Below are 166022 nucleotides of genomic sequence, written 5' to 3'. Positions count from 1 at the left end.
CCGCCGATCTGCAGCGTGCTGCCCACCCAGGTGAACTTCTGGGCGTTGGTGCCGTTGCAGTCCCACATCTGGAGCTGGACGCCGTCGGAGAAGTTGGAGTTGGGCACGTCGATGCACTTGCCGTTGAGGCGCGAGACGAACCCCTTGCCGCCGCCACCGCCACCGCCGTTCGTCGTGAGCGACAGGCCGTAGACGCTCAGGATGGGGTTGAGCGGCTGGAAGAACGTGGTGCCGCCCGAGGTGCAGTTGCCCGAGCCGCCCGACGTCACGCCCTGGGCCTGGTTGCCGGAGAGCCACGAGCCGCCCGAGTCACCGCCCTCGGCGCAGACGTTGGTCTGGGTGAGGCCGTAGACGGGGCCGTTGGAGTAGTTGACGGTGACGTTCTTGGCCTGGATGGCGCCGCAGCGCTTGCCGGTGGTGGAGCCGGAGCGGCAGATGGAGGCGCCGATGCCCGCCTCGTTGGAGCCGGAGACCACGTCATTGCCGCCCGCGTAGTTGTTGACCCAGGGCTGCGAGGCCCAGGAGCCGTTGGTCTGCACCCAGCCGTAGTCGTTGCCGGGGAAGCTGGAGCCGCGCACGGTGCCCTGCGCCACGCGGTTGTGGCCGGAGGTGGTGGTGCCCACGCCGCCGCAGTGGCCCGCGGTGACGAAGCCGCCGTTGACGGCGAAGCCAATCGAACAGCGCGCGTTGCCAGGGTAGTAGGCATCTCCGCCGCGCGTGTCATACAGCGGCCGGGGAGCTTCGGCGGAGCGGACCACGCGGATGGTGCCGTCCTTCGCGCCGCTCGTGCGGGCGATGAAGTTCTCGGCCTGGAACTTGGACATGACCGAGTCCGCGGCGGTCACGACGACGCTGTTGGTGGGCAGGTCGACATACCAGGTGTGGATGGAGGAGGTGGCGTTCGCGGCGTTGCGGTCCAGCTCATCCATCACGCGGTCGAGCTGCGCCTTGCTGTGGGCCACGCGGCGGGGCTCGGCTCCCGCGAGGCGCACCAGGGCGGCGCTGGCCTCGTCGGTGACGCCGACGATGAGCTGCGAGCCGTCCTCATTCAACCAGGCGCCCCCGAAGGTGCTGCCCAGCTCCTGGCTCAGCCGGAGCTCGACGCGGGCGGCGGTCGCCTCGAACGCCAGCCGGCGGTGAATCTGCTCCTCGGAGAGGCCCAGGTCCCGCTGCATCGCGGAGAGCATCGACGGGGACACGTCCTGCGCGGCCACGGTCTGGCCGGTAGGGGCCGCCTCGGCGGTGGCAGGCAGGCCATGGGCGGTGGCCAGGCCCGCGAACAGGGCCGTCACGGTGGAGAGCGTGTGAAGCTTTCGGGTCATGAATGTCTCGGGGATAGGGGTGAACCGCCCCGGGCTTCTGCATGGCGCTTGCCAAGGCACCACCCGTCCGGGGCTTTCAGGTCAAACAAGCAATTCCAGGACCTTGCGTCCAGCCTGAACTGAACGTGAAAGCGGCTTGGCCTCCGGGGCTGGTGACTGCGGTCACCACCTGGTGACGGGAGTCACCACCGGGAGCGCGTCACAGGGCGGAGGCGAACCGCGCGGCGATGGGCACGGCGACGCGGCCGCCCACCCCACCGCCCTCCACGAGGACGGAGAAGCCGATGCCGTGGTGAAAGCCGATGAACCACGCGTGCGTCGCGGGTGGGGTGCCGGTGCCGAACTCGGCGGTGCCCGTCTTGCCGGCCATGCCCTCGATGCTGGCGGCGGCCTTGCCCGAGCCCTCGGTGACCACGGCGCGCATCAACGTGCGCAAGGGGGCGCGGGTGCCCGCGGCCAGCGTGGCGCTGGGGCCCTTCTCGCCGTCCGCCACGAGGAAAGGGGCGGACCAGCGGCCCGACTCGGCGGCGGCGGCGACGGAGGCCATGTGCAGCGGCGTGGCCAGCACGCGTCCCTGGCCAATGGCGGCGGCGGCCTGCTCCACCGCATCCCGGGGCGGGGGAAACGAGGCGCCCGGAGAGGGCAGCCCGGGCTGGTAGGGCACGTCGAACCCGAAGCGGCGGGCCGCGGCCTCCAGCGCCCCGGGCTTGAGCGCGGCGGCGAGCATCACGAAGGTGGTGTTGCACGAGTGGGCGAACGCCACGCGCAGGCGGGTCTCTCCAAAGGACTCGCCCTCGAAGTTGCGGAACGGCCTGCCCCCGGCCACCACGGAGGGCGGGCACACCACGCGGCTCTCCACGCCCACGCCCGTGGCGAGCACCGCTTCGGCCGTGACGGTCTTGAACGTGGAGCCGGGCGGGTAACGGCCGGCGAAGGCCCGGTTCAAGGGCTGTTCGAGCGGCCGGCTGGCCACGGCCAGGATGGCGCCCGTGCGGCTGTCCACGGCGACGAGGGCCGCGGGCTGGAGCACCCCTTCGAGCGCGGCCTCCGCGGCGGCCTGCACTTCGGGCAGGAGGGTGGTCTGAAGCGGGAGGCCCGGAGTCCCCTCGAAGCGGTGCAGGACGCGCGCCTGGCCGGAAGGAAGCTGCAGCCGCACCTCGCCCGAGGGGATTCCCGCGAGCTGCGGCTCATGCGCCAGCTCCAGCCCGGACAGGCCCACGAGGTCTCCCGGTTGATAGGTGGGGCCCAGCCGCGGGAGCAGCTCGGCCGTCACCTCGCCCATCCGGCCCAGGGTGTGGGCGGCGAAGCCCTCCGCGGGGGTGAGCCGGGCCGTCTTGCGGCGGAAGAAGATGCCCGGCACGGGGGCCAGCACGGGCCGCACGTGCTGATAGCGCTCGGGGCGCACGTCGAGGAGGGGCAGAAAGCGCTCGGGGGCCACGCCGGGGGCCGTCAGCGCCTTCTGGAACCGGGCGGGCTCGAGCCCCACCTGCTCCTGGAGCGCGAGGGCCACGGCGGTGCTGTTCTGGATGCGCCGGGGCTCGACGCCGATGGTGATGACGTCGCCCACATGGGTGAGGGGCTGGCCCCGGGCATCGAGGATGTCCGCGCGCTCCGGGCGTGTCCGGAGGCGGGAGAAGCGGCTGCCCTCACGCGCCTCGGGGTGCAGCACGGCGGGGGACCAGCGCACCCACCAGCGCCCCTGGTGCCGCACGAAGCGCAGCGTGCTGGCCACCTCCCACTCCCCCAGCCCCTGCAAGAGGTGGACGGCGCGGAAGGCGGCCACGGCGCCCTCGTCCTGGAGCTCGACGCGGCCCAACTGGAAGCGGGAGGAGAGGATGCGCAGCTCGCTCTGGAACCGCCGGTGCTGCTCCTCCAGGGTGGCGGGAGGCCGGGCCACCTGGTGCTTCAAGGCGGCGAAGTCCCCCGCGGCCCACGCTTGCAGATAGGCCTGGGCCTCTTCGCGCGGACCCTCGCCGGGTGTGCTCCGTACGGAGACACACCCGGCCAGGAACACGGCCGCCACAGCACAAGCCTCGACCCTCCACCCTCTCCGTGACACGCGCCCCACTGTGCAGGCTGGCTCCCGCGAGTCAATAAATGGGGTGGCCCTCCCGCGCCGCTGCTTGCTCGCGCGCGAGCGAGCGGTCCAGCACGAAGTTCCCGAAGGGGATCAGGGACGCACCGAAGGCGGCGAGCGACCGGCGAAGCGGCCAGCGGTGCTCGGTGGCCACGCGGAACAGCGCGGAGACGAAGGCGAGAAAGAGAATCCCATGGACACTGCCAGCGATACGGACCGCCACGGGCAGTGCCAGGAAGTACTTGAGCGGCATCGCGAGGAAGAGCAGGGCGAGGAACGACAGCCCTTCCAACAGCCCGATGAGGCGCAAGGCGCGAAGCGCGTTCATCGTCCCACCATGGACCACGTGGGCCGGAAGACCATCAGGCCCAGCACCAGCAGGAGCGGGCCAAAGGCCGCGGCGAACGCCCCCAGGGTCCTCCGTCCGCGTGAGACGCTGTGGACGAGGGCGAGCTGCGACACCAGGGACAGGAGGAGCCCCCCGAGAATCCACAGCTCGGTCAGGGGGAGGATCAACTGCGTGGTCAGCAGGTAGCCCGCGAGCCACGTGAGGACGAGCCCGGGGGAGGCGATGGCGTGGACGGCGCGCTTGCGGTCAGCGGGCACCGTGGCCGCGAAGCCACCGATGAGGCCGCCTCCATAAAGGATGACGCCCACGAACTTGAGCACGAGCAGGAGCCGGTAGGTGACCATGGCGAGAGGGCGGGCTCAGATGGGAAGGGGCGCGGGGCCCTGGGCGCGCCACACCGTGCCGCGGCGCTCGTGCTCGAACAGGGCCTCGAGGGCGTGGGCGATGCGCGGGCCCAACTCGCGCTCGACGAGGTGCAGGCCGAGGTCGAGCCCCGACGTCACGCCGCCCGCCGTCACGAGGTTGCCGTCATCGACGACCCGCGCCGGGATGGCGATGGCACCTGCCGCCGCGAGCGCCGGCATGGCCGCGGAGTGGGTGACGGCGTGCCTGCCGGTCAGCAGGCCGGCCATGGCGAGCAGCAGCGAGCCGCCGCAGACCGTCGCCACCGTCACGCCGGGCGTGTCGAGCGCGGCCCGGAACACGGCGGGCAGCCGGGTCTCCAGCGCGCGCTTCATGAGAGAGGTGGTCGTTCCGGGACCATCGCCCTGCATGGGGCCGGCGACGCCGGGCACCACGAGCAGGCGGGCCCGCCGCGGATCCACCGTGGCGGTGGCGGAGACCTTCACGCCCCCCGGACCACTGGGAACCTCCCGGGGGCCTTCCAGGGTAGCGAACTCGACCTGGATGGCGCCGCCGGACGCGGCCCCTCCCGCCCAGAGCACCTCATAGGGGGCAATGGCATCCAGCATGTCGAAGCCGTCGAACAGAACGATCTGAGCCAGCACGGGAGTTCCTTTCAAAGGAGGGGAGCGCTGCGGAACGAACCGGCGTATCGCACGAGGCCAAGTCCTCTCGTGAGTGGCCAAAATGACAATGTTCGACGGGTTTTGGCCAATCCGGGAAAGTATAATGAATCCAGTGATTTAAGCGCCTGTGGTGGCCAGAAGGGGAGGAAATCCCCTTGGCGGGAAATGGGCGGGGTGGCAGATTCTCGCCATGCACGTGATGGCCGTCGTGGCCCTGGATGGGGTCGTCCCGTTTGATCTGTCGACCCCGTGCGATGTGTTCGGCCGGGTCCGGCTGCCGGGAGGCTGTCCCGGATATCAAGTCCGGGTGTGCGGGCTCACGCCCGAGGTGGATGCCGGGGTGTTCCACCTGCGGACGCGCCATGGCCTGGACGAGCTGGCGCGGGCGGACACGATCCTCCTTCCTGGCATCTCGGACATCGATGCGCCGGTGCCCGGGGCGCTCGTGGAGGCCGTCCGTGCGGCCGCGGCGGGGGGCACCCGCGTGGCATCCATCTGCACGGGGGCGTTCCTGCTGGCCGCGACGGGCCTGCTCGACGGGCTCCGTGCCACGACGCACTGGCTCGCGGCGGAGGAGCTGGCGCGCCGCCATCCGGCGATCCAGGTGGACCCCAACGTCCTGTATGTCGACAACGGCCAGTTCTTGACCTCGGCCGGCGCCGCGGCGGGGCTGGACCTGTGCCTCCACATGGTGCGGAGCGACTACGGCTCCGCGGTGGCGGCGGACGCGGCCCGGTGCTCGGTGATGCCCCTGGAGCGGGCCGGAGGCCAGTCCCAGTTCATCCAGCACGTGCCGCCCACCCCGGACGGCGCCTCGCTGGAGCCGGTGCTGCGGTGGATGGAGGAGCGCCTCCACGAGCCGCTCACGCTCGAAGACATCGCCCAGCACGCGGCGCTGAGCGTGCGCACCCTCAACCGCCGCTTTCGCGAGCAGACGGGAACAACGCCCCTCCAGTGGATGCTCCGGACCCGGGTCCGCCGCGCCCAGCACCTGCTCGAAACCTCGGCGCACCCGGTGGAGACGATCGCCGGAAAGGTAGGCTTTGGCTCCGTGACTGCGTTTCGCGAGCACTTCCACCGGTTGGTGGCCACCAGCCCCCAGTCCTACCGCCGCGCCTTCCGCGCGCCGCGCTGAGGCAGGAAATAATATTCCAGGGAGAACGGCCGGAATTAAGTAGTAAACTCATCTTTCTCGTTTTTGTATTTACGGCGCAAGAATGCCGAAGTATGGGGTTGGCAAACAGCCAAAAGGGCATTCATGCGTTCTGAAAACATCAAGAAATGGATGACGCGGTCACTCCTGGCGTTGGGTTTGACCATGGGGTGCTCGAACGCGGGAGAGCAGCTGCCTCGCTATGAGGGAGAGATTCAGCTCTTCGCGGTCGACCATGCCGACGGCACGCACCGCATGGGATATGGTTTGCGGACCGCGGATGGACAGAGCTTCGAGCTGTCTTTCGACGGCGAGCCCCAGGTCCAGGCGGGAGACCGCGTGGTGATTCACGGCTACCTGGCCCCCGAGCGCGCCGCCTCCGAGCAGCCCGGCCAGGTGGGCGAGGTGCTCCGCGCCGAGTCCATCGAGGTGCTGCCGGCCTCCGCCGCCTCCAAGGATGGGCTCGCCACGTCGAGCGATGAGCTGGTGGGCGGAACGCCCCGGACGATCCGGGTCGCCGTCCTCCCCCTGGTGTTTCCGGGCTCGACCGCGGGAATCGACAACGCCACGGCCAAGCAACGCCTGGCGACGGTGCGCTCGTACTACCAGGAGATCTCCTATGGCACCTGGATTGTCGAAGGCGATGCCCTCGCGCCGCTGACCCTGGCGCGGCCCGCCAACTGCAACCTGGACACCATCAACAACGCGGCCCGCGCGGCGGCCAAGAGCCAGGGCATCAACCTGGATGTCTATGCCCACGTGGGATTTGTGATTCCCAACAACTCGGGCCTCAGCAACTGCGCCTGTGGTCTGGCGTGGGTGGGCCGTCCCCCCGCGTCGAACTCGCCCTCCATCGGCAATGGCAGTCTGTATACGTGCACGGATGCGAATGCCTTCGCGCACGAGTTTGGCCATGGCTTTGGCCTGAATCATGCCTCCACGGCCCGCTGCGGCGCCGGCGTGGCGTACAAGGCGAACCCCTACAGCAGCTGCACGCCGGATGAGTACGGCAACCGCTTCAACACCATGGGCGGCGGCCTGGGGCACATGAATGCCTTCCAGAAGTCCGCCATGAAGTGGCTGGACAAGTGCAACACGCTCCGGGTGACGAAGAGCGGCACGTTCGAGGTGACCGCCATCCACACGGCGTCCAACGCCACCCAGGCGCTGCAGATCCCCAACGGGGACAACGTGGGCGGCCGGCCGCTCTACTACTGGGTGGAGTACCGCAACCCGGCGCTCGCCACGTTCAACTCGGGCGCCACCGGCGCCGGCGTGCACGTCGGCGTCGCGCAGGACTTCCGCTCCTCGGACGGGGACACCCGCCCGCTGCTGCTGGATCTCGCCCCCGGCTATCCGAACAACCACCAGGACCCCCGGCTCACGGCGGGCCGGACGTTCCAGGACCCCAACGGCATCGCCATCTCGGTGCTGGAGCAGAACAACGAGCGGGCCGTCGTGCAGGTGACCCTGCCCGGTGGCGGCTCCGGAACGAACGTGTGCGCGGACAGCTCGGTGCCAGGCACCACCGCGCCCCAGGCGGGCGGAACCTACCAGCTGACCGCCGCGCACAGCGGCAAGTGCCTGGATGTGTCCAACTCGGGCACGGCGGACGGGAGCAACATCCAGCAGTGGGACTGCAACGGCACCAACGCCCAGGCCTTCCGCCTGGAGACCTCGGGCGCCGGCTACCGGCTCGTCAACATCAACAGTGGCAAGTGCGTGGACGTCGCCTCGTCGAGCGCCACGGATGGCGCCAACATCCAGCTCTACGCGTGCAACGGGACGAACGCCCAGGCCTTCCGCCTGCAGCAGCGGACGGACGGGAAGGGCTACAACCTCGCCAACGTCAACAGCAGCAAGTGCGCTGAAGTGGCGGGCTCGAGCACCGCGAGCGGCGCGAACGTCCAGCAGTGGGGCTGCAACAACGGCCTCAACCAGGCCTGGACGTTCTCCGCCCGCTGAGTCCGGGACGCGGGGCGGGGGACGCTGGCAGTCCCCCGCTTCCGCACCCTCGGACGGCGCTCCAGGAGGTCCCTGGCTTGCACGGTGGGTGGAGGAGCATGGGTGCACGGCTTGCCCGGGGCTCACAGGGGCCGGACATTGTCCCTGCAACCTCCACACAAGGAGCCAGGACCATGGCCGACAACAAGGGCAATCCGGTGAAGGGAGACGAGCGCACGGACACGGTGTCCTCGAAGGACCTCGAGCGGGAGTCGCGGCACCAGCGGCCGGACGAGCCCCGCCGGGATGCCTCCGATGAGGACGTGGGCGAGGACCGCATCCATCAAAAAGGCATCGGGGGCCATGGGGCCCAGGAGGGGACGGTCCCGCGCAGCGCGCCGCCCGTGAGCGACCGGCGCGAGTAGCCGCTTCCCCGGCGTGACGCCGCCCCCGGGCGGCGTTCTAGGCCTCCAGCCGGAGGCCGTACTTCTCCATCACCGAGCGCACTTTTGCGAAGTCGGGCGGCCCGCCCGCGTTGATGATCTCGCCGATCTCGCGAAAGTACTGTGGCCCGATGTTGGCCGGTGAGAACACGGTGAGGATCCGGGCCGGTGTGTCGTGCCGGTTGGCGAACGCGTGCACGTGGCCCCGGGGAGAGAAGCAGCGCTCCCCCGCGCGAAGCTCGTGCACGGTGTCCCCGACGCGGAAGGTGAACGTCCCTTCGAGCACGTGCACGGTCTCATCGACATCCGGGTGCGAGTGCGGTGGGGGCACGCGCGCGCCCGGCGGGACGAGCATCTCCGCCATCGAGAAATGGCCCTGGGTGTGCGTGCCGTCGACGAAGAAGCGCAGCTCCAGCTGGCCCACCTGGATCAACTGCTCACTCGGCTGATGCATGAATCCTCCCGCGTGAAATCACTCTATGGCACCGGGGCGGGGGTGTCAGGCCACGCGGCATTCCAAGAGGGATTGACTTATTCAGGAAATACTTGTTTTTGTGCTATTTTAACGTTGTCATTATATTCGGGTCTTGGTACAGGCGCGCCCACCTCACGATCCACCTCACGAAAGAGGAGGGCGCCATGCATTACGTAGCCTCACATCCCGTTGCCGCTTCACCGCGCAGGACCCGAATGCTGGGACTTGCCGCGGCCCTTCTGACGGCCAGCGCCGGTTGCACCAGCGCGCCCGAGGCTGGGCAGCAGCCCACGCCCCCTCCGGAGACCCAGCAGTCCGCGCTCGCGGCGAGCCTGCTGACGGTCACCTTGCAGACCTGGTCGAGCCACTACCTCGTGGCGGACAAGGGGGGCGGGGCCGACCTGATGGCCTACAGCACCCAGGCGAAGGAGTGGGAGACCTTCACGCTCACGGACGTCAACGGCGGCTCGCTCGCCAGCGGGGACGTGGTGACGCTGCAGAGCATCAGCGGCCAGTGGGGCTCGGCCATCAACGGCGGTGGCGGGGCCATCCGGTTCACGGCGACGGCGCCGCAGTCCTGGGAGCAGTTCACCATCGTGAAGCTCTCGGGCAGCGGCAACATCGTCAGCGGGGACAAGATTGCCCTGAAGACGGTGGTCACCGGCCAGTTCCTCTCGGCGGCCAACGCGGGCGGCAGCACGGTGGCGGCCTCGGGGGCCTCGGCCCGGGAGTGGGAGACGCTCACGCTGGGCATCCAGGCGGGCGGCGGCGGCGACGGGTCCGGTCTGGACTTCGGCCCCAACGTCTTCATCTTCGATCCGTCGATGTCCGCGCCGGCCATCCAGAGCCGGCTCAACAGCATCTTCGCGCAGCAGGAGAAGAACCACTTCGGCAACGAGCGGTACGCCTACTTCTTCAAGCCGGGCCAGTACAACCTCGACGTCCAGATCGGCTTCTACATGAGCGCGATCGGGCTCGGGCAGTCGCCCGATGACGTGACGATTACCGGCTCGGTGCGCACCAAGGCGGACTGGTTCCAGGGCAACGCCACGCAGAACTTCTGGCGCGGCATGGAGAACCTCTCCGTGGTGCCCACGCTGGACGGCAACACGATGGTGTGGGCCGTCTCCCAGGCCACCACCATGCGCCGCGTGCACGTGAAGGGCTCCATCAACCTGTGGGACAACGCGTGGAACAACGCCTGGTCGAGCGGTGGGTTCATCGCGGACTCGCGCATTGACGCCACCATCAACTCCGGCACCCAGCAGCAGTTCCTCACCCGCAACACCCGCCTGAACAACTGGCAGGGCCAGAACTGGAACATGGTGTTCGTGGGCGATGAGCAGGCGCCGTCGGGCACCTGGCCGAACCAAGTCTACACCGTGGTCGACACCACGCCGGTCATCCGCGAGAAGCCCTATCTGTTCATCGACGGCACGGGCAAGTACGCCGTGAAGGTTCCCTCGCTGCGCACGAACAGCAAGGGGACGACGTGGGCCACCGGCACGACGGCCGGCGCGGTCCTGTCCATCGACACGTTCCACATCGCCGTCGCGGGCCGGGACACGGCCGCCACGCTCAACGCGGCGCTCAGCGCGGGCAAGAACCTGATCATCACCCCCGGCATCTACCACCTCTCGGCCCCCTTGCAGGTGTCGAGGGCGGGGACGGTCATCCTGGGGCTCGGCCTGGCCACGCTCATCCCGGACAATGGCACCAGCGCGATGAACATCGCGGACGTGGACGGCGTGTCCGTGGCCGGCGTGCTCTTCGATGCCGGCGTCACCAACTCTCCCGTGCTGCTCACGCTGGGCAGCGCGCCCAGCGCGGTGGGCCATGCGGCCAACCCCACGGCGCTCTTCGATGTCTCGTGCCGGGTGGGCGGAGCGGCGGTGGGCAACGCGACGGCCTGCCTCACGGTCAACAGCAACGACGTGCTGCTCGACAACATCTGGATGTGGCGCGCGGACCACGGCAGCGGTGTGGGCTGGGACGTCAACAAGAGCATCAACGGCATCACCGTCAACGGCAACAACGTGTCTGCCTATGGCCTCTTCGTGGAGCACTTCGAGGGGTACCAGACCCTCTGGAATGGCAACGGGGGCCGCGTCTACTTCTACCAGTCCGAGATTCCCTACGACGTGCCGAACCAGAGCCGCTGGACGCATGACGGCGTGAAGGGCTACGCCTCGTACAAGGTCGCCAACTCGGTGACGAGCCACGACGCCCGCGGCCTCGGCATCTACTCGGTCTTCTGGAACCCGGTCATCCTGGAGAACGCCATCGAGTCGCCCAACCACCCCAATGTGAAGTTCCAGCACATGATTACCGTGTTCCTGGGAAGCACGCCGGGCGCGGCCATCAACCACATCATCAACGGCACCGGCGCCGCGGTCACCAACCAGAACATGGTGTCCAAGTCGTCCTACTAGCCGTGGGCGCGTGAGGCCGTCCCCCCGCAGGCCTGGAGGGCCCGGGGGGATTTTTTTGAGGGGGCGAGGAAACCCTGTCGCACACCCGCCGATAATAGGGGTGTTCGTATGACGGTGGTTGCCTCGCCACCGAAAGGGCCTCGACCATGACTGGCGTTTCTCGTTCTTCTGATAGCGCGTCGCGTTCGGCGAGCAGCTCGCGCTCGGTTGGCAGCTCTCAGTCCTCGCAGTCGAGCCGTTCGGTTTCCAGTGCCACCAGCGTCGGCGCCACGGCGAAGACGACGGGCCACAGCAGCCAGAGCAGCTTCACGGCGTCGAGCACCCAGCCGGGCAGGACGGCCGCGGGCTCGATGCACAACGGCGCGCGCGGTACGGATGTGGCCTCGCTCCAGGACAAGCTCCGCTCCGCGGGCTTCGACCCGGGCCGCAGCGACGGCGTGTTCGGCCCGCGCACGGAGCGCGCGGTGCGCGACTTCCAGCGCTCCCAGGGGCTGCAGTCCGATGGCATCGTGGGCCGCCGGACGTCCGGGGCGCTCAACGGCGCCGACCGCATGGAGGGGGGCCGCCCCGCCGCCGGTGGCGTCAACGGCACGGCGCGCCTCAACAACCAGCCCGACGGCCGTGGCATGACCACCGGCTCCATCACGGTGAACGGCAACACGTACCAGTTCAACTCCGGCTCGGGCCGGCTCTTCTCGACGCCGGAGGGCACCTACCGGGTGACGGCGCACCGCAACAGCCGCTCCGAGAACGCCTTCGTGCGCGACGGCGTCGGCTTCAGCTTCCGCATGGAGGACGCGCGCCGTCCCAACTCTGACGCCATGTACGACTCGCGCGCGGGCCGTGACCGCACGGCGCTGCGCATCCACCCGGACGGTGGCGCGCGGGGCACTGCGGGCTGCATCGGCGTGGTGGGCGATGCGGCGACGATGCGTCAGTTCCGCGACGACATGAACGCGGAGCTGCGCCGCAACGGTGGCTCGTACACGCTCCGCGTGCAGTAGCTTCGTCTCAGGGCTTCGGCGTGGGGGGCTGCTTGCGGAAGACCACGGTGAGGTTGTTGCTGGGCATCTCGACACTGCGCTCGTGAACGAGGCCCTGCTGGAGCGCCTCCTGGGTGACGGCCCCCAGCTCGCGCACGCCCCACGCAGGGTCCCGCTCGCGCAGCGAGGCATCGAAGGCGAGGTTGCTGGGCGCGGTGGCACGGCCCTCGACGAAGAAGGGGCCGTAGAAGACGAGCCGTCCGCCGGGAGGCAGGATGCGGGCTGCGCCCCGGAGGAGTCCCTGGCAGGAACGCCACGGGGCGATGTGGATCATGTTGACGCAGAGGATGGCGTCCGCGAAGTCCACGGGCCAGGTGTCCGCGGTGGCATCGAGCCGCAGGGGCTCCCGGAGGTTGGGCAAGGCCGCCTCGCTGCGCCAGGCCGCGATGCTCTCCAGCGCTTCCGGCTCTGCATCCGTGGGTTGCCAGGAGAGCCCCGGGAAGGCCTGAGCGAAGAAGACGGCATGCTGCCCGGTGCCGCTGGCCACCTCCAGCAAGATGCCCTGCGGGGGCAGCACCTCGCGCAGCACGGCGAGGAGGGGCTCACGGTTGCGCTCGGTGGCGGGGGCGTGGCGTTTCATGGCCCCCTTATCGCACGCCGCCTGCAACAGGGCTTGCCTGGACTGCCGCCGAAGACCGGGCCCACAACGTCAGCACCGCCGCGAGGATGGCCGGAAGCGTGACCGCGGGGAAATCACGCGCGAGCGCCGAGGGCCCGCAGATGCCCACCGCCACTTCCCAGACGTGAAAGAGGGCATGGCCCCAGAGCCAGAGCGTGGCCGCGCCCCAGAGGAAGATCCGCGCTTGCGACCGCGCGGCGCCCACGAGGAACGCGGTGCCAATGAGCAGAAAAACCAGCCCGATGTCGCGCACGAAGTGCTGGTTGAACGGGCCTGTCGAGATGACGCCCGGCACCGCCAGGTACCAGGTGCCGGGGGCCACGAGCATGAAGAGGCCGTTGGCCGCCATGGAGAGGCCAAGCAGCACCGCGGTGGCGATACAGATTTTCGTGAGGTTCATCGTGGCGCCTCAGGCCTGGAGGGTGGAACGGGTGAGCCACTCCTCGAAGCGGCTCGGCATGATGCGGGCGCCCGGGCCGGGCGTGAGCGAGTGGTCGTCGAGTGGGATGCCGAAGTAGGACGCCTGCGAATCGACGGAGATTGGGCGCGGGTCCTTGTGCGCGGTCAACCAGCGGGTGACGAACTCCGAGAGGGGACGCTTCTCCGGGCCTGCGATTTCGACCATCCCGTTCACAGGCTTCGCGAGCGCCACGCTGGCCAGCGCCGCCGCCACATCCTCGGCCGCGAGCGGCTGTAGCAAGGCGGGAGACAGGCGGACCGTGCCGCCGTGGCTTCCGGCCTCCGCGATGCTGCCCAGGAACTCGAAGAACTGCGTGGCGCGCACGAGCGTGTGGGGGACCGGGGAGGCCTGGATGAGCTTTTCCTGCGCCAGCTTCGCGCGGAAGTAGCCCGCGCCCTGCATGCGCTCGGTGCCGACGACCGACAGCGCGACGTGATGCCGGACGCCGGCGGCTTTCCCGGCTGCCAGCAGATTGCGGCTGGAGGTCTCGAAGAAGGCCATGACCGCCGTGTCCTCGAACGAGGGCGAGTTGGCCACGTCCACGACCACCTGCGCGCCGGCCAGTGCCTCCTGGAGCCCCTCTCCGGAGAGGGCGTTGACCCCCGTGGAAGGGGAGGCGGCGATCACCTCATGGTTCAGCGAGCGGAGCTGGGTGACGAGCTTCGTGCCAATCAATCCCGAGCCTCCGATGACGACGATCTTCATGGATGTGCTCCCGTGTCCGCATGGGCGAGGGTCCACCGGCGGTACCGGCCCCTCGGTTTTGACCCGAAGACGAGGGGGCCCCTCCGCGTGTGACATGCCGTGCCGGAATCTTTTCGGGGAGGTCGGCTTCAGTCCCGCAGCCGTGCGGCGAGGCGCGTGAAGCGCTTCTGGGTCTCCCCGTTGCGCACCGCGATTCCCAGCGCCTTCCGGCTTCCCACCAGTACCACCAGCTTCCTGCCGCGCGTCACACCGGTGTAGAGCAGGTTGCGCTGCAAGAGCGTGTAGTGCTGCGTGTGCAGGGGCAGCACCACACACGGGTACTCGCTGCCCTGCGATTTGTGCACGCTCGTGGCGTAGGCGAGCACCAGCTCGTCGAGGTCCCCCCAGGCGTAGTCCACCGGCCGCCCGTCGTAGCGCACCACCAGCGCCTGCTCCTCCCGGTCGATGGACTCCACCCGCCCGATGTCTCCGTTGAAGACGCCGAGCTCGTAGTTGTTGCGCACCTGCATCACCTTGTCGCCCACCCGGAACGTCCGGCTGCCCCGGGCGAGCTCCTCCCCAGAGGGATTCAGGTGCTCCTGGAGCGCGGTGTTGAGGCTCGCGGTGCCGATGAGGCCCCGGTTCATCGGGACGAGCACCTGCACCTCGTCCACCGGGTGCAGCCCGAAGCGGCGCGGAATGCGCTCCTTCACCAGCGTCTTGAGGGCCGCGAGGATGGCCTCGGGCTCCTCCTTCTCGATGAAGTAGAAGTCGGCCAGCGCGTCCGCGGGGGGCTCCTGGGGCATCTCCCCCTGATTGATGCGGTGGGCATTGGTGATGATGAGGCTGGCCTGGGCCTGGCGGAAGATGTGCTTCAGCCGCACCACCGGTACATGCCCGGAGGCGATGATGTCCTGGAGGACGCTCCCCGGCCCCACGCTCGGCAGCTGATCCACATCCCCCACGAGCAGCAGCTGGCAGTGGGGCGGCAGCGCCTTGAGCACGTTGAGCATGAGCACGGTGTCCACCATGGACACCTCGTCGAGCACCAGCACGTCGGCCTGGAGGGGGTTGTTCCGGTCTCGCAGGAAGCCGTGGGTGCGGGGGTTGTATTCGAGCAGCCGGTGGATGGTCTCCGCTTCCCGCCCCGTCGTCTCCCCCAGCCGCTTGGCCGCGCGTCCGGTGGGCGCCGAGAGCAGGATGCGGCGCTCCTTCTTCTCCAGGATGGAGAGGAGGACGTTGACCAGCGTCGTCTTCCCGGTGCCCGGGCCGCCGGTGATGACCAGCACCTTGGACACCATGGCCTGCCGCACCGCCTCCTTCTGCTCGGGCGCCAGCGAGAGGCCCTGGCGGCCCTCGGCCCAGGCAATGGCCCGCTCCACGTCCACTTCCAGGGGCCGCGCGGGCCAGGCGTGGAGCGCCTTGAGGAGGTTGGCGACCCCGAGCTCCGAGACGTGGAGGGCTCTCAGGTACACCGCCTCGCAGGCATCCTCGGGGCGGGGGTGGGCCAGGGCGCTGGCCCCCTCCACGGCGATGTACTCGGCGGCGTCGAGCCGGGTGATGGCCGCCTCCACGAGCGGGGGCGTGACTTCCAGCAGCTCCACCGTTCGCGCGGTGAGCTTCTCGCGCGGCGCGTAGAGGTGGCCGTCCTCGGAGAACTCGCGGAGCACGTGCAACACCCCCGCCTCGGCGCGCTTCGGCGAGTCGGAGGGCACGCCGAGCGACTGGGCGATGCGGTCGGCCGTGCGAAAGCCGATGCCGTACACGTCGATGGCCAGCCGGTAGGGGTTGTCCCGCACGACGTCAATCGCCCGGGCGCCGTACTGCTTGTAGACCTTCACCGCGAAGCTGGCCGGCACCTCGTGGGATTGCAGGAAGACCATCACCTGGCGGATGTCACGCTGCTCGGCCCAGGTCTCGCGCAAAAGCTTGCGGCGCTTCTCCCCGAAGCCCTTCACCTCCGCCAACCGCTCGGGCTTCGAGTCGATGATGTCCAGCGTCTCCATGCCGAAGTGCGCCACCAGGCGCTTGGCCATCGCCGGGCCCACGCCCTTCACCAACCCGCTGCCGAGGTATTTCTCGATGCCCACCAGCGTCGCAGGCTTCACTGTCGCGAAGGAGAGGACCCGGAACTGCTCCCCGTACTTGCGGTCCTGCACCCACTGGCCGGTGAGGCGCAGGGACTCCCCGGGCTGGACGCCCAGGAGGTTGCCCACCGCGGTGATGGGCTCCTTGCGTCCGGAGACCACCACCCGCACCACGCTCCAGGCGGCCTCCTCGTTGGTGTAGGTGACGCGCTCGAGGCTTCCCTCCAGGGTGAGCGAGGGGCGCGCGGGGGCATCGCGGCTTCCAGGGCTCCCTTCCCGCGTGGCGGGCAGGAGGCCCGCCCCATCGGCGGCGTAGACCGAGGAGGGACGGGAGGCGGACATAGCGCTGGAAATTATCAGGGAGCGAGCCCCCAAGGCAGTGAAAGACCCGGGGCCGTTGAGGGGCAGGATGCCGAGGGGACGGCCGGCCAGGCGGCTGCGGAATGCCCTCAAGCATCCTGCATTTCGGGGTAGTGGCAGCCTGTCTCTGCGGCTAAATGATGCTCCGTCCACAGCGGAGAGCGTTGCCTTGACATCGAAGGATCAGCAGCAGGAACCCTACGGCGACATCTTTGTTGGCGACGGCGAGATGGCCAAGCTGATGCGGGCCCACGACTGGGCCTCCACTTCCTTGGGCGCGCCGGAGCACTGGCCGAACGCGCTGAAGGTGGCCCTTCGGCTGCTGCTCACCTCGCGGTTCGAGATGTGGCTGGGCTGGGGCCCCGACATCCACTTCTTCTACAACGACGCCTACCGGCCGACGCTGGGCGTCAAGCACCCGAAGTCGCTCGGGATGCCGACCCAGCTCCTGTGGCCCGAGATCTGGGACGACATCAAGGGCCGCCTGAAGACCGTCTACGAGCGGGGAGAGGCGACCTGGGACCGGGCCCTGCTGCTGGTCCTGCACCGCAACGGCTATCCCGAGGAGACCTATCACACCTTCTCCTATAGCCCGCTGCTCGGCGACAGCGGCAAGGTGGAAGGGGTGTTCTGCGCCGTCTCGGAAGAGACGGACCGGGTGATCAGCGAGCGCCGCCTGGGTTCGCTGCGCACGCTGGCCTCCCGGCTTGCTCCGGCCTCGAGCCGGGCCGAGGTGCTCGACGCTGTCCGGGAGGGGCTCGGCGGCAATCTGCATGATCTCCCCTTCAGCCTGACCTATCTGTTCGACGAGGAGGGCCAGGGGCATCTGGCCTGCGCGACCGGGATTGCGCCCGGCCATGGCTGCGCGCCCGCGACCCTGGCCCCCCGCGGCGGCATCTGGGACCTGAGCTCCATCTGGGCCGGCGAGGCCCACGTGACGGCGGACCTCTGCGACTGCGAGGCCCTGCCGGCGGGCGCCTGGAACCGTCCTCCGGCCACCGCCGCGGTGCTTCCGCTGATCGGCCAGGGGGGGGAGCGCCCGCGAGGAGCGATGATCGTCGGGCTGAACCCCTACCGCCCGGTGGACGAGAGCTATGTGCCGTTCCTGAAGCTCCTGGTGGGGCAGGTGGCGTCCAGCCTGGCCAGCGCCGAGGCGCACGAAGCCGCGCGCCAGCGGGCCGCGGCGCTGACAGAGGCCGTGGAGCTGCGCCAGAAGGCGGCCGAGGTCCTGCGCCAGGCCAACGCGCAGCTGACCTCCGAGGTCGAGCTGCGCACCCAGGAGCGCGACCGCTTCCGCGCGCTGTTCCAGCAGGCGCCCAGCTTCATGTGCATCCTGTCCGGCCCGGACCACGTGTTCGAGCTGGTCAACGACGCTTACCTGCAGCTGGCCGGCCACCGCGACCTGAACGGCCTTCCGGTGCGCAAGGCCCTGCCGGAGGTCGCGGGCCAGGGCTTCTTCGAGCTGCTGGACGGGGTCTATACGAAGGGCGAGGCCTTCGTGGGCCGCAACATGCCGGTGATGCTCCAGCGCACGCGCGGCGCTGCGCTGGAGGAGCGCTTCGTCCACCTCGTCTACCAGCCGATCCTGGCGCCGGACGGCAAAGTGTCCGGCATCTTCGTCGACGGCTACGACGTCACGCACCAGAAGCGCGCCGAAGAGCAACTGCAGCACCTGAACCAGACGCTCGAGCAGCGGGTCGCGGCGCGCACGGACGAACTGGCGGACGCGCTCGAGCGCCTGCGGCGGGAGACGGCCGAACGGCGGGAGATGGAGGCGGCGCTCCGCCAGGCCCAGAAGATCGAGGCCCTCGGCAAGCTCACGGGGGGCGTCGCCCATGACTTCAACAACCTCCTGCAGGTGATCAGCGGAAACCTGCAGCTGCTGGCGAAGGACATCACCGGCAACGCCCGGGCCGAGACCCGCGTACAGAACGCCCTGGCCGGGGTGGCGCGAGGCTCGAAGCTGGCCTCGCAGCTCCTGGCCTTCGGCCGCCGTCAGCCGCTGGAGCCCAAGGTGGTGCACCTGGGCCGCCTGCTGAAGAACATGGATGATCTGCTGCGGCGGGCGCTGGGCGAGGACATCGAGATCGAAACCGTGGTCTCGGGGGGGCTGTGGAACACCCTGGTCGACCCGAATCAGATCGAGAACGCCATCCTCAACCTGGCGATCAACGCCCGGGACGCCATGCAGAACGGTGGCCGGCTGACGATCGAGGCGGGCAACGCCCAGCTGGACGGCGAGTACGCGCGCCAGCACGAGGAGGTGAAGCCCGGTCAATATGTGATGATCGCCGTCACCGACACCGGCTCTGGAATCCCTGCGGACATCCTGGAGCGCGTGTTCGAGCCCTTCTTCAGCACCAAGCCGGAAGGGAAAGGGACCGGTCTGGGGCTCTCGATGGTCCACGGACTGGTCAAGCAGTCCGGCGGCCATATCAAGATCTACAGCGAGGTCGGCGAGGGCACGACCATCAAGCTGTACCTGCCGCGCGTCGCCCAGAGCGAGGACGTTCTCACCGACATCAGCAAGGCGCCGGTGCGCGGCGGGACCGAGACCATCCTGGTGGCCGAGGACGACGACGACGTGCGGGAGACCGCGGTTGGCCTGCTCTCCGAGCTTGGCTACCGGGTGCTCAAGGCCCGGGATGCGGCCAGCGCGCTGAGCGTCATCGACAGCGGAATCCCGGTCGACCTCCTGTTCACGGACGTGGTGATGCCCGGCCCGCTGCGGAGCCCGGACCTCGCCCGCAAGGCCAAGGAGCGCCTCCCTCATATCGGGGTGCTGTTCACCTCGGGCTACACCGAGAACGCCATCGTCCACCACGGGCGGCTGGACGCGGGGGTGGAGCTGCTCTCCAAGCCCTACACGCGCGAGGCTCTGGCCCGGAAGGTGCGGCACGTGCTGGGCAACGAAGCGCAGCACCGGCTGGTCAAGCAGCAGCAGGCCGAGGCGCCCGCGCCGAGCCCGGCAGCGCAGGACGTGCCACGCCGCCTGACGATCGTGCTGGTCGAAGACGACGAACTCATCCGGTTGAACACGGCCGAGCACCTGATGGAGCAGGGGCACGTGGTGGTGGAGGCCCAGGACGCCGGAAGCGCGCTCACCGCGCTTTCCGCCCACCCGGCGGACGTGCTCCTGACCGACGTGGGGCTACCGGGGCGTTCGGGCGCGGAGCTGGCGCGCGAGGCCGTCGCCCGCTGGCCGCACTTGAGGGTGATCTTCGCCAGCGGCGATGACGCGGGATTGACGGAATCGGGCCTGCCGGACGCCATGGTGCTGCTGAAGCCCTATACGCCCAAGGACCTGGCGGCAGCCCTGGCCAAGCAAATACAGAGGACGGGCCCGCGCAAGTCCTCCTGAGCCGGGGCGCATGGCTAGAGCGAGTAGCCGCCATCGCTGACCAGGCAGGTGCCGGTCACGTATCCCGTGTGCTCGGACAGCAGGAAGGCGATCTGCTCGGCGATCTCCTCGGGCTTGGCGAACCGGCCGAGCGGGGTGGCGGCCGAGGCCAGGGCTTTGTACGCCGCTTCTTCACCCATCTTCCCGGCCATCTCCTTGAACATCGGCACTTCGGTCCAGATCCGCGTCTCGACTCCGCCGGGCGCGATCGCGTTCACGCGGATGCGGCTGGGGGCGCCTTCCTTGGCGGCGACCCGGGCAAGCTGAATGACCGCCGCCTTGGACGCCGCATACGCTGCGATCCCCGGCTCTGCCTTCACCCCAGCCACGGAGGCCGTCAGCACCACGGCGCCACCGCGCCCGCCTTGAAGGAGCGCGCGCATGGCGGCTTGAAGCGTCAAGAACGCGCCATCGAGGTTGACCGACATGACGCGCCGCCACTCGGCCAGAGAGGTCTCGGCGATGGGACCGCTCGCTGCGATACCGGCATTCACCAGCGCATGGGTGAGCCCGGTCAGGTTGGCGCCGGCCCAGAGCTGCTCGTCCGCCACGTCGCCGATGAGCACCTGCCGCTCGCATGGCAGCGAAGCGGCGAAGCCGCGCAGCCGGTCCTCGTCGCGGTCGACGAGGATCAGCTTCTGGGCGCCGCCCGCGGCGAGCCGGGTCGCGGCTGCGGCGCCGATGCCGGAAGCCGCGCCGGTGATGAGGACAGTCGCGTTGAGAAAGTCGTTCATGGCTCGACTTTAGCTACTCGTCGGCGTCCTCGGTGAGCACGTCGATGTTCTCGATCCCCACGGGGCAGTACTCGTAGTACTGCACCTGGTACCGGATGTGCAGGCTCCCGTCCTTCACGCAGCGCTTCATCAACTCTGGAAGGCCGTCGTTCCTGTGCAGCTCCTCGAGGACGGTCTTCCGCTTGGCAATCTGCTCCTCGCCCGCGGAGCGCCCGGTGGGGCTGTTCGGTTTGATCTCAATTACCTCGCAGGAACCGTCCGAGATGTTCACACAGTCGATCCGGCCTCCTGGGATTTCGTACTCCATCGCCGTGCAGCCGGTCTGGAGCGCGAGGTGCTTCTTGTTCCCGTTCTCGAGGTACATGTTGACCATGGGGTTGTTCCTGCCGCGGAGGATCCCCAGGTTCCCCGCCTCCTCGAGGCGCTTGTAGGCCGCGGTCATGTTCCGCTTCTGGCGGCTCACCTCGGCCTTGAGGGCAGGGGTCTTCGTCGATTCGAAGGCCTTCAGGTCGTCCAGCAGCCGCTGGAGCCGTTCGAGGTACAGGCGCTGCAAGTTCCCCATGGTTGATGCCACCTCATCGGCCACCCGCTGCACGCGGTCGGCGAGCTGGTATTCGTCCTGATCGCAGAACGCCTGGAGGAGCTTGTCGGCGTTCTCCTGGCGGAACTTTCCGCCGGGCTTCATGTCGCGGCGTTCCTTCTTCCACGCCTCATAATCCCCAGCGATGCGCTCGAGGGTCGTCTTCACGAGCAGGTCCCGATCCTTGAGCATCCTGAGCGCGTTCACGACCTCCGGGTTGTTCAGGCCCTGGGCAAGATTGCCGCACGCGGTCCTCGACTCCTCGAGCCGGGTCTTCATGTGCCCCTGCATGGCACCCGCTGTCTCCTGGACGCGATCGCGGACCGCCCGCCAGTTGCCTTCGTCGAACGAGAAGCGCTTCGACTCCTCGAGGAGCCGCTCCTGTTCGCCCAACGTCCGCTCCGCGGCTTCGAGCTGCTGGCGCGTCTCGGCGGCGAACTTCTCGGCCCGCTCGGTGACGGTCTGGACGCCCTCCTCGGCGTCATCAGGGGCGTTGAGGTACGCCCGCACCGTACCCATGAGCTGGTCTTCGGTGGTCTTGCACGCCGCGGGGAGTGGGTCGAACGAGAACTGCTGCTGTTTCACCTGCTTGAGGAGCTCGAGCGAGCGGCGGAGCTCCTGGGTTTTGCCCGGCCAGACCTCGGTCATCTGCTTCGCGGCGTCGTCTTCGCCGCGCGCGTTCCGGAGCTGCTCCAACTGCGACGCGATCTCGGTGTTGTAGCCGAGCGCGGAGTCGAGCTCCGAGGTGCCAGTGCTCGCGCCGGCCCCCGAAAGGGCGGAGCTTGTCTGGTCCAGAAGCTGGATGAGCTTCCCGGTGGCCTCCCGGCGTACCTGCTCGCCGTCGTCCTCGTCCGCCCCCGCGGGCGCGGCGGCGAGGATCGCGAGCGTAAGGAATGCGGCCAGTCTCGTCTTCATGGTGAGTTCCCCGATCTCCAGAAAGAGAGGGAGAGCTCAGGGCGGATGTGACGAGCAGGGGGCGGATGAACAGGCCCTGCGAGAAGCCCGTAGACTGAAGGAACAGGCGCTTCTAATCATCGGGGATGTCGAGCTTGCCCACGAACGCCAGCAACTGCTGAAACGCCTTCTCGAAGGGAATGAACGACGCGCGGGTCGAACCCTTGAGGGCGTCGTAGTCCACGAGTGCCCGGTTCTTGACCTCGGCATGGTTGAAGGCAGCCCGCGAGACCCGCACCTCCCGCGCCTCGGCTTTCCTTTTCAGATACTCGGAGACACGTGCGGTATCGAGATCTACGTCCGACCGTAAAAGCACTGCGATATCCAGCAGATCCTGCCTGCGGTTCCGATTGCGAATCGGCTGCTGGAGGAGTGCTCGAAGCTTCTCCGCGACAATGTCATTGACCGTACTCACTCGGAGCAGGTTCACCCCCTGAACATCAATGTCCTGGGTATCGCAAATGGGCTCATTGAGACTGATGTCCAGGGGGATGATGTTCGGGCAGGGTTGCCCTTTGGCGATGCGCTCCTGGTTCCGAGGCTCATCGGGAAGCGCATACCCGATGGTGACGGCATAGGTGACGAAGGTCTTCTCCGCGCCTGGCGGCTGGCGCTCGACTTTTTGAACGCGGAAAGCGACCCCCAACACGCGCTGAACCTGCTCCAAACCTTGGGTCAGATGCTTCCGCAGTTGCGCCTCATCCAGGGACGGGTCCGTAGAGGAGAAGTCCAAGTCCTTGGTGCTCCGATTCGGATGCCAGACGAAATCGAGGGCATTGCCGCCCTTGAATACCAGGATGCGGCTCAAGATCCTCGATCCCGCGATCGCCCGGAGCACGGCGTACTGAGTGAACCGTCCCCGGGCTTCTGTCACGGAAAGGCTGTGACGCTCGGCCCACGCAGGGATTTCCTGGAACACCGAAGGATAGGTCGTCTTCACCCGGTCCCTCCAAGGACATCAATGGGCGCGTTGATCGACAGCTTCCAACGCTCACTGAAATCCGGTTTGAAGGGAGCCCCCCCGAAGAGCTTGCTGGAACCGCCCCGCTTGGCTTGGGCGGGCCACTGATCCACCAGGGGGTGGGTCAGCCCGAGCTGTTCCAAGACGAACCCTACGCGCTGCTTGAGGATTGCGACGTTGAACTGCTCCACGAGTTCGACCAGCTGGTTGACGTCCAGCGTGTCCCGGGTCCGTGCCCACGCGTCCAAGACCGGACCAATGCCGCCACACCACTCTGGATGCAACAGACCATCCACCAGCGTCCGTTCGGGGGTGGTCACGCGGACCGGATACCCGTTGGGCCGGTATTCCGCTGTCCCGATCAAGGCGGTGCCCCTCGAAAGGGAGTGCCAGCGAATCGGGGTCTCCTTGATTTTATCCGCCGTGCGTCCACGGACCAGCGACACGCCCAGCCACAAGCCCTCCCAGTCTCCTTCCCGGGTCCCTGGTGGAAGGATGCCCCCTGTATGACCCGAAGGCAGAAGCGCATGGAGTTCCTTGGGAAACTCCTCCGTCATTCCGTGGAAGACGAGCGCCGTGACGTGGCTCAAGGCCGCGTAGGGGTGGAGTTCCATGAGGATCTCCTCCTCTCGGACGCCCCCAGCCTGCACAAAGGGAGACTTGGCTTCGTAAATGCGTGAGAGCCCCTGGAGAGGCCCCAGATCACCGTTCTGGACCAAGCGTTTGAGGATCGCGTGGATCTCCTCCAACCTGCCGGGAGCACTCTCCCATCGCCGCGCGTCAGCCGGTATTCGCTGCGTCGCACGTCTCACCAGGAGCAGCGCACGCCAGTCGGAGATGACCTTCCGCTGCTCTGCAGCCATCTCCTCCAGCAGAGCTTGACTGTAGGTAACTTTTCTCAAGACTTTGTCAGTAGGATGTTACCCATCGTCCTAAGGACGATGGGTAACATCCTTAGAGCAAATTGTCAACAGGATAGGCTCGCCTGCCTGCCCGGTTGCCGAGCGCTGAGGTCCCTCATATCGAAGAAAACGAGGACAAAGAAAAACCCAGCAACCCTTTAAGATTGCTGGGCTTCTCGGGAGCGAGGCGGCGGGATTCGAACCCGCTGCCGCTACTGCTGCGTTCCCGTCATCGACTCGAGCAGGTGGATGAGGGACTGCCGCTCCTCGGTGGTGAGCTTGAGCTCCACGATGGTGGAGGTCTTCACCCCCGTGAACGCGCTCGCGGGCTCGCCGCCCTTGTCGTAGAAGTCGACGACATCCCCCAGCGTGACCAGCTCCCCCGTGTGCATGTACGGCCCGGTGAGCGCGATGTTGCGCAGGGTGGGCGTCTTGTAGGCCCCCTCCATCTCCGTGCGCTTGTTCTGCAGATCCAGCTGCATCGCGGGGAGCCGCGTCGCATCCAGCCCCGTCCTGTTGTCGCTGTAGCGTCCCGCGGCGTTGAACGGCCAGTCCAGCATGGGCTGCATGGCGACGTACTGCCCGGCGGCGCTCGGCGTCGTGTCCTTCACGCCAATGTTGTGGAACAGGTTGTCGCTCATCGTCGCGCCCTTGTGGCAGACGATGCACTGGCCCTTGCGGAAGTAAGTCTTCAGCCCGAGGAACGCCGGATCCGCCTCGACCTGGGCCTGGCTGACATCCACGGCGGCGATGAAGCGCCGCACGTCCTCGTCGAACGGCGCGTTCGTGCGGTTGATCTTCCGCTCGTACGCCTGCATCAGCTTGCCCACGTTCGCGAGCACCTCGTTGCCATCCACCGTCTCCTCCGGCGTCTTGCCGAAGATGTCCTGGTAGGAGGTGGCGTACGCCTCGGTGAGGCGCGCCCGGACGATGTCCGCGTTCGAGTTCATCTCGTAGGGGTTCGTCAGCGGCAGGATGGCCTGGTTCCACAGCCGGTCCGCGCGCCCGTCCCACATGAACCAGCGGTTGTAGTCCGCGTTGAGCGTGGTGGGCGGGTTGCGTGCCGTCAGGTGCCCATCGCAGCCTTCCGCGAAGGCCGTGTCGACCGTCTTGCCCTCGCCGCCGTGGCAGCTCGCGCAGGCGACCGTGCCGCACCCCGACAGCTTCTTGTCGTTGAACAGCGCCAGGCCCAGCTCCGCCGCCCGGCTGTCATCCGCGAACCGGTTCGTCGAGTCCACCGGTGGGCGCCTCGTCAGCGTGTGCAACTCCTGCAGCAGCGCCAGCTCATCGAAGGAGGGAAAAATCTCTTCGGATCCACACGCGCCCGTCAGCAGACTCACCAGGGCCAATGCCAGCAGGTGGGGGCTCGGACGATTCGCCTTCTTCACAGGTGCTCCTTCGGCATGGCAGGACGGCGTGCGAGCCAGGCTCCGCCCAGTCCGCGTGTTAACCTTGCCGTGCTCACGGGGAATAAATCAATCCAGGGTGGATGTGACAGCCCCTGTTTCGCTGCTTGCTTGCCCGCTGAGAAGAAGGGAAATGGGTCGAGGTTTCCCTAGCGGCCGCAGGTGAGCCGGAAGTCCCGGGTCGCGGTCTCGTAGTCGCGGAGCCGGAGCTCCACGTGGTCCGGCGTGAGGACAGGCGCCGCCCCCGCGTCGCACCGCCAGTCGGGGCTTGCCGTCACGGTCAGCACCAGGTCCGCCTGGCTGGGCAGGCTCGAGGTGACGTACAGGCAGCGGCCGCGGCTGGGCTTCACCAGGAGGTTGCCCAGGGCGTTGTCCGGCTCCCTCGCATGGGCCACCTGGACCTTCAGCCCGGCGCAGGGGGTCTTGCCCACCTCCAGGCCGGGCGTGGACAGCGCCACGATGCCGGTGAGGGTGGCAGTGCCCTCGCGCTCCAGGCGGTGCGCGCCCGGGTGGGACGCGCATCCCAGCAGCGCGAGGAAGAGGGCAGCAGCGGAGGTTCGGAGCATGGTCTTCCTTTCCGGGGCCCCGTCTACGGCCAGCTTCCCAGCATGTCCAGCGAGGCCTTGGCCTGCACCTGCCCGTGGACGGGCTCCGGGTTCTTTCCCGGGGGCGTGCGCTGGACCGACAGCGGCACCGCGCTGCGCTGGATGTAGGCGATGACGCCCGCGTGGGCTGGCGGCCGCCTTGAGGGGGCCCTGCGGTACAAGGGGCGCACCCGCGTGGGAGATGCAGGAGGGGTGATGACGCAGGAGATGTCCGAGGCGAGGCTCCAGGCGGTGTGGGCCTTGCCGCCCGAGCGGCGCCATGCCTGGTTCGTGCAGCGGGTCCGCGAGTCGGGCGAGGTGTGGGGCCTGTACGCGAACGGCTGGGCGCTGGCCCAGGATGCGCAGGGCAACGATGTGCTGCCGTTGTGGCCGGGGGCCGCGTTCGCCCAGCGGTGCGCCACGCGGATGTGGGCCGCCTATGCGCCCCGGCGGGTGGCGCTGGCCGAGCTGCTGGAGGAGATGCTGCCCGAGCTGGCCGCGGAGGGCATTCCGGTGGGGGTCTTCTTCAACCCGGACGGAGAGGGCTGGCCGGTGGCGGCCGAGGAGCTTGGCGCCCAGCTCGTGGGTCACGCCCGCGCCTGAAGCGGCCGGCCCTTCTCGGGAGGAGGGCTTGCTCTCCCGGTGAGCCCTGTGGTGCGCTCACCGGGCACGATGACCAACGAACTCTCAGAGTCGCCCCGCAGCCTCGGACGCTATGAACTCGTCCACCTGCTGGGCCAGGGCGGAATGGGCGAGGTGTACCTGGCCCGGATTTCCGGCGCGGCGGGCTTCGAGAAGCCGTGCATCGTGAAGACCATCCTGCCCACCTTGCTCAAGGACGGGCAGTTCCTGGAGCGTTTCCACCACGAGGCCAAGGTGCTGGTGCACCTGGTCCACTCGTCCATTGCCCAGGTGTATGACATGGGCGAGACGGACGGCACCTATTACATGGCGCTCGAGTACGTGGCCGGGGTGGATGTGGCGCACCTGGCCGAGCAGTCGCGCGAGAAGCGGCTGCCCTTCCCGGTGCCGGTGGCGCTTTCGCTCGCCCAGCGCATCGCCGAGGGGCTGGGCTATGCCCACCGCAAGACGGGCCTGGATGGCATGCCGCTGGGCATCGTCCACCGGGATGTGTCCCCGCACAACGTGATGGTGTCCTACGAGGGCGAAGTCAAAGTCATCGACTTCGGCCTCGCCAAGTCCGCGGCGCGCAGCAAGTACACGCTGCCCGCCACGGTGATGGGCAAGCTGGGGTACATGTCCCCGGAGCAGGCCCGGGCCGAGCCGTTGGATCACCGCAGCGACATCTACTCCTGCGGGGTGGTGCTCTGGGAGCTGCTGGCGGGTCGGCCCCTGGTTCCGCATGGGACGGTGGGCGAGATGATGGCCGCCATGGCCCACCCCACCGTGCCCTCGCTGCGAGAGGTGCGGCCGGAGGTCAGCCCCGCGCTCGAGGCGGTGGTGCGCCGCGCCCTGGAGCCGCTTCCCCACAACCGGTATGCCCGCACCGATGACTTCGCGCGCGCGCTCAACGCGCAGCTCGTGGAGTCCGGGGTGCCGCTGAGCACCGAGGACGTGGGCACCTTCGTGCGGGCGGTGTGCCCCGAGGCCTTCTCCGCGCAGCGCAAGCTCATCTCCAGCCTCTCCCGTGAGCGCCCGGAACCCATGCCCCCGTCCCCGACGGCGCACGGGTTGCCGGCCGTGGGGGTGGCCCCGCCCCATGCCCCGGGCGTGGGCCCGGTGGGGCTGGAGGCCACCTCGGTGCGTCCCCTGCATCCGCAGGCGGACGACAGCGCCCCGATTCATCCGGTGGCCACCTTGATGCAGGGCAGCCTGGGACATGCCCGGCCTCCGGTGGATGCCCTGGCGCCCGCGGCCCATGCGTCTCAGGTGTCTCCCGCCTCGCGGCGGGTGATGGTGCTCGCGCTGGGGTTCGCCGCGTTCGGGCTGGTGAGCGCCTCCGTGGGGGCCACCCTGTACGTCATGAGTGGCCCCGGGAGGGGGCCTCCCCCCGGGATGGAGGGGCATCCGCCCGGGCCCCCGCCCTTTCCCCATGCGGAGCGCGGGCCCCCCGGAGCCAGGCCCCCGCCGGGGCCGCCGCCTTTCCCGCCGGGGAACGCACCCCCCGGTGCGCCGGGAGCGGACCCGCTCCGCGCCACGCCCGTCCGGGCCTCGGCCGAGCCAGCCCCCGTGGCCCATGCCGTGGAGACGCAGCCCGCGGGGGCTCCTGAGCCGAAAGTGCCCGCGCCCGCCCGGATCTGGGTGAGCAACGCCGTGCAGGTGCACGCGCGTGGCAACAACGGCTACGGGATTCCCGTGGGGAGCGCCACGGGCCTCAAGCCGGAGATGGTCTTGCAGGTGGTGGGGCCTTCGGGGCCCAAGGGCCTGCGGAAGGTGCTGGGCCAGGCCACCGTGGAGCAGGTGGTGGGGCGGGTCACCACGGTGCGTCTGGATGCCGCGGCGCTCAAGGCGCAGGGGCCTCGCTACGTGGCGTTGCCCGATGCCCGGCCCGCGCCTGCGTCCGCCGAGGCCAAGGTCCGGGTGCTGGAGGGGGGCGCGAAGATTTCGGGCCTCAAGCACCTGAACAAGAGAATCACCCTCTACAACGGGGAAGACGAAGCGCTGACGAGCTGCGTGGCGACCCTGTCCGGCAAGCGCCGTCTGGCCGTGGGCACGTTGCCCAAGGGCTTCAAGGACTACGCCTGGCGGTACGTGCGCCTCCAGGCTGATGCGCCCGAGGTGCCGGCCGGCACCCTGCGCCTCCAGTGCACCGAGGGGAGTGCGGACTTCGCCTTTCCGGAATGAGCGGCCTCACGGCGCCAGGCGCGAGGCCACCTCGGGGCACTGCGCCACCAGGGGCTTGGCCTCCGGGGTGTTCGCCTTCGCCTCGCGCACGAGGCGGGAGAGCGAGCGCTGGCACATCCAGGTGTCCTGGTGCCGCCGGTAGCCGTGGCAGCACTTCCAGCCGATGAGCGTGGTGTCCAGGTAGGAGAAGGCTTCGTGCCGGGTGGGCAGGGCGATGAAGCCCAGGGCCACGGCGAGCGCGGCCACCCAGGGAAGCTGCCAGGAGAGTCCCCGGAGCCAGGGACCCAGGCCCGGGGCGGGGCGCTCCCCATGCACCTGGAGCAGCCGGTCCAGGGGGCGGGCGGGCAACAGGGGAACGAGGAACAGGTCCGGCAGGGTGGTGAACGCCCGGAGCAGGGCCCGGAGCGGCCCGGGTGGGGTGCCCTGGGCGGATACCAGTTGAACGTCGAACAGCCGGCGTCCCAGCGTCCACCCCCGCAGTCCTCCCACCATCCCCACGAGCAGCCACAGGGCCGCCATGGCGGCCAGCACGGAGGCGCGGCTCTGTTCCAGGTCCAGGGCCCGGGCGGCGCCCCAGCCCAGGAGCCCCGCGGTGCCCAGGTCCAGCAGGTCCGCGCCCCACAGCCGGAACCGGGACCGGGTGTGGACCTGCCCCAGGTGTGATGTGAACAACGCCCCTTCGCTCATCCGCCGACCCCCTTCACCGGGTAACATCCTCGTCCGTCCAGGGTCTGTCCCCGCGTCCGTCCGGGCGGGGACCGTATTGCCCCCGCTCCGTCCTGTCTTCATGCTTGCTTCAGGAGAGGGGCCGCAAGGGGGTGTTTCGTCCATGGTGGACACCTGGGCGAGGAGGGGTAGGCAGGGCGCCCGGGTTGGCGCTATGCCATCCTTCCAGCACGGCGATGGGTGGGCACATCGCCGGGCAGGGCCCAGCAGCGGGGAGGGACGGGGTGGCGGAACGTCCCGTGGGCTCGTGGCGAGGTGGAGCGCGTGCAGCGCACGGTGGTACCCAAGGAGGAAGTGCCGATGCGAGGTCGGGTGTTGGTGGTGGATGATGATCCGTTGGTGAGTTCGGCGCTGCGGCGGACGCTGGCCCGGGAGCATGACGTGGAGGTAGTGGTCAGCTCCCGGAAGGCGCTGGACATGCTCATCGCCCCGGAGGGCATCTATGACGTCATCCTCTGTGACTTGATGATGCCGGAGATGACGGGCATGGAGCTGCACGCGCAGCTCGCGGCGGCCGCCCCCGAGCAGGCGCGCCGGATGGTGTTCGTCACGGGCGGTGCCTATACCCCGGCGGCCCAGTCCTTCCTGGAGCGGGTGAGCAACCCCCGCCTGGAGAAGCCCTTCGAGCCGGACAAGCTCCGCGAGCGCGTCCGGGAGTGGGTGGCCCTGGTGCGCACCGCGTAAGGGCGCGCGTCAGGGCTTGGGCGGCGGGGGCGCGCCGGGCTTGTTCAGCAGCAAGTCCCGGGCCCGGACGAGCTCCTCGCGTCGCCGGAGGGCCTGGTCCTGGAGCGCTTGCGCCAGTCCGGTCAGCCGGGCCGGGTCGCGTTGCTGGAGCTGGGCCTGGAGCGCCGCCTCGATGACGGCTGGGGGCGCCTCGGGCGAGACGCCCAGCAGCGAGGCCGCCTTCTGCCGGGCCCCTTCCTGGAGCACCGCCGGGTTGCCCACCGCCGCCAGCAGCCGGGCCTCCTCACCGGAGGAGGTCCGCACGCGGAAGCGGGAGGGGCCTGACCGGACGAAGAAGGCGGCGAGCGTGGCCAGCCCCATGCCCCCGAGCGCCAGCGCGAAATACCGCCGCCGCTGGCGTTCAGCCTGGATGCGCTGCTGGCCATCTTGAAGCCGCTCGGCCGCATCGAGGCCTGGGGCCGGTGCCTTCCGGCGGGAGGGAGGCTGGGAAGACGCCAGCGCCCCCGTCAGCTCCCGCTCCAGCAGGTCGAGCTGCTCCCCGGAGTAGCCCGAGAAGGAACTCTTCTGGAACAGCCCCAGGTACCCGGCCGTCGCGCCGCAGCCCAGTGCCAGCATGAGGAACAACCACCGCATCGCAGGTCCTCTTTCCGTCGTGCCGAGGCGTCTACCCTCCCTGCCGGTTTCACGGTGAGGGCTTGGAGGCCCTCACCTCGGCGGGGAGATCTCCGGGGCCGATGTGCGCTCCGGGCGGCATGAGGAGCAACGCCTGCTCGATGGCATTGGCGAGCTGGCGCGCGTTGCCCGGCCAGGGGTGGGCGCGCAGGGTGGCCTGGGCTTCGTCCGTGAAGCCCTGGATGTGGCAACCCATCTGGGGCCTCAAGCGCGACAGGAACCGCTCGGCCAGGGGCAGCACGTCCTCGGGCCGGTCCCGGAGCGGGGGCAGGTGGATGCGCATCCCGTTGAGGCGCCAGTAGAGGTCCTCGCGGAAGGTGCCCGCGCGCACCGCCTCGATGAGGGGGCGGTGGGTGGCCGCCACCACGCGCACGTCCACGGGGACGCCCACGCGTCCGCCCACGCGGTGCACCATCCGGTCCTGGAGCGTGCGCAGCAGCTTCACCTGGAGCGGGGCGGGCAAGTGCCCCACCTGGTCCAGGAACAGGGTGCCTCCGTCCGCCTGCTCGAAGGCCCCGGGCCGGGTGCCCTCCCCGGGAAGGGCGCCCTTCTCGTGGCCGAAGAGTTCGGCCTCGGCATGCTCGGGCCGCAGGGCCCCGCAGTGAAGGGCGATGAAGGGCCCGGGGGCCCGGACGCCCAGACAGTGGATGGCGCGGGCGATCTCCTCCTTGCCGGTGCCCCGCTCGCCGGTGATGAGCACGGCGGTCTGGGCCTGCGCCGCGGCGCTGGCCAGGCGCAAGGCTTCGCGCATGGAAGGGCTCTCGGCCACGGGCGGGGTGTAGCGGCGCCGGTCCGGGGAGGACGGCTCGACGGCGGGACACAGGGAGGGGCCCGCGGCCCCCGCGAGGGCGCCGGCCAGGGCCATCTCCTCGTCATGGAAGGGGCTCTCGCGCAGGACGCAGATCGCACCGGCGGGGGCCCCACCCGCATATAAAGGAGCGCACAGGACGTGGGCCTGGCCCTTGCGCACGCGGGTCATCTGTTTGTCGGGCTCGGGCAGGGCCTGGACTTCGGGCATGGTGAGGACCCGGCCCAGGCGCAGCGCCGCGGTCACCAGCTCGCGGCTCAGCGTCAGGTGCGCGCCCAGGGGCCGTGCCACCAGGGCCCGCAGGGAGCCCTGAAGGCCCAGGCGCAGCACCGTGAGCGCGGAGGGCTGGAGGGCGGAGTGGAGGGACTCCAGGACGAGGTGGGCGGCGGCCTCGGGCGACGGGGCGAGGGCGGCGCGCACGGCCAGCTCCCCCGCGCGGGCGAGCACGTCCGGAGAGGGCGAGAGGTTGTTCCAGGAGGGCGCAGGCGGGCTCCGGGTGAGCACGAGCGTGGACTCGCCGTCCCGGGCCCGCAGGGCATCGAAGGGCGGCTCATAGACGAGCACGCTCTCGCCCAGCGAGAGGTGATCTCCCGGCCGCAGCCGCGTGGTCTCAACGAGGAGCTGGCCATTGAGCCAGGTGCCATTGCGCGAGCCCAGGTCCCTCAGCACGTGGCCCGTGGGGCCCGCGGGCTCGATGATGCAATGCTCGCGGCTGACCTTCTCGTCGAGGAGCTGGAGCCCTCCTTCGGCCGCACGGCCCACGATGAGGGGCGTATCCAAGTCTCGCGCTACGCCCCGGCACGGGCCGAACATTGCCACCAGTCTCGCCACGGCCCCACTCTAACGGTTGTCCAGACAAACAGAGAGGTGAGAATAAACCCACTGAACGGGGTTCCTGGCAGTGAACGATGGCCTGAAAGCGATTGCACCCTGGCTGCATTCGCCACGACAGTCCCAGCAGAACTCCGGTAAGGGGCATGCGTTCAAGAACCTGGAGGAGCGCGGGGCCCCCGCCCATTGAATGGAGGGGGGCCCGGTCCGTCGCCCCTTCGTGCAGGGTATCCATTCCGGGGCAGGCCGGTGTGCCCCCTTCCGAGGTGTACCGTGAAGACCTCTCGAATCGTTCCGATGTTCGCGCTGCTCACCAGCCTGGCGGCCATGGCGCAGCCCCAGACCGCGTCCCAGGCCCGTGCCGACCTCTCGGTGCGCACCGTGCGGGTGGAGGGCACCGGCGAGACCAAGGCCCAGCCCGACGAGGCCTGGATCGACCTGGCCGTGGAGACGCAGGGCGCCACGGCGAAGGCGGCTGGTGAGGAGAACGCCAAGAAGATCGAGCGCGTGCTGGCCGCGCTGACCGCCGCGGGCATTCCCCGCAAGGAGATGGAGACGCGCAATTACTCGGTCTATCCCGACTACGCGCAGCCGGATCCCCGCTCGGAGCCGAAGCTGCGCGGCTACCGGGCCAACAACACCCTCTCGGTGCACACGCGGGAGCTGGGACGGCTGGGCGAGTGGATTGACCGCGCGCTGGCCTCGGGCGCCAACCGGGTGGACGGGGTGCGCTTCGGGCTGAGCAAGGCGGACGCGGTGCGCGCCGAGGCCCTGCGCCAGGCGGTGGAGCGGGCGCGCAAGTCGGCGGAGGTGCTGGCCGCGGCGCTGGGCGTGCGGCTGGGCGCCGTGCTGGAGGCAAGCACCGTGGCGGAGCCCCCGCGCCTCTACCCGGCCCGGGCCATGATGGCGATGGCGTCGGACAAGAGCGCCGAGGCCTCCACGCAGATTCTTCCGGAGGAGCAGACCGTCCAGGCGCAGGTGACGCTCGTCTACGCCATCGAGCCTGCCCGCTAGGCGACGGCCTTGGGGGCGTGGGCGGGCGAAGGCGCCACCGCGGGGGAGGGTACCCCGGGCGAGGGGGCCGCGAGGCTGGGCTCCTTCCTGGGAAGGAGCTCGCGCAGCTCGTCGGCGAGGTGCCCGAGCTGGTCGGCGGTGACGGCCACGCCGGCGCTCATCTGCGCGTGGGCCTCGACGAGGCCCTGAAGCTGGGCGGCGCCCGAGAAGATGGCCCCGGTGGCGCCCGCCTGCGCGGTGGCGTCCTCCATGGTGGAGCGCATCATCTGCTCGATGCGGGTGACGATGTCCCGGATGGACTCCAGCGTCTTGCGGGCATCGGCGAAGTTGTTCTCGAACTGGCTGGTGTTCTGCCGGATGGCGCCCATGCCCTGCAGGGTCGAGTCCAGCTGCTCGTGGATGCCGCGCACCACCTCGTTGATCTTCACCGAGCTGCCCTTGGAGGCCTCGGACAGCTTGCGGACCTCGCGGGCGACGACCGCGAAGCTCCGCCCGGCCTCGCCCGCGCGGGCGGCTTCCAGCGAGGCATTGAGCGCGAGCACGTCCGTCTGATTGGCGAACTCCTGCAGCGTGTTCGTGAAGGAGACGATCTGCCGGGCGTGGTGGACGAGCTCCCGCAGGCTGCTCTCGGTGTGCCCGATGGCGTGCCCGATGCTGTTCATTCCACCCTTCACGCGCTCCATCTGGGCGTCGATGCGCTCGGTGTGCCCAGTGGCCTGGGACACGATGCTGCTGGCGCCAAAGGCGCGCTCGGAGGCGGCCTGGGCCATGCGCGCCACGGCCTCGCTGGCCTGGGTGATGCGCTCGGTCTCCATGCGCGCGCGCGCCGAATCACTGGACAGCTCCAGCGTGGAGTTCTGCAGCGTCTCCACCAGCCGGGCCAGCGTCTCGGTGGCCTCGTTCACCTGGGCCCGGGACGTTTTCAGGGTCCGTGACGTCGAGCCGATCTTCATCTTGAGGAAGAACAGCCGCTGCAGGGCGCGCAGCGTGGAGCGCAGGGGCAGGGCAATGGCCACGGTGCTGGCGCTCAGCGTGACGATGCCCATCAACCGGGGCGTCAGCGCATCCCCCGTGGCGAGGGTGAACTCCATCACCCCGTGGCTGACGCTCACGGCGCTGTAGAAGAGGATCCGCCCGGCGGTGTGCAGGGGGAGCACCAACGGCACGAGCAGCAGGCACAAGAGCAGCAGGGCCGTGTGCGGCATGCTGCGCTGGGCGCCCGCCACATAGAACGAGGCCTGGCTGGAGAGGATCCACAGCGCCAGGCACCCCACGCTCACCCAGGGGCCGGACTTGAGGTTCCGCAGCCGCAGAGCCACCACCGCCAGCCCCAGCCCCAGGAGCCGCAAGCCCACCACGCCCAGGAACGAAGGGCTCTCGAACGTGCCGGGTATCCAGGGCGCGGCGAGCAGCAACAGCAGGCCGCTTCCCGCCACGGCCATCCTGCTCAGCTGCTGGAGCCGACGAGGCCAGCGCTGCCAGAGGAATGCCGAGTACACGTTCCCGATGGGCAGGGAGGCTGGAGGGGAAGGATCCTTCATCAGCAGCAATTAATGATATTCAAGACATCAGGATTTTTCCAGAAAACTCGACGCGCGAGGGTCTGGTGCCTCAGCAGGAAGGCACACAACCCCCTGAGTAGATGAATACCCCAGGAAGCGCCAGGCAGACAGAAACGAGGAGCCTCCGCCGGCGAAGAAGTCCCCATCTTTGGAGGTGACGAGGTGCGCTGGCCGCACGTCGCGGACCGGCCGGAAAGGGGACCAAGGTGATGCACCGTCTGCACATGTGGGCAGTCCTCACCGTGCTGGGGGGCTGGAGCCTGGGGGGGGGCGCCTGCTCCAGCCCGGACAAGGCGCCCAGCGCGAATGAACGGGAGGCCCGCTCCGACGTGTTGAAGAACCTGATGGCCTCCCGGGAGCGGTTGCCGGATCCAGGGGCGTTGGACGCCCAGCGGCGCAACCTGAAGGTTGAGGTGCAAGGAGGCGGGCCGGCGGAGCAGGAAGAGGCGGGACATCCGCTGCCCTCGGCGAGTACCTCGGGCACGGTGGAGTGGGTGGGAGACGACGAGCTGCTCTTCCGGGATGAGGCGGGCCAGGAGCAGGAGGTCCGGACCGAGGAGGACACCCTCTACGTGGAGAAGGGCCAGGAGGTGAGCCGGTGGTCGGTGGCCCAAGGGGCCGAGGTGCGCGTGCGCTACGAGGAGGCGCAGGGCGAGTGGGTCGCGCGCGAGGTGGAGCTGCTTCGCCGGGCCTCGGAGGCGCAGGCGCCCGCGGAAAATGAGAGGGGCCGCGTCCCAGATGAGTCGCGGCCCCTCGGGTTTCAACGGTGAGCCTTCCGGCTCACGCGGGCACTACGGGTTCGGCAGGCCGAAGCTCTGCGCGCCGACGGCCCAGTCCTCCCGGGTGTTGGTGTCGGTGGCGGAGACGCGGCGCACGGTGGGGCTGTTCTTGGTGACACTGGCCGTCGGCAGGCTGGTCCAGTTCGCGGACACATCCTGGGCGGTGGGGGTGGACGAGGGGCTGCAAAGCGCGCCGCCACAGTCCGCCGGCAGCCACTGCCCCGCGGCCTGGATGGCTTGCAGGTTGCCCGGGAAGGCGCTGGGGGCAGTGCCCTCCGTCCGCGCGAAGGAGACGGCATCCTGCATGTTCCCGACGGAATCCAGCACGGCGAGAATGCGGCTGGAGAAGGTGATGCCCACGCTCTCACCCTTGAAGTCCCAGGCCGTGTCGTAGTTCGCCGGGGTGCCGCTGGCGGGGAACTGGTTCTTGGCGGTCGTCTCGCTGGTCATGCCCGGCGTGCTCAGGTGCACGACGATGATGTCGCCCGTGGCCACGGCCGTATCGGGCAGCGTGGCCAGGCGCGTGGCCGCATTCACATCCTGCTGCAGCACCATGCCCTCGACATTGCCGCCGCTGACCACCTGGAGTTCGATCAGGTCCGCATTGTTGGGCATGCTCGGCTGCACTTCCGTGATGCGCAGCACGGCCGGCGTCCGGTAGCCCTTGAAGGCCGCCGAGTTGTGGGTCGAGAGCACAGGGGTTCCCGCGGTGTCCTTCACGGTCGGTGCGACGGTGACCGTGTAGCCCGCCCCCGCGGTCTGGGACGTGGTGGTCACGGTGAGCTTCTTGCCCTCCACTTCAGCACCCGTGGCGGTAAGCCCATTGGTGAAAGTGAATTGCTGCGCGGCATTCGTCACGCTCGAGGGAGCGATGGACCGGTCGAAGGTCAGGACCACCTCCGTCGGCGAGGAGGCCGCCACGCTCACCAGCTTCGGGCCTGGGCAGGCGAAGGTGAGATCCGACGCGTAGTAGGCGGAGGGCTGGGCCGCATTGCTGTTGGCATTGGGGGTGAAGCGCCACATGGGGCCCGCGGTCAGCGTGAACTGGCAGCCCGTGTTGAGCTCGAACGCGTCGGCCACCGTGGACGCCAGGCGCAGCACGAAGGTCGAAGCCGCCGTCTGCATGCCCTGGGTGGTGATCTGAATCGCTACGTGTCCAGCGCCAGAGGAGGACGGGGCCACCGCGAGGGTGCCCGTCAGGTGGATGAGCTCACTCTCGTACTGGTCGAGGCTGCTCTGGAGGTCGGACTTCGAGGAGACGTCCACGGCGAGACCCGCGGGGGTGGCCGTGTTCAGGTTCTGAACCGGGTAGCCCCGGGCCTCGATGGTGGGGGCCGCCTGGAGGGTCTTGGCCGCATCGATGCCCTGGATGAGGCTCTTCTCGGCCACGGTGATGGAGACGCGATCGCCCACCTGCAGGCCCGTCGGATCGTACGTCACGAACATCGCGGGACCATTGGCTTGGGCCTGGAGGAAGAAGCCCGTCGCATCCGTACCGACGGCAGGCTTGATGTACGTGATGAACGCGTTGTTGATGGCCAGTGCCGGGGCCAGGACGCCGCTGGGGGCGTTCAGGAACGCCTGGATCTGCGCGCTGGTGGCGGCGGGGTCGACGCCGGGCGCGGCCTCACAGGCCTTGCTGGCGTTGCACACCTGGGTCAGCGAGCAGCCCGCGTTGGTGAGGCACTGGACGCAGGCGGTCGCATTGTCACAGAAGGGCTTGGAGGAATCCTGCGCGGCACAGTGCGCGTTCGTCACGCAGACCCGGCACTCGCCCCGGCCATTGCTGGCGGAGGTGTCGCAGTAGTCGGCCGTGCCCGCGGCGGCGGCACACTGCGCATCCGCCGTGCAGCCGCACAGGTTGGTGCCCGTGTTGCAGGCAGGACGCGCATCGGAGCAGCTCGAGTTGTCGATGCACTCCACGCAGCTCGACACGGGAGGAGGCGGCTTGCAGATGGGGGTGGAGGGGTTGGTGCAGGAGTCATTGTTCTCGCAGCCCTCGCACGCGGTTCCCTGGGCGTTGCACGTCTGCGAGCCCGGGCAACCCTCGTTGCTACCCGTCACACAGATCGTGCACGCGCCCGCGCCGTTGGCCGCGGCGGCATCGCAGATGGCCGTGGGCGCGGAGCACCCCTCATCGGCTGAGGTGCTGCCCGCGGCGGCCGTATCCAGACAGACCTTGCAGGTGCCCACGCCATTGCCCGCCGTGCTGTCGCAGAGGGGCGCGGCGGCCGAGCAGCCCTGATCCTGCGCGCCACCGGCCGCGGAGTTGAGGCAGGTCCGGCAGGCCCCATTGCCACCGTTCGCGGAAGGATCACAGAAGGGCGCCTCCGTGGAGCAGCCCTGATCGCGGCCGTCACCTTTGTCGGAGTCGTCGCAAACCTTGCACTGGCCCAGGCCACCGTTGGCGGCCGCGTCACAGGAGGGCGCCTCGGCGGTGCAGCCTTGGTCAATGCCGACGAGGGCCGTGTCCCGGCACACCGTGGTGGGGCCGGCATCGCCGGTGCCGGGGTCGCCGCCATCGGGCGTGCCCCCATCTCCCGGGGAATTCACATCGCGAAGCTCACACTTGTTCGCGACACATACATAGACCTGGCCCGCGGGAGGCTCGCCTTTATCGTTGCGACAGTCGTACTGATCGACACATTCGTCGCCGCCACATCCAACGAACACCAGAACGCACACGGCGGCGCAGAGCGCTTGAGTCCAAACGCGCATCAACATGAACTTCCCTCCAGGAGGTTGCGGGTCTCTGCACCCTTACACCGTCTCTGGAAGGGCCGTCCAATCGCGGACAGTGGATCACCGGATTGTCACACGGTGAAACCTGCCAGGACTGTTTTCATCGGGCTGGGACTTCGGACCTGGCAGGTTTTTCTGAATACAAGTCGATGACTTCCGTGAGGGCGTGCTGGCACACGGCACAGAAGGGAACGCGGTCCCGGGTGAACATGACGCAGTCCACCTGGGGCCGGTAGTAACCGCGCGCCTCATACATGGCGCCCTCGAAGGCGCCCACCTTGCGCGCCTGCTTCTGGGCGCCGAGGAACTTCTCCTCCCAGTCCCGCTGCGCGGTGAAGAGCGCATCCATCTCGGACTCGGGGCGCTTGTCGGAGCGGATCTTCTTGCGGCGCTCCTGGATCTGCTGGGCGTGGGCCTCGTAAGCGGGCTTGTCCCAGGGGGTGGGCACGGGCGTGCTGGGGGACAGGAGCGCCTTCCACTTGAGCTGCGCGGGGTCCTTCAGCGCGGTGACATTCTTCTCCCAGGGCTCGGGGCGGTCCTCTGCGGGCAAGTAGGCGGAGTCGGAGGTGTAGTACTCGTCGGCGAGCCCCGCGAAGTGGTGGCCGAACTCGTGGACGAAGATGTAGGGGGACCAGAGGCTGTCGGCGGCCACGGTGCCGTAGAGCCCGAAGATGCCACCGCCGCCGTAGGTGTTGCCGTTGACGAGGATCTCCACGAAGTCATAGGGCGCGAAGGCCGCGGCCTCGCGGAAGGCCTTGTTGTCGAAGGTGAGGATGTAGCGCTCGCTGCCAAAGGCGTCATAGGTGGCGCCCACGGGGGAGCGGCGGTGGAGGCCGGTGGAGGGACGGGAGATGCCGGACTGGGCGGCAAGGGGCACGAGCCCCCAGACGTTGAAGTCGGCCTTGCGCTCCTTGAAGGGCGAGAAGGTGAAGAGGATGTCCACCATGCGCCGCGCGTCCTTCTCGAACTTGGGGCGCTCCTGCGCGGTGTACCCATCGCCGAGGATGAGCAGGTCCACCTTCTCCGAGGGGGGTCCATTCTCGAGCAGCGGCAGAAGCGCTCCAGGGGAGGCAGGGGAAGAAGGGTCGACGAACATGTCCTGGGGGTCGACGGGAAGCGACCAGACCTCCCGGAAGGCATTCCGGGCATCGCGCTTCTTCAGGAGCACCTGGACGGGCTGGCTGGGGGCGGGGAAGCGGAGCGATTCGTGAAAGGTGCGGTGGACGTCCTTGGCCTCGGCGGTCGTCTCCCACTCGCCGTAGATGGAGGCGAAGCCGCGGGAGTAGAGGAGCCGGTTGGTGGCCGAATCCCTCACCTCGAAGAGGTACTTGCCGAGGTTCGTCTCATCGACGGGGCGGGCGGGGTTGCCTGGCCAGTCCAGCGGCTCGACGACGAGCCGGTCGAGGCTGAAGCGTTCCTCGGACGCGTTGCCGGTGTGGAAGTAATCGACACGGAAGGTGCGGGGGGCCGCGGAAGCACTGGTGGCCAGCAGCAGGGCAATCAGGACGCGCATGGGGGCCCACTCTATGCATGGAGGCGCCGGTGCGCGATGAACCGGCTTCTTCTGGGCATTTCGCGCTCAGAACCTGCCCAGAAGGCTCGCTGAGGCGCCCTCCGGAGCCACCGAGACGTCCAGGGTGACAGGAGGGGGAGCGGGGCGGGAGGGGGAGACGAGAAAGAGGACGGCGCCCGTGGAGAGGGCTGCCCCTGAGCCGATGAGAAGTCCTGTCAGGAGGGTGTTCTTGGAGGAGAGCGAATCCCGCAGCGCGAGGGATTCGGTGTCGCTGGCATCGAGCCGGCCACGGGCGTTGAGACGCTTCTCGAGGGTATCGAGATCCTTCTGGGCCATGAGCCGAAGGATGCCTGCTCCCACGAGGGCGGCCGCGCCCCCGCCGAGCACGGCATAGGAGGCCTTGCGCAGGGCCGGTGTGCTGGACCGGTGCGCGGACTCCGTGAGGGGGTTGTCCTCCGAGAACCGGTTGGGGGCCGAGACATCGAAATCCCCCCGGGAGGCAGTCGAGAGCGGCGCATCCGTGGCGGGCAGGCGGGCCCAGGGGGCCGTGCCTTGAGGGCTCGGCACGACCAGAGGCGGGGGGGCCTTGCCCGTGGTCACGAAGTCGACGAGGGCGGAGATCGAATCTGGAGAGTCTTCCGGGCCTTGGATCTTGAGACCGCCTTCCCGACGCTTTTGACCCCCTTCGACATTGAGCACGGTGGCCGCCAGCCACTTGGGGCCCCGGTTGCTGGACCGCTCGAGCCGCACGACGATGACTTCCTCAACGCCGAGCGTACCGCCGAGCCGGACGGCGTGACTGAGCGTGTGCTCATCGGACTTGCCGGTGGAGGCAAGGCAGGGGAAGGGGCTGTCGGAGACAGAACCCTCATAGGCGAGGTCCACGAAGAGGGGCGTCTCTGGAGACTGAAGGTGGAGTCGGCGGGGGAAGCTCACGGCGGAATCCTTCACGATGGTGAGTTCATAGACGCCGGACAGGAGTTCCAGGGTGAGAGGGGTCTGTCCGGCCTTGCGCCCATCGAGGTAGACATCGGAGGAGGGCACGGTGGACTTCACGGACAGCTTCACCTTCTTGGCGCGAGCGAGTTCTGCCCGCACTTTCTCGAAGGCCTGCCGGATGGAGGGGGCATAGAGGCTCGCATCGAGCGAATACTGCGGCTCCAAACGCAGGACACTTCGAAAGGCGGCATCGCTCTCCTTGAGCTTGCCCGTGGCCCGGTAGTTGAGGGCATGGAGGAGCTGGGCCTGGGTGTAGAGCTGCCAGCGCGGGGCTCCCACGGGGAGGCGGGAAATTTCCTGGAGCGCGCTGTCGATGAGCTGCTCTGCCCGGGAGTGACGCGCCTCGTAGAACTGATTCTGCGCGGTATCGAGCTGGCGCTGGATGTCATCAGCGTTTTGGGAGGGGGGCGGAAAGAGGCGCTCACTGAACTCGGCAAGGCCGAGGACTTGAGGGCTTTGCTGGTTGAATAGGGCTTCATGAACCGCTTTGGCGTGGTTGCTTAACTCCGCATCCTGGCACTCCCCTGCTGCCACCACCATCCGGCGGGGGGCTGCCTGCGCCGCGCAGGAGAAAATACACGCGAAAATGAATAGGAACTGTCGAGTCTTCATGTCAAGCCACTGGTCGGCAGGTTCACGTCATCCGAGATTGGGTGAGAGGGTGGCTAGTTAGTAATTGTACCGGTGGATTTGGACACCGGGTTCTCCAGATGCGCTAAGAAGCCTGCCCGGCCAAGCTAAATAGGGCCGCCCTAAGCGGTCGATAGCAAAAGATACTGTGCGCAATTCGTAAGGATTGCATATGGCGATTGCAGCTGGAATGGATGCTCCTAGAACTGCCCAGTCGCTACCGGTCCAGCGCCGGAGATTGATCTGGTGGTTTGGGCGGGCGGGGCCCATCCAAGCGATCAATATATTGCCTGTGTCGTCTTTTTGTAGGGCGATCGATGAAGTGTACTTGTCGTTGCCGATGCTTATGTCTAGTGGCGGTCCGAGGGTTTTCCATGTTGTCCCTTCAAGGCGCGAGACAATGAGGCGCGTCAGCGGGACGGTGAGATCTGTTTCTGTCCATGCAACAATGGGTCTGTCTAGTTCATCCAACAACATGCTTTCCGGTTGAGCTATCGTATCTCCAGGAAGGTCTCCTATCGGCCCTCCTTGATTCTCCCAGGCGCTGCCGTTCCAGCGGCTAACGTATATGTCGCCTTCTGTCCATGCAACGACTGGCTTGCCCGCGCTGTCTAGCTGAAGTTGAATGTGATCGGGCTGGAGTAGTGGGTTGATATTGAGCGAGGAGGTGAGTTCGAGCCATGCGTTGGTTGTTTTTCGCCAAACGCGGAGGTTGGAGTTTGACGAGGTCCATGCGAGTGTGGGAATGTCTTTGTTGTCAAGGCGGATGGTGAAGCCGGAGCTGTCTTCGATGTTGAACATGTCTGGGTTTGAGCTTGATGGGTTGGCGATGTTTTTCCAGTCGTTGTTTTTCCAGTGTGTGATGTTTAGGGTTGAAGAGGTTTCGTTTGTTTGAGGCCAGCTGATGAGGGGGTTGTTGTGAGAGTCGAGTTGGGCGGCGTGTGGGTGCCAAGCTAGGACTTCAAGGATGGTTTGGGATGAAATAGGGTTGCCGACGGGAGTCCATTCGTTGTTTGTGAATTGATATGTGTGGATGGTGAATGGCGCAAAGCGGTCTCGAATTCGCTCGCTCCATGAGATGAATGGATTGTTGTTGCTGTTGATGAGTAATTGAGGGGCGCAGGGGAACGTGTCTCCCGGTATGCTGAGAGTCCCGACCGAAAACGAGAGCGGTAAGCTCCAGGTCCAGGTACCCATGGGCGGAGTCAGTGGGTTGCCCGCTAGATCAGCGATTCCTTCTGTGAGGGACAGTTGAATGCTGTTTGGAACAGTCGGACGTGTGATGGGGGTGATGGTCAGTTTTTTGCCATCCGGCGATAACGAGAGCGCTGTGGCTGCTTCTGCTCCGCCTACGTCCAGTTTCACGGTGTCCTGCGTCAAGGTGCTGGTCTTGACCGGCTCGGAGAATGTGGCTTCGATCGGTTCTCGGACCCAGACGTCCTGAGCGCCGGAAGTGGGTCTTTGCTCAGTGAGCCGGGGCGGAGTGCGATCCACGACGACTTCACGTGCTTCGCTGCTGAATTCTTGGCCTTCTAGACGCGCGCGTGCGCGGAGCCGGTGTGCGCCCTCGGGGGTGCTCCGCGTGTCCCATTCAAAGCGATAGGGGGCCTCAAGCCTGGTGAGTGGCTGCTCGTCGAGCACCAGTTCCACGTGTTCTGGGAGCACGCCTTGAACTTGAAGCTGAATGCTGACGGCTCCGTTGGTGTAGGTGGTGTCTGTGGGGGCCGTCAGGGTTAACGTCAGGAGTGGTGGGCGCTCGACCTCTGGGAGCTGGATGCAGGAGACGAGGAAAACCGCGGACAGAATGAGCAGGCGCTTCGTAGGATTCATCGAGATTCTCTGGACTGCATGGATCGTTCCGCTGGGCTCGGCGGGCCCTTCCCCCGGAGATATACCCAGCTTCCCCTGGGGAACTCCCTCCGTGCGTTGCCGGGGCCAAGCTCCCCCCGCCGTCCTTCCAGGACGCTTTCGGTTATCGCCTCGAACGGTTCTTTTGGCGAGAGGTCCAAATTTTGGATGATGCTGTCGCAAAGATGGACTCCGTCCAGCCGCTCGGTCCGGTGCCCGGCCCCCCGCGCAGCCGCTTTCCGCTGACAGAGCCATGACACGGCACGGGGAGACTCCGCTCCCTCATGAATGTCGCCGTTCTCGTCAACCTGCGCTCCCGCCGGGGCTCCGAAGTGGTCGAAGGCCTCGTCCGGCGGTTCCTTCCCCGGGCTCGCGTGGTTCTCACCCACTCGGTCGAAGAGGCCCGGGCCTGGATTGATCAGCAATTGCGGCCCAACCCGCCCTCGCTCTTGCTCGCCGGGGGCGGAGACGGCACCATCACCGGCCTCGTCAACGAGTTCCATGCTCAGGGGCTGGCGTTGCCCGCACTGGGCGTGCTTCCCCTGGGCACAGGCAATGCGTGGGCCCATGTCACCGGTGCCCCCCGCCCCGCCAAGGCCCTCCAGCAGCTCGCGGCCTACGGCGAGCGCCTCCCGCCCTTGCGGCCCTTTGCCCTCGTGCGCGTGGAAGGCTCCCTGGCGCCCTTCGCCGGGACCGGGTGGGATGCCGAGCTGGTTCAGGACTTCAAGAGCCAGCTTGCCTCCTCAGGGCCCCTGCGCAGCACCCAGGCCGGCTTGAGGGGCTACCTGGGCGCCCTGTTCTCCCGCACCATTCCACGTCACGTCTTTGGAGACGGCAATCCCCAGGTCTCCCTCTACAACCTCGGGGAGCCCGCGCTCACCGTGGATGCTCAGGGCGCCATCCGTCCTCTGCCCGGGGGCGAGACCGGGGCCCTGCTGTATCGGGGGCCCGCAGGGGTGGCGGGCGCGGCCACCACCCCTGAATGGGGGTTCGGCTTCAAGGCCTTCCCCTTTGCCCAGGCCTTGCCGCACCGGCTCTCCGTCCGCGTCTATTCGGGCTCCGTCCTCGAGGCCACGCGCAACATGTTCAAGCTGTGGCGGGGCGCTCACCCCATGCCCCGCATGCACGACTTCTTCGTTCAGCGGGTGCGCATGGAGTTCGACCGCGACGTCCCCTTCCAGGTCGCCGGGGACGTCATTGGCCTCCGCCGCTCGGTGGAGTTCGAGCTGGCCGAGCAGAGCGTTCAGCTCATCGACTGGCACCAGCTCTCGAACCTCATGCGCCGCTGAGGCCGGAGGCGGCCTGGACCGCCTGCATTGACTTCGTGTTGATTGAACACTATCTTGGTGTTGGATCGATACGAAGGAGCGTGGACGTGAGCTACACCTACGAGTACCCCCGGCCCGCCGTGACGGTGGACTGTGTGGTGTTCGGCCTGGACGAGGAGGACCTGAAGGTGCTCCTCATTCAGCGAGGCGCGGAGCCGTTTGCCGGCAAGTGGGCGTTGCCGGGAGGCTTCGTGCAGATGGACGAGTCCCTGGAGGAGGCCGCGCGCCGGGAGCTGGAAGAGGAAGCCGGTATCCGTCCCAGCCACCTGGAGCAGCTCTACACCTTCGGCGCGCCGGGCCGGGACCCTCGGGGTCGGGTCATCACCGTGGCCTATTTCGTCCTGGTGAAGCTGAGCGATTACCGCCCCCGGGCATCCTCGGATGCGCGCGAGGCCGCCTGGTTCTCGGTCTGGGACACCCCCAAGCTGGCGTTTGATCACGCCGACGTTCTCACCACCGCGCTGCAGCGGCTCAAGGGCAAGGTCCGCTACCAGCCCATCGGCTTCGAGCTGCTGCCGCCCAAGTTCACCCTCACCCAGCTCCAGCGGCTGTACGAGACCGTCCTGGAGCGGCAGCTCGACAAGCGCAACTTCCGCAAGAAGATCCTCGCGATGGACCTCCTGGAGGAGCTGGACGAGGTGGAGCAGGACGTCTCCCACCGCGCCGCGCGCCTCTACCGGTTCGACCACCGCAAGTACAAGCAGCTGGAGAAGGCGGGCTTCAACTTCGAGCTGTAGCCCGAAGCCCGCCTCCGTTCCTCCCAACCCGTTCACCGTGGCCCTTCGCCGGGCACGGGAGAGGTGTGTCCATGGTTTCCCCCTTCGAGGTGGCCTCCGCCTCCGTCGTGGGCCGCGAGCATGCGCGCTCGGGCCGCAACAATCAGGATGCCCTGTGTCTCCAAGCCTCCGGCGAAGCGCTGGCCGCCGTGGTGGCCGATGGCTGTGGCAGCGGCGCTCACAGCGAGGTGGGCGCGCAGCTCGGCGCACGCTGTGTGGCCCAGTCCGTGCTCTCGGTGCTGGGACGCGGGCTTCCCCTGGACGCTCCGGAGTTTCTCCCCACCGTGAGGGCCGAGGTCCTGGGCTTTCTCGCCTCGCTCACGGGACGGCTGGGCGAGACGCTCCTGGGCGAGCACCTGCTCTTCACCGTCGTGGGCGCGGTGGTCACCCCGGCCCAGACCCTCGTCTTCTCCGCGGGCGATGGGGTGTGGGCCCTCAATGGCGAGGTGCATGTGCTCGGCCCCTTTCCCAACAATGCTCCGCCCTACCTGGCCTATGGGCTGGTGTCGCCGGAGGCGGTGCCCCTCGAACGGCAGGCGCTCGTTCCCACCGAGGAGGTTTGGAGCCTGCTGCTCGGCACGGATGGCGCGGCGGACCTTCGGGGGCTCGGCGAGGCGCGGGTTCCGGAGCGGGAGGAGGCCGTGGGGCCGTTCTCGCAATACTGGACGGAGGACCGGTACTTCCAGAACCCGGATGCGCTGCGGCGCCGGTTGGCCTTGCTGGGCCGCGAGTCTGTCCGGGCCGACTTCACCGCCCGGCGGTTGGTGCGGACCCCGGGGTTGCTCTCGGATGACACCACGCTCGTCGTCCTGCGCCGCCGCATGGGGAGGGCCTGAGCCATGGACGTCTATCTGGAGGGAAAGCGCGTCCGTGTGGATCCTTCCCGCTCGCTCGGCAAGGGCGGTGAGGCCGATGTGTTCGACCTGGGCGATGGCCGGGCCCTCAAGCTCTTCAAGCCTCCCGCGCACCCCGACTATCAGGGGCTTCCCGAGGAGCAGGCTGCGGCCCAGGCCCGCCTGGACGAGCACCAGCGCAAGCTGCCCGCCTTTCCACGGCTGTTGCCCCCGCGGGTGGTGGTCCCCCAGACGCTGGCCATGGACCGCAAAGGCCGCCGGGTGCTGGGCTATGCCATGCGCAAGCTGGAGGGGGCCGAGCCGCTGCGCCGGTTCAGTGAGCCCGCCTTCCGCCGCACGGGCGCCCTCGCCCAGCAGGTGGCCGAGGTGCTGTGTGGCCTGCACCGCACCTTGAGTGCCGTCCATGGCGCCGGGGTGGTGGTGGGGGACTTCAATGATCTCAATGTGCTGACGGTGGGCGCGGACGCGTTTCTCATCGATGCGGACAGCTTCCAGTTCCAGGGCTTCCTCTCGTCCGTCTTCACCGAGCGCTTCCTGGATCCGCTGCGTCTCTCAGGCGCCTCGGCCTCCAGCTTGAACCCGGGCCGTGCGGCGTCTCCGGACAGTGATTGGTATGCCTTCGCCGTGGCCTTGATGCAGAGCCTGCTGTGTGTGGGGCCCTACGGGGGGATTCACCGTCCCAAGGCCCCCGCGCCGCGGGCCACCGCCGTGGCCCGTCTCCGCCAGCGCCTCACCGTCTTCCACCCCGAGATTCAGTATCCCAAGCCCGCGCTTCCCCTGAGCACCCTGCCGGATGAGCTGCTGCACCAGCTCCACCGGGTCTTCGTCGAGGACGCACGCGGGCCCTTCCCCCTGCCGCTGCTCGAAGGGCTCCGCTTCATGGCGTGTGCTTCGTGTGGCCTGGAGCATGCCCGCGCCGCGTGCGCCACGTGCCGGCCGAATGCCTCGGCCCCCGTGACGCCCCTCACCGCGTCCCGTGGCCAGGTGACCGCCAGCCGCCTCTTCTCCACCCGGGGCGTGTTCGTGCATGCCTGCGTGGAGGACGGCGTGCTCCGCTGGCTCTCGCATGAGGACGGCGTGTACCAGCGCGAGGATGGCCGGCCCGTGCTTCAGGCGCCGCTGGATCCTTCGCTGCATTGGGCCCTCCAGGGCGAGCGGACCCTGGTGGGCCGGGGCGGAGAGCTGGTGGTCCTCACTCCGGGCCAGTCCCCCGAGCGGCTCGGGGTGGACACGCCCGAGGGCCGCCCCGCGTTCGCCGCGAACCTGCGTCACCGGTACTGGGCCCATGCCGGGGGCCTGTGGCGGGATGGGAGCCTGGGGGCCGAGCGCATCGGGGATGTGCTGCAAGGGCAGACGCGGCTCTTCGTGGGGCCCCGCTTCGGCCTGGGCTTCCATCGCGCCGGCAACCTGCGGGGCGCCTTCGTGTTCGACGCGGAGCACCCGGGGCTTCGGGATGGGCTGGTGCTCCCGTGGCCCGCGGGCAAGCTCGTGGACGTGGAATGCCTCTTCGAGGGGTCCAACGCCTGGCTGTTCCTGGCCGAGGAGAGTGGGGGGCGCACCCTCCACCATTGTGCCGTCGTGGGCTCCGACGGGACCCTCCGGTTCCAGGCCCAGGGCGTCGCGGGCGATGGCTCGTGGCTCGGCGCCCTGCGCGGCCCCTGTGTCCTGGGAGACGTCCTCTTCGCCGCCACCGACACGGGCCTCGTCCGCGTGGAGCCGCGCCAGGGCCGGCTCGAGGCCGTGAGGGAGTTTCCCGACGCCGAGCCCTTCGTCGATGCCGGGTGCCGCCTCTTCATGACCCGCCATGGGCTCACCGTCGTGGGCCGCCAGCACGTCACCGGCCTGCGAATGACCTGAAAAGCACCCTGGCTTGACATGGTGTCGTTGGGACACTATGTTGGTGTTGTTGAGACACGAAGGGTGCTCGCGACGGGCACCTCCAGGAGGAGAGCCATGAAGAGCCAGGTGAAGGAGCTTCCGCTGCCGGCGTTCTACCGGCCCAGCCATGCGGGCACTTACGGCTACAGCCCGAACGCGGGCGTGCTTCAGACGGAGGCCATGACGTGGAGCGCCGCGAACGGCCTCTCGCCGGCCGCCACGGACCGGTTCAACCTGCACCTGCTGCTCATCGACGTGCAGAAGGACTTCTGCTTCCCCGAGGGCTCGCTCTACGTCGCGGGCCGCAGCGGCCGGGGCGCCATCGACGACAGCCGCCGCATCGCCGAGTTCGTCTACCGCAACCTCGGCGTCCTCTCGAACGTCACCACCACGCTCGACACGCACTTCGCCTACCAGATCTTCTTCCCCTCGTTCTGGGTGGACGAGAACGGCCAGATGCTCACCCCCTACCGGGAGGTGACGCGCGAGCAGATTGAACGCGGCCAGGCCCGCCCCAACCCCGCGGTGGCCAAGTGGCTGTGCGGCGGCAACTACCCCTGGCTGCTCAAGCAGGTGAAGTACTACTGCGACGAGCTGGAGCGGGCTGGCAAGTACACGCTCTACCTGTGGCCCCCCCACTGCCTGCTGGGCAGCGATGGCCACGCGCTGGCCGGCGTGGTGCAGGAGGCCCGCCTCTTCCATGCCTTCGCCCGGGGCGCCCAATCCTGGTGCGAGGTGAAGGGCGGCAACCCGCTCACGGAGAACTACTCCGTGCTGCGCCCCGAGGTGCTCAGCCGCCACGACGGCCAGCCGCTCGCCCAGCGCAACACCCAGTTCCTCAAGACGCTGCTCACCGCGGATGCCGTCGTCATCGCCGGCCAGGCCGCCAGCCACTGCGTGAAGAGCTCCATCGATGACCTGCTAAGTGAAATCGTCGCCCAGGATGCCGCGCTCGCGCGCAAGGTCTACCTGCTCACCGACTGCATGTCCTCGGTCACCGTGCCGGATGGCAAGGGCGGTTTCGCCGCCGACTTCACGCCCCAGGCCGAGGCGGCCCTCCAGCGCTTCGCCGATGCCGGCATGCACCTGGTGAAGTCCACCGACCCGCTCGCCCACTGGGCGGACCTGCGCATCGGCTGAGCCCCGCTTTCCCACACCCCGACGATGGATTGGAGACACGTGCCATGAGTACCCCTCAAGCCACTCCCCAGGTTTCCCAGCTCTTCGAGGCCGCCCACGCCGAGGGCGTCCTCAGCCCCGCGGGGCTTCAGGCCCTCACCGTCATGGACCTGGGCGCCCAGATTCAAGCCGGCCTCGGCGTCAGCGTGGACGATGTGCAGGCCAGCGAGGTGGTCCTCGTGACGGTGATGCCGGATGACTCCGGCAGCATCCAGCACGCGAACAACGCGCAGCTCGTGTGCGATGGCCACAACCTCGTGCTCGACTCGCTGCTGGCCAGCAAGCAGCGCGACACCGTCCTGTTCCACACCCGCTACCTCAACGGCTTCGTCCTCAATCCCTACCGCCCCATCGAGGACGTGGTGCGCATGCACGGGAAGAACTACTCCCCGGATCAGGGCACGCCCCTGTATGACCAGACCGTGGTGCTGCTGGGCACCGTGCTGGCCAAGGCCCAGGAGTTCACGCGCAACGGCGTGGCCGTACGCACCGTTACCCTGCTCATCACCGATGGTGGGGATTGCCACTCGCAGCGGGCCCGCGCCCGGGAGGTGGCCGCGCTGGTGAAGGACCTGCGGCGCGCCGAGAACCACATCGTCGCCGCCATGGGAATCCAGGATGGCACCACGGACTTCTACAAGGTGTTCCGGGAGATGGGCATCGAGGACAAGTGGATCCTCACCCCCGGCCAGAGCGCCCAGGAGATCCGTCAGGCTTTCCAGGTGTTCAGCCAGTCCGCGGTCCGGGTGAGCCAGGGGGCTGCCCGCTTCAGCCGCACCGCCCTGGGCGGCTTCGGGCGCTGATCCCTCGTTTGTCCTTCGGGCGCCGTGCGGAGCCCTCCGTGCGCCTGGCCGCCCTGCGCGGGACATCGCCGCCCCGGGCCTGTGTTCCATGGAGCACCTGTCTGTATTTGCCGAGACAGGGTTTCCCATGGAGACCCCTTGAGCCTTGGTCGTGTGCTGACATCCCTCATGGTGGCGTTGGGATTTCTCGTCCTGGCGTCTGTTGGCTCGCTTGCCCTTTTCACTCAACACTTCCACCGCACGCGGGATGGGGTGGGTCTGGCCACGGAGGGGATCCGTCTCCCCGGGCAACTGGAGGTGACGCTGCTCGGCCACTACAGGCGGAGCGTCGAGCCCCCCGCTGAGTCCCCGGCGGCTCAGGCCGCCCTGATTGCCGCCACCGAGGACCGGCTCATGGCCGTGCTGGACGCCATCCACCACACCTCCCTCTCCCTGGAGGAGCGGGACCTCATCAATGAGGTGCGCCGGCAGGTGTACGCCTACCTCGTTGCGCAGCGGGATGCCCGCAGCGCGCCGTCCTGGGAGACGCTCACGCGGGCCCGGCAGGCGCTGGATGTGGCGCAGTCCAGCGTCTCGTTTCTCACCTACTTCAACGTGAAGGAAGCGCGGGACACCGAGGCCCAGGCCGTCCGCTGGAGCCATTCGGCCATCGTGGGGTGCATCACCCTGAGCAGCCTGCTCCTGCTGGGATTGGGGGGCATGCTGCTGTGGATGCGGGGGGCCGTGCTGCGCCCCCTCATCGGGATCAGCCAGGCCATGCGCAGCTTCGGGGCCGGCAACAAGGGGACGCGGGCCCCGGAGCAGGGGCCCGCCGAGCTGCGCGAGATGGCCCGCACCTTCAATGAGATGGCCTCCACCCTGGTCCAGCGCCAGGACGAGCAGCTCACGTTCCTGGCGGGCGTGGCGCATGATCTCCGCAACCCCCTGTCCGCCCTGAGGTTGTCCACCGCCTTCGCCAACCCGGGGCGCAGCGAGGTGCCACCCGAGCGCCTCCAGCGGACGCTCACCCTGGTGCAGCGGCAGGTGGCGGCCCTGGACCGGATGGTGGGAGACCTGCTCGATGCCACCCGCATCGAGGCCGGCCGGCTGGAGCTGCACCTCGAGGAGTGCGATGCCCGGGAGCTGGCCCGCTCGGTGGTGGAGCTGTTCGAGGCGAGCCTCCAGGGCCACGAGCTGCGCCTGTCCCTGCCCGACACCGCCGTGAACCTGCGCTGTGATGGGACCCGGCTGGAGCAGGTGCTCAACAACCTGGTCAGCAACGCCCTGAAGTACTCGCCCACGGGCACGTGCGTGGACGTGACGGTGTCCTGTCAGCAGGGCGAGGCGCTCCTGACCGTGACGGACCGGGGCATTGGCCTGTCGGCCGATGTGCAGCGCCGGCTCTTCTCTCCCTTCATGCGGGCCGCCAATGCCCGGAATTGTGCCCCCGGCGCGGGGCTGGGCCTGTCCGTGGCCCGGCGCATCGTGGAGGCCCATGGGGGCCGCATCGAGGTGGAGAGCCAGCCCGGGCAGGGGGCCACCTTCCGGGTCCGGCTCCCGCTCAGCCGCCCAGGGGCACCCCACGTGTCCTGGCCGTCCGGAAGCGTGGTGCACTGAGGGGCGTCATGGGCTCGCGGCCCAGGCGTCGATGAGCTGCTCGCGCGTCCAGGCCAGCACCGGGCTGACCTCCACCCGGTACGCGGGCTGGGAGCGCTTCAGGTCCCTCAGCTCCGGGGGCAGGTGTTCCAGCTCCCGCTGGGCGTACTCGCGGATCTCCGGCAGGGGCGGGCAGGCGCCTTCCAGCCGGAGGCCGCCCCGCATCACCGGCCGCAGCAGGGGCCGGCCTGGCAGGGCCTCGTCATGGCGCGCGAGCACGTCCCGCCGCGCTGTGCCGCCCTCGTCCATCCGGAACACCTGCTTGCGTCCCGGGTAGAGCGCCCGCTGGGACGACAGCTTGATGCGGTCCTTGCCCGCGTACGACACGAGCTTGTAGGCGATCTCCAGCGCGGAGACGTCTGGCGACACGCTCAGGGCCGGGCCCACGTAGAAGCCATCCAGGGGGGCGCCCTGTTCGAGCAGCCAGGCGATGCTCGCCTCGTCGAGCTGGCCGTTGGCGAAGAGCTTCATCCGCTGGAGCCCCGCCTCGTCCAGCAGGGACCGCGCCGCGCGGGACAGGGCCAGCAGGTCTCCAGAGCTCAGTTGCAGCGCGCGCACCCGGAAGCCCTCGCCCTGCTCCCGGGCCAGGCGGATGACGTACTGCACGCCTCGCAGCGTGTCGTAGGTGTCCACCCGGAGCGCCATCTCGGGGAAGCCGCTGGAGAAGGCGCGGAAGGACTCCAGCTCGTCCTCGTGGGCCTGGACGAAGCTGTGTTCCAGCCCCCCCGCCAGCGGCAGCCCGTAGCGGTGCCCCGCCAGCACGTTGGAGGTGCCCTGCACGCCGGCGATGAAGGCCGCGCGCGCCATCTTCGTGCCCACCTCCAGGCCGTACATGCGCCGCAGCCCGGCGTCCATCACCGGCCGGCCTCCCGCCGCCAGCACCACCCGCGTGGCCTTGGAGGCCGTCAGCGTCGGGAGGTGAAGCTGGTTGAGCAGCAGCGTCTCCACGAGCTGCGCCTCGGGCAGCGGGGCCACCACCTCCATCAGGGGCTCCTGCGGGAACACCGGCGTGCCCTCGGGCACCGCGGACACCTCGCCGCTGAAGCGGAAGCGCTCCAGGTAGCCGAGCAGCCGGTCCGAGAAGCACTGGAGCGAGGCCAGGTAGTCGAGCGCCTCGCGGGGAAAGCAGAGCGTCTCCAGCGAGCGCAGGGCCTCCTCCAACCCACTGGCTGCGAGGAAGTTGAGGCCCGGCGGAAGCTGCTGGACGAAGAGGCTGAACACCGCCTCGTCGAGCATGCCCTCGTCGAGGTAGGCATCCACCATCGCGAATGCCTGCAGGTCCGTGTACAGCGCGGCGCACTCCTCCATAGCCGTGTCTCCTGGGGGCACCTACAGCCGCATCCCCACGCCGCCCCCGAGGGAGTCCGACACCCAGCGGCTCATCTCCGCGCCGGACATGAGCCCGCTGTGGCGCGCCACCTCACGTCCATTCGCGTAGAGCACGAAGCAGGGGATGCCGCGCACGCCCAGGGACGAGGCCACCTCCGGGTGCTCCTCCGTGTTCAGCTTGAGCACGAGGAGCCGGCCCGCGGAGGCCTGGCCCAGCGACTCCAGGACGGGGACCGCGGCACGGCAGGGCCCGCACCAGGGGGCCCATAAGTCCAGCAGCACCGGAATGGGGGAGGAGACCACCACGCGCGACAGTCCCTCGCCATCCACGGACTGCGGCTTTCCCGAAAGGTCGAGCGCGCCATGGCACCGCCCACACGAAGGGGTGCCCGCCGGCGCGGGCTGGGAGACGCGGTTCAACGCGCCACAGGCAGAACATCGGAACATGCGGGCACCTCCTTGCTTCGCGCGGCTTCGTCGAAGGACAAGATAAGGATGCGGTCAGCCCCCACCGGTCTGGCGGGGAGGTGCCTGCTCCGCCGGGTGCCCAGGAGGCGGGCGGCCCGGTGCGCTACGCGTAGAACTCGATGATTTTCACCAGGTCCAGCGCCACCGGCGGGTCCACGTCCTCGGGGCGGGAGAGCACGCGGAACCCCTTGCCGCCTTCGAGGTGCGCCACGTGCGGGGGCAGGCCCCGGTGCGCCGTCTTCTGGCGAAGCTCCACGAAGAGCGGGTGCTGGCGGAACCGCTCCCGGAGCTCCACCACCGTGCCGGGCTTGAACTCCATGCCGGGCAGGTTCGCCTTCTTGCCATCCACCGTGAAGTAGCCGTGGCGCACGAACTGCCGCGCCTGGCGGATGCTGGTGGCGTAGCCGGCGCGCAGCACCAGGGCGTCGAAGCGCGACTCGATGAGGCGGATGAGCACCCGGGTGGCGTTCGAGCCGCTGCGCTTGGCCCGGTCCACGTACCGGCGGCACTGCTTCTCCAGCAGCTCGTACGACAGCTTGAGCTTCTGCTTCTCCATCATCCGCAGCCCGTAGTCCGTCATCTTCGTCTTCTGGGTGGGCCCGTGCTGGCCTGGCGGGTACGGGCGCCGCAGCGACGGGTCCTTGTCCGGGTCCTTCGTGGACAGATGCGTGAGGGCCACGGACAACCGGCGGGCGCGGCGGCCACGAGGGCCTGTGTAGCGAGCCATCCCCTGCGACTCCTTGAAGTGATTGTGAATGTGATAATCATTATCAACTTGGGCGGAGGGAGCAAGGAAAATTCGCGGGCCGGGCATTGCCGGTGACAGTTCCGCGGGGGGCCGGTGTTTCCCTGCTCCGAGAGAGGGAGGCGTGAGTCTGGTGCCAATCGACGTGGAGGCCTACTACCGGCGTTACGGGCCCCAAGTGCTCCGGCGCTGCCGCTTTCTCCTGAGAGATGAGGAGAAGGCCGTGGATGCCATGCACGATGTATTCGTTCAGTTGCTGCGCCATCAGGACCGGTTGAAGCACACGGCCCCGTCGAGCCTGCTGCACCAGATTGCGACGCGGGCGTGCCTCAACCGGCTGCGCGGGACGCGCCGCCGCCCCGAGGACCGCGAGGACGAGCTGATGCTGCGCATCGCCTCGGCGGAGGACACCGAGGCGCGCACGGTGGCGCGGGGGCTGCTGGACCGGCTGTTCGGGCAGGTGCCCGCCTCCAGCCGGGACATCGCCGTGCTGCACCTGGTGGATGGCATGACGCTGGAAGAGACCGCCCGCGAGGTGGGGATGTCCGTCTCCGGAGTGCGCAAGCGCCTCCGGGCCCTGTCGTCCGTGTTGCAGGAACTGGAGGCCGCATGAAGTCCCCCCACCGCACCCCAGACTGGTTGCTGGAGCGCATTGCCCTGGGCGAGTTGCCCCCGGAGGAGCTGGCCGCCGCGCGCGCCCGGCTGGCCGAGGAGCCCGATGGGGCGGCCCGGCTGGCCGCGCTCGAGGAGGACTCCCGGCGCATCCTGGCGCAGCACCCGCCCGGGCGCGTGGCGCGCGAGGTGGAGGCACGGGCCGCCCGGGCCTCGCGCCCGGAGCCCCTGCCGGAGAAGGCGCCCCGGTGGCGCCCTTGGATGCCGGCGCTGGCGCTCGTGCCGGTGCTGGCCGCGGTCTTCCTGATGGTGCGTCCCAGCCCGTCGCTGCCCGTCACCGTCCCCGGCGAGCCCCTGCCCGAGGTGACCCGCATCAAGGGGATGAAGCCCCAGCTCGGCCTGCACCGCCTGGGCGCGGCCGGTCCGGAGCCGCTCGCCGAGGGCGCCCGCGCCGCGGCCCGTGACGTGGTGCAGGTCTCCTATGTGGCGGCGGGCCACCGCTTCGGCGCCATCCTCTCCCTGGATGGACGGGGTGCCGTCACCCTCCATGCGCCCGAGCACGGTCTGGATTCCGTGCCGCTCGCGCCCTCCGGGACGCATGTGCTGCCCCAGGCCTACGAGCTCGATGATGCGCCGGCCTTCGAGCGGTTCATCTTCGTCGTCTCGGACAGCCCCTTCTCCCTGGAGGCGATTGCCGCCAGCGCCCGGGCGCTCGCTGCGTCGGACGGGGCGCGCACCGCGCCGCTGCCGCTTCCCGTAGGCTTTCAGCAGGTGTCCTTCCTTCTCGAAAAGAGTGCCCCATGAGCCGTGTTCTCTTGATGGTGGCGGCGCTGACCGCGTCCGTGGCCCACGCGCAGCCGCCCGTTCAGGTGCGCCGGCTGGCGCTGCTGGTGGGCGTCAATGATGGGGGGCCCGGGCGCGAGCGCCTGCGCTATGCCGCCTCGGATGCCCAGGCCTTCGCCCGGGTGCTGGGAGAGCTGGGCGGGGTGGCCCCCGCCGACCGGGTGATGCTGCTGGAGACGGGGCGCGCCGGGTTGTTGGAGGGGCTCTCGCGCATGCGGACCCTGGCCGAGTCCGCCCGGGCCTCGGGCGCCCACCGGGTGGAGGTGCTCCTCTATTACTCGGGGCACTCGGATGACGAGGGGCTGCTGCTCCAGGGGGAGCGCATGGACTATGGCGAGCTGCGCCGCGCGCTGGGGGGCCTGCCTGCGGACGTGCGCATCGCGGTGCTGGACTCGTGCGCCTCGGGGGCCTTCGCGCGCCGCAAGGGCGGCTCCCCCCGGCCCGCCTTCCTGGTGGACTCCGGGGTCCAGGTGAAGGGCCAGGCCATCCTCACCTCGTCCAGCGAGGACGAGGCCTCCCAGGAGTCGGACCGGCTGGGGGGCTCCTTCTTCACCCACCACCTCATCTCCGGCCTGCGCGGCGCGGCGGACGTGACGCGCGATGGCCGGGTGACGCTCAACGAGGCCTACCAGTTCGCCTTCCACGAGACGCTGGCGCGCACCGAGCGGACGCAGCGCGGCGCCCAGCACCCGGCCTACGACATCGAGATGGCGGGCACGGGAGACCTGGTGATGACCGACCTGCGCGCCACCTCCGCCGGGCTGATCCTGACGGAAGCGCTGGAGGGCCGCCTCTACGTGCGCGACGAGGCGGGGGCGCTGGTGGTGGAGCTGATGAAGACGGCGGGGAGGCCCGCGGAGCTGGGGCTCGCCCCCGGGCGGTACCGGGTGCGGCGGGAGCTGGGCGGGGCGGTCTCCGAGGCGGACCTGGTGCTCACCGAGGGCAAGGGCACGCCGCTGGCGGCCTCCGTCTTCCGCCCCGTGCAGAGCGAGGCCACGGTGTCCCGGGGCGGCCCGTCCCAGGTGGAGGCCGAGGCTCCCGAGGCGTCACAGGGCCGCGTGCGGGTGCCCTTCAACGCGAGCCTCGTGCCCGGGCTGAGCCTCAACGCGCTGGTGGCGGGGGATGCGCCGGTGGAGAACACCGTGGCCATCGGCGTGGTCAATGATGGCACCGCCCTGCGGGGCGCGGGCCTGGCGCTGGGGGCCAACGTGTACGCCGAGGAAACGCGGGGCCTGGCGGCCGCGGTGGCGCTGAACATGACGGGCCGCCGGATGGAGGGGACGCAGCTGTCCGTGGGCTTCAATTACGCGGGCGGGGCGGTGGACGGGGTGCAGGCGTCGGTGGGCGGCAACTGGGCGGGCGGGAGCGTGAAGGTGGCGCAGCTCGGCGTGGGGCTGAACGTGGCCACCGCGAGCGTCTCCGGCGCGCAGGTGTCCGCGGGCCTGAACCTGGCGGGCGGGAGCGTCCACGGCGCGCAGCTCACCTCCGGGGTGAACGTGACGAAGGAGTCCTTCGAGGGAGTCCAGCTGTCCTCTGGCTTCAACGTGACGCGCAGGGACTTCCACGGCGTTCAGCTGGCGGCGGGCGTGAACTGGGCGGGCGGCGCCCTGTCCGGGGTGCAGCTCAGCTCGGGGTTCAACCGCGCCCAGAACGTCGAGGGCCTGCAGCTGGGGCTCCTCAACGTGGGCGGAGACGTGACGGGCGCGCAGATCGGCCTGCTCAACATCGGCGGGGTGGTGAAGGGCACCCAGGTGGGGTTGGTCAACCTGGCGAAGGAGGTGCACGGGGTGCCGGTGGGGTTGGTGTCCCTCGTGAAGGAGGGGCAGTACCACCTGGAGTTCTGGTCGAGCGACATCCAGCTCGCCAACGTGGGGGTGAAGCTCGGCGGCAAGCACTTCTACTCCACGCTGGTGGCGGGCATCGGGCCGGACGACCGGTTGCAGCGCTTCAGCCTGGGCTTTGGCCTCGGGGGACACATCCCCGTGGCGCGGCGCTTCTGGGTGGATGTGGATGCGGTGGCCAGCACCGTCCACGACCGCAAGGAGCCCTTCGACAGCGAGAACCTGCTGGCGCAGGCGCGGGTGATGGTGGGCTTCCAGCTCTTCTCGCGCCTGGCCGTCTTCGCCGGGCCCACCTACAACACCTACTTCGCGTTCTCGCCCGAGGAGCGGCGCAAGGTCACCACGGTGAAGGTGTCCGAACGCCCGCTGGGCTCGGACGGCACGTGGCAGCGGTGGCCGGGCTTTCAGGCCGGCCTGCGCCTCTGAGGCGGGCTACTCGAACACCCGCCGCACGCGCAGCACCGAGGCGTCTCCGGCGGGCCCCGCCTTCTGGCGCACGGCGATGGTGGCCTCCACCTTCAGGCCGCCCAGGCTGCCCGCCTCGGCCATGTAGCTGTCCTTCTGGTCCTGCGTGGCGTTCACCTCCGAGAAGTCCACCTCGTGAATCTGAATCCCGTCCGCGTCGGACTTGCCCGGGGGCACCGCCAGGAAGGACGGGCACGGGGGCGCGAAGCAGCGGATGCCGCTGTCCTTCACGAGGTAGGTGGTGGGCTTCGTCTGATCCGCCTCCGCCGGCTGGCCGGGGATGTCCGAGGGCGAGGCGGAGGACTTGGGGGGCTGGGTCATGGGGGCGGACTCGGGAGCGGCGGAGCGCGCGCACCCGGCCATCAGGCCAAGGCACAGCGCGGACAGCCGCAGGGAACGGGAATTCAAGGGTGGGTCCCTCGGAAAGGCGGGGGCCCCCAGTGTCGGTCCTCTGGCCTCCCGAGGCCAGGGGGGATGCGCCCGGGCCTTTGCACACGGTGGGCCACCTGCTGGGAGGGGGGCGGGGGGCCTCACCCGTGGGGTTGGAATTCCAGCCTGGGCGGACAGGCGGCGGAGGAGGGGGCCCATGTCCCACATGGTTCCCGGGGGGGAGCTGTTGGGAACCGTGCCGGGCGGGAAGAGGGCGCGTCCGGGAGTGTTTCGGTTCGTTGACGCTCCCCCTGGGCCGGGCTACACCCGGCCGGGATCAGCCGCTTGAAAGAGGACGAGGACGCACCCCGATGGAATTCCGCATCGCCGCCGATGAGCTGAAGAAGGCCCTCTACCGTGCCCAGGGCATCGTGGAGCGCAAGACGACGATGCCCATCCTCGCCAACGTGCTCGTCAATGCCACCAAGAATGGCATCACCGTCACCGCGTTCGACCTGGACATCGGCGTCGTCTCCGAGCACCCCGCCGAGGTCGCCAAGCCGGGCGCCGTCACCCTGAACGCGAAGTACATCTTCGACATCGTCCAGAACCTCCCGGACGCGCAGGTGACGCTCAAGAAGCTGGCCAACAACTACGTGGACATCTCCAGCGGCTCGGCGCACTTCAAGATCGTCGGCATGGCCGCCGAGGAGTACCCCAAGCTGCCCAAGGAGGAGAACGCTCCCCTGGTGCAGGTCTCCGGCAACACGCTGCTGGAGATGATCAAGAAGACCCAGTTCGCCATCTCCTCGGACGAGACGCGCTACATCCTCAACGGCGTCTATTTCGAGCCCCAGGCGGGCGGCAAGGTGCGCATGGTGGCCACCGATGGGCACCGGCTGGCGCTCATCGAGCGCGAGCTCTCCGGGGACTTCAAGCTCAAGGGCGGCGTCATCATCCCTCGCAAGGGCCTGATGGAGCTCAAGCGCCTGCTGGACGAGGCGCCGGATGCTGAGTGCCACCTGGGCTTCGCGGAGAACTCGGCGCTGTTCAAGAAGCCGGGCCTCACCATGGTGATGCGGCTCATCGACGGCCAGTTCCCCGAGTACCAGCGCGTCATCCCCAAGGAAGGCGAGAAGGTGGTGATGGTCTCCAAGGTGCGCTTCCTGGAGGGCCTCAAGCGCATCGCCCTGCTGTCCGCGGACAAGAGCTACGCGGTGCGCATCGGGCTGGAGCCCAACAAGCTGCTCATCACCTCCAACAACCCGGACCTGGGCGAGGCGCGCGACGCGCTGGACATCGCCTACAAGGGCGGGGACATCACCATCGGCTTCAACGCGCGCTACCTCATCGACGTGCTCACCGTGACCGAGACGGAAGAGGTGTCCTTCGAGCTGGGCGACGAGCACAGCCCGGGCGTGCTCCACGCGCCGGGCGACCGCAGCTTCACCGCCGTCGTCATGCCCATGCGCGTGTGAGGCGGCCGCCTCAGGGAGCCCGGGGCTTTGGCTTCGCCGCGGGCTTCTTCCGGCCCTTCTCCCACGTCTCCTCCGACGTCAGCACGCCCCGGGAGTAGGTGCGCGAGGGCCCATGCCGCTTGCCGGCCTGGAAGAAGGCCTCGGAGAGGAGCTGGCCCCGGGCGTCGTACTCCACCGAGCGGCCCTCCAGCTTGTTGTCCACGAAGTCCTCCTCCGACCAGGAGCCATCCGAGTTCAGGGTGACGTGGCGGCCCTGCTTCTTGCCGTCCTGGTAGTCCCCCCAGCTCTGGCCCTCGCCGTCCGCGCACGTCACCGAGGGGCCGTGCCGCATGGGCCGGCCCTTCCTCACCGCGCGGCATTCCAGCGTGCCCGCCGGGTCCTTGGGGCCACCCGAGGCGGTGGCGCCCGGAGGGCACTCCAGCTTCCAGGAGGCACAGACGGCGTCCGCCTGACGCTTGTCCATGGCCAGCGCGGGCGAGGCCGTCAGCAAGGTGACGGTCAGTGTCATGAATGTGCGCGGGTACAACTTCATGGGGGCCTCGCGTGCGGACGGGCAACAGCGCCGGACCCGGGGGCCCGTGCCAAGGGGACTTCTTCCGGTCATCCCCCCTGCCCTTTGGGGGCAAAGGGCCTGCGACCGGCTCCGCCTGTCCTTATAGTGGAGAGACCGTGGCCTCCCATCCTGACATTCTGCGGGAACGGCTGGAGGACCGTGCGGACCTCCTGGAGGCCTCACGGCTGCGCTACCGCGCCCTCCGGGGAATTCTCAGCGGCTTCTTCTGGAAGGAGCGCCTCCGGGGCAACCTGGAGCTGCTGCGCGAGGTGGCCCTGGCGCAGCCCGAGGTGGACACCACGCTGGCCGCCACGGGCCGTCGCGCCGCCGCCGAGCGCTGGCCCCCGGATTCGGCCCCCGTGCGCCTGCTGGACGAGGTGCGCCAGCTGCGCGAGGGAGTCTCACAGGCGGTGAAGCGGCGCCTGTCCATGGAGGAGCCCCCCGCCTTGCTGGGCGAGGCGATGCTGGCGCTGGAGGAAGAGGTGCTCGCCACGGGGCCCTTCCTGGGCGGCCGGAGCTGGGCGCGGGCCGTGGAGGTGCTCCCGCGCAACCTGCCGGAGCTGCGCGCCGCGTGCGCCGCGGCCGAGGTGTTCGAGGGCATCTTCAAGCGGCCCGTGGCCAAGGGGGCGCTGCCCTTCAACGGTGCCGAGGCGCACGAGCTGTGCCGTGCGCTGTCCCTGGGCGAGGTGGCGCTGCGCTCGCTGTGGGAGCGGCTGGACCGGTTCGATGAGACGGGGCGGGTGCGGCCCTTCCTGGAGCGCCAGGTGCGCCGGGTGCCGGGCCCCGCGCCCCGCAGCGGGCCCGAGCTGCTGCTGCACGCGGCCTTCTGGTACGACGTGGCCCGGGTCCGGGTGAGTGAGCTGCTGAAGGCCCGGTTGGATCCCGTCATGGCCCGGGAGGACGAGGTGCCCGTGCTGCTGGCCTGGCTGGTGGCCCGGGAGGAGTCTCCGGAAGCCCGGCTGGAGGCGGGCGAGGTGCTCTCCGAGGGGCGTGCGGGGCTCTTCGAGCTGGCGAGCGAGCTGGCCCTGCTGTCCCGCGCCCGGCCCGAGGGGCCCTGGAATGAAGAGGCCGCCTGGGTGCGGCTGTGGACGGCGGCCCACCGGGCCCGGGGCGAGACGGGGGAGGACGTGGAGCGGGTGCGCGAGGTGCTGCACCTGTTCATCCGCCTGCGCGGCCGGACGAACGTGCCAGCCCGGCTGTTCTCCCCGGACCTGGCGACGCCGGTGCAGGATGTCGCCCCGGACACGAAGGACTTGCCGGGGCTCGTGCAGGCAGCCCGGGCCGCCGCCCGTTAAGCCGGGGGCGGTTCATCCAGGCCCGCGAGGTTCTCCTCGGCGGCCTGGCGGTAGACCGGAACGACTTCCACGGCCAGCAAGTCGCGCAGCTGCTGACGTGCTCCTTCGAGGTCGCCTGCATCCCGAAGGTTCATCATTCGCCAGAGGGCGCGTTCCAGCCGCCTCCTTCCCTTTCGCCTGCGCTCCGCGATCTTCTGGAGCAAGGCTTCTGCACTCTTGGGATTCTTGAGGGCTTCTTTCATCTCGTCTTCGCTGATCACCACTTCCGCGGCGGCATGCCGCAAGAAAGCGCGCATCCTCCTGGTGAGTTTCAGGGGCTTTCCCTGATGGACGCGGTGCAGAAGGATGAAGAGCTGAGAGTGCTCCGAGAGTTTCGGATCTACCTGCCCACTCGCTGCGACCTTCTTGAGCCGGTCTATTCTGGCAAGCGCGTTTGTTGCGTGCTTCCGGTAGAGCGGAACGGTCTCGACCGCGAGCACCTTCTCGATTTGTTCACGTGCTCCTTTCAAGTCCCCGGCATCTTGCAGGCGGTTGGCGCGGTTCTCGGCATCCATCAACCGCCAAGAGCCACCCCAGATGCGCCTTTTGATTTTCCGGAGGAGGGGCATGGCCGAGCGAATGCTGCGAAGGGCCTTCTCTGTATCCTTGGCAGGGAGTGCCACTTCGCGAGCAGAACGCCGCAGCAGGGTTCGCACATCGTCTGTGAGTTCCAAGGGAGCGCCCTGATCCAGCACGCGCTGAATCAGGGCCTGGATTGGCTCCCAGTCGATCTTGCCGCTCATGAGGTTGCTTTTTAATTCTGTTTCCGTGGCTCAGGGCACATTTGTTGCGGCCACTCGTGTTGCCCCTCACAGCGCCGGAGGCAGTCGTAACAGGGGCCGAGCAATCGTTTTTCCTGGCAATCAACATACTTTTGGATGCAGTTCTTCTTCCACTTCGGCGTGCGCTTCGCTGCTGCTTCGGCCTGCGTTCCGGTCTGCGTGGGCGCAGTGTCTTCCGCGGCTGGGTTGGCCTCGGTTCCCGTGGAGCTCTCCAGGGTTGCGTAGGCTTCGGCCAGCGTCTTGAGAATGCTGGCCACCCGCGTGCGGTCAACGCCGCAGCTCTCTATCGCCGTGATGGGGTTTCTCTCGACGCAGCAACTCACGGTGTCCCAGCAGGTGAGCGGCGCAAGGTATGCCGGCGGGGTTGAAACCGGTTGGAGCGGACGGCTCGCGGTGGAGTGCGTCCCTGAGGAACAGCCCCCCAGCAGCCCGATGAGGACTGCCGTCAACCCTTGAGCCAAGACGCGGAGCTGTAGGTTCATAATGAAATGATGGAGAGGCGTTTCCTGGACAGCGATGGCTTCCGGGGTTGTGCGCCTATTCCCCATCCTGATAGGTCGGGTGGTCATGCGTGACTTCCTGCCCTGCCGGTCTGGCCTGCTTGCCATGCTCCTCTCTTCGGCGGTGGCCGTGGCCGGGGGGCCCTACGACAAGACCGTCATCCGGACCGAGAAGATCTCGGAGCATCCGGGCAGTAAGACGAGCAGCGCCTTCGTGTCCGGCCAGGTGGCGACGGTGCTCCGCTTCGAGCAGGACGTCGATCCGGAGAAGACGAAGCTGCTGGCGTGGGAGGGACGCTTCGAGCCGCTCCTCGTGGGAAGCAAGAAGGTGGTCATCGAACCGCTCCGGGATCTCCAGCACGATGAGCGGGTGCCCCTACTCGTCACGCTCGTGGATGGGACGGAGATTCCGTTCATCGTGAGGCCTCCCTTGAACCGGGAGGACGGGGGATGGGAGGGATGGACCGACCATCAGGTCAACGTGTTCAAGAATCACGAGAGCTACAACGCGGTCCTCTCGTCCCTCTATGACTCCCTGAAGAAGGAGCGTGAACTCAGCGAGGAGAACGAGCGGTTCAAGAAGGAGGAGAATTCAGTGGATCACGCCTACGCGACACTGCTCGCGAATGGCGAGGTGAAGAAGACGCCCTTTCGCCGCAAGGTGGTCTACCGTCCGAAGAACGAGGACATGGACATGGTTGTCGAAGTCTTCTCAGGGCAGGGCAAAGCGGCGGCCGTCGTCACGTTGACGAACACCTATTACGGTGACACCTGGAAGTTCGATGGTGCTTACCTGACGCAGGACTTTACCAGCGTCACGGCCCGGCCCTTCGCGCTTCGCATGACCCGAGCCGCCATCGTTCCTGGGCAGACCGGAACCATTGCGGTCGTGGTGGACAGGGAGGCCTTCGCGGCGAAGGACGGAGCGCTTGAGGATCTGGCCCTCCAGATCTTCCGTGGGGATGGGCTTCTCCAGGTGGTGGTGACGCTCGATCACACCCTGATTCGCGAGTAGAAGCGCCTCTCATGTCCACCCCCAAGGCCTTCCTGATTGGCTCTGCCTTGCTGTTCGCCGCGTCTCCAGGTTGCACCACGGCTGGCGGTGTCTCGCTCCGTCCCGATGGCACTCCAGGCCCAGAGGAATGCTCTGCGAAGGCCATCGAAGTCATGCGGTATCTGAGGCTGCGCGTCGGGGACAGCGCGTTGGTGGATCTCGACGCGAATCAGATCGGGAGCCGGCGGGTCACGCTCTACGATGGACCCATCGAGAGCGTACTGCGAGAAGGCTTTGGCACGCTGGAGGAGCCTGCCCGCTTGTATGGGCGGGTTTGGACGGCGGGCCCGCAGGTGGTCATCCGGTACTATGCCGCCCACCCAGTGGATGGAGACAGGGTCCCCCTCTGCGCGGTGGCCCGGCTTGGCAATGACCAGATGCGGAAGTCTCCCGAGTCCAAGCCCGGAACGGCCATCCTCGATGGCTCCATCGCGGCCGCCTTCATCGTTGACGCCTTCCGGTGAGCCCTCCTCGCTTGCCCTCCAGCCAACATCTCGAAATCACTGGAGATATTCCTTCCATGGCGCTGGGAGACGGGTAGGGTAACGGCCACCGTGCGCCTGCTCGCGCTCCAAGCCCAGAACTTCCGCAACCTGCACCAGGTGTCCCTGGCCCCCAGCCCCCATGCCACCATCGCCGTGGGGCAGAACGGCCAGGGCAAGACGAACCTGCTCGAGGCCCTCTACTTCCTGGCCACGCTCAAGCCGCTGCGCGCCGGCCGGCTCGCGGAGCTCGTGCGCTGGGGCACCAAGGCCGCCCGCGTCTCCGGCCGCTTCCTCCTCAAGGGCGCCGAGCGGGAGATCTCCGTGGAGGTGGGAGGCGGCGTGCGCCAGGCCTTCGTGGATGGCAAGAAGGCCTCCAGCCTGGAGGAGTACTTCGGCGGCGTGTCCGTGGTGGCCTTCACCCCGGATGATTTGGAAGTCGTGAAGGGCGGGCCGGACGCGCGGCGCACCTTCCTGGACCGGGCGGTGTTCAACCGCTTCCCCGCCTTTCTCAAGGAGAGCCGCGACTACGCCCGGGCGCTGAAGAACCGCAACCGCCTGCTGCGCGATGGGCCCGCCGCCGACCCTGCGTACCTGGATGCCTACGATGCGACGCTCGCGCGCAGCGGGGCCCGCGTGTACGTGCGGCGCCGGGCGCTGATGGCCGAGCTGGCCCCCCGCGCCCAGGCCACGTTCGCCGCCATTGGCCGCACGGTGGACCCTGCTGTCTATGGCTACCACCCCGCGCACCTGGCCCAGGAGTTCGCCGATGTGGACGAGGCCCGCCTAGCCGAGGCCCTGCTGGAAGCGCTCGCGGGCCGCAGGCGCAGGGACCTGGAGCGGGGCTTCACCTCGGTCGGGCCGCACGTGGACGATGTGGCGCTGACGCTGGGCGGCCGCAGCGCGCGCGCCTACGCCAGCCAGGGCCAGCAGCGCGCGCTGGTGCTCGGCTGGAAGATCGCCGAGATCGAGAACCTGCAGGCTTCGCTGGGCTTCCTGCCGCTGCTGCTGCTCGACGATGTGTCGAGCGAGCTCGACCCGGAGCGCAACGCGTACCTCATGGGCTATCTGGCGGCGAGCGGGGCCCAGGTGTTCCTCACCACCACGGATGCTTCGCTGGTGCGGGCCGCCGCGGCGGCCGACACCCTGTGGATGGACGTCCACGGGGGGCAGGTGGCCCCCCGGCCGCCCGAGCCCTCAGCGGGGGGGCATCCGCCGCTCCCGGGGCAGCAGCCGCCAGCGCCGGTGGGCGTGGGGCACCTGCTGCGCGGGGACGTTGCCGAAGAAGGAGAAGCGGAACTCCGCCCAGAGAATCCCGTAGGCCACGGCGAAGAGGAACGTGCCAATCACGGACCACGCCGGGACACTCAGGATGAGCCCGCCCACGGCCCCCGCGAGCAGCACCACCCCCATGCCCAGGGAGACTTCGCGCCGGCGCCGGAACTCGCTGAAGGCCAGCCCCATGGAGACGAGGGAGACGGCGAAGAGGAGTCCGGCCAGCCCGAGCGCTGAACGGGCATACAGGTTGGCGATCGACAACAGGAACAGGCCAAGGCCCAAGAGCGCCAGTCCGCCATCCATGGGGTGTCTCCTTCAGAGGGTGTCCAAGGGACAACATCTCCACGGTGGGCCGGGGCAGCACGGTGCCCCACCTTGGGCAGCCCCTTCTCGCCTGGAGGGCAGGAGACGCCCCGGGATGCGGTGCGGCATGGGCGCTCCTGGGGAATTGTCTGGAACCCCATCCACCTTTACTTCCCTGACCCACTAGGCGTTTGCCCATCCGTGCCTAGCTTCCGTTTCCTCGGAGACGGAGGAATGAAGAGAGCCCTGCTAACGCTTGCCCTGCTGGCCCTGCCCCTTTTGACGGGCTGCCGCCGCGTGAGCTTCGAAGATTCGATGCTGTCCAAGCGGGACGTGGACTACCGCATTGGCGAGCTGCCTGCGCACTGGCACCGCGTCTACCTCAAGGACAATGACCTGGCCTTCTCGGAGGAGGGAACGGGGCGCGCCCTGTCCATCAACTCCACCTGTGAGGGCCACGATGACCCGCCGCTGCCCGTGCTGACCCGGCACCTGGTGATGGGCTTCACGGACCGCGAGGAGCAGTCCCAGAAGCTCATCAACCTGGATGGCCGCGAGGCGCTGCGCTCGCGCTACCTGGCCCGGCTCGACGGTGTGCCCGTGGAGCTGGAGATGGTGGTGCTCAAGAAGGACGGCTGCGTCTTCGACTTCACCTATGTCGCCCCCCCCGGCCAGGCCGAGGCGCGGATGGCGGACTTTGACGGCCTGCTCGCGGGCTTCCACTCGGAGCGCAACGGATGAACCCCTCGGTGCAGGCCCCCGCCGTTGCTGAGCCTCAGGCCGCCGCCCCGGTCTCGATCTTCGCCTCCGTGATGGCGGTGGTGCGCCAGCGGCTAGAGGTGCTCGGGGCCATGGCGATGATGACCGGCCGCGTCTTCTCGCGCGCGGTGCGCCCTCCTTATGACTGGGGCGCGCTCGTCTACCACACCGAGTTTTTGGGCGTGCGCTCCATGCCCATCGCCCTGCTGACGTCCACGTTCGCGGGCCTGGTCATCTCGCTCCAGTTCGGCTTCTTCCTGTCGCGCTTCGGCGTGCAGTACACCGTGGGGCGCGTCGTCGTCCTCACGCTGTTCCGGGAGCTGGCCCCGGTGCTCACCGCGCTCACGGTGGGCGCGCGCATCGGCTCAGGGATGGCCGCGGAGCTGGGCGCCATGACGGTGACCGAGCAGGTGGATGCCATCCGCGCGCTGGGCGCGGACCCCTTGCGCAAGCTGGTGGTGCCCCGGGTGCTTGCGTGCCTTCTGGTGATGCCTACGCTCACGGTGCTGGCGGACGTCATCGGCCTGGGGGCCGGGGCGCTCGTGGTCAACATGCAGTACGGCATCTCCTTCGAGCTGTTCTTCCAGGGCGCGCTGGACGCGGTGCTGATGACGGACTTCGTGTCCGGCGTCATCAAGGGCGCCATCTTCGGGGTCATCATCGGCCTGGTGGGCTGCTTCAAGGGGCTCACCGTCGAGGGCGGCACCGAGGGCGTGGGCCGCGCCACCACGCAGACGGTGGCCATCACCTCCGTGTCCGTGTGTCTGGCGGACTTCTTCATCACCAAGATTACCCTCTACTTCTAGCGTCATGTCCTCGCCCAACGACTCCTCGCGTCTGAACTTCCGCCAGCCCACCCCGGGGGAAGAGCTCATCCGGTTCGAGCACCTGAAGAAGACCTTCGGCCCGAAGCGCGTGTACGACGACCTGGACCTGTCGGTGTACGCCGGGGAGACGTTGGTGGTGATGGGTGGGTCGGGCACGGGCAAGAGCGTGCTGCTCAAGTGCCTCATTGGCCTCTTGTACCCGGACGCGGGGCGCATCCACTTCCAGGGCCAGGACCTGACGGACTTCGACGAGGAGGACTTCCGGGCCGTGCGCAAGCACGTGGCCATGGTGTTCCAGGGCGCGGCGCTGTTCGACTCGCTCACGGTGGGCGAGAACGTGGCCTACCCCCTGCGCGAGCACTTCCCGGAGATGCCGCAGGAGGAGATTGCCCGCCGCGTGGCGGAGAAGCTGTCGTGGGTGGATCTGCCGGGGACCGAGGCGATGATGCCCTCGGACATGTCCGGTGGCATGCGCAAGCGCGTGGGGCTGGCGCGCGCCATCGCCACGGACCCGGAGGTCATCCTGTGGGACGAGCCCACCACGGGCTTGGATCCGGTGACCACGCAGAACATCAACACGATGATTAACTCGATGAAGCAGCGCCTGGGGTGCACCTCCATTGTCGTCACGCACGACATGTTGAGTGCCTTCGAGGTGGCGGACCGCCTGGCCATGCTGGCGGACCGGCGCATCGTGCAGGTGGGCTCGCCCGAGGAGATCCGTCACTCGACGGTGCCTCAGGTGCGGGCGTTCATGGAAGCTCGGCGGACGGAGTTGGGGATAGGGAAGGTGGCGTCATGAGTCTGTTTACATCGACGGATCGGGAGCGGCGGTTTGCCTGGCGGGCGGGCATCTTTGTCACCGTGGGGCTGGTGCTGGCCGGGGTGGTGGTCCTCTTCATCGGCAAGGAAACGCGGCTCTTCGAAGACCAGGTGCAGTTCCACTCATACTTCTCGAACGTGGAAGGGTTGAGTGAGGAGTCTCCGGTGTGGCTCGGCGGGCTCGAGGTGGGCCGCGTGACGGGCATCGCCTTCGCGCCGGGCGCGAACGCGAAGAACCACCGCATCCAGGTGAGCCTCCAGGTCTCCAAGAAGTTTGCGGACCGCGTGCGCGCGGACTCCGTGGTCCGCCTGTCGAGCCTGGGCGTGCTCGGCGAGAAGGCCGTGGACATCACCCTGGGCAACCCCGAGCAGCCCGTCATGGCCGCCAACAGCGAGCTGCCCACGGTGCCCAGCGGGGACCTGAACACGCTGATGCGCGCCGCGGGGCAGATCATGGATGACTCCATGGCCATCAGCCGCTCGCTGCGCGTGGCGGTGGAGGCGTACGCGGATCCGCAGCTCGCCAAGGACGTGGCGGGCACGGTGCACAGCCTCCGCAACCTCTTGCAGGAGGTGGAGCAGGGTGACGGTGTGCTCCACGCGCTCATCTACGACAAGGAGGCGGGCAAGCAGGTGCGCGCCATGGTGGCCAACGCCTCGCAGACGGCGCAGCGGGTGGACAAGGCCGTGGGCCACGTGGAGGCCCTGCTGGGCGAGGTCCGCCACGGCCAGGGCATGGCGCACGCGCTCATCTACGACAAGCAGGGCGCGCAGGCGCTCAACGAGCTGGGCGCGGCGGCGGGCCAGCTCGCGGGCCTCATCGAGGATGCGAAGAACAGCCCGAACGGCGCGGTGCACCAGCTGGTGTACGGCGACGCGCGGGGCATGTTCGCCGACCTGGGCAGCGCCGCGGCGGACCTGAAGAAGATCACCTCCACGGTGGCCAATGGCGAGGGCACGGTGGGCGGGCTCATCGCCGACCCCACCATCTACGAGGACCTGCGCACGGTGCTGGGCAACGTGAAGCGCAACCGGGTGCTGCGCGCGCTGGTGCGCTTCACGGTGAACAACCGCGAGGAGCTGGACCAGGTGGGCCAGGTGAAGAAGGTCTCCCAGGAGCCGTCCCAGACGGGCATCGGCGGCTCGGGCCCCACGGCCCCCGCGAAGTAACCCGGCCGTACCGGGCGCTGGGAGGGCTCACGCGAGGCTGCGCGCGAGGCTTCCCAGCGTGGCCACCGCGGCCTCGATGCGCGGGGACCATGGGTTGCCGCAGTTCAAGCGGATGAAGTGGGAGTAGCGCTGCGGCTGGGCGGAGAAGATGGGGCCTGGGGCGATGCTGATGCCCGCCTCCAGGGCCCGGGCGTGCAGGGTGAGCGAATCCACCGTGCGCGGCATCTCCACCCAGAGCAGCGAGCCGCCCGTGGGCCGGGTGACGCAGGTGCCCTCGGGGAAGTGCTCGGCGATGGCCTCGCGCATCTGATCCATCTGGGAGGCGAGCCGCCGCCGCAGCCCACGCAGGTGCCGGTCATAGCCATCGTTCTGGAGGAAGCGCGCGATGGCGAGCTGGGGCAGCGAGGGCGTGGCCACCGTCTGGGCGAACTTGAGCAGTTCCACGCGCTCGCGGTACCGGCCCGGGGCCACCCAGCCCACGCGGTAGCCGGGCGCCAGCGTCTTCGAGAAGGAGCCGCACATCAGCACGCGCCCCTCCGTGTCGAAGGCCTTGCAGGGGCGGGGCCGCGCCGGGCCGAAGTAGAGGTCCCCATAGAGGTCATCCTCGATGAGCGGCACGTCCTTCTCCGCGAGCATCGCGACGAGCCGCTGGCGGTGCTCCTCGGGCATGCAGCTGCCCAGCGGGTTGCTGAAGGTGGGCACGATCAACACCGCGGCCACCCGCCGCTTGTCGAGCGCGGCCTGCAGCGCCTCCAGCTCCAGCCCGTAGCGCGGGTGGCTGGGAATCTCCAGTGCCCGGAGCCCCAGCGACTCGATGGACTGGAGCGTGCCGTAGTAGGCCGGCGACTCGATGGCGATGGTGTCCCCGGTTTTCGCCACGGCCATCAGGCTCAGGTGAATGGCTTCGGAGGCCCCGCAGGTGGTGATGAAGGCATCGGGCCCCAGCGCGCCGCCCCACTCCAGGGCGCGGCGGGCGATCTGCCGGCGCAGCTCCGGGCAGCCCGGGGGCATGTCGTAGTTCACCGCGGCCTCGCCCTGCTCGCGCGAGAGCAGGGCCAGCTCCCGGTTGAGGCGCTGCACGGGCAGCAGCTCGGGCGCCAGGGAGGCCGCCCCCAGGGGCACCACGCGGGTGTCATTCACGGACCGGTACATGCGGGCCACCAGCGCACTCACGCTCACCGTGGACGCGGTGCTGGCGGGGCGGGACACCTGGGGCTCGGCGGGCAGCAGGCGCTCGCGGCGCCGCACGTAGTGGCCCGACTGGGGCCGCGTCTCGATGATGCCCAGGGACTCCAGCTGGAGGTAGGCCTGGAGCACGGTGGAGACGCTCACCCGCTCCCGGGTGCTGAGCTCCCGCACGGAGGGCAGGCGCTCTCCGGGGCGGAGCGTCCCCGTGGCGATGGCGTCGTTGAGCCGCTCGGCCACCTGTTCGTACAGCTTCGCCTTGGCTGCGGCTGCCTTCATCGCGTCACCTTCCCGGGGGGACCCGTACAGTGGGGCCGCTGGATGTCCAGTACAGTTCGAGGGGCTTCAACTGTACTGGTCACAATCAATACCGGCTGAATCTGTTATTCTCAAGCCAGGGCGTGCATCTTGATGACCGTGACAGGAGGTCAACGGCGATGGATGCACTCTCTGGATTCTCGAAGCTGCTCGCGGCGCTGACGAAGCGGATGTCCCAGCGGTGTCTCGACTCGCTCGCCACGGTGACGCTGTCCCTGGGCGAGCTGTGGAGCCACCGCATGCATGCCCCGGGCGCGTCGCTGCGCTGCCACGAGGGCTGCGTGTGGCTCACCCGTGAGGGCGACTTGAGCGATCACGTCCTCCGGGCCGGCGAGGCCCTGCGCATGGAGGGCCCCGGGCTGGTGGTGGTGCAGGCCCTGGGCAACGCGCGCTTCAGCGTGTCGCGTTAGCCACGGCTCAGCGGGGCGGAAGCAGCGCGATGATGCGCAGGGGTCCGCCCGTGCCCTCGCCAATCTTCATGGGCAGCGCCACGACGAACGCCCCCCGGGGTGGGAGCTGCTCCAGGTGGGCCACGTTCTCGAAGCCGGGGATGTCCGCCTTCATGAGGATCTGGTGGGTGCGGAAGTCCTGCGAGGGGCCGGCATCGAGGCTCGCCGTGTCGATGCCCACGGCGGCCACCTGCCGCTCCACGAGCCACTGGGCCGCCTCCGCCGAGATGCCCGGGAAGTGCAGGCGCGAGGCATCTCCGGGCGTGTCGTCCCCGAAGTACTGCTTGCGGTCCGGCCAGTACCGGGACCAGCCGGTGCGCACGAGGACGATGGTGCCGGGGGCGATCCGGCCATGCGCCGCCTCGAACGCCTCCAGGTGGCGGGGCTGGAGCTGGGCGTCCCGGTCCTTCTCCGCGTCCACGGGCAGGTCCACGGCCACGGCCGGCGCGATGAGCCGCTCGAGCGGGATTTGCGCCGCGCTGGCGTGGCCCTTCGCGAAGTGGCGGGGCGCATCCAGGTGGGTGCCCGTGTGCTCGGCCATCTGGAAGGCGTTGGTGTGGAAGAAGAAGCCCGCGCTCTCCTCTTGGTAGAGCTCGGTCTTCAGCACGAAGCCCGAGGGCGAGGCGGGCCAGTACAGCGTCTTCTCATCGAACGGGTGGGTCAGGTCCACCCAGCGCGCGCCCGGCTTCAGGACGAGCCCCGTCTCCGAGGCCTCCGCGGCGGGGTGGGTGGCCCTCCCCATGCAGCCTGCGGTGGAAAGCACGAGCAGACTGCCCATCATCCATGTCTTCATCGTCTGGCCTCTCCTGGGTGCCGTAGTCCAGGCCATGGTGCCACGGGTTCAGGAGGGCCCGGCAGGCGAAGAGGGCGCGGCTTATGCGGCCCGGGAGGAGGCCGTTCCGTCTCCGTCCTGGGACGGGAGGCCCAGCATCCGGCGGAACAGCGCGTCGTGGGCCGAGACCATCCGCTCCAGCGTCAGCTCGGCCTCCACGAAGGCGCGGCCCGCGTTCCCCATGCGCTTGGCCATCGCCGGGTCATCCAGCAGCCGGGTGATGGCGGCGGCGAGCGCCGGGGGGGACAGCGGCGGCACCACGAAGCCGCGCTGCCCATCCGCGACGAGCTCTCCGTTGCCCCCCGCGTCGGTGACGACCATGGGGAGGCCCGCCGCCATGCCCTCCATGACGGCATTCGACAGCCCCTCGTGGCGGGAGCAGAGGACGCCCAGCGTGGCCCGGCGCAGCACGGCCGGGACATCCGTGCGGTGCCCCAGGAAGTGGATCGCGTCACCCAGCCCCAGCGCCCGGGCGCGCGCCTCCAGCTCGGGCCGCCGCATCCCGTCGCCCACGAGGAAGGCCGTGGCCTTCGGGTGCCGCTGGCGCACGAGGGCCAGCGCCTCGAAGAGGTCCTCCTGGCGTTTGACCTCGTGGGTCATGTTGGCCACGTGGGTGATGATGGGGGCACCTTCTGGCACCTCCGGCAGGGGGCGCTCCAGCCCCGCCGCGGCGCGGGCATCGAACTGATCCAGGCGCAGGCCGTTGAGGATGACGGTGATGCGCTCCTCGGGGAACCACTCGCGCTCGCGCAGGAAGCGCCGCACGGCATCGGCGTTGGCGATGGCATGGGTGGCCGCGTGCGTGGCGGCGGCCAGCAGCGCGTGGCGGGCCTTGCCGTGCCAGTGCACGAGGTCCAACCGGCCCACGACGACGGGCACCCCGGCCATCCGGCACGCGGGCACCGCCAGCAGCGTCGTGTAGAAGTCATGCACGTGGAGCAGGTCCACGCGCTGAGCCTTCAGCCACCGGGCGAGCCGGATGATCTGCTGAAGCGTCTGCCGGTGGATGAGCGAGGGCCCCAGGGGGAACACCTCGGGCTCGAGCCCCAGCTTGCGCACCTCGGGCAGCAGCGGCCCGGTGGCCTCGAGCGCGAGCACCTGGATGTCATAGCGTGAACGGGGAAGGCCCCGGAGCAGCTCCAGGAACTGCACCTCGCCGCCGCCCAGATGAAAAGTATTGGTGAACTCGACCAGCCGGATCCGCTTGTCCATACAGACCATGGTGGCATGCACTTCGGACGCCAGCGTTGGCCTCGGGCGAGGACTGTCCTTGCGCCACGTTGGAGTGTTGGATTGTGGGAGGCGCCCCTCCCTCCTGAAGGGATTGCAGCCCGGGCGGAAGGCCGTTGCCGATCCTGAACCGCGTGCCCAGCTTGCGCTGCCGGGGGAGGGATGGATGGGGCTGAGAATCGCGATGTTGACCGCTGTGTTTCCTCCTTCCGTGGGAGGAATCCAGACACACACCTTGAGGTTGTCCCAGCGGCTGGTGGCCCAGGGCGCGCAGGTGGTGGTGCTCACCCGTCATCACCAGGGGCTGCCCCGGCGGGAGTTCGTGGACGGCGTCGAGGTGCTGCGCCTGGGGCAGGGCGATGCCCGCCGCGAGGTGGCCACCGCGACCTACCTGGCCGAGAGCCTGCGGGAGCTGATGTCCCGGCGCCACGCGCTGGATGTGATGCACGCCCACCAGATGCTCTCGCCCACCACCACCGGGCTGCTGGCGCGCAAGGCGCTCGGGATTCCCCTGGTCATCAACCCGCATGCCTGCGGCCCCGAGGGGGACGTTCAATATCTGAGGCGCGCGCACTGGCTGGCCGGCGGCTGGCGCCTGGAGGCGGCGCGCCGGTGGGCGGATGCCTTCGTCAGCATCAGCGAGCCCATCCGCCAGGAGCTGAGGGACTCGGGCATCGAGGAGGACCGCATCTGGCGCATCGCCAATGGGGTGGACCTGGAGGCCTTCCGCCCCGCGAGCCCCGAGGAGCGCCACGCGCTGCGCGCCCGGCTGGGACTGCCGCAGGGGCCGATCGTCACCTATTCCGGACGCCTCTCCCCCGAGAAGGGCGTGGACGTGCTGCTGGAGGCGTGGGCGCTGCTCGTGCGCTCGCGCCCCGAGGCCACGCTGGTGCTCTTGGGCAATGGGCCCGAGGAGGCGGCCCTCCGGCGGCGCGTGGCGGAGCGGGGGCTGGGAAGCTCCGTGCGCCTGATGGGCGCGGTCGCGGATGTGCCTGCCTGGCTGCGTGCCAGCGATGTCTTCGCCCTGGCCTCCCGGACGGAGGGCTTGCCGGTGGCGCTCCTGGAGGGCATGGCGTGTGGCCTGCCTTGCGTGGCCACGCGGGTCGGGGGCACGCCGGAGGTGCTGGAGGATGGGGTGCATGGGCGGCTGGTGCCGTCCGAGGCGCCCCAGGCCCTGGCCCAGGGGCTGCTCGACGCGCTGGAGCCCGGCACGGGCGCCTCGTGGGGTGCCACCGCGCGGGAGCGGGTGGCGGCGCGGTTCTCGCTGGAAGCCATCGCCCACCGCCTCCTGCAGCTTTACGGCGGTTTGGTCCAAGAACGCACCTTCGCTCGTTCCAGTGCGGGAACTGCCTGAGGAGTTTCGAATGAGCCGATCCGCGTCTGGACGTTCTCGCCGCGTCGCCTACATGATGTCGTGGTTCCCGGCGGTCACCGAGACGTTCATCCTTTATGAGATCCTCGAGCTGGAGCGGCTGGGGGTCCACGTGGAGGTGTTTCCGCTGTTCGGCCGCCACGGCACGGTGAAGCACCCGGGCGCCAACAAGCTGATCGCCCGGGCGCACTACCGGCGGATGTTCTCCTGGGCCCTGCTGTCCGCCCAGCTCTACTGGCTGTGGCACAGCCCCCTGCGCTACCTGGGCGCATGGTGGATGGCGCTCGTGGGCAACTGGCGCTCGTTGGGCTTCCTGGTGCGCTCGCTCGTGGTGATTCCCAAGGCCATGCTCTTCGCGCGCGAGATGCAGCGGCTCCAGATCGAACACATCCACGCGCACTGGGCCACCCATCCGACGCTGGCGGCGCTCGTCATCCAGCGCATGACGGGGCTGAACTTCAGCTTCACCTGCCATGCGCATGACTTGTTCATCGACCGGACGATGCTCGACCAGAAGCTGGCGGCGGCCTCGTTCGCGGTGACCATCTCCGAGTTCAACCGGAAGCTGCTGAGCGACCTCTACGGCGAGGAGGCCGCCCGGAAGATCATCGTGGTGCGCTGCGGGGTGGACCAGGACATCTTCCGTCCCCGTCCGCGTGCCCGGACCTCGCAGGTGCCCATCATCCTGTGCGTGGCGAGCCTCCGGGACTACAAGGGCCACTCCCACCTCATCGAGGCGTGCCGCCAACTCAAGGAGGCGGGCACGCGCTTCCGGTGCCTGCTGGTGGGCGATGGCCCCCTGCGGCGGCAGCTCGAAGCAGAGGCCGTGGCCGCAGGCGTTCGGGCCGAGGTCGAGTTCCTGGGCAGCCGCCGCCGCAACGAGGTGGCCGCGCTGATGGCCCGGGCGGACGTGGTCGTCCAGCCCAGCGTGGTGGCCTCCTCGGGGCAGATGGAGGGCATTCCCGTGTCGCTCATGGAGGCGCTGGCGAGCGAGGCGCCCGTGGTGGCCACCCGCATCTCGGCCATTCCGGAGCTCATCCGCGATGAGGAGACGGGGCTGCTGGTGCCCGAGAAGGATCCGCGCGCGCTGTGTGTCGCCCTGCTGCGCGTGCTCAGCGACCGGAACCTGGCCCAGCGGCTGGGCCGCAACGGCCGCCGCTGGGTGCTGCAGCACTTCAACCTGCGCGGCAACGTCGTCCGGCTGGCCGAGAGCCTCGCGGCGCTGCCTCCGGCTTCCGTCCGGCCCCTGGAGATGGCCGAGGAGCCCAAGGCCCGTCATACGCGGGGCTCCCGCCGGGCGAAGCCGCGCGTGCGGCCCGAGAAAGGGGGCTGAAGCCCGCTACTCGAACTCGGCTTCCGGGGGCGGGGTGGGGCGCGCGGGCCGGCCCGCGCCGAACAGGAAGCCCAGCTTGAACTGGAGGAAGCCCGTGTCGAAGCCGGAGATGATCTCCGAGTCCGACTCGCTGGAGTTCACCGAGCCCACCACGGGCACCGAGAACGCCACCTCCGGCATCAGCCGGAAGCCATTGGCGACGCGCAGCGCGAAGCCCACCGAGCCGCCCACGCTCAGGACATTGATGCTGCCGCTGGCGTTGCCGATGCCGCCCGACACCCGCGCGCCGCTCACGCGGGGCCCCAGCACGAACTCGGAGCCCCCGTCCGTCTTGAAGCCGATGAGCAGCGGCAGGGCCAGGTTCGTGTAGCCCACGTCCTCGTCGCCCGTGCCGAAGTACACCCCGGACAGCGCCGGTGCCAGGGAGATGGCCAGGTCGGGATCTCCAGGCTGCGTCAGCAGGATCTTGGCTTGCAGCTCCGCCAGGGAGAAGCCGAACCGCACCCCGAGGTCCACGCGCTCGGAGACGCCGTAGCGCAGCGCGAAGTCGATGTGCGGGTAGGCGACGCCGGCGAAGCCGCTGTCATCGTCGTCGTCGTCATCGAAGTCGATGTCGCTGGCGGAGACCTCGGAGCTGCTCTCGGACACGATGCCCGTGCCCTGGATGCCGGGCTCGAAGGCGAACTGGAACTGGCCCTCGCCCAGCGTGTCCGCCGTCTGCACATGGCCCATGGATGCACAACCGCTTCCCAGCAGCCCCAGCACGAGGGCTGCTGCCGCCACACTCCACTGCGTTCTCATGGTGATTCCCCGGTGGTGAAACCCTGCGGTGCGAGGACCGGCGGCCGGATGCCCAGCCGCACAGGGCGCCCTCGCGAGCCGCGTGCTTATACGCGAAGCAGCCCGCCTTATTCACCTCCCGCCCGGTTTTCGAGGCCCTCCGCGGGCGCCCGGCTTCGGTACAGTCCCCGCCCCGGGGGCCTTTCCGCCCCTGTCCCACCTGGAGGCCCCTGCGTGAGTGAGCGTGACCTGTTGATGATTCCCGGTCCGGTGGAGTTCGACCCGGAGGTGATGCGCGCCCTGGGGGCCCGGACGCTCAGCCACCTGGACCCCGTCTTCATCGCCACCTTTGGCCGGGCCCTCCAGCGGCTGCGCGAGGTGTGTCTGGCGCCCTCCGCGCAGCCCTTCATCGTCGCGGGCACGGGCACCCTCGCCATGGAGCTGGCGGTGGCCAACCTGGTGGAGCCCGGGGACCGGGCGCTCGTCGTCAACACCGGCTACTTCAGCGACCGGATGGCGCTCATCCTGTCCCGGCACGGCGCCGAGGTGACCCAGGTGCGGGCCCCCGTGGGCGAGACACCCAGCCCGGAGGCGGTGGCGCAGGCCCTGGCCCAGGGTCCTTATAAGGTGATGACCGTCACCCACGTGGACACCTCCACCGGCGTGCGCGCCCCCGCGGAGCCGCTCGTCCGCGCCGCCCACCGCCAGGGCGTCCTGTCCGTGGTGGACGGGGTGTGCGCCACCGCCGGGGAGACGTTCCACCAGGACGCGTGGGGCGCGGACGTGTACCTCACCGGCAGCCAGAAGGCCCTGGGCGTGCCGCCGGGGCTGGCGCTGCTCACCGTGAGCCCCCGGGCGATGGCGGCCTGGCGCGCCCGGAAGCACCCGGTGCGCTCCTTCTACGCCGACTGGGCCGAGTGGCTGCCCATCATGGAGGCCTACGAGGCCTCCAAGCCCGCCTACTTCGCCACCCCCGCCGTCAACCTCATCACCGCGCTGGAGGTGAGCCTGGGGCAGATTCTGCGCGAGGGCATGGAGGCCCGCTTCGCCCGGCACCGGCACATGGCCCGCGCCTTCCGCGCCGCCTGGCGCGCCCTGGGGCTGAAGTCCCTGCCCACCGCCGAGGCCGCCACCGCCCACACCCTGAGCGCCCTGTATTACCCGGAAGGCGTCGACGCCTCCCTGGTGGGGCGCGTGCGGGGCCAGGGCGTGGTGCTGGCCGGAGGGCTGCACCCGGAGCTCAAGACGCGCTACTTCCGGGTGGGCCACATGAACCTCGTGGGCCCCGGGGAGGTGCTCGCCACGGTGGGCGCGGTGGAGCGGGCGCTGATCGCCGCGGGCCACCGGGTACTGCCCGGCACGGCCGTCTCCGCCGCCCAGGTGGCGCTGCTGGAGCCCGTACCGGCGGCCGATTGACAGAAGGGCTGTTCGGTGGCCGACGCCACCGCCGTCCAGTCCGGGTTTTCGGCACCGGGAGTCCGGAAACAGGTGCATGGGAGGCGTCCTCATTCTATGGGCGTCGCCCACCCTCGATGCTGCTTCGATTCCTCTCCTCGCGTACGGCCCCGCCTGGCTTCCGGGTGCTCGCCTTCCGCGTCCTGAATGCTAGGGTGGCCCGGCCCTGTCCTGGTCTGGTTGGGGCGACCCGCCCCGCCTCGCCCCCGGCGGCCCCCCCGGCGAGTTCGTTCCTCATTTCTTTGGGGTATCGAGGCTTTTCGCGATGACGGCCGTGGTTGCCCCTTCCCTCCAGCGCATTCCCAGCGGCGTGCTCGGCCTGGATGCGATCCTCGATGGCGGGTTCTTGCAGGGCGGGACGTACATCATCGCGGGCATGCCGGGCACCGGGAAGACCATCCTCGGCAACCAGGTCTGCTTCCACCACGTGGCCCACGGCGGCCGGGTCGTCTACGTCACCCTGCTGGCCGAGACGCACGGGCGCCTGCTCGCGCACCTGCGCGGCATGGCCTTCTTCTCCGAGGAGCCGCTGGCCTCCGCGCTCCACTACGTCAGCGCCTACCGGGTGCTCACCAGCGAGGGGCTCCCGGGGCTGCTGGAGCTGTTGCGCAAGCTCATCCGCGAGCACCGCGCCTCCATGCTGGTGCTGGATGGGCTGGTGAGCGCCAGCGCCTCGGCGCCCAACGAGCTGGCCTTCAAGGAGTTCGTGCACGAGCTCAACACGCTGGTGAGCGTCATCGGCTGCACCACGTTCCTGCTCACCAACGGCCACAGCCCCGAGGACGTCCACCCCGAGCACACCATGGTGGATGGGCTCATCGAGCTGACGGACGAGCTCATCGGCGTGCGCGCCGTGCGCGAGCTCATCGTGCGCAAGTTCCGGGGCAGCGCGCACCTGCGCGGCCGGCACGTGTTCCAAATCTCCCCGCAGGGCATCACCGTCTACCCGCGCTCGGAGGCGATGCTGGCCGACCCCATCGCCGTGCCGGGGGAGTACAAGGCCCGCGCGCCCGTGGGGCTGCCGGAGCTGGATGGGATGCTGCGCGGCGGGCTGCAGCGCGGCAGCGCCACGCTCATCATGGGCCCCTCCGGCAGCGGCAAGACGCTGCTCGGCTTGCAGTTCCTCTCCCACGGCGCGAACCAGGGCGAGCCCAGCCTCTACTTCGGCTTCTACGAGTCGCCGCCGCGGCTGGTGGGCAAGGGCGAGTCCATCGGGCTCGACATGGCGGGGGCGATGCGCGGCGGGATGCTGGAGATGCTCTGGCAGCCGCCGGTGGAGCTGGTGCTGGACGCGCTCGCGGTGAAGATTCTCTCGGCCATCCGCCGCCGGGGCGTGCAGCGGCTGCTCATCGACGGGCTGATCGGCTTCAAGGAGTCCACCGTCCACCCCGAGCGCATCAACCGCTTCTTCGCCGCCTTCACCAACGAGCTGCGGGCGTTGGATGTGACGACGGTCTTCACGGAGGAGACGCGCGTGCTGTTCGGCCCGGAGATCGAAACCCCGGTCAAGGGGCTGTCCGCGCTGGTGGAGAACCACCTGTTCCTGCGCCAGGTGGAGTGGAAGGGCGAGCTGCGGCGGGTGCTGGCCATTCTCAAGACGCGGGAGAGCGGGCACGACCCGTCCCTGCGCGAGGTCATCATCGATGACCAGGGCTGGCACATCGGCGCGCGCTTCAAGGGCAAGTCGGTGCTGACCGACTCGCGGCTGCCCCGTCCGCCCAAGCGCAGAAGCACGGATGCGGCCAAGCCGCAGGTGGCCCGCAAGAAGCCTCGGAGGCCCGAGTGAAGACGGTCCTCCTCGTCGACGACGAGCACGCCATTCTCGACGCGCTCTCGGGCATCCTCGCGGACGAGGGGTTCCGGGTCGTCACGGCGGGCAATGGCCGTGAGGCGGTCCACCTGCTGCGCGAGGAGACGCCGGACGTGGCGCTCGTCGATGTGATGATGCCGGTGATGGATGGGCGGGAGCTGCTGCGGGAGATGGCCGCGGACGAACGCTGGAAGAACGTGCCCGTGGTGCTCATGAGCGCCGTGCCCCTGGCCATCCTGAACCGGGAAGCCCCTGTGGCCTGCGCGGACTTCTTCCAGAAGCCGTTCGACCTGTGGAAGCTCATCGCCCGGCTGCGGGAGCTGGCCGGGGAGGGCAGCCACTAGGCCCTCGGCTCCACGGCGTGTGGAAGAGCAACTGAATGGGGGGTTTGCGGGTTTTAAGGGAGATTCTGCTAGATTTCGCCTCGTGACGTAGGTCAAGAGCCGGCCCTCGGGGCGAAGGCGGATTCAGTGAGTCAACAGTCGAACCCGGCCATGAAGGAAGAGTTCTGGCGGATGGCGGACAACGCGAGAACCCAGGCTGAGTATCTGGTGGACCGGAAGCTCCAGTCGCTGCAGCACGCGCCGCTGGAGGTCCTGAAGCAGATCTTCGTGCAGTACCGCTACTTCACCATCTTCTACATCAGTGACCTGGCGCTCCTGGTCTACCGCCTTCCGTTCGGGAAGCTGCGGAGCCTGCTGGCCGACTTCCTCAACGACGAGCTGGGCAACGGCCAGCACGCGCAGGCGCACCAGCAGATCTACGACGACTTCCTGGTGAGCCTCGGCATTCCCCAAGAGGCGCTGGAGGCGAATGCGAACCCGGCCAACCTCCAGCTTCTGGGGGAGATCCGCGACCTGGTGATGAAGGAGTCTCCCTGGTACGCCGTGGGGCTGCGCGGCATGGGGGGCGAGTGCCTGTGCCAGGTCTACCTCGCGTCCATGCACGCCCACTTCATCCAGAACCCGGCCATCCAGGCCATGAAGGACCGGCTGGACTGGCGGTTCTGGGACATCCACACCGGGGAGATCGACATCGCGCACCGGGAGCTGCTGCGCGCGGCGCTCATGGAGGCGGTGGACGCGGATCCGGCGGCGCTGGAGGGGCTGGTCGAGGGCTACCGCAAGAGCAAGGGCGTCTTCGACCGGTTCTGGGACAATATCTTCGAGAGCGCGGGCGTGACGCTCCGCGCGGCCTGAGAGGGGACTTCACCATGGCGGCCATCCAGAACTTCCACCTTGCCTTCCCCGTGCCGGATCTCGCCTCGGCGCGGGCCTTCTACACGGGTGTCATCGGCTGTCCCGAGGGGCGCAGCACGGACCACTACGTGGACTTCGACTTCTACGGGCATCAGATCGTCGCGCACCTGGCCGAGCGGCCGAAGACGAGCGAGTCCGACTTCGACGGCAGCGATGTGACGATTCCCCACTTCGGGCTGAACCTCGACTGGGACGCGTTCCATGCGCTGCTCCAACGGCTGAAGGCCGGCAACGTGCGCTTCGTCAAGGAGCCCCACGTGCGGCTCGAGGGCAAGGTGGGCGAGCACATCTCCATGTTCGTCCACGACTTCTCGGGCAACGCCCTGGAGTTCAAGGCGTTCCGCCACCAGGACCAGGTCTTCTCGATGGAGCTGAGCGAAGCGCCCGCGTCCTCCCGCCGCTGACGCGGGCGTCAGCCGCTGACGTGGCGGTCGGCGAGCGACAGCACCTCATCGATGAGGGCGAGGCCTTCCCGCGCCTCGTCATCGGTCATCGTCAGCGGGGGCACGACGTGCATGCGGTTGAAGTGCGTGAACGGCCACACCCCCCGCTCCTTGCACGCGCTGACGAGCTCCGCCATGGGCGCGTTGGCGGGGCCCGAGGCGTTGTAGGGCACGAGCGGCTCGCGCGTCTTCCGGTTGCGCACCAGCTCGATGGCCCAGAACGCACCGAGGCCGCGCACCTCGCCCACCGACGGATGGCGTTGCTGGAGCGCCTCCAGCGCCGGGCCGATGACGTTCTCGCCGAGGTGCCGGGCGTGCTCGAAGATGCGCTCTTCCCGGTAGATGTGGATGCAGGCCACGGCCGCCGCGCAGGCGAGCGGATGGCCGGAGTACGTCAAGCCCCCGGGGTAGGCGCGATGGGCGAAGGTCTCGGCGATCCGGTCGCTGAGGATGACGCCGCCCAGCGGGACGTAGCCGCAGTTGACGCCCTTGGCGAAGGTGATGAGGTCGGGCGTCACGTCCCAGCGGTCCACCGCGAACCACTCGCCGCACCGGCCGAAGCCGGTCATCACCTCGTCGGAGATCATCATGATGCCGTGCTGGTCGCACAGGCGGCGCACCCCCTGGAGGTAGCCGTCCGGCGGGACGAGGATGCCGTTGCCGCCCACCACGGTCTCCAGCACGATGGCGGCCACGGTGTGCGGGCCCTCCATCATGAGCACGTCGGCGAGGTGGGACAGGGCGCGCTCGCACTCCTCGGCCGGCGTAGTGGCATGGAACGCCGAGCGGTACAGGTAGGGGCCCCAGAAGTGGACGACGCCGGGCATTCCGGGCTCGGAGCCCCAGCGGCGGGGGTCTCCGGTCAGGGTGTTCGCGCCGCTGGTGGCGCCGTGGTAGCTGCGGTAGGCCGCCATCACCTTGTGGCGCCCCGTGTGGTGGCGCGCCATGCGGAGGGCGTTCTCGATGGCCTCGGCGCCCCCGTTGGTGAAGAAGACCTTGTTGAGGTCGCCCGGCGCCACTTCGGCGATGAGCCGGGCCGCTTCGCTGGTGGCCTCGCTGGCATGGTAGGGCGCCACCGTGCAGAGCTTCGCGGCCTGCGCCTGGATGGCGGCGATCAGCTTGGGGTGCTGGTGGCCGACGTTGACGTTGACGAGCTGGCTGGAGAAGTCCAGCCACGTCCTGCCGTTCTCATCCCAGAACCGGGCCCCCTTCGCGCCGGTCACCACGACGGGATCCAACGTGGCCTGGGCCGACCAGGAGTGGAACACGTGGTTGCGGTCGTTGCGGTAGGCCGCCGACTTCGGGGCGGTGCCGGGAAGCTGTTCCGGGGCTGCCTTCGGAGTGCTCACAGGGGGCATCCTTGTGCGAGAGATCGCCGTTGGTTAGAGGGTCGCGTCCATGTACGCGCGCCGGGCGGGCACCGAGTAGAAGCGCCCCTCGGGTAGCGCGTACGCGGTGAGCCTTCCACCATAGACACAGCCCGAGTCCAGCCCGAGCGCATGCGGGTGGCGCTGGATGCCGCGCATGGCGTCGTGCCCGAAGAGGATGAGCTCCGGCCCCTGCCAGTGGCTGGCCCAGGGCTCGCCCCCATCCACGCGCTTCGAGGGCGCCCCGTCCCGGGTGATGCTGCGCAGGTTGAGCAGGTGCTCCCGCGACTGCGCCTCCACCGGCACGCCCGGCACCATGCCCGCGTGCACCACGATGGCGTTGAAGTCTGGCAGGCGCAGGTACAGCGGCAGCGAGGCCAGGTAGGCCCAGTCCTCGGGCTTCAGCGTGTCCAGCACCTGCTGGTGCTGGGGCTTGAGCTTCTTGCCCGGCTTCACGTAGCCCTGGTGCCAGCGCAGCACGTGCTCGTCGTGGTTGCCGCGCACCGCGAGCAGGCCCCGCTCCCGCGCCCGGGCCAGCACCCCGGCCGAGTCCGGGCCCTTGGCCACCAGGTCGCCCATGAGCACAACGCGGTCCCCGGGCTGCCAGCCACTCACGGCCAGCAGCGCGTCGAGCTCCTCGGCACAGCCGTGGACATCCCCGATGAACAGCGTGCGCATCCTCCCCGTGCTCCTACCATGGAATGTCGAGCGCACCAGACAGGCGGACATGACCCACCCCCGGCAGGTGCCTGCCTGCTGCGCACCCAATCAAGTCCCGGAATTCAGGGCCCTGGGGCTTGGCCTCCGCATTGCTGATAGGAGCCGGGAAGCGCCCGGGTGTGGGCGCGGGGCCACGCCACGGCCCCGGGAGGCAGCGTGTGAAGCTGGAGCACGGCGGTTCGAGCAAGGCGCCCGCGGCGCAGTCATCCTGGTTGGAGCTGAGCGCGGCCAGCCTGCGGCACAACGTGGAGGTGTTCCGCGCGCTGGAGGCCCGGGGGGGGCCTGCCCGGGCGCTGGGCGCGGTGCTCAAGGGCAACGCGTATGGGCATGGCCTGGATCAGGTGCTGCCCCTGGTCCACCCGTTGGTGGACATCCTCTACTTCATCACCCCCCAGGATGCGCTGGCCGCCCGGGCCTTCGAGCGCGAGCACGGCCTTGCCCCCCGGCAGGTGCTGGTGCTGGGCGCCATCGCCCCGGAGGAGGCCGTCATGCTGGCGCGCGAGGGCGTGGACGCGGTGGTGGCCGACAGCGCCTGGGCCGAGGCCGGCCCGGTGTTGCGCGCGGCGCGGCTGCCACGCCCTCTGCGGGTGCACGTCCACATCGACACGGGGCTGGGGCGCGAGGGCTTCACCCGGGAGCAGCTCCCCCGGGACACCGGCTTCCTCTCCGAGTTCCGGGACGTGTTCGAGGTGACGGGCGTGCTCAGCCACTTCGCCAACACGGAGGATGTGACGGAGCAGGCGTACGCGCTCGCGCAGCTCGAGGCCTTCGAGGCGGGCTCGGCGCGGCTCGTGGCGGCGCTCGGCCTGAAGGGGCCGCTCCAGCGCCACATCGCCGCGAGCGCCGCGAGCCTGTCCCTGCCCCGCGCGCGCTACGACGCGCTCCGGGTGGGCATCTCCTTGTATGGCTTCTGGCCCTCGCCCGAGACGCGCCTGTCGGCCCGGCTGGTGCTGGGCGAGGTGCCCTCGCTCCGGCCGGTGCTCTCCTGGAGGTGCCGCAGCCAGGTGGTGAAGTGGCTGCCCGCGGGCAGCTACGTGGGCTACGGGTGCACGTACCGCTGCCCCGAGCCCACGCGCATCGCCGTGCTGCCCGTGGGGTACTTCGATGGGTACCCCCGGCTCGCCTCCGGCAAGGCGCACGTGCTGATGAACGGCCGGCGCTGCGCGGTGCTGGGGCGCGTGATGATGAACCACCTCATCGTGGATGTGACGCGCGCCGCCGCGGACGAGCGCCCCCTCACGGCGACGCTGCTGGGCCATGACGGCGACGAGACGCTGCCCGCGGAGACGCTGGCCGGCTGGGCGCAGACCATCCACTACGAGGTGGTGACGCGCCTGGGCGCGCACCTGCGGCGCGTGGTGGTGGACTGACCGCCGCCCCCGGGCCCTACGCGGGCGGCGGGGGGTACTTCCAGCGGCGGTGCAGCCACATCCACTGCTCGGGGTACTGGCGGATGACGCGCTCCAGCGCGGCGGTGGCCTGCGCGGTGTGCTCGGTGATGACGTCCCGGCCCTCGGCGGGCACCGGCGGCGGCAGGGGCCCCTCGACGTGCAGCCGCAGGCGCTCCCCGTCGCGCACCCACAGCACCACCCACGCGGGCACCTGGGTGCGCTGGGCCGCGATGGCCATGGCGGGCGTGGTGGAGGCCAGCCGGCCGAAGAACGGCACGAAGACGCCTTTGCTCGGGATGGCCTGGTCGAGCAGCATGTACACGCTCTCGCCGCGCTGAATCGCGTCCATCGTCTCCTGCACCGCGCCCTTGGGGTAGATGAGCCCCGCGCCCGAGCGCAGCCGGTTCTCCGCGATGCGCAGGTTGAGGGCCCCCTTGAGCGGGCGCACCAGCGCGTTGAGCGGCACGCCCTTCAGGACGAGCAGCTCCCCGAGGACTTCCCAGTTGCCGAAGTGGGCCGTCACCAGCAGGGCCCCCTTGCCCGTGGCCACGTGCGCCTGGAGCGCCTCCCACGCCGCCTGGCCCACTGTCTCCTCCGTTTCCCAGCCCGGGGGCAGCCGGTCCCGGTCCGCCAGGGACTCCAGCGCCGTGCGCGCCATGGTGAGGTAGACGCCCTTGGCGATGGCGCGCCGCTCCGCGTCCGAGCGCTCCGGCAGCGCAAGTGCCAGGTTCTCCAGCGCCACCCGGCGGCGGATGCCCAGCGTGTAGGCCAGCCAGGCCACGAAGCGCGCCAGCGTCTCGCGCGTGCCCCGGGACAGCCGCGCCACCAGGCCCAGCACGAGGTTGGCCAGGAAGCCCGTGAGCGGGCCCGGGGGCTCGCCGATGACGCGCCGCAGGTGCGGCGAGGTCAACCGGATGGAGGGGGAAGCCGGGGCAGGGGGCGGGGTGGGGCGGGACACGGCGGCGCACTCCACACCGAAGCGGCCAGGGCGGCAAGGCCAGCGAAGATGAAGTCGTCCTGGCGCTGGGCTAGACCAGGCCTCCATGAGCCCTTCACGCCCTCTCGCTGTCCTCCTGCTGGGATTGCTGGCGGCTTGTTCCCACCGCCCCCCCGCCTCCCCCGAGGCCTCCGCCGCCGCACCCGCAGCGCCCGCCCCGCCCCCGCCGGGCCTGCGCCTGCCCGGCACGGTGCGCCCCACGGGCTACACCGCCCAGCTCACCGTGGACCCGGCCCAGCCCACGCTCCAGGGCGTGGTGGAGATTTCGCTGGAGCTCTCCGCGCCCACCTCCGTGCTCTGGCTGCACGGCAAGGACCTGACCGTGAAGGGGGCCGTCCTGACGCAGGCAGGGAAGGCCGTGGCGGGGACCGCGGCCGTGGCGCCCGGGGGCCTGCTGGGCATCACCCTGGCAAGCCCCGTGGCCCCCGGGCCCGCGAGCCTGCGCATCACCTACGAGGCCGCCGCCTCCACCCGCGAGGTGGAGGGCGCCTTCCGCACCCAGGAGGCGGGCGACTGGTACGTGTTCACCCAGTTCGAGCCGCTGGGCGCCCGGCGCGTCTTCCCCTGCTTCGATGAGCCGGGCTTCAAGGTGCCCTGGCAGCTGTCTTTCCACGTGCCCGCGGGCAGCGTGGCGGTGACGAACACGCCGCTCCTCAAGGAGGAGGCCCGGGCGGACGGCGGCCGCACCTTCCACTTCGCCCGCACGCAGCCGCTGCCCAGCTACCTGGTGGCCTTCGGCGTGGGGCCGTTCGAGTTCGTCCCGGCCGAGCCCTCGGGCAGCAAGAAGGTCCCCACGCGCATCATCACCCCCAAGGGGCGCGGGGCCGAGGCCGCCTACGCCGCCCGGGTGACGCCGGAAATCCTCGCCCGGCTGGAGGCGTACTTCGGCATGCCCTACCCGTACGAGAAGCTGGACACCCTGGCGGTGCCCCTGCTGGGCGGGGCCATGGAGCACCCGGGCCTGGTGACCTTCAACTCCGAGTTGATTCTGGCCAGGCCGGCCGAGGACTCGGTGGAGCGCCAGCGCGACTTCGCCGAGGTGCAGGTGCACGAGCTGGCGCATCAGTGGTTCGGCAACCTCGTCACCCTGGCCTGGTGGGATGACCTGTGGCTCAACGAGTCCTTCGCCTCGTGGATGACGCCGCGCATCGTGGAGGGGTGGCAGCCCACGTGGGATGCGATGGCGGACCGGGTGCGCGGCCGCTCGGGGGCGCTGGAGGTGGACAGCCTGGTGTCCGCGCGCCGCATCCGCCAGCCCATCGAGAACGAGGGCGACATCCGCACCGCCTTCGATGGCATCACCTACGGCAAGGGCTCGGCGGTGCTGGCCATGACGGAGGCGTGGCTGGGCCGGGACGTGTTCCAGCGCGGCATCCAGCGCTACCTGCGCGCGCACGCAGGCGGCAACGCCACGGCGGAGGACTTCCTGGCGGCGCTCTCCGCGGAGGCGGGCCAGGACGTGGCCCGGGTGCTGAACACCTTCCTGGACCAGGGCGGCGCCCCCCTGGTCACCGCCGCGCTGGACTGCTCCGGCCAGACGCCGAAGGTGGCGCTCTCCCAGCGCCGCTCCCTGCCCGTGGGCTCCTCGGGGCAGGAGGCCCGCGCCTGGCGGGTGCCGCTGTGCGTCCGCTATGGCGTGAAGGACCAGGCGGGGCGGGTGTGCGGCGTGCTGGAGGCGGAGCGCGCGGAGCTGGCCCTGCCCGAGGCGAAGGCCTGCCCGGACTGGTTCTTCCCCAACGCGGAAGGGGCCGGTTACTTCCGGACCCAGGTGTCCGGCGCGGACTGGCAGCGGCTGCTGACGGGGGCGGGCCCCCGGCTGTCTCGCATCGAGCGCGTGACGCTGCTCGGGGATGCGCGCGCGCTGGCGCGTGCCGGGACGCTGCCCGCCGCGGAGGCGCTGGCGCTGGCGGCCCGCTTCGCCGGAGAGCCAGACCGCCAGGTGTTCACCGCCTCCCTGGAGGTGCTGGGCGTGGTGGAGCCGCGCATGCTGTCCGAGCCGCGCCGGCAGGACTTCGACCGGTTCCTGCGGGAGACCTATGGGCCCCGGGCCCGGACGCTGGGCCTCGTGCCTCGCGCGGACGAGAGCGAGGACACGCGGCTCTTGCGGCCGAAGCTGCTGTGGCTCGCGGGCGTCAGGGGCGGAGACCCGACGCTCGTCGCCGGGGCGCGGAAGCTGACCGATGCGTGGCTGAAGGACCGGAGCGCCGTGGCGCCGGAACTGGTGGACAGCGTGCTGGCCATCACCGCCGCGCACCACGGCCGGGAGCTGGCCCCCCGGCTGCGCGAGGCCCTGAAGACGGAGCGGGAGCGCCGGAGCCGCAACGCGCTGCTGAGCGCCCTGGGCGGCCTGAGGGACCCCGAGGTGCTGCGCCAGCAGCTGCCGCTGGTGTTGGACCCGTCCGAGGATGCCCGCGAGACGGTCTGGATGATGTACGCGGCGGCCCAGGAGCCCCGGGTGAGCGAGGTGGTCTACGCCTTCGTGAAGGAGAACTACGAGGCGCTGGCTGCCCGGGTGCCCGAGGAGTTCGCCAGCCACATGGTCCTGCTGGGCAGCAACTTCTGTGACGCGGCGCATCGCCAGGACGTGGAGGCCTTCTTCGGCTCCCGGATGGAGCGCACGGCCAGTGGCGCGCGCCGGCTCGCCCAGTCCCTGGAGCGCATCGACCTGTGCATGGCCCTGAAGCAGGCCCAGGGGGCCAGCATCGACGCGTACCTCACGAAGGGGGCCCCGCCGAGGCCTCCTCCCCGCGGGTAAAAAGGCTCCGGCCAGGGAACCCTTCGGTCCCTGCCGGCTGTTGCTCCATTAGGAGGCAACGCATGGCCGCGCGGATGAAGAGGAGAGGCGGGTGGACGGTGGGCGCGGTGCTGGCCCTCGGGTGGCCGGTGCTGGGGCTTGCCGCGGCGCCTGGGGTGCGGCCGCCCTCCCTCACCCCGCTGGAGGAGTCACTCCGGTTCACCCCGGAGGGCCGGTTCGTGGAGGAGCGGCAGCCCGTCCTGGGTTACCTGCGTGCCACCCCGGAGGGCTGGCAACTGGCCTTCCCTCCGGGCGGGGTGCTCCCGGTGGGGACTCAACCGGTCCCCACCCAGACGGTGGATGCGGCGCTGGAGAGCTTCCCCTCCAACCTCATCTATCCCCATGCCACCCTGCTCCGGGTGGATTTCTAGGGCCGCGGCCCGCCTGAGGGCGGCTACTTCTTGCGGTTCATGAAGGCCATGAGGGCCTCGCGCGCCTCATCGGAGTGCAGGCGCTTGACGAACTCGGCGCCCTCCCGGCGCAGCGTGCCGTTCACCTCGCTGCGCATGGAATCGCGCAGCAGGCTCTTGGTCACCTGGAGCGCGCCCAGGGGCTTGGCGGCGAGGGCCTGGGTGCGTTCGGCGGCCACTTCGGCGAGCTGGGCGGCGGGCACCACCCGGTTGATGATGCGGGCGCGCAGGGCCGTCTCCGCGTCGAAGGGCTCGCCGAACAGCAGCAGCTCCGAGGCGAGCGCCATGCCCGCCTGGCGCGGCAGGAGCACGCTGGAGGCGCCCTCCGGGCACAGGGCCAGGTTGATGAAGGGCATCGCGAAGCGCGCCCGGTCCGAGGCGAGCACGTAGTCACAGTGCAGCAGCATCGTCGTGCCGATGCCCACCGCGGGTCCGTCCACCACGGCCACCAGCGGCTTGGCCAGGTCCACCAGCGTGCGCAGGAAGCGGAACACCGCCGAGTCCTCGCCCGTCACCGGGTGCTCGACGAAGTCACCGATGTCGTTGCCCGAGGTGAAGACGCCGCCGGCGCCGGTGAGCACCACCACGTGAATGGCGGGGTCGGCGTCGGCCTGGCGCAGCGCCTCCGTCGCGGCCTCGTACATGGCGTGGGTGAAGGCGTTCTTCTTCTCGGGCCGGTTGAAGGTGAGGGTGCGGACCTTCCCGGTGTCTTGTGTCAGCAGGGTGTTGGACATGGCCCCGCACCCTATCACTCAGAGGTTCACGCCGGTGGCCCTCTTGAGCCGCATCGCCCGGAGCACCTCCTCGTCGTGGGCGAGGCGCGTGAAGCCGTGGTCCGTCACCCGGAGCAGCGTCAGCGCCTCCGGGCCCAGGCTGCGCGCCTGGTTCGGGGCCCAGCGGGGCACGAACACCGCATCCCCCGGCTTCACCTCCACCTCGGTGCCGCGCACGTGCACGCGGCCCAGGCCCTCCATCACCACGAGCAGCGCCTCGTGCGCGTGCTCGCGCAGCTCCGTGGCGTGGCCGGGCGCCACCCGCACCAGGTGCGTCTCCAGCACCTCCGTGGTGAACGGCACCCGGTCCACGGAGAAGCGGATGCCCTCCTCCTCGTGCGCGTACTGGTAGAAGGACAGCACCTGGGAGAAGTCCTCCAGGTGCAGGGTGCGTGGGTCTGGGTGCTCGGGAGTGAGCGGCACCCCGTCCTGGATGCGCTCCAGCAGCGGCCGGAGCCGGCGGTGCTGCACCGCCTCGAAGAGCCCCTCCAGGAAGTTGCCGTGCAGGTGCAGCGCGCGCTCCATGGCGCCCAGGCACATGTCGGCCCAGCCCGGCTCGTGCGCGTGCGAGAGCACCAGCGCCTCCAGGCTGCGGAGGCGCGCGGGGCTCGCCGCCATGTGCCAGTAGAAGAAGGGCAGGTGGCGGTCGGACACGTTGGCCTGCAGGAGCCCGTCCACGAAGATGCTGTAGAGCCGGGGCACCAGCGCCTCCAGGCCCATCGCCACGAAGGCGCTCGCGCAGGCCTGGGGCGCGCCCAGGCACGCGTCCAGGCACTCCCGGACGAAGTAGCGCGTGGCGTCCTGGAACTGGATGCGGTCCGCGTTCACGCCCAGCCCGTCGCGCAGGAAGCGGTGGAACAGGGCCGAGGGCCGCTTCTCCGGCGCCATCCCCATCTCCTCCCACAGCGTCTGCGTGAGCCGCGCGCGCTCCGGCTCCGTCTCGCACTGGGCCATCAGCGCGTGGAGAAAGCGCGGGGAGGTGCCGAGCAGCAGCGCGTACTGGGAGAAGACGAGCGCGTAGTCCTCGCGCGCCAGGTGCCCCCGGCGGCAGGCCTTCAGCAGCGGGCTGTCCCAGAAGGGGTGCGCGGCGAGCTTCACGTGCAGCTGCTCCACCAGGGCCTCCGCCGTCAGCGCCGGCACGGCCGTCAGGCTGGGGGGACGCGGCGGCGGTGAGGGGCGAAGTGTGCTCCCGGACTCGAGCACCCCAGGCTGGGTCATCACCGAGGTGAGGGAGAGGACCGGACCGGCGGACGGCTGGCTCATGGCGGTACCCGGGGAAGCTGGAGATTTACAGTCTGTCCATACTGCGCATGGTTACAGGACAGGCAAGCCCAAGGGGCCTTGTCCCAAAGCCGTATGGGACTGTCCGCCGGCGCGCCCTGAGGGGTGAAGCATCCGGGCAGGGGGGCTGTTGCTTGTCCTTCTGGGCCCATGTGAGGCCCGGGCGCTGCGCGGGGCGAGCGCAAGGTGCAGGTTGGAGGTGGAGCAGCCACGGGGGAGTACCCATGCGGTTTCAAGACCGGGCGGAGGCGGGGCGGCGGCTGGCGATGTTGCTGAGGCCCTACCGCGATGAATCCATGCAGATCTTCGGCCTGGGCGGCGGCGGGGTCCGCGTGGGCTATGAGGTGGCGCGCGCGCTGCGGGTGCCGCTGGACATCTGGGTGGCCCGGCAGGTGGATGCGCCCGCGCAGCCCGGCCTGGGGGTGGGCGCCGTCTCCGAGGGGGAGGGCTTCTTCCTGGACGTGGACGGGGTGCGCGCGGCCTCGGCGCCCGCCGCGGAGCTGACGCGGTGGATGGATGCCCAGGCGGGCGAGGTGGCCCTGTGCGCGCAGCGGCTGCGCGGGCCGCACGCGCGCCAGGTGCCCACGGACGGCACGGTGGTGCTGGTGGCCGAGGGCATCGCGGCGGGGGATCTGCGCATTCACGCGGCCCTGCGCGGGCTGCGGCGGCAGCGGCCCCGGCGGCTGTTGCTGGCAGCGCCCGCGGGCATGGCGGGCGAGCTGGAGCGGCTCCGGGTGGAGGCCGACGAGGTGCTGTGCGTGCAGTTCACCTGGGATCTCGCCTGCGTGTCGCAGGCCTACGAGGCGTTCCCCCCGGTGCTGGCCTTCGAGGTGCGGCAGCTGCTCAGCCAGGCGCGGCTGTGGGCCCCCCAGGTCCGGGAGGGGGGGCTGGAGGGCGGCAGGTGGATGTGACGCACAAGCCCGTGTATAGCTCCGCGCCACATGACTTCGCCTGCTCCCTGTTTTGTCTGGCTGGACCTCGAGATGACGGGTCTGGATCCGGAGACCTGCGCCATCATCGAGATTGGCGTCATCATCACCGGGCCTGATCTCGTCCCGATCGCGGAGTTCGAACGCGTCATCTGGCAACCGGAAGAGGCCCTGGCGCGCATGGAGCCCGTGGTGAAGGAGATGCACACGCGCAATGGGCTGCTCACCCGGGTGAGGGCCTCCCCCACGTCCCTGCGGGTGGCTGAGCGGGAGGTGATGGAGCTGGTGTCCTCCCACTGCGCGGTGGGCGAGGGCATCCTGTGTGGCAACTCCATCCACACCGACCGGCGGTTCCTCATGCGGTACATGCCCATGCTGGAGCGCTTCCTACACTACCGCATGGTGGATGTGACGAGCCTCAAGGTGCTCACGCGCGCCTGGTACCCGCAGGTGTTCGAGCCGCGCAAGCCCCCCGCGGGGCACACGGCCCTGGCGGACATCCGCTCGAGCCTCACCGAGCTGTCGTTCTACCGGGACACCTTCTTCCGGCCGAACCCCGGCGCCGTCGGCTGAGCGCCCCGCTCAGGTGCTGGACTCCGGCTCCGGCAGGTGCTTCTGGAGGGTCTCCAGCAGCACCTCCAGCTCGAAGGGCTTGGCGAGCGTGGCGGAGGCGGCCTGGCGCTCCTCGTCGGTGATGCGGCCGGCGCTCATCACCACCACGGGCAAATCGTGCAGCGAGGGATCCTGCCGCACCCGGCGCAGCAGCTCCCGGCCGTCCATCACCGGCATCATCAGGTCCATGAGCATCAGGTCCGGCCGCGCGGCGTGCAGCCGCTGGAGGGCCTCCTCGCCGTTGAAGGCCGCCTCCACGGCGTACCCTTCGTCGGAGAGGATGTCCTGGAGTGCTTCGACGATGGCGGCTTCGTCGTCCACGAGCAGCAGGCGCTTCACCATCGGATGGGTCCACCAGGGCTGTCCACTTCGCTGCCTCCGCCTTGCAGGCTAGGTCCGGTTCCGGTCCAGGGAAGTGGCTTGTCCACGGGGTGTCCGGAAGCAATCGTTCAGGCCCGGGCTCATGCGCGGGGCGGGGCGGGGGGCGCGGGCAGGGGTTGCGCCTGGGAGAGGCTCACCCGGTAGACGTAGCGGCTCTCCAGGGGCGCCGCGGACGTCACCAGGGCGACGGGCGCCCGGGCGCCGCCCACCTCCACCAGCTGCGCGATGATGCCGCGCAGGAAGTGCGGGTCCATCAGGCGCCGCTGGCCGTGCAGCGCCAGGTAGTCGGGGAGAATCTCCGCCGTCAGCTCCACATCCCCGTTGGGCAGGTCCACCGCGTGGGCCCGCGCGTAGTTGATGGCGGTCTGCAGGGCGCGCGTCATGTGGGCCAGCAGCTTGCGGGGCCCCCACACCCGGGCCATGCCGAAGAGCGCCTTGCCCATGGCCGTGGCGCCGAAGCCCTCCAGCGACCGGCGCCCCATGAGGTACCAGGCCTCGTCCCGGGGCCGGTCCGGGTAGAGCACGTCCGCGCAGATGCGGATGGCCTCCACCAGCACCGTGAGCGGGTAGGCGCTGCTCAGCGGCTGGTCCACGTCCACGCCGGCACCGAGCAGCCGCCGCCGGGCCTCCGCATCCAGCCGGCCCTTCATGGCGTGCAGGAGCAGTCCCTCCATGATTTGATCAAAGGCGACGGGCTCCTTGCGGGGCGGGGTCTCGGGGGGCATGGCGCGCGCGCGTTTCTCCAAGGACACTTCGCGCCGGGAGCCTATCAGGTGCTGGCGCGGCGGGGCAGGCGCACCGTGAAGGTTGTCCCGCCCTGCTCGCTGGAGGCCACCTCGATGCTGCCCCCGTGGCCCGCGAGGATGGCGCGGACGATGTACAGCCCCAGGCCGATGCTGCGGTTGGGGAGCGCCTCGCCGGGCAGCCCCCGGGTGAGCGGCTCGAAGAGCCGGGGCAGCAGCTCGGCGGGGATGGGCGCGCCCTGGTTGTGCACCTCGAGCCGGGCGCCGTCCGCCTCCCCGAAGGTGCTCACCCGCACGGGCGTGTGGGCGGGGCTGTAGGCCAGCGCGTTGCCCAGCAGGTTGGTCAGCACCTGGGCAATGCGGTCCGAGTCCCATTCACCCCACCCCTCGCCGCTCGACTCCACCTGGACGTGGCGCCCCGGGTGGGCCAGCAGCACCTCGTCCACCACATGGCGCGTCACCTCGTGCAGGTCCATGGGGTGGCGGTTCAGGGGGATGCCGGTGCCCAGGCGCGCCTGGGTGAAGTCCAGCAAGTCTCGGATGAGGCGCGTGGCGCGCTCGCCCGAGGAGGCGATGCGCTGGGCGGCGCGGCGCTGGCGCTCGTCCAGGCCAGGGTGCGCGAGGAGCATGCCGGCCGCCATGGAGATGGCGCCCAGGGGGTTGCGCAAGTCGTGGGACACGATGCCGATGAGCTGCTGCTCGAACTCGGTCCGGCGGCGCAGCTCCTCCTGGGAGCGCAGCTGCTGCTGGAACAGGCGCGCGTTCTCGATGGACATGGCCGCCTTGCCGGCCAGCTCCTCCATGAGCCGCAGCTCCTCCGGGGTGAAGGCGAGGCCCGGCGCGGAGCGCGCGGTGGCCAGCGTGCCGATGATGCGCCCCTGCGCCCACAGGGGCACCACGAGGCACGTCTGCAGGGGGATGCGCTCCAGCGAGACGCGGTACTCCGGCTGGAGCCGGGCGCTCAGCTCCGCGGGGGACACGGTGGGGATGAGCACGGAGAGGCCCGTCTGGGCCACCTCGCCCAGGAGCCCCTCGCCCAGCCGCACGGGGTGCTCCTCCAGGAGCCGCAGGAGGAACGCCTGGTGCCCGGGCTCCACGTGGCGCACGGAGACGAGCTCCATGCGCTGCCCGTCCTCGGACAGCAGGTGCAGGATGCTGGAGTCCCCCATGTGCCGCACCACCTGGTGCGAGATGGCGTCGAACAGTGCGGGCAAGTCCCGGTTGGCGGCGCTGAACGCGTCGGTGGCCTCGGCGAGCACCTTGAGGCGCGCGGCGGCGTTGCGCACCCGCTCGTGCGCGAGCCGCTCCTCGTCATACAGGCGCGCCCGGTCGATGGCCTGGGCGCTGATGTGGGCCACGGCGTTGAGGAAGGCCCGGTCGTCCTCGCTGAAGGTGCGCTCCTGGGGGAACCCCAGCCCGAGCACGCCAATGGCCTGGCCCTTGACGATGAGGGGCAGGGCCGCCAGGGAGGGGAAGCGCAGCGAGCCGGCCAGCGAGGGGTAGCGCGCGAGGCCCTCCGTGTGGGAGGACAGCCACTGGGGCCGGCCTTCCCGCACCGCCTCGGTCAGAGGCTGGGAGGAGGACAGGGGGATGCGCTCCAGCGCCGTCCGGGCCTCCGGGGTGTAGCCCACCGTCTCGATGAGCTCCAGCTCCCGCCGCGACGGGTCCAACAGGCACAGCGAGGTGGCGTTGGACTCCATCGTCACCAGGCCGTGCTCGAAGAGCGCCTGCACCACCTGGGCGACGGAGGTGGCCTCCGCCAGCAGCGAGGTGAGCGTCTGCAGCCGGGCGATGTAGTCCGCCGAGCGCGTGGCGGCCTCGCGCGCCTGGGCCTCCTGGTGGCGCAAGAGCTCCGCCTGGCGCCGCACCTGGCTCTGGGCGCGGAACAGCTCGATGAAGACGCTGACCTTGGAGCGCAGCACCTCGGGCGACAGGGGCTTGCGCAGGTAGTCCACCGCGCCCTGCGCGTAGCCGGCCAGCACCTCCGTCTCGTCCTGCCCGTGGGCCGTCAGGAAGATGATAGGGATGTTGCGCGTGCGCTCGCGCTGCTTGATGAGCGCGGCCGTCTCGTACCCGTTGAGGCCCGCCATCTGGACATCCAGGAGGATGACGGCGAACTCCTGGGCGAGCAGCAGCCGCAGGGCCTGCTCACCAGAGGGGGCCTTGGTCAGCCGGACGCCCAGCGGCTCGAGGATGGCCTCCAGGGCCACCAGGTTCGCGGGGTGGTCGTCGACCAGCAGCACGCCTGGCTCTTCGCCCTGTTGACGCGCGCCGCCCGGCACCGGCGAGGCCGGAACCCTCGCGGAGGCCGGGCCTTGCGCAGGCCAGCCGCTCAGCCACGGCTGGGGACGCACGGCGGACGACATCTTCTTTCCAGGCTGGAGCAACGACGGCCTTTCCTTCCTTCTCACCAGGAGCATACCCGCCACGCCTTGCGGGCGAAGGAAGCAACATCCCAGGAAGGCTCGAACTGACGAAAGGGCCCTGCCGCCCGCCGCTCTTGCCTGGACGTGCGGCGGCCGGCCCAGCAGGTGCTCCGAGCCGGAAAGGACGCTCAGGGAATGGAGATGAGCTCCACGTCGAAGACGAGCACCGACTGGGGGGGAATGGCCCCGACGCTCCGGCTTCCGTAGCCCAGGGAGGAGGGCAGGACGAGGCGGCGCACCCCGCCCACCTTCATGCCCGGGATGCCCTGCTCCCACCCGGCGATGACATCCCCCCGGCCCGGGGTGAAGGAGAACGGCGTCCGGTTGCGGCTGCTGTCGAACTGACTGCCGTTGGGCAGCCAGCCCGTGTAGTGCACCGTCACGGGACGGCCACTGACGGCCACCGCCCCGGTGCCCTCCGGCTTGTCCTGGAGGTAGAGCCCGCTGTCGAGCCGCTGCATGGCGGCCAGGTCCACGCCGAGCGCGGGGGCATACGTCACTTGCGTGGGGTCTCCAGCGCCGGGCGCGTTCTCCTCCCCACATCCCAGCAACCACACCAACGGAAGGGCCAGCAACAGACGGGTCATCGGAACCTCAGGGCAGCGGCAGCGCCGCGGAGAAAGGAACGCACCAGGGGGCCCCCACGGGCCCCTTGGAGGGAACGCGAGGGGCTGGTTAGACTGCTTCATATTCGAGGAGGCGGCAGGTTACCCGCTCCCTCTTCCGAGGGTGGAGGAGCTGGGTGTGAACTCACCGAAGTTCTCGTTGCTCGCTCAGGGGCTGGAGCACGTGCTGGCGGGCCGTCTGGACGAGGCGGACCGGACGCTCGCATCGCTCCGGGCACGGCTGGATGTGGACGCGCACGCCGAGGACATGCAGTACCTCCTCTTCGCCGCGGCGCTCTCGAAGCGCCTGGGCGGCGAGTCCGCCGCGGAGTTCAACCTCTACCGGCGCCGCTTCGAGCAGTCGCAGATTGGCCTCTTCAGCCTGCTGTCCTCGAAGCTGCCGTTCGTCTCCATGTCGAGCGCCATCGCCAACGAGATGCTGACGGGCTTCATCCGCGGGCACGAGGCCGTCACCCTGCTGGATGTCGGCATTGGCCGGGGCCTGCAGGAGGTGGCGCTGCTGCACCGGCTGGCCGAGGCGGATGCGCTCCCCCAGCGCCTCCACGTCTTCGCGGTGGAGCCGGATCCGGACTCCCTGAACACGGCGCGCGAGGCGCTGAGCGCGGCGGCGCAGCGGCTGGGGGTGTCCTTCGGCTTCCACGGCGTTACGTGCGTGGCGGAGGACATGACCGAGGAGCACTGGCGGCTCCTGGAGAGCCTGCCAGGGTGCCGGCTCGCCACCGCCTCCTTCGCGCTGCACCACATCGCCGAGCGCCCCGCGCCCGCGCCGGATGCGCGCGAGGGCTTCTTCCAGCGGCTCGCGCAGTGGGCCCCCGCGGGCGTGGTGCTGTGCGAGCCCAGCTCCAACCACCACCGGGTGGCCCTGGGCGAGCGCTTCCAGAACGCCTGGCGCCACTACGGCTTCATCTTCCAGCTCCTGGAGGAACTGGACATCTCCCGGCAGGAGAAGAACGCCATCAAGCTGTTCTTCAGCCGCGAGGTGGAGGACATCCTCGGCACCGAGGAGGAGACGCAGCGCTCGGAGCGGCATGAGCCCGCGGGCGCCTGGCTGGGGCGGCTGGAGCGCACCGGCTTCCAGCCCACGTCCGGGCTGGAGAAGCCCTGGCCCGCCGCGCACCCGGCCATCGCCGTGCGCCCCCACACGGGGTACGTGGGGCTGGAGTACCGCGAGGAGACCATCGTGGCCATCCTCTGCGCCCGCGCCGCGGCATGAGCGCCCCTGCCGGGCTGGAGGCGCAGGCCCGCGCGGTGCTGGCGCGCTGCCGCGAGGCCCGGGTGCGGCTGGCGCTCGCCGAGGCCTGCACCGGGGGGCTCATCGCCGCGAGCCTCACGGAGGTGCCGGGCGCCTCGGCCGTGCTGGAGCGCGCCCTCGTGCCCTACTCCAACGAATCCAAGGAGGAGCTGCTGGGGGTGCCCGGGGCGCTGATGCGTGAGCACGGCGCCGTCAGCGCGGAGGTGGCCCGGGCGATGGCCGAGGGGCTGCTGGCCCGGGCCCCCGTGGCGCTGGCCCTGGCCGAGACGGGCATCGCCGGCCCCGGGGGCGGCTCCCCGCTCAAGCCGGTGGGGCTCGTCTTCCTCGCCCTGGCCCGCCGAGGGGGCGCGTCCGTGGTGGAGCGGCACGTTTTCCCGGGAGATCGGGCTGCCATCCGCCAGGCGGCGGCGGCGCGCGGGCTGGCCCTGTTCCTTGAGGGTTTGGCCGAAAAGTCGTAGAGAAAGCGCGCGGAGCCTACATTCCCGTCCGGATACCGTCTTGCCGGTTGTGGAAAGTAAAGTGAGCCCTTACCCCTTCGTCAGACGGTGAGCGGGAGGATCGAAGTGTACGAACTCCAAATCGACAGGGGACACGCCATCGTGGACTTCATCCTCGATGGCTACATCCGCGTGGAGGAGATGCAGCGCTTCGTGGCGGATCTGCGGGTGGCGACGCAGAGCCTCACGGGCCGGGAAATCAAGATCAAGGCGGACCTGCGCACCTTCAAGCCCGCCTCGCCCGAGGCGGCGCAGATGATTCGCGAGGTGCAGGAGTTTGGCCTGCGCTCGGGCGTGAAGCGGGTGGCGGAGCTGGTGGAGAGCCAGATTGTCGCGCTGCAGCTCAACCGCCTGGCCCGCGAGAGCGGCACGGACAAGATTCTGCGCCGCTTCTGGGAAGAGGCCTCCGCGCGCCAGTGGCTCATCCACGGCGACACGGACGACGACAAGCCCTGAGGCCCCCCCGCCGCGTTGCCCCCCTCACGGGCTGGGCAGCAGGCGGGAGCGGAGCCCCGAGGAGACGACCCAGAGCTGGTGTGAGGTGCGGGTGATGGCCACGTGGAGCTTGCGCCGCGTCTCGTCCGACTGGGGCCAGGCGCGCGCCGTGGCATCCGGGAGGATGACGTAGTCGAACTCCAGCCCCTTGATGCTCTCCACGTCCGTCACGTCCACGCCGGGCTCGAACGTGAAGCCGCCGTCCAGCACGAGCCGCACCGCGCCCATGTCATCCACCACCTTATAGAAGGAGCGCGCCGCCTCGGGCGTGCTGGCGATGACGGCCACGGAGGCCCGGGGCTCGCGGTCGAGCAAGTCTTTCAGCGCATCCCGCACGAACAGCCACGCCTGGGCCTCTTCCGGGAAGTGGTGGAAGCCCACCGGCACCCCCTCGCGCCCCATGCGCGGCGCGGCCTCGGGCGCGAGCGCGCCGAGCACGTGCCGCGCCAGCTCAATCACCGGCCGGGGGCAGCGGTAGGACACCGAGAGCCGCACGGTGGCCGCGTCCTGGATGCCCAGCTCCGCGAGCGCCGCGGGCCAGCCGGCGAAGTTGGAGGAGGTCTGCTGCATCTCGTCGCCCGCGAGCGTGCAGCTGCGCGTCTTGCCGAGCTGGCGGCCCAGCACCGACAGCTCGAAGAGCGAGAAGTCCTCCGCCTCGTCGATAACGGCGTGGGCCAGCGGCTCCAGCCCCAGTTGCCCGTGGCGGGCCTTGAGGAAGAGCAGGAGCGGCAGGTCCTCCACGTCCACGGTGTTGGCCAGCGAGTCCGGCGTGGAGTCCTCGATGGCCAGCCCGTCCACCGTCTGCATCGCCTCGGCGTCGTACCCCTTGTACTCCCGGGCGAGCGGCGTGGCGATCTGCAGCATGGTGTGGCGCACCGTGTCCTCGACGGCGGGCCAGGACACGTCCTCCTTCGAGGCCGTCACCACCTCTTCGAGCAGGGTACGGTCCGTGAGCAGCTCCGCGAGCTTGCGGCGGAGCTGCTTGAAGCTGGGGTCCTTCAGCTTCTTCTTGCTCAGGCGCTTCTCCAGCGCGGGCCGCAGCGCCGGGTGGCGCTTGAGCTTGGAGGTGAGGGCGGGCTTGTCCGGTGACAGCGCGATGGACTTCACCCCGAACGCCGCACAGGCCGAGGCGTAGGCCCACGCATCCAGCGTCTCCACGGACACGTTGCGCAGCTCCAGCGGCGCGAGCAGGCGCTTGGACAGCCGCGCCAGCCCCTCTTCGGGCACCACCACCTTCATGCGCGAGGGGGCCGAGGCGGCGCGCAGCTCGTACGTCACCTGCGCCAGCCGGTGCAGGGCCACCGTCGTCTTGCCACTGCCGGCGCTGCCCAGCACGAGCAGGGGCTTGTCCGCGCCCGTCTGCAGCGCCTCGAACTGCTCGGTGTCGAGCTGCGCGGTGATGTCGAACCGGGCCGCGCGCCCCGCCTGGCCGCTGCCCGTGCCGAGGCTGCCGGCGCGCACCGCCGTGCCCGCCCCGCCCGAGAGCGAGGAGGTGGCCAGCGCGCCCACCTCGTGCCATTCGCCACTGGCCGCGCGCTCCAGGTGCAGCGCGCCCGCGCGGATGCGGGTGAGCACCCCGCGCTCGATGACGACGAGCCGCCGGGCCTCCACCACGCCCTCGGACAGCCGCTCGCCGAACCACTCCTCGTAGTCGTCGCCCTCCGCGTAGCCGTAGAAGACGCGCGCCACGGGGGCGAAGCGCCAGTCGATGATGCGCACGCCGCTCTGCGCGTGGGTGAAGGTGGTGCGCCCCAGGAGGTACTCGTTCGTGGCCCCCTCGTGCTTGCGCAGCCGCAGGTGCGCGAAGTACGGCGTGTGGGGCGAGGGCAGTTGCGAGGACTCCTTGCGCTCCAGGATGGCCCGCTCGGTGTCCATCTGCTGGAACAGCGCGGGCAAGTCGCTCTCCACGGCGGAGCTGGCCTCGTCCCGCAGGCCCGTGAGCCGCGCCAGCGCCTCGCCGCGGCCCCGCTCCCGGCCTGCCTGCTGGCGCGCGGACTCGATGGCCGCGAGCACCCGCTGCAGCAGCGCCTCCTCCTCGGCGATGAGGGCCTGTGCCTGCTCGCTGAGGGCTCCGGTCGGCTCGTTCATGGCGGAGCAAGGTGCCGCCCGCGGTGCAAATGGTCAACCCCTTGGATTTCCTGGGGGATTTGTTAGTTTACCGGTGCGCGGATCCAGCCTTGCTCCCGGGCGCGTCCCCAGGCACCGTCCGGCCCCATGGCTGCTTCCCTCGTGTACCGCCGCCACGGCGGTTCCCTTCAGGTCGACATTCCTGATTTCGCTGCCCTCGTCGAGGCCATCCGCATTCCCGAGACGCAGTGGATGGCCACCGCATGCCCCGTCGAGGGGCTGCACTGCGACGCGCACTTCCTGTCGCTGCTGGACACGGATGGCAACGCGCGCATCCGCGTGGGAGAGCTGCGCGCGGCGGTGGAGTACACGGCGCGGATGCTCCAGTCGCGCCAGGGCGTGGATGCCAAGAGCGACGTGCTGGAGCTGAGCGCGCTGTCCGCCGAGGGCGCCCCGCTGCGCGCCGCGGCGCTGCGGGTGCTGGCGGCGCTGCAGTCCACGGACCCGGGCCGCATCTCGCTGGAGCAGGTGCGCGCCAGCGAGCCGGTGATGCGCAAGGCGGGCCTCAACGGCGATGGCATCGTCGAGCCCGGGTTCCTGCCGGAGCCGGTGCGCCCGCTGGCCACGCGCATCATGGCCTCGTTCCCGGAGGTGAAGAACCGCGCGGGCCAGCCGGGCATTGACTTGCCCATGGTGCAGCGCTTCCGCGTGGAGCGGGCTGCGTTCCTGGCCCACCAGGCCACGAAGGACGCCGTGCACGTGTGGGGCGAGGCCAGCCTGGCGCGGGCCCAGCGCATCCGCGAGGTGAAGCCGCTGCTGGATGCGTACTTCCTGCAGTGCCGGTTGGTGGCGGCCCAGCCGGATGCGGCCGCGAGCCTCAAGCTGCCCGTGGGCCGGGTGGAGGGCGCGCTCGGAGACCCCGCCGCGCTGGAGAAGGCCGCGGCGCTGCTGCCCATCGCGGGGGCCAATCCCGCCGGGGTGCTGACCTGGTCCCGGCTCTACCGCGGCCCCGCCTTCGAGGTGCTGGAGGCGTTTCACCGCGAGGTGGTGGTGCCCACGCTGGGGGAGGCGGAGTCGCTGAGCGACGCGGCGTGGCGGCAGCTCTCCGCGCAGGCCGATGCGGTGCTCGCCTGGCAGGCCGCGTTCGAGGCCAACCCCGTGCGGGGCATGCTGGCGGAGCTGTCCACCGTGGCCGAGGCGGACCTGGACACCATCGAGGCGGCGTGCCGGACGGACCTGGCGCTCAAGGAGGAGCTGGAGGCCATCACCGGGCTGGAGCGGCTCATCCTCTACCAGCGGTGGCTGCTCACGTTCGCCAACAACTTCATCAGCATGCCGGACCTCTACACGGCGAAGCGGCATGCGCTCTACGAGCAGGGGACGCTCATCCTGGGCGGGCGCAAGTACACGCTGTCGGTGCTCGTGCGGGCCCATGACGAGCATGCGGCGCTGTGTACCCAGGGCACCACCTGCATCCTCTATGTGAAGGTGACGCCCAAGGATGGGGCGGCGGGCTACGAGGTGGCGGTGCCCGTCACACGCGGCCGGAGCACCGGCCTGGAGGTGGGCAAGCGCGGCATCTTCCACGACGTGAACGGCCAGGAGCACGACGCCACCGTGGTGCAGGTGGTCCGCCAGCCCGTCTCCCTGTGGGAGGCGATGACGATGCCCTTCCAGCGCATCGGCAGGTTCATCACCTCGAAGGTGGAGGCCCTGGCGTCCTCGGGGGACAAGGCCTTCGATGATCAATTGGAGAAGGGCTATACCCACTCCGTCACAGCGGCCGCCGCGCCCGTGCCCGCGGCGGGGGCTGCCGCGCCCGCGGCCGCGGCGCCGGGCGGTGGGCTGGGAGGGCTCGTCGTCGCCGGAGGCATCGCGTTCGCGGCCCTCGGCTCGGCGCTGGCCTTCATCGTGACCCAGATGCGCTCGCTGTCGCTGGGGGATGTGCTCTCGGCGGCCATCACCATCGCGGCCATCGTCATGGTGCCCTCGGGGCTGCTCGGGTGGTTGAAGCTGCGCAAGCGCAACCTGGCGCTGCTCCTGGAGGGCTCGGGCTGGGCGCTCAACGACCGGTTGATGCTCACGCAGGAACTGGCCCGGCTCATCACCCGCAAGCCCCGGCTGCCCCAGGGGGCCACCATCGACCACCAGGACCGGCTGCGCTCCACGCTGGAGGGCATCCGGGGCGATGAGGAAGAGGAGGACACGGAGGAGGAGATTCCGGGAGGCGTGAAGCTCCTGGTGGTGCTCTTCGTCCTCTTCGCGCTGCTCTGGCAGTTCCGCGAGCCCCTGGTCCGCCTGGCCTGTGGCCGGGAGTGGATGTCCAGCACCACCTGTGGCGCGCTGTTGCCCACGGCGGCCCCTCCGCCGGCGGCCGTGCCCCCCGCCCCCTGATTCTGACGTCTTAAGTCCCGAGCAAAGGAAGCCCAGCCAAGTGGGCTTCGATGCATGCACGATAGGTGGAGCTGACCTGTCCGCGATGGACCGCCCACTCGTCCATGCACCTCGTGACGAACGTGTGCGCAAGCCCCTCGAAGTCGACGTCATGCCCTTGGGCTTTCAGGTACTTATCGACACGGCGAATGTGTCCCCAGTCGATGCGCTCAGGCGACCGCTCCTTCGCGAGCGGTAACGCCAGTTGATTCCCGGCAAGGTACTGGCGCACACAGACGAAGTCATACGCGGGTGAGAGCCGGGCCCGGCGCCCATCTGGGTAGACAAGGGACCAATTCTTCAGATGTCCGTCCGTGTTGCCCGAGATCAGCAGGAAGAGGACCCGGCGGAGAAACTCATCGAGGTCGCTGGGGCCACAAAGGTCGCCGACGAGCCGTGCCAGTTGCTCAAGGCTTGCACCTTGGTACTTCAAGTCTGGAGGTACGCCTCGGATCTGCGCGAAGTCTTCTTGATGGATGCGTGCCCCGTTGGTCTGCCGGTCATACCGCTCGATGGCGAAGACGTTCTCGCCGAGTGAGGCGAATCGAGGATCGAGTGAATCGATGGTGCTGACCGGGACGAGCTGGTGAGGTGGCACAGCCAACCCACAGCGCGCAGCCCACTGCATCGTGAAGTGCTCATTCTCCGGCAGCTCTGGATAGACCGCCGACCCGAACTTGAGAATCCAGCGTCCACCCTGCCCACTGAAGGGCAGGGTGAATCGGCTGTCTCCGGAGCGGACCGCTGAGAACTTCAGTTGCACGCCAGCGAGCGAGAAGCGCAGCTCCGGTGGGCCAGAGGGGCCCTCACTTCTGGGCTCATCAAAGGTCTGGGTTTCAGGAGGGGGCGCGAACGCAGTACCGGAGCGCCGGACCCGCACGGCGCCTGGCAGATCCTCACCGAGGAACGCAAGCTTTGCGGTGGCATCTTCCGTTCCAAGCTGTGCCTGGATGAGTTCGTCCAGCGCTCCTTCGGGGAGAAGGTTGGCGAAGAACGTTGGGAGCTGGCCCGGATGGGCGGCCTGACGGAAGAACCGGTGGTGACGGCGCTCTTCGAACTGCTGTCCAAGCACAGGGCGCCCGGAATTCTCCGCATAGGCCTCGTCGATCAGGAAGGACGCAATGGAGGTCTCCTCCTCACGCAGGATCCGGCCAACGAGAAGGTTGTCGAGGAAGACGTCGAGCATCAGGCCCCGTCTTCCGCGAAATAGGCGTCGAGGGGTTGCCGGTCGTGGTCGCTGGTGTGAAGCCCTGCTCCATCTGTCAGGAAACGCCGCAGATGGGTGAGCAACCGTGCGGAACGCAATGAGACGAATGCCTGCATGTCTCCAGCAGCCCATGCCCGGACACTGGTCGCATCGATACCGTGCGATGCGAGCAGTGAACCTTCTAGGTCCGTGAGCAGAAAGGGGATCAAGGGAAACAGAGAAGAGTCTTTGGGGTGAAGCAGGAGCGACGCGATGGTCCGGCCGCTTCCCGACGGCGGTTCAAGCTCGAAAAAAGGATGCCCGTGCTCGATGAGTGAGGCCAAAGGAACATCCTGGCCAAGGTCCTCTCCCACGAGCACTTTTGGCTCCAGCGAGGCAAGGCTGATGTACTCCGTGGAGCGCCGTGCACTTCGTCCGCCTGTCAGGGGCCCAAGTGTGGAAGGCAGGCTCTCCGCAGTCACAGGGCTCAGGAGCTTGAGGAGCCGTTGGACCGAGCCGTGCTCATCCTCGTCAATCGCCTTCCACTTTGGCCGGTCAAGGGAGTTGTCCGGACGATGATCGCGCGTCAGCGTGCCACGCCAGAACCAGCGAACCAGCAGCTCCCGGTTGCGGGGATGGGGAGAGGGATGGAGTGAAAGGAATCGTGCCAAGGCTGGAATGACTCCTGCGTAAGGGAGCCATGACACATGCGGTACGCTGGCATCAGCGGAGAGGAACTCGATGGTCAGCGCAAGGCTTTGCGCGGTCCGTTCCAGCAACTCTGCGGCGGGCACATGGGAGAGCTGATCTTGAAGCGGTTTGCGAGGGTCTCCGCCAGCAACGGCGATGGCCGCCTTCTCGATCTGGCTGCCCTCCAGCTCTCCAAAACCCAGTGGGATCAGCTCGTCGCGGACCCGGTCAATCGGTCCCTTCCCACCCGTGACACTAGAGTGCAGCGCCTGGAAGACCTCGTGCTTCTCCAGCATCCGGCCCCGCTGGTTGACTCGCGCGAAGATCTCCTGGAGGAGCTTGTCGTTCTGTCCATCGTAGGGAATGAGGTAGGCCGGAACGGCGTACTCACGCAGGCGGCTGGCGATGGCGTCTGCACGGTCGGAAAGTTCAGCGGAGACCCCCGTTTCGCGCAGCCACTTGTTCAACACCGCCGAACTCGACAGCACGTGGGTCGGAACCCAGTAGGGAGGGACGGCCCGGCGGCGCACACCCGTGACGAACCGGTTGGCCTCCAGATCGAAGAACAGGGGCCGGTATGCGCCCGAATGGTCCTCTAGCAGGGCCATGGCCAGGGTCACCAAGCGCTGTTGCCCGTCGACCACCCAGAGTGCGTCTGGTGTGTGTGGCACCGCCGCAGAGAACCCTCCCAGCATGATGTGCTCTGCAGGGGCCTCACCCCGTGCGAGAAGCAGGGTTCCAATCGGGAACCCTGCCTGGAGGCTGTCGAAGAGGAGCCGGCGGTCCTCGTCATTCCAGCGGAATCCACGCTGGAAATGAGGGATGCGGACCCGGCCCTTGCGGATGGCATCGAGCAGGGCCGAGACGCTGTACGTCTTGGTCTCAAGCTCGGTCGGCACGAGGGCCGCTCCCAACGGCGTTTTGGGCATGCCCGTAGCTTATCGCAAGCAGCCCATGAGAAGGGGCATGGCGCCGGCGCTGGACAGGCCCGCTGGGTTCAAGGAAGGTGGGCACCGGCCCTCGCTCGCGCGGGCGGGCGCGCACGGAGACATGCTTCCCGGTAACGACACGTGGCCTGCGTCCCTCCAGGCCCTCTATGAGCAGGTGGTGGCCGCCCCGCGCGAGGCCGTCCTGTCCGCGCGGCCCCAGTGGGCGGAGCAGCTCGGAGCGTGGGCGCAGCGGGCCTCCCTGGACGAGCGGGAGATGGCGCGCATGGCCACCTGGTCCCGGCTGGAGGCGGGCCCCCGCTCCGCCGGGGAGCTGGCGTTCCTGCTGAGCCACTGCGGCGAGCTGCTGTGGCCCTACTCGGAGCCGCCGGCGCAGCTCCTCCAGCGGCTGCTCGTCCGGCAAGGGCAGCTCGTCCAGGGCCTGAAGGCGGAAGGGCCGGACGAGCTGCTCGCCCCGCTCACGCGCCAGGTGTCCGCGGAGCTCTCCAAGGTGGTGCTGCGCTACCTCAAGCGCCACCCGGAGGCGCTGCTGTCCTTGGTGGGCGGCGTGGGCTGCACCTTCGATGGCCGGGTGCTGCGGTTCCAGGGGGACGTGGAGGTGGACCTGAAGGTCTTCCTCGGCCCGGAGAAGCGGCTCACGGGGAGGCTCGACCAGCTGCGGAGGCTGCTGCCCCACCTGCGCGAGGGCCGGTACAAGCTCGTGGGCTTCATCCGGGAGCGGGCCTCGAAGCTGCCCTGGCGCGAGTGCCGCGACATCCTGGAGGAGAAGCTCTTCCAGGTGGTGACCGCGCCGGACAGCCAGGCCGAGCTGCGGGGCTTTCTGGGCTGCTATGCGAAGGGCAAGGGCGAGGCCCGCTGGTGCACGCGCGCCAGCTTGCTGCTCGCCCGGAACCTCGAAGAGGGAGGACCGTTGGCCGCCGTGGAGAACCTCAGTGAGCTGCTGGTGTACTTCGAGTCGCCCGTGCAGGGGCTGCGCGGCGCGTTGCAGGCGCTGGTGGCGAGCCTCTCCGGGGCGCCGGACATCGGCCGGCACCGGCTCGTGGCGGACACGTGCTGGGAGCACCTGAAGCCCAAGGAGGAGCCCGGGCTGGCGCTCGTGCTGTTGTGGGTGGAGGAGTGCCTCTTCCGGTTGGCGCTGCGCCAGGGGCTGGAGGATGTCTTCGAGCGCCGCAACCGGGCCCGCGAGCGCGTGAGCGGCCTGCCCGTGGCGGAGGTGCTGTGCTGGCTGGCGGAGGAGTGCGCGGACCTGTGGCCTCGCTTCGAGACGGAGCGCCGGCCAGGGGCCGATGAGCTCGCCGCGTGGCGCAAGGAAGTCACGCGCCGGGCGGTGAAGAAGCCGGTGCTGCGCAAGGCGGCGATGGAGTTCTTCCTGTGGTGCGCGCCGGACGCGGCGGCCTCCGAGGCCGAGCTGGTGACGCTCTCGCTGGTGAAGACGTCCACGGACCGCCGGTGGCTGCGCAGGCTCGGCGAGCATCCCTCCACGCGCGTGCGCTTCCGCGTGCGGGCCATCCACGCGTGGCTCGAGGCGGGGGCGGAGCAGGCCACCGGAGGCCATACGCCCGCGACGCTGACGGGGGCCTTGCGCCACCTGCGTGCCTCGGGGGCGATGACGCTGGGCGGGGGCCGGACGTGGCTCCGGGACCGGGACCTGGAGGAGCTGCTCCTGGGGGCGTTCAGCCGGGTGGAGCGGGACTTCTCCGCGCGCTATCCGCAGCACTGCCGGGAAGAGGAGGCCCAACTGGTCACCCGGTTGCTGGAGGATCTGCGGCACGAGTTCGAGAGCATCCGTTCGGACCTGGGGCTGCTGCTCACCCAGGGGCAGCCGGTTCCCCTGGAGCTGGACCTGCGCTTCCGCCGGGGCCCGGAGCCCATTGGGAATGCGCAGGTGCCCGGGCGCTCGGGCGTGGAGCTGATGTTCGTGCTGAGCGTGGAGGTGGACGGCTTCCTCAAGACGAAGCGCGCGGTGCTCGTGCGGGCGCGGAAGCTGGAGCCCTGGGGGGAGGGGCAGTGGGCGCCCAACCTCCGGTTGGGGCGGGAGCAGGTGGACGGACTGCTGGCGCGGAGCGAGGCCGCGTACTGCCTGTTCCTGGTGCCGCCCGCGCTGCGGGCCGAGTGCTGGATGGTGCCCGCGCGGCTGGTGCGCGGCCTGATGGAGGCGCAGGGCTCGCTCTCCTCGGTGTCGCGCGAGGGCACGCAGCGGGTGGCGCGCTCCCTGTCACAGTGGCTGACCTACGACTTGCTGGGGCTGTGGAGTGGGGACGACCGGCCCGAAGTCCTCGCCCGGACCGAGCGGAGCGAGGAGGAAGCCCTGGACTTCGTCGTGGAGATCTCCGTCCGCAAGAGTGGGAAATAAGGACGGGGAGGGCGGTTCGCTTCAGGGGCTCATTGCGCGGGGCGGGTCACGAGCTCACGTGAGAGGATCCGCATCGTGCGCACGTCGATGGCGTAGGTGGTCACGTCAAAGACGCTCTCGGTGGGAGCGCAGATCTCGGGATTGAGTTCGAAGCGGACCAGCATGACCGCCTCCGGAAGAGGGACCGCCACCACATCGTAGGACTCGCGGTGGGACAAACAGGGAGTTCGCGGAATGGGCGCTGGAGCGGACGGAGCGTCCCACGGCAGAAAGTCCTCCATGGCCAGTTGAATGGACGCTGCCATGTTCCCTGGAAGGCGCTTCGACTGCGCGTTGGGAAGCGGTGGGAAGACCACTTGGGCGGCTTGCTCCGGCGTGGCATGGGGAATGGGCCGGTGCGTGGCCTGACACGCGGCGAGGAGGAGCCCCGCCATGGCGAAGCTGAGCAGAGAAGGACTCCGCGAATTCGAAGCTGGGTTCATGGCGCCCTGACCGCCAGGATGCTCCAGGTGCCGGTATCCACCGCATAGGTCGCGCCGATGTCGATGAGTGGCCCTGGGCCGTGGGTACAGGCGCCTGGACTCAACATGAAGTTGATCCACATCACGCCGCCGGGGCCTGGAGTGGCTGCGACATCGTAAGACTGACGCTGTTGCAGGCAGATGGCTTGAGCGGTCTCTCCACGGGAGGTTTTGCGATCCCGGGGAAGGAAGTCATCCATGGCGAGCTGAATGGCGGTGGCCGTGGCGCCGGAGATGCGTTGAGCGTCCGCATGGGCCGGGAGGTCCGTTGGAAACTTGAACCAGGCGGCTTCCTCGGGGGGCACATAGAGGTGGGGGCGCGCGGGGGCGCACACGGGCAGGGCACCGCAGAGGAGGACGGATGCGGTGACGCGCAGGGTTCGGTTCATCCAGGACGTTCGAGACATGTCTCAGGGCGCTTCAATGCCAGAGCTGATCAATCACGTCGTCGATGTTCGTGGAGGGTTGGAACTCGTCCCAAGGACCTCCCCCCCATATCCCCGAGAGCGTCCCCGGCCCAGATGCGCCACAAGGCCGTTCACTCAGGTATAACCGTTTTTTCTGGACTGGCACGGAGAGGGCATTCAGAATCCGTCTTTACTGCATTAGTGCAGCACTGCTGTTTGAAGGGGTTGTTTGGGTCCACGCTTCCTGGGAGGAGAAACGCCATGAGGGCTGCGCGTCGCCTGCGAAAGCTCGCCTCCGGGGTGGTGGCATGTGGGTGGCTCGTGGGCTGTGGCGGCCCAGGCGAGGTGGGGCCCGCGGAGCTCTTCGTGGACACCGTGGTGGGGGCCGTCGTCTCGTCCAAGGCCCCGGACCTGTGGATCTCCTCGGTGAGTGGCCCCTCCAGCGTGCTGCCCGGCAGTGCCTTCGGGGCCACCGTCACCGCGTGCAACCAGGGCGTCCGCAGCGCCCGCGCCTCCGTGCACCTCGTGCTCTCGGGCGACACGGGCATCTCCGTCACGGACCTGCGCGTGGGCTCCGTGGACACGGGGCTGCTGCACCCGAACCAGTGCGCCACCCTCCACGTGTCCGTTCCCGCGGGCACGGCCATCCCCGAGGGGCGGTGGTATCCCGGCGCCCTCGTTGATCCGGAGAATGAAGTCCCAGAGCTGTCCGAGTCGAACAACGCGCGCGTGGGGCTGCCCATGGCCTTCGGCGTGGGGCCGGACCTGACCGTCGCCCAAGTGGAGGCCCCCGACAGCCTGCTGCCCTCTGGGGAGTTCCTTACCCGCGTCACCGTGTGCAACCTGGGCACGGTCCGCGCCCCGGCCCACGTCGAGGTGTCCCTCGTCCCGGACGCGGCCCCCTCGGGCATGGGCCTCGGCGTGGGCTCGGCCTCCCTGGAGCCGTTGGCCGAGGGGCAGTGCCAGGCCTTGCGCATCCCCTCCCGGGTGGACGCGCTGCCCGAGGGCACCTACGCCGTGGCCGCCCGGGTGGACGCCGCCCAGGCCGTGAGCGAGCTGGAGGAGGGCAACAACCTCCGGGTGGGTAGCCCCGTGGCCGTGGGCACCCGGCCGGACTTCGTCCTCTCCGGCGTGAAGGGCCCGGCGAGCTTCGGCGACACCGCCACCCTCACCGCCACCGTGTGCAACCAGGGCACCACGGCGGGCACCGCCCAGGTGGAGGCCTTCCTCTCCGAGGATGCTCAACTCACCGAGGCGGACCCGCGGTTCGGCGTGGCCTCCGTCGAAGCGCTACCGCCAGGCCAATGCGTCCCGGTGAACCTCTCCGGCCCGGCCGGCGTCTCCCCGGGGGCGTACTTCCTGGCCGCCTGGGTGGATCGCTCTCAGGCCGTGGCCGAGCTGGGCGAGGACAACAACCTCCGGGTGGGCGCCCGCGCGGCCGTGGGCGAGGGGCCGGACCTCACCGTCACCACCGTGAGCGCGCAGCGCGGCGCACAGGCAGCCCACGCCCTGGAGGCCACCGCCACGGTGTGCAACCAGGGCACCGCGACCAGTCCCGCCACGTCCCTGGAGTTCGCGCTGTCCGCCACCGCGTCCCTCCCCGCCTCGGCCCCGGTGCTGGCCCAGGCCCGGGTGCCCGCGCTGGAGGCCGGTGCCTGCGCGCAGGTGGCGGGCACGGGAAGCGCCCAGGTGGCGGAGGGAAGCTGGTACCTGGGGGCGTGGGTGGACCGGCCGGGCTCGGTGCGCGAGCTTCTGGAGACCAACAACTCCCGGACCGGCCACCGGCTCGGCATGGGCGAGGGGCCCGACCTGACCCTCTCCGCCCCGCCCGGGCAGACCGGCGCAGGGCTCGTGACGGTGTGCAACCAGGGCACCCAGCCCACCCGGCGCCCCACCCGCGTGGCCTTCTCCCGGACGGCCGATGTGTCCCTCTCCGGCGCGGAGCGCCTCGCCGGTGAGGCGGCGGTGCCCATCCTCCTGCCCGGGCAGTGCCTCGCGGTGGCCCCCGCAGGCGAGGGACTGGCCGAGGGCGGCGGCGTCCTGAGCGCCTGGGTGGATCCGGCCCAGGAAGAGCAGGAGCTCGTCGAGGACAACAACACCCTCACCGGGAGCCTGCTCCCCGGGGAAAGCGCCGAGCGTTGGGTGGTCTCCGTCCGGCGGTAAAGCCGGGGCGCGGCTTGCCCCAACACGCCCGGTCTGGGGCAGACTGCGCCGCGTCGACGCGGGGGGACGCTCCCCCCGCCCGTGCGAGGAGTCACCATGGGGTTGTGCAGCTGGATCCTCTTCGGCTTCGTCGTGGGGCTGATTGCCCGCGCCGTCATGCCGGGCGAGCAGAAGATGGGCCTCATCCGCACCACGCTGCTGGGGGTGGGAGGCGCTTTCGTGGGAGGCTTCGTGGCCGCCCTCATCCGCGGGGGCAACTGGAAGTCGCCCTCGCCCGCGGGCTTCATCGGCGCCATCCTCGGCGCGGTGCTGCTCCTGTGGCTCTCCGAAATGATTGCCCCCAGCCGGAGGCGTTAGGCCGCCGCGGCCGGGGAGAGTGATTGGAGCGCAAAGAGATGCATGGAAAGCGCGAGTCCCACGCGGTTCTGTAGTAAGTGGGGCCCCAGGTGGCGGCGGAAACGCCGCTGATGAGGCAAGGAGAGTCGAAGACATGCGGAAAATGTGGGCAGTGGCAGCCCTGTCACTCATCGTGACGGGATGCCAGAAGCAGGAGGCCAAGGGCGCGGACAGCGCGGCCACGGCCACGGGCACGGCTGCGGGGGCCAACCCGCAGACCGACGACCAGAAGACGCTGTACGCGCTGGGCCTGTCCGTGGGCCGGAGCGTGGGCGTGTTCAACCTCACCCCGGAGGAGCTGACCTTCGTCCAGGCCGGCCTCGCCGCCCAGGTGAAGGGCGAGAAGCCCCTGGTGGAGATCGAGACCTTCGGGCCGAAGATTCAGCAGCTCGCCATGGCGCGCCAGACGGCCAAGTCGGCCGGTGAGAAGGAGAAGGGCAAGGCCTTCCTGGAGCAGGCCGCCAAGGAAGAGGGCGCGACGAAGACCGAGTCGGGCCTCATCTACAAGGAGACGGCGGCCGGCACGGGAGAGACCCCGCAGCCCACCGACATCGTCAAGGTGCACTACAAGGGCACGCTCACCGACGGCAAGGAGTTCGACAGCTCCTACAAGCGCGGCGAGCCGGCCACCTTCCCGCTCAACGGCGTCATCCGCTGCTGGACCGAGGGCGTGCAGAAGATGAAGGTGGGCGGCAAGGCCCGCCTGGTGTGCCCGTCGGATCTCGCCTACGGCGATCGCGGCGCCCCGCCGGACATCCCGGGTGGTGCCACGCTGGTGTTCGAGGTGGAGCTGCTGGAGATCACCAAGGGCGCGGGCGCCCCCGGTGCCCCGACGCCTCCTCCCGCCCCGGCCCCGGCCGCCAAGCCCGGCGCCAAGCCCGCGGCCCCCACGAAGTAAGTCCTCGCCCCGCGCGAGCAGCCGCACGAGGCCCCTGGCCGGCTCCCTCCCTGGAGACCGGCGCGGGGGCCTTGCTCTTGCGGGGCTCCAGGGCGCGAGGAGGCGCGCGGCCCGTGTGTTTGCCAGTGGCGCGGGGGCCTCCGGGGCGTTAGGCGGTGGCCTCAGGACGCGCGCCACCTGGGAGGGCACACCATGGAGTACCGGAAGTTGGGGCACAGCGGGCTGAAGGTCTCGAGCCTGTGTCTGGGGACGATGACGTTCGGGGAGCCGTCGGAAGGCTCGATGATGCACGGCGTGGCGAGTGACGAGAAGACCGCCTTCTCCATCATGGACCGCGCGCTGGAGGCGGGCATCAACTTCTGGGACACGGCGAACGTGTACGGCAACGACGGGCTCACCGAGCGCGTGCTGGGCAACTGGTTCGAGCAGTCCAAGCGCCGGGACGAGGTGGTGCTGGCCACCAAGTTCCGCTTCCGCATGGGCAAGGGGCCCAACGACACGGGCGCCTCGCGCTACCAGATCCGCTCCGCGGTGGAGCAGAGCCTGCGCCGGCTGAAGACGGACCGCATCGACCTGTACCAAATCCACATGCAGGACAACGACACGCCCGAGGAGGAGACGCTCCGGGCGCTGGATGACTTGGTCCGCCAGGGCAAGGTGCTCTACCTGGGGGCCAGCAACTACGCCGCCTACCGGCTGGTGGACAGCCTGTGGACGAGCAAGACCCAGCTCCTCTCGCGCTTCGTGGCGCTGCAGGCCCAGTACAGCCTGGTGGTGCGCGAGCTGGAGCGCGAGCACGTGCCGGTGTGCGAGCAGTTCGGCCTGGGCATCCTGCCGTGGTCGCCGCTCGCGGGCGGGTTCCTCTCGGGCAAGTACCGCAAGGACCGGCCGCCGCCGGAGGCGAGCCGGCTGGAGAAGTTCAAGTCCCAGCTCAGCCAGTTCGACACCCCCCGCCACTGGCGCGTGCTGGAGGCCGTGGACGCGGTGGCCGCGGAGCTGAAGGCCACCCCCTCGCAGGTGTCCCTGGCGTGGCTGTTGCGCAAGCGCGCGGTGACGTCCGTCATCTTCGGGGCGCGCAACCTGGCGCAGCTCGAGGACAACCTGAAGGCCGCGGAGCTGAAGCTGGACGACGCGCAGCAGAAGCGCCTGGACGACGCGAGCGCGCTGGAGCTGGGCTACCCGTACGAGTTCATGAACCGCGTCATGGGGCGCTGGTAGGGAGGGCCGGCCGGTGCTGAGACGCTGGGGACCGGGAGTGGCGGCGCTGGTGCTGAGCGCCTGCGCGGCGGGACCGCCCGTGGAGGTGTCCCGCGAGCCGTCCGAGCGGGGCGCCATGTCCGAGCAGGAGTTCCGGGCGCTGCACCGGCCGAGGTCCGAGGCCGCGGGGCCGCGCCTGGGGGAGCACCTGACGGTGGGCGGGGCGCGCGCCTACCTGCGCCTGCCGGACGGTTCGCCCGGCCCCTGGCCCGCGGTGCTCGTCCTGCACGACGTGGGCGGGCTGAACGAGCACTTCCTGCACTGGACGGACCGGCTCGCCGCCGAGGGCTATGCGGCGCTCGCGGTGGACTACTACGACACGCAGCAGTCCACCGGGCCGGATGGCTCGGTGACATCGGTGCGCACGGTGAACCCGGAGCGCGCCCTGCGGGTGCTCCAGGCGGCGCACGCGTTCCTGGTGACGGATGCGCGGGTGCGGGCGCCGCGCACGGCGGTCATCGGCTGGGGCCTGGGGGGCAGCTGGGCCCTGCGCCTGGGGATGCGCGAGCCCGCGCTCGACGCGGTGGTGACGTACTCCGGCCTGGTGGAGGCGGACCCGGAAGCGCTCTCGCGCCTGCGCGCGCCCCTGCTGGCCTTCTTCGGCACGAAGGACGCCACGCTCCCCGCCGAGGTGCAGGAGGCCTTCGTGCAGGCGCTGGACGAGGCGCAAGGCGTCCACCGGGTGCTGCGGTACGAGGCGGAGCATGCCTTCGAGAACCCGGCGGGCGAACAGTATGCGCCACACGTGGCCGCCGCGGCCTGGCAGGCGGTGGAGTTGTTTCTGGAACGCCACCTGAAACGGTGAGCGGTTCATCTGTTGCTGGCTGAGCACGGGGAGCTTCCGCCACCGCACACCCCCGGTGCCCTCCGGTCATGGGCGTACAAGCCCCCTCTTGGAAGGCCCGGAAATCCCCCTAGGCTTGCCGTGCAGTACTCCAAGGGGGGAGTTCCATGACGGTGCTCAAAGAGTGGATGGTGGGGAACCATGTCTTCCGGCGCGAGGAGCCGGACCTGCTGTGGTGCACCTACAAGGGGCCAACGCGCGCCTCGGACATCGAGCGGTTCGTCACCATCGCGCGGGACATGGCCGCCAATGACCGGGTGTTCGTCGTCTCGGACATCCGCCTGTCCACCATCGAGAAGGACGCCCGGGAGCTGCTCTCCCAGAGCCTGCGCCCCGAGTGGCTCGAGGGGCTGGTCTACGTGGGGGCGGACGCGCTCCAGAAGGCCATCGTCAAGGCGATGATGATCGCGCTCTACTTCACGGGGAAGTGCAAGGTGAACATCGAGTTCGCCCAGAGCGAGCAGGAGGCGCGCGACATCATCGCGCGCAGCCGCCAGGCGCAGCAGAGCGCGCTGGCCAGCGCCGCCAGCGCGGCCGCGAGCGCTTCCAAGCTTATGTGACAGGGCGCCCAGGCCCGCGCGTGTACTGCGCGCGGGTCCGGGGTAGGGTGCGGTGCCATGGCACGTCTGACCCTCTCGCAGGACAAGGTATCCCCGGCCGTTCAGGAACTCATGGGCCAGTTTCACCGGCACATCGTCGAGACCGTGGCGGGCACGGTGGCGCGTGAGCACATCGTGGTGGTGGGCATGGCGCGGAACCCGTTCGTGAAGCGGGCGCGCGCACTGCTGGACGCGCAGCAGCTGAAGTTCACCTACCTGGAGTACGGCGGCTACCTCTCCATGTGGAAGGAGCGCCTGGCGCTGAAGCTGTGGGCGGGCTTCCCCACGTTCCCCATGGTGTTCATCGACGGGACGCTGGTGGGCGGCTTCACCGAGCTGAAGGCGCTCCAGGACCAGGGCCAGCTGCGCTAGCGCGCCTCAGTAGGGCCGCTGGCCCACGAAGTTGCCCGGTGGGGCGTAGTTGCACACCCAGAAGTTCCAGCGGGAGAAGCCCGGGAAGGGCGAGTTCTGGCTGCACTCCTTCACCGCGCAGCCCACCTGGGTGGTGTTGCGCCAGACGAGCTGCGTGTAGTGGCCGCACACCTTGCCCGGGGCGCATGCGTTCCGGGCGTAGTCGAACTGGGGCGCCTCGGCGGCCCAGTTGCGCACCACGCCCAAGTCGTTCAGGCCGCCGGGCGTGGCGGCGGCGATGTTCTCCCCGAGGTTGCCCCGGTGGGGGTTGTGCTCGAAGCGGCACTGGTCCACCCAGGCCTGGGCCTTGCGCGCCGCCTCCTCGGACCAGGTGAGCGGCGGCAGCGCGGGGCTGGGCGTGGGGCTGGCGGTGGCGCGGACGCGGTTATGCTCGGAGAGCATGTCGCGCTGGAATTCGCCCTGCCCGTCTGGAGGCGCCTCGGGCGTTTCGGGGTCCCCGGCGGAACCACAGCCCAGGGCTGACAGCAGCAACAGAGAACCTGCAAGGGCAGAGCGCATGGGACCTTGGGACAAGAGGGGGAGGGCCATTATGGCCCGGCCCGTGCCTGCTTGCCTCCTCCGGAAACGGGCGTATGCAAGCCACCCCCGCCGGCTCCATCTTTCCAGCCAGGCCCAGAGCCACGCCCTATGACCCAGACGCGCGCCGAGCACGATGATGACTTCCTGCTGTTGGTGGCTGTCCTGCCCGCCCCGCTGCAAGAGGCGGTGCGGGGGCTGTCTCCCGGAGAAGTGCTGGAGGTGGTGATGGACCTGGGCCGCCCGCCGGAGGCCCGGCTCGTCCAGGGCTCCGTGCGGCTGCGCGAGGAGCCCGTGGCCCAGGCGGACCTGGAGCACGTGCTGGCCCAGGTGGGCCCCCCGGGCGAGGACAACCGCGCCGGCATCGAGCGCACGCTCCACCGGGTCTCGGCCATCCGCAACCGCAAGGGGCGCGTGGTGGGGCTCACGCTGCGGGTGGGCCGGGCGGTGTTCGGCACCATCGACATGCTCAAGGATCTCATCGCCACCGGGCGCAACGTGCTGCTGCTGGGCCGGCCCGGCGTGGGCAAGACGACGAAGCTGCGCGAGGTGGCGCGGGTGCTCGCCGACGACTTGCGCAAGCGGGTGATGGTGGTGGACACCTCCAACGAGATTGGCGGGGACGGGGACATTCCCCACCCGGGCATCGGCCACGCGCGCCGCATGCAGGTGTCCCGGCCCGACCGGCAGCATGACGTGATGATTGAGGCGGTGGAGAACCACATGCCCGAGGCCATCATCGTCGACGAGATTGGCACCTCGGCGGAGGCCACCGCGGCGCGCACCATCGCCGAGCGCGGGGTGCAGCTCGTGGCCACCGCGCATGGCAACACGCTGGAGAACCTGGTGCTCAACCCCACCTTGTCGGACCTCGTGGGCGGGGTGCACACGGTGACGCTGAGCGACGAGGAGGCGCGCCGGCGCAACACGCAGAAGACGGTCAGCGAGCGCAAGGCGCCGCCCACCTTTGATTTGGTGGTGCAGATGGTGGGCCGGGACGAGGTGCTCGTGCACCTGGATACGGCGGAGGCGGTGGACCGGCTGCTCGCCGGGAGCGAGGTGGGCGGCGAGCGGCGGCTGCTCGCCGGGGGCGAGGTGCGCGTGGAGGCGGTGCCGCACGCCGGGGCCCCGCTGCCCCCGCCGCGCTCGAAGGCGGGCCCCGCCGCGCCTGCCGCCCCGCAGGGCCCCATGCGCCTCTTCGCGCACGGGGTGAGCCGGGACTTGATGGACCGGGTGCTGCGCGAGCTGAAGGTGGAGACGCGCGTGGTGGGGCGGCTGGAGTCGGCGGACCTCATCCTGACGCTGCGCTCGCGGGCGAATGACCCGAAGATGCGGCGCGTGGTGGAGCGCACCGGGGCGCGCGTGGAGGTGGTGAAGCGCAACAGCTCCGCGGAGATCCGGCGGGTGCTGCGCGGGGTGTTCATGTTGGTGGAGGGCGTGGACGAGGAGCAGGTGCGCGAGGCCGTGGCGGAGGCGGAGCACGCCATCCAGCGCGTGCTGAACGAAGGCGTCTCCGTGCCCCTGGCCCCGCGGCCGCCCCGGCTGCGCAAGCTGCAGCACCGCCTGGTCAGCCGCTACCACCTGGAGACGGTGAGCTTGGGCAGCGAGCCGCTGCGGCACCTCGTCCTCTACCCGCTGGGCGCGGAGGTGGAGGCCGCGTTCCACGAGAGCGAGGCCGAGGGGACGGCCTGAGCCCCCGGCCCGGTCCGCCGCCCTGGGAGCACCCGGCCAGCCACCCCGGGCCGGGCGAAGTGCCCCGCTGCGCCGTTCGAGGGTAAGCTGCGGGGCACCTGCCTTCATGAGATTCGCTCCGCACCTCTTCCTGCCGGTGGTTGGCGCCGTGCTGCTCGTCGCGGCGGTGGTGGCCACCGCCCTGTGGCCCGAGGCCCCCGTGCCGGAGGTGGGTGTCTCGTCCGCCCCTCGCCCCTCCCTTCCGCAGGCACCGCCCCCCGCGCCCTTGCCGAGGCCTGCGCCCAAGCCCGTCGCGGTCCGCCCCCCGCCCGTGGAAGCGCCGCCTCCGGCCGTCGCCGAGGTGCCCGCGCCGCCCCGGGCCGAGCCCCCCTTCCAGGCTCCGGTGGAGCCTCCGCGCCGGGAGGCCGCCTCGGAGGCGCAGGAGCGGGTGGTGTCGAAGCCGTGGATGGGCCGGACCATGGAGCGCGTCGCCCAGCGGCTGGGAGAGGATCAGGTGCGTCTGGAGCGGGAGCGCCAGGAGGCGCAGATGCGGGGAGACACCGCCGAGGTGGAGCGCCTGGAGAAGCGCATCGAGCTCAACCGCAAGCGCATTGGCGTGATGCGCACCAAGTTCCCGGGCTCTTTCGAGCAGGGCTCCGCCCCCGCGCCCTTGCAGTGAGACGCGGCTCCGGGAGGCGGACTACCGCCCCCGCCGTGTGAGCTTCTTGCTCGCCCGGAGCGCGGGCACATCCCCCCGGCCCCGGGTGTGCTTGGGCGAGCCCTCCTTGCGGTAGCCCGCGGCTGCCTCCACGGGCAGCGTCTTCCGGCGGGAGAGGCTGCTGCCCAGCCCCGGCGTGGGCAGCTTGAGGCTCCGGGCCGTTAGTCCCTGGCCGGGGGGATGGCAGGCGCTGACCGTGCGGTCCGCGAAGCCCATCTCCCCCGGATCCTGGCCTCCGCACTTCTTGGCGTGGTGGGTGCTCATGCCCCCGGCCGTGTGAATGTCGGTGGACTTGAGCTTCATCATCGTGCCGCGCCGCTTGGCGCGCTTCGCACGGAAGGCCTGGGGTTTTTCGGGCATCGGCCCCTCCGGGGCAGGGTTCAGAAAGGGCTTACCCGCCGTGGAGGGGACTGCGGTCCGCGGGGCCTCCCGCGCGTTTGACGCCCATCTCGCTGGGGGCCTTCTTGCGTCCCTGCACCAACGTGGCTCGCCGGTGGCTCTTGGGTTCGTGGATCTCCGCCGCAGGGCCCAACGTCACCCGCGCGAGCGCCTTCTCCCGGCGCAGCAGCGCGGCCTCGTCCCGCGGCAGCGTCTTCTTGCCCTTGCTGGCATGCTGACTGGGTTGTGCCGCACGTGCATCCACGGACTGCGGGTTCTTCATTCCGGCGACTTTCGTCCGTACCGCCATGAGTGCCTCCCTTTAGATCTGAGGTAGGGACGACACCCGGGCTTGTGGAGTCCGGCGAGGAACGCGTGGGATGGGCCCCCGGTGACCGGGCGGGGAGGCGATCAGCCCTGGCGCTTCTTGGATTTGCGCGGCTTGGCCCGCAGCGTCTCGGGCGGAAAGAGCCAGCCGTCCTCCAGGGTGCCCCCGGCGGCCGTATTTCCCTCGCCACCCGTGGACCACTTGAGGGGGGCCGCGGTGGGGGCCGTGAGCCCCTGGGAGCGGCAGCCCCGGCACCACGACTGGGGACGGCGCTCGCCGCGGATGATGCGGTAGCCGAAGTCCTGGGCCGTGGGGCCCTCGTGGTTGCAGCGCGGGCAGCGGGTCATCGAGGTGATGCCCGTCTCCTTCGCCTTCTGCCGCCCGTGCTCCACCACCAGGGCCAGCGCCACCGCGAACCCCACCCGCCCCTCCGAGGCGATGTGGAACTGGCGCGCCTTCTTGCCCTTGCCCGCTTTCAGGATCGGAACGAGGTCGCTACCGCCCAGCAGGTTGCGCTGTTCGATGACGTGCTTCGTCTTCTGAGAGGTCGACTGGCTCACGGGACAACAAATACTAGGGACGTCTGACATGCCCCTGGGACAGGGGGCCCGCTCCCCCCTGTCTGGTTGCCTCCCCACCGGCCAGGCTTCAAGAAAAGCCCAGTTCTTTCAGGGATTTAACGGGGCGTCACGAGGTGGTCCCGGTGGTCGCGTCCGTGGAGGGGAAGACGGGGGTGCCGCCGGGGATCATCGGATCATGCGGCAGGCTGCCCCGGGGGCTGCGCAGGTAGACGAAGGGGCTGGCGAACAGGAAGTTCGAGACGCGCGAGGTGTAGATGTCCGCGTAGCGCTCCACCTGGCGGGCCAGGTGGCTCTTGTCGTTGCCGGCGCGGGTGAGCAGGCCCCAGTGCGGGTTGGACAGCTCGCTGGCGGCGCGCGCCATGGGGCCCAGCTCCGCGTCCAGCGCCTCCAGCTGGGTGCGGAGGGCGCCCAGCCGGGAGAGCAGCTCGTCCTCGGGCATCTGCGAGCGCGGGCCGTAGTGGGCCCGGCGCCGCTGCAGCTCCAGCCGGAGCTGGCAGGACTCGGCCTCCAGCTGCTCCTTGAGCACCATGCGCTCGGCCAGCCGCGCCTCGGTGGCGCGGAAGGCGGCGATGGCCTGCACCTCGTCCTCCAGCTCGCGCAGGATGAGCGCGGTGCGCCAGCGCAGCACGTTCTTCGTCACGTGCACATCGCCGAACATGTGGTCGCCCACGTAGAGGATTTCATCCCCGCTCAGCCCCAGGTGCCGCTCCAGCTCCACCGCGCTGCCGCCGAAGTAGGGCGTGCGGGGCTTGAGCGCGCCCGAGTTCGGCCGCAGCAGCGCCTCGCCGCCGCCGGTGTCCACCACCTCGAACAGCGGTGAGCGCGTGGTGAAGAACTCGGGCTTGCGCGCGCTGACGATGACGACGTCGAACAGCTCCCGCCACGTCATGCCCGAGGGAAGGTACGGGTCGAACGCCGCGTGCATCATCGGCAGGGAGTAGGCCCACTCGCTGTTGGTGATGAGCAGCAGCTTCTTGCCCGAGTGGCGCTGGTCCAGCAGCGCCAGCGCCGTCTCGGGGTCCGGCAGCACGTAGCGCTCGGGGTCGGCGATGATCTCCGCCTTGAGCCGGCCCGCCATGTGGGCTGCGTCCAGGGTGCGGCGGACGATGTCATAGAGGTCGCCGTAGCCCATGGGGCCCGGCAGCTTGCCGGCGTCCAGCAGGTCCACGAGCTGGGCGTAGATGCACGCCTCGGACAGCGAGAAGAGGGTGTTGAGGAACATCCACCGCCGCTCGGACAGGTCGATGATGGTGCGGGCGTACTCGGTGCGCTGGGCCTCGAAGCCCATGGGGCGCGTGCCGTGGAGCGCCTTCTTCACGAAGCCAAAGCGGTTGGCCTTGAGCAGGTTGCCCTTCTCCGTGTCGATGATGAGGCCGCGGATGACCAGCGCCGGATCGAACGCCAGGTGCCCCACGGGCCAGTTCTGCGCCAGGAGCCCTTCGCGGATGTACTCGTACGCACGGCGCTCCCACGCTTCCACGTGGTAGTGGACGAGCGTGTAATCCATGTCGTAGCCAATGGCCTTGATGGCCCTCATGTTGAGGGTGCGGTTGCAGAAGATGCCGCGTTCGGGAGGGGGGGCTGTGAAGTGGCCGCTCATGCCTGCTTTCCTGCCTGGGCCCGGCGCGAATGTCGAGCCACGAGCCGGCCACGGACGGGGTCTTTCCCCCCAGAGAAGAACAGCTTCTTTGTTAAGGTGTCAGGCCATGCACATTTCCTCGCGCGTGGGCCCCACGGCCCTGCTGTCCCTTCTCGTCATGGCCTGCGGGGGAGAGGATGAGGCGCACACCCCCGTGGCCGCCGTGCCGCTGAGCGGCACCGTGCACGGGCAGCCCTTCACGGCCGTGTCCGCGATCGCCTACGGCTTCGAGGACCCCGGCGTCCCGGACAACACGCTCATTCAGATCTCGGAGGCGCGGCTGGATTGCGGCGACCTGGGAGCGCTCACGGAAGGGCGGCGGGACTTCACGCTCGCCGGTCCGTGGACCGTGCACACCGAGCCGTTGTCCCTCCAGAACATCCTGAGTGCCGTGGTCTACCGGAACGGGAAGCCGGACAGCTCCCTGGTCGTGTCGGGCCTGGTGGAGTTCGTCGAGACGCCCCCGGAGGTGGGGGCGCTGGGCAAGGTGCGGCTGCGCGGCATCAGCTCCCAGGTTTCCGTGGAGGGGGAGGTGAGCGTCAAGTTCTGTGGGCAGGCCCCCGGCGAAGGGGGAGGGTAGAAGGGGGCCTGGCCGGAGGGCTGCCCCCCCATCAAGGCCCGTGCGTCCCCCGGGGCTCACGGGTTATAGACAGCAGCGATGAATACTCAAGCCGCCGCCCGCCAGCCGCCCGCTGTTCTCCCAGCTCCCAATGAGGTTTGCTGGTGTGGCAGCGGTTCCAAGTACAAGAAGTGCCACCGGGGCGCGGACGCCGCCGAGGCGCGCAAGCTGGGCGGCAATGCCCAGCGCAAGGGCATCCGCCCGGGCCTCATCAGCCCCCGCCGCTCGGTGCCCGCGCACATCCCTCGCCCGGACTACGCGGAGACGGGCCGGCCGGGCCGGGGCGAGATGTCCGACGTGAAGAGCCCGGACGTGATTGCCCGCATGCGCCGCGCGGGCAAGGCCGCCGCCCAGGTGCTGCAGACCACCGCCGCGGCCCTGCGCCCGGGCATCACCACCGACGAGCTCGACGCCATCGCCCACGAGGCCTACATCCAGCTGGGCGGCTACCCGAGCACGCTCAACTACCACGGCTTCCCCAAGTCGCTGTGCACCTCGATCAACGAGGTCATCTGCCACGGCATCCCGGACAGCCGGCCGCTGGAAGACGGCGACATCATCAACCTGGACATCACCATCTTCCTGGAGGGCGTCCACGGGGATTGCTCGGCCACCTACTGCGTGGGCAAAGTGGACCCGGACTCCGAGCGCCTGGTGCGCGTGGCGCGCGAGTGCCTGGACGTGGGCCTCCAGGCGGTGAAGCCCGGGCGGCCCATCAACGACATCGGCCGCGCCATCGAGTCCCACGCCACGAAGAACGGCATGAGCGTGGTGCGGGCCTACTGTGGCCACGGCATCGGCGAGAAGTTCCACAGCGCGCTGCAGATTCCTCACTATTACGAGGAGGATGCCAACACCATCATGCAGCCGGGCATGACGTTCACCGTGGAGCCGATGATCAACCTCGGCCACTGGCAGCACCGCTCGTGGGACGATGGCTGGACGGCGGTCACCGCCGACGGCAGCCGCAGCGCCCAGTTCGAGCACATGCTCGTCGTCACCGAGCAGGGCTACGAGCTGCTCACGCTGCCCTGAGCGTATCGCCGTGACGGGGGGGCCATGCCTTACAACACGGGGAAGTCCTTCAGCGTGTAGGGCATGTTCACCCGCTCCAGCCGTTCTGGAGTCCAGAGGCCGGTGCGTGAATCCAAAAAGAGTTGCCCGTCCTGCCGCAGGAGCAGGACGGTGTCTCCATTGAACACGAGCGCTGCGTCACCCGGTACTTGATGAAGCACCGCCAGTTCCGCTTGGAGCATGGCGGTGACAGCCCTCGCTCTGTCCGAGAACTTGTCGATGGAGAAAGCGAGGGCCGACGTGGGCTCGATGCCCAGTCCTTCCCTGAGAATCACCTTCTCCAAGGCAGAAGTGGGGCCCGCGCTCACGAGAAAACCAGGCCCCTGGGTCTCCATGGGTGCGCCTTCGGGCGTGCGCCTTTCTTCGGGCGTCAATTGCAGCTCCGCGAGGGCCAGCATCAGGAGCTCCTTCGCCTCCAATGCGGAGGTCATGCTGAATCGATAATCAAGAGACATGGAGTTCCTTCATGGGGATTCAAGGCCAGAACGGAACGATCTTGCCGTCCTTGGAAACGATGAGAACTTCTCTGAGATTGGGCATCGGCCAATCTCTGAACTGCTGGCCGAGAGCCTTCAGGTCGACGGGGCTATCGCGCAGGTCAAGGACGATTCGATCCGCCTGGCGGGACGTATTCGCCGGATTGACCTTGCTTGAGTCGATTTCCGACCAAATGTTTCGCGGATTGCCGGTAACGGGGGCGTAGTTGTCGAAGATTCTGCCTTCAATCTCGAAGTCTGGGTTGCGGCTGCCAGGTACCCGGGGGTTCTGGCTGACCTTGTACCCAGTCTGGGCCAGGATATCCGCTATCTCATTTTCACGACGAATGGACCGTTGAGTGGCTTCGTCGTCGGAAGCGGATGACTTGGCTCTTCTTCCACTCGGCTTGGCATGAGGGTTGGGCGGCAAGGAGGGACGCGTAGGACCGCTTTCCTGATCATGCGCGTTGTTACCAGCGCTCTGGCTTGCCGAGCCTCTGGCGGTCATTGCGACCGCATGGGGCGCAAGCCCCACGGTCATGACGCCCTCGGCCACGGAGATGGAGCGAATGCCTCCCGCCAGGGCGGCGGACATCTGGAATCCCGCGTGGGTCTCGGCGGCCAAGGCTGCTTGCGCGAAGCCCGGGAGGTGAGGCCCCTTGGAGGCCATGTTCGCCGCCCCGCCGCTCAGTGCCGCCGTCAGCGCCAGGAGGATGACGCGTGCGCCGTTCTTTCCCATCACCTTCCCGAAGCGGTGCCCTGCTTCCTCCAACTCCTCGAAGGAGATGGCCTTCTCCGCGTCGGCGGTCAGGCGTCCCCAGCCGTCAATGATGCCGAAGAAGACCTCCAACCCCAGGTACGCGACGAAGTAGGTCGTGAGCGCCAGCGCCACCAGTTTGGTCGTGGGCTCGGGCATCACGAGCAGGAACATGTAAGCCGCCATGGCCGACGTCACCATCGCCTTGAAGGCCAAGGGATTGACGGTCTCTTTCACCGCGTCCTGCACGCCCGCCCACACGCTGTCCCACGCGAAGCTGAGGGCCAGGTCTCGACGGGCTCTGGTGTCCAGCAGGCTCAGGCCTCCGCCGAGCAAGGTAAAGCACTCCTCAGGGCTTCCCTGTCGGGCGCACCACTGCTGGTAGCTCCCCTTGGGGAACTGGCGCTGCCTGGCCTCTCCATCCCACGAGACAAGCCGGTAGCGAGGGCGCTCCTCTTTTTGCGCATGGAGGGAGAAGCGCATGTCCAGCACCAGTCGGGTGAGCGCCTTCTGGAACTCCTCCTCGTGCACCTCGATGGGCTTTGCGTTCTTCGGTGGGCTGTAGACGATGGGCTCGCCGTGTCCCGTGTCCAAGCGCACTACCCGCGACGCCGTACAGCCCGTCCAGAAGAACCCCAGCAGAAACACTGCCCCCCAGTTCCACTTCATCGCGGCCTCCCATGCCTGTGCTGGCTCACATGGACGTCAGCCTCACACGTGAGGCTGACGTCCGAGGCGACTGCACAGGCTCAAGCCTTGGGAGACCTCAGGGCACGGTGTTGACCGAGCCCGCGGGCAGCGCCGTGCCGGAGGGCCACAGCACATAGGCGGCGCCTGCCGAGTGGCGCCACGCTTGCCAGAGCTCGTCCCGCTTGTACGTCACCCCCACCTTGTCATCGCTCGGGAAGGCCGGGTCGTTGCACACGACGTCTCCCTGGGGTGTGAAGCCTTTCACCACGATGAGGTGTCCGTCCGAGCTGTAGGCCGCCGAACCCGTGAGCGTTCCCGGCGTGTAGGCGATGCTGATGCTCACGGGGATGCCCGCGGCGATGAACCGCTCCACCTGGGAGAACGCGTCGAGCCGCACCACCGCGCCGTGCAGGGCGCCCTCGCCCCGGGCGGCCGCGTAGGCGGTGTTGAAGCTCCAGTTGCCCGTGCCCCGGTACACCTCGTCATAGACGTTCGCGGCGGCGGTGGGCACCGGCTCGGCCAGGTCGTTGCGGCCCAGCTTCCGGTTCCAGTAGCCCAGCAGCATCGTGGTGGAGGTGGGCGAGCACCACACCGGCCCTCCGTTCGGGTAGGGCATCTGCGAGAGGCCCGGCACGTCCAGCACCGTCCCCCACGCGGTTTGATCCGACGGGGCATCCACCGGCATGCGCGTCCCGTCGCTCAGCGCCACCGAGAGCGCCCGGACGCGCGGGCTCACCCCGGGCTGGGTGGAGTAGAGCCACACCGTGGCGCGCAGGGCCTCCGCCTTCCGCTTGAGCATGAGCGTGTCGGTGAGCACGCGCCCCTGGGAGTCCTCCTGTCCATCCACGCTGCGCCGGGAGACGGTGCCCTTGTCGAGCGCCCAGGGGCCGAAGTCATAGTCCTTCGTCCAGGTGCCCTCCACACGCGCGGCGAGCGTCACCCGCACCCACGTTCCGGGCGGGGTGAGCGCGTCATAAGAGGGAATGGCGCTGTCGAAGCCGCCGGTGATGGCCTGCTCGGCCAGGACCGCCGAGCCCACGCGGTAGCGCTCGATGGGGGGCGTGCCAGGCGCACCGCCCGCGGGAAAGGGCGTGGTGCCCAGCGGGGCCTCCGCGTCCAGCTCCAGGGTGCCATCGGGGGCCAGCACCGTGCCCTGCCGGTGGAAGCGGTCGAAGTCCTTTGCCGCCGCGCTGCTCCTCCAGAAACGTGCCACGGGGGCCTCCTCGGGGGACTCATTCCCGGGCGAGCGGGAGGTCCTGGCACAGGCGGCCAGCAGGAGGGTGGTGCACAGACAGAGGATTCGGATTCGCACGGGGTGACAAGGCCTCCGCCAGTCGTAGGAACGCACAGGGGGCCGCATCGTAATGCGATTCGCCGGGGAGGCGTAGGCGGCGCGGCCCGGTCTGTGGCTCGGGAGACGAAAGGCACGGGCAGGGGCGCCGCGAGGGACCGGCCGATTCCTTGCCCACTCCCGAGGGGTCCGTATCGTTCCGCCCATGGACAAGCCCTATCTCGTCTCACAGTTGGGTGAGCGGCTCCGTTCAGCCCTTCAGACCGCCCACCGGGCCCACTCGGGATCCCGCGCGGATGCGCGCTCCGGCGCGGCCCGCGCCGTCAACCTCGCCCGGGGTACCGCTCAGCGGGACACCCAGGCCCGCGCCGCGCTCGATGCGCTCGATGCGTTTCATCCCCGGCCCCTGCGCAAGGGCGAGCGCATCGGCCTGGGCGCCGTCGTCGAGGTGGAGAACGAGGAGATGGGGCAGACGTTCTTCATTGCCCCGGTGGGCGCAGGCGAGGAGCTGACGCTGCCCGGTGGAGATGGGCACATGCGGGTGATTACCCCCGTGTCGCCCTTCGGCCGCGCCCTGATGGGCAAGCGGCCCGGCGATGTCGTCGAGGTCGTCATCCAGGGCGAGCCGGTGGACTGGACCATCCATCACCTTCGCCGCCTGAGGCCTCTTCCCTTGCCGCTTGGCCTGGTCAAGCAGCTGGTCGTGTCCCTCCAGTGCTTCGAGCCACTGCTGACCAGTCAGGAGTGGCTCTCGGTGCGCTTCTGACCAGTCAGAAGTGGCCTTCGTTCGCACTGCTGACCCGTCAGTAGGCCGCATTCTTCCGGGCCCAAGCTCCGGTCCGCCCAAGTGGCTGTTTTTAGTGAGGATCTCCGGACTCCGGGCTGCATCTTCGAGCTCGCGGGTCCCGAGAGCATCAGGCCTTCACTGTGTAGTAGGCTGAGCGCCTCTTCGAGGTTCCGATGGGGGGTACAGCATGGAAGCCAATCACCTGCTCGAACTGGTCAAGCGGTTCAACGATAACCGCGAGTACATTACCAATGAAGAGACCGCCAAGATGGCGCTGGTGGTCCCCTTCATCCGGCTGCTTGGGTATGACCCCAACATCCCCAAAGAGGTCCGGCTCGAATACGCGGCGGAGTTTACCCAGGGCGATGGGAAGCGCCTTCCGGACCGGATGGATTTTGCCATCTTCGACCAGAGTGGCGCCAAGCCCTTGATGGTGATCGAGACCAAGCCGTTGGGAACGGACCTGATGGCCAAGTCTCAGCAACTGGCCCGGTACATCGCTCAAATGGCGGAACTCCACTTCGGGATCATCACCGATGGTTGCCACTATCTGTTCTTCGGGGACCTCGAAAACCCGAACCAGATGGACAGCGAGCCGTTCTTCAGCTTCTCGCTCGAAGACACCAAGACCGATTGGTCGAAGGTCGCCAAGTTTCTCTCGAAGTTCAGCCGGGAGTCCTTCAACGCGGAAACCCTGGTGACCGATGCGGAGAACAGCCGCTACCGCCAGGCCATGATCGACAGGCTCGCGGCAGCCCTGAAGTCTCCTGCGGAAAATGAAGGCTTCATGCGGTGGCTGACCGAGGAGGTCTACAAGGGCAAGCGGACCGGCGCGGTGATGACGCGCCTGGGAGAGGTGGCGAAGGAGGCCATTGAGCCCGCCCTGCTCCGCGTCATGGGGGATGACTTCCTCGACAAGCTCAAGGAGCGCATTCAGCGCCTCCGCGAGACGGGAGACTCTCCGGCGGAATCCACGCAGAACGTCCTCAAGCCTGATTCGGCCAAACCCTTCGAAGAGGTGAAGGGGACCGCAGGTGAGGAAAAGCAGCGCATGGCCGTGGAGACGACGCAGGAGGAACTCGACTTCTTCGCGCTCATCCGGGACATCTGCGCCAAGGGGGGAACGAATCCCGAGGAGATCCTCTACAGGGACACCACCGCCTACTTCAACATCTCCTATCGCAAGCCCACCAAGTGGTTCTTGCGCTTCTTCAGCAATGCGAAGCGCAAGAGCGTCGTCACCTGGGTGCCCGCTGCGGAGGCCAAGCAGCTGGTCTCTGGATTCGTGATTGAAGACGCCCCCGCTGCGCTGGGACTCTCCCGGGTCTATTTGGAGAACATCGCTCAAATCTGGGCGTTGAAGGCCCTCGTCCTGAGGAGCTTGGAACTTTCCAAGGTCAGCAAGGAGGAGACACCGGGTGAGGTTGCGGCACTGCCTGCTTCCCCCCTCAAGGAGGTGGCACCCGTCTGATGCTTTCGAAGCATCGGGTGGCCTCCTCGAGCCGAACACCCTGGGCGAAGCCTTGATGGAAGGCTTCGTCCAGGGAAAGGATTCGGCCTACCCGAAGAGCTCCTCCAAGAAGTTCTGGAGAGACGCCCAGGAGCGCCGGTCCGCCTCGGCGCGGTAGCTCATGCCTTTCTGCCGGTCATTCGCCTGCGGGTTGGTGAAGGCGTGGGTGGTCTGGCCATAGGCGTGAATCTGCCAGTCGCATCCCTTGGCGGTCAGTTCATCCGCAAGCGCGCGGACGTCCTCCGGTTTGGCGAGCGGGTCTTCCCAGCCGTGGAGCGCCAGCACCTTGGCGGTGATCCGGTCGAGCGTGGGCACAGGCGATGGGGTGAACACTCCGTGAAACGGGGCGACCCCCAGGATGTCGGTGCGCGTCCGCGCTAGATCGAGTGCGCACAGACCTCCGAAGCAGAAGCCAATCGCGGCGAGCCGGGCCGAATCGACCTCCTTGCGTGCCTTGAGCGCATCGGCTGCGGCTCCCAGCCGTGCCTGGAGCAACGCTCGATTCTGGAGGAGCGCGTTCATCAATCCGAAGTTGTCGGGGTTGGGGGCGGTTCGCGCGGTGATGCCATAGGGATCCAGCACCATCGCTGCATAGCCGAGCGCGGCCAGCCGACCGGCGCGCTCTTCCTCGAAGGGCGTGGGACCTCGCACGGTGGGAGACACCAATACGCCTGGCAACGGTCCCTTCACCGCATCGTCCCAGGTCAGGAAGGCGGCCGATTCGACGCCTCCCGCCTCATAGGAGAACCGCTGTGACTGGATTGCCATCGCTCATCCTTCGCAGGTGATGCGGCGCATGGCCGCTGTGGGGCAGGGGAACAGGTATCACGGGCCCTTCCGTGCCCAAACCGAGGACTGTCACCGCGCCATACAGGTCATCCGCACCTGTCCGGGGCGTGCCCGCTCATACTCGACTTGGCACCGAAGTCCCTCTGGGCACGGAGTGCTCTGGCAGTTGTCCCCTTGGACCTCGGCGCATGCGGAGGCGGATTCTTCATACCGGATGCATTGCTGTCCGGCCGGGCAGCCTTGCCGTTCACACGAGGGGAGGCACACGGGCTCTGGGGCCGTTTCCGCACAGAAGAAGCCGACGGGGCAGGCGTCTATGGCGCCGCTCTGGCATGGCCGTGCGCACCAACCCTCTTTCCCTCCGCACAGCAGTCCGGCCGCGCACGCCGCCTCCAGATTTTTCGCGAGCGCCAAGCACCGCTCCCCTTCCTGCCGTCTGCCAATGGGAACGCAGAACCTCACCAGCGGTCCTTCTCCCTCGGTCGCAACAGTCCGGCAGACTTGCCCCTGCGGGCACTGCAGATCCGTCAGGCACTGACTGTCGGTGCAGTACTGCGTGAAGATCCGGGTGTCCCAGACACAACCCAGCTGCGCCTCACAGGGACGGTCAGGTCCGCATGAACGGCGATAGGTGCTCAACCTTGTACGCATCTCCGTATCGAGAACAGGGCTGATTCTTCTGCCCCCCGGCGCGACCTCGGGCGAGGTGGGCCAAAGCGCACCGGCCAGCAAGAGAATGAGCGGTACTGGCAGGAGTCCTCCCGCCAAACCTACGAGCACCGTCTTCCTGCTCACCCGCCGCACTGCTCTCACCCGAACTTTCCCTCAAGGACTGGCCTCGCTGCGGAGCCATGGGCGCTGGCAATGGCTGTTATTTCGTCAGCTCTCGCAACAGTTGGTAGACGAACTCGGCGCCGGGTTGCAGGGAGGCTACCGGGACGCGCTCGTTGGGCGCATGGGCGGTGCGCGCGTCCTCCGGCGTCAGGGCGAAGAGGTCGATGCCATACGCGTGGATCCCTGCCCGGCGCAGCATCGCGGACTCGGTGGTGCCCGTGGACTGGCGGGGGATGACGGGCACTCCTGGCCACACGCGCGCCGCGGCGGCCCTCGCGGCCCGGAACATCGCGTTGTCCCCCACGGGCGACATGGGCGAGTCGGGGGCCCGCGTGTCCATCTGCACCTTGATGGACGTGTCCGCCACCGCGGCCACGAGCCGGGTGTGGAGCGCCTGCACATCCTCGTCCGGGAGCAGCCGGCAGTTGAGGATGGCTTCCGCCGTGGCGGGAATGACGTTGGAGCGGGTGCCCGCGTGGAACACCGTCGGCACGCATGTGGTGCGCATCACCGCCGCCAGCGCTGGATCCAGCCGCGCCACCGTGTCCACGGCCTCCTGGGGCGGGGCCTCCGGCGAGGCGGCAATGCGCTTCAAGGCCTCGCCCAGTTCCCCCTCCGTCATGGGCGCGCGGGCTTGAATGTGCAACCGCGCGGCGGGCGTCAGGCGGGCGGGGAAGGGGAGGGCCCCCACGCGCGCCACCGCCGCCGCCAGGCGCACCAGCGGATTGGGCGCCACCGGGGGCGCGGAGGAGTGGCCTCCCGGCCCCGTCGCCTTCAGCACCACGTTCCGGGAGACCCGCTCCGCGGCCTGAAGCGCCACGAAGCGCACCCGGCCGCGGTCCTCGCTCAGCTCGGTCAGTCCGCCTTCATTGAGGGCGAACTCCGCCTCTCTCAGCTCCGGACGGTTCGCCAGCATCCACTCCAGGCCATGGCCTGCCCCCACCTCTTCGTCCGCCCCCAGGTACAAGAGGATGTCGCGTGAGCGTGGCCCCCCCTCGCGCTGGAGCCGCCGCAGCGCCAGCACGCTCGCTGCCGCCATGCCCTTGTTGTCCTGCACGCCCCGCCCGTACAGGAAGCCGTCCCGCTCGGTGAGCGTCCACGGATCCGTGGCCCACTCCTCCTTCCGGGAAGGCACCGTGTCCAGGTGGGCCAGGACGAGCAGGGGCCGCCCCTGGCCTGTTCCCTTCAGCCGGGCCAGCAGGTTGCCGCGTCCGGGAGCGGGCTCGAACAACTCCACCTGGATGCCGGCCTCGCTCAGCCACCGCCCGGCAATGCGGGCCGCGGCCGTCTCGTTCCCGGGCGGATTGGAGGTGTCCACCGCGACCAGCTCGGAGAGCAGCGTGCGCAGCTCCTCCGTCCGGGGCGGGGCGGCAGGGGCTCTCCCGGAGGCATGACCGCACCCCAGGGCGATGAGACCAAGACACAGGGACAGGGCTCGCATCCGCGCAACCTACCCCGCTTCCCAGGGCCGGTGCGTCCCTCAGAGCGGCTGAACGCGGTCCACCCAACGTCCCGTGGCGAGCAGCTCCTGGAACTCCTCGCCCAGCTGCGCACTGGCCTGGCGCACCGTGTTCCAGTTGCGGATCCGCTCCGCATCGCCGAACCGGACGAAGTCCTCCCGGTCGGGAATCTTTCCGTGTGGCAGGCGCGAGACGAACGCCTCGGACGGTGACAGCAGGAGCGCGCGCTGGAAGTGCCGCGACAGGCTCCACCGCCAGCGCAGCGACTTGTCGAACCAGCCCGGAATCACATGGGGATAGAAGTGCGGATAGAGCACCAATCCCTCTCCCGGCCCGAAGTGCAGGTTCGGGTGGTAGTCCACGATGCCCCCATCCCGGTACGTCCCCGCGAGCGCGCCCGGAATGTGCACCCCGCTCATCAGCCCGGGGATGGAGCCGGAGGCCAGGAGCGCCGCCCGCAGGTTCTCCCGTGTCAGCGGCTGGTGCACCGTGGGCAAGTCCTTCAGGCCCGCGAACGGGCTGCTGTCCCCGGCGGTGTGGAAGATGGCACGCTTCATCTGGAGCGAGAGCGTGCGTCGGCTCACCCCATTGGCCAGCGCCGCCAGGGCCAGGCCCGAGAAGAGCACGCCCGGAGCGTCGCTGGCCGTGGGCCCCCGGCACAGCGTCGTCATGACATGCAGCCGCGCCCAGGGGTGGCCCACAATCTCCTCCGCCCCTTCCGGCCCCAGCAGCGCATCCAGGATGCGGGCGCTCGTCCCAGAGACGAGCGAGGGCGGCGGCCGGGGCGGATAGCGCTGCTCCAGGTACGCCGCCGCGAAGCGGTCGAGCGCCGCCACGGGCTCCTTCTGCGCCAGGCACGCCAGGCGCCAGCTCCCGATGGACGCGCCGATGAGGTGCAGCGGGCGGCTCCGGGGGGCGCGCAGGAACTCGCCGAAGAGCACCCGGTCCAGCCCAGACAGCACCAGCCACTTGGGCCCGCCCGAGGCCCCGGGCAGCACCTCCACGTCCTCGGCGCGCAGGCCGCGCTCGCGCAAATGCCGCAGGGCTTCGGGACCGGCTCGCAGGGTAAGAGAAGGTGGCATCCCCCGCCGACCCTATCCCGGCCGCCTGGGAAAGGGAGCCCACCTCTCCTCACAACTCCCCGGATACTTTGAAAGACAATGGAAAATTAAATTGTGGGGAGATCCAGAAATACCGTCTCCTTTCAATAAATCCATGAAGGCGCGGCGAAGCGCAGGGGATGACCCCCTGGCTCTCGACGGGCCTTTCCTGGAGAGCAACATGACCCCCCGTTTCCTGAAGCGTTTCCTGATGGGCGTGGCCTCGATCGCGGGCCTGGCTGTTCCGAGCATCGCCGCGGCACACCCCACGTGCGTGTACGTGTTCACCCACCTGGACAGCGTCACGGTCTCCACCCCCGCGGTGCCCATCTACATCCCCGCGCTGAGCGCGCTGGCGGATCCGATCCGCGTGCACGTGGATGAGACGGCGCAGACCATCCTCGGCTACTCCCTGAACCTGCCCGGCCTGAACCTGGGCACCGAGGGCACCCCGCTGTTCGCCCTGCCGGAGCTCGGCACCGTGCTTCCCCCCCTCTCCTTCACCCTGCCGGAGATCAACTACAACCCCTACCGCTGCATCGACATCGACGGCGTCGAGGTCCCCGCGATTCCCGTGAAGCTGCCGGCCTCGGCGCTCGTGCTGCCGGGCTTCTTCGCGGACATCGGCGAGGTGATCTTCAACATCGGCGGCCAGGAGACGAAGATCCTGGGCAAGCTGTTCCGCTTCAACGGCAAGCAGATCATCTTCCCCGAGCTGAACCTGGGCACCCCCGCCATCCCGGTGGGCACGCCGCAGAAGAGCATCGAGCTCCACCTCGACGGCTCATGGAAGGTGATTCGTTACCTGGCGCCCAACTAAGCGGAACGTAGGAACGAAGTCGCAGAGCACTCCGCTTCCCAGGGCATCGTGCTAGAGGGCTCTCATTCTCCCGGGAGCCCTCGCCCATGTCTCTGGTCCTGACCGCCCACGTTCTCGAGCTGCCGCTTCGCCATGCCTGGACGATTGCCCGGGGGACCAGTACCTCCAAGCGCAACGTCCTCGTGGAGCTGCGCTCGGGGGCGCTCACCGGGCGGGGGGAGGCAGCACCCAACGTCCGGTATGGGGAGTCCGCGGAGACGGTGCTGGAGGCCCTTCAGGTCCTCGCGCCGGTGGTGGAGGGGGCCGACCCCCGCCACTTCCGGGAGGTGTCGGAGGCGCTCCAGGCCGCCGTGCCGGGCCACGGCGCGGCGAAGGCGGCGGTGGACATCGCCCTGCACGACCTGGCCGCGCAGCTGATGGACGTTCCGCTGTACCGGCTGTGGGGGGTGAACCCGGCGCGCATGCCCCTCACCTCGTTCTCCATCGGCATCGATGAGCCGGAGACGCTCGCGCGCAAGGTGCAGGAGGCCGCGCCGTACCCGGTGCTCAAGGTGAAGCTGGGCGCAGGCCGCGTGCGCGAGGTGTTCGGCGCGGTGCGCCAGGCCACCTCCAAGGTGATTCGCGTGGATGCCAACGAGGCCTGGCGCCCCGACGAGGCGCTGGCGCACATCGAATGGCTGGCCACGCAAGGGGTGGAGCTGGTGGAGCAGCCCCTGCCCGCGGCGGACGTGGAGGGTGCCCGGTGGCTGCGCGCCCGCTCGCCCCTGCCGCTGGTGGCGGACGAGGCCCTCCTCCAGGCCTCGGACGTGCCGCGCCTGGCCGAGGGCTACCACGGCATCAACATCAAGTTGCAGAAGGCAGGCGGCATCCGCGAGGCGCTGCGCACCGTCGAGGCCGCGCGGGCCTGTGGGCTGAAGGTGATGATTGGCTGCATGGTGGAGACCGCCGTGGGCATCGCGGCCGGGGCCCACCTGGGCCCCCTGGCGGACTGGTTGGACCTGGACGGCAACCTGCTGCTCGCGGAGGACCCCTTCGTGGGGCACCCGGTGGAGGAGGGGCGCATCCGGCTGGGCGAGGGCGTGGGGCTGGGCGTGAGGGCCCGGTGAGTCCGGCGCTCATTCAAGAGCCCATGGCGGTGTTCGCCGTGCTGCTGGGCGTGCTCGGGCTCCTGGTGCTCGCGGACCGGCACCCGACGATCCACCGCTTCTTCGGCGTGGTGCCGCTCATCGTCTTCATCTACTTCGTGCCCACGGCGCTCTCGAACCTGGGCGTGATTCCCCTCCAGTCCGAGCTGTACCGCTTCGTGCGCGTGTACCTGCTGCCCGCGAGCCTGGTGCTGCTGGTGCTCTCGGTGGACCTGCCCTCCATTGCCCGGCTGGGGCGCAACGCCGTGGTGCTCTTCCTGGCGGGCGCGGCGGGCATCATCCTCGGCGGGCCCCTGGCGTACCTGGCGCTGGGGGGCCTGGTGCCGGCGGAGCTGGGGGACCAGGCTTGGAAGGGGCTGGCGGCGCTGAGCGGCTCGTGGATTGGGGGCAGCGCGAACTTCGTGGCCATTGGCCAGAGCGTGGGCGCCTCGGACAGCACGCTGAGCATGATGGTGGTGGTGGATGTGGGCGTCTCCAACATCTGGACGGCGGTGCTGCTGTCCTTCGCGGGCCGCGAGAAGACGATGGACGCGCGCCTGGGCGCGGACCGGCGCACGCTGGAGGCGGTGCGGCAGGAGGTGGAGCTGCTCCAGGCGGGGAGCGCGCGGCCGGCGAGCCTGGCGGACCTGCTGTGGATGCTGGGCATCGCCTTCGGTGTCACCGTGGCGTGCACGGCGCTGGCGCGCGAGCTGCCGGACCTGGGCACCATGGTGACGGGCTTCACGTGGGTGGTGCTGCTGGTGACGGCGGTGGGCGTGGGGCTGTCCTTCACCCCGGCGCGCAAGCTGGAGGGCGCGGGGGCGAGCCGCCTGGGCTCGGTGCTCCTGTACCTGCTGATCGCCACCATCGGCGCGCAGGCGGAGTTCCGAAGGCTCCTGGATGCGCCCGCGCTCGTGGCGGTGGGCATGGTGTGGATGGCCTTCCACGCGGCGGTGATTCTCGGGGTGCGGCGCTGGCTCAAGGCGCCCATCTTCTTCGCGGCGGTGGGCTCCCAGGCGAACGTGGGCGGGACGGCTTCCGCCTCGGTGGTGGCCGCGGCCTTCCACCCCGCCCTGGCCCCCGTGGGGGTGCTGCTCGCCGTGCTGGGCTACGTGCTGGGCACCTACGGGGGGCTCTTGTGCGCGCTCCTGCTGGAGCAGGTCCACCACCTCATTCGTTGAAGCGCTCCTCGCCCTCGTCGGTCCAGTTCCGCGCGTTCAGGTTCACGCGGATGGGCGCTTCGATGAGGTAGGGCTCGGTGGCGTCCGGGTCATCGGGCGCGTAGGCGGGGTGGGAGGGCCCGGCGTGGGTCTCCTTCCACTGGCGGGGCACGCGCTCCACGCCCACGGGGTAGATGGTGAGGCAGCCCGCTGTATCGATTTTCAGGCGCAGGAAGTTCTTGTAGTCGGCCACCGCCAGCGCGCCGAACGCCTCGTTCGAGTGGGCGAGGAAGCCGTTGACGCTCACCCAGAAGTAGAGGCCGCTCACGAAGGGCCCCACCAGGAACCCGAAGAGGAAGGTGAAGGCCGAGGAGAGGAAGAACTTGCCGGCCAGGTGCGGCCAGCCTCCCGCGCACAGCGTGGGGTCCGTGGCCAGCCGCTCCGCGCAGATGTCCAGGCCGCTCACGGTGAGGTAGGTGCCACCCCAGGCGCAGAAGAACGCGGCCACGATGTGGCCCAGGCCGTGCGAGAGGCCCATCACCCACTTCCAGCGCCCAAAGGCCGCATCCGCGAACGCGCCCAGGCTCAGCAGGGTGATGATGCCCAGCCCCATGCTCCACGGCCGCGTAATCATGGAGTAGGCCACCGAGGAGAGCACGTCGGGCAGCCCGGCGAACCCCAGGTGGCCCACCTCGGCGTAGGCCGCCAGCGCCAGCGACAGGTAGAGCGTGCCGGTAATCAGCCCGAAGAGCGGGCTGTGGCGGATGAGCAGCAGGTTGCCCCGGGCAATCTTTCGAGACGTCTTCTCGTCCGGGAAGCTCTTGCGCACCGTGTAGCCGTCCAGCAGCACGTCCGCCTTGGGCGCGTGCGTGGGGTGCAGGAAGGCGCCGCCGCCGCCGGCGGTGATTTTCTGCTGCCCCTCGGGGTTCTCGTGCCGCCGGTAGTGGTGCAAGTCTCCAGCGAGGAAGACGCTGATGCGCTTGCCCAGCACCTTCTCCTGGAGATACTCGAGGTTGTTCTCCAGGTAGCCGCGGCGGCGCTTGGTGTTGGCGGCGTGAATCCAGGCCGGCTCGGCGTTGCAGAGGATGACGCGGTCGGTGGGCTCCATGCGCGAGGCCACCTGGCGGAAGTACTCCACCTGGGGCACGTCGATGTCGCTGTTGAGCTGCACGTCGGTGCCCAGCAGCCACCAGCCGCGGGGCAGCTTCAGCGCGAAGTAGCTCCGGCTCTGGCGCGTGCGCCGGCCCGCCACCCACCGCCGGGCGCAGAACAGCCGCAGGAAGGCCGCCAGCCCGTCGTACCAGTCATGGTTGCCTGGAATGACGAACAGGTCCGGGCTGGGCGGCGGCGAGCGGCGCAGGGCCGCCTCGTAGGGCTGCACGAGCCGCTCCTCGTACGTCTCGCGGCTGGCGCCCGGGTACACCGTGTCCCCGCCGAAGACGAGCACCTGGCCGCGCTGGGTGGCGTGCCCGGTCCCCTCGGGCGTCTGGAGCGTCAGCTCGGCCAGCGCCAGCAGCCGGGCGATGCAGTAGGTGGAGTTCCACCCGTCGCCGGTGTCCGCGACGTAGTCCAGCCATAACGCGTCCTGGCCATCCTGGAGGTTGGAGTAGTCGAAGTAGGGCTCCTGGGGGCGGACCATCGCCTCCACGAGCCGCTGGTCGGCCCGGGTCCCGAACACGGCCGCGACGATGGCGTCCAGGCTGGCGCGGATGAACTGCGCGGGGTGCAACCAGCGCACCATGTCCGCGCGGCGCTGGGGGTTCGTGGCGGTACCGCTCTCCGGAGGTGTCACAATCCGTTCACCGTCACCCAGCCTGCCCCCCCGGGTCAACCCCTGGGTAGGAATGCCCGTTCCCAGGCGGCCGTGTCTGGACCAGCATGGCCGCCATGTCTGAGACGCTGAAGGATTTTGCCATCGTCACGCCCCGCTTCCCCGTTCACTGGAGCGAGATGGATGCGTACGGCCACGTGAACAACGCACGCTTCTTCGTCTGGTTCGAGTCGGCGCGGATCGCCTACCTGGCCCGCATTGGCCTGGTGAGCTCGGGCCACTCCGGGGTGGGGCCCATCCTGGCCACCACGAGCGCGGACTACCTCAAGCCCGTCGTCTACCCGGCCTCGCTCGTGGCCGGCGCCCGCGTGGCCCGCGTGGGCCGCACCAGCCTCTCCCTGGAGCACGCGGTGGCGGACGCGGACACGGGCACCCTGTACGCGCGCGGCAGCAGCGTCATCGTGACGATTCGCTACCCGGCCTACGAGAAAATCGCCGTGCCCGCGGAGGTCCGCGCCGCCATCGAGGCGGTGGAGGGGCGCGCCTTTCCGCCCGCCCCTTGAAGCGGCCCCGGCCGTGCCTAGCTCAGGCCGTCCTCGGCCCGGGCCACCTCGGCCTCCGAGAGCCGGAAGTCCAATGCGCCGATGAAGCCGTCCACCTGCCCGGCGCTTCGGGCGCCCACGATGGCGGCGGTGACCGCGGGCTTGCGCAGCGTCCAGGCGATGGCTGCCTCGGCCGGAGAGCGGCCGTGCACCGCGGCCACCTCCCGCAGCCGGTCCACCAAGGCCAGGTGCTTGGAGAGCAGCGGCTCCTGGAAGTCCCGGCTGTTGCGCCGCCAGTCGTCCTTGGGGAGCTTCGCGGCGCGCTCGCGCGTCATGGCGCCCGTCAGCAGCCCCGAGGCCATGGGCGAGTAGACGATGACGCCGATGCCGTGGCGCTCGCAGAAGGGCAGGATGGCCTTCTCGATGTGGCGGTTGATGAGCGAGTAGGGCGGCTGGAGCGAGGTGATGGGCGAAATCTGGTGCGCGAACTCCAATTGCTTCTCGTCGAAGTTGGAGACGCCGATCCACCGCACCTTGCCCTGGCGCTTCAGCTCCGCCAGGGCCTTCCAGCCCTCCTCGAGGCCCTTGAGCGAGCCGCCCTCCAGCGGCCAGTGCACCTGATACAAGTCGATGGTGTCCACCTGGAGCCGGCGCAGGCTGGCCTCACATTCGCGGCGGATGGAGTCCGCGCTCAGCTCGTTGGAGACCTGGCCCTTGGCGTCCCAGACGAGCCCGCACTTGGTGAAGACATAGGGCCGGTTCGAGCGGCCCTCCAGCGCCTGGGCGACGATTTCCTCCGAGTGGCCCAGCCCATACACCGCCGCGGTGTCGATCCAGTTGATGCCCAGCTCCAACGCACGGTGGATGGAGCGGACGGACTGCGCGTCATCCTGAGGGCCCCAGGCGAACGCATAGCCCGCGCCCCCGATGGCCCAGGCGCCAAAGCCAATCGGGGTGATGTGAAGGTCGGAATTGCCCAGCTGCCGTGTCTCCATGCGCGCGCCTCCTTGTGTACGCGGGCGTGAGTCTCCGGCGCCGGTGCAGGGGAACAAGGGTTTTGGGCGCCGATTGTGGACGGCTGAGCGATGCACAGCGCGGCGCAAAAGGAAATGCGCGCGGAGGGTCATGGAAAGAATTCCCTGTATAAGGTATATCCCTTAGATACCTTAAATACACGTATTAGGGATAATGCATGAAACCAGAGCGCACGCGGACGCAGGTCTTGAAGAATCCCTCCCGTTCCACGCAAAAGGCCGCGGCGCGCGTGGTGGGCCGGAAGGCGCCAGCCCTGCGCAAGCCGGTGAAGTCCAAGGCCCCCTCGGCCGGGGAGCGCCGGTCGGCCGTGGTGGGGGCCTACTTCAAGTCGCTCTTCTCTCAGCCGTGGATGCAAGACCTGACCGCGGACCTGATGCGGCGCCAGCCGAAGTCCAACGCGCGCATGGAGGAACTGCGCAAGCACTCGGTGACGAACGCGGGTTTCTGGCCGTTCTTCTCCATCTTCATGCCGCTGTGCATCGAGCGCGCCGAGGGCGGGCGGCTGTATGACATTGACGGCAACGAGTACCTGGATTGCTTCCTGGGCTTTGGCGCGCAGAGCCTCCATGGCCACAACCCGGAGCCCGTCGTCCAGGCGGTGAAGGGGCTCTTGGGCAAGAGCGTGGGCAACGCGTACGCCTCGTCGCTCGAGCTGGAGTACGTGAAGCTGCTCAAGGAGTTCATGCCGCACCGCGAGCGGTTCGCCTTCCAGAACTCCGGCAGCGACGCCACCTCGGCGGCCATCCGCCTGGCGCGCGCGCACTCGGGGCGCCGGCTCGTGGTGCGGTTCGAGGGCAGCATCAATGGCCAGCACGACGTGGTGGCCTACAACTCGCACGCCGCCTTCTACGGCCACCCGCTGCTGCCCTACCCCACGGCGAAGGGCCCCATGGTGCCGCTGCGCTGTTTCAACCGGGGGGCGCAGGTGCTGGGCAAGGAGGACCTGCTCATCCTGACGTTCAATGATCCGGCGTCGCTGGACATCATCAAGAAGCGCAAGAACGAGATCGCCTGTGTGCTCACCGAGCCCATTCCCACGGCGTTCCCCTTCCCGGACAAGGCCATCCCGTTCGTGAGGGAACTGGGCGAGGTGTGCCGCAAGTCCGGCGTGCTGCTCGTGCTCGACGAGGTCCACTCGGGCTTCCGGTATGGCCCCGGCGGCGTGACGGGCACCGAGAACCTGCACGCGGACCTGGTCACCTACGGCAAGGTCATCACCGCGCTGGGGCTGCCGCTAAGCGCGATTGGCGGGCGCTCGGACATCCTGGAGCGGGCGGCCTCCAGCGGCCAGGCCATCCACGACTACGGGCAGAAAACGTTCCTGGCCACCACGCACATCAACAACCACCTGGCCCTGGCCGCCTCGCACGCCTCGCTGTCGCTGCTCAAGCAAAAGGGCGAGGGCTTCTACACGCGCACGCGCCAGAAGGCGCAGTTTCTGCGCGGCGCCATCTCCCAGGTGAAGGTGAATGACGAGGTGTCGCTGCAGCTGCCGGGCTGGGGCGAGTTCTTCGGCTACATGTCCTTCATGCGCAACGGCGCGCCGATGAACAGCACGCGCGACTTCATCCAGGCCACCTACCCCGCGGCCAACGTCGTGCTGGCGCTGCTGCTGCGCCGCAAGGGGCTGTACTACCACGGCGTGCCCTACTTCTACACGGGCGATGGCCACACGATGGGGGACCTGGGCTTCGCGGTGGAGAAGATCCACGAGGCCGTGGGCGAGATGACGCAGAACGGCTTCTCCTTCGACATCTCCGGGTGAGTCAGTGCGGCCGCGGCCGCTCCTCCCCGGGGGAGGACACCGGCCGCGGGCCTCCCGGCACCCCGGGCCCCGGCCGCCGCGCGTATTCCCCCTGGTACTCCGGGGGCAGCAGGGCCGCCACGCGGCGCATGATGGCGTCGGCCAGGGCCTGACGGGAGTCCTGGGCGCCCTCCACCTCCTCGTGGAGATCCTCCACGCGGAACGGGGCGCCGATGCGCACGGTGATGCGGGCGCGGTGCAGCCGCTCGCCCCCCATGTTCCGCTCGTCGATGGGCATCATCCGCTCGGTGCCCGTGAGGGCCACGGGCACCACGGGGACCCTGGCCCTGCGGGCGATGAGGCTCACGCCCCGCTTGGCCCGGAGCAGGGCGCCCGTCCGGCTGCGGCCGCCCTCCGGGAAGACGAGCACGGAGCGGCCTTGCTGGAGCGCGATGACCGCGCAGCGCAGTGCCTCCACGTCCGGGGAGCCGGGACGGATGAAGATGGTGTCCACGGCCTCGGCGGCCAAGCGCGTCATCGGCGTGCTCCGCAGCTTCACCCCCGCCACGAACCACACCCGCAGGGGCTGGAGGGCCCGCTGCAGCGTGAGCCCATCCGCGTTGGACAGGTGGTTGCACACGTAGAGGGCGGGGCCCAGGGGCAGGTGCTCACGCCCCGTCACCTGCATGTCGGCGTAGCGGGCCCACACCGCGTCAATCACCCGCCGCACCGCGGCACGGCGAGGGCGCTCCGGCAGCCAGTTCAGGACGGCGAAGAGGGTGTTCATCATCGCGAGGGCTCCTGCGTCAAACGTAGGGAGCCCCGGCCCGCGCGGGAACCGGCCTGTCCGGGAGGGGGGCTGACCGGAACCCTTTCCCCTGGAAGCGCTGGTGCCCCCGCATGCCTGGCTGCCGGGGCGCCGTCCTGGGCCGCGGGGCGTCAGGGAATGACGGCGATGGCCTCGATTTCGACGAGCAGCTCGGGCAGGGCGAGCGCCTCGACGCCGAGATAGGTGTTGGGAGCCGGCTCCGCGCCTTCGTAGAAGGCTTTGATTTCACCGAGCACGATGCCCAGCTTGTCCGGCGTGTGTTTCACCACGTAGGTGCGCAGGCGCACGAGGTCCGTGGGCCGCGCGCCCACGGCGGTGAGCACCCCCTTGAGGTTCTCCAACACCTGGCGGGTCTGCCGGGCCAGGTCGCCCTCGCCCACGAGGTCGCCCTTCGCGTTCCAGGCCACCTGCCCCGCCAGGTGCAGCGTCCGGCCTCCGTGCTGGAGGGCCGCGTGGGAGAAGCCATACTGAACGCTGTTGTAGAGGTTCGGCGGGTTCACGAGTTCACGGGGCATCGGCGGGGGCTCCTGAGGACTGCGGGGAAATCAGAAGGGCGCGGGCCGCTCGAAGGAGACGCGCTGTCCCGTGGCGGGGTGCCGGAACGCGAGCGCCTCGGCGTGCAGCAGCAGGCGGGCCTCCTCGCGTCCGTAGAGGCGGTCCCCCACGATGGGGGCTCCCAGGCCGAGCGGGTGGGCCGCGTGCACGCGCAGCTGGTGCGTCCTGCCGGTGTGGGGCGTGAGGGCCACCCGGGTGCGGGCGCCGCGCCGTTCGAGCACCCGCCATTGCGTGAGCGCGGGCTTGCCGTGCACGGGGTCATGAATCTGCCGGGGCCGGTCGTGCAGGTCCACGCGCAGGGGCATGGCGATGGTGCCCGCCTCCCCGCGCACAGGGCCGTCGAGCCAGGCCACGTAGCGCTTGTCCACCTCCCGGTGGAGGAACTGCCGTTGCAGCACGGCGTGGGTGCGCGAATCCAGGGCAGCCACGAGCAGCCCCGAGGTGTCCAGGTCCAGCCGGTGCACGAGCAGCGGCCCCGCCGCGTGCGGGTACCGTGCCCGGAGCCGGGTGAGCACCGAGTCCCGCAGCGCCTCGCCTTTTCCCGGCACGGACAGCAGGCCCCAGGGCTTGTCGAGCACCACGAGCCACGCATCCTCGAAGACGATGGCGAGCTCTCCGGCCGGCCCCGGGGCCACCGGGGGTGAGAAGGCGCGCGGGGCGGAGACGGTGAGGCCCTCCAGCAGGAAGGGGAGCAGCGGGCCACACTTCTCGCGGCAGGCCCCATAGAAGGCGCCAGAGACGCGGCCCCCCGTGGCCGGTGGCGCGCCCCACCAGAACTCGGCGAGCGCCAGCGGGCGCAGCCCCTGGGCGAAGGCGAAGGCGAGGAGCTTGGGCGCGGCGCAGTCGGCGGCCCCCGAGGGCGGCTCGCCGGGGGCGAACACGTCCCGCAGGGGGCGGTGCGCGCCCCGCGCGTTGCGCAGGGCGTAGGTGCCGTGAATCCGCTTCATGAGCGCCCGGCAGACGATGCGCCGCAAGCGCTCCAGCGCCCCGAGCCGCCGCTCCAGCCGGGCCAGGGCCGGCGCCTCCGTGCGCTGCTCCTGTTCCTGGGCCGCCTCCTGCTTGCGGCGCTCCGCCTTGTCGCCGCGGCTCTCCTGGTCGAGCGCATGGAGTGCCTGGCGCCGCTCCTCCTCGCGCAGGGCGGAGGCGGCCGTCAGCGCCTGGCGCCGCGCGTGGCGCTGGTGGCGCCGGGTCTCATGCCGGGCCTTCAGCTCCGCCCGCTCCCGCGCGTGGCGGTGCTGCCGGGCCTCCTGCGCCGCCTGGAGCTGGGGGCGCTCCGGGGCGGTGCGCAGCGCCTCGGCGCGCGAGAGCAGGGCCTTCACGGTGGCCTCCCCGGCGGGCTCCAGGGCCTCCCGCGCCTGCCGGTCGAAGAGCGGGGGGACGAAGCCCTCGTGCTCCCACCGTCCCGCCAGCATGCCGGAGAAGGCGCGGAGAAAGCCGATGCGGCCCTCGGGCGTCTGGACGGCCAGCACGCCGAACATCTTGCCCCCCTCGGGGGCCTCCAGCAGCGCGGTGGGGACGCCGGGCGCCACCGTCCCTGTCCGCAGCTCCGCCTGGAGCACCCGCGCGGCCCGCTCGGCCAGCGCGTGAGGGCCCCGGGCATCAAAGGGGCTGGGGAAGGCGGGCGGCAGCTCCTCCGGGGAAGGCGGGGGCTCCAATGGCGTGACCCACGGTCTCACACCCCTTCGGTAGCACGAAACCGGGCCTCGCATAGAATGCCTCGCGCATGGCGTTGCCCCTGGTCCATATCTATTGTGACGGTGCCTGTTCGCCCAACCCGGGCATTGGCGGGTGGGGCTCCATCCTCGTCTCCCCGGCGCATGGCCACGCGCGCCGGGAGCTGAGCGGGGCCGAGCCGGAGACGACCAACAACCGCATGGAGCTGACCGCGGCGCTGATGGCCCTGCGCGCGCTGAAGGCCCCCTGCCAGGTGCAGCTCTTCACGGATTCGCAGTACGTGCGCAACGCCTTCCAGGAGAAGTGGCTGGACAGGTGGCAGCGCACCGGGTGGAAGACCGCGGCCAAGCAGCCGGTGCAGAACGCGGATCTCTGGCAGGCCCTGCTAACGCAGACCCAGGTCCACCAGGTGACGTGGAACTGGGTCCGGGGCCACTCCGGGCATGTGGAGAACGAGCGGGCGGACGCCATGGCGGTGGCCGCGCGGCTGGCGCTGGCCGCCAAGCTCGGGCGTTGACACTGCCCGCGAGGCGCGGGGACCGTCCGCAACGAATGGTGGTACCTTGTCCCCCATGCCTCCGTCAGACCGGAATCGCACGACCCTTTCCCTGCCGGCCGTGGACCAGGAGATGAACGCCGAGGGCACGGCCGAGGGCGGCAACCTCCAGGAGACGCTTCCCTACGAGCACGCGCGACTGCCCGGCTCCACGCCCGTGGTGCGCCGCTTCCGGCTCACCATCGTCGAGGGCCCGGGCATGGGCGCCATCTGGGAGTCCGCCTCGGACGTGTGCTCCATCGGCTCGCACCCGCTCAACGACTTCCCGCTGGATGACTCCACCGTGTCGCGCTTCCACTGCGAGGTGCGCATCGGGCCCAAGGGCTCCCGGGTGAAGGACCTGGACAGCACCAACGGCGTCATCGTCGATGGGGTGCAGGTGGCGGACGCATACCTGCGCGGCGGCAGCCTGCTGCGGCTGGGGCGCATGGTGCTGCGCTTCGACTTCAGCTCGGAGACCAACCGGCTCCAAATCTCCGAGAACATGCGCTTCGGCTCGCTGATTGGCACCTCGGTGGCCATGCGCGCCTGCTTCGCGCTGCTGGAGCGCGCCTCGGCCCGGGACGTGACGGTGCTCCTGGAGGGGGAGACGGGGACGGGCAAGAGCCAGGCGGCCCTCGCCGTCCATCAGGCGAGCAGCCGGCGCGACAAGCCCTTCATCGTCGTGGACTGCGGCGCCATCCCCTCGAACCTCCTGGAGAGCGAGCTGTTCGGCCACGAGAAGGGTGCCTTCACGGGGGCCATGGTCCGGCGCGCGGGGGCCTTCGAGGAGGCCCACGGGGGCACCGTCTTCCTGGACGAGATTGGCGAGCTGCCCCCGGAGCTGCAGCCCAAGCTGTTGCGCGTGCTGGAGACGCGGGAGATCCGCCGCGTGGGCAGCAACACGTACCAGCCGGTGGACATCCGCCTCATCGCCGCCACGCACCGGGACTTGCGCGCGGAGGTGAACGCGGGCCGCTTCCGCTCGGACCTCTTCTTCCGGCTGGCGGTGCTGCGCATCCTCCAGCCATCCCTGCGCCAGCGCCCCGAGGACCTGCCGCTGCTCGTGGATGGCATCCTCTCCGCGCTGGGCGCGGACCCGGAGCGCACGGGCGCGCTGCGCACGCCGGAGTTCATCGCGCGGCTGCGGCACGCGGCGTGGCCTGGCAACGTGCGCGAGCTGCGCAACTACCTGGAGCGGTGCCTCGTCTTCGAGGACGCGCTGGCGCTCTCCGAGGAGGAGGCCGGCCCCGGCGGCCCCATGGAGCTGGATCCGGGCAAGCCCTACGCGGATCAGCGGCGCCGGGTGGTGGATGACTTCGAGCGGCGCTACCTGCGCGTGCTCCTGGAGAAGCACCAGGGCAAGGTGGCCCAGGCCGCGGTGACCGCGGGCATGGACCGGGTGCACCTCTACCGGCTGCTGCGCCGCCACGGCATCAAGCCCTGAGCGTCACCGCAGGCCCATGACGCGGCGGTGGCCCCTGGGGGCCTGCTCCCGCAGGGGCTCGGCGAGGAAGTCCGTCTCCAGCCCCTGCAGCGCCGCCTCGGTGACGATGAGCGCATGGCCGGGCGTGGCCACCGCCCAGCCCGACAGGCACAGCAGGCCGCCCGTGCCCGAGGGCATGCCACAGGCCTTCTCCCGCCACCGCCGCGCGGCATCCACGTGCACGGTGACGTTCAGCGTGACGTGGGGCGGGCTCGTCATCGCCTCGGCGATGCGCACCAGGGCCAGCGCCGAGGCCAGCAGCCGGGCGCGGGCCTCGCGCTCCTCGCGCGCCCCCTCCGGCAGCACCGCCACCGCGAGCATGCAGCCAGCGCCTTCCACGCGCACGGTGAGCCCCGCCTCGCGCGCCATGGCGCTCGCGCTCTCCAGCAGGCCGTCCATCCGCTCCAGCGCGGCGCCGTCCGGCTCGCCCTCCACGCACGCCTCGGCGTACAGCGCCAGGGTGCGCTCGGGGGCGAGCGTGCCCGGGCCGCCGTGGACCGCGCGCCGCAGCGCCTCCAGCATCGCCGCCACGGTGGGGTAGCGCTCCTCGCGCCGCTTCTGCAGGCAGCGGTGGACCACCGCGTCCAGGGCCGCGGGCACCGGCGCGCGCTCGCTGGGCCGCGGTGGGGGCGCGTGCAGGTGCTGCTCCTCCACCTCGTGCGGCGTGGCGCCCAGGAAGGGCGGCGTGCCCGTCACCAGGTGGAACAGCAAGAGGCCCAGGGCATACAGGTCCGTGCGCGCGTCGGGCGGCTCGCCGCGGATCTGCTCGGGGGCCATGAACAGCGGGGTGCCGAGCACCGCGCCGGTCTGCGTGAGCGAGGAGGTGCCCGGCGTGCGCGGCGACAAGTCCTTGGCCACCCCGAAGTCCACCAGCTTCACGCGCACGGCCTCGGCGCCCCCGCGCAGGCACACCACGTTGTGCGCCTTCAGGTCCCGGTGCACCACCCCGGCCGCGTGCGCCGCCTCGAGCGCGGCGCCCACCTGCTCCAGGATTTCCAGCGCCTCGCGCGGGGAGAGGGGCCCGCGCGCGGCCAGCTCGGCGGCCAAGTCCCTTCCGGGCAGCCACTCCATGGCGATGAAGGGCCTGCCGTCGGGCAGCTCCCCGTGGCCCAGCACCTCGACGATGTGCGGGTGGTGCAGCCGCTGGAGCGTGGTGGCCTCCTGGCGGAAGCGGCGCAGCGCGGTGTGGGCCGCGGTGAAGCGCGAGTGCAAGACCTTCAGGGCCGCGGCGGCCCCTGTCTGCGTGTCCCGCGCGCGGTAGAGCCAGGAGACCGGGCCCTGGTAGTGGACGTGCTCCACCACCCAGCGGCCCACCAGCGCCCCGGGGGACAGCTCCTCGCCGTAGAGCGCTTCCTCGCCGCCGGGGCTCATGGGAGCTTGGGCATCGGCCGGGACCGGGTGCACAGGTCGGGCTTGTCGTAGTCTCCCAGCACGTCGCACGCCGAGTGGATGTAGCTGGTGATGGGGTAGTTCCACAGCGTGGTGGAGTGGTGGTCCCGGCACTTCTCGTAGTCCCCATCCCCCACCACCTGGGAGCCGTCGTCGGTGGCGCACATGGAGGAGGGGTAGGTGCGGTTGACCGGATTCACGCACGCGCCCGTCACCTGGGCGGCGCAGTTGGAGCCCGTGGACGGCAGCGCGCACACGCGGTGGGTGGCGTTGGCCACCCCGGCGCCCCAGCCCGAGTCATAGCAGGAGTACATCCGCCGGTAGACCGAGCCCTTCACCGTCTCGGGGAGGATGACCTTGCCGTCGCGCACGAAGACCTCGGCCGCCAGCGCGTCCGGGTCGAAGAGGGTGCCGTAGAAGGCCCCTTCCCGGACGCGGAAGACCGAGCTCTCGGGGAGCCGGTACTGGACGGAGGACGAGGCGGGCTGCACCGTGGCCGTGCCCAGCTGCCCGTGGGTGTAGGGCGCCGTCATCACGCTGAAGTGACCCCCGTCCGGACAGGTGAACGCCACCGAGGGCGCCACGGTGCCACAGCTGCCCTGGCTCTCGCCCAGCCACGGGAGCGTGCTCCCATGGTCGCAGCCGTGGATGCCCTCGCACACCCGGAGCACCCTCCGGGAGCCGCTGCTGGTGCCCACCGGGGCGCCCAGGCAGGTGTCGGGATCCTTCCCGCCCGCGCCCAGCACCACCCGCGTGCCCGGCTGGCAGGAGCCGATGGCATCCCCGCTCCAGCCACAGTCCCGCGCGGCGCCCACCGGGGTGCCGATGCAACCCTCGAAGCTCGCCAGCCGCTGGGAGCTGAGGGGCTCATACTCGGAAGGAGGCGTCACCGGCTCCAGCCCGAAGACGCCCGGGGTGGTGGGGTGCTCGCCGCGCAGCGACAGCTCCACGCGCAGGCCAAAGGCGTTGTTGCGGGCCAGCAGGCACGAGGACACCTGCTGCAAGCAGGCCTGGGTGGGCGCCTGGGTCTTCCACGCGGGGCAGATGCCCAGCTTGCCCTGCCAGGTCTGGGTTCCTCCCGTGGAGGGATCCACCCACGTCAGGTTCTGGCCGTTGGCCAGGGCGCAGCTCACCAGGTAGCCCATGAACTGGCGCGCGGCCGGATCCTGAAGCTGGTTGAGGATGGTGGGGTGGCCCGGGGGCGAGAACAGGGCCGCGAGCGCGTTGGTGCCCAGCAGTTGGTTGGCGATCTTGTTGGTGGACAGGGCGTTGAAGACGAGCGCCTGCGTGGACAGGGAGTTGGGAATCCGGATGGGCGCCTCGCGGCTTGCCCACGCTTCGGGCTCCTCCAGGAAGGCCGGTCCACAGCCGCCCAGTCCCGCCAGCAGGCAGAGCCACAGTCCGTGGAAAGCGGGACGCCAAAAGCGGCAACCATCCCTCATGGGGTTTCCTCCGACAAAACAGCCAGCGTTGTGAATCTAGCAAAGCATGGAGCGGGCCAACGTGGGGGCCCCCCGGGGTGCCTGCTACCCCCTCGGGCAGGGCATGAGGTGTAACCGGTTCTGTTACAGCCTCCGGGGGGATGTAACCCGGGGCGCTACAGCGGGGCGCGCAGGGCCTCCAGGCGCGCGCGCCACAGGGGGGCTCCCTCGACGGCCTGGTGGGCCTGCTCCAGCCACTGGCGGGCCTCGGCCTCCTGTCCCTTCCGCCGGGCGCGCTGGGCGGCCTGGAGGAGCAGCTCCATCATCTCGTCGGCCGAGGCACACGCGCGGGCCTCCTCCACGAGGAGCTGCCAGGCGTTCGCCTCCGGCGGGGCGCCGTCGGTGGACTCCTGGACCGTCAGCTGCACCATGCGGCGCATGATGGCGGTGGGCGGCAGGGACTCCGGGGCGCAGCGCGCTTCGATCCACCGCAGTTGCCGGGCCGCCTCCGCCAGGTCTCCCAGGGCCAGTTGGATGCGCGCCACGAGCAGGGCATCGAGCGGCACGGGGTGCTCCTGGAAGAAGCGCACGCCCAGCTCGTGCGCGCGCTGGGCCAGCGGCAGGGCCTCGTGGGCGCGGCCCTGCATGTACAGCACCTCGGCCAGGTTGAAGGTGGCCCAGCGCTCCACCTGGGCATGGCCCAGCTCCCGCCCCAGGGACAGGGCGTGGCGCAGGTCTTCCTCCATCTGGGGCACGTCCCCGCGCTTGAGCCACAGCAGCACCCGGGCCGTGTACGTGGCCGCGCGCTGCAGCGTGTCGCCCGCGCGCTCACACCGGACGAGGGCCTCGTCGAAGCAGCGCGCGGCCTCGGGGGTTTGCTCCAGGAACGTCAGGGTGGAGCCCAGCATCGCCAGGGCCACCACGTGCGTCTCATGGTCCCGGGCCCACTCGGCCCCTTCCGCCGCCGAGCGGAGGGCTCTGGCCGCGGGCTCCCACTCGCCCAGCCGCACGTGCAGCCGGCCCCGCGCCAGGGTGCAGCGCAGCGACAAGCGGGGATCATCCAGGCGCTCGATGCGCTCCAGCGCCTCGCGCGCACAGGCCGACGAGCCCTCCACGTCCTCCATCCAGTCCCGCGCGGTGGCCTCTTCCAACAGCAGGTCCACCACCCGGGTCTCGTCCCCCCGGGCCACGGCCAGGGCGCGCGCGGCGGCGAGGTCCGCGAGCCCCTCACGGAAGAGCTGGAGCCGGTGGCGCACCCGTCCCCGGCCCGCCAGCGCCTGGGCGCGGGGCTCCTCCTCGCCCTCGGGGAGCAGCGCGAGCGCGCGCGTGTAGTGCTGCTCGGCCTCCACCAGGAGGTGGGCGGTGCGCGCCTCCTCCGCCAGCGCGAGAAACGCCCGCGCGGCCTCCTCGTGCGCGCCACACCCCGCGGCGTGGTGGGCGCGTCGGCGCTGGGTGGCGGTGTCCGTGCCGGACAGGGAGTGCAGGGCGGCGGCGTGCAGGGCGCGCCGAGGGGCGGAGGGCACCGCCGCCTCCAGGGCTTCCCGCAGCAGGGGGTGACGGAAGGCGAAGCGGCCCGGGCCCACCGGCTGCATCAGCCCGGCGCGGACCAGCCGCTCCAGCCCTGCGCCCGCATCCCACGCGGCCCGGGGCCCCGTGTCCTGCCGCGCCTCCAGGTGGCGCATCGCCGCATCCACCCGGCTCACCCCCACTTCGTGGCCCAGCACCGCGCACAGCCGCGCCAGCACCTGGTGGACCTCGGGAAGCCCGGCGAGCGCGCGCGCGGCGAGCCGCTCGAAGAGGGGCGTGGCCGAGACGTCCAGCAGTGCATCCGGGGCGACATACCAGCCCCCGCCGGGCGAGGCGCGCAGGGCCCCCGCCGTCCGCAGCGCCCCGGTGAGCTCCACCAGGGACAGGGGCACCCCTTGGGCGAGGTGCTCCAGCCGCGCCAGGACGGGCTCGGGGATGAGCTCCACGGGGCGGAGCAGGTGCAGCAGCAGCGCGCGGCTGGCGTCGGGGGGCAGCGGGGGCAGGGCGGCGTGGGAGACGTGGGCGCTGCGCTCGCCGAAGTGGGGCCGCAACCCCCGGAGGGACGGGCGGGCGGCGAGGAGGATCCACAGCGGGGCGTGCGTCCCCGTGAGCGTGGCCATCTCCAGCGTGTCCAGGCTGGTGGGGTCCGCCAGGTGCGCGTCGTCCAGCAGCACCACGCACGGCGCCTCACGGGCGCTCTGGCGCAGGCCCTCGGCAAGGGCACGCGAGGTGACGTGGCGCTGGGCGCCGGAGGAAGCCGCCGTGCCGAGGGGGCCCCGGAGGCGCAGCGCGGCGGCGTCCCAGAGGGCCTGTTGCAGGGCATCGGGCGAGGTGCTGTCGGGAGGCAGCGCCCGCAGCCGCAGCACGCGGATCCGCCCCGGGGCTTCCAGCCGCGCGGCGAGCGCCTCCAGCAGGCGTGTCTTGCCGTGGCCCGTTTCGCCGGTGAGGACACACAGGCCGGGGGTTCGAGCCTCCAGGCAGCGAAGGGCCTCCGCGCACAGTCCGTCCAGCAGCGCCTCGCGGCCCACCAGCGGCGCGGGCCCGGTGTTCTGCGGAAGCGCCACGGCCTCGCGCGCCAGCAGGTGCTCGCCCCCGGGCCCTTCGTGGGTGGCGCCGGGCCCCAGCCGCGCGCGGGCCTCGGCGGTGACGCGGACCTCGCCGGGAGGACCGTCTCCCGGCCACCAGCGCTCGGGCGAGGACAGGGCTGCCCCGGCCACGCGCGGGGTGTTGACGCCGGGGCGCACGTACACCTCGGCGAGGTGGAGGATGGCGGTGGCTGTGCCCTCCTCGGTGAGCTTGCGCGCCGCGAGCGCTCCGGCCCGCAGGCCCGCTTCCGCGGAGAGCCGCTCGGGGAAGACGGCGAGGGAGCCCCAGGCGCCGCTTCGGACCAGGAGCCCTCCGTGGGCTTCGAGGACGGTGAGGACCGCATCCACGGTCGCCTCCGTCCGGAGGCCCAGGATGGCGAGCATCCGGAGCCCCTCGCGGGGAGGACGCTCCTCTTCGGAGGCCGGAGGCGGGACGGTGCCGAGAGGGTCCGTGAGCTGGCACGCGGCCTCGAAGGCGTCGAGCACGTGGGAGGCCCGCGAGAAGCGCTCGGCGGGGTTCTTGGCGAGGCACTGGCGAAGGACTTCGTCGAGACCCGCGGGCACCCCGGCGTGGGCGGAGACGGACGGAGGGCGCAGGCTGACGTGGCCGTGGCGGATCTCCTCCACGCTGCCGGTGAAGGGCGGGGCGCCGGTCAGCAACTCGAAGAGCAGGATGCCGAGCGCGTAGAGGTCGGCGGCGGCGCCCGCCTCGCGGGCATCGAGGCACTGCTCGGGGGCCATGTAGAGCGGCGTGCCCAGCCGCTGCACGGAGCGGACGTCCTGGGCCGAGGCCTCCGCTTCCGGACCTTCGAGGAACCGCGCGAGCCCGAAGTCGAGGAGGCTGAGCGTGCCGCCTTCCCGGAGGAAGATGTTCTCGGGCTTGAGGTCCCGGTGGGCGAGGCCCACGGCGTGGACCCGCTCCAGGGCCGCGCACAGCCCCGCGAGCAGCTCGCGGACCTGCGGCAGCCGGGCGGTGCCGTTGCCCGGAAGCGTGCTCATCCAGGCGGCGAGCGTCTGGCCGCGCAGGGCCTCCAGCACGAGGAAGGGGTGCCCCCCAGCCGTGCCGTGCTGGAGCAGCTCGGGGGCGGTGGGCGCGCCCACTCGGCGCAGGGCGGCGGCCTCGTGCGCGAAGAGGCCGGGGTGGGGCGTGAGGCCCATCTTCACGGCCACCTCGCGCCCATCCTCCTCGCGGTAGGCGGTGAAGACGTGGGAGAAGCCCCCGGTGCCGAGCAGGCTCGCGCCCCGCAGCCCGGGAACGGCGGGCAACGGCAGGGGCTCGGGGAGGAGGGCGGGCTGGGGCTGCCCGCCGTGCACGGGACACACCGCGCCGGAGGCGAGGCGGCGGTGACAAGCAGGGCAACGCATGGGGCCCGGAGAGGTTACCAGAACCGGGCCGCCGGGGACCTCGGCGAGGGAGGAGACCTTCGCGGGAGGGCTGGAGAACGCCTGCCCGGGGGACTGTCAGGTGCGCAAGCCCCTCAAGGCGCATCCGGACGGACGGTCCACGTGCCGTACCACGGGCTGCCCTGAGGGTCCTCGGCGGCTGCCACCCCCCGGAGCACTCCGTCCCTCAGGGTGGCACGGAATTGCACCTGGGCCTCCAGGAAGGACCCGTCGTGGATGGAGAAGGAGGCGGTGTCCCCCTCCAGACGAACATGGATGGGGGCCTCGGCGGACCGCCCGCGCATCGTGAGCCGCGCATGGCCCACGGCTTCGGAACCCTGGGGCGCCAAGAAGAGGCCCAGGAGGGCCGGGGACATGCCCTGCTCCTTCGGATAGAGGCTCAAGGTTCCGCTCCACCGGCCCGCGAGCCGCGCGGGCACGAGGGGCTCGCCTGGGGAGAGACTTGGAAGCGTGGGGGGCGGTGGCGGGGGAACGGTGAGCTCGGGCAACGGATCCGCGAGCGCCACCTCGGAGCCCACCTGTTGCAGGTATCGCGCGAGGTGCTCTGGCAGGAAGGCGAGGGACACCGGCGCTCCCAGACACGGCCGACGAAAGAGGGAAGAGAACATCACACAGGCGGACAGATAGGTGCCCGCGGGGGCGGGATGGCTTCCGTCCTCCGCGTACAGCTCAAGCGTGGGGCGCTCGCGCCGTACGCGCTCCCAGGCAACGCCCACGGGGGCAAGGCCCGCGCCCAGCTCGGAGGCCATGCGTGCATAGGCGTGGGTGAGCAGTCCTTGCGCGGACAGGTCCTCCCGGCGAGACCAGGTCATGTACAGGAGAGGCTTCGCGCCGGCGGCAGTGGCCTGGGCTACGAGCTGGCGCACCACGGGGAAGAAGATCGCCTCGGGCGGGCCGAGGAAGGCCTCGCCGTCGATGTGCATTCCGCCGAGCTGGCTTTGCTCCTGGAGCACCACGTACTGCCAGTCCCCCTCGCGGATGCGCTGGGACGCCACGCCCTGCCGCAGATGAGACCGCAAGGTCGCCCCGCCGAGAGCAATGGCCTCGGTGCTGAACGGGAAACCAGGCAGCAGGTGCTTCACGAAGGCCGCGAGCATTCCCGGGAGTTCATTGACTGAGGTGTAGCTGTTGCCGATGAAGAGGACGCGCGTCATGGGGGCTCCAGTTTGAGCCCACGAGGTCCTCGTGTGTTAGCCTTGTCTCCGCAGGCTTGAGGGGGGGAAATGATGCGTTGGCAGAAAGCGGGCTTGGCTACTCTGGCGCTGATCGGGACAACAAACTGTCCTCACTCTTTCGGCCGGGGCGGTACGGTCGACAGGGCCATCCATAAGGACACGATGGAGTTGTACCAGGCTGGCTGCACTGACGAGGAACGTGTCACCGTCTGCGAGGACAAGAGCCCTGAGAAGTGCGAGGAGATTTGCGGCGAATGAGGTGGCAAGCCCTTCCAGGAATCTTGGCAGCAATTGGCTTGCCCCTGCCGCTGATCCTATTGTTCATGTTTTCTTTACGAGCTGTGGAGCATGTGCCGGCAGGACAGGCGTCGCGAATCAGTCCGGTGTTGGACGTTGAAGAACGCACTCGCCGCTCAACCTATAAGCGGCGATGCCGGACCCACTCGGATTGCGACCCTCCCTTGGGATGTTTGGCGGATGGACGCCGCGGGATTCTTTACTGCATTGACAGCCAATGCATGGCAGACACTCAATGCCCTGACGGTCTTGTCTGCCGGGGGATCGAAACCGTGGGCAGAGGTCCTGTCGTGAATGTCTGCGTGCCCATTGGTCCGCGCCGTCTGGGGGAGCGGTGCAGTGGGCTCTCCCGCCATGGGGATGTAGCTTGTCGCGAGGAACTCAGATGCGGTGGACGCCAAGGGTGGTGCGGCAGCCCCTGCTCTCTTCAAGAAGAGGGAAGCTGCCCCAAGGGCTTTTTCTGTGCAGACGTGAATCCGGAATCTCTCTGCCTGCCGACTTGCCAGCAGACGGGCTGTCCCCAGGGGCAACAGTGCATTCGTTACGATGACGGTGTTTCTGCCTGTGCGGAGGTCTATGGAGACAACTGTCAGCAGTCTTCGTGTCCCACATCTCAGGAGTGCCGAGTCCGTGACTTTCGAGTGAACCCAGACGCGGTATGGCTGGCCTGCACAGCTTCCTGCCAAGGACGGGGGACTACGTGTCCTGCTGGGCATGTTTGCTTGGGATTTGTCTGCACGCCTTCTTGCCAGCCCGAGGAATCCGGGGCTTGTGGACAAGGTTTCCGGTGCAGCCAACGCAAAGCAGACTCTCCGTGGCGCTGCGTGCCGGACTGGTAGTCCCGGAGGAGTGAGGGCAGCCAGTTAAGAGCAATGCCTTTCAAGGTTTCAAGAAAGCAAGAAGCTGATGCTGGACGCGCTGCTGAAGGAGTAGAGGGTTGCCTCCTCCGAAGATCGCCCAGTCGCCCGATGCGTACAAAGGTTTGCTCAGACGGTGTAACGCCGCATAACTTCCATAGAAGTAACTTGTCGTTGTGGATCCTCTTTCCATGCGCCGAATTCGAGCACAACCTCAATCAATGCGGGTCTATCTAAAGCCTGCATAATCCCAATTGCACGTTCGCGCCGCGTTACGTGCTTCACCGAACGGGTATATTCCGTTAGAATTTCTCGAGAGAGTTCGCGTCCCGAAGCGAACGCGAACACCAGATTGTCCTTAATGTACGTAAAGGCACTGAACCCATTCTTCGCTGCGCTTCGGTGGCGGATCCCCACCTCGTGCATGAACTGTGCGCGTTCTCCAGGCCCGAGTTCAAGCAGTGCACAAATTGCTTCAATGAATCCTTGTGGCTGCCCTGATTCTAGATGCTGAATAAGGCGCAGCAATGGCCCGGCCAGTCCCCATTGGGGTCTTGCTGTGTGCGCCTTTTTCAAGCCGCTTCGATGGGCATAGTAGTCGTCGATCGCTTGTGACAGGATTGGGACCAAGACCGTGGCGTCTCCAGTCCCTTCAAACCGAAGCCCACCCATCAGGTAGCCCGAAAACAGTTCGATTTCGGAAGACGCCATCAGTTGAACAGATGTTGAGGCATGCCTGCGCTCAATGTAATGGATGAGCTGACCCATGCCATCCACAAGTTCTGTCATGACCTCAAGATCATGGAGAGCCACAGCCCAAGGAAGAGGTCCTTGAGGCAGAACGCCAAGTTTGACCAAGTCACCCAATCTTGTCACATGTGCGGAAAGATCATCAAGCGTGGTTGTCAGCAAGACTACTCGTGTAAACTGTTCTTTTGTGATGTTTATGCGGGTCCCATTCTTGAGATTGAACTGAGCGTTCGGCTGAGACCTGATGAACTGAAGCGCCCTTGTGGCTTGTTGATACGCCTCGCTTACAAGCGAGTCGAGATCGTCCATCGCGCTCGGAGCGCCTCTTCGGGCGGCCAAGCGCACAGCGCCCGCCTTGGCTTCAACGAGAAAGAGCACCGTATCTATTGCTAGCAGTCCATCCAGTTCGAAACGTTGTGTGCCTTTGCCAAGCCCCTCATCAAAGTCATACTCAAGGCTGCTCCATGCTTTCGCCTTCGGGGAGCGCCGAGAAACCAACTCCAACGTTCGCGCTTCTAGATAGCGCCCACGGGCCCGTTCATAAGTTCGCCATGTGCGTGGATCGGTTTTCTTTAGCAATTTTTCGAAAGCTGGCTTAAAAGCCAGTGGAAGCTTAGGCGCAAGGTGGATGAACCAGATGTCCTCTCCAAGATTCAATAGAGGCGACAGTTCAAGCGGTTCATGAATATTCGGGAGGTTGTCGCCAGTCGGTGACTGGACCAAGCCAAGTCCAAAAAAATTAAGAAATGCTCTTGATTCGTCTTCGCTGTGACGAGACGCTTCTGCGAGTTGAGTTGGTGTCACCTCGTAAAGCTGTCTGATTTTTCCAAGAGATGCATTTATCGTCACTCGCAAAGAGTCATCCTTTTTTGGCAGGGAGCTTTGCAGCAGCGCAAGTCTGTGCGAGAGCAGTTTTGTGAGCCCCGTGTATAAACTCCATGCACTATGGATATCGAACCCTGTCATTGTTCGAAGTGGATCTTGAATGGCGTTAAAGAGCATCAAGTGTTGCTCGTACAGTTGATGAAGGTGGAGTGGTTGACGAATTAGAAGTTCCTGGTGTCTTACGTGAGCTAGAAATTCGTCCTGAATTGAAAATTCATCATCATCTTTTAATAGAGAAGCAGCCAAGGTCTTCTCAAAGAGAAGGCCTATCAGTTCATCCTCGCATGCGAGGACAGAGTCAATTGTCTCTCGCGTGAGGTTTCCTTTTTGAGCCCACATGGTGGAGGCTGAGGTCAGATAAATCCAGGTTGGATACTCTACAAAAACCCAGGGAAGTCCAGATAAGGCTGGCCTTAATTGGATCATATCTACCAAGAAAACTTCTAGAGATAACGCGGCAAGCAAATCCAGGGGGGGCGCAGGCATCAACAGAGTTCGAAGTTTTGCGCTCTTTGCCTTCATGAGGTCCTGAAGAAGAGGCGCCCGCTGGCGAAATTTCTCTTTCGCAGCTTGATGCGCTGCCGGAGAAAAAGCCTGTTTGGGGACCAAAAAGTCGCCCTTTCTTTCATGGGGGACATTCTTAAAAAGCTCCTGTCCTGGAGTTAGCGTTGCTTGTCGTCTTGATTTTTTCGTGCGACTGTTGCGTCCCATTCATGGCTCCAAGAGTCTGGTTTTCCAACCTATAGTAGGTACCGAGCTCGTCCATGGGACGAAAACATGGCCGGAAGTCCCGGAATGTGATTCGGTCCCGTCAGGAACTCCTGTGAACCCTGCGGACCACATTCCCGACGTGAGAGACGGCCTCACGCGCGCCGAGCGCATCATCCTCGTGACGCTCCACCGCTTGGAGCAAGAGCGCTCCGGCCGCTCTGTTCCCACGGCTATGCTCTATGGACATGTCGTCGAGCAGATCAACCTGAGCCAGGCTGAATTTCAGGCCATCCTCACCCGGCTCGTGGGCCGCCGCTCGTAGCCCATGTCATGGGGTGTCAGGTTCGTTGCGTGGGGGCGGGGCCACGGCCGCTTGCGCGGGCGTTCCGGCGGCAAAGCCGATGATACCGCCCGTGGCCAGGAGCACCCCGAGGAGGGCTTCCGGGGCTGGCCAGGACATGCCCAGCAGCAGGACTTCACCGGCGAGGGCGAAGACCACCTCGCCCGCCTGGGTCGCGTCGACGGCGGCGATGCTGTAGGCATCCTGGGCCGCATTGCGTGCGCGCAGAAACAGCGTGGTGGCGATGACGCCGGAACTCAGGGCCACCACGAGCGTCTGGAGGATTTGCGAAGGCATGGGTGCTGGCGGGCGCACCACGGCGAGCAATCCGATCCAAAAGGGAACCGAGCCGAGCACCAGCAGCAGCACGCAGGAGGCCGCATCCGTGAGAATGGGTGACGCGATGGGGGCGATGCGGGCGCTGGTGCCGTGCCGTGCCGCATTCAGCATCTGGTTTCCAAACGGGTAGGCGAAGGCCGCGACGAAAACCGGCAGCACTCCGAGCAGGACCTCGCGCGTCGTCATTCCTCCGCGCCAGGACTGCAGGTTCACGAGGACAATGCCCCCCATGACGAGCGCGATGAAGAGCATGCCCCGCCAGGGAACGCGCAGGCCGAAGGCCCTGAGCACCAGCGGAGAGGCCAGCAGCGTGGACTGCCACGTGACGGCGACGACCCACCCGGGGGCATGGCCCGCCGCGAAGCAGACGCTGCTGTAGAAGACGCCACAGCCGATGCTGCCGGCCAAGAGCCAGAAACCGGGGCGCTGGAAGAAGAGGCGCACCATTGCAGCCAGCCACGGCCCCCCGCGCCGCCCCCACAGATAGCCGGCGAGCAGCAGGAGCATCGCGATGTAGCGCAAGCTGGCGCTCCAGACCCAATGCCCACCGGCCAGGCTCATGGACCGGTTGAGCACGAACGTCAGGCTGAAGAAGAGCGCCGCCAACACGCCCAGCGAGACGAGCCGCCACAGGTGGGCAGAGCGTTCCGGAGGCATGGCGTTACATCCCCTCGAAGGCTTGGAGCAGGTCCGCCAGGATTTCCGAGGCTGGTTCCAGGCCGGCATAGATGCGCAGGCAGGTTCCCTCGGCTTGGGCGCGCGAGGCGGTCCGCCATTCATTGGCATCGAAGACCGTCACCAGGCTGTGCGTGCCACCCCACCCATACCCAATCCGGATGACGCGAAAGCGATCGACCCGTGCGAGCACGGCGGCCCGGGTGAGCCCCCGGAACGAGAACGACAGCAGGCTGTTGGTCCCCGTGAAGTCCCGCTGCCACAGGTCATGGCCTACGGCTCCGGGCAAGCAAGGTTGGAACAGCGTGTGAAGGGCCGGATGCCCGGCCAGTCCCTCCAGGACATGGCGCACGGTCTTTTCCTGGTGGGTGAGCCGGAGTTCGAGCGTCGTGAGCGCGAGCGCCGCCCGGGCGCATGCCTCGGGGCAGACGTGCAGCCCGAGCAGGGCCGCCTGATTCTTGACCCTTCCGTGCAGTCCCGCGTCCCGGGTCACCACCGCCCCCAGCGAAACGCCCGCCGGGGCCGCGTGGTATTTGGTCAGGGAGAGCACCGAGATGTCGGCCCCGTGGGAAAACGGCTCGAAGCAGTGCGAGGCGGCCCAGGTGTTGTCGAGCACCGTCACGGCCTTGTGGCGCCAGGCCCCCCGGCAGAGGGCGGGCACATCCTGGACCTCGAACGTCAGGGAGCCGGGAGACTCCATGAACACCACGCGCGTGTTGGGCCGCAGGTAGGGCTCGATATCGGAGATGTCTGGCGGATAGTACGTGACGTGAATACCGCAGGGCACCAGGCACTGATCGATGTACCAGCGCGTCGTGTAGGTCACCGTGTCAACGATGAGGACATGGTCGCCTTGCTTGAGCAGCGCGGACAGCGTGGCGGCAATGGCGCTCTGCCCTGAAGGGGCCAGGACCGCGTGGGCGCCCCCTTCGAGGCCGGCGACGGTCCGGCTCAAGGCCTCCGTGGTCGGGGTCCCCACCCCGCCGTAATAGAAGTTCTCGTAGGGGCTGCCCCCGGACCGGCTGAGCGAGTCGCGATCGAGTGGCGTGAGGGAGCGCGTGTCCGGAAACAGCACCGTGGTCGCATGGATGGCTGGCAGGACGGGAATCTCGACGTTGCCAACGGGGAATATTCCCGCCTGGAGTGCGCGATGGGTCTTGGGGGTCACGGGCTCTCTTCTACCAGCAGCGGCGCCTCGGCCGGAGTGGGCATGGCCAGGGTGTCCAGGAGGGACGTCACTTCCCTCACTTCATGCAGCAGCGGAGCGCCTGCCTGGGGCAAGGGGTAGCGCACGGAGGCTTCGCCGAAGCGGTGGAAGCACTCCAGGAAAGGTCCTGGAGGCGTGCCCCAATCCGTGTAGTCGTACCCCGTTCCACCATCCTGGCCGCACAGCGGATGCTGCACCGCCCAGTTCGCGCTGATGGGCTCTGGCATGCCATAGCGGGCGCGCATCGCCCGCAGGGCCTCCAGGAGCTCCAGACGGCTCTCATGGGGCTCGCCCAGTCCAAAAAGGACCGCGCAGCCACAGTGAATGCCGTTGTCGCGCAGCAGCTCCATCGCCCCGTGGATGCGCGACAACCAGGAGGACCGCTTGTGGCCGAGATCCTTGCTCATGCCGCCAATGGTCTCTGGGACCAGCGTTTCGATGCCTACGAAGACATAGCGCAGGCCGATGCGCGCCATCCGTGTGAGCTGCGCTTGACGGGTGAGGATCTGGTCGATCGTCAACTGCGCTCCGAACTGGATGTCGAGCGGGTGGGCCTCCATCCGCTCCGCGAACCGGTCCACGAGCCGTGGACTGCCCCCCAGGATGACCGAGTCCTCCACGAACGCGCTGGCCCCCCGGCAGGGATGATCCTCGGCGATGACGGAGACCGCCTCCTCGAACTGCCGGTGAAGCCGATCCGCGGCGTTCATCACGTCCTGCAAGCCGCCGGTCACCGAGCTGCGCTCGCTGCAGAAGGCGCAATCGTAAACGCACCCGCGGCCCGTATCGCTGAAGGCGTGGGCCGTGATCCTCCCTCCGAACACGGAGAAGGAAGCGGCGGCTCCGAACATCCGGGTGGGAGAGGGCAGGCTCCCATAGGCAATGGGCACCTTGGCACTGAGCAACGTCACGGGCAGGTCCCCATCGAGGATTCCGGCGATCCAGTCGCCGGGAGTCCGAGGGTCGAGACGCGCCAGGATCGAGCGAGGCCCGCTCACGGTGCCCTCCTGTTCGGCTTGCGCGACTGACTCTCCCAGGGCGGTCACCAGGTGCTCGCCATCACCTGCGACTACCAAATCGAACACCCGCGGGATGCTGCCGGTGGCCATGAGGCGAAGGGGGGAGCTGGGATGGTGCCGGACATGGTCCGGTACACGGGCGTGGTGGCGCTCCAGGTACATGGACTCGCTTGCATGCCGTCCGCCCAGGACAACGAGGACACGGTCTCCCAGAATCTCCTTGGCCAGCTGCGCGCAGGCCACCGCTCCAGGAAGGCACAGGGTCATGGCGCCAATCAGGAGCAGGTTGGGCCGCTCGCGGTGCAGCAGCTCGGCGAAAGCGGGCAGCTCGTCGAGGGAGTACATGAGCATGACATGGGAGCGCCTGGCCGCGCGTGTTCCCACCCAGTTGCTGGAGGACCATGCGCTCGATGAATCGAACGTCTTGAGGGCGGCATGACGGCAGGCATTGAAGAGACTCGCCGGATCCCGGCTGTTCAATGCACGGGGATTCTTGCTGCCCTCAATCCAATCCGGTGCGGACACGGCAACGGCTCTGAGCGTCATGGGCAGAGTTCCTCGAAGAAGCCAGGGAAAGCCTGGGGCCCATCAGGAGACACCCGCGCGAGCGCTGTGCCTCAACGGATACCCAACACCCCGGAAAAATCTATCTTCCGGGAATATGCAATTCTCCTAGCATGCGATTCCTTCGGGAGGCAATGCTGAAAGTGATTGAGGCAGTTCTGCAAAGGCTCATGGAAATCGTTTAGCCATGCCATCCAAGCGATGTGCCGATGGAGGCATTTTTTGCAGTGCGCGTCAGTATGGGAAGAAGTTTCCTGAGGTGGGCGGCTGCTCCCTTGAGCCCTGGCCGTGCAAATGATTGCATCCGCTCAGGATGTTCTTTTCCAGAGCAAGGCATCCCAGGAATGTTGGCCAGACGTCAAAGCGATTGCAGCCCCACGATGGCCACGCCGACGAGCCCTTCCCCGGCGATGAGCCCTGCGGCGAGGGGCAGCACGCGGCCCTCCACGGCGGAGGGGCACAGGCGCCGGACGGCCTCCGCGGCCAGTCCTCCCAGGAAGAGCCCGAAGGAGGTCGAGGCGGGCAGCAGACATGCCAAGCCCATGCCCAGGGGGGAAGGCACCCAGCGCCGGGCACGCTCCGGCAGCAGGTGTTCCGCGAGCGTGAGCACCACCGCGCCCAATGCCGCCCACGCTCCGGCCAGGCGCAAGTCCGAGGACAAGCCACTCACGCCCGAGGAGAGCACCTGGGACAGGCTCGCGGTGGTGAAGGCGGCGGCTGCGGGAAAGTGCAGGCCTCCCAGCGCGGAGCGATCCGGCACCAGCAGGTAGAACAGGGGCACGGCGGCCACGGCGCCCACCCCGGTCCCCAGCAGTTGCGCGAGGAATTGGCGCCGGGGATTTGCCCCCAGCAGGTGCCCTGTCTTGAGATCGCTCAGCAGATCCGCCGCGGCGGACGCGGTGTTGACGGTAATGCCGGCGGTCACCAAATTGGCCACGACGTTGCGCGGCAGCAGGGCGCCATAGGTGAGCTGCGTCACCTGCCCCAGCGAGCCCACGGGGGTGACATCCGTCTCGCCCGTCACCCGGCACGAGATGAGGCACAGGAAGAAGGAGAGCACCACCGCGAGCGCGGCATGGGGCACCGGAACGCCAAACCCCGTGAAGGCCAGCCACACGGCGGCGAGGGCGAGCACGGCGATGCCACCCACCAGCCATCGGCGGGGCACCTGCAACGCATCCACCGGCTGTGGCACCGAGCCCCGGAGCGACCGCAATCCTTGCCACGCCCGCTTCAGCGCCCGGGCTTGGAGGGCAAAGCGCAGCAGCGAGCTCGTGGTGAGCGCCGCGGCGCCCGGCCAGAGGCTCCAGGTGAGCAAGTCCTGCAGGCCGCCCCCGGCAGGCAGGAGGCCCGAGGCGAACACGTGCGGCCCCACGAGCCCATGCATGAGCAGCGCCCCCAGGCACAGCGAGGCGGTGATGCGCAGCCCCAGCAGGGCGCCCGCCCCCACGGGCAGAAGGCTCGTCTCCAGCGCGAAGCCCAGCCGCTCCAGGGGCACGCCTCCCAGGGCGCCCGGGAAGGCCAGGGCATACGGAATGCGCTCCAGCGCATCGCGCCCCAGCGTGACAACGCCCGACACCAGCCCGCCGAGGCCCAGCGCGCGCAGGCGGGGCCGCGCCTCATGCCCCGTGGCGTGCAGCGAGCGCACGGTGACGGCGGCGGCGGTGCCCGTGGGGAAGGGCAGTTGCTCCCGGTCCACGAACTGGCGCTTGAAGGGCACGGCGAAGAGCACGCCCAGCGCGGACAGCACGAACGTCCACGGCAACAGCACCCACGCGGGCGGGTGGTGGCCGGTGGTGAGCAGGTACGCGCCCTGCACGGACACCAGGGCGCCCCCGGTGGCATAGCCCGCGGCGGAGGCCACCGCCTGGGCGCAGCACAGCTCCAGCGGGGACAGCGGCCCTCCCGCGAGCCCCGGTGCCAGCCGGCGCAAGGCCCCGTGCGTCGCGAACGCCAGCAGCCCTGCGGTGACGGCCACTCCGAAGGAGGGCCCCACCTTCAGGCCCGCGTACAGGTTGGTGGCGCACATGATGGCGCCCAGCCCACTGCCCAGCAGCACCGCGCGCAGGGTGAGCTGCGGCAGCCGGTCCCCCTGGTACACCTCCCGGAGCCAGTACGCGTCCGCCTCCTCCGGCGTGGCCCCGGGAATGCGCAGCACTGTCAGCGATGCAGGGGTGGGCGCAGGGGAAGGGGACGGCGAGGAGGCCATGGGGCAGGGGCCATCTTGGCCTGAATTCCCCGGCCCCACCTACTCAGCCGTTCGGCTACGGGGGCGGCTGCACCGCCAGGTACACCGTGCTCCAGAGCTGCGCGGCGTTGGACTCATCCACGAAGCGGTCCTCCGCGATGGCCGCCTCGGCGAACGAGGCGTACTGCGCCTAGGAGTGTGTTGAGCTAACGAGCCAGGGGCGTCGGGCGGACGGCTCGGCGCCTGGCTCCTCCACGGGGAGCGAG

At 69.4% G+C, this 166022-nt stretch carries 144 protein-coding genes and 1 pseudogene; 70 read left to right on the top strand and 75 right to left on the bottom strand.

All coding sequences use genetic code 11. The features are described from left to right. The 5 genes from KY661_RS24805 to KY661_RS24785 form a co-directional block, all read right to left on the bottom strand. Window positions 1-1322 (bottom strand): alpha-lytic protease prodomain-containing protein (locus tag KY661_RS24805; RefSeq protein ID WP_225412566.1); only part of this gene is annotated, 1322 nt, incomplete at its 3' end. Window positions 1323-1521: 199 nt separating this feature from the next. Then, window positions 1522-3336 (bottom strand): penicillin-binding transpeptidase domain-containing protein, encoded by a 1815-nt coding sequence (locus tag KY661_RS24800; RefSeq protein WP_225412573.1) that lies wholly within the window; start codon window positions 3334-3336, stop codon window positions 1522-1524. A 76-nt stretch (window positions 3337-3412) separates the two neighbouring features. Next, a complete protein-coding gene (locus KY661_RS24795) occupies window positions 3413-3727 on the bottom strand; it encodes a DUF3817 domain-containing protein (protein ID WP_075008713.1) in 315 nt (104 codons plus the stop codon). Then, window positions 3724-4092 (bottom strand): hypothetical protein, encoded by a 369-nt coding sequence (locus KY661_RS24790; RefSeq protein ID WP_075008714.1) that lies wholly within the window; start codon window positions 4090-4092, stop codon window positions 3724-3726. Before KY661_RS24790 ends, KY661_RS24795 begins: the two co-directional genes overlap by 4 nt. Before the next feature lie 15 nt (window positions 4093-4107). Next, window positions 4108-4755: a DJ-1/PfpI family protein gene (locus KY661_RS24785; protein ID WP_225412565.1), complete on the bottom strand. Its 648-nt coding sequence runs from the start codon at window positions 4753-4755 to the stop codon at window positions 4108-4110. Between the two features lie 211 nt (window positions 4756-4966). Here KY661_RS24785 and KY661_RS24780 point away from each other — a divergent pair, with 211 nt between their 5' ends. The 3 genes from KY661_RS24780 to KY661_RS24770 all read left to right on the top strand — a co-directional run bounded on the left by KY661_RS24780 (window position 4967) and on the right by KY661_RS24770 (window position 8298). After that, window positions 4967-5911 (top strand): GlxA family transcriptional regulator, encoded by a 945-nt coding sequence (locus tag KY661_RS24780; RefSeq protein WP_225412564.1) that lies wholly within the window; start codon window positions 4967-4969, stop codon window positions 5909-5911. Window positions 5912-6061: 150 nt separating this feature from the next. Beyond that, window positions 6062-7894, top strand: coding sequence for an RICIN domain-containing protein (locus KY661_RS24775; RefSeq protein WP_225412563.1), 1833 nt, complete (start codon window positions 6062-6064; stop codon window positions 7892-7894). A gap of 173 nt (window positions 7895-8067) precedes the next feature. Then, a complete protein-coding gene (locus tag KY661_RS24770; RefSeq protein WP_225412562.1) occupies window positions 8068-8298 on the top strand; it encodes a hypothetical protein in 231 nt (76 codons plus the stop codon). Between the two features lie 37 nt (window positions 8299-8335). Here the strand turns inward: KY661_RS24770 and KY661_RS24765 are convergent, their stop codons facing one another. Further along, window positions 8336-8770 carry a cupin domain-containing protein gene (locus KY661_RS24765; protein ID WP_075008717.1) on the bottom strand — a complete coding sequence of 145 codons (435 nt, stop codon included), beginning with the start codon at window positions 8768-8770 and terminating at the stop codon, window positions 8336-8338. Between the two features lie 236 nt (window positions 8771-9006). On the opposite strand from KY661_RS24765, the gene KY661_RS24760 reads away from it, so the two are divergent. Then, on the top strand, window positions 9007-11223 hold the full coding sequence (locus KY661_RS24760) for a hypothetical protein (protein ID WP_225412561.1): 2217 nt from the start codon (window positions 9007-9009) through the stop codon (window positions 11221-11223). Window positions 11224-11440: 217 nt separating this feature from the next. On the opposite strand, the gene KY661_RS24755 is transcribed toward KY661_RS24760, so the two are convergent. Then, on the bottom strand, window positions 11441-11581 hold the full coding sequence (locus KY661_RS24755; protein WP_225412560.1) for a hypothetical protein: 141 nt from the start codon (window positions 11579-11581) through the stop codon (window positions 11441-11443). On the opposite strand from KY661_RS24755, the gene KY661_RS24750 reads away from it, so the two are divergent. Further along, window positions 11574-12227: a peptidoglycan-binding domain-containing protein gene (locus KY661_RS24750; protein WP_225412559.1), complete on the top strand. Its 654-nt coding sequence runs from the start codon at window positions 11574-11576 to the stop codon at window positions 12225-12227. The two genes, KY661_RS24755 and KY661_RS24750, sit on opposite strands and share 8 nt — an antisense overlap. Before the next feature lie 7 nt (window positions 12228-12234). On the opposite strand, the gene KY661_RS24745 is transcribed toward KY661_RS24750, so the two are convergent. The 4 genes from KY661_RS24745 to recD2 all read right to left on the bottom strand — a co-directional run bounded on the left by KY661_RS24745 (window position 12235) and on the right by recD2 (window position 16458). Next, complete coding sequence (locus KY661_RS24745) at window positions 12235-12846, bottom strand: DUF938 domain-containing protein (RefSeq protein WP_225412558.1); 612 nt, start codon at window positions 12844-12846, stop codon at window positions 12235-12237. A gap of 7 nt (window positions 12847-12853) precedes the next feature. Beyond that, entirely contained in the window at window positions 12854-13285 is a 432-nt protein-coding gene (locus KY661_RS24740) for a hypothetical protein (RefSeq protein WP_225412557.1), read from the bottom strand. 9 nt (window positions 13286-13294) lie between these two features. After that, window positions 13295-14050, bottom strand: a complete 756-nt coding sequence (locus tag KY661_RS24735; RefSeq protein ID WP_225412556.1) for an SDR family oxidoreductase — start codon at window positions 14048-14050, stop codon at window positions 13295-13297. A 128-nt stretch (window positions 14051-14178) separates the two neighbouring features. Continuing rightward, complete coding sequence (gene recD2, locus KY661_RS24730) at window positions 14179-16458, bottom strand: SF1B family DNA helicase RecD2 (RefSeq protein WP_225412555.1); 2280 nt, start codon at window positions 16456-16458, stop codon at window positions 14179-14181. Window positions 16459-16645: 187 nt separating this feature from the next. Between recD2 and KY661_RS24725 the strand changes: the two genes are divergently transcribed. Next, entirely contained in the window at window positions 16646-19837 is a 3192-nt protein-coding gene (locus tag KY661_RS24725; RefSeq protein ID WP_225412554.1) for a response regulator, read from the top strand. 14 nt (window positions 19838-19851) lie between these two features. On the opposite strand, the gene KY661_RS24720 is transcribed toward KY661_RS24725, so the two are convergent. From KY661_RS24720 to KY661_RS24690, 7 genes are all read right to left on the bottom strand, one after another. Beyond that, window positions 19852-20610, bottom strand: coding sequence for an SDR family NAD(P)-dependent oxidoreductase (locus KY661_RS24720; protein WP_225412553.1), 759 nt, complete (start codon window positions 20608-20610; stop codon window positions 19852-19854). A gap of 13 nt (window positions 20611-20623) precedes the next feature. Next, window positions 20624-22105, bottom strand: coding sequence for a hypothetical protein (locus KY661_RS24715; protein WP_225412552.1), 1482 nt, complete (start codon window positions 22103-22105; stop codon window positions 20624-20626). Window positions 22106-22217: 112 nt separating this feature from the next. Further along, window positions 22218-23084, bottom strand: a complete 867-nt coding sequence (locus KY661_RS24710) for a nucleotidyl transferase AbiEii/AbiGii toxin family protein (RefSeq protein ID WP_225412551.1) — start codon at window positions 23082-23084, stop codon at window positions 22218-22220. Further along, window positions 23081-23968, bottom strand: a complete 888-nt coding sequence (locus tag KY661_RS24705; protein WP_225412550.1) for a type IV toxin-antitoxin system AbiEi family antitoxin domain-containing protein — start codon at window positions 23966-23968, stop codon at window positions 23081-23083. Before KY661_RS24705 ends, KY661_RS24710 begins: the two co-directional genes overlap by 4 nt. Before the next feature lie 251 nt (window positions 23969-24219). Next, window positions 24220-25395 (bottom strand): cytochrome-c peroxidase, encoded by a 1176-nt coding sequence (locus KY661_RS24700; protein WP_225412549.1) that lies wholly within the window; start codon window positions 25393-25395, stop codon window positions 24220-24222. A 167-nt stretch (window positions 25396-25562) separates the two neighbouring features. Continuing rightward, window positions 25563-25979 (bottom strand): hypothetical protein, encoded by a 417-nt coding sequence (locus tag KY661_RS24695; protein ID WP_075008729.1) that lies wholly within the window; start codon window positions 25977-25979, stop codon window positions 25563-25565. Between the two features lie 23 nt (window positions 25980-26002). After that, the gene (locus KY661_RS24690; protein ID WP_225412548.1) at window positions 26003-26179 is read right to left on the bottom strand and encodes a hypothetical protein; all 177 of its coding nucleotides are present in this window, start codon (window positions 26177-26179) and stop codon (window positions 26003-26005) included. Between the two features lie 34 nt (window positions 26180-26213). On the opposite strand from KY661_RS24690, the gene KY661_RS24685 reads away from it, so the two are divergent. Both KY661_RS24685 and KY661_RS24680 read left to right on the top strand, forming a co-directional pair. Then, complete coding sequence (locus tag KY661_RS24685; protein WP_225412547.1) at window positions 26214-26600, top strand: DUF2750 domain-containing protein; 387 nt, start codon at window positions 26214-26216, stop codon at window positions 26598-26600. A gap of 39 nt (window positions 26601-26639) precedes the next feature. Continuing rightward, window positions 26640-28802: a serine/threonine protein kinase gene (locus tag KY661_RS24680; RefSeq protein ID WP_225412546.1), complete on the top strand. Its 2163-nt coding sequence runs from the start codon at window positions 26640-26642 to the stop codon at window positions 28800-28802. A gap of 6 nt (window positions 28803-28808) precedes the next feature. Here KY661_RS24680 and KY661_RS24675 read toward each other — a convergent pair whose 3' ends face one another. Beyond that, complete coding sequence (locus KY661_RS24675) at window positions 28809-29474, bottom strand: RDD family protein (protein WP_225412545.1); 666 nt, start codon at window positions 29472-29474, stop codon at window positions 28809-28811. 354 nt (window positions 29475-29828) lie between these two features. Here KY661_RS24675 and KY661_RS24670 point away from each other — a divergent pair, with 354 nt between their 5' ends. Next, a complete protein-coding gene (locus KY661_RS24670) occupies window positions 29829-30212 on the top strand; it encodes a response regulator (protein WP_083423348.1) in 384 nt (127 codons plus the stop codon). A gap of 9 nt (window positions 30213-30221) precedes the next feature. Here the strand turns inward: KY661_RS24670 and KY661_RS24665 are convergent, their stop codons facing one another. Further along, window positions 30222-30845: a hypothetical protein gene (locus KY661_RS24665; RefSeq protein WP_225412544.1), complete on the bottom strand. Its 624-nt coding sequence runs from the start codon at window positions 30843-30845 to the stop codon at window positions 30222-30224. 49 nt (window positions 30846-30894) lie between these two features. After that, window positions 30895-32472, bottom strand: coding sequence for a sigma 54-interacting transcriptional regulator (locus tag KY661_RS24660; RefSeq protein WP_263437324.1), 1578 nt, complete (start codon window positions 32470-32472; stop codon window positions 30895-30897). A gap of 324 nt (window positions 32473-32796) precedes the next feature. On the opposite strand from KY661_RS24660, the gene KY661_RS24655 reads away from it, so the two are divergent. After that, complete coding sequence (locus KY661_RS24655) at window positions 32797-33537, top strand: SIMPL domain-containing protein (RefSeq protein WP_075008734.1); 741 nt, start codon at window positions 32797-32799, stop codon at window positions 33535-33537. On the opposite strand, the gene KY661_RS24650 is transcribed toward KY661_RS24655, so the two are convergent. Beyond that, window positions 33534-34979, bottom strand: coding sequence for a methyl-accepting chemotaxis protein (locus KY661_RS24650; RefSeq protein ID WP_225412543.1), 1446 nt, complete (start codon window positions 34977-34979; stop codon window positions 33534-33536). The genes KY661_RS24655 and KY661_RS24650 overlap by 4 nt on opposite strands. Before the next feature lie 329 nt (window positions 34980-35308). Between KY661_RS24650 and KY661_RS24645 the strand changes: the two genes are divergently transcribed. Continuing rightward, entirely contained in the window at window positions 35309-35869 is a 561-nt protein-coding gene (locus tag KY661_RS24645) for a hypothetical protein (RefSeq protein WP_225412542.1), read from the top strand. A gap of 21 nt (window positions 35870-35890) precedes the next feature. Here KY661_RS24645 and KY661_RS24640 read toward each other — a convergent pair whose 3' ends face one another. The 3 genes from KY661_RS24640 to KY661_RS24630 all read right to left on the bottom strand — a co-directional run bounded on the left by KY661_RS24640 (window position 35891) and on the right by KY661_RS24630 (window position 41411). After that, the gene (locus tag KY661_RS24640; protein ID WP_225412541.1) at window positions 35891-38602 is read right to left on the bottom strand and encodes an Ig-like domain-containing protein; all 2712 of its coding nucleotides are present in this window, start codon (window positions 38600-38602) and stop codon (window positions 35891-35893) included. Window positions 38603-38720: 118 nt separating this feature from the next. After that, window positions 38721-40133 (bottom strand): IgA Peptidase M64, encoded by a 1413-nt coding sequence (locus tag KY661_RS24635; protein ID WP_225412540.1) that lies wholly within the window; start codon window positions 40131-40133, stop codon window positions 38721-38723. Window positions 40134-40199: 66 nt separating this feature from the next. Further along, complete coding sequence (locus KY661_RS24630; RefSeq protein WP_225412539.1) at window positions 40200-41411, bottom strand: PEGA domain-containing protein; 1212 nt, start codon at window positions 41409-41411, stop codon at window positions 40200-40202. A gap of 54 nt (window positions 41412-41465) precedes the next feature. Between KY661_RS24630 and KY661_RS37600 the strand changes: the two genes are divergently transcribed. Then, window positions 41466-41603 (top strand): hypothetical protein, encoded by a 138-nt coding sequence (locus KY661_RS37600; RefSeq protein WP_225412538.1) that lies wholly within the window; start codon window positions 41466-41468, stop codon window positions 41601-41603. A gap of 198 nt (window positions 41604-41801) precedes the next feature. On the opposite strand, the gene KY661_RS24620 is transcribed toward KY661_RS37600, so the two are convergent. Then, a complete protein-coding gene (locus KY661_RS24620) occupies window positions 41802-43592 on the bottom strand; it encodes an Ig-like domain-containing protein (protein ID WP_225412537.1) in 1791 nt (596 codons plus the stop codon). Window positions 43593-43894: 302 nt separating this feature from the next. On the opposite strand from KY661_RS24620, the gene KY661_RS24615 reads away from it, so the two are divergent. The 7 genes from KY661_RS24615 to KY661_RS24585 all read left to right on the top strand — a co-directional run bounded on the left by KY661_RS24615 (window position 43895) and on the right by KY661_RS24585 (window position 52024). Continuing rightward, a complete protein-coding gene (locus KY661_RS24615) occupies window positions 43895-44899 on the top strand; it encodes a diacylglycerol/lipid kinase family protein (protein WP_225412536.1) in 1005 nt (334 codons plus the stop codon). Window positions 44900-44985: 86 nt separating this feature from the next. Continuing rightward, window positions 44986-45675 carry an NUDIX hydrolase gene (locus KY661_RS24610; protein ID WP_225412535.1) on the top strand — a complete coding sequence of 230 codons (690 nt, stop codon included), beginning with the start codon at window positions 44986-44988 and terminating at the stop codon, window positions 45673-45675. A gap of 71 nt (window positions 45676-45746) precedes the next feature. Beyond that, complete coding sequence (locus tag KY661_RS24605) at window positions 45747-46550, top strand: protein phosphatase 2C domain-containing protein (protein ID WP_225412534.1); 804 nt, start codon at window positions 45747-45749, stop codon at window positions 46548-46550. A 3-nt stretch (window positions 46551-46553) separates the two neighbouring features. Continuing rightward, window positions 46554-48425, top strand: a complete 1872-nt coding sequence (locus KY661_RS24600; RefSeq protein WP_225412533.1) for a hypothetical protein — start codon at window positions 46554-46556, stop codon at window positions 48423-48425. A gap of 96 nt (window positions 48426-48521) precedes the next feature. Continuing rightward, on the top strand, window positions 48522-49586 hold the full coding sequence (locus tag KY661_RS24595) for a cysteine hydrolase family protein (protein ID WP_225412532.1): 1065 nt from the start codon (window positions 48522-48524) through the stop codon (window positions 49584-49586). Window positions 49587-49630: 44 nt separating this feature from the next. Continuing rightward, entirely contained in the window at window positions 49631-50428 is a 798-nt protein-coding gene (locus tag KY661_RS24590; protein ID WP_225412531.1) for a hypothetical protein, read from the top strand. 138 nt (window positions 50429-50566) lie between these two features. Continuing rightward, a complete protein-coding gene (locus tag KY661_RS24585) occupies window positions 50567-52024 on the top strand; it encodes a HAMP domain-containing sensor histidine kinase (protein ID WP_225412530.1) in 1458 nt (485 codons plus the stop codon). 6 nt (window positions 52025-52030) lie between these two features. On the opposite strand, the gene KY661_RS24580 is transcribed toward KY661_RS24585, so the two are convergent. The 3 genes from KY661_RS24580 to rpsD form a co-directional block, all read right to left on the bottom strand. Beyond that, on the bottom strand, window positions 52031-53371 hold the full coding sequence (locus KY661_RS24580) for a nicotinate phosphoribosyltransferase (protein ID WP_225412529.1): 1341 nt from the start codon (window positions 53369-53371) through the stop codon (window positions 52031-52033). Between the two features lie 21 nt (window positions 53372-53392). Then, entirely contained in the window at window positions 53393-53839 is a 447-nt protein-coding gene (locus KY661_RS24575) for a thioredoxin family protein (RefSeq protein WP_225412528.1), read from the bottom strand. A gap of 124 nt (window positions 53840-53963) precedes the next feature. Beyond that, window positions 53964-54587, bottom strand: a complete 624-nt coding sequence (rpsD, locus tag KY661_RS24570; protein WP_225412527.1) for a 30S ribosomal protein S4 — start codon at window positions 54585-54587, stop codon at window positions 53964-53966. Window positions 54588-54738: 151 nt separating this feature from the next. Between rpsD and KY661_RS24565 the strand changes: the two genes are divergently transcribed. Genes KY661_RS24565 through KY661_RS24555 form a run of 3 tightly spaced genes read left to right on the top strand, consistent with a single transcriptional unit; the run spans window position 54739 to window position 58327 of the window. Further along, the gene (locus KY661_RS24565) at window positions 54739-55218 is read left to right on the top strand and encodes an RNA polymerase sigma factor (protein ID WP_075008747.1); all 480 of its coding nucleotides are present in this window, start codon (window positions 54739-54741) and stop codon (window positions 55216-55218) included. Then, window positions 55215-56021, top strand: coding sequence for an ActD-like protein (locus tag KY661_RS24560; RefSeq protein ID WP_225412526.1), 807 nt, complete (start codon window positions 55215-55217; stop codon window positions 56019-56021). Before KY661_RS24565 ends, KY661_RS24560 begins: the two co-directional genes overlap by 4 nt. Continuing rightward, the gene (locus tag KY661_RS24555; RefSeq protein WP_225412525.1) at window positions 56018-58327 is read left to right on the top strand and encodes a caspase family protein; all 2310 of its coding nucleotides are present in this window, start codon (window positions 56018-56020) and stop codon (window positions 58325-58327) included. Before KY661_RS24560 ends, KY661_RS24555 begins: the two co-directional genes overlap by 4 nt. Window positions 58328-58333: 6 nt before the next feature. Here the strand turns inward: KY661_RS24555 and KY661_RS24550 are convergent, their stop codons facing one another. Then, window positions 58334-58774 (bottom strand): DUF6748 domain-containing protein, encoded by a 441-nt coding sequence (locus KY661_RS24550; RefSeq protein WP_225412524.1) that lies wholly within the window; start codon window positions 58772-58774, stop codon window positions 58334-58336. A gap of 332 nt (window positions 58775-59106) precedes the next feature. Between KY661_RS24550 and dnaN the strand changes: the two genes are divergently transcribed. Beyond that, window positions 59107-60213, top strand: coding sequence for a DNA polymerase III subunit beta (gene dnaN, locus KY661_RS24545; protein ID WP_225412523.1), 1107 nt, complete (start codon window positions 59107-59109; stop codon window positions 60211-60213). Window positions 60214-60223: 10 nt separating this feature from the next. Here the strand turns inward: dnaN and KY661_RS24540 are convergent, their stop codons facing one another. Continuing rightward, on the bottom strand, window positions 60224-60745 hold the full coding sequence (locus KY661_RS24540; RefSeq protein WP_225412522.1) for a toxin-antitoxin system YwqK family antitoxin: 522 nt from the start codon (window positions 60743-60745) through the stop codon (window positions 60224-60226). A 137-nt stretch (window positions 60746-60882) separates the two neighbouring features. On the opposite strand from KY661_RS24540, the gene KY661_RS24535 reads away from it, so the two are divergent. Further along, window positions 60883-62061: a hypothetical protein gene (locus tag KY661_RS24535; protein WP_225412521.1), complete on the top strand. Its 1179-nt coding sequence runs from the start codon at window positions 60883-60885 to the stop codon at window positions 62059-62061. Here KY661_RS24535 and KY661_RS24530 read toward each other — a convergent pair. Beyond that, complete coding sequence (locus KY661_RS24530; protein WP_225412520.1) at window positions 62058-62843, bottom strand: DUSAM domain-containing protein; 786 nt, start codon at window positions 62841-62843, stop codon at window positions 62058-62060. The genes KY661_RS24535 and KY661_RS24530 overlap by 4 nt on opposite strands. Before the next feature lie 645 nt (window positions 62844-63488). On the opposite strand from KY661_RS24530, the gene KY661_RS24525 reads away from it, so the two are divergent. From KY661_RS24525 to KY661_RS24495, 7 genes and pseudogenes are all read left to right on the top strand, one after another. Continuing rightward, window positions 63489-64397, top strand: coding sequence for a DUF2381 family protein (locus tag KY661_RS24525; protein WP_225412519.1), 909 nt, complete (start codon window positions 63489-63491; stop codon window positions 64395-64397). 11 nt (window positions 64398-64408) lie between these two features. After that, a complete protein-coding gene (locus tag KY661_RS24520; protein ID WP_225412518.1) occupies window positions 64409-64900 on the top strand; it encodes a serine/threonine protein kinase in 492 nt (163 codons plus the stop codon). Between the two features lie 90 nt (window positions 64901-64990). Next, window positions 64991-66103 (top strand): annotated as a pseudogene (recF, locus tag KY661_RS24515) (DNA replication/repair protein RecF); the annotation flags it as partial. 630 nt (window positions 66104-66733) lie between these two features. Beyond that, window positions 66734-67240: a hypothetical protein gene (locus tag KY661_RS24510; RefSeq protein WP_225412517.1), complete on the top strand. Its 507-nt coding sequence runs from the start codon at window positions 66734-66736 to the stop codon at window positions 67238-67240. Window positions 67241-67311: 71 nt separating this feature from the next. Beyond that, on the top strand, window positions 67312-68064 hold the full coding sequence (locus KY661_RS24505) for an MlaE family ABC transporter permease (RefSeq protein WP_225412571.1): 753 nt from the start codon (window positions 67312-67314) through the stop codon (window positions 68062-68064). Between the two features lie 4 nt (window positions 68065-68068). Further along, window positions 68069-68887: an ABC transporter ATP-binding protein gene (locus KY661_RS24500; RefSeq protein WP_075008757.1), complete on the top strand. Its 819-nt coding sequence runs from the start codon at window positions 68069-68071 to the stop codon at window positions 68885-68887. Next, window positions 68884-70077 (top strand): MlaD family protein, encoded by a 1194-nt coding sequence (locus KY661_RS24495; RefSeq protein WP_225412516.1) that lies wholly within the window; start codon window positions 68884-68886, stop codon window positions 70075-70077. Before KY661_RS24500 ends, KY661_RS24495 begins: the two co-directional genes overlap by 4 nt. 27 nt (window positions 70078-70104) lie before the next feature. Here the strand turns inward: KY661_RS24495 and KY661_RS24490 are convergent, their stop codons facing one another. After that, window positions 70105-71541, bottom strand: a complete 1437-nt coding sequence (locus KY661_RS24490) for an aminotransferase-like domain-containing protein (RefSeq protein WP_225412515.1) — start codon at window positions 71539-71541, stop codon at window positions 70105-70107. Window positions 71542-71699: 158 nt separating this feature from the next. On the opposite strand from KY661_RS24490, the gene KY661_RS24485 reads away from it, so the two are divergent. Then, complete coding sequence (locus tag KY661_RS24485; protein WP_225412514.1) at window positions 71700-71990, top strand: DUF2917 domain-containing protein; 291 nt, start codon at window positions 71700-71702, stop codon at window positions 71988-71990. Window positions 71991-71997: 7 nt separating this feature from the next. On the opposite strand, the gene KY661_RS24480 is transcribed toward KY661_RS24485, so the two are convergent. Next, window positions 71998-72822, bottom strand: coding sequence for a cyclase family protein (locus KY661_RS24480; RefSeq protein WP_225412513.1), 825 nt, complete (start codon window positions 72820-72822; stop codon window positions 71998-72000). Window positions 72823-72903: 81 nt separating this feature from the next. Then, on the bottom strand, window positions 72904-74073 hold the full coding sequence (locus tag KY661_RS24475) for a glycosyltransferase (RefSeq protein WP_225412512.1): 1170 nt from the start codon (window positions 74071-74073) through the stop codon (window positions 72904-72906). 184 nt (window positions 74074-74257) lie between these two features. Here KY661_RS24475 and KY661_RS24470 point away from each other — a divergent pair, with 184 nt between their 5' ends. Both KY661_RS24470 and KY661_RS24465 read left to right on the top strand, forming a co-directional pair. Beyond that, entirely contained in the window at window positions 74258-75445 is a 1188-nt protein-coding gene (locus tag KY661_RS24470) for a glycosyltransferase family 4 protein (RefSeq protein ID WP_225412511.1), read from the top strand. Between the two features lie 10 nt (window positions 75446-75455). Further along, on the top strand, window positions 75456-76796 hold the full coding sequence (locus KY661_RS24465) for a glycosyltransferase family 4 protein (RefSeq protein ID WP_225412510.1): 1341 nt from the start codon (window positions 75456-75458) through the stop codon (window positions 76794-76796). A gap of 6 nt (window positions 76797-76802) precedes the next feature. Here KY661_RS24465 and KY661_RS24460 read toward each other — a convergent pair whose 3' ends face one another. Next, window positions 76803-77597, bottom strand: coding sequence for a hypothetical protein (locus KY661_RS24460; protein WP_225412509.1), 795 nt, complete (start codon window positions 77595-77597; stop codon window positions 76803-76805). Between the two features lie 234 nt (window positions 77598-77831). Here KY661_RS24460 and KY661_RS24455 point away from each other — a divergent pair, with 234 nt between their 5' ends. From KY661_RS24455 to KY661_RS24435, 5 genes are all read left to right on the top strand, one after another. Next, complete coding sequence (locus KY661_RS24455) at window positions 77832-78992, top strand: pyridoxal-phosphate-dependent aminotransferase family protein (protein WP_225412570.1); 1161 nt, start codon at window positions 77832-77834, stop codon at window positions 78990-78992. Between the two features lie 304 nt (window positions 78993-79296). After that, entirely contained in the window at window positions 79297-80817 is a 1521-nt protein-coding gene (locus KY661_RS24450; RefSeq protein WP_225412508.1) for an ATPase domain-containing protein, read from the top strand. After that, the gene (locus KY661_RS24445) at window positions 80814-81185 is read left to right on the top strand and encodes a response regulator (protein ID WP_225412507.1); all 372 of its coding nucleotides are present in this window, start codon (window positions 80814-80816) and stop codon (window positions 81183-81185) included. The genes KY661_RS24450 and KY661_RS24445 overlap by 4 nt, the downstream gene beginning before the upstream one ends. A gap of 126 nt (window positions 81186-81311) precedes the next feature. After that, window positions 81312-82040 (top strand): iron-containing redox enzyme family protein, encoded by a 729-nt coding sequence (locus tag KY661_RS24440; protein ID WP_225412506.1) that lies wholly within the window; start codon window positions 81312-81314, stop codon window positions 82038-82040. A 14-nt stretch (window positions 82041-82054) separates the two neighbouring features. Next, a complete protein-coding gene (locus KY661_RS24435) occupies window positions 82055-82504 on the top strand; it encodes a VOC family protein (protein WP_225412505.1) in 450 nt (149 codons plus the stop codon). An 8-nt stretch (window positions 82505-82512) separates the two neighbouring features. Here the strand turns inward: KY661_RS24435 and KY661_RS24430 are convergent, their stop codons facing one another. Both KY661_RS24430 and KY661_RS24425 read right to left on the bottom strand, forming a co-directional pair. Then, on the bottom strand, window positions 82513-83892 hold the full coding sequence (locus tag KY661_RS24430; protein ID WP_225412504.1) for an aspartate aminotransferase family protein: 1380 nt from the start codon (window positions 83890-83892) through the stop codon (window positions 82513-82515). A 33-nt stretch (window positions 83893-83925) separates the two neighbouring features. Next, window positions 83926-84588 (bottom strand): metallophosphoesterase, encoded by a 663-nt coding sequence (locus KY661_RS24425; protein WP_225412503.1) that lies wholly within the window; start codon window positions 84586-84588, stop codon window positions 83926-83928. A 200-nt stretch (window positions 84589-84788) separates the two neighbouring features. Between KY661_RS24425 and alr the strand changes: the two genes are divergently transcribed. Then, the gene (gene alr, locus KY661_RS24420) at window positions 84789-86000 is read left to right on the top strand and encodes an alanine racemase (RefSeq protein ID WP_225412502.1); all 1212 of its coding nucleotides are present in this window, start codon (window positions 84789-84791) and stop codon (window positions 85998-86000) included. Window positions 86001-86016: 16 nt separating this feature from the next. On the opposite strand, the gene KY661_RS24415 is transcribed toward alr, so the two are convergent. Continuing rightward, complete coding sequence (locus tag KY661_RS24415; RefSeq protein ID WP_225412501.1) at window positions 86017-86979, bottom strand: lysophospholipid acyltransferase family protein; 963 nt, start codon at window positions 86977-86979, stop codon at window positions 86017-86019. 85 nt (window positions 86980-87064) lie between these two features. Between KY661_RS24415 and KY661_RS24410 the strand changes: the two genes are divergently transcribed. Together KY661_RS24410 and KY661_RS24405 are read left to right on the top strand one after the other, a co-directional pair. After that, window positions 87065-89773 (top strand): M1 family metallopeptidase, encoded by a 2709-nt coding sequence (locus tag KY661_RS24410; protein WP_225412500.1) that lies wholly within the window; start codon window positions 87065-87067, stop codon window positions 89771-89773. A gap of 62 nt (window positions 89774-89835) precedes the next feature. After that, a complete protein-coding gene (locus KY661_RS24405) occupies window positions 89836-90183 on the top strand; it encodes a hypothetical protein (RefSeq protein WP_225412499.1) in 348 nt (115 codons plus the stop codon). A gap of 23 nt (window positions 90184-90206) precedes the next feature. Here KY661_RS24405 and KY661_RS24400 read toward each other — a convergent pair whose 3' ends face one another. Continuing rightward, on the bottom strand, window positions 90207-90956 hold the full coding sequence (locus KY661_RS24400) for an enoyl-CoA hydratase (protein ID WP_225412498.1): 750 nt from the start codon (window positions 90954-90956) through the stop codon (window positions 90207-90209). An 18-nt stretch (window positions 90957-90974) separates the two neighbouring features. After that, a complete protein-coding gene (locus KY661_RS24395) occupies window positions 90975-92258 on the bottom strand; it encodes a cupin domain-containing protein (RefSeq protein WP_225412497.1) in 1284 nt (427 codons plus the stop codon). Window positions 92259-92500: 242 nt separating this feature from the next. Between KY661_RS24395 and KY661_RS24390 the strand changes: the two genes are divergently transcribed. Further along, on the top strand, window positions 92501-93187 hold the full coding sequence (locus tag KY661_RS24390) for a phosphoribosyltransferase family protein (protein ID WP_225412496.1): 687 nt from the start codon (window positions 92501-92503) through the stop codon (window positions 93185-93187). 30 nt (window positions 93188-93217) lie between these two features. Beyond that, complete coding sequence (gene orn, locus KY661_RS24385) at window positions 93218-93778, top strand: oligoribonuclease (protein ID WP_225412495.1); 561 nt, start codon at window positions 93218-93220, stop codon at window positions 93776-93778. A 9-nt stretch (window positions 93779-93787) separates the two neighbouring features. On the opposite strand, the gene KY661_RS24380 is transcribed toward orn, so the two are convergent. From KY661_RS24380 to KY661_RS24365, 4 genes are all read right to left on the bottom strand, one after another. After that, the gene (locus KY661_RS24380; RefSeq protein ID WP_075008854.1) at window positions 93788-94156 is read right to left on the bottom strand and encodes a response regulator; all 369 of its coding nucleotides are present in this window, start codon (window positions 94154-94156) and stop codon (window positions 93788-93790) included. Between the two features lie 122 nt (window positions 94157-94278). Further along, window positions 94279-94923 carry a DUF2378 family protein gene (locus KY661_RS24375; RefSeq protein ID WP_225412494.1) on the bottom strand — a complete coding sequence of 215 codons (645 nt, stop codon included), beginning with the start codon at window positions 94921-94923 and terminating at the stop codon, window positions 94279-94281. A 44-nt stretch (window positions 94924-94967) separates the two neighbouring features. Next, window positions 94968-97307 (bottom strand): GAF domain-containing protein, encoded by a 2340-nt coding sequence (locus KY661_RS24370; RefSeq protein ID WP_225412493.1) that lies wholly within the window; start codon window positions 97305-97307, stop codon window positions 94968-94970. A 188-nt stretch (window positions 97308-97495) separates the two neighbouring features. After that, the gene (locus KY661_RS24365) at window positions 97496-97954 is read right to left on the bottom strand and encodes an FKBP-type peptidyl-prolyl cis-trans isomerase (RefSeq protein WP_225412492.1); all 459 of its coding nucleotides are present in this window, start codon (window positions 97952-97954) and stop codon (window positions 97496-97498) included. Window positions 97955-98111: 157 nt separating this feature from the next. On the opposite strand from KY661_RS24365, the gene KY661_RS24360 reads away from it, so the two are divergent. The 3 genes from KY661_RS24360 (at window position 98112) to KY661_RS24350 (ending at window position 100198) form a co-directional block, all read left to right on the top strand. Next, window positions 98112-99206, top strand: coding sequence for a GRAS family protein (locus KY661_RS24360; RefSeq protein WP_225412491.1), 1095 nt, complete (start codon window positions 98112-98114; stop codon window positions 99204-99206). Then, window positions 99203-99703, top strand: coding sequence for a CinA family protein (locus KY661_RS24355; protein WP_225412490.1), 501 nt, complete (start codon window positions 99203-99205; stop codon window positions 99701-99703). The genes KY661_RS24360 and KY661_RS24355 overlap by 4 nt, the downstream gene beginning before the upstream one ends. A gap of 105 nt (window positions 99704-99808) precedes the next feature. Next, on the top strand, window positions 99809-100198 hold the full coding sequence (locus KY661_RS24350) for an STAS/SEC14 domain-containing protein (protein WP_075008784.1): 390 nt from the start codon (window positions 99809-99811) through the stop codon (window positions 100196-100198). Between the two features lie 24 nt (window positions 100199-100222). Here the strand turns inward: KY661_RS24350 and KY661_RS24345 are convergent, their stop codons facing one another. Continuing rightward, window positions 100223-102325 (bottom strand): ATP-binding domain-containing protein, encoded by a 2103-nt coding sequence (locus tag KY661_RS24345; RefSeq protein WP_225412489.1) that lies wholly within the window; start codon window positions 102323-102325, stop codon window positions 100223-100225. A gap of 126 nt (window positions 102326-102451) precedes the next feature. On the opposite strand from KY661_RS24345, the gene KY661_RS24340 reads away from it, so the two are divergent. Next, window positions 102452-104698, top strand: a complete 2247-nt coding sequence (locus KY661_RS24340) for a kinesin (protein WP_225412488.1) — start codon at window positions 102452-102454, stop codon at window positions 104696-104698. 10 nt (window positions 104699-104708) lie between these two features. On the opposite strand, the gene KY661_RS24335 is transcribed toward KY661_RS24340, so the two are convergent. Together KY661_RS24335 and KY661_RS24330 are read right to left on the bottom strand one after the other, a co-directional pair. Then, window positions 104709-105923, bottom strand: coding sequence for a type II toxin-antitoxin system HipA family toxin (locus KY661_RS24335; protein WP_225412487.1), 1215 nt, complete (start codon window positions 105921-105923; stop codon window positions 104709-104711). Then, entirely contained in the window at window positions 105923-107512 is a 1590-nt protein-coding gene (locus KY661_RS24330) for a DUF262 domain-containing protein (RefSeq protein ID WP_225412486.1), read from the bottom strand. Before KY661_RS24330 ends, KY661_RS24335 begins: the two co-directional genes overlap by 1 nt. Window positions 107513-107579: 67 nt before the next feature. Between KY661_RS24330 and KY661_RS24325 the strand changes: the two genes are divergently transcribed. Continuing rightward, window positions 107580-109913 carry a hypothetical protein gene (locus KY661_RS24325; protein ID WP_317987296.1) on the top strand — a complete coding sequence of 778 codons (2334 nt, stop codon included), beginning with the start codon at window positions 107580-107582 and terminating at the stop codon, window positions 109911-109913. Window positions 109914-109942: 29 nt separating this feature from the next. On the opposite strand, the gene KY661_RS37350 is transcribed toward KY661_RS24325, so the two are convergent. Together KY661_RS37350 and KY661_RS24320 are read right to left on the bottom strand one after the other, a co-directional pair. Continuing rightward, window positions 109943-110077: a hypothetical protein gene (locus tag KY661_RS37350; RefSeq protein ID WP_263437319.1), complete on the bottom strand. Its 135-nt coding sequence runs from the start codon at window positions 110075-110077 to the stop codon at window positions 109943-109945. 314 nt (window positions 110078-110391) lie between these two features. Then, window positions 110392-110823, bottom strand: a complete 432-nt coding sequence (locus tag KY661_RS24320) for a hypothetical protein (protein WP_225412485.1) — start codon at window positions 110821-110823, stop codon at window positions 110392-110394. 279 nt (window positions 110824-111102) lie between these two features. Between KY661_RS24320 and KY661_RS24315 the strand changes: the two genes are divergently transcribed. From KY661_RS24315 to KY661_RS24285, 7 genes are all read left to right on the top strand, one after another. Beyond that, window positions 111103-113004: a CARDB domain-containing protein gene (locus KY661_RS24315; protein WP_225412484.1), complete on the top strand. Its 1902-nt coding sequence runs from the start codon at window positions 111103-111105 to the stop codon at window positions 113002-113004. 96 nt (window positions 113005-113100) lie between these two features. Continuing rightward, on the top strand, window positions 113101-113361 hold the full coding sequence (locus KY661_RS24310) for a GlsB/YeaQ/YmgE family stress response membrane protein (RefSeq protein ID WP_075008789.1): 261 nt from the start codon (window positions 113101-113103) through the stop codon (window positions 113359-113361). A gap of 133 nt (window positions 113362-113494) precedes the next feature. Beyond that, complete coding sequence (locus KY661_RS24305; RefSeq protein ID WP_225412483.1) at window positions 113495-114298, top strand: FKBP-type peptidyl-prolyl cis-trans isomerase; 804 nt, start codon at window positions 113495-113497, stop codon at window positions 114296-114298. 192 nt (window positions 114299-114490) lie between these two features. Then, window positions 114491-115516, top strand: coding sequence for an aldo/keto reductase (locus KY661_RS24300; RefSeq protein ID WP_075008791.1), 1026 nt, complete (start codon window positions 114491-114493; stop codon window positions 115514-115516). Between the two features lie 13 nt (window positions 115517-115529). Next, the gene (locus KY661_RS24295) at window positions 115530-116360 is read left to right on the top strand and encodes a dienelactone hydrolase family protein (RefSeq protein ID WP_225412482.1); all 831 of its coding nucleotides are present in this window, start codon (window positions 115530-115532) and stop codon (window positions 116358-116360) included. A 146-nt stretch (window positions 116361-116506) separates the two neighbouring features. Then, the gene (locus tag KY661_RS24290; protein WP_075008793.1) at window positions 116507-116959 is read left to right on the top strand and encodes a hypothetical protein; all 453 of its coding nucleotides are present in this window, start codon (window positions 116507-116509) and stop codon (window positions 116957-116959) included. A 57-nt stretch (window positions 116960-117016) separates the two neighbouring features. Next, window positions 117017-117370, top strand: coding sequence for a glutaredoxin (locus KY661_RS24285; RefSeq protein ID WP_225412481.1), 354 nt, complete (start codon window positions 117017-117019; stop codon window positions 117368-117370). A gap of 6 nt (window positions 117371-117376) precedes the next feature. Here KY661_RS24285 and KY661_RS24280 read toward each other — a convergent pair whose 3' ends face one another. Further along, a complete protein-coding gene (locus KY661_RS24280; protein WP_398577232.1) occupies window positions 117377-117928 on the bottom strand; it encodes a CAP domain-containing protein in 552 nt (183 codons plus the stop codon). A 129-nt stretch (window positions 117929-118057) separates the two neighbouring features. On the opposite strand from KY661_RS24280, the gene KY661_RS24275 reads away from it, so the two are divergent. Together KY661_RS24275 and KY661_RS24270 are read left to right on the top strand one after the other, a co-directional pair. Next, window positions 118058-119638 (top strand): R3H domain-containing nucleic acid-binding protein, encoded by a 1581-nt coding sequence (locus KY661_RS24275; protein ID WP_225412479.1) that lies wholly within the window; start codon window positions 118058-118060, stop codon window positions 119636-119638. A gap of 106 nt (window positions 119639-119744) precedes the next feature. Continuing rightward, complete coding sequence (locus KY661_RS24270; RefSeq protein WP_225412478.1) at window positions 119745-120296, top strand: hypothetical protein; 552 nt, start codon at window positions 119745-119747, stop codon at window positions 120294-120296. A gap of 21 nt (window positions 120297-120317) precedes the next feature. Here KY661_RS24270 and KY661_RS24265 read toward each other — a convergent pair whose 3' ends face one another. The 4 genes from KY661_RS24265 to KY661_RS24250 form a co-directional block, all read right to left on the bottom strand. Continuing rightward, window positions 120318-120695, bottom strand: a complete 378-nt coding sequence (locus tag KY661_RS24265; RefSeq protein WP_225412477.1) for a hypothetical protein — start codon at window positions 120693-120695, stop codon at window positions 120318-120320. A 31-nt stretch (window positions 120696-120726) separates the two neighbouring features. Continuing rightward, on the bottom strand, window positions 120727-121023 hold the full coding sequence (locus KY661_RS24260; protein WP_225412476.1) for a hypothetical protein: 297 nt from the start codon (window positions 121021-121023) through the stop codon (window positions 120727-120729). 101 nt (window positions 121024-121124) lie between these two features. Further along, complete coding sequence (locus KY661_RS24255) at window positions 121125-121631, bottom strand: hypothetical protein (protein WP_225412475.1); 507 nt, start codon at window positions 121629-121631, stop codon at window positions 121125-121127. Between the two features lie 97 nt (window positions 121632-121728). Beyond that, window positions 121729-123222, bottom strand: a complete 1494-nt coding sequence (locus KY661_RS24250) for an HAD-IG family 5'-nucleotidase (RefSeq protein ID WP_225412474.1) — start codon at window positions 123220-123222, stop codon at window positions 121729-121731. 106 nt (window positions 123223-123328) lie between these two features. Here KY661_RS24250 and KY661_RS24245 point away from each other — a divergent pair, with 106 nt between their 5' ends. Together KY661_RS24245 and map are read left to right on the top strand one after the other, a co-directional pair. Then, the gene (locus tag KY661_RS24245) at window positions 123329-123841 is read left to right on the top strand and encodes a hypothetical protein (RefSeq protein ID WP_225412473.1); all 513 of its coding nucleotides are present in this window, start codon (window positions 123329-123331) and stop codon (window positions 123839-123841) included. A gap of 78 nt (window positions 123842-123919) precedes the next feature. Beyond that, the gene (map, locus tag KY661_RS24240; RefSeq protein WP_225412472.1) at window positions 123920-124915 is read left to right on the top strand and encodes a type I methionyl aminopeptidase; all 996 of its coding nucleotides are present in this window, start codon (window positions 123920-123922) and stop codon (window positions 124913-124915) included. Between the two features lie 29 nt (window positions 124916-124944). Here map and KY661_RS24235 read toward each other — a convergent pair whose 3' ends face one another. The 3 genes from KY661_RS24235 to KY661_RS24225 form a co-directional block, all read right to left on the bottom strand. Continuing rightward, window positions 124945-125409 (bottom strand): SitI3 family protein, encoded by a 465-nt coding sequence (locus KY661_RS24235; RefSeq protein ID WP_263437318.1) that lies wholly within the window; start codon window positions 125407-125409, stop codon window positions 124945-124947. Window positions 125410-125428: 19 nt separating this feature from the next. Then, on the bottom strand, window positions 125429-126856 hold the full coding sequence (gene sitA5, locus KY661_RS24230; RefSeq protein WP_225412470.1) for a SitA5 family polymorphic toxin: 1428 nt from the start codon (window positions 126854-126856) through the stop codon (window positions 125429-125431). A gap of 97 nt (window positions 126857-126953) precedes the next feature. Next, complete coding sequence (locus KY661_RS24225; RefSeq protein WP_225412469.1) at window positions 126954-128090, bottom strand: C39 family peptidase; 1137 nt, start codon at window positions 128088-128090, stop codon at window positions 126954-126956. 283 nt (window positions 128091-128373) lie between these two features. On the opposite strand from KY661_RS24225, the gene KY661_RS24220 reads away from it, so the two are divergent. Together KY661_RS24220 and KY661_RS24215 are read left to right on the top strand one after the other, a co-directional pair. Continuing rightward, the gene (locus KY661_RS24220; RefSeq protein WP_225412468.1) at window positions 128374-128934 is read left to right on the top strand and encodes a GreA/GreB family elongation factor; all 561 of its coding nucleotides are present in this window, start codon (window positions 128374-128376) and stop codon (window positions 128932-128934) included. 208 nt (window positions 128935-129142) lie between these two features. Further along, window positions 129143-130426 (top strand): type I restriction enzyme HsdR N-terminal domain-containing protein, encoded by a 1284-nt coding sequence (locus tag KY661_RS24215; RefSeq protein ID WP_225412467.1) that lies wholly within the window; start codon window positions 129143-129145, stop codon window positions 130424-130426. Window positions 130427-130513: 87 nt separating this feature from the next. On the opposite strand, the gene KY661_RS24210 is transcribed toward KY661_RS24215, so the two are convergent. From KY661_RS24210 to KY661_RS24200, 3 genes are all read right to left on the bottom strand, one after another. After that, window positions 130514-131233 (bottom strand): dienelactone hydrolase family protein, encoded by a 720-nt coding sequence (locus tag KY661_RS24210; RefSeq protein ID WP_225412466.1) that lies wholly within the window; start codon window positions 131231-131233, stop codon window positions 130514-130516. Window positions 131234-132125: 892 nt separating this feature from the next. Then, window positions 132126-133529: a M20/M25/M40 family metallo-hydrolase gene (locus KY661_RS24205; protein WP_225412465.1), complete on the bottom strand. Its 1404-nt coding sequence runs from the start codon at window positions 133527-133529 to the stop codon at window positions 132126-132128. Window positions 133530-133568: 39 nt separating this feature from the next. Then, window positions 133569-134630 carry a patatin-like phospholipase family protein gene (locus tag KY661_RS24200; RefSeq protein ID WP_225412464.1) on the bottom strand — a complete coding sequence of 354 codons (1062 nt, stop codon included), beginning with the start codon at window positions 134628-134630 and terminating at the stop codon, window positions 133569-133571. 199 nt (window positions 134631-134829) lie between these two features. Between KY661_RS24200 and KY661_RS24195 the strand changes: the two genes are divergently transcribed. From KY661_RS24195 to KY661_RS24185, 3 genes are all read left to right on the top strand, one after another. Then, window positions 134830-135468, top strand: coding sequence for a hypothetical protein (locus KY661_RS24195; RefSeq protein ID WP_225412463.1), 639 nt, complete (start codon window positions 134830-134832; stop codon window positions 135466-135468). Between the two features lie 86 nt (window positions 135469-135554). Beyond that, window positions 135555-136574, top strand: coding sequence for a dipeptide epimerase (locus KY661_RS24190; protein WP_225412462.1), 1020 nt, complete (start codon window positions 135555-135557; stop codon window positions 136572-136574). After that, the gene (locus KY661_RS24185) at window positions 136571-137773 is read left to right on the top strand and encodes a DUF819 family protein (protein ID WP_225412461.1); all 1203 of its coding nucleotides are present in this window, start codon (window positions 136571-136573) and stop codon (window positions 137771-137773) included. Before KY661_RS24190 ends, KY661_RS24185 begins: the two co-directional genes overlap by 4 nt. Here KY661_RS24185 and KY661_RS24180 read toward each other — a convergent pair. Next, on the bottom strand, window positions 137763-139493 hold the full coding sequence (locus tag KY661_RS24180) for a metallophosphoesterase (RefSeq protein ID WP_225412568.1): 1731 nt from the start codon (window positions 139491-139493) through the stop codon (window positions 137763-137765). The two genes, KY661_RS24185 and KY661_RS24180, sit on opposite strands and share 11 nt — an antisense overlap. Window positions 139494-139630: 137 nt before the next feature. Here KY661_RS24180 and KY661_RS24175 point away from each other — a divergent pair, with 137 nt between their 5' ends. Further along, on the top strand, window positions 139631-140086 hold the full coding sequence (locus tag KY661_RS24175; RefSeq protein ID WP_225412460.1) for an acyl-CoA thioesterase: 456 nt from the start codon (window positions 139631-139633) through the stop codon (window positions 140084-140086). A 17-nt stretch (window positions 140087-140103) separates the two neighbouring features. Here KY661_RS24175 and KY661_RS24170 read toward each other — a convergent pair whose 3' ends face one another. Continuing rightward, window positions 140104-141060: an aldo/keto reductase gene (locus KY661_RS24170; RefSeq protein ID WP_225412459.1), complete on the bottom strand. Its 957-nt coding sequence runs from the start codon at window positions 141058-141060 to the stop codon at window positions 140104-140106. Between the two features lie 197 nt (window positions 141061-141257). Between KY661_RS24170 and KY661_RS24165 the strand changes: the two genes are divergently transcribed. Beyond that, complete coding sequence (locus KY661_RS24165) at window positions 141258-142865, top strand: aminotransferase class III-fold pyridoxal phosphate-dependent enzyme (protein WP_225412458.1); 1608 nt, start codon at window positions 141258-141260, stop codon at window positions 142863-142865. A gap of 1 nt (window position 142866) precedes the next feature. Here KY661_RS24165 and KY661_RS24160 read toward each other — a convergent pair whose 3' ends face one another. The 3 genes from KY661_RS24160 to KY661_RS24150 form a co-directional block, all read right to left on the bottom strand. Then, a complete protein-coding gene (locus KY661_RS24160) occupies window positions 142867-143634 on the bottom strand; it encodes a lysophospholipid acyltransferase family protein (RefSeq protein ID WP_225412457.1) in 768 nt (255 codons plus the stop codon). A gap of 149 nt (window positions 143635-143783) precedes the next feature. Further along, window positions 143784-144188, bottom strand: a complete 405-nt coding sequence (locus tag KY661_RS24155) for a RidA family protein (RefSeq protein WP_225412456.1) — start codon at window positions 144186-144188, stop codon at window positions 143784-143786. A gap of 30 nt (window positions 144189-144218) precedes the next feature. After that, the gene (locus KY661_RS24150) at window positions 144219-145904 is read right to left on the bottom strand and encodes an RluA family pseudouridine synthase (protein ID WP_225412455.1); all 1686 of its coding nucleotides are present in this window, start codon (window positions 145902-145904) and stop codon (window positions 144219-144221) included. Window positions 145905-145951: 47 nt separating this feature from the next. Between KY661_RS24150 and rnhA the strand changes: the two genes are divergently transcribed. Beyond that, on the top strand, window positions 145952-146419 hold the full coding sequence (gene rnhA / locus KY661_RS24145; RefSeq protein WP_075008817.1) for a ribonuclease HI: 468 nt from the start codon (window positions 145952-145954) through the stop codon (window positions 146417-146419). A gap of 112 nt (window positions 146420-146531) precedes the next feature. Further along, window positions 146532-147884 (top strand): sigma 54-interacting transcriptional regulator, encoded by a 1353-nt coding sequence (locus KY661_RS24140; protein ID WP_225412567.1) that lies wholly within the window; start codon window positions 146532-146534, stop codon window positions 147882-147884. A gap of 3 nt (window positions 147885-147887) precedes the next feature. Here the strand turns inward: KY661_RS24140 and KY661_RS24135 are convergent, their stop codons facing one another. From KY661_RS24135 to KY661_RS24115, 5 genes are all read right to left on the bottom strand, one after another. Beyond that, window positions 147888-149294, bottom strand: a complete 1407-nt coding sequence (locus tag KY661_RS24135) for a serine/threonine-protein kinase (RefSeq protein ID WP_225412454.1) — start codon at window positions 149292-149294, stop codon at window positions 147888-147890. Then, window positions 149291-150754, bottom strand: a complete 1464-nt coding sequence (locus KY661_RS24130) for a hypothetical protein (RefSeq protein WP_225412453.1) — start codon at window positions 150752-150754, stop codon at window positions 149291-149293. Before KY661_RS24130 ends, KY661_RS24135 begins: the two co-directional genes overlap by 4 nt. A gap of 155 nt (window positions 150755-150909) precedes the next feature. Continuing rightward, window positions 150910-154710 (bottom strand): serine/threonine-protein kinase, encoded by a 3801-nt coding sequence (locus KY661_RS24125; RefSeq protein WP_225412452.1) that lies wholly within the window; start codon window positions 154708-154710, stop codon window positions 150910-150912. Window positions 154711-154823: 113 nt separating this feature from the next. Then, window positions 154824-155903 (bottom strand): SGNH/GDSL hydrolase family protein, encoded by a 1080-nt coding sequence (locus KY661_RS24120; protein WP_225412451.1) that lies wholly within the window; start codon window positions 155901-155903, stop codon window positions 154824-154826. A 1304-nt stretch (window positions 155904-157207) separates the two neighbouring features. Continuing rightward, entirely contained in the window at window positions 157208-159424 is a 2217-nt protein-coding gene (locus tag KY661_RS24115) for a hypothetical protein (protein WP_225412450.1), read from the bottom strand. Between the two features lie 112 nt (window positions 159425-159536). On the opposite strand from KY661_RS24115, the gene KY661_RS24110 reads away from it, so the two are divergent. Next, window positions 159537-159746 (top strand): hypothetical protein, encoded by a 210-nt coding sequence (locus KY661_RS24110; protein WP_225412449.1) that lies wholly within the window; start codon window positions 159537-159539, stop codon window positions 159744-159746. Between the two features lie 6 nt (window positions 159747-159752). On the opposite strand, the gene KY661_RS24105 is transcribed toward KY661_RS24110, so the two are convergent. The 4 genes from KY661_RS24105 to KY661_RS24090 form a co-directional block, all read right to left on the bottom strand. Continuing rightward, window positions 159753-160760: a multidrug resistance efflux transporter family protein gene (locus KY661_RS24105; protein WP_225412448.1), complete on the bottom strand. Its 1008-nt coding sequence runs from the start codon at window positions 160758-160760 to the stop codon at window positions 159753-159755. Window positions 160761-160764: 4 nt separating this feature from the next. Further along, entirely contained in the window at window positions 160765-161946 is a 1182-nt protein-coding gene (locus KY661_RS24100) for a trans-sulfuration enzyme family protein (RefSeq protein ID WP_225412447.1), read from the bottom strand. Continuing rightward, window positions 161943-163550 (bottom strand): B12-binding domain/radical SAM domain-containing protein, encoded by a 1608-nt coding sequence (locus KY661_RS24095; protein WP_225412446.1) that lies wholly within the window; start codon window positions 163548-163550, stop codon window positions 161943-161945. The genes KY661_RS24100 and KY661_RS24095 overlap by 4 nt, the downstream gene beginning before the upstream one ends. 376 nt (window positions 163551-163926) lie before the next feature. Continuing rightward, window positions 163927-165777 carry an OPT family oligopeptide transporter gene (locus KY661_RS24090; RefSeq protein WP_225412445.1) on the bottom strand — a complete coding sequence of 617 codons (1851 nt, stop codon included), beginning with the start codon at window positions 165775-165777 and terminating at the stop codon, window positions 163927-163929. Window positions 165778-166022: the final 245 nt, after the last annotated feature.

Source organism: Allostigmatella hybrida, from assembly GCF_020103775.1.
GTDB classification, from domain to species: Bacteria; Myxococcota; Myxococcia; order Myxococcales; family Myxococcaceae; genus Hyalangium; species Hyalangium aurantiaca.
Note: the sequence above shows the minus strand (reverse complement) of the source record. Positions and strands in the feature narration are given on the sequence as shown.

What these genes read in the sequence shown, in the direction of transcription:
- KY661_RS24795 (WP_075008713.1), bottom strand. Translation starts at nt 3,727, where the DNA reads ATGAACGCGCTTCGCGCCTTGCGCCTCATCGGGCTGTTGGAAGGGCTG.
- KY661_RS24790 (WP_075008714.1), bottom strand. Translation starts at nt 4,092, where the DNA reads ATGGTCACCTACCGGCTCCTGCTCGTGCTCAAGTTCGTGGGCGTCATC.
- KY661_RS24780 (WP_225412564.1), top strand. Translation starts at nt 4,967, where the DNA reads ATGCACGTGATGGCCGTCGTGGCCCTGGATGGGGTCGTCCCGTTTGAT.
- KY661_RS24775 (WP_225412563.1), top strand. Translation starts at nt 6,062, where the DNA reads ATGACGCGGTCACTCCTGGCGTTGGGTTTGACCATGGGGTGCTCGAAC.
- KY661_RS24770 (WP_225412562.1), top strand. Translation starts at nt 8,068, where the DNA reads ATGGCCGACAACAAGGGCAATCCGGTGAAGGGAGACGAGCGCACGGAC.
- KY661_RS24765 (WP_075008717.1), bottom strand. Translation starts at nt 8,770, where the DNA reads ATGCATCAGCCGAGTGAGCAGTTGATCCAGGTGGGCCAGCTGGAGCTG.
- KY661_RS24760 (WP_225412561.1), top strand. Translation starts at nt 9,007, where the DNA reads ATGCTGGGACTTGCCGCGGCCCTTCTGACGGCCAGCGCCGGTTGCACC.
- KY661_RS24750 (WP_225412559.1), top strand. Translation starts at nt 11,574, where the DNA reads ATGCACAACGGCGCGCGCGGTACGGATGTGGCCTCGCTCCAGGACAAG.
- KY661_RS24745 (WP_225412558.1), bottom strand. Translation starts at nt 12,846, where the DNA reads ATGAAACGCCACGCCCCCGCCACCGAGCGCAACCGTGAGCCCCTCCTC.
- KY661_RS24740 (WP_225412557.1), bottom strand. Translation starts at nt 13,285, where the DNA reads ATGAACCTCACGAAAATCTGTATCGCCACCGCGGTGCTGCTTGGCCTC.
- KY661_RS24735 (WP_225412556.1), bottom strand. Translation starts at nt 14,050, where the DNA reads ATGAAGATCGTCGTCATCGGAGGCTCGGGATTGATTGGCACGAAGCTC.
- recD2 (WP_225412555.1), bottom strand. Translation starts at nt 16,458, where the DNA reads ATGTCCGCCTCCCGTCCCTCCTCGGTCTACGCCGCCGATGGGGCGGGC.
- KY661_RS24720 (WP_225412553.1), bottom strand. Translation starts at nt 20,610, where the DNA reads ATGAACGACTTTCTCAACGCGACTGTCCTCATCACCGGCGCGGCTTCC.
- KY661_RS24715 (WP_225412552.1), bottom strand. Translation starts at nt 22,105, where the DNA reads ATGAAGACGAGACTGGCCGCATTCCTTACGCTCGCGATCCTCGCCGCC.
- KY661_RS24705 (WP_225412550.1), bottom strand. Translation starts at nt 23,968, where the DNA reads ATGGCTGCAGAGCAGCGGAAGGTCATCTCCGACTGGCGTGCGCTGCTC.
- KY661_RS24695 (WP_075008729.1), bottom strand. Translation starts at nt 25,979, where the DNA reads ATGCTCCGAACCTCCGCTGCTGCCCTCTTCCTCGCGCTGCTGGGATGC.
- KY661_RS24685 (WP_225412547.1), top strand. Translation starts at nt 26,214, where the DNA reads ATGACGCAGGAGATGTCCGAGGCGAGGCTCCAGGCGGTGTGGGCCTTG.
- KY661_RS24670 (WP_083423348.1), top strand. Translation starts at nt 29,829, where the DNA reads ATGCGAGGTCGGGTGTTGGTGGTGGATGATGATCCGTTGGTGAGTTCG.
- KY661_RS24665 (WP_225412544.1), bottom strand. Translation starts at nt 30,845, where the DNA reads ATGCGGTGGTTGTTCCTCATGCTGGCACTGGGCTGCGGCGCGACGGCC.
- KY661_RS24650 (WP_225412543.1), bottom strand. Translation starts at nt 34,979, where the DNA reads ATGGCCGTGGCGGGAAGCGGCCTGCTGTTGCTGCTCGCCGCGCCCTGG.
- KY661_RS24645 (WP_225412542.1), top strand. Translation starts at nt 35,309, where the DNA reads ATGCACCGTCTGCACATGTGGGCAGTCCTCACCGTGCTGGGGGGCTGG.
- KY661_RS24640 (WP_225412541.1), bottom strand. Translation starts at nt 38,602, where the DNA reads ATGTTGATGCGCGTTTGGACTCAAGCGCTCTGCGCCGCCGTGTGCGTT.
- KY661_RS24635 (WP_225412540.1), bottom strand. Translation starts at nt 40,133, where the DNA reads ATGCGCGTCCTGATTGCCCTGCTGCTGGCCACCAGTGCTTCCGCGGCC.
- KY661_RS24620 (WP_225412537.1), bottom strand. Translation starts at nt 43,592, where the DNA reads ATGAATCCTACGAAGCGCCTGCTCATTCTGTCCGCGGTTTTCCTCGTC.
- KY661_RS24615 (WP_225412536.1), top strand. Translation starts at nt 43,895, where the DNA reads ATGAATGTCGCCGTTCTCGTCAACCTGCGCTCCCGCCGGGGCTCCGAA.
- KY661_RS24605 (WP_225412534.1), top strand. Translation starts at nt 45,747, where the DNA reads ATGGTTTCCCCCTTCGAGGTGGCCTCCGCCTCCGTCGTGGGCCGCGAG.
- KY661_RS24600 (WP_225412533.1), top strand. Translation starts at nt 46,554, where the DNA reads ATGGACGTCTATCTGGAGGGAAAGCGCGTCCGTGTGGATCCTTCCCGC.
- KY661_RS24595 (WP_225412532.1), top strand. Translation starts at nt 48,522, where the DNA reads ATGAAGAGCCAGGTGAAGGAGCTTCCGCTGCCGGCGTTCTACCGGCCC.
- KY661_RS24590 (WP_225412531.1), top strand. Translation starts at nt 49,631, where the DNA reads ATGAGTACCCCTCAAGCCACTCCCCAGGTTTCCCAGCTCTTCGAGGCC.
- KY661_RS24580 (WP_225412529.1), bottom strand. Translation starts at nt 53,371, where the DNA reads ATGGAGGAGTGCGCCGCGCTGTACACGGACCTGCAGGCATTCGCGATG.
- KY661_RS24575 (WP_225412528.1), bottom strand. Translation starts at nt 53,839, where the DNA reads ATGTTCCGATGTTCTGCCTGTGGCGCGTTGAACCGCGTCTCCCAGCCC.
- rpsD (WP_225412527.1), bottom strand. Translation starts at nt 54,587, where the DNA reads ATGGCTCGCTACACAGGCCCTCGTGGCCGCCGCGCCCGCCGGTTGTCC.
- KY661_RS24560 (WP_225412526.1), top strand. Translation starts at nt 55,215, where the DNA reads ATGAAGTCCCCCCACCGCACCCCAGACTGGTTGCTGGAGCGCATTGCC.
- KY661_RS24555 (WP_225412525.1), top strand. Translation starts at nt 56,018, where the DNA reads ATGAGCCGTGTTCTCTTGATGGTGGCGGCGCTGACCGCGTCCGTGGCC.
- dnaN (WP_225412523.1), top strand. Translation starts at nt 59,107, where the DNA reads ATGGAATTCCGCATCGCCGCCGATGAGCTGAAGAAGGCCCTCTACCGT.
- KY661_RS24540 (WP_225412522.1), bottom strand. Translation starts at nt 60,745, where the DNA reads ATGAAGTTGTACCCGCGCACATTCATGACACTGACCGTCACCTTGCTG.
- KY661_RS24530 (WP_225412520.1), bottom strand. Translation starts at nt 62,843, where the DNA reads ATGAGCGGCAAGATCGACTGGGAGCCAATCCAGGCCCTGATTCAGCGC.
- KY661_RS24525 (WP_225412519.1), top strand. Translation starts at nt 63,489, where the DNA reads ATGCTCCTCTCTTCGGCGGTGGCCGTGGCCGGGGGGCCCTACGACAAG.
- KY661_RS24520 (WP_225412518.1), top strand. Translation starts at nt 64,409, where the DNA reads ATGTCCACCCCCAAGGCCTTCCTGATTGGCTCTGCCTTGCTGTTCGCC.
- KY661_RS24510 (WP_225412517.1), top strand. Translation starts at nt 66,734, where the DNA reads ATGAAGAGAGCCCTGCTAACGCTTGCCCTGCTGGCCCTGCCCCTTTTG.
- KY661_RS24505 (WP_225412571.1), top strand. Translation starts at nt 67,312, where the DNA reads ATGGCGGTGGTGCGCCAGCGGCTAGAGGTGCTCGGGGCCATGGCGATG.
- KY661_RS24500 (WP_075008757.1), top strand. Translation starts at nt 68,069, where the DNA reads ATGTCCTCGCCCAACGACTCCTCGCGTCTGAACTTCCGCCAGCCCACC.
- KY661_RS24495 (WP_225412516.1), top strand. Translation starts at nt 68,884, where the DNA reads ATGAGTCTGTTTACATCGACGGATCGGGAGCGGCGGTTTGCCTGGCGG.
- KY661_RS24490 (WP_225412515.1), bottom strand. Translation starts at nt 71,541, where the DNA reads ATGAAGGCAGCCGCAGCCAAGGCGAAGCTGTACGAACAGGTGGCCGAG.
- KY661_RS24485 (WP_225412514.1), top strand. Translation starts at nt 71,700, where the DNA reads ATGGATGCACTCTCTGGATTCTCGAAGCTGCTCGCGGCGCTGACGAAG.
- KY661_RS24480 (WP_225412513.1), bottom strand. Translation starts at nt 72,822, where the DNA reads ATGAAGACATGGATGATGGGCAGTCTGCTCGTGCTTTCCACCGCAGGC.
- KY661_RS24475 (WP_225412512.1), bottom strand. Translation starts at nt 74,073, where the DNA reads ATGGACAAGCGGATCCGGCTGGTCGAGTTCACCAATACTTTTCATCTG.
- KY661_RS24470 (WP_225412511.1), top strand. Translation starts at nt 74,258, where the DNA reads ATGGGGCTGAGAATCGCGATGTTGACCGCTGTGTTTCCTCCTTCCGTG.
- KY661_RS24465 (WP_225412510.1), top strand. Translation starts at nt 75,456, where the DNA reads ATGAGCCGATCCGCGTCTGGACGTTCTCGCCGCGTCGCCTACATGATG.
- KY661_RS24460 (WP_225412509.1), bottom strand. Translation starts at nt 77,597, where the DNA reads ATGAGAACGCAGTGGAGTGTGGCGGCAGCAGCCCTCGTGCTGGGGCTG.
- KY661_RS24455 (WP_225412570.1), top strand. Translation starts at nt 77,832, where the DNA reads ATGATTCCCGGTCCGGTGGAGTTCGACCCGGAGGTGATGCGCGCCCTG.
- KY661_RS24450 (WP_225412508.1), top strand. Translation starts at nt 79,297, where the DNA reads ATGACGGCCGTGGTTGCCCCTTCCCTCCAGCGCATTCCCAGCGGCGTG.
- KY661_RS24435 (WP_225412505.1), top strand. Translation starts at nt 82,055, where the DNA reads ATGGCGGCCATCCAGAACTTCCACCTTGCCTTCCCCGTGCCGGATCTC.
- KY661_RS24425 (WP_225412503.1), bottom strand. Translation starts at nt 84,588, where the DNA reads ATGCGCACGCTGTTCATCGGGGATGTCCACGGCTGTGCCGAGGAGCTC.
- KY661_RS24410 (WP_225412500.1), top strand. Translation starts at nt 87,065, where the DNA reads ATGAGCCCTTCACGCCCTCTCGCTGTCCTCCTGCTGGGATTGCTGGCG.
- KY661_RS24405 (WP_225412499.1), top strand. Translation starts at nt 89,836, where the DNA reads ATGGCCGCGCGGATGAAGAGGAGAGGCGGGTGGACGGTGGGCGCGGTG.
- KY661_RS24400 (WP_225412498.1), bottom strand. Translation starts at nt 90,956, where the DNA reads ATGTCCAACACCCTGCTGACACAAGACACCGGGAAGGTCCGCACCCTC.
- KY661_RS24395 (WP_225412497.1), bottom strand. Translation starts at nt 92,258, where the DNA reads ATGAGCCAGCCGTCCGCCGGTCCGGTCCTCTCCCTCACCTCGGTGATG.
- KY661_RS24390 (WP_225412496.1), top strand. Translation starts at nt 92,501, where the DNA reads ATGCGGTTTCAAGACCGGGCGGAGGCGGGGCGGCGGCTGGCGATGTTG.
- orn (WP_225412495.1), top strand. Translation starts at nt 93,218, where the DNA reads ATGACTTCGCCTGCTCCCTGTTTTGTCTGGCTGGACCTCGAGATGACG.
- KY661_RS24375 (WP_225412494.1), bottom strand. Translation starts at nt 94,923, where the DNA reads ATGCCCCCCGAGACCCCGCCCCGCAAGGAGCCCGTCGCCTTTGATCAA.
- KY661_RS24370 (WP_225412493.1), bottom strand. Translation starts at nt 97,307, where the DNA reads ATGTCGTCCGCCGTGCGTCCCCAGCCGTGGCTGAGCGGCTGGCCTGCG.
- KY661_RS24365 (WP_225412492.1), bottom strand. Translation starts at nt 97,954, where the DNA reads ATGACCCGTCTGTTGCTGGCCCTTCCGTTGGTGTGGTTGCTGGGATGT.
- KY661_RS24355 (WP_225412490.1), top strand. Translation starts at nt 99,203, where the DNA reads ATGAGCGCCCCTGCCGGGCTGGAGGCGCAGGCCCGCGCGGTGCTGGCG.
- KY661_RS24345 (WP_225412489.1), bottom strand. Translation starts at nt 102,325, where the DNA reads ATGAACGAGCCGACCGGAGCCCTCAGCGAGCAGGCACAGGCCCTCATC.
- KY661_RS24340 (WP_225412488.1), top strand. Translation starts at nt 102,452, where the DNA reads ATGGCTGCTTCCCTCGTGTACCGCCGCCACGGCGGTTCCCTTCAGGTC.
- KY661_RS24335 (WP_225412487.1), bottom strand. Translation starts at nt 105,923, where the DNA reads ATGCTCGACGTCTTCCTCGACAACCTTCTCGTTGGCCGGATCCTGCGT.
- KY661_RS24325 (WP_317987296.1), top strand. Translation starts at nt 107,580, where the DNA reads ATGGCGCCGGCGCTGGACAGGCCCGCTGGGTTCAAGGAAGGTGGGCAC.
- KY661_RS37350 (WP_263437319.1), bottom strand. Translation starts at nt 110,077, where the DNA reads ATGCTGGTCCGCTTCGAACTCAATCCCGAGATCTGCGCTCCCACCGAG.
- KY661_RS24320 (WP_225412485.1), bottom strand. Translation starts at nt 110,823, where the DNA reads ATGAACCGAACCCTGCGCGTCACCGCATCCGTCCTCCTCTGCGGTGCC.
- KY661_RS24315 (WP_225412484.1), top strand. Translation starts at nt 111,103, where the DNA reads ATGAGGGCTGCGCGTCGCCTGCGAAAGCTCGCCTCCGGGGTGGTGGCA.
- KY661_RS24310 (WP_075008789.1), top strand. Translation starts at nt 113,101, where the DNA reads ATGGGGTTGTGCAGCTGGATCCTCTTCGGCTTCGTCGTGGGGCTGATT.
- KY661_RS24305 (WP_225412483.1), top strand. Translation starts at nt 113,495, where the DNA reads ATGCGGAAAATGTGGGCAGTGGCAGCCCTGTCACTCATCGTGACGGGA.
- KY661_RS24300 (WP_075008791.1), top strand. Translation starts at nt 114,491, where the DNA reads ATGGAGTACCGGAAGTTGGGGCACAGCGGGCTGAAGGTCTCGAGCCTG.
- KY661_RS24290 (WP_075008793.1), top strand. Translation starts at nt 116,507, where the DNA reads ATGACGGTGCTCAAAGAGTGGATGGTGGGGAACCATGTCTTCCGGCGC.
- KY661_RS24285 (WP_225412481.1), top strand. Translation starts at nt 117,017, where the DNA reads ATGGCACGTCTGACCCTCTCGCAGGACAAGGTATCCCCGGCCGTTCAG.
- KY661_RS24280 (WP_398577232.1), bottom strand. Translation starts at nt 117,928, where the DNA reads ATGCGCTCTGCCCTTGCAGGTTCTCTGTTGCTGCTGTCAGCCCTGGGC.
- KY661_RS24275 (WP_225412479.1), top strand. Translation starts at nt 118,058, where the DNA reads ATGACCCAGACGCGCGCCGAGCACGATGATGACTTCCTGCTGTTGGTG.
- KY661_RS24270 (WP_225412478.1), top strand. Translation starts at nt 119,745, where the DNA reads ATGAGATTCGCTCCGCACCTCTTCCTGCCGGTGGTTGGCGCCGTGCTG.
- KY661_RS24265 (WP_225412477.1), bottom strand. Translation starts at nt 120,695, where the DNA reads ATGCCCGAAAAACCCCAGGCCTTCCGTGCGAAGCGCGCCAAGCGGCGC.
- KY661_RS24260 (WP_225412476.1), bottom strand. Translation starts at nt 121,023, where the DNA reads ATGGCGGTACGGACGAAAGTCGCCGGAATGAAGAACCCGCAGTCCGTG.
- KY661_RS24255 (WP_225412475.1), bottom strand. Translation starts at nt 121,631, where the DNA reads ATGTCAGACGTCCCTAGTATTTGTTGTCCCGTGAGCCAGTCGACCTCT.
- KY661_RS24250 (WP_225412474.1), bottom strand. Translation starts at nt 123,222, where the DNA reads ATGAGCGGCCACTTCACAGCCCCCCCTCCCGAACGCGGCATCTTCTGC.
- KY661_RS24245 (WP_225412473.1), top strand. Translation starts at nt 123,329, where the DNA reads ATGCACATTTCCTCGCGCGTGGGCCCCACGGCCCTGCTGTCCCTTCTC.
- map (WP_225412472.1), top strand. Translation starts at nt 123,920, where the DNA reads ATGAATACTCAAGCCGCCGCCCGCCAGCCGCCCGCTGTTCTCCCAGCT.
- KY661_RS24235 (WP_263437318.1), bottom strand. Translation starts at nt 125,409, where the DNA reads ATGTCTCTTGATTATCGATTCAGCATGACCTCCGCATTGGAGGCGAAG.
- sitA5 (WP_225412470.1), bottom strand. Translation starts at nt 126,856, where the DNA reads ATGAAGTGGAACTGGGGGGCAGTGTTTCTGCTGGGGTTCTTCTGGACG.
- KY661_RS24220 (WP_225412468.1), top strand. Translation starts at nt 128,374, where the DNA reads ATGGACAAGCCCTATCTCGTCTCACAGTTGGGTGAGCGGCTCCGTTCA.
- KY661_RS24215 (WP_225412467.1), top strand. Translation starts at nt 129,143, where the DNA reads ATGGAAGCCAATCACCTGCTCGAACTGGTCAAGCGGTTCAACGATAAC.
- KY661_RS24210 (WP_225412466.1), bottom strand. Translation starts at nt 131,233, where the DNA reads ATGGCAATCCAGTCACAGCGGTTCTCCTATGAGGCGGGAGGCGTCGAA.
- KY661_RS24205 (WP_225412465.1), bottom strand. Translation starts at nt 133,529, where the DNA reads ATGCGAGCCCTGTCCCTGTGTCTTGGTCTCATCGCCCTGGGGTGCGGT.
- KY661_RS24200 (WP_225412464.1), bottom strand. Translation starts at nt 134,630, where the DNA reads ATGCCACCTTCTCTTACCCTGCGAGCCGGTCCCGAAGCCCTGCGGCAT.
- KY661_RS24195 (WP_225412463.1), top strand. Translation starts at nt 134,830, where the DNA reads ATGACCCCCCGTTTCCTGAAGCGTTTCCTGATGGGCGTGGCCTCGATC.
- KY661_RS24190 (WP_225412462.1), top strand. Translation starts at nt 135,555, where the DNA reads ATGTCTCTGGTCCTGACCGCCCACGTTCTCGAGCTGCCGCTTCGCCAT.
- KY661_RS24180 (WP_225412568.1), bottom strand. Translation starts at nt 139,493, where the DNA reads ATGGTGCGCTGGTTGCACCCCGCGCAGTTCATCCGCGCCAGCCTGGAC.
- KY661_RS24175 (WP_225412460.1), top strand. Translation starts at nt 139,631, where the DNA reads ATGGCCGCCATGTCTGAGACGCTGAAGGATTTTGCCATCGTCACGCCC.
- KY661_RS24170 (WP_225412459.1), bottom strand. Translation starts at nt 141,060, where the DNA reads ATGGAGACACGGCAGCTGGGCAATTCCGACCTTCACATCACCCCGATT.
- KY661_RS24165 (WP_225412458.1), top strand. Translation starts at nt 141,258, where the DNA reads ATGAAACCAGAGCGCACGCGGACGCAGGTCTTGAAGAATCCCTCCCGT.
- KY661_RS24160 (WP_225412457.1), bottom strand. Translation starts at nt 143,634, where the DNA reads ATGATGAACACCCTCTTCGCCGTCCTGAACTGGCTGCCGGAGCGCCCT.
- KY661_RS24155 (WP_225412456.1), bottom strand. Translation starts at nt 144,188, where the DNA reads ATGCCCCGTGAACTCGTGAACCCGCCGAACCTCTACAACAGCGTTCAG.
- rnhA (WP_075008817.1), top strand. Translation starts at nt 145,952, where the DNA reads ATGGCGTTGCCCCTGGTCCATATCTATTGTGACGGTGCCTGTTCGCCC.
- KY661_RS24140 (WP_225412567.1), top strand. Translation starts at nt 146,532, where the DNA reads ATGAACGCCGAGGGCACGGCCGAGGGCGGCAACCTCCAGGAGACGCTT.
- KY661_RS24135 (WP_225412454.1), bottom strand. Translation starts at nt 149,294, where the DNA reads ATGAGCCCCGGCGGCGAGGAAGCGCTCTACGGCGAGGAGCTGTCCCCC.
- KY661_RS24130 (WP_225412453.1), bottom strand. Translation starts at nt 150,754, where the DNA reads ATGAGGGATGGTTGCCGCTTTTGGCGTCCCGCTTTCCACGGACTGTGG.
- KY661_RS24125 (WP_225412452.1), bottom strand. Translation starts at nt 154,710, where the DNA reads ATGCGTTGCCCTGCTTGTCACCGCCGCCTCGCCTCCGGCGCGGTGTGT.
- KY661_RS24120 (WP_225412451.1), bottom strand. Translation starts at nt 155,903, where the DNA reads ATGACGCGCGTCCTCTTCATCGGCAACAGCTACACCTCAGTCAATGAA.
- KY661_RS24115 (WP_225412450.1), bottom strand. Translation starts at nt 159,424, where the DNA reads ATGGGACGCAACAGTCGCACGAAAAAATCAAGACGACAAGCAACGCTA.
- KY661_RS24105 (WP_225412448.1), bottom strand. Translation starts at nt 160,760, where the DNA reads ATGCCTCCGGAACGCTCTGCCCACCTGTGGCGGCTCGTCTCGCTGGGC.
- KY661_RS24095 (WP_225412446.1), bottom strand. Translation starts at nt 163,550, where the DNA reads ATGACGCTCAGAGCCGTTGCCGTGTCCGCACCGGATTGGATTGAGGGC.
- KY661_RS24090 (WP_225412445.1), bottom strand. Translation starts at nt 165,777, where the DNA reads ATGGCCTCCTCGCCGTCCCCTTCCCCTGCGCCCACCCCTGCATCGCTG.